213 protein-coding genes, 1 tRNA gene, 1 other RNA gene, 7 pseudogenes and 1 riboswitch (2 of these 223 only partly in view) are annotated in these 222,849 nt (G+C 71.8%); of the genes and pseudogenes, 119 read left to right on the top strand and 103 right to left on the bottom strand.

The window, feature by feature from the left end; genetic code table 11:
- Nucleotides 1–111, bottom strand: the beginning of a protein-coding gene (locus FHS39_RS09160) for a glycosyltransferase family 4 protein (protein ID WP_184348162.1). It extends 1,032 nt beyond the left edge of the window; the window shows 111 of its 1,143 coding nt (coding positions 1–111); its start codon is at nt 109–111; its stop codon lies off the left edge, out of view.
- Between the two features lie 161 nt (nt 112–272).
- On the opposite strand from FHS39_RS09160, the gene FHS39_RS09155 reads away from it, so the two are divergent.
- Nucleotides 273–1,520, top strand: coding sequence for a glycosyltransferase 87 family protein (locus FHS39_RS09155; RefSeq protein ID WP_184348159.1), 1,248 nt, complete (start codon nt 273–275; stop codon nt 1,518–1,520).
- Here the strand turns inward: FHS39_RS09155 and FHS39_RS09150 are convergent.
- From FHS39_RS09150 to FHS39_RS09135, 4 genes are all read right to left on the bottom strand, one after another.
- On the bottom strand, nt 1,510–2,766 hold the full coding sequence (locus FHS39_RS09150; protein WP_343069459.1) for a Cif family virulence factor: 1,257 nt from the start codon (nt 2,764–2,766) through the stop codon (nt 1,510–1,512). The two genes, FHS39_RS09155 and FHS39_RS09150, sit on opposite strands and share 11 nt — an antisense overlap.
- A gap of 48 nt (nt 2,767–2,814) precedes the next feature.
- Nucleotides 2,815–3,870, bottom strand: coding sequence for an NlpC/P60 family protein (locus FHS39_RS09145; RefSeq protein WP_184348157.1), 1,056 nt, complete (start codon nt 3,868–3,870; stop codon nt 2,815–2,817).
- Nucleotides 3,871–4,105: 235 nt separating this feature from the next.
- The gene (locus tag FHS39_RS09140; RefSeq protein ID WP_184348155.1) at nt 4,106–5,170 is read right to left on the bottom strand and encodes an NlpC/P60 family protein; all 1,065 of its coding nucleotides are present in this window, start codon (nt 5,168–5,170) and stop codon (nt 4,106–4,108) included.
- Between the two features lie 220 nt (nt 5,171–5,390).
- Entirely contained in the window at nt 5,391–6,764 is a 1,374-nt protein-coding gene (locus FHS39_RS09135) for an NYN domain-containing protein (protein ID WP_184348824.1), read from the bottom strand.
- A 192-nt stretch (nt 6,765–6,956) separates the two neighbouring features.
- On the opposite strand from FHS39_RS09135, the gene FHS39_RS09130 reads away from it, so the two are divergent.
- Together FHS39_RS09130 and FHS39_RS09125 are read left to right on the top strand one after the other, a co-directional pair.
- On the top strand, nt 6,957–7,679 hold the full coding sequence (locus FHS39_RS09130; RefSeq protein WP_184348154.1) for a rhomboid family intramembrane serine protease: 723 nt from the start codon (nt 6,957–6,959) through the stop codon (nt 7,677–7,679).
- Complete coding sequence (locus tag FHS39_RS09125) at nt 7,676–7,957, top strand: Lrp/AsnC ligand binding domain-containing protein (protein ID WP_184348151.1); 282 nt, start codon at nt 7,676–7,678, stop codon at nt 7,955–7,957. The genes FHS39_RS09130 and FHS39_RS09125 overlap by 4 nt, the downstream gene beginning before the upstream one ends.
- Nucleotides 7,958–7,975: 18 nt before the next feature.
- Here the strand turns inward: FHS39_RS09125 and FHS39_RS09120 are convergent, their stop codons facing one another.
- From FHS39_RS09120 to ctaE, 6 genes are all read right to left on the bottom strand, one after another.
- Nucleotides 7,976–9,334 carry an aminotransferase class V-fold PLP-dependent enzyme gene (locus tag FHS39_RS09120; RefSeq protein WP_184348149.1) on the bottom strand — a complete coding sequence of 453 codons (1,359 nt, stop codon included), beginning with the start codon at nt 9,332–9,334 and terminating at the stop codon, nt 7,976–7,978.
- A 163-nt stretch (nt 9,335–9,497) separates the two neighbouring features.
- A riboswitch (SAM riboswitch) is annotated at nt 9,498–9,614 on the bottom strand.
- A 76-nt stretch (nt 9,615–9,690) separates the two neighbouring features.
- The gene (gene trpD, locus FHS39_RS09115) at nt 9,691–10,755 is read right to left on the bottom strand and encodes an anthranilate phosphoribosyltransferase (protein ID WP_184348147.1); all 1,065 of its coding nucleotides are present in this window, start codon (nt 10,753–10,755) and stop codon (nt 9,691–9,693) included.
- Between the two features lie 152 nt (nt 10,756–10,907).
- Nucleotides 10,908–12,533, bottom strand: a complete 1,626-nt coding sequence (gene qcrB / locus FHS39_RS09110) for a cytochrome bc1 complex cytochrome b subunit (RefSeq protein ID WP_184348145.1) — start codon at nt 12,531–12,533, stop codon at nt 10,908–10,910.
- The gene (gene qcrA / locus FHS39_RS09105) at nt 12,530–13,582 is read right to left on the bottom strand and encodes a cytochrome bc1 complex Rieske iron-sulfur subunit (RefSeq protein ID WP_184348143.1); all 1,053 of its coding nucleotides are present in this window, start codon (nt 13,580–13,582) and stop codon (nt 12,530–12,532) included. Before qcrA ends, qcrB begins: the two co-directional genes overlap by 4 nt.
- Nucleotides 13,579–14,388: a cytochrome bc1 complex diheme cytochrome c subunit gene (gene qcrC, locus FHS39_RS09100; protein WP_184348141.1), complete on the bottom strand. Its 810-nt coding sequence runs from the start codon at nt 14,386–14,388 to the stop codon at nt 13,579–13,581. The genes qcrA and qcrC overlap by 4 nt, the downstream gene beginning before the upstream one ends.
- 65 nt (nt 14,389–14,453) lie before the next feature.
- Entirely contained in the window at nt 14,454–15,074 is a 621-nt protein-coding gene (gene ctaE, locus FHS39_RS09095) for an aa3-type cytochrome oxidase subunit III (protein WP_184348139.1), read from the bottom strand.
- 226 nt (nt 15,075–15,300) lie between these two features.
- Between ctaE and FHS39_RS09090 the strand changes: the two genes are divergently transcribed.
- A complete protein-coding gene (locus tag FHS39_RS09090; protein WP_184348137.1) occupies nt 15,301–15,702 on the top strand; it encodes a hypothetical protein in 402 nt (133 codons plus the stop codon).
- A gap of 1 nt (nt 15,703) precedes the next feature.
- Here the strand turns inward: FHS39_RS09090 and FHS39_RS09085 are convergent, their stop codons facing one another.
- The 4 genes from FHS39_RS09085 to ctaC all read right to left on the bottom strand — a co-directional run bounded on the left by FHS39_RS09085 (nt 15,704) and on the right by ctaC (nt 20,170).
- Nucleotides 15,704–16,957: a L,D-transpeptidase gene (locus FHS39_RS09085; protein WP_184348135.1), complete on the bottom strand. Its 1,254-nt coding sequence runs from the start codon at nt 16,955–16,957 to the stop codon at nt 15,704–15,706.
- A gap of 125 nt (nt 16,958–17,082) precedes the next feature.
- Entirely contained in the window at nt 17,083–17,481 is a 399-nt protein-coding gene (locus tag FHS39_RS09080) for an aa3-type cytochrome oxidase subunit IV (protein WP_184348132.1), read from the bottom strand.
- A complete protein-coding gene (gene ctaD / locus FHS39_RS09075) occupies nt 17,478–19,202 on the bottom strand; it encodes an aa3-type cytochrome oxidase subunit I (RefSeq protein ID WP_184348130.1) in 1,725 nt (574 codons plus the stop codon). The genes FHS39_RS09080 and ctaD overlap by 4 nt, the downstream gene beginning before the upstream one ends.
- On the bottom strand, nt 19,199–20,170 hold the full coding sequence (ctaC, locus tag FHS39_RS09070) for an aa3-type cytochrome oxidase subunit II (protein WP_184348128.1): 972 nt from the start codon (nt 20,168–20,170) through the stop codon (nt 19,199–19,201). Before ctaC ends, ctaD begins: the two co-directional genes overlap by 4 nt.
- A 314-nt stretch (nt 20,171–20,484) precedes the next feature.
- On the opposite strand from ctaC, the gene FHS39_RS09065 reads away from it, so the two are divergent.
- Nucleotides 20,485–21,867: an aminotransferase class V-fold PLP-dependent enzyme gene (locus FHS39_RS09065; RefSeq protein WP_184348126.1), complete on the top strand. Its 1,383-nt coding sequence runs from the start codon at nt 20,485–20,487 to the stop codon at nt 21,865–21,867.
- Nucleotides 21,868–21,927: 60 nt separating this feature from the next.
- On the opposite strand, the gene FHS39_RS09060 is transcribed toward FHS39_RS09065, so the two are convergent.
- Nucleotides 21,928–22,902: a PfkB family carbohydrate kinase gene (locus FHS39_RS09060; protein WP_184348124.1), complete on the bottom strand. Its 975-nt coding sequence runs from the start codon at nt 22,900–22,902 to the stop codon at nt 21,928–21,930.
- Nucleotides 22,903–23,070: 168 nt separating this feature from the next.
- On the opposite strand from FHS39_RS09060, the gene FHS39_RS09055 reads away from it, so the two are divergent.
- Together FHS39_RS09055 and FHS39_RS09050 are read left to right on the top strand one after the other, a co-directional pair.
- Nucleotides 23,071–23,283 (top strand): hypothetical protein, encoded by a 213-nt coding sequence (locus FHS39_RS09055; RefSeq protein ID WP_184348122.1) that lies wholly within the window; start codon nt 23,071–23,073, stop codon nt 23,281–23,283.
- Nucleotides 23,284–23,408: 125 nt separating this feature from the next.
- Nucleotides 23,409–24,950 (top strand): hypothetical protein, encoded by a 1,542-nt coding sequence (locus FHS39_RS09050; RefSeq protein WP_184348120.1) that lies wholly within the window; start codon nt 23,409–23,411, stop codon nt 24,948–24,950.
- Nucleotides 24,951–25,016: 66 nt separating this feature from the next.
- Here FHS39_RS09050 and FHS39_RS09045 read toward each other — a convergent pair whose 3' ends face one another.
- Nucleotides 25,017–25,373 carry a HesB/IscA family protein gene (locus FHS39_RS09045; protein ID WP_030364637.1) on the bottom strand — a complete coding sequence of 119 codons (357 nt, stop codon included), beginning with the start codon at nt 25,371–25,373 and terminating at the stop codon, nt 25,017–25,019.
- A gap of 250 nt (nt 25,374–25,623) precedes the next feature.
- Between FHS39_RS09045 and nadA the strand changes: the two genes are divergently transcribed.
- Nucleotides 25,624–26,802 carry a quinolinate synthase NadA gene (nadA, locus tag FHS39_RS09040; RefSeq protein WP_184348118.1) on the top strand — a complete coding sequence of 393 codons (1,179 nt, stop codon included), beginning with the start codon at nt 25,624–25,626 and terminating at the stop codon, nt 26,800–26,802.
- A 124-nt stretch (nt 26,803–26,926) separates the two neighbouring features.
- Here the strand turns inward: nadA and FHS39_RS09035 are convergent, their stop codons facing one another.
- The 4 genes from FHS39_RS09035 to FHS39_RS09020 form a co-directional block, all read right to left on the bottom strand.
- Nucleotides 26,927–27,622, bottom strand: a complete 696-nt coding sequence (locus tag FHS39_RS09035) for a response regulator (protein ID WP_184348116.1) — start codon at nt 27,620–27,622, stop codon at nt 26,927–26,929.
- 19 nt (nt 27,623–27,641) lie between these two features.
- Entirely contained in the window at nt 27,642–28,910 is a 1,269-nt protein-coding gene (locus FHS39_RS09030) for a sensor histidine kinase (RefSeq protein WP_184348114.1), read from the bottom strand.
- 97 nt (nt 28,911–29,007) lie between these two features.
- Complete coding sequence (pspAA, locus tag FHS39_RS09025) at nt 29,008–29,286, bottom strand: PspA-associated protein PspAA (protein WP_184348112.1); 279 nt, start codon at nt 29,284–29,286, stop codon at nt 29,008–29,010.
- 10 nt (nt 29,287–29,296) lie between these two features.
- Nucleotides 29,297–30,100: a PspA/IM30 family protein gene (locus FHS39_RS09020; RefSeq protein ID WP_184348110.1), complete on the bottom strand. Its 804-nt coding sequence runs from the start codon at nt 30,098–30,100 to the stop codon at nt 29,297–29,299.
- A 276-nt stretch (nt 30,101–30,376) separates the two neighbouring features.
- Here FHS39_RS09020 and FHS39_RS09015 point away from each other — a divergent pair, with 276 nt between their 5' ends.
- Both FHS39_RS09015 and FHS39_RS09010 read left to right on the top strand, forming a co-directional pair.
- A complete protein-coding gene (locus FHS39_RS09015) occupies nt 30,377–30,982 on the top strand; it encodes a DUF3043 domain-containing protein (RefSeq protein WP_343069457.1) in 606 nt (201 codons plus the stop codon).
- An 86-nt stretch (nt 30,983–31,068) separates the two neighbouring features.
- Complete coding sequence (locus FHS39_RS09010; RefSeq protein WP_184348822.1) at nt 31,069–31,776, top strand: methyltransferase domain-containing protein; 708 nt, start codon at nt 31,069–31,071, stop codon at nt 31,774–31,776.
- Nucleotides 31,777–31,852: 76 nt separating this feature from the next.
- On the opposite strand, the gene FHS39_RS09005 is transcribed toward FHS39_RS09010, so the two are convergent.
- The gene (locus FHS39_RS09005; protein WP_184348106.1) at nt 31,853–32,065 is read right to left on the bottom strand and encodes a hypothetical protein; all 213 of its coding nucleotides are present in this window, start codon (nt 32,063–32,065) and stop codon (nt 31,853–31,855) included.
- 136 nt (nt 32,066–32,201) lie between these two features.
- Between FHS39_RS09005 and FHS39_RS09000 the strand changes: the two genes are divergently transcribed.
- The 4 genes from FHS39_RS09000 to FHS39_RS08985 all read left to right on the top strand — a co-directional run bounded on the left by FHS39_RS09000 (nt 32,202) and on the right by FHS39_RS08985 (nt 37,039).
- Nucleotides 32,202–33,401, top strand: a complete 1,200-nt coding sequence (locus FHS39_RS09000) for a bifunctional adenosylcobinamide kinase/adenosylcobinamide-phosphate guanylyltransferase (RefSeq protein ID WP_184348104.1) — start codon at nt 32,202–32,204, stop codon at nt 33,399–33,401.
- Nucleotides 33,402–33,431: 30 nt separating this feature from the next.
- Nucleotides 33,432–34,478: a nicotinate-nucleotide--dimethylbenzimidazole phosphoribosyltransferase gene (cobT, locus tag FHS39_RS08995; protein WP_184348102.1), complete on the top strand. Its 1,047-nt coding sequence runs from the start codon at nt 33,432–33,434 to the stop codon at nt 34,476–34,478.
- 78 nt (nt 34,479–34,556) lie between these two features.
- The gene (locus tag FHS39_RS08990) at nt 34,557–36,323 is read left to right on the top strand and encodes a phosphatidylglycerol lysyltransferase domain-containing protein (protein WP_184348100.1); all 1,767 of its coding nucleotides are present in this window, start codon (nt 34,557–34,559) and stop codon (nt 36,321–36,323) included.
- A complete protein-coding gene (locus tag FHS39_RS08985; protein ID WP_184348098.1) occupies nt 36,320–37,039 on the top strand; it encodes a hypothetical protein in 720 nt (239 codons plus the stop codon). Before FHS39_RS08990 ends, FHS39_RS08985 begins: the two co-directional genes overlap by 4 nt.
- Here the strand turns inward: FHS39_RS08985 and FHS39_RS08980 are convergent.
- Nucleotides 37,006–37,743, bottom strand: a complete 738-nt coding sequence (locus FHS39_RS08980; protein WP_184348820.1) for a hypothetical protein — start codon at nt 37,741–37,743, stop codon at nt 37,006–37,008. The two genes, FHS39_RS08985 and FHS39_RS08980, sit on opposite strands and share 34 nt — an antisense overlap.
- A gap of 83 nt (nt 37,744–37,826) precedes the next feature.
- Here FHS39_RS08980 and FHS39_RS08975 point away from each other — a divergent pair, with 83 nt between their 5' ends.
- The 6 genes from FHS39_RS08975 to FHS39_RS08950 all read left to right on the top strand — a co-directional run bounded on the left by FHS39_RS08975 (nt 37,827) and on the right by FHS39_RS08950 (nt 45,840).
- Nucleotides 37,827–38,624 (top strand): adenosylcobinamide-GDP ribazoletransferase, encoded by a 798-nt coding sequence (locus FHS39_RS08975; RefSeq protein ID WP_184348096.1) that lies wholly within the window; start codon nt 37,827–37,829, stop codon nt 38,622–38,624.
- Nucleotides 38,625–38,792: 168 nt separating this feature from the next.
- A complete protein-coding gene (locus FHS39_RS08970; RefSeq protein ID WP_184348094.1) occupies nt 38,793–40,328 on the top strand; it encodes a leucyl aminopeptidase in 1,536 nt (511 codons plus the stop codon).
- Between the two features lie 309 nt (nt 40,329–40,637).
- Nucleotides 40,638–42,026: a dihydrolipoyl dehydrogenase gene (lpdA, locus tag FHS39_RS08965; RefSeq protein WP_184348092.1), complete on the top strand. Its 1,389-nt coding sequence runs from the start codon at nt 40,638–40,640 to the stop codon at nt 42,024–42,026.
- Nucleotides 42,027–42,075: 49 nt separating this feature from the next.
- A complete protein-coding gene (gene sucB, locus FHS39_RS08960; RefSeq protein ID WP_184348090.1) occupies nt 42,076–43,839 on the top strand; it encodes a 2-oxoglutarate dehydrogenase, E2 component, dihydrolipoamide succinyltransferase in 1,764 nt (587 codons plus the stop codon).
- 138 nt (nt 43,840–43,977) lie between these two features.
- Nucleotides 43,978–44,601, top strand: coding sequence for a GntR family transcriptional regulator (locus FHS39_RS08955; protein ID WP_045931983.1), 624 nt, complete (start codon nt 43,978–43,980; stop codon nt 44,599–44,601).
- A gap of 267 nt (nt 44,602–44,868) precedes the next feature.
- A complete protein-coding gene (locus tag FHS39_RS08950) occupies nt 44,869–45,840 on the top strand; it encodes a helix-turn-helix transcriptional regulator (protein ID WP_184348088.1) in 972 nt (323 codons plus the stop codon).
- Here FHS39_RS08950 and FHS39_RS08945 read toward each other — a convergent pair.
- Complete coding sequence (locus FHS39_RS08945) at nt 45,831–46,775, bottom strand: SDR family oxidoreductase (RefSeq protein WP_343069454.1); 945 nt, start codon at nt 46,773–46,775, stop codon at nt 45,831–45,833. The two genes, FHS39_RS08950 and FHS39_RS08945, sit on opposite strands and share 10 nt — an antisense overlap.
- A 177-nt stretch (nt 46,776–46,952) precedes the next feature.
- On the opposite strand from FHS39_RS08945, the gene FHS39_RS08940 reads away from it, so the two are divergent.
- Complete coding sequence (locus tag FHS39_RS08940) at nt 46,953–47,474, top strand: DUF4240 domain-containing protein (protein WP_184348818.1); 522 nt, start codon at nt 46,953–46,955, stop codon at nt 47,472–47,474.
- Here FHS39_RS08940 and FHS39_RS08935 read toward each other — a convergent pair.
- Nucleotides 47,464–47,958, bottom strand: coding sequence for a GNAT family N-acetyltransferase (locus tag FHS39_RS08935; RefSeq protein WP_184348086.1), 495 nt, complete (start codon nt 47,956–47,958; stop codon nt 47,464–47,466). The two genes, FHS39_RS08940 and FHS39_RS08935, sit on opposite strands and share 11 nt — an antisense overlap.
- A 63-nt stretch (nt 47,959–48,021) precedes the next feature.
- On the opposite strand from FHS39_RS08935, the gene FHS39_RS08930 reads away from it, so the two are divergent.
- Both FHS39_RS08930 and FHS39_RS08925 read left to right on the top strand, forming a co-directional pair.
- Nucleotides 48,022–48,927: a TIGR01777 family oxidoreductase gene (locus FHS39_RS08930; protein WP_184348084.1), complete on the top strand. Its 906-nt coding sequence runs from the start codon at nt 48,022–48,024 to the stop codon at nt 48,925–48,927.
- A gap of 176 nt (nt 48,928–49,103) precedes the next feature.
- Nucleotides 49,104–50,426, top strand: a complete 1,323-nt coding sequence (locus FHS39_RS08925) for an FAD-dependent oxidoreductase (protein WP_184348082.1) — start codon at nt 49,104–49,106, stop codon at nt 50,424–50,426.
- A gap of 62 nt (nt 50,427–50,488) precedes the next feature.
- On the opposite strand, the gene FHS39_RS08920 is transcribed toward FHS39_RS08925, so the two are convergent.
- Entirely contained in the window at nt 50,489–51,937 is a 1,449-nt protein-coding gene (locus FHS39_RS08920; protein WP_184348080.1) for an NsdA family TPR-like regulatory protein, read from the bottom strand.
- 280 nt (nt 51,938–52,217) lie between these two features.
- On the opposite strand from FHS39_RS08920, the gene lipB reads away from it, so the two are divergent.
- The 4 genes from lipB (at nt 52,218) to FHS39_RS08900 (ending at nt 55,312) form a co-directional block, all read left to right on the top strand.
- The gene (gene lipB, locus FHS39_RS08915) at nt 52,218–53,069 is read left to right on the top strand and encodes a lipoyl(octanoyl) transferase LipB (RefSeq protein ID WP_184348078.1); all 852 of its coding nucleotides are present in this window, start codon (nt 52,218–52,220) and stop codon (nt 53,067–53,069) included.
- A gap of 116 nt (nt 53,070–53,185) precedes the next feature.
- Complete coding sequence (lipA, locus tag FHS39_RS08910) at nt 53,186–54,154, top strand: lipoyl synthase (protein WP_184348076.1); 969 nt, start codon at nt 53,186–53,188, stop codon at nt 54,152–54,154.
- Between the two features lie 203 nt (nt 54,155–54,357).
- Complete coding sequence (locus FHS39_RS08905; RefSeq protein WP_045931966.1) at nt 54,358–54,618, top strand: SCO2195 family GlnR-regulated protein; 261 nt, start codon at nt 54,358–54,360, stop codon at nt 54,616–54,618.
- A gap of 10 nt (nt 54,619–54,628) precedes the next feature.
- On the top strand, nt 54,629–55,312 hold the full coding sequence (locus FHS39_RS08900) for a DUF4191 domain-containing protein (protein WP_045931965.1): 684 nt from the start codon (nt 54,629–54,631) through the stop codon (nt 55,310–55,312).
- Nucleotides 55,313–55,399: 87 nt separating this feature from the next.
- Here the strand turns inward: FHS39_RS08900 and FHS39_RS08895 are convergent, their stop codons facing one another.
- Nucleotides 55,400–55,867 carry an RDD family protein gene (locus FHS39_RS08895; protein WP_045931964.1) on the bottom strand — a complete coding sequence of 156 codons (468 nt, stop codon included), beginning with the start codon at nt 55,865–55,867 and terminating at the stop codon, nt 55,400–55,402.
- A 221-nt stretch (nt 55,868–56,088) separates the two neighbouring features.
- Here FHS39_RS08895 and glnA (FHS39_RS08890) point away from each other — a divergent pair, with 221 nt between their 5' ends.
- The gene (gene glnA, locus FHS39_RS08890; protein ID WP_045931963.1) at nt 56,089–57,498 is read left to right on the top strand and encodes a type I glutamate--ammonia ligase; all 1,410 of its coding nucleotides are present in this window, start codon (nt 56,089–56,091) and stop codon (nt 57,496–57,498) included.
- Nucleotides 57,499–57,567: 69 nt separating this feature from the next.
- On the opposite strand, the gene FHS39_RS08885 is transcribed toward glnA (FHS39_RS08890), so the two are convergent.
- Nucleotides 57,568–57,756, bottom strand: a complete 189-nt coding sequence (locus tag FHS39_RS08885; protein WP_184348069.1) for a hypothetical protein — start codon at nt 57,754–57,756, stop codon at nt 57,568–57,570.
- Nucleotides 57,757–57,866: 110 nt separating this feature from the next.
- Between FHS39_RS08885 and FHS39_RS08880 the strand changes: the two genes are divergently transcribed.
- The 3 genes from FHS39_RS08880 to FHS39_RS08870 all read left to right on the top strand — a co-directional run bounded on the left by FHS39_RS08880 (nt 57,867) and on the right by FHS39_RS08870 (nt 59,789).
- Nucleotides 57,867–58,133 (top strand): hypothetical protein, encoded by a 267-nt coding sequence (locus FHS39_RS08880; RefSeq protein ID WP_184348067.1) that lies wholly within the window; start codon nt 57,867–57,869, stop codon nt 58,131–58,133.
- A 48-nt stretch (nt 58,134–58,181) separates the two neighbouring features.
- On the top strand, nt 58,182–58,559 hold the full coding sequence (locus tag FHS39_RS08875) for an arsenate reductase family protein (RefSeq protein WP_184348065.1): 378 nt from the start codon (nt 58,182–58,184) through the stop codon (nt 58,557–58,559).
- Nucleotides 58,560–58,778: 219 nt separating this feature from the next.
- On the top strand, nt 58,779–59,789 hold the full coding sequence (locus FHS39_RS08870) for a DUF1259 domain-containing protein (protein ID WP_343069453.1): 1,011 nt from the start codon (nt 58,779–58,781) through the stop codon (nt 59,787–59,789).
- Nucleotides 59,790–59,818: 29 nt separating this feature from the next.
- Here the strand turns inward: FHS39_RS08870 and FHS39_RS08865 are convergent, their stop codons facing one another.
- Both FHS39_RS08865 and FHS39_RS08860 read right to left on the bottom strand, forming a co-directional pair.
- Nucleotides 59,819–60,349 (bottom strand): GerMN domain-containing protein, encoded by a 531-nt coding sequence (locus tag FHS39_RS08865; RefSeq protein ID WP_184348063.1) that lies wholly within the window; start codon nt 60,347–60,349, stop codon nt 59,819–59,821.
- A complete protein-coding gene (locus tag FHS39_RS08860) occupies nt 60,349–61,797 on the bottom strand; it encodes a sensor histidine kinase (protein WP_184348061.1) in 1,449 nt (482 codons plus the stop codon). The genes FHS39_RS08865 and FHS39_RS08860 overlap by 1 nt, the downstream gene beginning before the upstream one ends.
- A 285-nt stretch (nt 61,798–62,082) precedes the next feature.
- On the opposite strand from FHS39_RS08860, the gene FHS39_RS08855 reads away from it, so the two are divergent.
- The 7 genes from FHS39_RS08855 to FHS39_RS08825 all read left to right on the top strand — a co-directional run bounded on the left by FHS39_RS08855 (nt 62,083) and on the right by FHS39_RS08825 (nt 68,401).
- Nucleotides 62,083–62,703, top strand: coding sequence for a DUF6891 domain-containing protein (locus tag FHS39_RS08855; protein ID WP_184348059.1), 621 nt, complete (start codon nt 62,083–62,085; stop codon nt 62,701–62,703).
- A 303-nt stretch (nt 62,704–63,006) separates the two neighbouring features.
- Nucleotides 63,007–63,585: a winged helix-turn-helix domain-containing protein gene (locus FHS39_RS08850; protein WP_184348057.1), complete on the top strand. Its 579-nt coding sequence runs from the start codon at nt 63,007–63,009 to the stop codon at nt 63,583–63,585.
- Nucleotides 63,586–63,634: 49 nt separating this feature from the next.
- Entirely contained in the window at nt 63,635–64,087 is a 453-nt protein-coding gene (locus tag FHS39_RS08845) for a cupin domain-containing protein (protein ID WP_184348055.1), read from the top strand.
- Nucleotides 64,088–64,167: 80 nt separating this feature from the next.
- On the top strand, nt 64,168–64,782 hold the full coding sequence (locus FHS39_RS08840; protein WP_184348053.1) for a rhomboid-like protein: 615 nt from the start codon (nt 64,168–64,170) through the stop codon (nt 64,780–64,782).
- 57 nt (nt 64,783–64,839) lie between these two features.
- Entirely contained in the window at nt 64,840–65,637 is a 798-nt protein-coding gene (locus tag FHS39_RS08835) for a tyrosine-protein phosphatase (RefSeq protein ID WP_184348051.1), read from the top strand.
- Between the two features lie 70 nt (nt 65,638–65,707).
- Nucleotides 65,708–67,639, top strand: a complete 1,932-nt coding sequence (locus FHS39_RS08830) for a hypothetical protein (protein ID WP_184348049.1) — start codon at nt 65,708–65,710, stop codon at nt 67,637–67,639.
- Between the two features lie 45 nt (nt 67,640–67,684).
- A complete protein-coding gene (locus FHS39_RS08825; protein ID WP_184348047.1) occupies nt 67,685–68,401 on the top strand; it encodes a TetR/AcrR family transcriptional regulator in 717 nt (238 codons plus the stop codon).
- Here FHS39_RS08825 and pulA read toward each other — a convergent pair.
- Both pulA and FHS39_RS08815 read right to left on the bottom strand, forming a co-directional pair.
- Nucleotides 68,335–70,884: pseudogene (gene pulA / locus FHS39_RS08820) on the bottom strand (pullulanase-type alpha-1,6-glucosidase); the annotation flags it as partial. The gene FHS39_RS08825 and the pseudogene pulA sit on opposite strands and share 67 nt — an antisense overlap.
- Nucleotides 70,885–71,094: 210 nt before the next feature.
- Nucleotides 71,095–72,486 (bottom strand): annotated as a pseudogene (locus tag FHS39_RS08815) (alpha-amylase); the annotation flags it as partial.
- A gap of 298 nt (nt 72,487–72,784) precedes the next feature.
- Between FHS39_RS08815 and FHS39_RS08810 the strand changes: the two are divergent.
- From FHS39_RS08810 to FHS39_RS08785, 6 genes are all read left to right on the top strand, one after another.
- The gene (locus FHS39_RS08810) at nt 72,785–74,086 is read left to right on the top strand and encodes an extracellular solute-binding protein (protein ID WP_184348041.1); all 1,302 of its coding nucleotides are present in this window, start codon (nt 72,785–72,787) and stop codon (nt 74,084–74,086) included.
- A gap of 6 nt (nt 74,087–74,092) precedes the next feature.
- Nucleotides 74,093–75,034: a carbohydrate ABC transporter permease gene (locus FHS39_RS08805; protein WP_184348032.1), complete on the top strand. Its 942-nt coding sequence runs from the start codon at nt 74,093–74,095 to the stop codon at nt 75,032–75,034.
- Entirely contained in the window at nt 75,031–75,879 is an 849-nt protein-coding gene (locus FHS39_RS08800; RefSeq protein WP_184348030.1) for a sugar ABC transporter permease, read from the top strand. The genes FHS39_RS08805 and FHS39_RS08800 overlap by 4 nt, the downstream gene beginning before the upstream one ends.
- 88 nt (nt 75,880–75,967) lie before the next feature.
- Nucleotides 75,968–77,599 carry a glycoside hydrolase family 13 protein gene (locus tag FHS39_RS08795; RefSeq protein ID WP_184348028.1) on the top strand — a complete coding sequence of 544 codons (1,632 nt, stop codon included), beginning with the start codon at nt 75,968–75,970 and terminating at the stop codon, nt 77,597–77,599.
- Between the two features lie 25 nt (nt 77,600–77,624).
- The gene (locus FHS39_RS08790) at nt 77,625–78,650 is read left to right on the top strand and encodes a LacI family DNA-binding transcriptional regulator (RefSeq protein WP_343069451.1); all 1,026 of its coding nucleotides are present in this window, start codon (nt 77,625–77,627) and stop codon (nt 78,648–78,650) included.
- Nucleotides 78,651–78,768: 118 nt separating this feature from the next.
- The gene (locus FHS39_RS08785) at nt 78,769–79,629 is read left to right on the top strand and encodes a phosphatase PAP2 family protein (RefSeq protein ID WP_184348026.1); all 861 of its coding nucleotides are present in this window, start codon (nt 78,769–78,771) and stop codon (nt 79,627–79,629) included.
- Nucleotides 79,630–79,668: 39 nt separating this feature from the next.
- Here FHS39_RS08785 and FHS39_RS08780 read toward each other — a convergent pair whose 3' ends face one another.
- The 4 genes from FHS39_RS08780 to gadC all read right to left on the bottom strand — a co-directional run bounded on the left by FHS39_RS08780 (nt 79,669) and on the right by gadC (nt 86,825).
- Nucleotides 79,669–82,746: a bifunctional [glutamine synthetase] adenylyltransferase/[glutamine synthetase]-adenylyl-L-tyrosine phosphorylase gene (locus FHS39_RS08780; RefSeq protein ID WP_184348024.1), complete on the bottom strand. Its 3,078-nt coding sequence runs from the start codon at nt 82,744–82,746 to the stop codon at nt 79,669–79,671.
- A gap of 72 nt (nt 82,747–82,818) precedes the next feature.
- The gene (gene glnA / locus FHS39_RS08775; protein WP_184348022.1) at nt 82,819–84,180 is read right to left on the bottom strand and encodes a type I glutamate--ammonia ligase; all 1,362 of its coding nucleotides are present in this window, start codon (nt 84,178–84,180) and stop codon (nt 82,819–82,821) included.
- Between the two features lie 241 nt (nt 84,181–84,421).
- Nucleotides 84,422–85,294, bottom strand: coding sequence for an alpha/beta fold hydrolase (locus FHS39_RS08770; RefSeq protein ID WP_184348020.1), 873 nt, complete (start codon nt 85,292–85,294; stop codon nt 84,422–84,424).
- A 43-nt stretch (nt 85,295–85,337) separates the two neighbouring features.
- A complete protein-coding gene (gadC, locus tag FHS39_RS08765; RefSeq protein ID WP_184348018.1) occupies nt 85,338–86,825 on the bottom strand; it encodes a glutamate/gamma-aminobutyrate antiporter GadC in 1,488 nt (495 codons plus the stop codon).
- A 159-nt stretch (nt 86,826–86,984) separates the two neighbouring features.
- Between gadC and FHS39_RS08760 the strand changes: the two genes are divergently transcribed.
- Both FHS39_RS08760 and FHS39_RS08755 read left to right on the top strand, forming a co-directional pair.
- Nucleotides 86,985–87,392, top strand: coding sequence for a DUF6153 family protein (locus FHS39_RS08760; RefSeq protein WP_184348016.1), 408 nt, complete (start codon nt 86,985–86,987; stop codon nt 87,390–87,392).
- 84 nt (nt 87,393–87,476) lie between these two features.
- Nucleotides 87,477–89,030, top strand: a complete 1,554-nt coding sequence (locus FHS39_RS08755) for a multicopper oxidase family protein (protein WP_184348015.1) — start codon at nt 87,477–87,479, stop codon at nt 89,028–89,030.
- Between the two features lie 60 nt (nt 89,031–89,090).
- On the opposite strand, the gene FHS39_RS08750 is transcribed toward FHS39_RS08755, so the two are convergent.
- Nucleotides 89,091–89,630 (bottom strand): DUF4234 domain-containing protein, encoded by a 540-nt coding sequence (locus FHS39_RS08750; protein ID WP_246470001.1) that lies wholly within the window; start codon nt 89,628–89,630, stop codon nt 89,091–89,093.
- A 218-nt stretch (nt 89,631–89,848) separates the two neighbouring features.
- Between FHS39_RS08750 and FHS39_RS08745 the strand changes: the two genes are divergently transcribed.
- On the top strand, nt 89,849–91,603 hold the full coding sequence (locus FHS39_RS08745; RefSeq protein WP_184348012.1) for an NAD+ synthase: 1,755 nt from the start codon (nt 89,849–89,851) through the stop codon (nt 91,601–91,603).
- A gap of 77 nt (nt 91,604–91,680) precedes the next feature.
- On the opposite strand, the gene FHS39_RS08740 is transcribed toward FHS39_RS08745, so the two are convergent.
- From FHS39_RS08740 to FHS39_RS08730, 3 genes are all read right to left on the bottom strand, one after another.
- Entirely contained in the window at nt 91,681–92,694 is a 1,014-nt protein-coding gene (locus tag FHS39_RS08740; protein ID WP_184348010.1) for an endonuclease/exonuclease/phosphatase family protein, read from the bottom strand.
- A 211-nt stretch (nt 92,695–92,905) separates the two neighbouring features.
- Nucleotides 92,906–93,511, bottom strand: a complete 606-nt coding sequence (locus FHS39_RS08735) for a TetR/AcrR family transcriptional regulator (RefSeq protein ID WP_184348008.1) — start codon at nt 93,509–93,511, stop codon at nt 92,906–92,908.
- Nucleotides 93,508–95,130: an MFS transporter gene (locus FHS39_RS08730; RefSeq protein WP_184348006.1), complete on the bottom strand. Its 1,623-nt coding sequence runs from the start codon at nt 95,128–95,130 to the stop codon at nt 93,508–93,510. The genes FHS39_RS08735 and FHS39_RS08730 overlap by 4 nt, the downstream gene beginning before the upstream one ends.
- A 156-nt stretch (nt 95,131–95,286) precedes the next feature.
- Between FHS39_RS08730 and panB the strand changes: the two genes are divergently transcribed.
- The 3 genes from panB to FHS39_RS08715 all read left to right on the top strand — a co-directional run bounded on the left by panB (nt 95,287) and on the right by FHS39_RS08715 (nt 98,082).
- A complete protein-coding gene (gene panB, locus FHS39_RS08725; RefSeq protein WP_184348004.1) occupies nt 95,287–96,156 on the top strand; it encodes a 3-methyl-2-oxobutanoate hydroxymethyltransferase in 870 nt (289 codons plus the stop codon).
- Between the two features lie 85 nt (nt 96,157–96,241).
- Nucleotides 96,242–97,261: an ATP-binding cassette domain-containing protein gene (locus FHS39_RS08720; RefSeq protein ID WP_184348002.1), complete on the top strand. Its 1,020-nt coding sequence runs from the start codon at nt 96,242–96,244 to the stop codon at nt 97,259–97,261.
- A complete protein-coding gene (locus tag FHS39_RS08715) occupies nt 97,258–98,082 on the top strand; it encodes an ABC transporter permease (RefSeq protein ID WP_184347994.1) in 825 nt (274 codons plus the stop codon). The genes FHS39_RS08720 and FHS39_RS08715 overlap by 4 nt, the downstream gene beginning before the upstream one ends.
- 20 nt (nt 98,083–98,102) lie before the next feature.
- Here FHS39_RS08715 and FHS39_RS08710 read toward each other — a convergent pair whose 3' ends face one another.
- The gene (locus FHS39_RS08710; protein ID WP_184347991.1) at nt 98,103–101,531 is read right to left on the bottom strand and encodes a BTAD domain-containing putative transcriptional regulator; all 3,429 of its coding nucleotides are present in this window, start codon (nt 101,529–101,531) and stop codon (nt 98,103–98,105) included.
- Between the two features lie 116 nt (nt 101,532–101,647).
- On the opposite strand from FHS39_RS08710, the gene FHS39_RS08705 reads away from it, so the two are divergent.
- Nucleotides 101,648–102,445 carry a site-2 protease family protein gene (locus FHS39_RS08705; protein ID WP_045933323.1) on the top strand — a complete coding sequence of 266 codons (798 nt, stop codon included), beginning with the start codon at nt 101,648–101,650 and terminating at the stop codon, nt 102,443–102,445.
- Here the strand turns inward: FHS39_RS08705 and FHS39_RS08700 are convergent.
- Together FHS39_RS08700 and npdG are read right to left on the bottom strand one after the other, a co-directional pair.
- Nucleotides 102,438–102,632 carry a hypothetical protein gene (locus FHS39_RS08700; protein ID WP_045933322.1) on the bottom strand — a complete coding sequence of 65 codons (195 nt, stop codon included), beginning with the start codon at nt 102,630–102,632 and terminating at the stop codon, nt 102,438–102,440. The genes FHS39_RS08705 and FHS39_RS08700 overlap by 8 nt on opposite strands.
- 87 nt (nt 102,633–102,719) lie before the next feature.
- Complete coding sequence (gene npdG / locus FHS39_RS08695; protein ID WP_184347989.1) at nt 102,720–103,424, bottom strand: NADPH-dependent F420 reductase; 705 nt, start codon at nt 103,422–103,424, stop codon at nt 102,720–102,722.
- 135 nt (nt 103,425–103,559) lie between these two features.
- On the opposite strand from npdG, the gene FHS39_RS08690 reads away from it, so the two are divergent.
- Both FHS39_RS08690 and FHS39_RS08685 read left to right on the top strand, forming a co-directional pair.
- Nucleotides 103,560–104,174, top strand: a complete 615-nt coding sequence (locus tag FHS39_RS08690) for a hypothetical protein (protein WP_184347987.1) — start codon at nt 103,560–103,562, stop codon at nt 104,172–104,174.
- 99 nt (nt 104,175–104,273) lie between these two features.
- Entirely contained in the window at nt 104,274–105,605 is a 1,332-nt protein-coding gene (locus FHS39_RS08685) for an MFS transporter (RefSeq protein ID WP_184347985.1), read from the top strand.
- A gap of 99 nt (nt 105,606–105,704) precedes the next feature.
- Here the strand turns inward: FHS39_RS08685 and FHS39_RS08680 are convergent, their stop codons facing one another.
- Complete coding sequence (locus FHS39_RS08680; RefSeq protein ID WP_184347983.1) at nt 105,705–105,929, bottom strand: hypothetical protein; 225 nt, start codon at nt 105,927–105,929, stop codon at nt 105,705–105,707.
- A gap of 67 nt (nt 105,930–105,996) precedes the next feature.
- On the opposite strand from FHS39_RS08680, the gene map reads away from it, so the two are divergent.
- The 6 genes from map to FHS39_RS08650 all read left to right on the top strand — a co-directional run bounded on the left by map (nt 105,997) and on the right by FHS39_RS08650 (nt 112,235).
- The gene (gene map / locus FHS39_RS08675) at nt 105,997–106,854 is read left to right on the top strand and encodes a type I methionyl aminopeptidase (RefSeq protein ID WP_184347980.1); all 858 of its coding nucleotides are present in this window, start codon (nt 105,997–105,999) and stop codon (nt 106,852–106,854) included.
- A 134-nt stretch (nt 106,855–106,988) separates the two neighbouring features.
- Nucleotides 106,989–107,651: a biliverdin-producing heme oxygenase gene (locus tag FHS39_RS08670; protein ID WP_184347978.1), complete on the top strand. Its 663-nt coding sequence runs from the start codon at nt 106,989–106,991 to the stop codon at nt 107,649–107,651.
- Between the two features lie 216 nt (nt 107,652–107,867).
- Nucleotides 107,868–108,995, top strand: a complete 1,128-nt coding sequence (gene efeO, locus FHS39_RS08665; RefSeq protein WP_184347976.1) for an iron uptake system protein EfeO — start codon at nt 107,868–107,870, stop codon at nt 108,993–108,995.
- A 13-nt stretch (nt 108,996–109,008) separates the two neighbouring features.
- Entirely contained in the window at nt 109,009–110,310 is a 1,302-nt protein-coding gene (gene efeB / locus FHS39_RS08660) for an iron uptake transporter deferrochelatase/peroxidase subunit (RefSeq protein WP_184347974.1), read from the top strand.
- Between the two features lie 31 nt (nt 110,311–110,341).
- A complete protein-coding gene (gene efeU, locus FHS39_RS08655) occupies nt 110,342–111,325 on the top strand; it encodes an iron uptake transporter permease EfeU (protein WP_052705967.1) in 984 nt (327 codons plus the stop codon).
- Nucleotides 111,246–112,235, top strand: coding sequence for an SCO2278 family lipoprotein (locus FHS39_RS08650; protein WP_221462480.1), 990 nt, complete (start codon nt 111,246–111,248; stop codon nt 112,233–112,235). Before efeU ends, FHS39_RS08650 begins: the two co-directional genes overlap by 80 nt.
- 8 nt (nt 112,236–112,243) lie before the next feature.
- Here the strand turns inward: FHS39_RS08650 and FHS39_RS08645 are convergent, their stop codons facing one another.
- Together FHS39_RS08645 and FHS39_RS08640 are read right to left on the bottom strand one after the other, a co-directional pair.
- Nucleotides 112,244–112,972 carry a bifunctional DNA primase/polymerase gene (locus FHS39_RS08645; RefSeq protein WP_184347972.1) on the bottom strand — a complete coding sequence of 243 codons (729 nt, stop codon included), beginning with the start codon at nt 112,970–112,972 and terminating at the stop codon, nt 112,244–112,246.
- Nucleotides 112,973–113,128: 156 nt separating this feature from the next.
- Nucleotides 113,129–113,731: a TetR/AcrR family transcriptional regulator gene (locus tag FHS39_RS08640; RefSeq protein WP_045933311.1), complete on the bottom strand. Its 603-nt coding sequence runs from the start codon at nt 113,729–113,731 to the stop codon at nt 113,129–113,131.
- Nucleotides 113,732–113,935: 204 nt separating this feature from the next.
- Between FHS39_RS08640 and ddaH the strand changes: the two genes are divergently transcribed.
- The gene (gene ddaH / locus FHS39_RS08635) at nt 113,936–114,787 is read left to right on the top strand and encodes a dimethylargininase (RefSeq protein ID WP_343069445.1); all 852 of its coding nucleotides are present in this window, start codon (nt 113,936–113,938) and stop codon (nt 114,785–114,787) included.
- Nucleotides 114,788–114,859: 72 nt separating this feature from the next.
- Here the strand turns inward: ddaH and FHS39_RS08630 are convergent, their stop codons facing one another.
- The 3 genes from FHS39_RS08630 to FHS39_RS08620 form a co-directional block, all read right to left on the bottom strand.
- Nucleotides 114,860–115,885, bottom strand: coding sequence for a small ribosomal subunit Rsm22 family protein (locus tag FHS39_RS08630; protein WP_184347970.1), 1,026 nt, complete (start codon nt 115,883–115,885; stop codon nt 114,860–114,862).
- A gap of 10 nt (nt 115,886–115,895) precedes the next feature.
- Nucleotides 115,896–117,173, bottom strand: coding sequence for a multidrug effflux MFS transporter (locus FHS39_RS08625; RefSeq protein WP_246470000.1), 1,278 nt, complete (start codon nt 117,171–117,173; stop codon nt 115,896–115,898).
- A 132-nt stretch (nt 117,174–117,305) separates the two neighbouring features.
- Complete coding sequence (locus tag FHS39_RS08620) at nt 117,306–118,808, bottom strand: alkaline phosphatase D family protein (protein WP_246469999.1); 1,503 nt, start codon at nt 118,806–118,808, stop codon at nt 117,306–117,308.
- 82 nt (nt 118,809–118,890) lie between these two features.
- Here FHS39_RS08620 and FHS39_RS08615 point away from each other — a divergent pair, with 82 nt between their 5' ends.
- From FHS39_RS08615 to FHS39_RS08600, 4 genes and pseudogenes are all read left to right on the top strand, one after another.
- On the top strand, nt 118,891–119,772 hold the full coding sequence (locus FHS39_RS08615; RefSeq protein WP_184347964.1) for a PhzF family phenazine biosynthesis isomerase: 882 nt from the start codon (nt 118,891–118,893) through the stop codon (nt 119,770–119,772).
- A gap of 127 nt (nt 119,773–119,899) precedes the next feature.
- Nucleotides 119,900–120,490: a hypothetical protein gene (locus FHS39_RS08610; RefSeq protein ID WP_184347955.1), complete on the top strand. Its 591-nt coding sequence runs from the start codon at nt 119,900–119,902 to the stop codon at nt 120,488–120,490.
- 27 nt (nt 120,491–120,517) lie between these two features.
- Entirely contained in the window at nt 120,518–120,913 is a 396-nt protein-coding gene (locus FHS39_RS08605) for a hypothetical protein (protein ID WP_184347953.1), read from the top strand.
- A 39-nt stretch (nt 120,914–120,952) separates the two neighbouring features.
- Nucleotides 120,953–121,201, top strand: a pseudogene (locus tag FHS39_RS08600) (aldo/keto reductase); the annotation flags it as partial.
- A 158-nt stretch (nt 121,202–121,359) separates the two neighbouring features.
- On the opposite strand, the gene FHS39_RS08595 reads toward FHS39_RS08600, so the two are convergent.
- The 4 genes from FHS39_RS08595 to FHS39_RS08580 form a co-directional block, all read right to left on the bottom strand.
- Entirely contained in the window at nt 121,360–121,968 is a 609-nt protein-coding gene (locus FHS39_RS08595; RefSeq protein ID WP_184347951.1) for a response regulator transcription factor, read from the bottom strand.
- The gene (locus FHS39_RS08590; RefSeq protein WP_246469998.1) at nt 121,965–123,125 is read right to left on the bottom strand and encodes a sensor histidine kinase; all 1,161 of its coding nucleotides are present in this window, start codon (nt 123,123–123,125) and stop codon (nt 121,965–121,967) included. Before FHS39_RS08590 ends, FHS39_RS08595 begins: the two co-directional genes overlap by 4 nt.
- Before the next feature lie 53 nt (nt 123,126–123,178).
- Nucleotides 123,179–123,628, bottom strand: coding sequence for a hypothetical protein (locus tag FHS39_RS08585; protein ID WP_246469997.1), 450 nt, complete (start codon nt 123,626–123,628; stop codon nt 123,179–123,181).
- A 112-nt stretch (nt 123,629–123,740) separates the two neighbouring features.
- A complete protein-coding gene (locus FHS39_RS08580; RefSeq protein ID WP_184347949.1) occupies nt 123,741–124,586 on the bottom strand; it encodes an SDR family oxidoreductase in 846 nt (281 codons plus the stop codon).
- A gap of 130 nt (nt 124,587–124,716) precedes the next feature.
- Here FHS39_RS08580 and FHS39_RS08575 point away from each other — a divergent pair, with 130 nt between their 5' ends.
- The 3 genes from FHS39_RS08575 (at nt 124,717) to FHS39_RS08565 (ending at nt 126,166) form a co-directional block, all read left to right on the top strand.
- Nucleotides 124,717–125,292, top strand: a complete 576-nt coding sequence (locus tag FHS39_RS08575) for a TetR/AcrR family transcriptional regulator (protein WP_184347947.1) — start codon at nt 124,717–124,719, stop codon at nt 125,290–125,292.
- Nucleotides 125,293–125,550: 258 nt separating this feature from the next.
- Nucleotides 125,551–125,913, top strand: coding sequence for a hypothetical protein (locus FHS39_RS08570; RefSeq protein ID WP_184347946.1), 363 nt, complete (start codon nt 125,551–125,553; stop codon nt 125,911–125,913).
- Nucleotides 125,906–126,166 (top strand): hypothetical protein, encoded by a 261-nt coding sequence (locus FHS39_RS08565; RefSeq protein ID WP_184347944.1) that lies wholly within the window; start codon nt 125,906–125,908, stop codon nt 126,164–126,166. Before FHS39_RS08570 ends, FHS39_RS08565 begins: the two co-directional genes overlap by 8 nt.
- Nucleotides 126,167–126,208: 42 nt before the next feature.
- Here the strand turns inward: FHS39_RS08565 and rnpB are convergent.
- Nucleotides 126,209–126,608, bottom strand: an RNA gene (rnpB, locus tag FHS39_RS08560) — RNase P RNA component class A.
- Nucleotides 126,609–126,716: 108 nt separating this feature from the next.
- Between rnpB and yaaA the strand changes: the two genes are divergently transcribed.
- Entirely contained in the window at nt 126,717–127,514 is a 798-nt protein-coding gene (gene yaaA, locus FHS39_RS08555) for a peroxide stress protein YaaA (protein WP_184347942.1), read from the top strand.
- Here yaaA and FHS39_RS25365 read toward each other — a convergent pair.
- The gene (locus FHS39_RS25365) at nt 127,511–127,759 is read right to left on the bottom strand and encodes a DUF397 domain-containing protein (RefSeq protein ID WP_343069444.1); all 249 of its coding nucleotides are present in this window, start codon (nt 127,757–127,759) and stop codon (nt 127,511–127,513) included. The two genes, yaaA and FHS39_RS25365, sit on opposite strands and share 4 nt — an antisense overlap.
- Before the next feature lie 37 nt (nt 127,760–127,796).
- Nucleotides 127,797–128,591: pseudogene (locus FHS39_RS08550) on the bottom strand (helix-turn-helix domain-containing protein); the annotation flags it as partial.
- A 145-nt stretch (nt 128,592–128,736) separates the two neighbouring features.
- On the opposite strand from FHS39_RS08550, the gene FHS39_RS08545 reads away from it, so the two are divergent.
- Complete coding sequence (locus FHS39_RS08545; protein WP_184347937.1) at nt 128,737–129,069, top strand: hypothetical protein; 333 nt, start codon at nt 128,737–128,739, stop codon at nt 129,067–129,069.
- A gap of 39 nt (nt 129,070–129,108) precedes the next feature.
- Nucleotides 129,109–129,519: a hypothetical protein gene (locus FHS39_RS25360; protein ID WP_246469995.1), complete on the top strand. Its 411-nt coding sequence runs from the start codon at nt 129,109–129,111 to the stop codon at nt 129,517–129,519.
- A 36-nt stretch (nt 129,520–129,555) separates the two neighbouring features.
- Here the strand turns inward: FHS39_RS25360 and FHS39_RS08535 are convergent, their stop codons facing one another.
- Genes FHS39_RS08535 through FHS39_RS08525 form a run of 3 tightly spaced genes read right to left on the bottom strand, consistent with a single transcriptional unit; the run spans nt 129,556 to nt 132,313 of the window.
- Entirely contained in the window at nt 129,556–130,710 is a 1,155-nt protein-coding gene (locus tag FHS39_RS08535; RefSeq protein ID WP_184347935.1) for a bifunctional RNase H/acid phosphatase, read from the bottom strand.
- Nucleotides 130,711–130,716: 6 nt separating this feature from the next.
- The gene (locus FHS39_RS25815) at nt 130,717–131,460 is read right to left on the bottom strand and encodes a CT398-like coiled coil hairpin domain-containing protein (protein WP_184348800.1); all 744 of its coding nucleotides are present in this window, start codon (nt 131,458–131,460) and stop codon (nt 130,717–130,719) included.
- 10 nt (nt 131,461–131,470) lie between these two features.
- Nucleotides 131,471–132,313, bottom strand: a complete 843-nt coding sequence (locus FHS39_RS08525) for a Nif3-like dinuclear metal center hexameric protein (protein WP_184347933.1) — start codon at nt 132,311–132,313, stop codon at nt 131,471–131,473.
- Between the two features lie 336 nt (nt 132,314–132,649).
- On the opposite strand from FHS39_RS08525, the gene FHS39_RS08520 reads away from it, so the two are divergent.
- On the top strand, nt 132,650–133,762 hold the full coding sequence (locus tag FHS39_RS08520) for a hypothetical protein (RefSeq protein ID WP_246469992.1): 1,113 nt from the start codon (nt 132,650–132,652) through the stop codon (nt 133,760–133,762).
- A 343-nt stretch (nt 133,763–134,105) separates the two neighbouring features.
- On the opposite strand, the gene FHS39_RS08515 is transcribed toward FHS39_RS08520, so the two are convergent.
- The 3 genes from FHS39_RS08515 to FHS39_RS08505 are packed head-to-tail and all read right to left on the bottom strand — an operon-like array spanning nt 134,106 to nt 137,056.
- Nucleotides 134,106–135,041: a 3-oxoacyl-ACP reductase gene (locus FHS39_RS08515; RefSeq protein ID WP_184347922.1), complete on the bottom strand. Its 936-nt coding sequence runs from the start codon at nt 135,039–135,041 to the stop codon at nt 134,106–134,108.
- A gap of 14 nt (nt 135,042–135,055) precedes the next feature.
- On the bottom strand, nt 135,056–136,132 hold the full coding sequence (locus FHS39_RS08510; protein WP_184347919.1) for a Zn-dependent alcohol dehydrogenase: 1,077 nt from the start codon (nt 136,130–136,132) through the stop codon (nt 135,056–135,058).
- A gap of 36 nt (nt 136,133–136,168) precedes the next feature.
- Entirely contained in the window at nt 136,169–137,056 is an 888-nt protein-coding gene (locus tag FHS39_RS08505) for a MaoC/PaaZ C-terminal domain-containing protein (protein WP_184347917.1), read from the bottom strand.
- Nucleotides 137,057–137,246: 190 nt separating this feature from the next.
- Here FHS39_RS08505 and FHS39_RS08500 point away from each other — a divergent pair, with 190 nt between their 5' ends.
- From FHS39_RS08500 to FHS39_RS08475, 6 genes are all read left to right on the top strand, one after another.
- Nucleotides 137,247–138,428, top strand: coding sequence for a sensor histidine kinase (locus tag FHS39_RS08500; RefSeq protein ID WP_184347915.1), 1,182 nt, complete (start codon nt 137,247–137,249; stop codon nt 138,426–138,428).
- On the top strand, nt 138,425–139,039 hold the full coding sequence (locus tag FHS39_RS08495; RefSeq protein ID WP_184347912.1) for a response regulator transcription factor: 615 nt from the start codon (nt 138,425–138,427) through the stop codon (nt 139,037–139,039). The genes FHS39_RS08500 and FHS39_RS08495 overlap by 4 nt, the downstream gene beginning before the upstream one ends.
- An 84-nt stretch (nt 139,040–139,123) precedes the next feature.
- Nucleotides 139,124–139,768 carry a class I SAM-dependent methyltransferase gene (locus FHS39_RS08490; RefSeq protein ID WP_184347910.1) on the top strand — a complete coding sequence of 215 codons (645 nt, stop codon included), beginning with the start codon at nt 139,124–139,126 and terminating at the stop codon, nt 139,766–139,768.
- Between the two features lie 23 nt (nt 139,769–139,791).
- Nucleotides 139,792–140,727 (top strand): N-acetylmuramoyl-L-alanine amidase, encoded by a 936-nt coding sequence (locus FHS39_RS08485; protein ID WP_343069443.1) that lies wholly within the window; start codon nt 139,792–139,794, stop codon nt 140,725–140,727.
- A gap of 204 nt (nt 140,728–140,931) precedes the next feature.
- Nucleotides 140,932–141,783 carry a DUF5336 domain-containing protein gene (locus FHS39_RS08480; RefSeq protein ID WP_184347908.1) on the top strand — a complete coding sequence of 284 codons (852 nt, stop codon included), beginning with the start codon at nt 140,932–140,934 and terminating at the stop codon, nt 141,781–141,783.
- 90 nt (nt 141,784–141,873) lie between these two features.
- A complete protein-coding gene (locus FHS39_RS08475; RefSeq protein ID WP_184347906.1) occupies nt 141,874–142,884 on the top strand; it encodes an LLM class F420-dependent oxidoreductase in 1,011 nt (336 codons plus the stop codon).
- 34 nt (nt 142,885–142,918) lie between these two features.
- Here the strand turns inward: FHS39_RS08475 and FHS39_RS08470 are convergent, their stop codons facing one another.
- The 4 genes from FHS39_RS08470 to FHS39_RS08455 form a co-directional block, all read right to left on the bottom strand.
- A complete protein-coding gene (locus FHS39_RS08470) occupies nt 142,919–143,704 on the bottom strand; it encodes a maleylpyruvate isomerase family mycothiol-dependent enzyme (protein ID WP_184347904.1) in 786 nt (261 codons plus the stop codon).
- A 48-nt stretch (nt 143,705–143,752) separates the two neighbouring features.
- Nucleotides 143,753–144,838, bottom strand: coding sequence for a prenyltransferase/squalene oxidase repeat-containing protein (locus tag FHS39_RS08465; RefSeq protein WP_184347902.1), 1,086 nt, complete (start codon nt 144,836–144,838; stop codon nt 143,753–143,755).
- A complete protein-coding gene (locus tag FHS39_RS08460; protein WP_184347900.1) occupies nt 144,835–145,578 on the bottom strand; it encodes a methyltransferase domain-containing protein in 744 nt (247 codons plus the stop codon). Before FHS39_RS08460 ends, FHS39_RS08465 begins: the two co-directional genes overlap by 4 nt.
- Before the next feature lie 67 nt (nt 145,579–145,645).
- Nucleotides 145,646–146,986, bottom strand: a complete 1,341-nt coding sequence (locus tag FHS39_RS08455) for a glycosyltransferase family 4 protein (RefSeq protein WP_184347898.1) — start codon at nt 146,984–146,986, stop codon at nt 145,646–145,648.
- Nucleotides 146,987–147,202: 216 nt separating this feature from the next.
- Between FHS39_RS08455 and FHS39_RS08450 the strand changes: the two genes are divergently transcribed.
- A complete protein-coding gene (locus tag FHS39_RS08450) occupies nt 147,203–147,835 on the top strand; it encodes a TetR family transcriptional regulator (protein ID WP_184347896.1) in 633 nt (210 codons plus the stop codon).
- A 117-nt stretch (nt 147,836–147,952) separates the two neighbouring features.
- Nucleotides 147,953–148,537, top strand: a pseudogene (locus FHS39_RS08445) (LuxR C-terminal-related transcriptional regulator); the annotation flags it as partial.
- On the opposite strand, the gene FHS39_RS25810 reads toward FHS39_RS08445, so the two are convergent.
- From FHS39_RS25810 to FHS39_RS08415, 6 genes are all read right to left on the bottom strand, one after another.
- A complete protein-coding gene (locus FHS39_RS25810) occupies nt 148,463–150,382 on the bottom strand; it encodes an ATP-binding cassette domain-containing protein (RefSeq protein ID WP_343069442.1) in 1,920 nt (639 codons plus the stop codon). The pseudogene FHS39_RS08445 and the gene FHS39_RS25810 overlap by 75 nt on opposite strands.
- On the bottom strand, nt 150,379–152,067 hold the full coding sequence (locus FHS39_RS08435) for an ABC transporter ATP-binding protein (RefSeq protein WP_184347892.1): 1,689 nt from the start codon (nt 152,065–152,067) through the stop codon (nt 150,379–150,381). Before FHS39_RS08435 ends, FHS39_RS25810 begins: the two co-directional genes overlap by 4 nt.
- A gap of 127 nt (nt 152,068–152,194) precedes the next feature.
- Nucleotides 152,195–152,314 carry a SapB/AmfS family lanthipeptide gene (locus tag FHS39_RS08430; protein ID WP_184347890.1) on the bottom strand — a complete coding sequence of 40 codons (120 nt, stop codon included), beginning with the start codon at nt 152,312–152,314 and terminating at the stop codon, nt 152,195–152,197.
- Between the two features lie 88 nt (nt 152,315–152,402).
- Nucleotides 152,403–155,012, bottom strand: a complete 2,610-nt coding sequence (gene lanKC / locus FHS39_RS08425; protein ID WP_184347882.1) for a class III lanthionine synthetase LanKC — start codon at nt 155,010–155,012, stop codon at nt 152,403–152,405.
- A 133-nt stretch (nt 155,013–155,145) separates the two neighbouring features.
- On the bottom strand, nt 155,146–155,385 hold the full coding sequence (locus FHS39_RS08420; protein WP_184347880.1) for a ferredoxin: 240 nt from the start codon (nt 155,383–155,385) through the stop codon (nt 155,146–155,148).
- Nucleotides 155,382–156,899 (bottom strand): aldehyde dehydrogenase, encoded by a 1,518-nt coding sequence (locus FHS39_RS08415; protein ID WP_184347878.1) that lies wholly within the window; start codon nt 156,897–156,899, stop codon nt 155,382–155,384. Before FHS39_RS08415 ends, FHS39_RS08420 begins: the two co-directional genes overlap by 4 nt.
- A gap of 291 nt (nt 156,900–157,190) precedes the next feature.
- Between FHS39_RS08415 and FHS39_RS08410 the strand changes: the two genes are divergently transcribed.
- From FHS39_RS08410 to FHS39_RS08390, 5 genes are all read left to right on the top strand, one after another.
- Nucleotides 157,191–158,465 carry an SCO2321 family membrane protein gene (locus tag FHS39_RS08410; protein WP_184347876.1) on the top strand — a complete coding sequence of 425 codons (1,275 nt, stop codon included), beginning with the start codon at nt 157,191–157,193 and terminating at the stop codon, nt 158,463–158,465.
- 128 nt (nt 158,466–158,593) lie between these two features.
- Nucleotides 158,594–159,310 carry an SCO2322 family protein gene (locus tag FHS39_RS08405; protein ID WP_246469991.1) on the top strand — a complete coding sequence of 239 codons (717 nt, stop codon included), beginning with the start codon at nt 158,594–158,596 and terminating at the stop codon, nt 159,308–159,310.
- Nucleotides 159,311–159,315: 5 nt separating this feature from the next.
- Nucleotides 159,316–160,497, top strand: a complete 1,182-nt coding sequence (locus FHS39_RS08400; protein WP_246469990.1) for an energy-coupling factor transporter transmembrane component T — start codon at nt 159,316–159,318, stop codon at nt 160,495–160,497.
- Nucleotides 160,494–162,101, top strand: coding sequence for an ABC transporter ATP-binding protein (locus FHS39_RS08395; protein WP_184347871.1), 1,608 nt, complete (start codon nt 160,494–160,496; stop codon nt 162,099–162,101). The genes FHS39_RS08400 and FHS39_RS08395 overlap by 4 nt, the downstream gene beginning before the upstream one ends.
- Nucleotides 162,098–162,958, top strand: a complete 861-nt coding sequence (locus tag FHS39_RS08390; protein ID WP_425507754.1) for an ECF transporter S component — start codon at nt 162,098–162,100, stop codon at nt 162,956–162,958. Before FHS39_RS08395 ends, FHS39_RS08390 begins: the two co-directional genes overlap by 4 nt.
- 34 nt (nt 162,959–162,992) lie before the next feature.
- Here FHS39_RS08390 and FHS39_RS08385 read toward each other — a convergent pair whose 3' ends face one another.
- Nucleotides 162,993–164,162, bottom strand: a complete 1,170-nt coding sequence (locus FHS39_RS08385; RefSeq protein ID WP_184347869.1) for a steroid 3-ketoacyl-CoA thiolase — start codon at nt 164,160–164,162, stop codon at nt 162,993–162,995.
- Nucleotides 164,163–164,462: 300 nt separating this feature from the next.
- Here FHS39_RS08385 and FHS39_RS08380 point away from each other — a divergent pair, with 300 nt between their 5' ends.
- The 4 genes from FHS39_RS08380 (at nt 164,463) to FHS39_RS08365 (ending at nt 167,900) form a co-directional block, all read left to right on the top strand.
- Nucleotides 164,463–165,707: a cytochrome P450 gene (locus FHS39_RS08380; protein WP_184347859.1), complete on the top strand. Its 1,245-nt coding sequence runs from the start codon at nt 164,463–164,465 to the stop codon at nt 165,705–165,707.
- 312 nt (nt 165,708–166,019) lie between these two features.
- Nucleotides 166,020–166,640 carry a DUF6230 family protein gene (locus tag FHS39_RS08375; protein WP_184347856.1) on the top strand — a complete coding sequence of 207 codons (621 nt, stop codon included), beginning with the start codon at nt 166,020–166,022 and terminating at the stop codon, nt 166,638–166,640.
- 1 nt (nt 166,641) lies between these two features.
- Nucleotides 166,642–167,187, top strand: a complete 546-nt coding sequence (locus tag FHS39_RS08370) for a DUF6114 domain-containing protein (RefSeq protein ID WP_343069441.1) — start codon at nt 166,642–166,644, stop codon at nt 167,185–167,187.
- Nucleotides 167,184–167,900, top strand: a complete 717-nt coding sequence (locus tag FHS39_RS08365; protein WP_184347854.1) for a hypothetical protein — start codon at nt 167,184–167,186, stop codon at nt 167,898–167,900. Before FHS39_RS08370 ends, FHS39_RS08365 begins: the two co-directional genes overlap by 4 nt.
- Nucleotides 167,901–167,932: 32 nt before the next feature.
- Here FHS39_RS08365 and FHS39_RS08360 read toward each other — a convergent pair whose 3' ends face one another.
- Nucleotides 167,933–169,906, bottom strand: coding sequence for a bifunctional glycosyltransferase 87/phosphatase PAP2 family protein (locus FHS39_RS08360; protein ID WP_184348791.1), 1,974 nt, complete (start codon nt 169,904–169,906; stop codon nt 167,933–167,935).
- Nucleotides 169,907–170,129: 223 nt separating this feature from the next.
- On the opposite strand from FHS39_RS08360, the gene FHS39_RS08355 reads away from it, so the two are divergent.
- Together FHS39_RS08355 and FHS39_RS08350 are read left to right on the top strand one after the other, a co-directional pair.
- Nucleotides 170,130–170,813 carry a TetR/AcrR family transcriptional regulator gene (locus FHS39_RS08355; RefSeq protein WP_184347852.1) on the top strand — a complete coding sequence of 228 codons (684 nt, stop codon included), beginning with the start codon at nt 170,130–170,132 and terminating at the stop codon, nt 170,811–170,813.
- A gap of 64 nt (nt 170,814–170,877) precedes the next feature.
- On the top strand, nt 170,878–171,381 hold the full coding sequence (locus FHS39_RS08350; RefSeq protein ID WP_184348789.1) for a GNAT family N-acetyltransferase: 504 nt from the start codon (nt 170,878–170,880) through the stop codon (nt 171,379–171,381).
- A 9-nt stretch (nt 171,382–171,390) separates the two neighbouring features.
- Here FHS39_RS08350 and FHS39_RS08345 read toward each other — a convergent pair whose 3' ends face one another.
- On the bottom strand, nt 171,391–173,454 hold the full coding sequence (locus tag FHS39_RS08345) for an MFS transporter (protein ID WP_184347849.1): 2,064 nt from the start codon (nt 173,452–173,454) through the stop codon (nt 171,391–171,393).
- Between the two features lie 205 nt (nt 173,455–173,659).
- Between FHS39_RS08345 and FHS39_RS08340 the strand changes: the two genes are divergently transcribed.
- A complete protein-coding gene (locus FHS39_RS08340) occupies nt 173,660–174,316 on the top strand; it encodes an HAD-IA family hydrolase (protein ID WP_184347847.1) in 657 nt (218 codons plus the stop codon).
- Here the strand turns inward: FHS39_RS08340 and FHS39_RS08335 are convergent.
- The 3 genes from FHS39_RS08335 to FHS39_RS08325 are packed head-to-tail and all read right to left on the bottom strand — an operon-like array spanning nt 174,313 to nt 175,281.
- Nucleotides 174,313–174,678 (bottom strand): cupin domain-containing protein, encoded by a 366-nt coding sequence (locus FHS39_RS08335; RefSeq protein WP_184347845.1) that lies wholly within the window; start codon nt 174,676–174,678, stop codon nt 174,313–174,315. The genes FHS39_RS08340 and FHS39_RS08335 overlap by 4 nt on opposite strands.
- The gene (locus tag FHS39_RS08330) at nt 174,675–174,884 is read right to left on the bottom strand and encodes a hypothetical protein (RefSeq protein WP_184347843.1); all 210 of its coding nucleotides are present in this window, start codon (nt 174,882–174,884) and stop codon (nt 174,675–174,677) included. Before FHS39_RS08330 ends, FHS39_RS08335 begins: the two co-directional genes overlap by 4 nt.
- 4 nt (nt 174,885–174,888) lie before the next feature.
- On the bottom strand, nt 174,889–175,281 hold the full coding sequence (locus FHS39_RS08325; protein ID WP_184347841.1) for a carboxymuconolactone decarboxylase family protein: 393 nt from the start codon (nt 175,279–175,281) through the stop codon (nt 174,889–174,891).
- Nucleotides 175,282–175,366: 85 nt separating this feature from the next.
- Here FHS39_RS08325 and FHS39_RS08320 point away from each other — a divergent pair, with 85 nt between their 5' ends.
- The 3 genes from FHS39_RS08320 (at nt 175,367) to FHS39_RS08310 (ending at nt 177,471) form a co-directional block, all read left to right on the top strand.
- A complete protein-coding gene (locus FHS39_RS08320; RefSeq protein ID WP_184347838.1) occupies nt 175,367–175,702 on the top strand; it encodes a deoxyxylulose-5-phosphate synthase in 336 nt (111 codons plus the stop codon).
- 263 nt (nt 175,703–175,965) lie between these two features.
- Nucleotides 175,966–176,466, top strand: coding sequence for a transposase (locus FHS39_RS08315; RefSeq protein ID WP_184347836.1), 501 nt, complete (start codon nt 175,966–175,968; stop codon nt 176,464–176,466).
- Between the two features lie 180 nt (nt 176,467–176,646).
- A complete protein-coding gene (locus FHS39_RS08310; protein WP_184347831.1) occupies nt 176,647–177,471 on the top strand; it encodes a glutamate racemase in 825 nt (274 codons plus the stop codon).
- Nucleotides 177,472–178,292: 821 nt separating this feature from the next.
- Here FHS39_RS08310 and FHS39_RS08305 read toward each other — a convergent pair.
- The 3 genes and pseudogenes from FHS39_RS08305 to FHS39_RS08295 all read right to left on the bottom strand — a co-directional run bounded on the left by FHS39_RS08305 (nt 178,293) and on the right by FHS39_RS08295 (nt 179,717).
- Entirely contained in the window at nt 178,293–178,574 is a 282-nt protein-coding gene (locus tag FHS39_RS08305) for a putative quinol monooxygenase (RefSeq protein WP_343069438.1), read from the bottom strand.
- 88 nt (nt 178,575–178,662) lie between these two features.
- A pseudogene (locus tag FHS39_RS08300) lies at nt 178,663–179,226 on the bottom strand (GntR family transcriptional regulator); the annotation flags it as partial.
- Nucleotides 179,227–179,246: 20 nt separating this feature from the next.
- Nucleotides 179,247–179,717: an NUDIX hydrolase gene (locus tag FHS39_RS08295; RefSeq protein ID WP_184347818.1), complete on the bottom strand. Its 471-nt coding sequence runs from the start codon at nt 179,715–179,717 to the stop codon at nt 179,247–179,249.
- Nucleotides 179,718–179,735: 18 nt separating this feature from the next.
- Between FHS39_RS08295 and FHS39_RS08290 the strand changes: the two are divergent.
- The 4 genes and pseudogenes from FHS39_RS08290 to FHS39_RS26015 form a co-directional block, all read left to right on the top strand.
- Nucleotides 179,736–180,500 (top strand): annotated as a pseudogene (locus tag FHS39_RS08290) (GntR family transcriptional regulator); the annotation flags it as partial.
- A 124-nt stretch (nt 180,501–180,624) separates the two neighbouring features.
- Entirely contained in the window at nt 180,625–181,374 is a 750-nt protein-coding gene (locus tag FHS39_RS08285) for a transposase family protein (RefSeq protein WP_184347814.1), read from the top strand.
- Between the two features lie 172 nt (nt 181,375–181,546).
- Nucleotides 181,547–181,741, top strand: coding sequence for a hypothetical protein (locus FHS39_RS08280; RefSeq protein WP_184347812.1), 195 nt, complete (start codon nt 181,547–181,549; stop codon nt 181,739–181,741).
- Nucleotides 181,738–181,992 (top strand): DUF6255 family natural product biosynthesis protein, encoded by a 255-nt coding sequence (locus FHS39_RS26015; protein ID WP_425507753.1) that lies wholly within the window; start codon nt 181,738–181,740, stop codon nt 181,990–181,992. The genes FHS39_RS08280 and FHS39_RS26015 overlap by 4 nt, the downstream gene beginning before the upstream one ends.
- A gap of 3 nt (nt 181,993–181,995) precedes the next feature.
- Here the strand turns inward: FHS39_RS26015 and FHS39_RS08275 are convergent, their stop codons facing one another.
- The 3 genes from FHS39_RS08275 to FHS39_RS08265 form a co-directional block, all read right to left on the bottom strand.
- Nucleotides 181,996–182,724 carry a DUF4097 family beta strand repeat-containing protein gene (locus FHS39_RS08275; RefSeq protein WP_184347810.1) on the bottom strand — a complete coding sequence of 243 codons (729 nt, stop codon included), beginning with the start codon at nt 182,722–182,724 and terminating at the stop codon, nt 181,996–181,998.
- A 131-nt stretch (nt 182,725–182,855) separates the two neighbouring features.
- A complete protein-coding gene (locus FHS39_RS08270; RefSeq protein ID WP_184347808.1) occupies nt 182,856–183,437 on the bottom strand; it encodes a TMEM165/GDT1 family protein in 582 nt (193 codons plus the stop codon).
- Between the two features lie 210 nt (nt 183,438–183,647).
- Nucleotides 183,648–184,427 (bottom strand): ABC transporter permease, encoded by a 780-nt coding sequence (locus FHS39_RS08265; RefSeq protein WP_343069437.1) that lies wholly within the window; start codon nt 184,425–184,427, stop codon nt 183,648–183,650.
- A 252-nt stretch (nt 184,428–184,679) separates the two neighbouring features.
- Here FHS39_RS08265 and FHS39_RS08260 point away from each other — a divergent pair, with 252 nt between their 5' ends.
- From FHS39_RS08260 to FHS39_RS08250, 3 genes are all read left to right on the top strand, one after another.
- On the top strand, nt 184,680–185,351 hold the full coding sequence (locus FHS39_RS08260) for an HNH endonuclease family protein (RefSeq protein WP_184347806.1): 672 nt from the start codon (nt 184,680–184,682) through the stop codon (nt 185,349–185,351).
- A 199-nt stretch (nt 185,352–185,550) separates the two neighbouring features.
- On the top strand, nt 185,551–186,039 hold the full coding sequence (locus FHS39_RS08255; protein WP_184347804.1) for a DoxX family protein: 489 nt from the start codon (nt 185,551–185,553) through the stop codon (nt 186,037–186,039).
- 217 nt (nt 186,040–186,256) lie between these two features.
- Nucleotides 186,257–186,895: a VTT domain-containing protein gene (locus FHS39_RS08250; RefSeq protein ID WP_184347802.1), complete on the top strand. Its 639-nt coding sequence runs from the start codon at nt 186,257–186,259 to the stop codon at nt 186,893–186,895.
- A 79-nt stretch (nt 186,896–186,974) separates the two neighbouring features.
- On the opposite strand, the gene snpA is transcribed toward FHS39_RS08250, so the two are convergent.
- Nucleotides 186,975–187,649, bottom strand: coding sequence for a snapalysin (gene snpA, locus FHS39_RS08245; protein WP_184347800.1), 675 nt, complete (start codon nt 187,647–187,649; stop codon nt 186,975–186,977).
- A gap of 194 nt (nt 187,650–187,843) precedes the next feature.
- Between snpA and FHS39_RS08240 the strand changes: the two genes are divergently transcribed.
- Nucleotides 187,844–188,857 (top strand): LysR family transcriptional regulator, encoded by a 1,014-nt coding sequence (locus tag FHS39_RS08240; protein ID WP_184347798.1) that lies wholly within the window; start codon nt 187,844–187,846, stop codon nt 188,855–188,857.
- Here the strand turns inward: FHS39_RS08240 and FHS39_RS08235 are convergent.
- Entirely contained in the window at nt 188,851–188,991 is a 141-nt protein-coding gene (locus tag FHS39_RS08235; RefSeq protein ID WP_184347796.1) for a hypothetical protein, read from the bottom strand. The two genes, FHS39_RS08240 and FHS39_RS08235, sit on opposite strands and share 7 nt — an antisense overlap.
- Nucleotides 188,992–189,007: 16 nt before the next feature.
- The gene (locus FHS39_RS08230) at nt 189,008–189,265 is read right to left on the bottom strand and encodes a DUF6255 family natural product biosynthesis protein (protein ID WP_281396788.1); all 258 of its coding nucleotides are present in this window, start codon (nt 189,263–189,265) and stop codon (nt 189,008–189,010) included.
- Between the two features lie 434 nt (nt 189,266–189,699).
- Between FHS39_RS08230 and FHS39_RS08225 the strand changes: the two genes are divergently transcribed.
- Both FHS39_RS08225 and FHS39_RS08220 read left to right on the top strand, forming a co-directional pair.
- Nucleotides 189,700–190,461 (top strand): DUF5919 domain-containing protein, encoded by a 762-nt coding sequence (locus tag FHS39_RS08225; RefSeq protein WP_184347792.1) that lies wholly within the window; start codon nt 189,700–189,702, stop codon nt 190,459–190,461.
- Nucleotides 190,448–190,924 (top strand): NUDIX domain-containing protein, encoded by a 477-nt coding sequence (locus tag FHS39_RS08220; protein WP_184347790.1) that lies wholly within the window; start codon nt 190,448–190,450, stop codon nt 190,922–190,924. The genes FHS39_RS08225 and FHS39_RS08220 overlap by 14 nt, the downstream gene beginning before the upstream one ends.
- Before the next feature lie 1,005 nt (nt 190,925–191,929).
- Here FHS39_RS08220 and FHS39_RS08215 read toward each other — a convergent pair.
- Nucleotides 191,930–192,004 (bottom strand) — tRNA-Val (locus FHS39_RS08215).
- A 169-nt stretch (nt 192,005–192,173) separates the two neighbouring features.
- On the opposite strand from FHS39_RS08215, the gene FHS39_RS08210 reads away from it, so the two are divergent.
- From FHS39_RS08210 to FHS39_RS08200, 3 genes are all read left to right on the top strand, one after another.
- Nucleotides 192,174–192,944, top strand: coding sequence for a DUF4097 family beta strand repeat-containing protein (locus tag FHS39_RS08210; protein WP_246469989.1), 771 nt, complete (start codon nt 192,174–192,176; stop codon nt 192,942–192,944).
- An 87-nt stretch (nt 192,945–193,031) separates the two neighbouring features.
- Nucleotides 193,032–194,384, top strand: coding sequence for a hypothetical protein (locus FHS39_RS08205; protein ID WP_343069436.1), 1,353 nt, complete (start codon nt 193,032–193,034; stop codon nt 194,382–194,384).
- A 33-nt stretch (nt 194,385–194,417) separates the two neighbouring features.
- Nucleotides 194,418–194,633: an FmdB family zinc ribbon protein gene (locus FHS39_RS08200; protein WP_184347786.1), complete on the top strand. Its 216-nt coding sequence runs from the start codon at nt 194,418–194,420 to the stop codon at nt 194,631–194,633.
- 85 nt (nt 194,634–194,718) lie between these two features.
- Here the strand turns inward: FHS39_RS08200 and FHS39_RS08195 are convergent, their stop codons facing one another.
- The 4 genes from FHS39_RS08195 to FHS39_RS08180 all read right to left on the bottom strand — a co-directional run bounded on the left by FHS39_RS08195 (nt 194,719) and on the right by FHS39_RS08180 (nt 199,900).
- Nucleotides 194,719–195,384: a class I SAM-dependent methyltransferase gene (locus FHS39_RS08195; RefSeq protein ID WP_184347785.1), complete on the bottom strand. Its 666-nt coding sequence runs from the start codon at nt 195,382–195,384 to the stop codon at nt 194,719–194,721.
- Nucleotides 195,385–195,459: 75 nt separating this feature from the next.
- Nucleotides 195,460–196,269, bottom strand: a complete 810-nt coding sequence (locus FHS39_RS08190) for an HAD family hydrolase (RefSeq protein ID WP_184347782.1) — start codon at nt 196,267–196,269, stop codon at nt 195,460–195,462.
- Nucleotides 196,266–198,737 (bottom strand): phosphoribosyltransferase, encoded by a 2,472-nt coding sequence (locus tag FHS39_RS08185; RefSeq protein WP_184347780.1) that lies wholly within the window; start codon nt 198,735–198,737, stop codon nt 196,266–196,268. The genes FHS39_RS08190 and FHS39_RS08185 overlap by 4 nt, the downstream gene beginning before the upstream one ends.
- A complete protein-coding gene (locus FHS39_RS08180; RefSeq protein WP_184347778.1) occupies nt 198,734–199,900 on the bottom strand; it encodes an HpcH/HpaI aldolase/citrate lyase family protein in 1,167 nt (388 codons plus the stop codon). Before FHS39_RS08180 ends, FHS39_RS08185 begins: the two co-directional genes overlap by 4 nt.
- Nucleotides 199,901–200,117: 217 nt before the next feature.
- Here FHS39_RS08180 and FHS39_RS08175 point away from each other — a divergent pair, with 217 nt between their 5' ends.
- Nucleotides 200,118–200,891, top strand: a complete 774-nt coding sequence (locus tag FHS39_RS08175) for a TerD family protein (protein WP_184347776.1) — start codon at nt 200,118–200,120, stop codon at nt 200,889–200,891.
- Between the two features lie 25 nt (nt 200,892–200,916).
- On the opposite strand, the gene FHS39_RS08170 is transcribed toward FHS39_RS08175, so the two are convergent.
- The 6 genes from FHS39_RS08170 to FHS39_RS08145 form a co-directional block, all read right to left on the bottom strand.
- Nucleotides 200,917–201,663, bottom strand: a complete 747-nt coding sequence (locus FHS39_RS08170) for a TerD family protein (RefSeq protein ID WP_184347768.1) — start codon at nt 201,661–201,663, stop codon at nt 200,917–200,919.
- A gap of 101 nt (nt 201,664–201,764) precedes the next feature.
- A complete protein-coding gene (locus tag FHS39_RS08165; protein ID WP_184347766.1) occupies nt 201,765–202,901 on the bottom strand; it encodes a DUF475 domain-containing protein in 1,137 nt (378 codons plus the stop codon).
- A 48-nt stretch (nt 202,902–202,949) separates the two neighbouring features.
- A complete protein-coding gene (locus FHS39_RS08160; RefSeq protein ID WP_045932657.1) occupies nt 202,950–203,525 on the bottom strand; it encodes a TerD family protein in 576 nt (191 codons plus the stop codon).
- 98 nt (nt 203,526–203,623) lie between these two features.
- On the bottom strand, nt 203,624–204,199 hold the full coding sequence (locus FHS39_RS08155) for a TerD family protein (protein WP_045932658.1): 576 nt from the start codon (nt 204,197–204,199) through the stop codon (nt 203,624–203,626).
- Between the two features lie 135 nt (nt 204,200–204,334).
- Nucleotides 204,335–204,793 carry a peroxiredoxin gene (locus FHS39_RS08150; RefSeq protein ID WP_045932659.1) on the bottom strand — a complete coding sequence of 153 codons (459 nt, stop codon included), beginning with the start codon at nt 204,791–204,793 and terminating at the stop codon, nt 204,335–204,337.
- Between the two features lie 180 nt (nt 204,794–204,973).
- The gene (locus FHS39_RS08145; RefSeq protein ID WP_184347765.1) at nt 204,974–205,414 is read right to left on the bottom strand and encodes a DUF3052 family protein; all 441 of its coding nucleotides are present in this window, start codon (nt 205,412–205,414) and stop codon (nt 204,974–204,976) included.
- Nucleotides 205,415–205,873: 459 nt separating this feature from the next.
- Between FHS39_RS08145 and aceE the strand changes: the two genes are divergently transcribed.
- A complete protein-coding gene (gene aceE / locus FHS39_RS08140) occupies nt 205,874–208,606 on the top strand; it encodes a pyruvate dehydrogenase (acetyl-transferring), homodimeric type (protein ID WP_184347763.1) in 2,733 nt (910 codons plus the stop codon).
- A gap of 180 nt (nt 208,607–208,786) precedes the next feature.
- On the opposite strand, the gene FHS39_RS08135 is transcribed toward aceE, so the two are convergent.
- A complete protein-coding gene (locus FHS39_RS08135; protein WP_184347761.1) occupies nt 208,787–209,149 on the bottom strand; it encodes a peptidase inhibitor family I36 protein in 363 nt (120 codons plus the stop codon).
- 125 nt (nt 209,150–209,274) lie between these two features.
- On the bottom strand, nt 209,275–210,867 hold the full coding sequence (locus FHS39_RS08130; RefSeq protein WP_184347759.1) for an MFS transporter: 1,593 nt from the start codon (nt 210,865–210,867) through the stop codon (nt 209,275–209,277).
- Nucleotides 210,868–210,978: 111 nt separating this feature from the next.
- Here FHS39_RS08130 and FHS39_RS08125 point away from each other — a divergent pair, with 111 nt between their 5' ends.
- The 5 genes from FHS39_RS08125 (at nt 210,979) to FHS39_RS08105 (ending at nt 216,023) form a co-directional block, all read left to right on the top strand.
- On the top strand, nt 210,979–211,641 hold the full coding sequence (locus FHS39_RS08125) for a TetR/AcrR family transcriptional regulator (protein ID WP_184347757.1): 663 nt from the start codon (nt 210,979–210,981) through the stop codon (nt 211,639–211,641).
- 98 nt (nt 211,642–211,739) lie between these two features.
- Complete coding sequence (locus FHS39_RS08120) at nt 211,740–212,987, top strand: alpha/beta hydrolase (protein ID WP_343069435.1); 1,248 nt, start codon at nt 211,740–211,742, stop codon at nt 212,985–212,987.
- 56 nt (nt 212,988–213,043) lie between these two features.
- Nucleotides 213,044–213,904, top strand: a complete 861-nt coding sequence (locus FHS39_RS08115; RefSeq protein ID WP_184347755.1) for a DUF4429 domain-containing protein — start codon at nt 213,044–213,046, stop codon at nt 213,902–213,904.
- 137 nt (nt 213,905–214,041) lie between these two features.
- Nucleotides 214,042–215,352: a sensor histidine kinase gene (locus FHS39_RS08110; RefSeq protein ID WP_184347753.1), complete on the top strand. Its 1,311-nt coding sequence runs from the start codon at nt 214,042–214,044 to the stop codon at nt 215,350–215,352.
- Nucleotides 215,349–216,023: a response regulator gene (locus FHS39_RS08105; protein WP_045932667.1), complete on the top strand. Its 675-nt coding sequence runs from the start codon at nt 215,349–215,351 to the stop codon at nt 216,021–216,023. The genes FHS39_RS08110 and FHS39_RS08105 overlap by 4 nt, the downstream gene beginning before the upstream one ends.
- A 202-nt stretch (nt 216,024–216,225) precedes the next feature.
- Here FHS39_RS08105 and FHS39_RS08100 read toward each other — a convergent pair whose 3' ends face one another.
- Together FHS39_RS08100 and FHS39_RS08095 are read right to left on the bottom strand one after the other, a co-directional pair.
- On the bottom strand, nt 216,226–217,254 hold the full coding sequence (locus FHS39_RS08100; protein WP_184347751.1) for an aldo/keto reductase: 1,029 nt from the start codon (nt 217,252–217,254) through the stop codon (nt 216,226–216,228).
- A gap of 7 nt (nt 217,255–217,261) precedes the next feature.
- On the bottom strand, nt 217,262–217,735 hold the full coding sequence (locus FHS39_RS08095) for a MerR family transcriptional regulator (RefSeq protein ID WP_078847712.1): 474 nt from the start codon (nt 217,733–217,735) through the stop codon (nt 217,262–217,264).
- A 114-nt stretch (nt 217,736–217,849) separates the two neighbouring features.
- On the opposite strand from FHS39_RS08095, the gene FHS39_RS08090 reads away from it, so the two are divergent.
- On the top strand, nt 217,850–218,668 hold the full coding sequence (locus tag FHS39_RS08090; protein ID WP_184347749.1) for a serine hydrolase domain-containing protein: 819 nt from the start codon (nt 217,850–217,852) through the stop codon (nt 218,666–218,668).
- 35 nt (nt 218,669–218,703) lie between these two features.
- Here the strand turns inward: FHS39_RS08090 and FHS39_RS08085 are convergent, their stop codons facing one another.
- The gene (locus tag FHS39_RS08085) at nt 218,704–219,387 is read right to left on the bottom strand and encodes a pirin family protein (RefSeq protein ID WP_425507752.1); all 684 of its coding nucleotides are present in this window, start codon (nt 219,385–219,387) and stop codon (nt 218,704–218,706) included.
- Nucleotides 219,388–219,467: 80 nt separating this feature from the next.
- Between FHS39_RS08085 and FHS39_RS08080 the strand changes: the two genes are divergently transcribed.
- The 4 genes from FHS39_RS08080 to FHS39_RS08065 form a co-directional block, all read left to right on the top strand.
- Nucleotides 219,468–220,643 carry a helix-turn-helix domain-containing protein gene (locus tag FHS39_RS08080; RefSeq protein WP_107072636.1) on the top strand — a complete coding sequence of 392 codons (1,176 nt, stop codon included), beginning with the start codon at nt 219,468–219,470 and terminating at the stop codon, nt 220,641–220,643.
- A gap of 98 nt (nt 220,644–220,741) precedes the next feature.
- A complete protein-coding gene (locus FHS39_RS08075; RefSeq protein WP_184347747.1) occupies nt 220,742–221,692 on the top strand; it encodes an acyltransferase domain-containing protein in 951 nt (316 codons plus the stop codon).
- Between the two features lie 13 nt (nt 221,693–221,705).
- On the top strand, nt 221,706–222,710 hold the full coding sequence (locus FHS39_RS08070) for a ketoacyl-ACP synthase III (RefSeq protein ID WP_045932672.1): 1,005 nt from the start codon (nt 221,706–221,708) through the stop codon (nt 222,708–222,710).
- A 78-nt stretch (nt 222,711–222,788) separates the two neighbouring features.
- A protein-coding gene (locus FHS39_RS08065; RefSeq protein ID WP_045932673.1) for an acyl carrier protein crosses the window boundary here: on the top strand, nt 222,789–222,849 show its start. 188 nt of this gene lie beyond the right edge of the window; the window shows 61 of its 249 coding nt (coding positions 1–61); its start codon is at nt 222,789–222,791; its stop codon lies beyond the right edge, outside the window.

Genomic DNA, 222,849 nt, shown 5'->3' with positions numbered 1-222,849 from the left:
GTAGACCACGACGCTGGCCGGATCCAGGCGCAGCGCCATGTTGTGCAGGAAGGCCTGGATTCCGCCGGGCCGGGGCGGGAAGTCATTGGTGACGATCAGGGTCTTGTGCATCGCCGCCGAGGGTACCGGGTGTCCCTGGGCGGCTATCCGGAGCCGTGCCCCGCCACGTCATCGCACGCGCGGGGGGCCGGGACCGGCATCATTCCTTGCAGTGACGGCACGTGTACCGCGTGTGGCAAGGCGACGTGTGGCGGCCCGAAGGGACGAGGTGGATGAAGGTGGCGGGCAGTGGTCTGCGGCTCTCGATCGTGGCGTGGGCCGTCACCCGGGCCGTTCTGCTGATGTGCGTGTTCCGGGTGTGGATCATGCCCGGTTCGGACGTCTCCGTCGACATCGAGGTGATCTACCAGGGCTGGTACGGGGTGCTGCGCACCGGCATCTTCCCGTACGACGACGTGACCTGGCAGTATCCGCCCGCCGCCGCGCTGGCGGTGCTCGCCCCCGGGCTGCTGCCCTTCCTCGACTACGCCCCCGCGTTCTTCGTGATGTGCTTCCTGGCCGACGCCGCGGTCTTCGGGATGCTGCTGTACGCGGCGCGCGGCGGCAGGCGCGGCGCGCTGGGGGCGTGGGTGTGGGTGGCCGGGGTGCCGCTGCTGGGGCCGATCGTCTACGCCCGCTACGACGTGATGGTCACCGCCGTCGCCGTGGCCGCGCTGCTGACGGCCGGGCGCCGGACCCGGCTGGCGGGGGCGCTGACGGGGTTCGGCGCGCTGTTGAAGGTCTGGCCGATGCTGCTGCTCGTCGGCACCCGGCGCGGTCCGCAGACCCGGTCCACCTGGGGCGCGGCCTTGGCGACGGCGGCGGGGATGGCGATGATGTTCGCGGCGGCGATGCCCGGTGCGCTGGCCTTCCTCACCTTCCAGCGCGACCGGGGCACCGAGGTGGAGTCGCTGGGGTCGCTGGTCTTCCACCTGGCGCGGCACGTCGGCTGGCGGGGCAAGGCGCGGCTGAACTACGGCTCGGTGGAGTTCCTGGGCCGCCATGTGCACGCGGTCAGCGCGCTCGCGCTGGGCCTGAGCGTGCTGGCCTTCGCCTGGCTGGTGCTGTGGCGGGTGCGGGTGCGCAGATTCACCGCCACCACCCTCTACGACGCGGCGTTCGCGGCAGTCCTGCTGTTCACCACCACCAGCCGGGTGATCAGCCCGCAGTACATGGTGTGGCTGATCGGCCTGGGCGCGGTGTGCATGACGATGCGCACGCCCCGGCAGCGGCTGCCGGTGGCGCTCGTGCTGATCGCGGCGCCGCTGACCCAGCTGGAGTTCCCCATCTGGTTCTCGCACGTGGTGGCCAGCGACAAGCTGGGGGTGGCCACGCTGACGCTGCGCAACGGCCTGCTGGTGTTCGCGACGGTGGTCTCCTGCAGCCGGCTGTGGCGCGAGACGGTGAGCGAGCCGCCGGCCGCCGGGCAGGAGCCCGATCCGCCGACCGAGCCCCGCGAGTCGGCTCTGGTCAGTCGCTGAACGCTTCGGTCAGATAGGTGCGCCAGCGGGCCGTGAAATCGGCCTGGCCGATGCCGAGCACCTGTTGCAGGGCGGCCTCGACGGCGCCCGGGCGCTTCTTGTGCCCGCCCACCGCGCGGTAGAAGGCGACGAGCTTCGCCTCGCCCCACTTCTCGGCGATCATGCGGCAGGCCAGCCAGCCCTCTTCGTAGGCGCGGGCCAGCCGGCCGGGCTCGCCCGCGAAGCCGAAGTCGGGGTCCTCCGGCAGCGCCGCGGGCAGCCGGCCCGCCGAGACGGCCTGGGCCAGCTCGGGGGCGGCCTGGCGGGCGGTGCGGCCGGTGCCCCGGTAGGCGGCCCAGTCGGCGAAGCCCTCGGAGAGCCACAGCGGGGTGGCGGCGGAGGTCAGGGCGCGGGTGGCCACGTGGGCGGTCTCGTGGGTGAGCACGATGCGGCGGCCGAACTCGCCGAGGGTGCCGTACGCCTCGGGGTTGACGATGATCCGGTCGGCGGGGGCGGCGCCGGCCCCGCCGACCTCGCCGGTGGTGACGGCCGCGATGCCCCGGTAGTTCGCGGCGGGCGAGCCGAGCAGCGCCCCCATCCGCTCCAGCGAGGCGGGCATCTCGACGACCACCCGGCCCGCCCACGTGCCGTGCTGCCACGCCTCGCTCACCGCTGGCACCGCCCGGTCGGCCAGGTCCGCCATCGCCCGCAGCCGCCCCTGGTCCTGCCCGGTGCCGAGGACGAGGCTGTGCTCGCCCCGCACCACGGTGACGGCGCCCTGCTCCCACAGCTGGCTGCCGCTGCCGGAGGTGTCCTCGGCGGCCACGTACCAGCGGCCGCCCCGCCACACCAGCGTCAGCCGGACGGGGGCGGTGACCGGCGCGGTGTCGTAGCCGGCGAGCCGGTAGCGCAGCTCGGCCTGGGCGGTGGCCCGGTCGCCCTCGCCCGGGGTGGGGCGAAGGCCCGTGGTGCTCACGATGCGGTAGTCCCAGGAGGCGAGCGGCACGGCGGCGAGGTTGGCGAAGACCTGCCCCCGGGCGTTTTGGTAGTCCGTCGCGGCCGGGTCCACGGCCCCGAGATAGGCCCTCTCGTCCCTGCCGCGCAGCGCCGCCGCCCAGCCGTCCAGCAGCTTCTGCACGGACTGCGCGGCGGCGTCCGGCCGTCCGGAGGAGGCGGTGGGCCCGCATCCGGCGAGGGCCTGGAGGGTGAGCAGCAGCGCTGCAAGGCAGCACACCGCCCGTCGTCCGCTCCACCGCCTGCCCGTCACGCCCGCATCGTACGAGCCGCGGGACCGCCCGGCCGGTTCAGGGCACGCTCATGGCCGGGTGATGGAGGAGATCGGCATCATGTTGGCCGGGTCGTAGCGCACCCGTGCGCCGGGGTAGGGGGCGTGCACGACCTGCCCGTTGCCCACGTACATGCCCACGTGGCTGGCGTCGTCGCGGTAGATGACCAGGTCGCCGGGGCGGGCCTCGGCCAGGCTCACGTGCCGCCCGGCGTTGCGCTGGGCCTGCGAGGTGCGCGGCAGGCCCACTCCGGCGCGGCCGTAGGCCCACTGCATCAGCCCGGAGCAGTCGAAGGCGCCGGGGCCGGAGGCGCCCCAGGCGTAGGGCGAGCCGACCGCCTGCCGGACGGCCATGGCGGCGGCGAAGCCGCGCGAGGAGGCGGCGGAAAGCTCGGGCAGGCCCAGCAGCGGTCCGGCCGCACGGTCGGCGGAGCGCGAGGAGCGGGTGTAGGCCTCCCGGTCGGCCTGCGGCAGGGAGTTGAGCAGGGTGCGGGCGGCGGACAGCTTCTGCTCGACCTCCTGCTTGTGCTGCCGGACGGCCTTGCGGCTGACCTCCAGCTCGGCGAGGGTGCGGACGGCCTCCTCGCGCTCTTGGCGCAGGGTGCGCTGGGCGGCTTCCAGGGCGCGCAGCTGTTCGGCCTGGCGGCCGGTGACGCGGTCGAGGGTGGCGGCCTTGTCGAGGTAGGCGTCGGGGTCGGAGGAGAGCAGCAGCTCGATGGCGGGGTCGACGGCCCCGTTGCGGTACTGGGCGGTGGCGATCATGCCGAGGGCGGTGCGCATCCGGTTCACCTTCTCCTGGCCGCGCGCGACCCGGTCTGCGGTCTGTTCCACGCGCTCGCGCAGGGCGTCGGCGCGCTCCCCCGCGGCGTTGAACTTCTCGGTGGCCCGCTCCGCCTGCTCGTAGAGCCGGTCGAGCTGTGCCTTCATCGTCCCCGGTGCCCTGGTGTCGTCGGCCGGTTCCGCGGGCCGGGCGCTCGCCGGTGCCGCAGAGAAGGCGGCTGCCGCGGTGGCCACGGCGGCGGACAGCACGGTGACGCGGACGCTCTGGGTGAGACCGGACTGCGTGGGACGGCGATGGGACGCCACGGGTGGCCGCACTCCCTTCCTCAAGTGTGCGGTCCCTGCCGCCCGGTGACGGGCGGACGACGGCCGGGCACCGCGCGCCAGACAGTAGCGGCGCGCTCACCCTCTGTTCAAAGACCGCCTCGGGCGGGAATGCCGGCGCCCCGCCGCTGACGCAGGTCAAGGGCGGGGCGCACGGTCGGGTTCCACCGTCGGGATTCGCCCGAACGGGCGGCCCTCCAGGCGTTTGACAGGCTTTTCAGCCGATGCGGACACCGAACTGGAAGGGCATGTCGCTCATGGCCTCGTAGCGGACGAAGGCGCCCGTCCGGGGGGCGTGGAAGACCTGGCCGTTACCCGCGTAGAGGCCGACGTGGTGCTGGTCGCCGTAGAAGATGACCAGGTCGCCGGGTTGGAGCTGGCTCTGGTCGTAGATCCGGGTACCGGCGTTGGCCTGGTCCTGGGAGATGCGGGGCAGGGAGACGCCCGCCTGGCCGTAGGCCCACTGGGTGAGGCCGGAGCAGTCCCAGGTGGACATGCCGGTCGCCCCGTACTCGTACGGCTTGCCCTCCTGGCTCTGCGCGTAGGCGAGCGCGGCCGCGCCCCGGCCGGAGCCCGCGGGGATGTTCGGGCGGGCGTCCGAGCGGCTGGCGCGGCCGTTGTCGCCGCCGCCCTTGCCGCTGCTGCTGCCGCCCTTCTGGTCGGCACCGGTGATCTCGGCGCGCTCCTGCTCCGTGAAGCCGTTGAGCACCTGCTGGGCGTCGGCCAGCTTGCCCTGGACCTCGCCCTTGCGGTCCTCCAGCGCCTTGCGGGTGGACTCCAGGTCGGCGAGCTTGCCGGAGGCCTCCTCGCGCTCCTGCTTGAGCGTGCGCTGCTTGGCGGCGATCATCCGGAGCGTGTCGGCCTGCTTGGCGCTCAACTGGTTGAGCGTGGACGCCTTCTCCAGGTACGAGTCGGGGTCCGAGCTGAGCAGCAGCTGGAGCGTGGGGTCAATGGACCCGGTGCGGTACTGCGAGTTGGCCATCAGACCGAGGCCGGTGCGGAGCTTGTTGAGCTCCTCCTGGCCGCGCGCGACCTTGTCCTGGAGGGCGCTGACCTGCTTCTCCAGCTTGTCGTGCTGCTCCTTGGCGCCGTTGTACTTCTCGGTGGCCTGCTCCGCCTCTTCGTAGAGCTTGTCGACCTTGTCCTTGGCCTCGGACTTCGAGAGCTTGGGGTCGGCGGCGTGTGCGGCCTGCGCGGAGAAGGCGACGGCCGCGGCGGCGGTCGCGGTCAGCACGGTGACCCGAGCCCGGCTCGGCTGCTTGGGACGACGGTGGGACGCCACGGAGACGAGCTCCTTCTTCTCTGGGCCGCCCGCCGCGCGAAGACCTTTGAGGCGCGACGGGACCTTCCCCGGGCATCCCGAATGGATGATCCACCGGATGAAGGTTCGAGGTACGACCCTAGTGACCCCTGTTGCCACCGTTCAAATTATCTTGCGAAAAATCTTGGTCGGCGGTACATCCTTTACCAACGTGACACAGTCGGTAACGGTCAATTGACGCTCAGGTCCGGGCAAGTCGCTTGAGCAAGAGGGCCGATGCCACCGGCCGTGCCCCCGCCTTGGCGACCCCGTCCGCCACCTCACGGTCCGTCGAGACCACCACGACCGGACGGCCCGGCGGCTCGGCGCGCACCAGCTGACGGATCAGCTCGTCCGCCGTCACCCCCGGCTTGCTGAACAGCACCCGCACCCCGCGCGGCGGCGCCAGCAGCACCGGCGCGGCCAGCTCGGCCCCGTCGAAGACGCAGGTCACCTCGGCACCGGTCTGCGCGGCCAGCATCGCCAGCCCGCCCAGCAGGCGCAGCCGCTGCTTGTCCAGCGGCATCGTCGGATAGCCCGTTTTGGTCACGTTGTAGCCGTCGACGACCACATGCGCCTGAGGCAGCGCCAGCAGCTGGTCCAGCAGCGCCGGATCGGTCTCCGACAGGGCGCGGGTGGCGATGTCCTTGGGCGTCATCGTGCCCGGCCGCACCGCGTCCACCGTGTCCGCCGGATGCACCGAGGCGGGCGGCAGCGCCAGCTCCCGCCGCAGCCCCTGGGCCGCGTCCAGCACCGTGTCCAGCAGCAGCCGCAGCCGCATGTCCTCCACGCTGCGGCCCTCGCGCACCGCCCGGCGGCTCGCCTCCAGCGCCGCTTCCGCCTCCGCCAGCCGCGCCTTGACGCGCCGCGTCTCGCCCTGCGCCGCCGCCTTCTCGGCCGCGGCCTCGGACCGTACGGACTCCAGCTCGGCCTGCGCCTTGCGCAGCGCCGCCTCACCGCGCCGCACATCGCTGACCGCGCTGCGCAGTTTGCGCTGGAGCGACTCCGCCTCCTTGCGCGCGGCGGCCAGTTCGGAGCGGACCCGGTCGGCCTCGGTCCGCGCCTCGCTGCGGGCCGCGGCCAGCTCCTCGCGCAGCTCCTGCAGCTCGCGCCGGGCCTCCTCGTCGGCCCGCTCGGCGCTCGCCCGCTGCGCCTCCTCGCCGCCCGCCGTGACCAGCTTGACCCAGCCGGCCGGGCGCAGCACGAAGGCCATGGCGGCCACGTCCTCCGGGTCCGCGGCCGCGGGCGGCGCACCGGCGTCGAGCGCCTGGACGAGCTCGGAGCCCACCTCGCGCAGCCGGGCGGAGATGCGCTGCCGGAAGACGGCGTCGCTCTCCACGGCCGCGGCCATGGCGTTGCCCGCGAACTTGGCCCGCCGACTGGGGGTGAACCGGGCGTACTGCCGCAATTGGGGAGGGAGTTCGGTGACCGTCAGCCCGCCGAAGGCCTCCGCGACGAGCGCGACGACGCGCCGCCGGATCCCTTCGGGCAGCGGGCGGTCGAGCACCTCGGTGACGCCGTCGTCGGCCCCGCCGGCGTCACCGGCCGCCTCCACGCCGTCGTCCGTATGCTCCACCACCGCTATCGCTCCCGTTCGTTCAGGCGCTCGTGCTCGCGCCCGGCACCCCGCCGGGCGGGGCCGCAAGGCGCTGGGCCCTCCCCCGTAACCCTACGGCCTGGTGGTCATCGGGCGCGGCGCCCCGGGTCCGGGGCCCCGGTCCGGCGAGGCACTCTGCACCGTTTGTGCCCTGTAAGCCATGATCTGACCATGATCGGAAAGCCGGGGCCGGAGGGCCGGGCCCCCCGCACCCCCGTGGTGACCTACACCCTGCTGGGGGTCTGCTGCGGGGTCTTCATCGCCGGGCCCGCGTCGGGGCTGAACGCCTCCTACGGCACCGGCACCGCTCTCCTCGCCGCGCAGAACGCCTACTTCGAGCGCTGGGGGGTGGTGCCGGAACAGCTCTGGCACGGCTCCGCGGCCGCCCTGTGCACTCTGCTCACGGCGCTCTTCGTGCACGGCAACTGGCTGCACCTGCTGGGCAACATGCTCTTCCTCCACGTCTTCGGCACCATGACGGAAGAACGCATGGGCCGTGCCGCCTTCGCCCTGTGCTACCTCGCCACCGGCAGCCTGGCCCTGCTCGGCTACGCGGCCGTGCACGCCCACTCCGACCGGACTCTGGTGGGGGCCTCCGGCGCCGTCTCCGGGGTGCTCGGCGCGTTCCTCTATCTCTTCCCCAAGGCCAGGGTCACCAGCCTCCTGCCCTTCCTCTTCTTCGTGCCGCTGCGCTTTCCCGCCTGGGCGGTGCTGATCTCGTGGTTCGTGCTGCAGTGGCTGTCCGCGGGCACCGGCGGCGGGCGGCCCGGCGTCGCATATCTGGCGCACGTCCTGGGGTTCGTGCTCGGCTTCGGCTACGCGTGGGCCCGCTGGGGCGCTGCGGTTAGAGTGAAGGGCGCAGCCAGGTCCACCGAAGGAGACAAACCGACGTGATCACTTCGATCGTGCTCATCAAGACCGACGTGGACCGGATCCCCGAGATCGCCGAGACGATCGCCGCACTGGAAGGCGTCAGCGAGGTCTACTCCGTCACGGGCGCGTACGACCTGATCGCGCTGGTGCGGGTGGCCCGGCACGACGACCTCGCGGAGGTCATCCCGGGCCGGATCAGCAAGGTGCCGGGGGTGGCCTCCACCGAGACGCACATCGCCTTCCGCACCTACTCGCAGCACGACCTCGAAGCGGCCTTCGCCATCGGCCTGGAGGCCTGACCGCCCCGGCGGCCCGGATCAGGCCGAGGTGTCGGGCACACAGCGGCCGTCGACGGTCCGGTAGCGCCACTTCGCGCCGTCCGTCACCAGCTCCCCCACGGCGCGTACGAACCGCTCGACGTGCTCGTCGGGGGTGCCCGCGCCGAAGCTGACCCGGATGGCGTTGAGGGACTGCCCCTCCTCGGGCGCCCCGCACTCCCCCGCCTCCCCGCCGTCGGCGCCCAGCAGGGTGCGCACGAGCGGATGGGCGCAGAAGAGGCCGTCGCGGACCCCGATGCCGTACTCGGCGGAGAGCGCCGCGGCGAAGTGCGAGCTGTTCCAGCCGTCCACCACGAAGGAGATGACGCCCACGCGCGGGGCGTCCTCGCCGAACAGCGACAACACCCTGACCTGCGGGACGTCCGCCAGTCCGGCCCGCACCCGGGCGATCAGCTCCCGCTCCCGCTCGACCAGCCGGCCGAAGTCGGCCTCCCGGAGCGCCTTGCAGGCGGCGGCGATGGCGTAGGCACCGATGACGTTGGGCGAACCGGCCTCATGGCGGGCGGCAGTGGCGTGCCACTCGACCTCGACCCCGCCGTCGGCACGGCGCAGCACCTTGCGGCTCGCACCGCCGCCCGCCAGGTACGGCTCCGCCTCCTGCAGCCAGTCGGCGCGGCCCGCGAGCACGCCGGCGCCGAAGGGCGCGTACAGCTTGTGGCCGGAGAAGGCCACCCAGTCGACGTCCGATGCGGTGATGTCCACGGGGTGGTGCGGCGCGAGCTGCGCGGCGTCGAGCACGATGCGCGCGCCGTGCGCATGCGCCGCCGCGGCCAGCTCCTTGACCGGCCACAGCTCACCGGTCACGTTGGACGCGCCGGTCACACAGACCAGGGCGGGGCCGTAGGGCTCCCGGTCGGCCAGCGCCCGCTCCAGGGTCTGCACGGCCTCCCTCGGGGAGCGCGGCGCGTCCAGGCAGGTGACCTGCGCTTCGCGCCACGGCAGCAGGGCGGCGTGGTGCTCGGTCTCGAAGACGAACACCCGGCAGTCGGCGGGCAGTACGGATGCCAGCAGGTTGAGGGAGTCCGTGGTGGAGCGGGTGAAGACCACCTGGTCGCCCTCGCGGCAGCCGAGGAAGCGGGCGACCTCGGCCCGGCTGTTCTCGAAGAGGTCGGTGGACAGCTGCGACAGGTATCCCGCGCCCCGGTGCACGCTGCCGTAGTACGGCGCGTAGGCGGCCACGTCGTCCCAGACCCGCTGCAGCGCCGGTGCGCTGGCAGCGTAGTCGAGCGCCGCGTACGTCACCTCGCCTCCGGTGACGAGCGGCACGCGGACATCCCGCCCGAGTACCGGCAAAGGGGTGGAAACCGACTGGTCGGAGGCAAGGGTGGCGGCAGACATGGCGAACTCCCGTGTGAGGCAGGCGAATTCAACCGCGCAGAGGCGGCGACGGGCCTCGCGCGGGAAAGGAAAAGGGTGCGCGGAAAAGGGGCTCTCGGAGCCCTAACGCATTCGCTGAACCACGTGGAAAAGACTCCCTCGACAACCAGGATCCCTGGCGAGGGATCCGCGCTTGCCGCAGACCTCACTGCCTGCGGCCCGGTCATCACCCGGGGCACCCCGCCACGGAAGGAGGGTTGCCGGACAGCAAGCCGGGGCCGTATCGCTGTCACTCGTGACCTGGCCAGGAGTATGGCACAAACCTCGGATCAACGGCCCGGTGGGCGGGGAAAATCCCACCCACCGGACCGCCGGCTTCAGGCGTTGCTGGCGGCGACCCACCGCTCGAGCACCCGCAGCGCCGCCCCGGAGTCGATGGACTGCGCGGCACGCTCCATCTGGGCCCGGATCTGCTCCGCGAGCGGCGCGTCCGCGGGCGTCAACGCCACTAGCGCCGCGGCCGAATTGAGCAGCACCGCATCCCGCACGGGACCGGTCTCACCCGCCAGCACCCGCCGGGCGACGTCCGCGTTGTACGAGGCGTCGGCGCCCCGCAGCGCCTCCACCGGCACCAGGTCGATGCCCACGTCCCGCGGGTCGAAGGCCTCCCGGCGCACCTGTCCGTCCCGGACGACCCACACCTGCGAGGTGGCCGTCGTGGTCAGCTCGTCCAGGCCGTCGTCACCGCGGAAGACCAGCGCGGAGGAGCCCCGCTCGGCCAGCACCCCGGCGAGGATCGGCGCCATCCGGGCATCGGCCACACCGGTGGCCTGGGCCCGCACCCGGGCCGGGTTGGTCAGCGGACCGAGCACGTTGAAGGTGGTGCGGATGCCCAGCTCGCGGCGGGCCGGAGCCACGTGCCGCAGCGCGGGGTGGAACTTCACGGCGAAGCAGAAGGTGATCCCCGCCTCGCGGGCCACCTCCACCACCCGGGCCGGCGGCAGGTCCAGATTGACGCCCAGCTTCTCCAGCACGTCCGAGGCGCCGCTGGCGGAGGACGCGGCCCGGTTGCCGTGCTTGACCACCTTCGCGCCCGTGCCGGCCACGACGATCGAGGACATGGTCGAGATGTTGACGGTCTTGGCGCCGTCGCCGCCGGTGCCCACGATGTCCACCGTGGGACCGGGCACCTCGATCAGCTTGGCGTGCGCGTACATCGCCCGTACGAGCCCGGAGATCTCGGCGACCGTCTCGCCCTTGGCGCGCAGCGCGACGGCGAAGGCGGCGATCTGCGCGTCGGACGCCTCGCCGCGCATGATGCGGTCCATGGCCCAGGCGGTGTCGTCCGCGCTCAGGTCCACCCGGTCGAGCAGTGCGTCCAGTACGCGCGGCCAGGAAGGGGCCACCGCGCGCTCGCCGCCTGCCGGGGTCGCAACGTTCATGGTCCACACTCCTGGTGGTCGGTCTGTCCGTGACGGGCCGCCGAGGGCCCCGCTCCAGCCTATCCAGGACCGGGGACGGCAAAGAGCCCCGTCCATGCCGTGGACGGGGCTCCTGCCGTGGCGATCAGCGTTATTCGATCAAGAGGCGGGGATCAGTGGTGGCCGTGGCCGCTGGTGATCTCCTGGTACTCCTCCGCGGTGGCCTTCGGGATGTGCGTCCCCTCGCCGTAGAAGCCCTTCGAGAGCTTCACCCGCAGGCGCTGCCCGGCACCGGCCTTGCGGGCGACACCGTTCTCGTCCACCTCGGGCTCGAGCTCGAGCGGCTTGGGCTGCTCGTGCGCGGTGAGGGTGTGCAGCTGCTCCTGCGAGAGCGGCTCGTGGACCTCGACGAACTCGCCGTGCGGAAGGCGCTTGATGATGCCGGACTCGCGTCCGTGCAGCACCTTGTCCTTGTCGCGGCGCTGCAGACCCAGGCAGATCCGTCGCGTCGCGACGAAGGCGACGACCGGGCCGACGAAGAACGCGATCCGGACGAACCAGGTGATCGTGTTGATCGACAGGTGGAAGTGGGTGGCCCACAGGTCGTTGCCACCGCCCACCAGCAGCACCAGGTACCAGGTCAGCCAGGCCACGCCGAACGCGGTGCGCGTCGGGGCGTTGCGCGGGCGGTCCAGCAGGTGGTGCTCCCGCTTGTCGCCGGTCACCCAGGACTCGATGAACGGGTAGACCGCGATGGCGGCCAGCACCAGCGGGAAGATGATCAGCGGGATGAGGACACCCAGGACGAGCGTGTGTCCCGCGACGTTGATCTCCCAGCCCGGCATCACTCGGATGAGGCCTTCGGAGAAGCCCATGTACCAGTCGGGCTGGGCGCCGGTCGACACCTGGTCCGGGCGGTACGGGCCCATGGCCCAGATGGGGTTGATCGACGCGAGGCCCGCGAGGGCCGCGATGAGACCGAAGACCAGGAAGAAGAAGCCTCCGGCCTTGGCCATGTAGACCGGCAGCAGCGGCATGCCGACCACGTTCTTGTTCGTCCGGCCGGGGCCGGGGAACTGCGTGTGCTTGTGGTAGAAGACCAGGATCAGGTGCGCCACCAGCAGGCCGAGCATGATGCCCGGCAGCAGCAGGACGTGGATCGAGAAGAACCGCGGCACGAAGTCCGCACCGGGGAACTCGCCGCCGAAGAGGAACATCGACACGTACGTACCGATGATCGGAATGGAGAGGATCGCTCCCTCCATGAACCGGACACCGGTGCCGGAGAGCAGGTCGTCCGGCAGCGAGTAACCGGTGAAGCCGGTGAACATGCCGAGGACCAGCAGCAGGAAGCCGAACAGCCAGTTGACCTCGCGCGGCTTGCGGAAGGCGCCGGTGAAGAAGACGCGCATCATGTGCACGAGCATGGCTGCGACGAAGATCAGCGCCGCCCAGTGGTGGATCTGCCGGATGAGCAGACCGCCGCGGACGTCGAAGCTGATGTGCATCGTCGAGGCGAACGCCTCGGACATCTTCATGCCCTGCAGGGGCACGTACGAGCCGTGGTACGTGACCTCGGTCATGCTGGGGTGGAAGAAGAGGGTCAGGTACACGCCCGTCATGATGATGATGACGAAGCTGTAGAGGCAGACCTCACCCAGCATGAAGGACCAGTGGTCCGGGAAGATCTTCCGCATGTTGGCCTTGGCCAGGCTGTAGATGCCCAGCCGGCCGTCGGCCCAGTCGGCTACCCGCTCGCCCGCGGGTGCCTTGCGGCGGTTGTCAGCTGCAGTACTCATCCGCGCTCCCAGAAGGCAGGACCGACGGGCTCGGCGAAGTCGCCCATCGCCTCGAGGTAGCCCTTGTCATTGACCTTGATCCGCAGCTGCGGAAGGGCGTGGCCGGCCGGGCCGAAGATCACGCGACCGCCGTCGGAGAGGTCGAACGTGGACTGGTGGCACGGACACAGCACGTGGTGCGTCTGCTGCTCGTAGAGGCTGATCGGGCAGCCGACGTGGGTGCAGATCTTCGAGAACGCGACGATGCCGTCGGCGGACCAGTCGAGCTCGCGCTTGTCCTTGATGTTCTCCGGGCGGAGCCGGACGATCATCAGGGCGGCCTTGGCGATCTGCTTCTGGAAGTCCTCGTCCTCCTCCTTCAGGCCCTCGGGCATGGCGAAGGTGAGGGAGCCGACCTGGATGTCCTCGGGACGCAGCGGCAGCTGGGTGTTCTGGTTGATCAGCATCTTCCCCTCGGACCAGGCGGTCTTCCGGAGCTTGGTGCCCGGAAGCGGTCCGAGGTCGCGCAGCAGGACCACACCGGAGAGCGGCACCAGGGCCAGCGCGCCGAACATGGTGTTGCGGATCAGCTTGCGGCGGCCGAAGCCCGACTCCTCGGCACCCGCCGCGAAGTCGGCCATGACCTTGGCCTTGACCTCCGGCGCAGCCTCGATCGGGTGCCGGTCGTCGGCAACCTCGACGTCGGACATCAGGGTGCGGGCCCAGTGGACCGCGCCCGCACCGATGCAGAACAGCGCCACGCCGAGGGTGAGCCCCAGCGAGAAGTTCAGCGCGCTGATGTGGCCGATCGGGAAGACGAAGATGTTCTTGTCGACCGGAAGGGACACATAGGCGGCGATGAAGCCGACCGTGGCCAGCATCGACAGCACGAACAGGAACGCGACCACGCGCTCGGAGCGCCTGGCGGCCCGCTCGTCGATGTCCTGGATACGGGGCTCGTGCGGCGGGATGCCGGGGTCGGCGAAGGGGTCGCCCGCGGCCGCTACGGCACCCTCGTGCTCGCCCTGCTTGCTCGGCAGGGTCTCTTCTGGAATGTCTTGGCTACTCATGACTTCTTGGCCTTAGCGGTGTGGGCCGCGACCCAGATGGCGACTGCGATCAGTGCGCCCAGGCCGAAGATCCACGCGAACAGACCCTCGCTGACCGGGCCGAGCCCGCCCAGCTCGAGGCCGCCCGGGCTCTCCGACTTGGAGCTGTTGACCGTGTCGAGGTACGCGATGATGTCCTTCTTGTTCTTCTGCGACATCGTGGTGTCGGGGAAGGAAGGCATGTTCTGCGGGCCGGTCTGCATGGCCTCGTAGATGTGCTTCGGGTTGACGTCCTCGAGGGACGGGGCGTACTTGCCGTTCGAGAGCGCGCCACCCTTGCCGGTGAAGTTGTGGCACTGGGCGCAGTTCGTACGGAAGAGTTCCCCGCCCTTGGCGATGTCGGCGCCGTCCGGGCTGTACTGGCTCTTCTCCGGCACCGAGGGGCCGGCACCGAGGGAGGCGATGTACGCGGCGAGCTGGTCGATCTCGGCCTGCGAGTAGATCGCCTTCTTGCGGGGCGCCTGGGCACCCTGCTGCTGCAGCGGCATACGGCCGGTGGCGACCTGGAAGTCGACGGCGGCGGAACCCACGCCGACCAGGCTCGGCCCGTCGGAGGTGCCCTGACCGCCGGTGCCGTGGCAGCTTGCGCAGCCCACGGAGTAGAGCTTCTTGCCCTCCTCGATGGCAAGGGACTGGGCGGTGTCATCGGCCTTGGCCGTGTCCGCAGGCGCGAACGCGGCGTACAGCCCCCCAGTTACCGCCAGCGCGAAGAGTAGGACGACGACCGCCGCCAGCGGATGGCGTCGTCGTGCGGAGAGCTTTTTCACGGATTACCCCGGTGTCAGGATCTTCTGCGTCGTTGACTGTTGGTCCGGTTGCGGGACAGGACCGGTTACTTGATCAAGTAGATCGTGGCGAAGAGGCCGATCCAGACCACGTCGACGAAGTGCCAGTAGTAGGACACGACGATGGCCGCTGTCGCCTGGTGGTGGGTGAACCTCTTGGCCGCGTACGTCCTGCCCAGGACCAGCAGGAAGGCGATGAGACCGCCCGTCACATGCAGGCCGTGGAAGCCGGTCGTCAGGTAGAACACCGAGCCGTACGGGTCGGAGGAGAGCGAAAGCCCGTCCTTCTTGACCAGATCGGTGTATTCGAACACCTGGCCGCCGATGAAGATGGCACCCATCACGAACGTGACCGTGAACCACATGCGCAGCTTCTTCACGTCGCCACGCTCGGCGGCGAAGACGCCGAGCTGGCAGGTGAGGGAGGAGAGCACGAGGATCGTGGTGTTCGTCGCCGAGAACGGAAGGTTCAGCGAGGACGCCATTTCCTTCCAGTGCGCGGTTCCGGTCACCGATCGCAGGGTGAAGTACATCGCGAAGAGGGCCGCGAAGAACATCAGCTCGGAACTCAGCCAGATGATGGTTCCGACGCTGGTGAGGTTCGGTCGATTGACCGACGGGTGTGCGTGCCCGGTATCTGTTGCTGTTGCTGTCGCCACGACCGACATTATGTCGGTCGCTTATCTCGCGCTCACTCCGGGGGGTGCCGTTCGGTGTGTCAAGACCGTATGCGCTGCTCGGACGGCCCAAAGTACCCGTCCCCCAAAGGGAGGAAGCTCGCCTTCCGCGACCCTTGGCGAGCCTGGCCGGACCTCCTTGCGCGGGGGGCCGTGCGGAGTAGCATCCAGCCCACGTCCGATCCACAGCTGTGCCGAACACAAGCCTGGAGGAACGATGCAGCCCACCGCCACGGTGCTGGTCTACAGCGACGACGCGAGCACCCGCGAGCAGGTGCGGCTGGCCGCCGGGCGGCGTCCCGCACCCGATGTGCCGCCGGTGGAGTACGTGGAGTGCGCGACCCTGCCGGGCCTGCTGAGGGCCCTGGAGGAGCGCCGGATCGACGTGTGCGTCCTGGACGGCGAGACGGCCCCCGCGGGCGGCATGGGGGTGTGCAGGCAGCTCAAGGACGAGGTGTTCCGCTGCCCGCCCGTGCTGCTGCTCATCGGGCGCCCGCAGGACGCCTGGCTGGCCACCTGGAGCCGGGCGGACGCGGTGGTGGCCCACCCGCTGGACCCGGTGGCCTTCGCCGGGTCACTGGCGGGCCTGCTGCGCGAGACGCTCGCCGCCCGCGCCTGACTCACATCTCGGGGCGCAGCCGGGCGCCGTCGGCGGGCCCGGTGCCCTCCCGCTTGCCGGCCGTCAGCGCGCTGCCCTCGCGCCACTTGTTCCACGGCATGTTCCAGTCGCCGAAGCCGTTGTCGAAGGGCGACATGGTGTCGCCCGCGCTGCCCACGACCTTGACGAGGTCGCCGACGCGGACGTTGTCGAAGAACCACTTGGCGTTCTCGGTGCTCATGCCCGTGCAGCCGTGGCTGACGTTCTCCCAGCCCTGCGACCCCTCGGACCAGGGCGCGGCGTGGACGTATTCACCGCTCCACGTGACCCGGGTGGCCCAGTAGACCGGCAGGTCGTAGGAGTCCGAACTGCCCTCGGCGATGCCGATGCTGGTGCCGCGCATCCGTACGAAGGATTCCTGGCCGAGGACCACCTTGACCCCGTTACGAGTGGCGAAACCGGGCTTTCCGGTGGTGACGGGGATGGACCGGACCTCTTTGCCGTTCTTGAGGACGGTCATGGAGTGCCCGGCCGCGTCGGTGACGGCCTCGACCCGGTCGCCGGTGGTCAGCTTCAGGGGCTTGGAGGGGCCGCCGTAGAGGCCGCCGCCGACCTTGATGCCGTCGAGGGTGGCGTGCACGTCGATGGCGGCGTGCACAGGCCAGTAGTCCTTGGGCCGGTAGTGCAGGGTGCGGTTGTCCACCCAGTACCAGGAACCCTGGACCGCGGGCTGGGATTCGACCCTCAGGGTGCGCTCGACGACGGCGCGGGCGGCCGGGTCCTGGACCGGGACGCTGAGCTCCGCGGTGATGGGCTGTCCGACGCCGTAGGTGCCGTTCTGCGGACCGAAGGCGACGCGCAGCAGGCGGTCGGCCGGATTGGTGTCGAAACCGATCGTCCGGCGCCCCTGGGCCCCGTCCTCGTCCTCGGTGCTGACGCGCACGGTGTAGTGCGCGCCGGCCGAGAGCGCGCTGGTGCTGTGCCAGCGGGTGCCGTCGGGCGAGAGTTCACCCTTGACGTACCTCCCCGAGGCGTCCGTCGCGGTGACGTCCGTGATGCGGTCGTGGCCACTGGCCGTCACCTCCAGCGGCTTGCTGGGATCGGCCTTCTGGCCCTCTTTGGCGCTGGTGAGCGCGACCTGGCCGGTGGCGTCGTAGGGCTTGTCGGCCAGCGGATTGGACGTTCCGCCGCACGCGGCGACCCCCAGCGCCAGAGTGACCAGCAGCATGGTGCAGAACGGCACCGTGCGGACTCGGGGTGGTGGTGAGTGACCCATGGTCACACCGTAGGGACGCGGCGGGGATACGGCCTCCCGGGTGACTGCAAACGGGTGGATACAACGCGACGGGCCCCGCACACCGAAAGGGTGTGCGGGGCCCGTCGCGCAAGGTGCGGTGAGAGCTACTGGTTCTGGTTCTCGCCGCGGTAGAACTCGAACACCCAGCCGAAGAGGCCGACCAGGATGATCGGGGCCGAGAAGAAGATCAGCCACCAGCCGAAGCAGATGCTCAGGAAGGCGAGCGCACCGCCCACGGCCAGGAACAGCGGCTGCCAGCTGTGCGGGGCGAAGAAGCCCAGCTCACCGGCGTCGTCGGCGACGTCCGCGTTCTTGTCGTCCTGCGCTCCGGCGTCCACCCGGCGCGCAGTGAACGCCAGGTAGTAGCCGATCATCACGCTCAGGCCGAAGGCCATGAAGAGCGCGGTGGTACCGGCGGCCTCCTTCGACCACACGCCATAGACGATCGCCATGGCGAGGATGAAGACGGAGAGCCAGATGAACATCCGGCCTTGGATCCTCACTTGCCGGCCTCCTTGCCACCCGCGAGGGCCTTCTCAGAACCAAGGTTCTCTTCGAGCTCGAGAGCCGCGATCTCGGGGTGGTGCAGGTCGAACGCCGGGGATTCGGAACGGATCCGCGGCAGGGTGAGGAAGTTGTGCCGCGGCGGCGGGCAGGAGGTCGCCCACTCCAGCGAACGGCCGTAGCCCCACGGGTCGTCGACCTCGACCTTCTTGCCGTACTTGGCGGTCTTCCACACGTTGTACATGAACGGCAGCATCGACAGACCGAGCAGGAAGGAGCTGATCGTCGAGATGGTGTTCAGCGTGGTGAAACCGTCGGCGGCGAGGTAGTCCGCGTACCGACGCGGCATGCCCTCGGCACCCAGCCAGTGCTGCACCAGGAACGTGCCGTGGAAGCCCACGAACAGCGTCCAGAAGGTGATCTTGCCCAGGCGCTCGTCCAGCATCTTGCCGGTGAACTTCGGCCACCAGAAGTGGAATCCGGAGAACATCGCGAACACCACGGTGCCGAAGATGACGTAGTGGAAGTGCGCGACCACGAAGTACGAGTCGGAGACGTGGAAGTCCATCGGCGGCGAGGCCAGGATGACGCCGGTCAGACCACCGAAGGTGAAGGTGATCAGGAAGCCGACGGCCCACAGCATCGGGGTCTCGAAGGACAGCGAGCCCTTCCACATGGTGCCGATCCAGTTGAAGAACTTCACACCGGTCGGGACCGCGATCAGGAAGGTCATGAAGGAGAAGAACGGCAGCAGCACACCACCGGTGACGTACATGTGGTGCGCCCACACGGTCACCGACAGACCCGCGATGGAAATCGTCGCCGCAATCAGACCGATGTAACCGAACATCGGCTTCCGGGAGAAGACCGGAATGACCTCGGAAATGATGCCGAAGAACGGCAGGGCGATGATGTACACCTCTGGATGGCCGAAGAACCAGAAAAGGTGCTGCCATAGCAGTGCGCCGCCATTCGAGGCGTCGAATACATGGGCACCGAACTTGCGGTCCGCCTCCAGGGCGAACAGCGCGGCGGCCAGCACCGGGAAGGCCAGCAGGACCAGCACACCGGTCAGCAGGACGTTCCAGGTGAAGATCGGCATGCGGAACATCGTCATGCCGGGCGCGCGCATGCAGATGATCGTGGTGATGAAGTTGACCGAACCGAGGATCGTGCCGAAGCCGGAGAAGGCCAGACCCATGATCCACATGTCGGCGCCGACGCCCGGCGAGCGGACCGCGTCCGACAGCGGGGAGTAGGCGAACCAGCCGAAGTCGGCCGCACCCTGCGGGGTGAGGAAGCCGGCCACCGCGATCAGCGAGCCGAAGAGGTACAGCCAGTAGGCGAACATGTTCAGCCGCGGGAACGCCACGTCGGGCGCGCCGATCTGCAGCGGCATGATCCAGTTCGCGAATCCGGCGAACAGCGGCGTCGCGAACATCAGCAGCATGATCGTGCCGTGCATCGTGAACGCCTGGTTGAACTGCTCGTTCGACATGATCTGCGTGCCGGGACGGGCCAGCTCGGCGCGCATGAGGAGCGCCATGAGGCCGCCGATGCAGAAGAACGCGAACGACGTGACCAGGTAGAGCGTGCCGATCGTCTTGTGGTCAGTGGTGGTGAGCCACTTGATGACCTGACTGCCGGGCTGCTTCTGGCGTACGGGTGGTGCTGCCGTGGCTGTGGCGGCGGCACCCTGGGGTTCGTTGAGGATGCTCACTTGTTCTTGGTCTCCGCGTTCTTCGCGTGATCCGTCTGCGCGATACCCGCCGGCTGGTAGCCGGTCTGGCCCTTGGCCGCGAGCTCCTTGAGGTGCGCCTTGTACCGCTCAGGAGAGACGACCTTGACGTTGAAGAGCATCCGGGAGTGGTCCTGGCCGCAGAGCTCGGCACACTTGCCCAGGAAGGTGCCCTCCTTGTTCGGGGTCACCGTGAAGCTGTTGGTGTGGCCCGGGATGACGTCCTGCTTCATCAGGAACGGCACCACCCAGAAGGAGTGGATGACGTCCCGTGAGGTGAGGACGAACTCGACCGTCTCACCCTTGGGCAGCCACAGCGTGGGGCCCGGGTTGTTGGTCTGCGGGTTCCGCTCGCCCGGGGTACCGACCTCGTACACGCCCTCGGCACCCTGGGGCGCCTTCTTGAGGAAGCGGTCGGGGATCGCGTCGAGCTCCTTGTTCTCGCGGAGCGGCTTCGCCGGGGTGGCGGCGTTGCCGTCGACGTCCTCCAGGTAGTTGAACGCCCAGCTCCACTGGAAGCCCACCACGTTGACGACGTGCTGGGGCTTGTCAGGGTTGGTCAGGAGCTTGTTCTCATCACGCGCGGTGAAGTAGAAGAGCACCGACACGATGATGATCGGGACCACGGTGTACAGCGCCTCGATGGGCATGTTGTACCGGGTCTGCGGGGGGACCTCGACCTTGGACCGGCTGCGCCGGTGGAAGATGACGCTCCAGATGATCAGGCCCCACACCAGGATGCCGACCGCAAGGGCGGCGGCCCAGGAGCCCTGCCACAGGGAGAGGATCCGCGGCGCCTCTTCCGTGACGGGAGTGGGCATTCCGAGGCGGGGGAAGTCCTTGGATGTGCAACCGGTGGCGGTCGCAAGGACAGCGCCCGCGGCCAGCGCCTGCAGCAGCTTCCGCCGCACCGGGCGCCGCGACGAGCGGTCGGAGCCGTTGGGACTCACGTAGCGCCTTCCCGAGAGTCTCGCCCGTGCGGCCGGCTGCGGCCGTCTCGCTGGTCGGTCGCCGGCCCGCTGCGGGCAGGGGTTTGGATGTTTATGCGGACCAAACCCTACTGGACGCTATTTGGGGCTGCGCGGGGAGGGTGCCCAACGCGCCGCGTCACTCACCAATGGGGTGGAATCTGGGGCTCCGGCGGCCATCTGGAGGACCGTCAGACGGCCGCTGCCGGGCCATCCTCGCAGGCCGCAGGGGTGGGGACGCGGCCGCCGCCGGGTGCGCCGCCGCGCGGGCGGACCCGCGCGTTAGCGTTCCTCACGTGCCCTACTTCGACGCCGCCTCCGCCGCCCCCCTCCACCCGGTCGCCCGCCAGGCGCTGCTGGCCGCCCTCGACGAGGGGTGGGCCGATCCCGCCCGCCTCTACCGGGAGGGGCGGCGCGCCCGGCTGCTGCTGGACGCCGCGCGCGAGGCCGCGGCGGAGGCCGTGGGCTGCCGGCCCGACGAGCTGGTTTTCACCTCTTCGGGTACCCGCGCGCTGCACGACGGCATCGCGGGCGCCCTCGCCGGGCGCCGCCGGACCGGCCGCCATCTGGTGGTCTCGGCCGTGGAGCACTCCGCCGTGCTGCACGCGGCCGCGGCCCTGGAAGCGGACGGCGGCAGCGTCACCGAGGTCGAGGTCGGCCGCACCGGCCGGGTGGATCCGGCCGCCTACGCCGCCGCCCTGCGCCCGGACACCGCGCTCGCGGCGCTCCAGTCCGCCAATCACGAGGTGGGCACCGAGCAGCCGGTGACCGAGGTGGCCGAGGCCTGCCGGGCGGCCGGGGTGCCGCTGCTGGTGGACGCCGCGCAGTCGCTGGGCTGGGGCCCGGTGGCACCCAGCTGGTCGCTGCTCACGGCGAGCGCGCACAAGTGGGGCGGCCCGTCGGGGGTGGGCCTGCTGGCCGTGCGCAAGGGGGTGCGGTTCGCCGCCCGCGGCCCGGCGGACGAGCGGGAGTGGGGCCGGGCCCCGGGCTTCCCCGACCTGCCCGCGATCGTGGCCGCCGCGGCCTCGCTGCGGGCGGTGCGCGCGGAGGCGGCGGCGGAGGACGCGCGGCTGCGGGCGCTGGTGGAGCGCGTACGGACCCGGGTGCCCGAGCTCGTACCGGACGTGGAGGTGGTCGGCGACCCGGTGCGGCGGCTGCCCCACCTGGTGACGTTCTCCTGTCTGTACGTGGACGGGGAGACGCTGCTGCACGCCCTGGACCGGGAGGGGTTCTCGGTGTCGTCCGGGTCCTCGTGCACGTCCAGCACGCTGGAGCCGAGCCATGTGCTGCGGGCGATGGGGGTGCTGTCGGAGGGGAACGTGCGGGTTTCGCTGCCGCGGGGCGCGTCCGCGGAGGAGGTCGAGGACTTCCTCGGGGTGCTGCCGGGGGTTGTGGCGGCGGTGCGGGAGCAGCTGGGGGCGCCCACGGGGGCGTCTGACGCCGCCGCCACGTCCGAGGAGCTCGTCGTCGATTCGCTCGGGAAGCGGTGTCCGATCCCGGTGATCGAGCTGGCGAAGGTGATCGGGGATGTGCCTGTGGGTGGGCTGGTGACCGTGCTGTCGGACGACGAGGCTGCGCGGCTCGACATTCCCGCTTGGTGCGGGATGCGGGGGCACTCGTATGAGGGTGAGCGCCCTGCCGAGCGCGGGGTCGCTTATACGGTGCGGCGCCGCGCCTGACGGTTTCGCCCACCCACCCGCCCGATTGACGGGCGGCTGGGTGGGCGGAGCCCCACAGGGTCAGGCCAGGCGGGCCTGGATTTCGGCCGCGGCCTCGTGGCCGTAGGCCTTCGTGAAGCGCTCCATGAAGTGCCCCCGTCGCAGCTCGTACTCCTGCGTGCCCAGCGTCTCGATGACCAGCGTCGCCAGCATGCAGCCCAGCTGCGCCGCCCGCTCCAGGGACAGCTCCCAGGTCAGGCCCGCCAGGAAGCCCGCGCGGAACGCGTCGCCGACGCCGGTCGGGTCGACCTTCGCCTCTTCCTGCGCGCAGCCGACCTCGACCACCGGCTCGCCGACGCGCTCGATGCGCACGCCCGCCGCGCCCAGCGTGGTGATGCGGGTGCCCACCTTGGCCAGGATCTCCTCGCCCGTCCAGCCCGTCTTGGACTCGATGAGCGCCTTCTCGTACTCGTTGGTGAAGAGGTAGGCGGCGCCCTCGATCAGCAGCCGGATGTCCTCGCCGTCCAAGCGGGCCAGCTGCTGGGAGGGGTCGGCGGCGAAGGGGATGCCACGGGTGCGGCACTCCTCGGTGTGCCGCATCATCGCCTCGGGGTCGTCCGCGCCGATCAGCACCAGGTCCAGGCCGCCGACCCGGTCGGCCACCGGCTGCAGCTCGATCTGGCGGGCCTCGCTCATCGCACCGGTGTAGAAGGACGCGATCTGGTTGTGGTCGGTGTCCGTGGTGCACACGAAGCGCGCGGTGTGCAGGACCTCGGAGATGTGCACGGACGAGGTGTCCACGTTGTGCCGCTCCAGCCAGGAGCGGTACTCGGCGAAGTCCTCGCCCGCCGCGCCCACCAGGATCGGCCGCAGGCCCAGCACGCCCATGCCGAAGCAGATGTTCGGACCGACACCGCCCCGGCGCACGTCGAGCTCGTCCACGAGGAAGGAGAGGGAGACCGTGTGCAGCTGGTCGGCCACGAGCTGATCGGTGAAGCGGCCGGGAAAGGTCATCAGGTGGTCGGTGGCGATAGAGCCGGTGACAGCGATACGCACGACGGGTCTGCTCCTTGCGGGGCGAGGTGACATGAGGCGGACAAGAAGAGCCACACCACGTTACCCGTTCCCATCCCGGTGACCAGGCCCAGATCTCGCCACCAAGCAGGCAAATCTACCTCGGCGTAGGTCTTTCACCGGACGTCCCGCGGTGCGTACGGTGCCGGTATGCCGAAGACTGTGAAGGACGTCACGTACGCCGACCCGGAGTCGCTGGCCCAGCTGCGCAGGGACTGCGCCCGGATGGCGCCGGACTGGCAAGGCATCCCCTCCCCCGCCCCCGAGCCCGCCCCCGCCACCCCGCTGTCCTCGATCCACGGGGTGTCCGTGCCCGCGCGGTCCGCCCGGCTGCTGGACGGAATGTCGGAGTACGGCGACTGAGAGTCACCCGCCGAGAGTCACCCGCGGCACAGTGGAACCGTCCGCTCCTGCGCTCCGTCCAAGCGGCGTCCTCTTCACGGGGGATGTGGCTGTACACATTTTGAGCGGAGCGAAGGAGCGATGCGGTGAGCACCGAGGGCGGCACTCCGGGAAGCACCACCGGCAAACGGCAGCGGAAGCACTCGCCGCTGGCGGTGGCATCGGTGGCGGCGGCGGTGCTGCTGGCCGGAGGAGGCGGCGCGTACTGGGCGTCCACGGCGGCAGGCGGCGACGGCGGCAGTTCCCCCGGCTCGTCGGGCCAGGGCTCCCCCGCCCCGCTGGCCCTCGACGGCTACGGGCAGGGCTCGAACGGCCCCTCCCAGGGCATCGCCGTCGGCGAGCCCGACCCCAACGGCGTCCGCTACCGGGCCGACGGCAAGCTGCCGGACGGGCCGCGGACGGCGCCCGTCTACCTCCCCGGGCGCGAGGTCGCGCAGAGCGAGGTGGCCGCCCTGGCCAAGACCCTGCAGGTGCAGGGCATCCCGCGGCTCGTCCAGGGCACCTGGACGGTCGGCGGAGGCACGGGCGCGAGTGAGCCCGTACTGCAGGTGAGCCAGAAGGCACCGGGCAACTGGTCGTACGCCCGCTACGGCACGCCGGGCGGTACACACTGCGAGCACCCCCCGGGCGCGGGCCCGAAAACGGCCATGGGCGACGACCTGGGCGGCAAGAGCGCCGACGACGGCGGCGGCTGCCCGCAGTTCCGGGACGGGGCGCAGGGCACCGATCCGGTGCCGGAGGACAAGGCCAAGAGCGTGGCCGCCCCGGTGCTCAAGGCGCTGGGCCAGGACAACGCCAAGATCGACGCAGGGCGGCGGTACGGGGCCGTGCGGACCGTCACCGCCGATCCCGTGCTCAATTCCCTGCCCACCTACGGCTGGCAGACCAGCCTGCAGGTCGGCGCGGACGCCCAGCTGGTCGCCGGCAGCGGTCAGCTGCAGCTGCCCAAGAAGGGTGCCGACTATCCGCTGGTGACCGCCCGGCAGGCGCTGGACCAGCTGAACAAGGGCGGCGGCACCAGCCACCCGGCCATCGGCGGCTGCGCCTCGGCGGTGCCGTACCGGGACGGCGGCAAAGCGCCCTGCGAGGGGAAGCCGACGGCGGTGCCGGACCCGGCGGCTGTGCGCAGCGCCACATTCGGGCTGTCCGCCCAGTCGGTGGGCGGGCATCCGGCACTGGTGCCGTCGTGGCTGTTCGCCGTGCAGATGCCGGGGACCCCCGATAAATCGGACAAGAGCGCTACGGTCACGGTCGCCCAGCCGGCCGTGGACCCCGCGTACATCGCGAAGCCCGGCCGGGCGCCGTCCGGCAGCCCGACGGGCACGCCCTCGGCCCCCGCGGCGAAGACCGGGACGGTGCGGGTGGACTCCTACGCGGTGGAGGGCGACGGCAAGAAGCTCGTCCTGCACTTCTGGGGCGGGGTGTGCAGCACCTACTCCGCATCCGCCGAGGAGTCCTCGTCGGCCGTGACGGTGAAGGTCACCGGGACGGAGAAGGAGCCGGGCAAGGTCTGCGTGATGATGATCAAGCACTTCGACACGACGGTGTCGCTGGACAAGCCGCTCGACGGGCGCAAGGTCGTCGACCTGTCGACGGGCGCCACCGTCTCGCCGGACGAGCAGAGGTAGCCGGATACGCCGAAGGGCGGCGCCCCGCAGGGGGTGCCGCCCTTCGCGCGTCGGATCCGACAGCCGTCAGCTGAAGGAGTCGCCGCAGGCGCAGGAGCCGGTGGCGTTGGGGTTGTCGATCGTGAAGCCCTGCTTCTCGATGGTGTCGACGAAGTCGATGGAGGCGCCGCCCAGGTAGGGGGCGCTCATGCGGTCGGTGACGACCTTGACACCGTCGAAGTCCTTGACGACGTCGCCGTCGAGCGAGCGCTCGTCGAAGAACAGCTGGTAGCGCAGGCCGGAGCAGCCACCAGGCTGGACGGCGACGCGCAGGGCGAGGTCGTCACGGCCTTCCTGCTCCAGCAGGCCCTTGACCTTGGCGGCCGCGGCGTCGGACAGAAGGATGCCGTCGCTCACAGTGGTCTTCTCGTCCTGAACGGACATCTGCTTCACTCCCGGGTTCGGAACGGGTGCGGACTGCTTGCCTTCGCCAGCAACCGCCGGTGCCCCGGATTCATTCCGGGCATGGACCGTGACTTCGTCTTTCATGCTCGCACACCGTCCGCGAGAACGGGAATGTGTCACATCGACGCGATCATCATCGTCAAACTGACGTGAAGGGGCTATGATAAATAGCGTCAAATTGACGACAAGGCCCGAAGCGGCCGTCCGCAGAACAGAAAGGGTGCGTGTCGTGACCACCGCCCAGCCCTTGGATGTCCAGCCCACCCCCCTCGCCCTCCTGCTGCTCGGCCGCGAGGCCGACCCGCGCAGCGAGCGCGGCGTCGAGTGCCCCGGCGACCTGCCGGCCGCCTCCGACCCGGACCTGGTGGAGCGTGCGCGGGCGGCCAAGGCGAAGCTCGGGGACAAGGTCTTCGTCCTCGGCCACCACTACCAGCGCGACGAGGTCATCGAGTTCGCGGACGTCACCGGCGACTCCTTCAAGCTGGCGCGGGACGCGGCCGCCCGGCCGGACGCGCAGTACATCGTCTTCTGTGGTGTGCACTTCATGGCGGAGTCCGCGGACATCCTGACCGGTGACGACCAGCAGGTCGTCCTGCCCGACCTGGCCGCGGGCTGCTCGATGGCCGACATGGCCACCGCCGAGCAGGTCGCCGAGTGCTGGGACGTGCTGACCGAGGCGGGCATCGCCGAGGTGACCGTCCCGGTCTCGTACATGAACTCCTCCGCGGACATCAAGGCCTTCACCGGCAAGCACGGCGGCACCATCTGCACCTCCTCCAACGCCGAGCGGGCGCTGAACTGGGCCTTCGAGCAGGGCGAGAAGGTGCTCTTCCTGCCCGACCAGCACCTGGGCCGCAACACCGCCGTCCGTGACATGGGGATGTCCCTGGACGACTGCGTGCTCTACAACCCGCACAAGCCGAACGGCGGGCTGACCGCCGAGGAGCTGCGCGGCGCGAAGATGATCCTGTGGCGCGGGCACTGCTCGGTGCACGGGCGCTTCTCGCTCGACTCCGTCAACGACGTGCGCGAGCGGATCCCCGGCGTGAACGTGCTGGTGCACCCCGAGTGCCGGCACGAGGTCGTGGCCGCGGCCGACTACGTCGGCTCGACGGAGTACATCATCAAGACCCTCGAGGCCGCCCCGGCCGGCTCCAAGTGGGCCATCGGCACCGAGCTCAACCTCGTGCGGCGCCTGGCGAACCGATTCGCCGACGAGGGCAAGGAGATCGTCTTCCTCGACAAGACGGTCTGCTTCTGCTCGACGATGAACCGGATCGACCTGCCGCACCTGGTGTGGGCCCTGGAGTCCCTCGCCGAGGGCAAGGTCGTCAACCGCATCGAGGTCGACCCCGAGGTCGCGAGCTTCTCCAAGCTGGCGCTGGAGCGGATGCTCGCACTGCCGTAGGCGCGGCGTGCGGGTACCCCGCAAGGCCGCAGGCCTTCGGGGCTCCGCCCCGGACCCCGGTCCTCAAACGCCGGACGGGCTGGATTCACAAACGCCGGGCGGGCTGATTTCGGCCCGTCCGGCGTTATGCCGTCCGCGGGCGGACCAGGCCCGACTCGTAGGCGATGACGACCAGTTGGGCCCGGTCCCGGGCGCCGAGCTTCGCCATCGCCCGGTTCACGTGCGTCTTGACGGTCAGCGGGCTCACCGAGAAGCGCTCGCCGATCTCGTCGTTGGACAGCCCGCCCGCCACCTGTACCAGGACCTCGCGCTCGCGCGCCGTCAGCGCGGCGAGCCGGGCATGGTGCCGCCCCTCGCCGTCGCCCGTGCCGCCGGTGCCCTCGCCCTGCGCCAGGAACGTGGCGATCAGGCCCTTGGTCGCCGCCGGGGACAGCAGCGCCTCCCCCGCCGCCGCGATACGGATCGCCGCCAGCAGCTCGTCCGGCTCGGCGCCCTTGCCCAGGAAGCCGGAGGCGCCCGCGCGCAGCGACTGCACCACGTACTCGTCGACCTCGAACGTCGTCAGCATCACCACCCGCACCGCGGCCAGCGCCGGATCCGAGCAGATCGCGCGGGTCGCGGCGAAGCCGTCCGTGCCCGGCATCCGGATGTCCATCAGGACCACGTCGGGGACGTGCAGCCGGGCCAGCTCCACCGCCTGCGCACCGTCCGCGGCCTCCGCCACCACCCGCATGCCGGGCTCCGAATCCACCAGCACCTTGAACGCGCTGCGCAGCAACGCCTGGTCGTCGGCGAGCAGTACGGTGATCGGCTCGGTCATGGGGCAAGCCTAGGGGGCGCTAGGCACGGCCTTGCAGGGGCAGGGTGGCGCGGACCCGGAAGCCGGGGGCGCCGTGTTCGCGCGGGGCCGCCTCGCAAGTGCCGCCGAGTGCGGCCGCGCGCTCGCGCATGCCGATCAGCCCGTGGCCGCCGCCGGGCGTCCCGGGCGGGTCCGGGGTCAGGCCGCCGCCGTTGTCCAGGATGGTCAGGCTGAGGCTGTGTTCCTCGCGCAGCAGGGCGACTTCGGCCCGGGCGCCGGGCCCCGCGTGCTTGTGCACATTGGTCAGCGCCTCCTGCAGGACACGGTAGGCGGTCAGGTCGACGGCGCCGGGCAGCGGGCCGATGACGGCGGCCGCACCCGCGACGCTCGCGGTGCTGCCCGCGCCGCCGGGCACGGTGGAGGCTGCCGCGACCTCCACCTGCAGCCCGACGCGGGCGAAGCCGTCGACGAGCTGGTCGAGGACGCCGAGGCCGGGCGCGGGCTCGGTGGGGGCCGCGGGGTCGCCGTACTGGCGCAGCAGGCCCACGGTGGCGCGCAGCTCCTCCAGGGCCGAGCGGCTGGCCTGGCGGACATGGGCGAGGGCCTGTTTGGCCTGGTCGGGGCGGCTGTCCATGACGTGTGAGGCGACGCCCGCCTGGACGTTGACCAGGGCGATGTGGTGGGCGACGACGTCGTGCAGCTCGCGGGCGATGCGCAGCCGTTCCTCGGCGACGCGGCGGCGGGCCTCCTCCTCGCGGGTCAGTTCGGCCCGTACGGCCCGCTCCTCGATCGCGGCGATGAAGGCGCGGCGGCTACGCACAGCGTCTCCCGCGGCTCCGGCCATGCCCGTCCAGGCCAGCAGGCCGAGGTTCTCCTGGGAGCTCCAGGGCGGCGGGCCGATGAGCATGACGGTGCCGGTCAGGCCGACGACGGTCACCACGACGATGCGCCAGGCGGTGGTGCGCTCGGTGCGGGCGGCGACGGTGTAGAGGGCGACGGCGACGGCCGTGGCGATCTGGGTGCGCGGCGGGCCGTCCCGGCCGGCGACGGTGGCGATCAGCGTGAGGGCGGAGGTGGCGGCGAGGACCGCGCGCGGATTCTTGCGGCGCACCGCGAGGCAGCCGCAGGCGGCCACCGACAGCAGTACGAAGCAGGGCCCCGGCGGGTGCCGGGCGGTGTGCGGGCCGAGGAGGGTGCCGAGGAGGACGCTCGCGAAGACGACGGCGGCCAGCAGGGTGTCGGCGGCCGTCGGGTGGGCGCGCAGCCAGTGGCGCAGGCGGGCGGCGCCCGCGGTCGCGAGGGAGGGCATCGGGTTTCCTGTCGGAGGATCCGGCCGCGATCCGGCGGCGCCCCCGCCCCCGGTGCGGGGAACGGGGGCGCGGGCGGGTCGCCTGCGACCGGGCCGGTCAGCCCGGGATGAGACCGTCGTCGCCGAGCATCTCGCGGACCTCGTCCAGCGAGGCGTCCGGCGAGGGCAGGATCAGTTCGGAGGGCTCCAGGGCGTCGTCGGGCAGCGGAGCGCCCAGGCCGCGGACGGCGTCGAGCAGCGTGCCCAGGGTGCGCCGGAAGCCCTCCTCGTCGCCGCTCTCCATCTCTGCGAGCAGTTCGTCGTCCAGCTTGTTGAGCTCGGCGAAGTGGCTGTCGCTCAGCTTCACCTGGCCCTCCCCCATGATCCGCACGATCATGACGGTCTCCTCAGCTCTTGTCGTAGCGGGGCCGGTCCTGCGGCTGGGACGAGGGCGTCTGCTGCTGCCCCGGACGGCCGCCTTCGATGGCCTGGCGGTCGGCGCTGCTGCCGCCCGAGAGCTCGGCCTTCATCCGCTGGAGCTCCAGCTCCACGTCCGTACCACCGGAGATGCGGTCCAGCTCGGCGGTGAGGTCGTCCTTGGCCATGCCCGTGGGGTCGTCCAGCGCACCCGAGGCCAGCAGTTCGTCGATGGCGCCGGCGCGGGCCTGCAGCTGCGCCGTCTTGTCCTCGGCCCGCTGGATCGCCATGCCGACGTCGCCCATTTCCTCCGAGATGCCGGAGAAGGCCTCGCCGATGCGGGTCTGGGCCTGGGCGGCGGTGTAGGTGGCCTTGATGGTCTCCTTCTTAGTGCGGAAGGCGTCCACCTTGGCCTGCAGCCGCTGGGAGGCGAGCGTGAGCTTCTCCTCCTCGCCCTGGAGGGTCTGGTGCTGCGTCTCCAGGTCGGTGACCTGCTGCTGGAGCGCGGCACGGCGGGTGAGCGCCTCGCGCGCCAGGTCCTCCCGGCCGAGCGCGAGCGCCTTGCGTCCCTGCTCCTCCAGCTTGGCCGACTGCCCCTGGAGCTGGTTCAGCTGCAGCTCCAGGCGCTTGCGGGACGTCGCCACGTCCGCCACGCCCCGGCGCACCTTCTGCAGCAGCTCAAGCTGCTTCTGGTACGAGTAGTCGAGGGTCTCGCGCGGATCCTCGGCCCGGTCCAGGGCCTTGTTGGCCTTCGCGCGGAAGATCATCCCCATACGCTTCATGACACCGCTCATGGGCCTCGCGCGCCCCCTTCTGACCGACTGGATCGGGCTTAGGCTCCAACACACATCCAACAGAACCCACAGTACGGGGCCCGCTTCCATTACCGCACTGTCCGGGCACCGATGCGCTCCTCCTCCAGGACGATCAGAGAGGCACCGGCATCCGGCCCAAGGAGTAGAAGAACATCTAGGGAGAGACCTTACGGCCCCCGGCCCGAGGGGTGCCGTTGCCGGATCGTGCCCGGCAGGGCCGGTGCCGGAGGCCCAAAGGCCGTACCCTTGGGTCCCGTGTTCCGAAGCCGTTCGAAGGAAGAGCAGTCCGCCAAGGTGACCGACTCCAAGGTGACCGCGGACCAGCCCAAGCAGCCCCGTGACCCGCAGGCCCCCAAGGGCCGCCCCACCCCCAAGCGGAGCCATGCCACCGCGCAGCGCCGCTCGATGGCCGCCGCCCCGGCGGACCGCAAGGAAGCGGCCAAGCGTGCGCGCGAGTCGCGCCGCGCCGACCTGGCCAGGCAGCGCGAGGCCCTGGCCAACGGGGACGAGCGCTTCCTGCCCGCCCGTGACAAGGGCCCGATCCGCTCCTACGTGCGCGACTTCGTCGACGCCCGGTACTCGGTGGCGGAGTTCTTCCTGCCCCTGGCCGTGCTGATCCTCGTGCTGAGCATGATCAACCGTGGCACGTTCCAGTCGTACGTGCTGCTGGCCTGGCTGGTCGTGATCGTGCTGATCGTCCTGAACTCGGCGGTCACCGGCATCTCCCTCAAGCGCGCCCTCAAGCAGCGCTTCCCCGACGAGAACCTGCGCGGTGCCGTGCCCTACGGCCTGATGCGCACGCTCCAGATCCGCCGGCTGCGGCTGCCCAAGCCGAAGGTCAAGCGCGGGGAGAAGCGCTGAGCGGCTTCGTGTCCGGCTTCGTCGGCGGCGCCGACGGATGGCTGAGCGGGCTCGGGGGGCTGCGGAACACCGTCCGCCAGGAACTGGTGGCGCGCCAGATCGACGAGCAGATAGCCGCCCGCTTCCCCGTGGGGCGGCGGCTGCGCGTGCTCGACGTGGGCCTCGGCCAGGGCACCCAGGCCCTGCGGCTGGCCCGCGGCGGGCACGAGGTGACGGGCCTGGAGTCCGATCCGCGGATGGTGGCCGTGGTGCGCGAGGCGCTGGCTGCCGAGCCCGAGGGCATCCGCGAGCGGATGCGGATCGTGGAGGGCGACGGCCGGGACACCGGTGCGCACTTCCTGCCGGGCGCCTTCGACATCGTGCTCTGCCACGGTGTGCTGATGTACGTGCCGGAGCCGGACCCGATGCTCGCCGGGCTGGCCCGGGTGCTCGCCCCGGGCGGGCTGCTGTCGCTGGTCGTGCGGAACGCGGACGCGCTGGCGATGCGGCCGGGGCTGAGCGGTGACTGGGAGACGGCGCTCGCCGCCTTGGACTCCCCCGCCTACACCAACCGGCTCGGCCTGGAAGTGCGCGCCGACCGGCTGGAGACGCTGACCACGACCCTCGCCGGGATCGGGGCGCCGCTGCACGCCTGGTACGGCGTGCGGGTCTTCACCGACCTGGCCGCCGACGGGCAGGCCCCGCCGCCGCCCGAGGAGTTGGAGCGGCTGCTCGCGGCCGAGGACCGGGCGGGCCGCCGCGACCCGTACCGGGCGGTGGCCGCGCTGCTGCACCTGTGCGGAGTGCGGGGATAGAAAGACTTCGGCCCCGGCACCGGCGCCCCTCGGGAGGGGCGCCGGTGCCGGGGCCGGTGCTTTCAGGGCTTCGCCGTCAGGACTCGGCGGCCGCGTGCAGGCTCATCGGGCCGTAGACCTCGACGTCGTCCTCGAAGAGCCGGACCTGGTCCACGCCGCCCTCCAGCAGCGCCTTCCACTCCTCGCCGATCCAGGATTCGGCGTCCCCCTGGGTGGTGAACTCCTCGGGCTCCACCGCCGGTACGGTCTCCGTGCCGTCTTCCTTCTCGAACCGCCACGTCCACACCATGTCCGCCTCCTGAGGCTGGTTGAGTCCTGGATACGTCCCGCGATACGAACTGCCGAGCGCAGCCTAACGGTCCGTAACGGACGAGAAAGGGTGAGCCCCGCGCGCCCGCGGACCGCGGACGCGAGACGATCAGTGCGTGGAACTGACTCTCCTCGGCACCGGGGCCCCCGAAGGACTGCCGCGCCCCGGCTGCCCCTGCGCGTCCTGCGCCACCGCCGTCGGCGGCGAGGCGCGGGCCGCGACCGCGCTGCTCGTCGACTCCGCGCTGCTGCTCGACCTCACCCCGGGGCCGGCCTTCGCAGCGGCGCGCGCGGGCCGCTCGATCACGGGCGTGCGGCAGGTGCTGCTCTCGCACCCGCAGAACGGGCCCGCCCTGGAGTTCCCGGCCGGGCTGCCCGCGCCGGGGCGGGTGCCGGACGGGCGCGAGCTGTCGGTGATCAGTGGGCACAAGGTGCGGGCGATGGCCCTGGACGCACCGGGCACGGGATACGAGGTGACGTCCTCGGACGGGGAACGGCTGCTGTACCTGCCGCCGGAGGCCGCACCGGCGGGGTTCGCCGCGGTGCCGGGGCCCTACGACATGGTGCTGCTCGACGTCCTGGGGCGGCCGGACGCGCTGGCCCGGCTGCGGGAGGCGGGGGCGGTCGGCGCGACCACGGACGTGATCGCGGTGCACATCGGCCACGACACCCCGCCCGGCCGCGAGCTGCACCGGCAGCTGGCCGCGGCGGGCGCCCGTACCGTCCCCGACGGCACGACGCTGACGGTCGGCGACTACCACGCGGTGCCGGACCTGCCGCGCCGCACGCTGGTGCTGGGCGGTGCCCGGTCGGGCAAGTCGGTGGAGGCCGAGCGGCGCCTGGAGTCCTTCCCCGACGTGCTGTACGTGGCCACGGGCGGCACCCGTGAGGGCGACCGCGACTGGGCGGCGCGGGTGGCGCTGCACCGCGAGCGCCGGCCCGGTTCCTGGCGCACGGCCGAGACCGTCGACCTGCTCCCGCTGCTGGCCGAGGAGGGGCCGCCGCTGCTGATCGACTGCCTGGCGCTGTGGCTGACCCACGCCATGGACTCCGTCGACGCGTGGGACGACGCGGCGTGGGCCGACGGCGGCGCGGAGGAGCTGCGCGCCCTCATGGCCGGGCTGGCGCGGGCGGTGCGGGAGACCTCCCGCACGGTGGTGGTGGTGAGCAACGAGGTGGGCTCGGGGGTGGTCCCGGCAACGGCGTCGGGGCGGCGCTTCCGCGACGAGCTCGGGCGGCTCAACGCCGCCGTCGGCAACGAGTGCGAGCACGTGGTGCTGGTGGTGGCGGGACAGGCGATTCCCCTGCGGGGGTAGGGCAGGCGCCCCGCGGGTAGTGTGTCGCGGATGAGCGGTCTGAATCTGGATGACTTCGCCACGCTGATCGAGCGGCCCGACCCGGGCGTGCGGCGCGACGCCGAGGAGCGGCGGGAGCGGTTCGGCCCGCGGCCCGGCGCGCTGGGCCGGCTGGACGAGCTGGGCGAGTGGCTGGCCGCCGCGCAGGGGGCGGTACCGGTCAAGCCCGTCGAGCGGCCCAAGGTGCTGCTCTTCGCGGGCGACCACGGGGTGGCGTCGCTGGGCGTGTCCGGCGGGCCCAAGGGCGGTGCGGTCGAGCTCGTGAGGGCCGCGCTGGAGGGCGGGAGCGCGGCGGCGATCCTGGCGCGCCGTTTCGGCGCCGGGCTGCGGGTCGTCGACATGGCGCTGGACTGCGACCCGGGCGAGCTGCCCGAGGACGTCACCCGGCACCGGGTGCGGCGCGGCTCGGGCCGGATCGACAGGGAGGACGCGCTGACCGCCGAGGAGGCGGAGGCCGCATTCCGCGCCGGGATGGCCATCGCCGACGAGGAGGCCGACTCGGGCACCGACCTCGTCGTCCTCGGCGATCTGAGCGTCGGCGGCACCACCGCGGCGGGCACCCTGATCGCGGCGCTGTGCGGCACGGACGCCTCCGTCGTCACCGGCCGGGGCGGCGCGGGCATCGACGACCTGGCCTGGATGCGCAAGTGCGCGGCGATCCGCGACGCGCTGCGCCGGGCCCGGCCGGTCCTCGGCGACCAGCTGGAGCTGCTGGCGGCGAGCGGCGGCGCGGACCTGGCCGCGATCACGGGCTTCCTGCTGCAGAGCGCGGTGCGCCGCACCCCGGTCATCCTCGACGGGGTGGTCTCCGCGGCCTGCGGCCTGGTCGCCCAGCGGGTGGCGTTCCGGGCGCCGGACTGGTGGCTGGCGGGCCAGTCCAGCGGTGACCCGGCCCAGGCGAAGGCACTCGACCGGATGGCGCTCAACCCTCTCCTCGATCACGGCGTCACAGTGGGCGAAGGGACAGGGGCGCTGCTGGCTCTGCCGTTGGTGCAGGCGGCCGCGGCCCTGGCGGCGGAGCTCCCGGAGCGCTCCTGACGGCGCCCGGCCCATGGCCGGCGCCGGTGGGCGGCGCCCGGAATTCCGCCGGACATGGGCCCCATATGATCACTTTTCATGGGAGAAGTCCGCTTGACTCCGGATGAGGGCACCCGCAGTGGCATCTGGCGGCGGCGAAGTGCCGCTTTCGCCGTCTGGTATCTGCGCGTCGTGACGTTCGTCAACCTGCTCGGCGCGGTCTGGGTGTCCTTCGGCTCGGACATCCGCCGGCACAACGTCGACGAGTTCTTCACCCCCTACCTGCTGACGGCGGGCTTCGCACCGGCGCTGATCTCGGCCTATCTGGCGGTCACCATGCGGCGGCGCAAGCGCGCCGCATGGATCCTCAACCTGGTGCTGGCCGGGCTGCTCCTGCTGCTGCTCGTCTTCGTGATGTTCTTCCCGGAGTTCCGCCGCCACGGCCTGAACTGGTTCTCGCTGACGGTCACCGCGCTCTTCGTGGCCGCCCTGCTGGTGGGCCGCCCCGAGTTCTACGCCAAGGGCGACCGCTCCAACCCCAAGCTGGCCGCGGCCGTCGCCGCGGGCGGCCTGCTGGTCACCTCGCTGATCGCGGCCGGGCTGGTGACGGTCACCAACGAGGCGCACGACCAGTACCGTTCGACCTTCTGGGACCGCTGGCACTACGGCGTGATGCGGCTGGTCTCGATCGCCGCCGACGACTCCCGCTACGCGGGCATCGCCCCGCCCGGCTGGGTCAACGTCGTCATCAACGTGATGAGCGCGGTGCTGCTGGTCGTCGTCGTCCTCGCGGCCTTCCGCTCCCGCCGCGCCACCGATCCGATCACCGCCGAGGACGAGGAGCAGCTGCGCGCCCTGCTCGCCCGGCACGGCGACCGCGACTCGCTCGGCTACTTCGCGCTGCGCCGCGAGAAGAGCGTCCTGTGGTCCCCTTCCGGCAAGGCCGCCGTCACCTACCGCGTCATCGGCGGCGTCTCACTCGCCTCCGGCGACCCCATCGGCGACCCCGAGGCCTGGCCCGGCGCCATCGAGCCCTGGCTGGCCGAGGCCCGCGAACACGGCTGGATCCCCGCCGTGATGGGCGCGAGCGAGGAGGGCGGGACGATCTACGCACGGCACGGCCTGGACGCCCTGGAGCTGGGTGACGAGGCCATCGTGGACACCGCCGAGTTCACCCTGGAAGGCCGCGCGATGCGCACCGTGCGGCAGGCCTACAACCGCGTCAAGCGCGCCGGCTACACCGTGCGCGTCCGCCGCCACGAGGACATCCCGGACGAGGAGATGGCCGAGCTGCTGCGCCGCGCCGACGACTGGCGCGACGGGGCGACCGAGCGCGGCTTCTCCATGGCGCTGGGCCGCCTCGGCGATCCGGACGACGGCCGCTGCGTGATGCTGGAGTGCCACGACGGCAAGGGCGAGCTGCGGGCCCTGCTCAGCTTTGTGCCGTGGGGCCCCAAGGGGCTGTCGCTGGACCTGATGCGCCGTGACCGGGACTCCGACAACGGCCTGATGGAGTTCATGGTGATCGAACTCCTGCAGCAGGCCAAGGCGCTCGGCATCACCCAGGTGTCGCTGAACTTCGCGATGTTCCGCTCGGTCTTCGAGCGCGGCTCCCGGCTCGGCGCGGGGCCCGTGCTGCGCATGTGGCGCTCGCTGCTCAGCTTCTTCTCCCGCTGGTGGCAGATCGAATCGCTGTACCGGGCAAATGCGAAATACCGTCCTATCTGGGAGCCTCGTTTCATGCTGTTCGAGAAGAGCAGTGACCTGCTGAGGATCGGCATCGCCAGCGCCCGCGCCGAGGGGTTCCTGGAGGCGCCCGGCCTCCCCAAGTGGCTCAACCGCAAACGCTTGGAGAGCCGGCGATGAACCGCGCGGCGCTGCGTCGCGCCGCGCGTACCGAATGGGGTCCCCTTTACGGGGCCGTGTGGGGGACGCTGACCGCCAAACGGCTGCGGGCCCTTCCGATGACGCTCACCGCGGTCGTCCTCACGGCCGTCTTCCAGATCGTCCAGAACCAGTCCTGGGGCTTCGAGCCCGTCCAGCGCCTCGGCTCCGTCCAGGCGCAGCTGCCCTGGTGGCTGGCGCTGCTGCGGACCCCGCTCTCGCTGTTCGTCCCCGCGCTGGACCTGCCGGTGTGGGGCGCCCTCGCCCAGATCCTCTTCGTCTTCGGCATCGCGGAGGCGTGCCTGGGCATGCGGCGCACCCTGGCCGTCGCCTATGCGGCCACCCTCGCCGGGACCATGTACGCCCGGCTGGCCATCGCCATCGGCCCGCACTCGGTGCTGGGGCTGCCGCCGGACGCCGCGAAGGTCATCGACACCGGGCCCTCGGCGGCGGTCGTCGGGCTCGCGCTCTACGTCTCCTGGCGCTACCGCGCCTGGTTCACCTGCTCGGTGGTGGTGCTGGCGATGGTGTGCGAGGTGCTCGTCAAGCCGAACCTGGCGGGCAAGGAGCACATCGCGGCCGTGCTGGCGATGCTGCTGCTGTGCCTCGGGGACGAGGCCTGGCGGCGCCGCAAGGCACCGCAGCAGCCGCACCCGCAGCGGGGTCAGCGGTCGGGGGCACCCGCCACCAGGTCGTGAAGCCGGTGCCGCACGGCGGCCCAGCGCGCGTCGTGCCGGTAGGCACGCACCCTCGCCTTGCGGCGGGCCCGGGGGCGGTTGCGGTAGAAGCGGCGCGCCCAGGGCGAGCCCGGCCGGGCCAGCCGCACCGCGCCGACCAGCGCCACGAACGGCACCACCGAGCCGATGAGCGCGATCCGCGGCTTGCCCTTGGCCAGAGCGAACAGGGCGATCAGGAAGTTGACGAGGGTGTTGGTGACCACGATGCTGCGGCTCTGCAGCTCGTCGGGGGTCAGCTCGTTCACCCCGAACGGCGCGAAGCCGGAGAGCACCAGCCCCACCAGTGCGGCCGTCAGCACCACGATCTCCACGCTCTTGCGGCCCTGCTCCGTCCAGTAGACGTCGTCCAGGTGCAGGACCAGCGCGAACTCGTCGAGGACCAGGCCGGCGCCCGTGCCGAACAGCACGGCCGACACCGCCGCCCCGAAGCCGTGCCTGCCCTCGGCGACCGCGCCGAAGCCCCCGACGACCATCAGCACGATGCCCGGCACCACGTGGTGGACGTGCAGCCCGCCCGGCCGGATGTTGCGGAAGGGCCCCCTCCCGGCACGGATGAGCCTGGTGATCACCCGGGTGACCAGAAAGGTGAGCACGAACGCGGTCAACGCCAGGAGCAGGGGCAGCTTGCCCGGCGCGATGATGTTCCGGTCCAGCCAGTGCCCCATGAACTCCCGCTCCCGCATTGCGGCTCTTACCAGGCAAAATACCGGCAACCCCCGGCCTTGGACAGCGGGATACCCTTCCGGCGATGACCGAGACCGCCCCTTCCCGCGCCACGCCCGGCGACGCCCTGCGCTTCGCCTTCGGCACCCTCACCGTGCTGCCCGTACCGCTGACCCGCTGGGACCGCGCGGCGGCCCGCGGCGGCATGCTGGCCGCGCCGCTGGCCGGGCTGGCGGTGGGCGGCTGCGCGGCCGCCGCGGGCCTGCTGTTCCACCTGCTGGGGTCGGGTCCCCTGCTGGCCGCGGTGGCCACGGCCGCGGTACCCGCGGTCCTCACGCGCGGGCTGCACCTGGACGGGCTGGCCGACGTCGCGGACGGCCTGGGCAGCGGCAAGCCGGCCGAGGATGCGCTGCGCATCATGAAGCAGTCGGACATCGGCCCGTTCGGCGTGGTCACCCTCCTGCTCACCCTCCTCGCCCAGGTCGCGGCCCTGACCCGGCTGTACGAGGCGGGTCCCGCCCACGGCGCCCTCGCCGCCGTCCTGGCCGCCCTCGCGGCCCGCTGCTCGCTGACGCTGGCCTCCCGCGCCGGGGTGCCGGCCGCCCGCCCGGACGGGCTGGGGGCCGCGGTGGCCGGAGTGGTGCCCAGGGCGGCCGCGTATGCGGTGGCCGTGGCCGCCGTCGCGGCCGCCGCCGCGGCGGGCGCGGCCACCGGCCCGTACCACGCGCTGCACACCGCGGCGGCCCTGCTGCTCGGCCTCGGCGGCGGCGAGCTGATGCTGCGCCGCTGCCGCCGCCGGTTCGGCGGGGTCACCGGCGACGTCTTCGGCGCCCTCGCCGAGTCCTCGGAGACCGTCGCGTTGCTCGTTCTGGCCCTGGGCTGACCACGCTCGCGGGGATACGCTCGCCCTGCCCAATGGCCCGAGCCCGGGCGGCGGGAGCGCGGCGCATACGATGCGCAAGATGCGGCCGGGCCTATTTTTCCTGTTTCCCTGCCTCCTGCGGGAGGCACCCATGGCCGAGGAACTCAACGGAAGAGAGACTTCACCACCGTGACTGCTCTGACTCTCAGCACCTCCAGCGCAGCGACGCTGCGCGCGGACGCCCTTGTCGTCGGTGTGGCGAAGGGCCCCAAGGGCCCCGTCGTCGCGCCCGGCGCCGAAGCCGTGGACCAGGCGTTCGACGGGAAGCTGGCCGCCGTCCTGGAGACCCTCGGCGCCTCCGGCGGCGAGGGCGAGGTGACCAAGCTCCCCGCCCCCGCCGGCCTCAAGGCCCCGGTCGTGCTGGCCGTCGGCCTCGGTGACCTGCCCGAGAAGGGCGAGACCTTCGACGAGGAGGCGCTGCGCCGCGCCGCGGGCACCGCGGCCCGCGCGCTGACCGGCGCCAAGAAGGCCGCCTTCGCGCTGCCCGTCGAGGACGCCGAGTCCGCGGGCGCGATCGGCGAGGGCGCCCTCCTGGGCGCGTACACCTTCACCGCCTACCGCAGCAACGGCAAGGCGGGCGGCAAGAAGGCCGCCGACGCCAAGGGCGCGCCGCTCGCCGAGGCCGCGATCCTGGGCGGCAAGCCCCGCGACAAGGCCTTCAAGGCCGCCGTGGAGCGCGCCGCCGCGGTGGCCACAGAGGTCAACCGGGCCCGCGACCTGATCAACATGCCCTCCAACGACCTCAACCCCAAGACCTTCGCCGCCGAGGCGCAGGCCGCGGCCAAGGAGTTCGGCCTCAAGGTCGAGGTGCTGGACGAGAAGGCGCTGCTCAAGGGCGGCTACGGCGGCCTGATGGGCGTCGGCCAGGGCTCGGCCAACCCGCCCCGCCTGGTCCGCATCGCCTACACGCACGCCAAGGCGGCCAAGACGCTGGCCCTGGTCGGCAAGGGCATCACCTACGACTCGGGCGGCATCTCGCTCAAGCCGGCCGGTCACAACGAGACGATGAAGTGCGACATGAGCGGTGCCGCCGCCGTGTTCGCCGCGGTCGTCGCCGCCGCGAAGCTGGGCCTGGAGGTCAACGTCACCGGCTGGCTGGCCCTGGCGGAGAACATGCCGTCCGGCACCGCCACCCGTCCGGGCGACGTGCTGACCATGTACAGCGGCAAGACCGTCGAGGTGCTCAACACCGACGCGGAAGGCCGTCTGGTGCTGGCCGACGCCCTCACCCGCGCCTCGGAGGAGAACCCGGACGCGATCGTGGACGTCGCCACCCTGACGGGTGCCATGGTCCTCGCGCTCGGCAACCGCACCTTCGGCGTCATGTCCAACGACGACGCCTTCCGCACCGCGCTCTACGAGATCGCCGGGGAGGTCGGCGAGCAGGCGTGGCCGATGCCGCTCCCGGCCGAGCTGCGCAAGTCCATGGACTCCCCGGTGGCCGACATGGCCAACATGGGTGAGCGCCCGGGCGGCGGCCTGGTCGCCGGCCTGTTCCTGAAGGAGTTCGTGGGCGAGGGCATCACCTGGGCGCACCTGGACATCGCGGGCCCGGCCTTCCACGAGAGCGCTCCCTACGGCTACACCCCGAAGGGCGGCACCGGCTCGGCGGTCCGCACCCTGGTCGGCCTGGCGGAGCGCACCGCCGCGGGCGATCTGGGCTGAAACAGCCGCAACCGTACGGCCCCGGGCATAAGCCCGGGGCCGCAGGTGTTTTTCCCTCCGCTGTTCGCTACGGACGAAACCCGCACGAATACGCACGTTCGTACGCGCCAGTAACCCCGTGAAGGTGACGCATCAGTCGCCTCTCACCCCGGCCCCGCGTCCCGTCGTCCGTCAACAAGTGCGAAGATGTTGTCTCGGCAGGACAGGGCCCCCGTTAATCACAGGGCCGACGAAACAAGCGGCCGAACAACAGCCGCCGCCCGGTCACCGACGACCGGCTCCGGCGTACCCATGCATGGAGGACGTGACGTGGCGAACGACGCCAGCACCGTTTTCGACCTAGTGATCCTCGGAGGCGGTAGCGGCGGTTACGCCGCCGCCCTGCGTGGAGCGCAGCTGGGTCTTGAGGTCGCCCTGATCGAGAAGGACAAGCTGGGCGGCACCTGCCTGCACCGCGGCTGCATCCCCACCAAGGCTCTGCTGCACGCGGGCGAGATCGCCGACCAGGCTCGCGAGGCCGAGCAGTTCGGTGTCAAGGCCTCCCTGGAGGGCATCGACATCGCGGGCGTCCACAAGTACAAGGACGACGTGATCTCGGGCCTGTACAAGGGTCTGCAGGGCCTGGTCGCCTCCCGCAAGGTCACCTACGTGACCGGCGAGGGCCGCCTGTCCTCCCCGACCTCCGTCGACGTCAACGGCCAGCGCTACACCGGCCGCCACGTCCTGCTGGCCACCGGCTCCGTGCCGAAGTCGCTGCCGGGCCTGACCATCGACGGCGACCGCGTCATCTCCTCGGACCACGCGCTGGTCCTGGACCGCGTGCCGAAGTCCGCGATCGTGCTGGGCGGCGGCGTCATCGGCGTCGAGTTCGCCTCCGCGTGGAAGTCCTTCGGCGTCGACGTCACCATCGTCGAGGCGCTCCCCCACCTCGTCCCGGTCGAGGACGAGAACAGCTCCAAGCTGCTGGAGCGCGCCTTCCGCAAGCGCGGCATCAACTTCTCCCTGGGCTCCCGCTTCTCCGGCGTGGAGTACACCGCCGACGGTGTGAAGGTCTCGCTGGAGAACGGCAAGACCTTCGAGGCCGAGCTGCTGCTCGTCGCCGTCGGCCGCGGCCCGGTCTCCCAGGGCCTGGGCTACGAGGAGGCCGGGGTCGCCATGGACCGCGGCTACGTCCTCGTCGACGAGTACATGCAGACCAACGTGCCGACCGTCTCGGCCGTCGGTGACCTCGTCCCGACCCTCCAGCTCGCGCACGTCGGCTTCGCCGAGGGCATCCTGGTAGCGGAGCGGCTGGCCGGTCTCAAGCCCGTGCCGGTCGACTACGACGGCGTGCCGCGCGTCACGTACTGCCACCCCGAGGTCGCTTCGGTCGGTATCACCGAGGCGAAGGCCAAGGAGCTGTACGGCGCCGACAAGGTCGTCGCTCTGAAGTACAACCTCGCGGGCAACGGCAAGAGCAAGATCCTCAAGACCGCGGGCGAGATCAAGCTCGTCCAGGTGCGGGACGGTGCCGTGGTCGGCGTCCACATGGTCGGCGACCGCATGGGTGAGCAGGTCGGCGAAGCCCAGCTGATCTACAACTGGGAGGCGCTGCCCGCCGAGGTCGCTCAGCTCATCCACGCGCACCCGACGCAGAACGAGGCTCTGGGCGAGGCTCACCTGGCCCTGGCCGGCAAGCCGCTGCACTCGCACGACTGAGTCCCGAGCGCACCACCATCCGCACTAATCGTAAGGAGCAACCGCAATCATGGCGGTTTCCGTAACCCTGCCGGCGCTCGGCGAGAGCGTGACCGAGGGCACCGTCACCCGATGGCTCAAGGCCGAGGGTGAGCGCGTGGAGGCCGACGAGCCGCTGCTCGAGGTCTCCACCGACAAGGTCGACACCGAGATCCCGGCCCCCGCGTCCGGCATCCTCGCCTCCATCAAGGTGGCCGAGGACGAGACGGTCGAGGTCGGCTCCGAGCTGGCCATCATCGACGACGGCACCGGCGCCCCGGCTGCTGCCCCGGCTCCGGCCGCGGCCGCCGCCGAGGCTCCGGCCGCCCCGGCCCCGGTGGCCGAGGCCCCCGCCGCCGCCCCCGTAGCCGAGGCCCCCGCGGCCCCGGCCCCGGCCGCCGCTCCGGCGGGCGCTGCCACCGGCACCGACGTCGTGCTGCCCGCACTGGGCGAGTCGGTCACCGAGGGCACCGTCACCCGCTGGCTCAAGGAGGTCGGCGAGGAGGTCGTGGAGGACGAGCCGCTGCTCGAGGTCTCCACCGACAAGGTCGACACCGAGATCCCCGCCCCGGCCTCCGGCGTGCTGCTGGAGATCACCGTCGGTGAGGACGAGGTCGCCGAGGTCGGCGCCAAGCTCGCCGTCATCGGTGTCGCGGGTGCCGCTCCGGCCGCCGCCGCTCCGGCTCCGGCCGCTGCCCCCGCCCCGGCCGCTCCGGCTCCGGCGCCCGCTGCCCCGGCCGCCCCGGCTCCGGCTGCTGCTCCGGCTCCGGCCCCCGTCGCTGCCGCCCCGGCTGCCCCGGCTCCGGCCCCGGCTGCCCCGGCCCCCGCGCCGGTGGCTCCGGCCGCTCCGGCCCCGGCCGCCCCCGCGGCCGACGGCGCGTACGTCACCCCGCTGGTGCGCAAGCTCGCCGCCGAGTCCGGCGTCGACCTGGGCACCGTCGCGGGCACCGGCGTCGGTGGCCGCATCCGCAAGCAGGACGTCATCGCCGCCGCCGAGGCCGCGAAGGCCGCCCCGGCCCCCGCTGCTGCCGCTCCGGCCGCTGCGAAGGCCCCGGCCGTCGAGGCGTCCCCGCTGCGCGGTCAGACGGTCAAGATGCCGCGCATGCGCAAGGTCATCGCCGACAACATGATGAAGGCGCTGCACGGCCAGGCGCAGCTGACCTCCGTGGTCGAGGTGGACATCACCAAGATCATGCGGATGCGCAACAAGGCCAAGGACGCCTTCGCCGCCCGTGAGGGCGTCAAGCTGTCCCCGATGCCGTTCTTCGTCAAGGCCGCCGTCCAGGCGCTGAAGGCCCACCCGGTCATCAACGCCCGGATCAACGAGGACGAGGGCACCATCACCTACTTCGACTCCGAGAACGTCGGCATCGCCGTCGACTCGGAGAAGGGCCTGATGACCCCGGTCATCAAGGGTGCGGGTGACCTCAACATCGCGGGCGTCGCCAAGAAGACGGCGGAGCTGGCGGGCAAGGTCCGTTCCAGCAAGATCAGCCCGGACGACCTGGCCGGCGCCACCTTCACGATCAGCAACACCGGCTCGCGCGGTGCGCTGTTCGACACGGTCATCGTGCCCCCGAACCAGGTGGCGATCCTGGGCATCGGCGCGACCGTCAAGCGCCCGGTGGTCATCAACCACCCGGAGCTGGGCGAGACCATCGCGGTGCGCGACATGACGTACCTGGCGCTCTCCTACGACCACCGCCTGGTGGACGGTGCCGACGCGGCCCGTTACCTGACGACGGTCAAGCAGATCCTGGAGGCCGCCGAGTTCGAGACCGAGATCGGTCTGTAAGGGCACGGCTCGCACAGCGCAGGGCGCGGTCCCGGCTTCGTATCCCTACGAGCCGGGACCGCGCCCTTCGGCGTAAGAACAACCAGTACAACGACCCCGCAGCCCATGACCCCGACCGAGCCCGCCGAGGAGCGCCCCATGTCACCACCCGTCGTCCACTCGCTGCGCGAGCAGATCCGCGAGCACATCCTCGAAGGGATCGTCAGCGGGCGCTGGCAGCCGGGCGAGCGGATCGTGGAGCGGCGGATTGCCGCCGAGCTGCTGGTGAGCCAGACCCCGGTGCGCGAGGCGCTGCGGGAGCTGGAGTCGCTGCGGCTGATCGAATCGGCGCCCAACAAGGGCGTACGGGTGCGCGAGCTGACCGCCGCCGACCTCAAGGAGAGCTACCCGGTGCGCGCGGGCCTGGAGCAGGTGGCCGCGGAGCTGGCCGCGGGCAGCCTGGCCGAGGACACCTCCGCGCTGGAGCGGGAGGTGGCCGCGCTGCGGGCGGCCGACCGGACGGGCGACGGCGAGGCGCAGGTGCGGCACACGGTGGCCTTCCACCGCGAGATCGTGCTGGCCTCCGGGAATTCGGTGCTGCTGCACACCTGGGAGTCGCTGGGCATCGAGGTCTGGACGACCTTGTCGATCCGCTGGCTGAGCCCCGAGCCGCGGGCCCACGCCGAGGATCACGCCGAGCTCGTGGCGGCCTTCGCGCGGCGCGATCCGCGCATCGGCGAGCTGCTGAAGACCCACGTCCTGAGCTGCGCCCCTCGCGTCTGAGGGGCCGCCGTCGGCCCGGACGACACACCATCCGCACATTCCGCCCACGGAATCCGCCAGCAAGGGCATTGATCGATCATCGATCAAAGGCGTATCGTCTCCGCCGGAGCCACGCCGCGCGCCCTGTCCTGTGTCGCGGCGAGGCTCAGGGGTGACGACAGGACCCCGCGCGCTCAATCCACTGCCCTGGCTGGCACGCGGGCTCCTGTCGTCACGCCCCACGCCGCGGCGCCCCGCGCTGTCGGCGGTCCCGCGCATCATGGGGGGATGCGCGCGGCCCGTCTGATCAAGTTGGTGCTCCTGCTCCAGTCCCGCCCGTCCATGACGGGCGGCGAGCTGGCCCGGCACCTGGAGGTCTCGGAGCGCACCGTCGCCCGGGACGTCCTCGCCCTGTCCGAAGCGGGCGTCCCCGTCTACGCCGACCGCGGCCGCACCGGCGGCTACCGTCTCGTCGGCGGCTACCGCACCAGGCTGACCGGCCTGGGCCGGACCGAAGCCGAAGTCCTCTTCCTCTCCGGGGTGCCGTCCGCGCTGCGCGAGATGGGCCTGGCCGACGCCGCCTCCGCCGCCCGCCTCAAGGTCTCGGCGGCCCTGCTGCCGGAGCTGAGGGACGCCCCGTCGAGCGCGGCCCAGCGCTTCCACCTGGACGCGCCCGGCTGGTGGCAGCCCGCCGAACCGCCCGCGCTGCTGCCCATGATCGCGGACGCCGTCTGGGACGACCGCCGCCTCACCGCCCGCTACCGCCGCAAGGACACCGGCGCGGACGCCGAGCGCGAGCTGGAGCCGTACGGGCTCGTCCTGAAAGCGGGCGTCTGGTATCTGGCGGCCCGTGCGGGCGACGACTTCCGCGTCTACCGCGTGGACCGCTTCACGGCGGCCGCCGTGGGCGAGGAGCCCTTCCGGCGCATGGACGACTTCGACCTCCCGGCCTTCTGGGAGGAGCGGGCGGCCGGCTTCGCCCGCTCGATCCTGCGCGACCGCGTGGAGCTGCGCCTGACCCCCGAGGGCGTACGGCGGCTGCCGCACGTGACGGACCCGGCGACAACCCGGGAAGCGGTCGGGGCGGCGCCGCCGCCCGACGGGCAAGGGCGCGTCACCGTCACCCTGCCCGTCGAGAGCCTGGACGTGGCCTACGAGCAGCTGCTGGCGCTCGGCCCCGAGGCGGAGCTGCTGGGGCCGCCGCCACTGCGCGAACGCTTCGCACGGGCGGCGGCCCGCAGTGCTGCGCTCTACCGGTAGTCCTCGGCCGTTGCCTCCTTGCCCCCGAAGACCACCTCCTCGAAGTAGGCGAAGGCGTGCGGCCGGGAGCCGTCCGTGTCGGTGAACCCGTAGTCCTCGGCCAGTTCGCCGCTGGAGACGGAACGGCCGCTCCAGCGCGCCCGGCCGGGGTCGGTGGCCAGCGCCACGACGGCTCGTCCGATGAAGGCCGGGGACTCGGCGACGGCGAAGTGCGGGTCCTTCTCCACCGCCCGCCGCCAAGTGGCCTCCGTGACACCGAAGTGGTCGAGCATCTCCTCCGAGCGCAGGAAGCCGGGGCTGAGGCAGACGGCCGTCCCGCCGTACTCCCGCAGTTCCTCGGCGAGGCCGAACGCCATCCGCACCGGGCCGTACTTGGCGAGTTCGAAGAAGAGGTTGCCCCGGTAGTGCGCGGTGTTGAACTCCGCCGTCCCGTCCGTGATCTCCACGACCAGCCCGCCCGGCCGCCGGATGAGCAGCGGCAGCGCGTAGTGGCTGGTGACGAGGTGCGTCTCGACGGAGAGCCGCATCATGCGCAGGCCCGCCGCGAGGTCCACCTCCCAGGCCTTCTTGTCGAACTCCAGCAGGTGGTCGCCGCCCCACACGTCGTTGACCAGCACGTCGAGCCGCCCCTGCTCCCGCTCGATGCGCCCGACGAGCTCCTCGACCTGCTCGGGCACCAGGTGGTCGGTGGGCACCGCGATGCCGGTGCCGCCCGCCGCCGTGACCAGCTCCGCCGTCTCCTCGATGGTCTCCGCCCGGCCGACCTCGCTGCGCCGCTCGCGCGTCGTGCGCCCGGTCGCGTACACCACGGCCCCGGCCTCGCCGAGCGCCACCGCCATGGCCCGGCCCGCTCCCCGCGTGGCGCCCGCGACCAGCGCGACCTTGCCCGCCAGTGGTCCCTCGTCCTTCTTGCCCTGCACGTCCTGGGTACGCACGTCCGAAGAGTCCTCTCGTTCCGCTCCTGGGTGACGAAGACGACCCTGACACCGATACCGGACAACTCCTGTCTGGTATTTCCGGCCATCGCGCACCACTGTCCCCGGTAACGACACGGCCGCATCCGGACCGCTCCGCGTGCGCAGCCCACCGGCAGGCCCGATGCTGGTGCCGTGATGGACGAGACGGAGTTCTGGGAGCTGATCGACAGCACGCGCGAGGGTGCCGAGGGAGACGCCGAGGACCAGGCCGATCTGCTGGTCGAGCGGCTGGTCCAGCTCGCCCCGGACGACGTCGTGGACTTCGCCCGCCACTTCGAGGCGCGCTACAACCGCGCCTACCTGTGGGACCTGTGGGGCGCCGCCTCGGTGCTGCTCGACGGCGCCAGCGACGACGCCTTCGACTGCTTCCGCTGCTGGCTGATCGGACAGGGCCGGGAGGTCTTCGAGGGCGCCGTGCACGACCCGGACCACCTCGCCGAGCTCCTCGACGACTTCGACCCGGAGGTGGACGGCGACGCCGAGGACCTCGGCTACGCGGCCGACGAGGCGTACGAGCAGCTGACGGGCGTGGCGGAGGTCCCCGACCTGGGCCTGCCGCCCCAGCCCGCGGAACCGATGGGCTCGCCCTTCGACCCGGAGGACGACGCGGTGCTGGAGGAGCGCTTCCCGCGGCTGTGGGAGCGGTTCAGGGAGTGAGGGGGCGTCCCATCAGTACGTCGTCGACGTACCGGCCCTCCAGCAGGAACTCCCCCGGCAGCGTGCCCTCCACCGTGAACCCCTCCGACGCGTAGAGCCGCCGGGCGGGCGTGTTGTGCCCGAGCACCCGCAGCGTGAGCCGCACCGCGCCCTGCGCACGCGCCTCGTCGGCCGCCGCGCGCAGCAGCGCGCGGCCGATGCCCAGCCCCCGGAACCGGTCGTCCACGACGAGCCCCTGTATCTGCCGCACATGGGCGTGGCACGCCAGCCGGGTTGGCGGCACGAGCCGGATGTACCCGGCGAGCTCCTCCCCCACCTCCGCCACCAGCAACTGCTCGGGCCGGTGCCGTTCGTCGAAGAACGGCCCGTACGGCGGCAGCGGGCGGGGCATGACGGCGTGCAAGGGCGACCAGTTGCGGCGGTCGAGCTCACCGAGCGGCTCGTCGTCGGCGAGCGCGGCGGGGCGGATGAAGGGCTGCGTCATCGGCCCACTGTGGCACGCGTTTCACACCCTGCTCCCCTGAAATTCCCGGGATCCGAGGGCAGGATGGGACGCATGCGGATCGCGATCACCGGTTCGACCGGACTCATCGGCACGGCGCTCGTACGCTCCCTGCGGGCGGACGGGCACGAGGTGGTGCGGCTCGTGCGGCGCGAGCCCCGCGCGCGGGACGAGGTCGCGTGGGACCCGCGGCGGCAGTGGGTGGACGGCGCCGGGCTCGTGGGGTGCGAGGCGGTGGTGCACCTCGCGGGAGCGGGCATCGGCGACCACCGCTGGAGCGCGGCGTACAAGAAGGAGCTGCGCGACAGCCGGGTGCTGGGCACCGCCGCGATCGCCGAGGCCGTGACCGCCCTGGACACCCCGCCGCGCGTCCTGGTGAGCGGGAGCGCGATCGGCTTCTACGGGGACACCGGCGACCGGACCGTCGACGAGAGCGCCCCGCCCGGCCACGACTTCCTCGCCGGCCTGTCCCAGGAGTGGGAGGAGGCCGCCGGGGCCGCCGTCGAGGCGGGCGTACGGACCGTCTTCGTCCGCACCGGAGTGGTCCTCGCCCGCGAGGGCGGGGCCTGCGGGAAGCTCCTCCCGCTCTTCCGCGCGGGCCTGGGCGGGCGGCTCGGCGACGGCCGGCAGTACTGGAGCTTCATCTCCCTGCACGACCACATCGCCGCGCTGCGCCACCTGCTGGCGGATGCGGCCCTGTCCGGCCCGGTCAACCTCACCGCGCCCCGCCCGGCCACCAACCGGGAGGTGACGGCGGCCCTGGGGCGCGTGCTGCACCGCCCGACGCCGCTGCCCGCGCCCGCGCCGGCGCTCCGGCTGGTGCTGGGCGAGATGGCGGGGACCGTGCTGAGCAGTCAGCGGGTCGCACCCCGGCGGCTCCTGGACTCCGGCTTCACCTTCGCCCACCCGGACATCGAGAGCGCCGTCCGCGCGGCGCTGGGGCACAGCTGACAGCTCCTGCCCCAGCACCGACTCATGGTTTATGCGACCACCGTGCGACCGTGCTCTTCCCGTGCGCGACTGTTATTGACCGGATTTCTCTCTACGGTCGAGGCGAACTCGCGCATCGCCGCCGCCGGTTGAGGGCATCAGGCCTCCGAGCGAGCGGACCGACCCCGGGAGGGCACGTGCTCAGCAGCGCACGCCACACCGCACACCACGCTGACGTCGTCATCGTGGGGGCCGGCCTGGCCGGCCTCTCGGCAGCTCATCACCTGACGAGCGCCGGGCTGACGGTCACCGTCCTGGAGACCGCCCCGAGCCCGGGCGGCCGGATGACGACCGACGTGATCGACGGCTTCCGGCTGGACCGTACGGGCCAGCTGCTCAACACCTCCTTCCCCGAGCTGCTGCGCACACCGGGCCTGGACGAGCTGCGGCTGCGTCCGTTCACCCCGGGGGTGCTGGTCCACGCGGACGGCCGCAACCACCGCACGGGCGAACTGCGCGGCGCCAGGCGGGCCTTCACCACCGCTCGGGCCTTCGCCGCGGCCCGCGCCTCGCGCAGCGCGGGCCTGGACCAGGCCCGGCTCGGCGCGGCGCTGGCCCGCCTCGCCGCACTGCCCATCGACCGGATGCTGGCCCGCCCCGACCGTCCCACGGCCGCCACGCTCTCCTCCCGGGGCCTGCCGACGCGCACGGTCGAGGGCTTCCTGCGCCCCCTGCTGGCCTCGCTCCTCTCGGACCCCGACCTCACCACCTCCAGCCGCTGCGCCGACCTGGTCCTGCGCGGCTACGCCCGCGGCCGGCTCTGCCTGCCGGCGGGCGGCGCGGGCACGATCCCCCGGCTGCTGGCGGACCGGCTGCCGCCCGGCACGGTCCGTACGGGCGTCCACGCCACGTCCGTGGGCACCACGTACGTCAGCACCACCGGCCACGGCGACCTCGGCTGCCGCTCGGTGGTCGTCGCCACCGGGGCCAGGGCGGCCGCGGAGCTCATCCCCGGCCTGCGGCTGCCGGGCTTCCACCCGGTCACGGTCCTGCACCACACGAGCGACGCCCCGCCGATGCGGGACGCCTCCCTGATCCTCACCGCGGGCCGCCGGGGCCCGGTGGCGCACACGACGGTGGCGAGCGCCGTGGACCCGGACCGGGCGCCCGCGGGCCGCCCCCTGATCACCTCCACGGTCCTGGGCGCGGCCGCGTCCCTGCCCGTCACCGAACTGGAGCGCGCGGCGAGGGCCCAACTGGCCCGCGTCTACGACACGTCCACGGCCGGCTGGGAGCTGGTCTCCGCCCATCACGACCCGGACGCCGTCCCGGCGATGCCGGCCCCGCACGACGTACGCCGCCCGGTCCGCCTCCTGTCGGGCCTCTACGTCTGCGGCGACCACCGCGACACCAGCACGGTCCAGGGCGCCCTCTTCTCGGGCCGCCGCGCGGCCCACGCGGTCCTGCGCGACCTGGGCATCCGCCCGGGATACGGAGCGCAGGCGCTGCGGGCCGCCTGAACCCTGCGCCAGGCGCACCTTCGTGGGCGGGTGGGTCTCCCACCCGCCCACCCGGACACGGCCTAGAGCCCCGCCACCTTTTCGCGGTAGGAGCGGACCGGCGCCGCGTCCCGGTACGGCTCCAGGCGGCGCTCGAAGTCGCGTACGTACTCCAGCGCCCTGACCGACCGCATCTCCGCCGCCTGTTGCGCCGCCTCCACGCCCAGCGCGCACGCCTGCTCCAGCTCGCCGAGGCCGAGCCGGGCCGACGCCAGCACCACCCGGCAGAACAGCCGGCTCCGCGCGTACGCCGGGCTGCGCAGCTGCAGCGACCGCTCCGCGTGCTGCGCGGCGGCCCGGTACTGCTGGAGGTCCCGGTTGCAGTGTGCGAACTCGTCCGCCAGATGCGCCTCGTCGAAGAACCGCGCCCAGTACGGCACGTCGTCCCCCGGCCGGGAGGTCTCCAGCGCCCGCTCGGCCCGCGCCATGGACGCCGAGCACGCCCGCACCTCGCCCAGCACGCCGTGCCCGCGCGCCTCGACGGCTTGCAGCAGCGACTGGACGACGGGCGGGGCGCCGGATCCGGCCCCCTGCTGGGCCACCCGCGCCAGCTGCACCGCTTCCCGGCCGTGCCCGAGGTAGACGGCCTGCCGGCTCATGGTGACCAGCACATAGCTGCCGTACGCCCGGTCCCCGGCGGCCTGTGCGAGCCGCAGCGCCTGGACGTAGTAGCGCTGGGCGAGGCCGTGCGCGGCGATGTCGTACGAGGTCCACCCGGCGAGCCGGGTGAGGTCGGCGGCCGCGGCGAACAGCCGCCGCCCGGTCGTCTCCCCGTACGTGCCGCGCAGCATCGGCTCGGTCTCGTGCTCCAGGTAGCGCACGAGCGCCTGCCGGGCGTGCCCGCCCCCGTAGGCGTGGTCGATGGTGCGGAACAGCTCGCCGACGGAGCGCAGCGCGGCGATGTCGCCCATGGTGACGCGGCTGCCGGGGGCGCGCTCGGCAAGCCGCTGGCGCGGTGCCGAACCGCGCGCCTGCAGTGGCAGGCGCGCACCCTCGCCCGAGGGCGCGGGCGCCGCTCCGCGCGCCACCCGTTCGTCCGCGCGCCCGATCAGCCAGTCGCGGCTGGGCACCACCAGCCCGGCCGGTGTGAACGCGATCTTGCGTAGCTCTGTATGGCTCCCGGAGTCCTTTCTCCACAGGCCGCTGACGATGTCGATGGCCTCTTCGGGCGAAGCCGCGAATTCCAGCCCCGCATAGACGGGCGCGCACGCGTCCAGCCCGAGGTCCTGGGCGGACAGCCGGCGGCCGAGCCGCCGGGTGAACACCTCGGCGATCAGCGCGGGCGTGGTGCCGCGGGGTTGCTGCCCGCGCAGCCAGCGCGTGACGGAGGTCTTGTCGTACCGCAGGTCGAGGCCGTGTTCCAGCCCCAGCTGGTCGACGCGGCGGGCCAGGCCCGCGTTGGAGAACCCGGCCTCCGCGATGAGCGCCGCGAGCTGACGGTTGGGGATGCGCTGTGGGGGTCGTTCCGTCATCAGCCTGCCGGTCTCCCTGATCTTTGTTCTGGAACGGCGTGAACTTAGCGGTCCCCAACGCCCTGATCGCGACCTTCGCCCCGCATTCATCCGATCGTGTGAGGACAGATCAAATAGGTATCGAAGGCGCCGGGCGGCGCTCGGCCCGACGGCCGCCTGCAGGAACGCCCGTCCGCCGCCGTACAGTGGCAAGGGTGTACGGGGCACCGACAGGCGCCCGGGCGCGACCACCGAGTACGAGCAAGGGCGGGCCGCAGAGCGGGCCCGAAGAGGAGCTGCCGTGAGTGAGCTGCGCTTTGTCCACCTGGGCTTCGGGGCGGACGCCGTCGAGTACCAGGAGGCGTGGCAGGAGCAGCGCAGGGTCCACGCGGCGCGGTTCGCGGACGAGATTCCGGACACGTGCCTGCTGCTGGAACACCCGGCCGTCTACACGGCCGGACGGCGCACGGAGGACAGCGAGCGCCCCCTGGACGGCACCCCGGTCGTCGACGTGGACCGCGGCGGCAAGATCACCTGGCACGGCCCCGGCCAGCTCGTCGGCTACCCGATCCTCAAACTCCCGCGCCCGGTGGACGTCATCGCGCACGTCCGCCGCCTGGAGGAGGCGCTGATCCGGGCCTGCGCGGAGCTGGGCCTGGAGACCACGCGGATCGAGGGTCGAAGCGGCGTCTGGGTACTGGGCGACCCGGTGGACCAGCGCCCGGCGATCGGCGGGCTCAGCCTGGACTTCGACCCGCGGTTGACGGACGAGGAGTTCGACCCGCGGCTGAACGGCCCGGAGTACGCCCCCTCCAACGCCGGCCAGCGCCGCGAGGACCGGAAGCTGGCGGCGATCGGCATCCGGATCGCCAAGGGCGTGACCATGCACGGGTTCGCGCTGAACTGTGATCCCGACAACACCTGGTTCGACCGGATCGTGCCCTGCGGCATCCGCGACGCCGGCGTGACCTCGCTCTCGAACGAGCTGGGGCGCCGGGTGCCCGTGGCCGAGTTCCTGCCGCTGGTGGAGAAGCACCTGCGGGAGGTCCTGACGGCCGACGAGCCGCGGCCGAGGGTGGTGGAGGCGACGGTGGGGACGGCGGAGACCACAGAGGCCGCAGTGGCCCCTGTGATACCGGCAGCCACCCCGTAGGAAATCCCGCAAGGGAATGCGCCCCCGGCCCTCCGGGTTGCCAGGGCAGTAAGAGCGTACGAATAACGGGCGTACCCTGGTGTCCGCCGAAGAATCGAAGCCATAGGGAGCCGGTCGTGTCCGCAGTCGCACCCGACGGACGCAAGATGCTGCGCTTGGAGGTCAGGAACGCCCAGACCCCCATCGAGCGCAAGCCCGAGTGGATCAAGACGCGGGCGAAGATGGGCCCCGAGTACACCGAGCTCCAGGGTTTGGTGAAGCGCGAGGGCCTGCACACGGTGTGCCAGGAGGCGGGCTGTCCCAACATCTACGAGTGCTGGGAGGACCGCGAGGCGACGTTCCTCATCGGCGGCGACCAGTGCACCCGGCGCTGTGACTTCTGCCAGATCGACACCGGCAAGCCGCAGGCGCTGGACCGTGACGAGCCGCGCCGCGTGGGCGAGTCCGTCATCACGATGGACCTGAACTACGCGACCATCACCGGCGTCGCCCGCGACGACCTGGAGGACGGCGGCGCCTGGCTGTACGCCGAGACCGTGCGCCAGATCCACCAGCAGACCGCCGGCCGCGACGGCGGCCACACCAAGGTCGAGCTGCTGGCCCCCGACTTCAACGCGGTCCCCGAGCTGCTCGAAGAGGTCTTCGCCTCCCGCCCGGAGGTCTTCGCCCACAACGTGGAGACCGTGCCGCGGATCTTCAAGCGGATCCGCCCCGGCTTCCGCTACGAGCGCTCCCTCGACGTCATCACGCAGGCCCGTGCGTACGGCCTGGTGACCAAGTCCAACCTGATCCTCGGCATGGGCGAGACCCGCGAGGAGATCAGCGAGGCGCTGCAGCACCTGCACGACGCGGGCTGCGAGCTGATCACCATCACCCAGTACCTGCGCCCGTCGGTGCGCCACCACCCGGTGGAGCGCTGGGTGAAGCCGCAGGAGTTCGTGGAGCTCAAGGAGGAGGCCGAGGAGATCGGCTTCGCCGGCGTCATGTCCGGCCCCCTGGTCCGCTCCTCGTACCGCGCGGGCCGGCTCTACCAGCAGGCGATCGAGCGGCGCGAGAGCGTCGCGGCCTCGACCCAGGCGGTCTGAGCCCGACCGGCATCGCATCACCTTCGACGCGGCCCGTACCCCCGGCGACAAGCCCGGGAAGGTACGGGCCGCGTCAACGTTTCATAGGTGTTTGACCAACAGGTCATCCGTTGGTAACACCGTTCGGTGACGATGGAAGTACGCACAGCAGTACGACCAACACCCTCCACGCCTCACATTTCCGCTCCCGAGGGGACATCGACATGCAGGCCGCGCCCGGTAACGCAGTCTTGGCGACCGCCACCCGCGCCTCTTCCGCTCTGCCTTCCACGCTCTCCGTACGGCCCCCATCCGTCACCGGCGCCCTGCGCGCCCTGGAGGAACTGCTGATGCGCGGCGGGCAGCGCACCGCCCGCCGGAACGCGTGGACGGCAGTGCTGGAGGACCGCCGCCGGGCCAAGGACCGGCGGGAGACACAGCACCTGCTGGAGGCCGTGGCGGCCCCGGGTCCGCAAGCGACGTAAACTTCGCCGTATGGCGAGGAAGGAAACATCCGAGAACCCCGGGCGACTGAAGCAGATCGCCCTGACCTACCAGATGACCAAGAAGGTCGACTCGAAGGTCGGTCTTGTCGTCGCGGCTGTGGGAATCGTCACCTTCGGTGTGCTCCTCGCCATCGGCTTCGTGATCGATCACCCGGTCTACCTGGGCATCCTGGGCTTCCTGCTGGCCTTCCTCGCGATGGCGATCGTCTTCGGACGGCGTGCCGAGCGCGCTGCCTTCGGGCAGATGGAGGGCCAGCCGGGTGCCGCGGCGGCAGTGCTGGACAACATCCGGCGCGGCGGCTGGACGACGACTCCCGCGGTGGCGATGAACCGCAACCAGGACGTCGTGCACCGCGCGGTGGGCAAGGCGGGCATCGTGCTGGTCGGCGAGGGCAACCCCAACCGGGTGAAGGCCCTGCTGGCGGCCGAGAAGAAGCGCATGGCGCGCATCGTCGCGGACGTGCCCGTGCACGACATCGTGGTGGGCGAGGGCGAGGGCGAGGTGCCGCTCAAGAAGCTGCACACCACGCTGCTCAAGCTGCCCCGGGTCCTGCAGGGCGCGCAGGTGACGGCCGTCAACGACCGGCTGCGGGCGCTGGGCGACCTCATGAGCAACATGCCGATCCCCAAGGGCCCGATGCCGAAGGGCACGAGAATGCCGAAGGGCCGCTGAGACGGCCGACCTACTCCGACACGAGGAGGCGGGGCGGAACCACTGGTTCCGCCCCGCCTCCTTTGTCTGTGCGCCTTTTGGATCCGCTTAGATGCGCACCTGGACGGCGCGCGAGAGCCGGTCGTGCAGCCCGCGGGTGTCACGGTCCCAGACGACGGCCGGGACGACGAGCAGGAGCAGCACGCTGCGCAGCAGCACCCGCGGCAGGCTCAGCCGCCCGCCGCCCTCGGCGATCACCCGCAGTCCGAACAGCCGCTTGCCGGGCGTACAGCCGACCGTACCGACGGTGAGCATGCTGAGTACGAAAAAGACGGCCAGGGCCCAGTTGCCCGCCCGCTGCGGGGAGCCCGCGGCAAGGAAGCCGTAGGCGATGAGCATGCACAGCGCCCAGTCGACGAAGAGGGCGCCGAAGCGCCGCCCGAGCGGGGCTACGGAGCCCGGCCCGTTCTCCGGCAGGCCGAGGCGCTCGCCCCGGTGGCCGAATTCGATGCCCATGTCCTCCGCGGCCGCGCGGGGGCCGGAGAGCCATGAGCCGATTGCTTGCCTGTTGTCCACCGCTCCACGGTACTGCGACCGCATTCGTTCCCCGGGCTCCGGGGCCCGTGCCCCGCCACACCGGCCCCGCGTGCCGGTTAACCTCGGCGAAACAAATGGGTCATGCTTGGGAAATCCCGTCTCTCTAGGGTCGGCCACAGCGCGCCATTGCGATAAGGACGGCGACGGACCGCGCACCGAAGCAATCCCCGACCGTGCTCGGCCGGGCTAGGAGGAGTTGGATGTTCCAGAACGCCGACGAGGCCAAGAAGTTCATCGCGGACGAGGACGTCAAGTTCGTCGACGTCCGGTTCTGCGACCTGCCTGGCGTGATGCAGCACTTCACGATCCCGGCCTCGGTCTTCGACCCGAACGAGGAGCTGGCGTTCGACGGCTCGTCGATCCGCGGCTTCCAGGCCATCCACGAGTCCGACATGGCGCTGCGCGCGGACCTCTCCACGGCCCGTATGGACCCGTTCCGGCGCGACAAGACGCTGAACATCAACTTCTTTATCCACGACCCGATCACGGGTGAGCAGTACAGCCGCGACCCGCGCAACATCGCCAAGAAGGCCGAGGCCTACCTCGCCTCCACCGGCATCGCGGACACCGCGTTCTTCGGCCCCGAGGCCGAGTTCTACGTCTTCGACAGCGTCCGCTTCGAGACCAGCGCGAACCAGTCCTTCTACCACATCGACTCCGAGGCGGGCGCCTGGAACACCGGTGCGCTGGAGGACAACCGCGGCTACAAGGTCCGCTACAAGGGCGGCTACTTCCCGGCCCCGCCGGTCGACCACTTCGCCGACCTGCGCGCCGAGATCTCCCTGGAGCTGGACAAGGCGGGCCTGCAGGTCGAGCGCCAGCACCACGAGGTCGGCACGGCCGGCCAGGCGGAGATCAACTACAAGTTCAACACGCTGCTCGCCGCGGCCGACGACCTGATGCTCTTCAAGTACATCGTGAAGAACGTCGCCTGGCGCAACGGCAAGACCGCGACCTTCATGCCGAAGCCGATCTTCGGTGACAACGGCTCGGGCATGCACGTCCACCAGTCGCTGTGGAGCGGTGGCGAGCCCCTCTTCTACGACGAGCAGGGCTACGCGGGCCTCTCGGACACCGCCCGCTACTACATCGGCGGCATCCTCAAGCACGCCCCGTCGCTGCTGGCCTTCACCAACCCGACGGTGAACTCCTACCACCGCCTGGTCCCCGGCTTCGAGGCCCCGGTCAACCTGGTCTACTCCCAGCGCAACCGCTCCGCCGCGATGCGCATCCCGATCACGGGCTCCAACCCCAAGGCCAAGCGCGTCGAGTTCCGCGCGCCGGACCCGTCGTCCAACCCCTACCTCGCCTTCTCGGCCCTCCTCCTGGCCGGCCTCGACGGCGTCAAGAACAAGATCGAGCCGGCCGAGCCGATCGACAAGGACCTCTACGAGCTCGCCCCCGACGAGCACGCGAACGTCCCCCAGGTCCCGACCTCCCTCCCGGCGGTCCTCGAAGCCCTCGAGGCGGACAACGAGTACCTCCAGGCCGGCGGCGTCTTCACCTCGGACCTGATCGAGACCTGGATCGACTACAAGCGCACCAACGAGATCGCCCCGATCCAGCTGCGCCCGCACCCGCACGAGTTCGAGATGTACTTCGACATCTAAGCCGCGGATTCCGCTTGAAGGCCGCCACCCCGCTCCGGGGTGGCGGCCTTCGCTTGTGTCCCGCGTCGGTCAGAGCTGGGTGATGGTCACCGTGGTGGGTCCGAAGGCAGAGGTGAGGCCCTGAGGGGTCAGGCAGGCGGTTTGGCGGGAGGCTAGGAGCGTTACCTCGGTGACGGCCTTTGCTCCCTTGAACGCGCCTTCGGTGATGGTTCCCGTGCTGATCGTGACGATGTTTCCGTTCGGGCGTACGGCTGCCACGCTGCTGATGGAGGCGGTCGAGGTCCCAGCGGCAGCCCGCGCCTCTCTGGCTGCTCAGCGGCGCATGCGCCCTCGTGGGGTGCGGCCTGGGCCTGGCCAATGGCTCGGCCATGACCGTCGTCAGCAGCAGCCGCACTGCGCACCGCACCGCGCAGGCGACGGCAACCGCGACGACCTTCGCCATGCTCGGCGGGGCGACGGGACCGGCGGCGGCAGGGGCCGCACTCGCACTGGTCGGGTACCCTCCCCGCACCTGTGAGGCCTCGACCTGCGATGCTTTCGGCTCGCCGGTGGGCACTCATCTCGCGCTGTCGCTGCTCGCGCTGGTCACTTCGGTCATGGCCTTCGCCCTTACCGGACGGCGGAGCCGGTCGTAGCGACGGGGAATCAGGGTCGAGCAGACACCCCTTAGTACTGTGCGTGCCATGGAAATCTGGATCAACCCGGCCTGCTCCAAGTGCCGCAGCGCCATCAGCCTGCTCGACGCCGAGGGCGCCGGCTACACCGTACGCCGCTATCTCGAGGACGTGCCGAGCGAGGACGAGATCCGTGCGGTGCTCGCGCGGCTCGGCCTGGAGCCGTGGGACATCACACGGACGCAGGAAGCGGAGGCGAAGGAGCTCGGCCTCGCCGACTGGCCGCGCGAGGAGAGCACCCGGTCGCGCTGGATCGCCGCGCTCGCCGGGCACCCGAGGCTGATCCAGCGTCCGCTCATCACCGCGGACGACGGCTCGGCGATCGTGGGGCGCACGGAGGAAGCCGTGCGCGAGGCGATCTCGCGGTCCGCCCGGGGCACGTCCTAACCCGTCCGGCGGCAGGCGCGCGGCGCTCCCCGGTCGCGAACGATCCGATCGTGTTTACATGGCACTGCCCACGATGGAGGTGCACTTGTGACGACCGGGGACCGGGACCGAGCAGGGGGAACGAAAGAGAGGGCGGCAGCTGCGCGCGGCGCGGCGACGGCGGCCCCACCACGCCGGAGGATCCTGGCGGCCGCCGCCCTCGCTCCGGTACTGGCCGGGGTGGGGGCGGCCACCGCACACGCCACGGACGGCCGGGACTGCCCGCCCGACCGGGACGGGAGCGACGGCCCGGACGGCCGCGACCCCGACCGGGACCGGGACCGCGACCATGGGCGGGGCCAGGGCCGCGGCCAAGGAGGGCGGGAGCTGCTGAGACCCGTCCCCACCGCCGCGTCGGACTGGTCGAAGGTCGCGACCGTGCTGGGCCGCCAGGGCAGTCTGCTGGGCGAGACCATCTACCGGACCGGCTACCCCCGCCACGACCTGAAGGTGGTCTCGCACGGGGTCAAGGTCAGCGCGGGGCTCGCGCTCGGCTCGCACGTGGCCTTCGCCCGCTACTCCGACGGCAGCAGCCTGGTGATGGGCGACCTCACGGTCACCGAGACCGAGATGCAGCACGCGATCGACGCCCTGCACGCGCACGACATCATGGTGACCGCCGTGCACAAGCACCTGCTCTCCCACACCCCCGACATCTGGTGGATGCACGTCCACGGACACGGGCACGACGCGGTGGCGCTGGCCCGCGGGATGCGGGCGGCGTTCGACCGTACGGGCACGCCGCCCGGAAAGAAGCCCGGCACCCCGCCGCGCATCGACCTGGACACCAAGGCCATGGACACCGCGCTGGGTGCCAAGGGCTCCAATGCCCAGGGCATCTACAAGTCCGTCTTCCGGCGCCGCGAGACCATCACCGACGGCGGTCTCCTGCTGCCCTCGGGAACGGGCGCCACCACGGCCTTCAACTTCCAGGCGCTGGGCGGCGGCCGGGCCGCGGTCAACGGCGACTTCGCCCTGATCGCCGACGAGGTGCACCAGGCCATGCGGCTGCTGCGGCGCGGCGGGATCGACCTCGTCGAGCTGCACAACCACGGCCTGGCGGACGAACCCCGGCTGTTCTTCCTGCACTTGTGGGCCGTGGGCGACGGCGTGCGCCTGGCCAAGGCCCTGCGGCGCGCCGTGGACGTCACCAACGTCACCCCGGTGCGGGAGCTCGATCCGGAGGATTGAAACCGCCGCGTGCCGCGCCGTCGGACGCCCTACGAGGGGGTGGCCTCCGGCACCGGGAACGCATAGCCGGTGCTGCTGCAGCGCAGCGTCCACGGCGCGGCGGCGCCCGGCTCGTGGATGCGGATGCCGGTCCCGGTGACCGGGCTGCCGCCGGGTGCGCCCGCCGCCGCGGCCGTGCAGGCGAGCTGGCTGACCGCGGCGGGCTGGAGCGTGGACACCGGGACGGGCAGGACGAGGTCCACGGCGCCCGGGGCGGCCGTCGCGGTCACCCGCCCCAGGTTCCACGGCACCTCCGTGATCAGCCCGCGGGCCCGCTCGGCCGGGGTGGGGCCCGCGAGCAGCAGGTCGACGGCCCGCTGCGGGGTGGCGTCGCTCGGCTCGGCGCGGGCGACGGGGTAGATGCCGAACGGCGAGAGGAAGTACAGCCGGACGGTGTGCCGGCTGGTTCCCGGCTCCTGGATTCCGGTGGCGGGTTCGCCGACGCGGACGGGCGCCGTCGGCGTCACCCCGCAGGCCGCCAGCACCAGGGCCGTCGGCAGCAGCCACACAGCGCGGCGCATCACGACTCCTCTCCCGCTTCCCCGGCGGTCAGCGGCAGCGACACCGTGAAGACCGCCCCGCCCCCGGGACGGTTGGCGGCGGTCAGCGTCCCGTGGTGCAGCAGTACGTTCTCCCTGGCGATGGCCAGCCCCAGCCCACTGCCCTCCGAGCGGGTGCGGGCCGCATCGGCCTTGTAGAAGCGGTCGAAGACGTGCGGGAGGGCGTCGGGGTCGATGCCCGGCCCGTTGTCCTCGACGTCGATCAGCAGCCGGTCGTCCGCCACGCGCGCCAGCACGTGTACGGGGGCACCGCCGTGCCGCAGGGCGTTGCCGACGAGGTTGGCGATCACCACGTCCATGCGGCGCGGATCGAGGCGGACCCGTACGCCCGGGGGGAGGTCGGCGGTCACCCGGTCCTCCCAGCCGCGCGCCTGGAGGGACTTGCGCACGGTGACGGCGAGGTCGACCTCGTCGGTGTGGAGGGCCGCGGCGCCCGCGTCGAAGCGGGAGACCTCCATCAGGTCCGCGACGAGGCGGGTCAGCTTCGTCGTCTCACTGCTGATCAGACGGACGGCATCGGCGGTGTCCGACGGCAGCCGGTCCGCGTCCTCGTCGAGCACCCCGGTCACGGCGGACATCGCGGCCAGCGGGGTGCGCAGTTCGTGGGAGACGTCGGCGGCGAAGCGGCGGGCGTTGGCCTCCATGCGGCGCAGCTCGCGGTCGTCCTTCTCCAGCGAGGCCGCCATGACGTTGAAGGTGCGGGTGAGGTCGGCGAGCTCGTCGTGGCCGGTGACCGGCAGCCGGGTGTCGAGGGCGCCGGAGGTGATCTTCTCGGCGGCCTGCCGCAGCCGGCGTACGGGCCTGAGCACCCGGCGGGCGGCGAACAGGGCGGGCACGACCGCGAGGGCCAGGGCGGGCGCGACGCCGGACTGTGCGGCGGTGACGAGGGAGTCGATGTCGCCGCGCTCGTCGTTCAGCGAGAACTCGGCGTAGACGTCGAGGCCGGACGGCTTGTGCCCGCTCCCGGCGAAGGTGACGGGCATGCCGATGGCCAGCCAGGGCCGGCCGCCGCTGTCGACGCGCTGGAACTGCGGTGCGTTCTGCCGGCGGACCGCCGTGCGCAAGGCGTCGGTGACGACGCTCCGGCCGTCGGGCGGGTGCTCGGGGACGGCGGGGCCGTCCTGATACGAGACCGAGGTGCGCCAGTTGCGGGAGCCTCCGGCGCGATCGAGCTGGAGGGCGAAGTTCTGCAGGTCCTGGGTCCGGGGCGGGAAAGGCAGGTCCGGGGCGAGGGAGTCGATCTGGGCGCGCAGGTCGTGCACGGCGGTGGCCTGGGTGCGCTGGAGGATCGCCTCGCGGCCCTCCCGGAAGGTGAGTGCGGCCGTGATCAGGGCGCTGAGCGCGGAAACGGCCAGGAAGGCGGTCACCAGCCGGGCGCGCAGGCTCTGCGAGGGGAACACTCGTGCCATGCGGGGGTTCCGGCTTCCGTGGGTCGGTGGCGTGGTGGCCGTGCGCGCCCCAAATGCTGCATGAGGCGGGTGACGACTGGATTCTCGTTCAGTGCGGGGATGATGACGGCGCGTTTTGCTGCGCCTGTCGTGTGAGAACTCGATCCCCTCCTACTGCTACTCGGTCGTCGCCGGTACCGACTGACCGGCCGGGGGCGGCGCCGCGTTGTCAGTGGCGGATGCCAGGATGGCTCTCGTCTGATCGGGCCGCCGGTCGCGGGCGGCCCTTCGAGCGAGGGGGATTCCATGCTGTCCAAAACCGTCGGCGCCGAGTCGGGCGAGGTGCTCGCTCCCGAGCTCCTGGCGGAGGCCGAGGAGCAGGCCGCGCTCCTGATCAGGTGCGGCTTCGACACCCCGGAGGAGATCGCCGAGCAGGTTTCGGACTACTTCGAGGACGGGGACGGCAGCCCGGTGTCCGTCGAGGCGGCCCGGGAGATCGTCGGCCGGCTGTGGCGTGAGCGCCTGGCCGAGCAGGCCGGGTGGCCCGCGGAGACGGACGCCGACCGGGTGGCGGCGGCCTTCCGGGCGCTGGAGGCAGGCGGTGTCACGGCCCGGATGCACTTCACCTGCTGCTCCACCTGCGGCACCGCGGAGATAGGCGGCGAGGCCGCGGAGGGCGACCGCGGCTTCGTGTTCTTCCACTGCCAGCACACCGAGCAGGCCGCCGACGGCGGCGGGCTGTGGCTGCTCTACGGCGCCTACGACGGGGCGGCGGGCAGCGAGGGCACCGCCGCCGTCGGGCGCGAGATAGTGACGGCGCTCACACGGGCCGGGCTGGGCGTCGAGTGGGACGGCGATCCGGCCCGCTCCCTACGCATCACGCCGCTGGACTGGCGCAAGCGGCTGCCGGAGCCGCAGGCGGCATGATCGAAAACGCGCCAAGGTTGCGTATCAACTGCTCGGAGGGGTCTGCTGCACCGTCGTGGGCCGTGCTTCAATAGGGGCATGGCCAGCCTCCAGAACACCGCGACAGGTCGCAGCGACCTTGAGCCGTTCTGGCCTTCCCGCCAGCACCACGACTTCGACCGAGTGTGTTGTCGCGCATCCTCTGCGCAGGCCCACTCCTCTCGCTGACCCCTCCGTCGAAGTCAGCCGCCGGACCGGTTCCGGCCAATGGCCCGCGCATCGCACGTCTTCCCGACGGTCTCCCGCGCGAAAGAGCTGAGCTTCATGACGAACCTCCGTACGCTGACCGCCCCCGCCCCCACCCCCACCGAGCGCGCCCCGCACCGCCACCGGCTGCGAGCCGTCGTCCCCGGCGAGGTCCCGCCGGTCGCCGAGCTGCTGCACTCCGGTGCGGCCACCTGGCTGCCCGCCCCTCAGCACACGCTGCCCACCCTGCCGGGCCAGCCGCCCATGATCGGCTATCTGGTGCTGGTCCCGGCCGAGCAGCAGCCGTCCAGTGACGACCCCGCCCCGGCGGACGAGGCCTCCGCCTCCCCCGCCACCCAGGGCGACTCCCTGATCAGCATCGACCCCCAGCAGCGCAGCGCCCGCGTCGCCGGCCGGCTGCTGGATCTGACGTACCTCGAATTCGAGCTGCTGGCCCACCTCGTCGCCCACCCGCACCGCGTGCACACCCGCGACCAGCTGGTGACCACGGTGTGGGGCTACGGGCACGTGGGCGACGGCCGTACCGTCGACGTCCATGTGGCCCGGCTCCGCCGCAAGATGGGCGCCGAGTACCGGTCGTCGATCGTCACCGTCCGCCGGGTGGGCTACAAGTACGCGCCTCCGGCCGCTTTTTGACCGACCCGGGGTCCTCGTGGCGCGGGCGCCGGAGTGAGAAGGTACGGCCATGACCGATCACTTCGCGCAGGGCACCTCCGAGCTCGTCACTCTCCTCGGCCTCCAACCCCACGTGGAGGGCGGCTGGTTCCGCGAGACCTGGCAGACCTCGGCCACCGCGGACCCCGAGGGGTACGGCGGCCCCCGGGCGTATGCGACCGGCATCTACTTCCTGCTGCACCCCGGCGAGAGCTCCCGCTGGCACCGGGTGCGCTCCGACGAGATGTGGCTGTGGCACCGGGGCGGCCCGCTGCGGCTGCGGCTGGGCGGCGACGGCCCGGTGCCCGATGAGACCGGGGCCGAGGAGATGGTCCTCGGCCCCCGTGTCGAGCACCGCGAGCGGCCGCAGGTGCTGATCCCCGGCGGCGTCTGGCAGGCCGCCGAACCGGCGGGCGACGAACCGACCTTGGTGACGTGCGTCGTCGCACCCGGCTTCCACTTCGACGACTTCACGATGGCCTGAAACACGGCCCGAAACACGTGGCCTGAAACCGGAGCGCCGCACTGGCTGACAGCCGCCGGGCGCCCGCAGATGATGGCCGTGTGACGTCAACCAGCACTCACCTCACCCGTCTCCCCCGCCTCGCACCCGCGTACATAGGGGGTGTGCAGCTCGGCGCGTACGCTGCCAAAAAGCTGCTCACGCCCTCCGCCCATGAGCGGCTGCTGTTGCACTGCTCCACCAACGTCGACAATCTGCGCGCCGGCCGCTGGGACACCCTGCTCACCAGCGCGCTGGTGGTCGAATCGCCGATGGAGCTTCCCTATGCGCTGCTGCTCCTGGCCGTGCTCGGGTACGCGGAGTACGCCTATGGCGCGTGGTGGGCCGCGGGCGCCTTCCTGTACGGGCACGTGGGCGCGTCCCTGCTGGTGTACGGCGGGCTGCGCGCCCTGCGCACGAACGCCGCCACCCGGTCCGCGGTCGACGTGGGCATCAGCTACGGCCGGAACGCCCTGGCCGGGGCCCTGGCAGCCACACTGCGGGGCGCGCGAGTCCGTACGAGCTCCTGCACAGTACTGATCGCGCTGAGCGCGCGCCCCTTTCTGCGCGGGCGTACCGACTTCACCGACGCGGGACACCTGGTGTCCCTGGGACTGGGCCTGTCCCTGGGCGCATGGGGGCGGCGTCGCGGACTCGGCTACCGTTCCCCACAATAAAGACGCAAAGCGGAATCGCCCATAAGCAGCACATAAGGCACATCAGGGAGACGGCCCATGCCGCAGCAGCTCGATGCCACGACCATCACCAACCTCCGTGACCTCGGCGGCATCCCGCTCGCCGGCAACTCCGCGGTCCGCCCGGGTCTGCTGCTGCGCTCCGGCCAGCTGGACCGCCTGGACCCGACGGCCGACCCGGCCGTGGCCGCGCTCGGCATCCGCACGGTCGTCGACCTGCGCACCCAGGGCGAGCGGGAGGAGCGGCCGGACCTGCTGCCCGAGGGCGCACGGCTGGTCGTCGCGGACGTCATGGCGGGCCGGGAGGTGCCGTCCGGCGAGAAGGTGCCCGCCCGGCTGGAGACGGTGCTCGGCAACCCGGCGGCGGCCGAGGAGCACCTGGGCGGCGGCAAGGCCGAGAAACTGCTCTGCGAGACCTACCGCTCCTTCGTGGCCTCCGAGTCCGCCTGCCAGGCCTACGGCCTGCTGCTGACCTCCCTCGCCGAGCCGGACTGCGGCCCCCTGCTCTTCCACTGCACGGCGGGCAAGGACCGCACCGGCTGGGCGGCGAGCGTGATCCTCCTGCTGCTGGGCGCGGACGAGGCCACCGTGGAGCGCGAGTACCTCGACGTGGCCCCGGCCGTGCGCGCCGCCTTCGCGCCCCTCATCGAGCGGTTCACGGCGGCGGGCGGCGACCCGGAGATCACCGACGCGATCCTCGGCGTGCGCCCGGCCTACCTCGCGGCGGCGCTGGAGGAGATGCACCGGGCCCACGGCGACGTGGAGACCTACGTGCGCGACGGCCTCGGCGTCCCCGACCAGGCGGTCGACCGCATCCGCGCCCGCTTCCGCGCCTGACGCTCCCCCGGCGCGCGCCCTAGCCCGGGCGGGTGAAGTGACCATCGCACCATTCACTCGTTCTAAGGACGTGGAGCAGCAAGCTACAGTCCCCCGGCCACCGGCACCCGTCGACGTCGAACAGGCGGAGGCCGTGCTCATCGAGCACTACCCCCGTCTGGTGCGGCTCGCCTACCTCGTCCTGCCGCCCGCCCTGGGCCGCAACCGCCGGGTGCTGACGGCGCACGCGCTCGTGCAGCGCGCCCTGCCGCGCAACCGGGTGGGCGCCTCGGAGCTGAGCCTGCCGGCGCCCCGCGGGGCCGGCGGCTCGCCGGAGGACCCGGGGTACGGGTATGTGCGCCGGCGCGTCCTGCGGGCCGCGCTGGATGCCGGGCGGCCGCGCGGCCGGTGGAGCCTGCCCCGACCGGGGCAGCTGCCGCCGCTGCTGCCGCAGGTGTGGGGCTTGCGGCTGTTCCCCCGCTCGGGCGGCGCCGACGAGCTCGCCCTGGACCAGGCCCTCGCCGCCCTCTCCGGCCCCGGCCGGGCCGCGTACGCCCTGCGGATGCTGGAGCTGCCGACCGAGCAGGACGTGTGCCGCCTGCTGGCCGACGCCGGGGTGGACGACCCGGAGGCGGCGCTCACCGAGGCGGCCGGGGTGCGCACCCCGGCCGGCAGCCGGGACGCCTCGCTGCTGGAGTCGGTGGAGTTCGACCCCTGCTCCCTGCAGGCCCGCCCCACGGATCTGATGCGCCGCCGCCAGCACACCCGCGCGGCCCTCGCGGCGGCCGCCGCGGTCGTGGTGTGCGGCACGCTGCTGGCCCTGCCCGACGGCGGCTGGGGCCCCGACGGCGCGGCAGCGCCCTCGTACGCGCTCAACGAGTCCGCCCAACGGGCCCTGGACCCCGCCGAGTTGTCCAAGGCCTCCGCCACCGCCTGGAAGCGTGCCGACCGCCCGTCCTTCGCCGTCTGGCCCGCGCGCGGCAGCCGCACCGGCGACCGGGAGCTGCTGCGCCGTGCCCTTGCCGTCTGGGCCCGGCCGGGCCGTACGGTGCAGGTCACGGCGACGCCCGGCACCACCACCGGCCCGGCGGCCGGGCCGCCGCAGCTGCTGTACGCGGGCGAGGTCGACTCGGCGGTGGTCGTGCTGCTCTACGACGGCCTGCGCGTGGTGCGCTACGCCGAGGCCAAGAGCGGTGACACCGCCGGTGCCGCGCTGGACTTCGCCCGTACGGACGGGGCGGACGTGGCGTCCTCGAGCGCCCTGGTCCTCGGCCGCACCGACGGCAACGTCCGCTATCTGACGGCCCCCTGGGTGACGACCGCCGCCGTGCGCGATCTGCTCAAGCCCGACGACACCCCGCAGCCCCTGCACCGCGACGCGGACGGGGTCACCGACGCGGTGCCCAGCCCGGCCACGACCAACGACTGCCACGGCTGGACCTCGCTGCAGCTCGGCAACCACCTGGTCACCGACCTCGGCGAGCTCGTCCCCACCCGGCTGACCGCGGGCGCGCCGGCCGCACCGCGCGACGCCACCTCCGCCGCCGACCTGGCCGGCTGGTCCCACGGCGCCTGCCAGCTGCAGGCCGCGCGGTGGCAGGGCGTGCGCTCGGTCAACTCCTGGCAGTTCGCCACCCAGCCGCTGCCCGGGGCGGCGGGGAGCGCGCAGTGGTTCTGCACCCGCACCGAGACCTGGCGGGGCACGGGCAGCCTGGCGCTGGCCCGCTTCCAGGCGCCCGACGCACGCGCGGGCACGCCCGGCACGGTCGTCGGCCGCGGCGCGGACACCACCGCCTGCGGCCCCCGTGAGCCGCGCGTCCTGGCGGGCGTGCTGTGGAAGTCCCGCGGCGGCACGTGGTACGCGCTGGCGGCGGGCGGCGGCGACGTCGCCTCGATCACCGCGACGGGCGGGGTGCAGGGCAGCGCCCAGGGCCCGCTGCTGGCCGTACCGGCGAAGCAGGGCGTCCAGGCCGAGCTCACCGGCCGCCTGGAAGACGGCGGAAAGCTCGCCGCGATGCGCTGAACCCCTCGCCGACCAGGGCGATTTCCTCCCACTATGATGACCGCCATGACGACCGTGGCGCGCCGCAGGATGGCCGTCGAGCAGCGACGCGAGCACCTCATCTCGGTCGCCCTCGACCTGTTCAGCCACCGTCCGCCCGACGCGGTCTCGATCGAGGACATCGCGGGGGCGGCCGGGATTTCCCGGCCGCTCGTCTATCACTACTTCCCCGGCAAGCAGAGCCTGTACGAGGCGGCGCTGCGCCGGTCGGCCGACGAGCTGACGGCCCTGCTCCGCGAACCCCGCGAAGGCCCCCTGGGGCCCCGGCTGTTACGGGTCCTGCGCCGCTTCTTCGACTTCGTCGAGGCGCACGGCCCCGGCTTCGCCGCCCTGATGCGGGGCGGGCCCGCGGCGGCGGGGCCGGGGGTGGCGTGCGCAATGATCGACGAGGTGCGCGAGGCGGCGTACGAGCAGATGCTTCTGCACCTGGGGGTCGCCGAGCCCGGGGCGCGCCTGGAGCTGACCGTCCGCTCGTGGATCTCCCTGGCGGAGACGACGGCCCTGCTCTGGCTGAACGGCCTGCGCATCCCGCGGGAAGAGCTGGAGTTGCAGCTGGTCCACGATGTGGGGGCGCTGCTGGCGGTGAGCGCGGCCTTCGACGGCCAGGTGGCGGGGGTGCTGGCCCGGTGGGAGCTCTCCCCCGACCCCGGCCGGGGCTACCTCCGCTTGAACACCGCCACCGTGCGGCCCGGTACCGAGAAGGTTCCCGAGTCCGCCGCGTAGGACGCGGACTTCACCACCGGATCCGAGCCGGCCGCCTGCACCGGATGCAGGGCGTAGCCGGTACCGGCGGCCCCGGGGACGCGCTGTTCCTGGCGGTTCGGTGTCGCGTTGAAGACGACGGTCAGCTCGCCGGCCCGCATCGTGATGACGCCCGGCGTCTCGTCCTTCCCCGACAGCGGGAAGGAGACGGCGGCCTGGACGGCATCGGCCGTCGCCAGGCCGAACGCCTTCTCGCCCGTGCGGATCCGCAGCAGGTCACGGTAGGCGGCGGACGCGGCCGTCGTCGGGCCGCATCCGGGCCGCAGCGCCGCATCCGCCAGCAGCGGCCTGGCGTACGGCCACTTCGCGGCGTTGTCGGACGCGGGCGGCAGGCCGCGGCCGAAGCCGTTGCCGTCGGCGCAGTTCCAGTGGATCGCGTTGAACCAGTCGCCGCTGTCGTAGGAGTTCCGGTCGAGCGACTTCGACCGCAGCAGGTCCGTGCCCGCCTGGGAGAGGGCGGGCCCCTGGGAGAGCGCGGCGGTCGCCATGGCGACGACCTGCATCCGGGCCCGGTCGGCGGGCGGCGTGCCCTGCGGGAGCTTGTAGGCCAGTGCGTCGAACAGCGTCTCGTTGTCGTGCGCGTCGGCGTAGGAGAGCGCGTCGCCGGGCGCGGCCGCGTAGCCCGCGGGCGAGCCGTTGTAGTCGACGTCCGCGCCCCGGACGCTGCGGCCGGCCGAGTCGGTGAAGCGGTAGGGGGCGAGGTTGCCGGTCAGGCCGACCTTGATGAGGTCCTGGTCGTGCAGGAGCCGGGCGCGCTGCTCGCCGGGCGTGCCCTGGGGGGCGCCGTTGGGGTCGGTGAAGAGGCCGGAGGCGAAGCCCTGGCCGCGCGGGTCCTCGTCGAAGGGGCCGCCGCCGCGGATCGCGTCGCGTGAGCGGTCGGAGAAGGTGGCGATGCCGGTGCCCGCCATGTTCCGCTGGGTGGCCTGGACAAAGCGGACGTCGTTCGCGACCTCGCCGAAGTTCCAGCCCTCGCCGTAGAGGACGATCGAGCGCCCGTCGACGCCGTCCTCGGCGACGGTCAGGGCGTCGAGGGCGTGGCGCACGGCGAGGATGTTGGCCTTGGGGTGGTGGCCCATGAGGTCGAAGCGGAAGCCGTCGACCTTGTACTGCCTGGCCCAGGTGACGACGGAGTCGACGACGAGCTTGCCCATCATGGCGTGCTCGGGCGCGGTGTTGGCGCAGCAGGTGGAGGTGGCCACGGTGCCGTCGTCGAGGAGGCGCTGGTAGTAGCCGGGCACGATCCGGTCGAGGACGGACCGGGGGTCCTGTCCGGAGGCCGCGGTGTGGTTGTAGACGACGTCCATGACGGTCCGCAGTCCGGCGTGCGCCAGCCCCTGCACCATCTGCCGGAACTCACGGGTCCGCAGGGGGCCTGCGGGGTCGGAGGTGTACGAGCCCTCGGGAACGGTGTAGTGCAGCGGGTCGTAGCCCCAGTTGTAGGCGTCGCGGGCGGCGGTCCTGGCCACGCAGGCCTGCTGCTGCTCGGAGTCGGCGGGCAGCGCGGCGAGGTCGCAGCCGGGTACGGCCTGGTCGGCGCTGCGTTCGGGGACGGTGGCGAAGTCGAAGACGGGCAGGAGGTGGACGTAGGAGGTTCCGGCGTCGGCGAGTTGCTTCAGGTGCCGCATGCCGTCGGAGTCCTGGTCGGTGAAGGCGAGGTACCCGCCCGGGTGCCGGGAGGTGCGGTCGGCGACGGAGAAGTCGCGGACGTGCAGCTCCTGGATCTGCGCCTGGCGCAGGGGTACGGGCTTCGGCTTGCGCAGCCCCTGCCAGCCGGGCGGGGCGAGGGCGGGGTCGGCGAGGTCGGTGACGAGACTGCTTTCCGAGTCGGCGGTGAGGGCGGTGGAGTAGGGGTCGGTGACGTGGTTGGTGACGACCTCGCCGGCGGCCGGGGCCCAGACGGTGACGGCGTAGCGGTAGGGCTTGCCGGTCCATTGGCGGGGGCCGGTGACGCTCCAGACGCCGCTGGCGTCGTCGCGGTGCATGGGCACGGTCCGGTCGGCCAGTTCGAGGCTGACGTTCCGCGCGGTCGGCGCCCAGACGGAGAGGGTGGGGCGGCCGTTGCGGAAGATGGGGCCGAGATGGGCTTTGGTGGCCGAGGCGGCGTAGAGGTCGTCCAGGACGCCGGGTATCTGAACGCCGGTTTCGATGCCGTCGTCCGTCTCGGCGGTGAGCCGGCCGGTGAGCGCGGTGCGCTCCTCTTCTTCGCGGGCGTCGATGCGGAAGGCGTCGTAGCCGGTGGCGAGGTGGGGGTACTTGGCCCGCTGGGCCGGGTTCAGCCCGCCGGGTTGCTGGGTGAGGGTGAATCTTCCGCTGTCGTGGCGGAGGTGGTGGGGGTGGGTGGGGTTGCCGAGGGTTTTGGGCCAGGCGAGGGTTCGGTGGTCGATCCACTGGACCGTGGCCTTCGGCTGGGCGGGGGCGGCGTGGGCGGGTGCCGCGGGGAGTAAGAGGCATGTCGCTGCCGCGAGGGCGAGCAGTCGTTTCACGAGGGGGCTCCTTTGGCTGAGGTGAGAACAGTGGTCCTGCCCCGGTCCTCAAACGCCGGACGGGCTGAAATTCAGCCCGTCCGGCGTTTGAGGACACGCGGCGAAGCCGCGTCCGGGGGTCGAGGGGGCGCAGCCCCGGAAACGGTGAAAGGGCGGGACCGGGGCCAACTACCCGCACGTACGGGCACCCACATGCAGTGCCAGCGCCGTGTTCGGGCCCAGCGTCGCCGTGAAGCGCCCGTCGGCCCCCACCGTCACCCGCCGACCGCTCTGCACGTCGCAGTAGTCACCGCCCGCCAGCGACGTCTGGAAGCTGCGCGTCAGCGCGAAGGCCTCATGGTTGAGCGCCACGTACCCCCGGTCACCCCGACCGAAGGCAATCGCCTGGTACCCGTTGTCCCACCAATCCGTCACCCCCGCCCCCCGCACCGCATTGCGGAAGCCCACCATGGCCTTGATCTCCGGCCACTTGTGCTGGCACTTCCACCCGTCCTGCCAGCACTCGCGCACCGCACCGCCGCCAGGCGGCCCCGCGTCGCGGTCGGTGAACTCGTAGCCGGAGTGCACGTCCGGCGAGCCGTACGGCCAGGCGAGCATGAAGACGTTGGCCAGCGTGTAGGCGGCACCGTCCTTGTACGAGAGCGTGTCGCCGCTGCGCTCGGTGTCGTGGTTGTCGACGAAGACGGACGCCTGGGCGCCGGGCAGATAGCCCCAGCCCTCGCCGTAGTTGCGCAGGTAGGCCAGCCGCTCGCTCTGGAAGACCCGCTTGAGATCGCGCGCGTAGCGGAACTCCTGGACGTCGCCGTTGCGCAGGTACTCCTCCGGCTGGACGGCCTCGCCCGCGCCGTAGATGGTCTCCTGCTTCCAGTAGACGTCGGGCTTGGTCAGCTTGGTCTTGACGGCCGCGAGGTCGTCGGTGGCGATGTGCTTGGCGGCGTCGATGCGGAAGCCGTCGGCGCCGAGCGAGAGCAAGTCATCCAGATAGCCGGCGATGGCGGAGCGGACGTGGTCGCTGCCGGTGTCGAGGTCGGCGAGTTTGACCAGTTCGCAGTTCTGGACGTCGTTCCGGTCGGTGTAGTCGGCGACGGGCCTGCGGCAGGTGTGGAAGTCGGCGTCCTGGTAGAGGCCGGGGTAGCCGTACTTCGTATACGGCGTGCCTCCGGTGCCGGTGCCGGACGCGGAGGTCATGTGGTTGACGACCGCGTCGACGACGACCTTCACGCCTGCCGAGTGGCAGGCGGCGACCATGCCGGCGAACGCCGCGCGGTCGCCGAGCCGCCCGGCGATGCGGTAGCTGACGGGCTGGTACGAGGTCCACCACTGCGGGCCCTGCACGTGTTCCTGGGGCGGGGAGACCTGGACGTAGCCGTAACCGGCGGGGCCCAGCGTGTCCTTGCACTCCCGGCCGACGGAGTCGTACCTCCACTCGAAGAGGACCGCCGTGACGTCCTTGTCGCCGACGGGGGCGGCCTGCGCCGGCGGGGCGGTGTCGAGCGCCGCTCCGGCCGTGAGTGCCGTCAGGACGAGTGCCGCGGTCAGGGCTCTTCGCCCGGTTCCAGGCATGGGACTTCCTAGGGGTGGGGGGAGGTTCGACGGCCGAAAGGGCAACGTGCAGCGCCCGTAAGGCCGATGAAGGTTCTTGCGCAAGCCGTTCGCAAGCCGGTGCCAACATGCCGCGCACGAGACCGTACGAGCCCCGTCCGCACCGGTCAACCCTTCGGACACGAGTCGGTTACAACCGAGAAATCTCACCGTTTCCTTCTTGCAAGGTCTTTCGCAAGAGATTTCAGCCTGTTAGCTTCCTCCTCAGCTCGGGCCGCCCCCCTCCCCCCAGGCGGCCTCCTGGAAGAGGAGCATCCCTATGCGAAGAGGCATATCGGTCGCAGCCGCCATCGGCGTGCTGGCCCTGACCGCGACCGCGTGCGGCGGTGACGGCGGCAGCGGGAGCGACGGTTCGAAGGCGGCCAACGACCCGGGCAGCGTGAGCGGCACCGTCACCTGGTGGGACACCTCGGACGCGACCAACGAGGCACCGGCCTTCAAGAAGCTGGTCTCGGCCTTCGAGGCGAAGTACCCCAACATCCACGTCGATTACGTCAACGTGCCCTTCGACCAGGCGCAGCAGAAGTTCAAGACCGCCGCCGCCACCGGCAAGGGCGCGCCCGACGTGCTGCGTTCGGACGTCGGCTGGACCCCGGGCTTCGCGCAGCTCGGCTACCTCAAGGACCTCACCGGCACTCCGGCGCTCGACAAGAGCGACGACTTCCTGGACGGGCCGCTGAAGAACGCGGCGTACCAGGGCAAGACCTATGGCGTCCCGCAGGTCACCGACACCCTCGGCCTCCTCTACAACAAGGAGCTCTTCCAGAAGGCGGGCATCGACAAGCCCCCGGCCAGCTGGGCCGAGGTGAAGGAGGATGCCGCGAAGATCAAGGACAAGACCGGCGCGGACGGCATCGGCCTGAGCCCGGACGGCTACTACTCGCTGCCGTTCCTCTACGGCGAGAACAGCGACATGGTCGACGCGGGCAAGAAGAAGATCACCATCTCGGACGCCGCCTCCCTCAAGGGCATCGAGACCGCAGTCGACCTGGTGAAGTCCGGTGCCGCGCCCAAGCCCGCGGGCACGGACGGCTACAACGTCCTCAAGACGGACTTCAAGAACGGCAAGCTGGCGATGATGATCGACGGTCCCTGGGCGACCAAGGAGATCTTCGGCGGCGACGCCTACAAGAACAAGGCGAACCTGGGCATCGCGCCCGTCCCGGCGGGCTCCACGGGCACGGCGGGCGCCCCGGTCGGCGGCCACAACCTCGTGGTCTACGCGGGGACGAAGAACTTCGACGCCTCGTACCTCTTCACCCGGTTCATGACCGACGCCGCGCAGCAGGACCGCGTCTCCGACGCCATCGGCGTGCTGCCGACCCGCAAGTCGGCCTACACCAAGGAGGTGCTGGCCGACCCGGTACGCAGCTCCTTCTACCAGGCGCTCGGCAAGGCGCACCCGCGCCCGCCGATCCCGCAGGGCGGCGACCTGTTCCCGGACTGGCTGCAGCACTACACCCGGATCCTGACCCTGAAGGAGGACCCGAAGACGGGTCTGGACGCCACGGCCAAGACCTGGCAGTCCGCCCTCCTGAAGGACTACGGCATCGGGGAGTAGAGCCGGATGAGCTCAATCGTCACCCGGGCCAGGCGCTCCTTCGACACCCACTGGTACGCCTGGGCGATGGTGCTGCCGGTGGTCGTGGTCCTGGCCGTCCTCGTCGGCTACCCCCTGGGCCGGGGCATCTACCTGTCCTTCACCGACGCCAACGAGGCGAACGTCGGCCGCACGATCGGCGTCAACCACATCGCCTCGACCTACAAGTTCGTCGGTCTGGACAACTACTGGAAGGTGCTCTCCGGCCAGGAGGGCCACTTCTACTCGCGGCTGACGTGGACCGTCGTATGGACGGCGGCCTGTGTCTTCCTGCACTACGCGATCGGGCTGGGGCTGGCCCTGCTGCTCAACCGGCAGGTGCGGTTCCGGGCGCTGTACCGGGTGCTGCTGATCCTGCCGTGGGCGGTGCCCGCCTTCGTCGCCACCTTCTCGTGGCGGCTGATGTTCAACGAGAAATACGGGATCTTCAACGCCTTCCTCGGCAAGCTGGGCATGGGCAGCATGGACTGGCTCGGCGACAGCACCCTGCAGAAGGTGTCGGCGGTCGCGGTCAACGTGTGGCTGGGCGTGCCGTTCATGATGGTCGCCATCCTCGGCGGCCTGCAGGCCATCCCGAGTGAGCTGCACGAGGCGGCCGAGATGGACGGCGCCTCCCCCTGGCAGCGGTTCAGGCACGTGACGCTGCCGGGGCTGCGGCCGGTGAGCGGGACGGTGATCCTGCTGGGCGTCATCTGGACGTTCAACATGTTCCAGGTCATCTACCTGCTGATCGGGCAGGGCGCGAGCTCGGAGAGCGAGATCCTGGTGACGTACTCCTACCGGCTGGCCTTCCAGGGCGTCCGCGACTATGCGGGGTCGGCGACGTACGGCATCCTCATCCTCTCGCTCCTGCTGGTCTTCGCCGTCTTCTACCGCCGGTTGCTCGCCCGTCAGGAGGCAGCACGATGAGCACCCCCAAGCCCCGTCCGCGGGGGACGCGTTCGCGCGGCGCGTCCGCCGCCCTGCACACGGTGCTGATCGCCGCCTCGGCCGTCTCGGTCTTCCCGGTGCTCTTCATCGTCTTCCTGTCCCTGCGGGGGCGCGACGGCTGGCAGGAGCCGACCCGCTTCGTCGGCTTCGACCTCTCCAACTACCGGCACATCCTGGGCCAGACGAAGTTCCTGACCTGGTTCGGCAATTCGCTGGTCGTGGCGCTGGGCGCGACCGTGATCGGCGTGCTCATCTCGGCGAGCGCGGGCTACGCCGTCTCGCGGATGCGCTTCCCCGGCCACCGGCCGCTGATGTGGACGTTCCTGGTGGTGCAGATGTTCCCGATGGCGGTGCTCATCGTGCCGCTGTACAACATCCTCGGGCAGCTGGAGCTCCTGGACTCCTACGGGGGTCTGATCCTCACCTACTGCTCGGTCTCGGTGCCGTTCTGCGCGTGGATGCTCAAGGGCTACTTCGACTCCATACCCACCGAGATCGACGAGGCCGGCCGGGTGGACGGGCTGACGCCGTTCGGCACCTTCTGGCGGCTGATCATGCCGCTGGCCCGGCCGGGCCTCGCGGTGACCGGCTTCTACTCCTTCATCACCGCCTGGGGCGAGGTCGCCTTCGCCAGCCAGTTCATGAGCAGCGAGGAGCACTACACGCTCGCCGTGGGCCTGCAGACCTTCGTCGGCCAGCAGAAGGCCGAGTGGGGGCTGATGACGGCGGCGGCCGTGCTCATCACCGTCCCGGCCGGCGCGATCTTCTTCCTCGCCCAGCGGCACCTGGTGGCGGGGCTGACCGCGGGCGGCACCAAGGGCTGACCGCGCTCACCTCGGCCCGCCGCCGTCGTTGTCACCTGCATACGCCCCGTACGAAGAACCGCCCGTACGACGAACCGATGGGAAGTACATGACTCAGGACCTCGCGCACTCCGTCCGCCCGTCCGCCGAGGCCCGCGCGCAGGCCGAGGGCTGGTGGCGCAGCGCCGTCATCTACCAGGTGTACGTGCGCTCGTTCGCCGACAGCGACGGCGACGGCATCGGTGATCTGCGCGGGATCCGCGAGCGGCTGCCCTACCTGGCCGAGCTGGGGGTGGACGCGCTGTGGCTGACCCCGTTCTACGCCTCGCCGCAGGCGGACGGGGGCTACGACGTGGCCGACTACCGGGCCGTCGACCCGCTGTTCGGGCAGCTGTCGGACGCCGACGACCTGGTGCGCGAGGCGCACCGGCTGGGCCTGCGGGTGATCGTCGACATCGTGCCCAACCACACCTCGGACCAGCACGTGTGGTTCCGGGCGGCGCTCGCGGGCGAGCCGGAGGGGGCGGCCCGCGCGCGCTACCACTTCCGGCCGGGCCGGGGGGCGGGCGGCGAGCTGCCGCCCAACGACTGGGAGTCCGTCTTCGGCGGCCCGGCGTGGACGCGCACCACCGGCCCGGACGGCACCCCGGGCGAGTGGTACCTGCACCTGTTCGCCCCCGAGCAGCCGGACCTCAACTGGGACAACCCCGAGGTGCGGGCCGAGTTCGAGTCGGTGCTGCGGTTCTGGCTGGACCTGGGGGTGGACGGCTTCCGCATCGACGTGGCGCACGGCATGGTCAAGGCGCCCGGGCTGCCGGACATCGGCCGTACTGAACAGGCCAAACTGATCGGCGCCCAGGTGCTGCCGTTCTTCGACCAGGACGGGGTGCACGAGATCCACCGCGGCTGGCGGCAGCTGCTGGACTCCTACGCCGGCGAGCGCATCGGCGTGGCCGAGGCGTGGGCGCCGACCCCGGAGCGGCTGGCGCTGTACGTGCGCCCGGACGAGTTGCACCAGGCCTTCAACTTCCAGTTCCTGACCTGCGCCTGGGGGGCGGGACCGATGCGGGAGGTCATCGACCAGTCGCTGGCCGCGACGCTGTCGGTGGGGGCGCCGACGACCTGGGTGCTGTCCAACCACGACGTGGTGCGGCACACCACCCGCTACGGCGGCGGGGAGCAGGGCCTGCGCCGGGCGCGGGCGGCCGCGCTGCTGATGCTGGCGCTGCCGGGCTCGGCCTACGTCTACCAGGGCGAGGAGCTGGGGCTGCCGGAGGTGGTGGACCTGCCGGACGAGGTGCGCCAGGACCCGGCGTTCTTCCGGGGCGACGGGCAGGAGGGCACCCGCGACGGCTGCCGGGTGCCGCTGCCGTGGTCGGGCGGGGCGGCTCCGTACGGCTTCGGGCCGGGCGGCAGCTGGCTGCCCCAGCCGGCTGCGTGGGCGCAGCTGTCGGTGGAGGCGCAGTCCGGTGACCCGCGCTCGACGCTGGAGCTCTACCGCTCGGCGCTGGTGCTGCGCCGGGAGCTGCCGGGGCTGGGTGACGGGGAGATGCGCTGGCTGGAGGCGCCTGAGGGGGTGCTGGCCCTCTCCCGGCCGGGCTTCGTCTGCACGCTCAACACGCTCGGTGACGAGGTGACGATGCCGGTGCCGGGACGTCCGGTGCTGGCGACGGCCGCCCTGGAATTCGCTGGCGGTACCGTGCGCATTCCCTCGGATTCCTGTGTGTGGTGGGCAGTCTGACGTGCGACCGGTACAGTCCCATCCTGTGACCGCCCGGCTAGCCGATATCGCAGCCCAGGCGGGTGTCAGCGAAGCAACCGTCAGCCGCGTCCTCAACGGAAAGCCGGGGGTCGCCGCCTCCACCCGCCAGTCGGTGCTGGCCGCGCTCGACGTGCTGGGCTACGAGCGTCCCGTACGGCTGCGGCAGCGCAGCGCCGGCCTCGTCGGGCTGATCACCCCCGAGCTGGAGAACCCTATTTTTCCCGCCTTCGCCCAGGTGATAGGGCAGGCGCTGACCCGGCAGGGGTACACCCCGGTGCTGGCCACCCAGACCCCGGGCGGCTCGACCGAGGACGAGCTGACGGAAATGCTGGTCGACCGGGGGGTCGCCGGGATCATCTTCGTCTCCGGGCTGCACGCCGACACCTCGGCGGACATGCAGCGCTACGAGCACCTGCGCGCCCAGGGCGTGCCGTTTGTGCTGATCAACGGCTTTTCCCCGAAGGTCAGGGCGCCTTTCGTCTCGCCGGACGACCGGGCGGCGATGCGGCTGGCCGTCACCCATTTGGCGGCATTGGGGCACCGGCGCATCGGGCTGGCGCTGGGGCCCGAGCGGTACGTGCCGGTGCAGCGGAAGATCGAGGGCTTTCTGGCCGCCGTGCAGGAGGAGCTCGGGGTGGCCGCGGAGGAGGCGCGTCACCTGATACGGCATTCGCTGTTCACCCTTGAGGGTGGTCAGGCGGCGGCCTCCGCGCTCATCGAGCGGGGGTGCACGGCGGTGGTGTGTGCGAGCGACATGATGGCGCTCGGGGTGATCCGGGCGGCGCGGCAGCGCGGGCTCGAAGTGCCGCGCGACGTCTCGGTGGTGGGCTTCGACGACTCCCCGCTGATCGCCTTCACCGATCCGCCGCTGACCACGATCCGGCAGCCCGTGCAGTCGATGGGACAGGCCGCGGTCAGGGCGTTGCTGGAGGAGATCGGCGGCACCCCGGCACCGCACAGCGAGTTCGTCTTCCTGCCGGAACTGGTGGTCAGGGGATCGACGGCGTCGGCTCCCGGACTGCGCGCCTGACGTCCGTACAGGCGCTCGCGCCATCCCTCAAGAGGGCGTGGCGAATCCGGCCGAAAGCCGCGAAGCCCGGTCTTGAGGACGATCTGCGGCCGAGTGCTTTCTGGCACACTCTTTCCCCATGGGTGAAGCGACAGTGAGGACCCTGGAAGACCGGACGGCCGCCCCACCACCCACCGAGGAGCGTGTGGACCGGCCGTCGCAGGACCGCGTGGGCTTGCGGAAGCTGCGCTCCCCGCGGCATCCGCGCCTCTGGTTCGAGGTGTTGCTGATTGCGGTGAGTTACTGGACGTATTCGCTCGTCCGCAACGCCGTGCCCGAGCAGAGAGCGGCCGCCCTGCGCAACGCGGACTGGATCTGGCAGGCCGAGCAGAGCCTGCACATCGCCGTCGAGCACACCGTCAACCAAGCCGTGAATTCGGTGACGTGGTTGATCGTGGGCATGAACTACTACTACGCCACGCTGCATTTCGTGCTGACGATCGGCGTGCTGGTCTGGCTCTACCGCTGGCATCCCGGGCGGTATGCGGCGGCGCGGCTGAGCCTGTTCGCCACCACCGCCGTGGCCCTGCTCGGTTACTACCTGTATCCGCTTGCTCCACCCCGGCTGATGGACGGCCTGGGCTTCGTCGACACGGTCGTCGTGCACCACACCTGGGGCTCGATGGCCTCGGGCAACCTCGCCAACATGTCCAACCAGTACGCGGCCATGCCCTCGATGCACATCGGCTGGTCGACATGGTGCGGCGTCACCATCGCGTTGCTGGCCCGCCCGCTGTGGGCCAGGGTGCTCGGGGTGCTGTACCCGGTGACCACGCTCGTGGTGATCGTCTCGACCGCCAACCACTTCTGGCTGGACGCGGTGGGCGGACTGCTCTGCCTGTCCTTCGGCTTCGCGCTGTCCTACGCCTGGTACGGGGCCCTGCCCTGCCGCCTCGCCCGCCAGGTGGCGGCGCGCGGCGCCCGGCGCGATGCTGGGTGAAGCGAACGCACCGGGCCGGGCCCCGTCAGACGGCGGGGTTCAGGCCCCGTAGAACAGCTCCTCGACCACGGCGCGGGCCCGCCGGGTGGTGCGCCGGTAGTCGTCCAGCATGTCCCCCACGTGGCCCGGCTCGTAGCCCAGGTAGCGGCCGACGGCGGCCAGCTCGCGGGGGTCGCCGGGGAAGGTGTCCTGGGCCCGGCCGCGCACCAGCATCACGGCATTGCGCACGCTGGTGGCCAGCACCCACGCCTCGTCCAGTATCCGGGCGTCGTCGGTGGAGACCAGCTCCGCCGCGTGGGCCGCGGCGAGCGCTTCCCGGGTCCGGGTCGTGCGCAGGCCGGGCTCGGCCCAGCCGTGCCGCATCTGCAGCAGCTGCACGGTCCACTCCACGTCCGACAGGCCGCCGCGGCCCAGCTTGGTGTGGGTGGTGGGGTCGGCGCCGCGCGGCAGCCGCTCGGACTCCATCCGGGCCTTCAGCCGCCGGATTTCGCGCACCGCGTCCTCGCCGAGGCCCTCGACGGGGTACCGCAGCGGGTCGATCAGCTCGATGAAGCGCGCGCCCAGCTCCGCATCGCCCGCCACCGGCTCGGCACGCAGCAGCGCCTGGCTCTCCCACACCAGCGACCAGCGCCGGTAGTAGGCGGCGTAGGAGGCGAGGCTGCGCACGATAGGGCCGGACTTGCCCTCGGGGCGCAGGTCGGCGTCGACGAGCAGCGGCGGGTCGGTGGTGGGCAGTTGGAGCAGCCGGCGCATCTCGCCCGCGACGGCGAAGGCGGCCTTGGCCGCCTCCTCGTCGCCGACGCCCTCGCGGGGCTCGTGGACGAACAGGACGTCGGCGTCGGAGCCGTAGCCCTGCTCGTGGCCGCCGAAGCGGCCCATGCCGATGACGGCGAAGCGGGTGGGCAGGGTGTCGCCCCACTCGGCGCGCACGGCCGCGCGCAGGGCTCCGGCGATGGCGGCGGCGTTGAGGTCGGAGACGGCGTCGCCCACGGTGTCCACGCGGGCGCCGGGCTCGGTGCCCGCGGTCTCGGCGGCGCCGCGCGAGCCGGTGCCGTGTTCGCCGGTGACGTGCACGCCGTTGCCCGAACGGGAGGGCCCGTAGGCCCCGATGATGTCGGCGGCGGCGGTGCGGAACAGCTCGCGGCGGCGCACCCCCCGGACGGCGACGATGCCGGCCTCCGCGTTCTCGGCACGGCCCACCGCCGCCATCACCTCCTGCTCCAGCGCCTGGCGGGTGCGCGGGCGCAGGCCGCCGGGGTCGCCGAGCAGGGCGACGGCCTCGGGGGCGCGCAGCAGCAGGTCGGGGGCGAGGCGGCCGGCGGACAGCACCCGGGCAAGGTTCTCGGCGGCGGCGCCCTCGTCGCGCAGCAGCCGCAGGTACCAGGGGGTCTTGCCGAGCGCGTCGGAGACCTTGTGGAAGTTGAGCAGCCCGGCGTCGGGGTCGGCGGAGTCGGCGAACCAGCCGAGCAGGACGGGCAGCAGGGTGCGCTGGATGGCGGCCTTGCGGGTGACGCCGGAGGCGAGGGCCTCCAGGTGCCGCAGGGCGGCGGCCGGGTCGTGGTAGCCGAGGGCTTCCAGGCGCTGGCCGGCCGCCTTGGCGCTGAGGCGGATCTCGCCGGGTTCGAGCTGGGCGACGGCGTCGAGCAGCGGCCGGTAGAACAGCTTCTCGTGCAGCCGCCGCACCTCGCGGGCGTGCAGCTTCCACTCCTTGGCGAGCCCGGCGACCGGTTCCGTGCGCAGGCCGATGGAACGGCCGAGGCGGCGCAGGTCGGCCTCGTCCTCGGGCATGAGGTGGGTGCGGCGCAGCCGGTAGAGCTGGATGCGGTGTTCCATCACGCGCAGGAAGCGGTAGGCGGCGTCGAGCGCCTTGGCGTCGGCGCGGCCGACGTAGCCGCCGGCGGCGAGCGCGGCCAGCGCGTCGAGGGTGGATCCGGCGCGCAGGGTGGCGTCGCTGCGGCCGTGCACCAACTGCAGGAGCTGTACGGCGAATTCGACGTCGCGCAGGCCGCCGGGGCCCAGCTTGAGCTCGCGGTCGACCTGGGTGGCGGGGATGGAGGCGATGACGCGGCGGCGCATCTGCTGGACGTCGGCGACGAAGTTCTCCCGCTCGGCGGCCTGCCACACCAGCGGGGAGAGGGCGTCGACGTAGGCCTGCCCGAGTTCGGGGTCGCCGGCGACCGGGCGGGCCTTGAGCAGTGCCTGGAACTCCCAGGTCTTGGCCCACCGCTGGTAGTAGGCGAGGTGGCTGCTCAGGGTGCGGACCAGGGGTCCGTTGCGGCCTTCGGGGCGGAGGTTGGCGTCGACGGGCCAGATGGTGCCTTCGGGGGTGACGTCGGAGCACACGCGCATCATGCGGGAGGCGAGGCGGGTGGCAGCGGCGAGGGCGGGGCCTTCCGGCATGCCTTCCTTGGCCTCGGCCACGAAGATCACGTCGACGTCGGAGACGTAATTGAGCTCCTGGCCGCCGCACTTGCCCATGCCGATCACCGCGAGGCGGCAGACGGCGGCGTCCTCGGGGTGCTCGTCGGCGGCGATCTGCAGGGCCGCGCGGAGGGTGGCGGTGGCGAGGTCGGCCAGTTCGGCGGCGGTCTGGGCGACGTCGGCGGTGCCGCTCGTGTCGCGGGCGGCTATGGCCAGCAGGCAGCGGCGGTAGGCGGCACGCAGTGCGTCGGCGGGCACGAGGGCGGCGGCGCAGCCCTCGCGCACGCCCTCGGCGAGGGCGCGGGCGAATTCGGCGACGCCCGGGTGCAGGTCGTCGGAGTCGAAGGTCTCCAGGACGTGCCAGTCGTGCGGGTGGCGGGAGAGGTGGTCGCCGAGCGCCTCGGAGGCGCCGAGCACGCCGAGCAGCCGGTCGCGCAGCGGCTTGGCGGTGATCAGGGTGTCCAGCAGCGTCCGCCGCTCGGCCTCGTCCTGGGCCTCGACGAGCCGTACGAGGCCGTGCAGGGCGAGGTCGGGGTCGGCGGCCCCGCCGAGCGCGTCGAGGAGCACCGGGTCGGTGCGGACGGACGCCAGCCCGGGGGTGCCGAGCAGCCGCTCGGCGGCGGCCGTGTCGGTGAAGCCGTGTCTCAGCAGCCGGGTGTAGGTGCTGCTGGTGCGGCGCCCCTCGGGCACGGTCATGGGCAGGCCCTTCCGATCGCCTGGAGCTCCTCGCTCCGCGTTCCTTACAACGCCGGCCTTACGACACCGGCTTTACAGCACCGGCAGCATCTTGCGCAGCTCGAAAGCGGTCACTTCCGACCGGTACTCCTCCCACTCCTGCTTCTTGTTGCGCAGGAAGAAGTCGAAGACGTGCTCGCCGAGGGTCTCGGCGACCAGCTCGCTGCGCTCCATGAGCTCGATGGCCTCGCCCAGGTTCTGCGGCAGCGGCTCGATGCCCATGGCCCGCCGCTCCGCGTCGGACAGCGCCCAGACGTCGTCGTCGGCGCCGGCGGGGAGCTCGTACCCCTCTTCGATGCCCTTAAGCCCCGCGGCCAGCAGGACCGCGTAGGTCAGGTAGGGATTGGCGCCGGAGTCGATGGAGCGGACCTCGACGCGGGTGGAGCCGGTCTTGCCGGGCTTGTACATGGGCACCCGGATCAGCGCGGAGCGGTTGTTGTGGCCCCAGCAGATGTACGAGGGGGCCTCGCCGCCGGCGCCGGCGGTGCGCTGGGAGCCGCCCCAGATGCGCTTGTAGGAGTTGACCCACTGGTTGGTGACGGCGGAGATCTCGCCCGCGTGCTTGAGCAGCCCGGCGATGAAGGACTTGCCGACCTTGGACAGCTGGTACTCGGCCCCCGACTCGTGGAAGGCGTTGCGGTCGCCCTCGAAGAGGGAGAGGTGGGTGTGCATGCCGGAGCCGGGGTACTCGGAGAACGGCTTGGGCATGAAGGTGGCCTGGACGCCCTGCTCCAGCGCGACCTGCTTCATCACCAGCCGGAAGGTCATGATGTTGTCGGCGGTGGAGAGCGCGTCGGCGTAGCGCAGGTCGATCTCCTGCTGGCCGGGGGCGCCCTCGTGGTGGCTGAACTCCACCGAGATGCCCATCGACTCCAGCATGGTGATGGCCTGGCGGCGGAAGTCCATGCCCACGTTCTGCGGGGTGTGGTCGAAGTACCCGGAGGAGTCGGCGGGCACCGGCCGGGTGCCGTCGACGGGCTTGTTCTTGAGCAGGAAGAACTCGATCTCGGGGTGGGTGTAGAAGGTGAAGCCGAGGTCGGAGGTCTTGGCCAGGATGCGCTTGAGCACGTAGCGCGGGTCGGCGTAGGAGGGCGAGCCGTCCGGCATCAGGATGTCGCAGAACATCCGGGCGGTGCCCGGCGCCTCGGCCCGCCAGGGCAGGATCTGGAAGGTCCCCGGATCCGGCTTGGCGATCATGTCCGACTCGTAGACCCGGGCAAATCCCTCGATGGCGGACCCGTCGAAGCCGATCCCCTCGTCGAAGGCCTGCTCGAGCTCCGCGGGGGCGACGGCCACGGACTTCAGGTACCCGAGCACGTCGGTGAACCACAGCCGCACGAAGCGGATGTCGCGCTCTTCGAGGGTGCGGAGCACGAACTCCTGCTGCTTATCCATAGCTACCTATCCTCGCTGGTCAGGCCGTCCGCTCCCAAGCAGCGGGGCACATCGGGGGGCACATGAGCATCCCACCACACGGTTTCGAGCACGTTGCGCACACACGTCTGAACGCCTCGTCTCTCGGAGAGGACCTCTCCGCACGTGTCCATCGTGCCCGCAGGCACGTGCTGCGGCTTGCCTCCATTGTGGGCCACGGGCCCGATCATGGTCGACCTGCCTGCAGGGCCGGTCCGGCCTCTTACGTCCGCAGGAACGGTGTGGCCAGGACCGCTGCCGCGATGGACTGGGGTCGGTCGTACATCAGGAGGTGGCCGGCCGGGGCCACGGCTTCGAAGCGGGCGTCCAGGCGGGCGGCCAGCGCGCGCTGGCGCTGGAGCCAGCGGCGCTCCAGCCAGGAGCCGGTGCCGGGCGAGGCGGCCAGGACCGTGACCGGGGCCGGGGGGAGCAGGTGGTGGGCGCGGAACTCTTCCAGTTCGGCGGCCACGTCGCGGTAGCGGGCGTTCTCCATGAGGACGGCGCGCACCACGCGGCCGGTGCCGTAGGTGCGGCGGATCAGGTCGGCGGGGGCCGGGTCGTGGCGTTTGACGGAGGCCGAGCGGACCGAGAGCCTGCGCAGTGCGGGACCCAGGGCCCGGGGCAGCCCCGCGGAGGCGAAGGCCAGGCCCCGGATCTCGGCGGCCATCGTGCGCAGCTCGCGGGCGGGCACGGGCCGGGCATTCTCCTCCACGCTGGCGTCGACGAGGACGAGCCCGGCTGTGCGCTCCGGGTAGAGCCGGGCGAACGCCTCGGTGTGGAATCCGGCGAGGGAGTGCCCGACGAGCGTGACGGGCCCGGTCAGGCCCAGCGCGTCGAGGACGCCCGCGATCCGGGCGGCCTCCCCGGCGGCGGTGGGCGGCTCGAGCGCCGGGGCGCTGAAGCCGAGCCCCGGGCGGTCGAAGCGGACGACCGTGCGGTGCGGGGTGAGCAGCGGTACGACCGGCTCCCAGTCGAACCAGCCCATGCCGAGCCCGGCGCTGAGCACGGCCACCGGACCGGACCCCTCGCACAGGACGTGCAGTGGTACTCCCCCGACGCGCAGCATCCGGCCCGGTGGCCGCTGCGTACCGCTCATGTCCGTCCCCCTGGTTGCTCCGGCTCCATCGCCCGAGAGCAAGCTACTCGACGGCGGCGGCTTCCCGGTGCCCGGTGGTGGCCCAGTGCGGCTTGCGGCACTTGAGGAAGGCCAGCGGTGCGAGGAAGCCGATGACCAGCAGGCCGCCGCCGACGGTGAGCAGGTAGCGCCACAGCGGTCCGCCGCCGAACTGCTGTGGCGGTACGAAGCCGATGAGCATCGCGGCGAGCGAGGCCGCGAAGCCCGTGCCCGCGACCAGGTGCACGGCCGGGACGCGGAAGCCCCGCGGGTGGTCGGGCCGGGTGGCGCGCAGCCGGATGACGGCGGCGAACATCAGCAGGTAGACGACGAGGTAGATCTGCGCGGTGACGACCGAGAAGATCCAGTAGGCGCTGGAGACGTCGGGGACGAAGGCGTAGAGCAGGGCGATGAGCGTGGTCAGCACGCCCTGGGCGAGCAGGATGTTCCGCGGGACGCCGTGCCGGTTGAGCTTCTGCAGGACGGGCGGCAGATAGCCCTCCTGCCGGGCGACGATCAGCAGGCCCTTGGACGGCCCGGACAGCCAGGTGAGCATGCCGCCGAGCGCCGCAGCGACGAGCAGCACGCCGACGACCTTGGTCAGCCAGCCCACGTGGAAGTGGTCGAAGAAGCCCTGGAACGCCTGCATCACCCCGGCCGTGAGGCTGAGGTCCTTGCCCGGCATCACCCAGCTGACGGCCAGCGCCGGGAGGATGAAGATCAGCAGGACGAGGCCGGTGGAGGCGGCCATCGCGCGCGGGAACTGCTTGCCGGGCTCGCGCAGCGAGGCGACGTGGACGCCGTTCATCTCCATGCCCGCGTAGGACAGGAAGTTGTTGACGATCAGGACCAGGCTGGCGAGCCCGGTCCACGGCGGCAGCACATGCCCGGTGTCCATGGGCGCGGCGGACGGGTTGCCCTGGCCGAGGAAGACCAGGCCGAGCACGACGAGGACGACGCCCGGGATCAGGGTGCCGACGACCAGGCCCACGCCCGCGAGCCCGGCCACGGCCTTGGTGCCGCGCAGGGAGATCAGCACGCCCGACCAGTACACGACGACGATGACGATGGCGATGTAGAGCCCGTTGCCGGCCAGGGAGGGGTCGACGACGTAGGCGAAGGTGCTCGCCACGTAGGCGAGCAGGCTCGGGTAGTAGGCGATCGTCATCGCGAACTGGCACCAGACGGCCAGGAATCCGAGCGGCTTGGAGAGGCCTTCGCTCACCCATCGGTAGACGCCTCCGGTCCAGCCGGAGGCGAGCTCGGCCGAGACCAGGGCGGTGGGCAGCAGGAAGACCACGGCCGGGACGAGGTAGAGGAAGACGGCGGCCAGCCCGTAGATCGCCATGGAGGGGGCGGGGCGCAGATTGGCCACGGAGGCGGTGGTCATCATCGCGAGGGTCGCCCAGGAGATGAACTGCCGGGTCTGTGCGGTGTCCGGAGCGGGGGCGAGGTCCGGGCGGGCGGGACGGGCGGAGGGACGTTCCTCCCGCACCTGTTCCGTGGTGGTCATGGGGGGAGAGCGTCCTTCGGGCCGTGCGTCGATCGTTTTCGCCCCATCATCGGCCCTCACCACCGTTACGTGCACATCCGTTCCCTTGCCGCCCTTCGGCGCGTATACCCGGAGGGGGTAAGGTGCGCAGGAGGTTCGGAGGGCTCGGGGAGGCGAACGGTGTACGGACAGCGCAAGGCCGCCGCCTGGTGCGGGCGCCTGCTGCTGTTCGCCGCGCTGCTGCTGGGCATCGTGACGATGCACACACTCGGACACCCGGACGGGCACGCCCCGGCGCACGCCTCGATGGCGATGACGCAGACCGCCGCCCCCGGCCCGATGGCCTCCGCCGGTACGGCCGCGGCCCCTGCGGCCCACTCCGAACACGGCGGCATGGACCCGATGTCCGTCTGCCTCGCCGTGCTCGGCGCCGGCTGGACGGCCGCCCTCCTGCTCTCCCTCGCCGCCCTCGGGCACCCGGCCGGCGCGCTGTTCGCCTCGGTCCGCGCCTGGTGCGCGCGGGCGCTGTGGCCCCGTCCCCCGCCACGGCACAAGGCTCTCGCCCGGTTGTCGGTGCTGCGCGTGTAGGAGCGCGTCCCGCTCGCCCTTCGCGGCAGCGGACGCGCTCATCCACCACGCCCGCAACACCGACACCACGAGGTGCACTTCCCCATGCGCATACGCACGACCACCCGCCGCGCCGCTCTCGGCGCGGGGCTCGCCATGGCAGGCGGCGGCCTGCTCGCCGCCTGCTCCAAGGGCGGCGGTCCGGCCGCCGCGCCGACGGACGGCGGCTATGTCTCGCCCGACGGCAAGGAGGTCGCGGCGGCCGAGGCCCGCCGCGGCACCGGGCCCGTACGGCAGGTGCGGCTGACCGCGACCGCCGCCCGCATCGGCCTGGGCGGCGGCCGCACGGTCGCCACCTGGGCGTACGGCGACACGCTGCCCGGCCCGGAGATCCGGGTCACGGCGGGCGACACCCTCGCGCTGACCCTCGCCAACCACCTGCCCGAGCCCACGTCCGTGCACTGGCACGGGCTGGCGCTGCGCAACGACATGGACGGCGCTCCCGGGCTCACCCAGCAGCCGGTCAAGGCCGGCGCCTCGCACGACTACCGCTTCACGGTCGCCCACCCGGGCACGTACTGGCTGCACCCGCACGCGGGCGTGCAGCAGGACCGCGGGCTGTACGCGCCGCTGATCGTGGAGGACCCCAAGGAGCCGCTGTCGTACGACAAGGAGTGGGTCGTCGTCCTGGACGACTGGGTGGACGGCGTCGACGGCAGCACTCCGGACGCGGTCCTCGCCGAGCTGAGCAAGGGCATGGGCATGGAGATGGGCACGGGCATGGAGGGCATGGAGGGCATGCACCACGGCGGGCCCGCCGCCTCCGGTGGCCCCTCCCGGATGCTGATGGGCGCCTCCAGCCCCGTCCTGGGCGGTGACGCGGGCGACGTCGCCTACCCGCACTACCTGGTCAACGGCCGCGTCCCCGAGGACCCGCAGACCTTCACCGCCCGGCCCGGCGACCGGATCCGCATCCGCCTGGTCAACGCGGGCGGCGACACCGCCTTCCGCGTGGCCCTCGGTGAGCACCGGATGACGATCACCCATACGGATGGTTTCCCCGTCGAACACGTCCAGACGGACACACTCTTGCTGGGTATGGGAGAGCGCTACGACGTGCTCGTCGAGGCCAAGGACGGCGTCTTCCCGCTCACCGCGCTGGCCGAGGGCAAGAACCGCTCGGCCATGGCCGTCCTGCGGACGGGCGGCGGCGCGGCGCCCGGCGCGGACGCCCGCCCCAAGGAGCTCGACGCCACGCCGCCGGCCGCGGGCAGCCTCAAGGCCGACCGGAGCGTACGGCTGCCGGAGCGCCGGCCCGACCGTACGGTCACGCTCAAGCTGACCGGCTCGATGGAGAAGTACGACTGGGCGGTCAACGGCAGGAAGTACGCGCCGTCACAGCGCTACGACGTCCGCGCGGGCGAGCGGGTGCGGCTGGTGTTCGTCAACGACACCGGGATGTGGCACCCCATGCACCTGCACGGCCACACCTTCGCGCTGCCCGGCGGGGGCCCGCGCAAGGACACCGCGATCGTGCTTCCGGGCAAGCGGCTCGCCGTCGACTTCGACGCGGACAACCCGGGCCTGTGGATGCTCCACTGCCACAACGTCTACCACTCGGAGGCCGGGATGATGACGGTCCTCGGCTACCGCCGCTAGCGCATGCGCGAGGGGCCCGCGCCGGACGTGCGGCGCGGGCCCCTCGGGGTGCGGAGCGGCTCAGACGGCCAGCGGCAGCTGGGTGCCGGGCTGGGGGTTGCCGTAGTGGTCGATGACCTTGTTGAGCTCGCTCTGGTAGTACAGCGGCCACAGGCCGAGCACGAAGACGAACAGCAGGCCGAGGCCGCCACTGCAGGTGGCCTGCAGACCGGCCGCGCGCTGGGAGTCGCCGATGCGCTTGGCCGTGTTGTAGATGGAGACGAACGGCGGGACGATCAGGTAGCCGCCGAACATGATGGTGAGCAGGCTGCCGGTCGGGCTGATGTCCCGGCGGCTGTCGAACTGCGCCATCTCCTTGTGGATCTTGTAATACCAGACCAGCGCGTAGATGCCGGCGGTGATGATCATCAGGACCCACACGCCGAAGGCGCTGCGCCGCTTCATGGCCAGGCCGAAGTGCGCCGGGCCCTGCTGCGGGTAACCACCCGGGGCCGGGTAGCCCATGGGCGCCTGCTGCGGGTAGCCGCCCTGGTACGGGCTGGGCATGCCCTGGGGCGGGTAGGGGTTCGGGGAGGGCGGGCCCCACTGCGGCGTGGTCAACGGGTCTCCTACGGGACGGGCTCTGACAAAACATCAAGGCGCCCGTGGCCGGAACCGCACCACGGGCAGACCGCGCAGCTTGTCACAAGATCGCGTTTTGCCGCCAGGCAATCCCAAGGGGCGTCTGCCCGGCGGGACCCTGGCGGTCCGGCCGCACAGGCCCCCGCGTGGCCGCGCTCACACCACATTGCGTCACTCTGACGGTTACCCTGGTGGACGTGGCTCAACTTCGTCTCGCCCTGAACCAGATCGACCCCTGCGTCGGCGACATCGCCGGAAACGCCGAGGCCATCGTCCGCTGGACCCGGCACTCCGCCGAGCAGGGCGCCCATCTGGTGGCGTTCCCTGAGATGGCACTGACGGGCTACCCCGTCGAGGACCTCGCGCTGCGGCCCTCCTTCGTCGAGGCCGGCCGCGCCGCGCTGGACGCGCTCGCCGCCCGGCTGCAGGACGAGGGCTTCGGGGAGCTGCCGGTGGTCGTCGGCTACCTCGACCGCAGCGAGGAGGCCCGGCCGCGGCTCGGCCGTCCCGCAGGTGCGCCGCGCAACGCCGCCGCCGTGCTGCACCGCGGCAAGCCCGTCCTCACCTTCGCCAAGCACCACCTGCCCAACTACGGCGTCTTCGACGAGTTCCGCTACTTCGTGCCCGGCGAGACGATGCCGGTGATCCGTGTGCACGGCGTCGACGTCGCCCTCGCCATCTGCGAGGACCTGTGGCAGGAGGGCGGCCGGGTGCCCGCCGCGCGCTCCGCCGGGGCCGGGCTGCTTCTCTCCATCAACGCCTCCCCCTACGAGCGGGAGAAGGACGACACCCGCCTGGAGCTGGTGCGCAAGCGCGCCCAGGAGGCCGGGTGCACCACCGCCTACCTGGCGACGACCGGCGGCCAGGACGAGCTGGTCTTCGACGGCGACTCGATCGTCGTCGGCCTCGACGGCGAGGTCATCGCCCGCGCCTCCCGCTTCGAGGAGACCTGCATCGTCCTCGACCTCGACCTGCCGGCCGCCCCGGCGGCCACGCCCTCGGGCGTCGTCGACGACGGTCTGCGCATCGACCACGTCACGCTGTCCGCCGACCCGCTGCCCGCCTACGAGCCCGCGTTCCCGGGCAGCCAGGCGGCCCCGCTCGGCGCGGCCGAGGAGGTCTACTCGGCGCTGGTGACGGGCCTGCGCGCGTACGTCGAGAAGAACGGCTTCCGCAGCGTCCTGATCGGCCTCTCCGGCGGCATCGACTCCGCGCTCGTCGCCGCCATCGCCTGCGACGCGGTGGGCGCGGCGAACGTCTACGGCGTGGCCATGCCGTCCCGCTACTCCTCCGACCACTCCATCGGCGACGCCGAGGAGCTCGCCCGGCGCACCGGCCTGCACTTCCGGACCGTGCCGATCGCGCCGATGTTCGACGCGTACATGGGCTCGCTGGGGCTGACCGGGCTCGCCGAGGAGAACCTCCAGTCGCGGCTGCGCGGCACGATGCTGATGGCCATCTCCAACCAGGAGGGCCACATCGTGCTCGCGCCGGGCAACAAGTCCGAGCTGGCGTGCGGCTACTCCACGCTCTACGGCGACTCCGTCGGCGCGTACGGCCCGATCAAGGACGTCTACAAGACCTGGATCTTCCGCCTCGCCAACTGGCGCAACCAGGCGGCGGCCGAGCGCGGCGAGACCCCGCCGATCCCGGAGAACTCCATCACCAAGCCGCCGAGCGCCGAGCTGCGCCCCGGCCAGGTGGACACGGACTCGCTGCCGGATTACGAGGTCCTCGACCGGATCCTGGAGCTGTACGTGGACCGGGACCTGGGCCTGGAGCGGATCGTGGCCGCCGGTTTCGACGCGGAGCTGGTGACGCGCATCCTGCGCATGGTGGACACGGCGGAGTACAAGCGACGCCAGTACCCGCCGGGCACGAAGATCTCGGCAAAGGGCTTCGGCAAGGACCGCCGCCTCCCGATAACCAACCGCTGGCGCGAGCGGGGCTGACCCCTCCCCCGGATAAAAGCGATGCGGCGCAAGGCAGTGCCTTGCGCCGCATCGCTTTTATCCGGGGGGTTCCCGCGTCAGACCTTCACCCGGGCCGCCACCGGCAGGTGGTCGCTCGGGGTGGCGGGGAGGGTCCATGCCGAGACCGGGTCCATCCCGCGGACCATGATCTGGTCGATCCGCGCCATCGGGAAGCTCGCGGGCCAGCTGAAGCCGAAGCCGTCGCCCGCCGCGCCCTGCGCCGAGCGCAGCTGCGAGGTGACGGGTGCGAGCGAGCGGTCGTTCATGGTGCCGTTGAGGTCGCCGAGGAGGACGACCTTGCGCACCGGCTCCCGGGCGATCGCCCGGCCCAGCGCCGCCGCGCTGTTGTCCCGCTGTCCCGCCGTGAAGCCCGCGTTGAACTTCACCCGCACCGAGGGCAGGTGGGCCACGTAGACGGCCACCGGACCCTGCGGCGTCTGCACGGTGGCGCGCAGCGCGCGGGTCCAGCCCATCTGGATGTCGACCGGCTTGGCGTCGGTGAGCGGGTACTTGCTCCACACGCCGACCGTGCCCTGCACGGAGTGGTACTTGTACGTGTCCGCCAGCGCCCGCTCGTACCTCTCGGGGCTGGTGAGCTCCTCCAGCGCGACGACGTCCGCGCCCGAGGCCGCGACGGCCCTGGCGGTGGCCGCGGGGTCGGGGTTCTCGGCGTTGACGTTGTGCGTGGCCACCGTGAAGTTGCCGCCCTTGCCGGACTTGTCGCTCAGCAGGCCGCCGAAGAGGTTGGCCCAGGCGATCACGGGCAGCAGCAGCGCGATGAGCGCGGTCGCGGAGCGGCGCAGCACGGCGAGGACGAGCAGCACCGGGACGAGCAGGCCGAGCCACGGAAGGAAGGTTTCCGTGAGGCTGCCGAGGTTGCCGACCCGGTTGGGCAGGTCGGCGTGCAGCAACATCAGCAGTCCCAGCAGCACCGCGAGCGCCGCGACGACCACGCCCCGGCGCCAGATGCCGGGGCTCTTCCACTGGCTCAGGAAGTGCCGGGCTCCGGAGCCGACCGGCTCCGGACCGACTCCCTCACGGCCCGTTTCCTCCATGTATGCCTGCGGCATCCCGCTGCCCTCACTGCCTCATCGCTCGTCCCCGCGCACCGACCATAAGTGATCTTCGCCGTGGGGCTGACCCGGACGCCCCTGGCCGGGGCGTCGGGGAGGAGGACGTGCGTCCGCCCGGCCCGGGTTCCTGCAGGCCGGGCGGTGGGGCGTGCTGTGACACAACGGGCACAATCGGGCCCGCCGGGCGGCGGATTGCCCTCGGCGGGGGTCAGGCCGGGGGCCGTACGCCTTCCAGCACCATGTCGACAATCTGCTCGGCCAGCTCCTCGGGCAGCTCCCGCCACTCGTGCAGCATGGCCCGGGAGAGCATGGGGCTGACGAAGAGGTCGGTGACGAGGTCGACGTCGAGGCCGGGGCGGATCTCGCCGGTGGCCATGCCGCGCCGCAGCACGGTGAAGAACGCCTCGCGGCGGGCGGTCACCACGGTGTCGTGGTACTCCCGCCACAGCTTGGGGTGGGCCTGTACCTGGGTGACGACCGTGCGCAGAACGGCGGAGGACCGCTTGGCCAGGCCCCGCATGCGCAGGAACTCCAGCATCATCACGAGGTCCTCGCGGACCGAGCGGCCGGCCGGCTCGGGCTGTACGGCGTCGAGCGAGCGCAGCACGTCGAGCATCAGCGCCTCCTTGCCCGCCCAGCGCCGGTAGACGGTGGCCTTGCCGACGCCCGCCTCGCGCGCGATGCGCTCCATCGACAGGTCGCCGATGGGCACGCCCTCTTCGAGCAGGCGCAGCACGGTCTCGATGACGGCGCTGTCGACGGCGGCGCTGCGCGGCCGCCCGCGCCGCGCGTCCGGCTCCGCGTTCGCGCTCATGCGCCGGCTCCCGCCTGTTCCTTCTCGGGGCCCAGGCGCGGTGCGCCGGCTCCGGCGGCCTGGGCGGCCTTCTTGCCGGGCAGGAAGAGGGCGACGACGACGGCGCCGAGCAGCGCGACGGCCGTGGATCCTATGACGGTGACGTGCATGGCGTGGATGAAGGCGCTGTTGGCAGGTCCGATGAGCTGCTTGCCCGCGGGCCCGAGCTTCTCGGCGATGCCGAGGGTGGCCTCGATGGACTCGCCGGCGGCGTGCCGGGCGTCGGCGGAGAGGCCGGGGACGGCGTCGAGCTTGTCGGCGATGCCGTCGCGGTAGGTGGTGGAGAGCACCGAGCCGAGCACGGCCACGCCGAGCGCGCCGCCGACCTGCCGGAAGGTGTTGTTCACGGCGGAGCCGGAACCGGCCTTCTCGCGCGGCAGCGACTGCATGATCGAGACGGTGGCGGGCGGCATGATGTGTGCCATCGCGGTGCCCTGGACGAAGAAGAGCACTTCCAGCACCCAGATCGGGGTGTGGCGGTCGAGCAGCAGGAAGCCCGCCATGCTGGCGGCGACCAGCAGCATGCCGGCCGTGCACACCACGCGGGCGCCGAATCTGTCGACAACGAGGCGGGCGCGCGGCGCGAAGGCCATCTGGGCGGCGGCCAGCGGCAGGAGCAGCAGGCCGCTCTGCAGCGGGGTGAAGCCGCGCACGCTCTGGGTATAGAAGACGACGAAGAAGGTCACGCCCATCAGCGCGAAGAAGACCAGCGCGATGGAGGAGACGGCGGCGGAGAAGGCCGGGTTGCGGAAGTAGCGCACGTCGATGGCGGGGTGCTCGCTGCGCCGCTCGTGCAGCACGAAGAGCAGCAGGACGAGGAGGCCGCCGCCGACCGTGCCGTAGACCTCGGGCTGGGTGAAGTCGGCGAGCTGGCCGCCCTTGATGATGCCGTAGACGAGCAGGACGAGCCCTATGACGGACAGCACCACGCCGAGCGGGTCGAGGCGGCCGGGCTTCGGGTCCTTGGACTCGGGGATCAGCACGGCCATCGCCGTCAGTCCGGCGATGACGATCGGGACGTTGACCAGGAAGACCGAGCCCCACCAGAAGTGGTCGAGCAGGATGCCGCCGGTGATCGGGCCGATGGCGATGGCGAGACCCACGGCGCCCGCCCATATGCCGATGGCCCTGGGCTGCTCGTCGCGTTCGAAGACGTTCATGATGATCGCGAGGGTCGAGGGCATCACGAAGGCGCCGCCGAAGCCCATCACCGCGCGGAAGCCGATCAGCTCGCCGGGCGATCCGGCGACCGCCGAGAGCACGGAGCCGATCCCGAAGACGACCATGCCGAAGAGCAGGACCTTCTTGCGGCCCAGCCGGTCGCCGAGCAGTCCGGCGGTGAACAGTATTCCGGCGAAGACGAGCGTGTAGGAGTTGATCGCCCACTCCAGCTCGCTCTGGGTCGCCCCGAGTCCGGTGGGGGCGGGCGCGGCGATGGTCTTCATCGCCACGTTGAGGATCGAGTTGTCGAGGACGACGACGAGCAGGCTGAACAGCAGAACGGCGAGGATCGCCCAGCGCCTGCGGTGCACGGCCTCGGGGACCCGCCGGGGCGGGGCTATGTCGGACTGGGGTGCCATGCGGCCACCCTACGCCCATTTCGATACGAGCCCGTCTCGTATTGGAAAGTCTTTGCGGCACAGGGTCCCTTCCGGTCCCCGGGACGGCATGTCAGCATGGAGACGATCCGGGGACGCCGTCAGGGCGCCTCGAGACGACAAACAGGAGCCACGGCAATGACGCATGCCTTGAAATCCCCCGACAGCAGCCGTGCCAACAGCAAGGCGCTGTACGGAGGCACGAGTTCCCGTCGCATCACCGTCCGTGACATCGCCGCCGCCAAGGAGCGCGGCGAGAAGTGGCCCATGCTCACCGCCTACGACGCGATGACCGCCTCCGTCTTCGACGAGGCCGGCATCCCCGTCCTGCTCGTGGGCGACTCCATGGGCAACTGTCACCTCGGCTACGAGTCCACGGTGCCCGTCACCATGGACGAGATCACCCTCCTCTCGGCCGCCGTCGTACGGGGCACCAAGCGCGCCCTGATCGTCGGCGACCTGCCCTTCGGCTCGTACCAGGAAGGCGCAGTGCAGGCGCTGCGCAACGCCACCCGGCTGGTGAAGGAGGCGGGCGTCGGCGCGGTCAAGCTGGAGGGCGGCGAGCGCTCGGCCCACCAGATCGAGCTGCTGGTCCAGGCCGGCATACCGGTCATGGCGCACGTCGGCCTCACTCCGCAGTCCGTCAACGCCTACGGCGGCTACCCGGTGCAGGGCCGCGGCGAGGAGGCCGCGCAGCAGCTGCTGCGCGACGCCAAGGCCGTCCAGGACGCGGGCGCCTTCGCCGTCGTGCTGGAGCTGGTGCCGGCGGAGCTGGCCGCCGAGGTCACCCGCATCCTGCACATCCCCACCGTCGGCATCGGCGCGGGCGTCGAGTGCGACGCGCAGGTGCTGGTGTGGACGGACATGGCAGGCATGACGGCCGGCCGGGTGCCGCGCTTCGTCAAGCAGTACGCGCAGCTGCGCGAGGCCCTCGGCGGGGCGGCGAAGGCCTTCGCCGAGGACGTCGTCGGGGCGGCGTACCCGGCGGAGGAGCACTCCTTCCACTAGGAGCTCTTCCCCCCGTCGGCGCTCTGTCGGAGATCTGTCGGAGGCTTGTCGGTCCGCTGTCAGTGGGCACTGGCACGGTTGTCCCATGACGCGAAACGACATCCCCCGAAGCGACGGAAACGCCGTCGAAGTCCGGGGCCTGGTCAAGCACTTCGGCGAGACCAAGGCCCTGGACGGGGTCGACCTCGACGTACGCGAGGGCACCGTCCTCGGCGTGCTCGGCCCCAATGGCGCGGGCAAGACCACTCTGGTCAGAGTCCTGTCCACGCTGATCCGGCCCGACGCGGGCTCCGCCCGCGTCGCCGGCTGCGACGTCCTGACCCAGCCCCGAGAGCTGCGCCGCAGGATCGGCCTGACCGGGCAGTACGCCTCGGTCGACGAGAAGCTCGCAGGTTTCGAGAACCTGTACATGATCGGGCGACTGCTCGATCTCTCCCGCAAGGACGCCCGGCGGCGGGCGGCCGAGATGCTGGAGCGCTTCTCGCTCACCGAGGCCGCCAAGCGGCCCGCCGCCCAGTACTCCGGCGGCATGCGCCGCCGGCTCGACCTGGCCGCCTCCATGATCGGCCGGCCCTCCGTGCTCTACCTGGACGAGCCCACCACGGGCCTCGACCCCCGCACGCGCAACGAGGTGTGGGCCGAGGTGCGGCGGATGGTCGGCGAGGGCACGACCGTCCTGCTCACCACGCAGTACATGGAGGAGGCCGAACAGCTCGCCGACGAGCTGACGGTCATCGACCGCGGCCGGGTGATCGCCGGTGGCCGGGTCGAGGAGCTCAAGGCCAAGATCGGCGGCCGCACCCTGCAGATCCGCCCGGCGGACCCGGCCGAGCTGCTGCGCCTGGCCGACGCGGTGACCCGCGCCGGGCTGGACGGGATCGCGGGCGCCACCGCCGACGAGGCGGGGGGCGTGGTCAACGTCCCCATCGTCAGCGATGCCCAACTGACCGCCGTCGTCGCCCTGCTGGGCGAGCACGGCTTCGCCCTGGCCGGCATCAGCACCCATCTGCCCAGCCTCGACGAGGTCTTCCTGGCCGTCACCGGTCAGAAGGCCTCCGCCACCGCGGCGCAGGACACCCCCGAACTCCAGGAGGTCGCGGCATGAGCGCCGCCACCGTAAGCGCGCCCGCAACGACGCCCGTCCGCGAGGGCCGGATCGGCCTGCGGGCCAATCTCCGGCACATCGGCGCGCTCGCGCGCCGCAATCTGCTCCAGATCAAGGCGGATCCGGAGTCGATGTTCGACGCCCTGCTGATGCCGGTCATCTTCATCCTGCTGTTCACCTACGTCTTCGGCGGCTCGATCGCGGGCAAGGGCCACGAGAAGGAGTACGTCAACTACCTGGTCCCCGGCCTGATGGCGATGATGGGCCTCAACATCGCCATGGCCGTCGGCACCGGCATCAACGACGATTTCAAGAAGGGGGTGATGGACCGCTTCCGCACCATGCCGATAGCCCGGTCCTCCGTCCTCATAGCGAAGATCGTCGTCGAGATCGGCCGGATGCTCGTGGCGACCTCGATCCTGCTGGGCATGGGCTTCGCGCTGGGGCTGAGCGTCAGCACCTCGGTGTTCCACCTGCTTGCGGCGGTGGCCCTCGGCCTGACCTTCGGCGCCTCGCTGATGTGGATATTCATCCTGCTCGGGCTCACCATGAAGACCGCACAGGCCGTTCAGGGGGTGGCCATGCTCGTCATGATGCCGCTGCAATTTGGCAGCTCGATCTTCGCCCCGACCACCAAGATGCCCGGCTGGCTGGAGTCCTTCACCTCCTACAACCCGCTCTCCAACCTCGCCGACGCCTCCCGCAACCTGATCAACGGCGGGCCGGTGGCGCACTCGGTGTGGGTGACCCTCGCCTGGTCGGCCGGGATCACGATCGTGACGGCGCCGCTGGCGGTCGCGAAGTTCCGCAAGAAGACCTGAGGTCCGCGGTCCGCTTCGCGTCAGACGAGGGCGGCGGCCTCCTCCAGAGAGAGCCGGCCGCCTTCGGCGTGCGCCCGCTCGTACGCCTGCGCGCCGAGCACCGCCCTCGCGCGCTCCTCGGTCTCCTCGCGGCTCTTGCGCTCCATCGAGGGCACGTGAAGGCCGGGGGGCCGCAGGGCCTTGCTCGCACCCAGCAGCCGGGCCGCGATCAGCGCGTCCTCCTCGCCGCCCAGCAGGGCGTGCGCATGGGCGCCGGTCAGCAGATAGATCGTCCGCATCTGCGGGGCGACCAGCCCCACGAGCGGACCGTCGCTCTTGCCGATGGCGCTGCGCACCAGGGGCAGGGCCGCGGCCGGGCGCCCGTCCTGGTTCTCGACCCAGGCCAGCACCCCGATGATCATGGCTTCGAAGAGCGGGAGGGTGCGGCCGTCGTACTCCTCCGCCATCCGTTCCAGCAGCCGCCGCGCCTCCGCCCTGCGGCCCCGGCGGGCGATCTGGATGGCCAGCTGGAGGCGGGTGAAGGTGGTGGCTTCGGGGTTGAAGCGCTCGGTGTCCGCGAGCGCCTCGCGCAGGATGCGTTCGCCCTCCTCGTCGTCGAGGTCGCCCTGCTCCCGCATCGCTTCGACGAGGCGGGCGCGCAACAACGGCACCTGCCCGGTCGAGCCGAGCTCGCGGACGCACTCGATGGCCTCGCGGTAGTCCTCGGCCGCGGCGGCGTACCGGCCGATGCGCTCGCGCGCCTCGCCGCGGCTCGCCAGCGCCTCCGCGATGCCCCAGGAGTCGCCGAGCCTGCGAAAAATCTCCAGGCTCTCGTCGGCGTCCTCGAAGCCCTGGCCCGCCCGGTGCGCGCTGTCGTTGATCAGCTTGGCGCGCAGTTGCAGGGAGTTGGCCAGCTCCCAGGCGTAGCCGAGGCGGCGGCAGCGCTCCACGGCGCTGTCCACGAGCCGGTAGACGTCGTCGATGGCGCCGGTCATCAGCTGCGCGAAGAACCACATCATGCCCGGCACCCGGCAGTTCTGCGGCTGGCCCTCGCCGTAGGCGGCGACGATGCCGTGCAGCCTGCGCTGTACGGCGGGGTCGGAGGCCATCCGCATGTCGGGATCCATGTAGGCGAGCGCGAGCAGCTGCACGCCGCGCCGCGCCTCCTCGAACAGGTCCGGCGGCATGGGCGGCGGCGCCTCGGTGCACGACACGTACAGCGGCGGCGCGGGTTTCACGGGCTCGGCGAAGGGGTCCGGGCCGAGCGCGGCGGCAGCCTGGGTCCAGGTGTAGCCGTCGCTGCGGTGGTCCCGCAACTGCCAGAACCAGCCCAGCGACAGCACCAGGCACAGGGCCTCCTGCTCGTCCCGGGCGGTGACGGCGTGCCGCAGGGCGGAGCGGAGGTTGTCGTGTTCGAGCTCCAACCGGTCGAGCCAGCGGCGCTGTTCGGGCCCGCGCAGCAGAGGGTCGGCGGTACGGGCCAGCTCGCGGTAGAAGACCAGGTGCCTGCGTTCGGTGACGACCCGCTCGCCGGCCTCGTCCAGCCGCTCGCCCGCATATTCGCCGACGGTCTCCAGCAGCCGGTAGCGCATCTGGCCGCCGTCGGCCGGCGCGGCGACCACGAGGGACTTGTCGACCAGCGAGCCGAGGAGCACGGCGACGTCCCGCGACTCCACGTCCGCGCCGTCCGCGCACACCTCCTCGGCGGCCGCGAGGTCGCAGCCGCCCGAGAAGACGGACAGGCGACGCAGCAGGGCCCGTTCGGGCGCATCGAGCAGGTCCCACGACCAGTCGACGACCGCGCGCAGGGTCTGCTGGCGGGGCAGGACGGTGCGGCTGCCGGAGGTCAGCAGCCGGAAGCGGTCGTCCAGGCGGTCGGCGATGCCGCGCGGTGTGAGCAGCCGCAGCCGGGCCGCGGCCAGCTCGATGGCGAGGGGCAGCCCGTCCAGGCGGTGGCAGATCTCGGCGCAGGCGTCGAGGTCGTCGTCCACGCGGAACCCCGGCCGGGCGGCCGCGCCGCGGTCGGCGAGCAGCCGCAGCGCGACGGGGTCGGGCAGCGGCTCGACGGGCCGCACCAACTCGCCGGGCACGGCGAGGGGTTCGCGGCTGGTGGCGAGCACGGTGACGCCGGGGCAGTGGGCGAGGAGCGTCTCGGCGAGGCGGGCGGCGGCGTCCACGACGTGCTCGCAGTTGTCGAGTACGAGCAGCATGCGGCGCGCCGTGCAGTGCTCGGCGAGGCGGGCCAGGGGGTCGAGCGCGGCGGCGTCGGTGGCGGCCCGCAGCCCCTCCGCGGCGCTGCCGCGCACCACGGTCTCCCGCGCCCCGAGCGCGGTCAGCACGGCCTCCGGCACGGTCGCGGGATCGTCCACGGGCGCGAGCTCGGCCAGCCACACGCCGTCCGGCCACGCCGCCGAGACGGCCACGGCCGCCTCCGCGGCCTCCTGCGACAGCCGCGTCTTCCCGGCCCCACCGGGCCCGAGCAGCGTCACCAGCCGGTGCGCCGCGAGATCCTCGCGTATCAGCGCGAGATCGTCCTGCCGCCCGACGAACGAGGTAAGCCGGGCCCGCAGATTGCCGCGGGGCATGGGAGCTTTGCCGACCGCCGCGGGCGGCTCGGTGCGCGCTGCGGCGTCGGGTGCGGTGCCGGCCGCGGACGGCACCGCACCACCGGGCGCGGACGGCTCGGGTGTGGCTCCGCCGGCCCCCGCCGGCGCGACGGCTCCGTACGCGCCCAGACCCGCCTCCGCGTCCTGAGAGGACAGCAGTTCCGCATGCAGGGCGCGCAGTTCCGGGCCCGGGTCCGTGCCCAGATGGTCCGCCAGCGTCGCGCGGACGGATTCGTAGGCCGCCAGCGCCTCCGCCGGGCGGCCCGCGGCGCGCAGGGCGCGCAGGTGGAGGGCCTGCAGCGGCTCGTCCAAGGGGTGGTCCGCGCAGAGCTCGGCCAGATCGGGGAGGGTCTGGGCCGCGTGGCCCAGGGCGACGGCGGTGGCCAGGCGGGCGCGGCGCGCGGCCAGGCGGCGGCCCTCGTAGCGGGCCGCCGAGGCGGGGATGCCGGGGAGGTCGGCGAGGGCAGGGCCCCGCCACAGTGCGAGGGCGTCGTCCAGCAGGACCACGGCCTTGGCGGGGTCGCCGTCCCCAAGCGCCCGCTCCCCCTCGTCCGCGAGCCGCTCGAAGCGGTGCAGGTCGACGTCGTCGGGCTCGGCGCACAGCCGGTAGCCGCCCACGACGGACTCCACCGCCTCGTGCCCGATCGCCCGCCGCAGCCGTCCGACCAGCGCCTGCAGGGCGCCCGTCGCATCGGCGGGCGGCTCGCCGTCCCAGACCGCGTCGATCAGCGCCTCCGCGGACCGGGTCCGCCCCGGGCGCAGGGCGAGCGCGGCCAGCAGCGCGCGCAGCCGGGCACCGCCGAGGGCCAGGGGCCGGCCGTCGTCGGAAAGGGCCTGGGTGGAGCCGAGGATGCCGTAGCGCACGCCCCATTCTCCCCCGCGCCCGCCCGGCGCGGGCCACCGGCTTCAGCACCCCGGCCATGACCAAGTACCGTCACCCGGTATATCCGCTGTCCCACCGTCCACAGGAGCACATCAGAATGTCACCCCACGCGACCCGCGGCGAACGGCGCGTCAGCCCCGTCTTCCTCGCCCTCGTCGCCGTCATGGCGGTCTCCATCTGGGCGGTGTGGACAGGCTTTTCGGCGAGCCCCGGCTTTGCCGTGTTCCTGTTCGTCGTGTCGGGCTGGGTCGTCTCGCTGTGCCTCCACGAGTACGCGCACGCCCGCACCGCCCTGCACGGCGGCGACATCTCGGTCGGCGCCAAGGGCTACCTCACCCTGGACCCGCTGAAGTACACGCACGCGCTGCTGAGCATCGTGCTCCCGCTGGTCTTCGTGATCATGGGCGGCATCGGCCTGCCCGGTGGCGCGGTCTTCATCGAACGCGACCGCATCCGCAGCCGCTGGAAGCAGAGCCTGGTGTCCGCGGCGGGCCCGCTGACGAACGCCCTGTTCGCCGTCGTGGTCACCGCGCCGTTCTGGCTGGGCGCGATGGACGGCGTGCCGGAGAACTTCCGCTTCGCGCTGGCCTTCCTGGCGCTGCTGCAGGTGACCGCAGCGGTGCTGAACTTCCTGCCGGTGCCGGGCCTGGACGGCTACGGCGTGATCGAGCCCTGGCTGCCCTTCCACATCCGCCGCCAGGTGGAGCCGTTCGCACTGATCGGAATACTGGCCGTCTTCGGCATCCTGCGGATCGACGCGGTGAACCACGCCTTCTTCGACGCCATCGACTCGGTGCTGGACGCCCTGGGCGTGCACCCGCTGGACACCTTCCAGGGCCAGCAGCTGTTCCGCTTCTGGGAGGGGACGCCGCCCCCCATAGGCCCGGTCAGCTAGCGGAAGCGCCCTGCTCGGCAGCCCGGTCGTTCTTCTGCTTGCGCACGTAGTACCACGCGATGTTGGACGAGACGCCGACGAGCAGGATCCAGATCACGCCGAGAAAGCTGCCGCGTGCGAAGGAGACGACGGCCGCGGCGAGCGCGAGGGCGCAGACGGCGATGGCGTAGAGGGCGAGGCGGGGCATGGGGGCGGCTCCTGTCGGGTCCGGGCCCCGCGTCCGGGGCGCATGTGCGTACGATCCCGGTCATTGTCCCCCACGCCCCCGCCGCACCTACACGTCGGTGACGCGCAGGCCCGCGTGCGCCTTGTACCGGCGGTTGACGGAGATCAGGTTGGCGACCAGCGACTCCACCTGGTGGGCATTGCGCAGCCGGCCCGCGAAGACGCCGCGCATCCCGGGGATCCGCGCGGCCAGCGCCTGCACGATGTCGGTGTCGGCGCGCTTGTCGCCCAGCACCATCACATCGGTGTCGATCTCCGCGATCTCCGGGTCGGAGAGCAGCACGGCGGACAGGTGGTGGAAGGCCGCGGTCACCCGCGACTCGGGCAGCAGGGCCGCGGCCTGCTGCGCGGCGCTGCCCTCTTCCGGCTTCAGTGCGTACGCGCCCTGCTTGTCGAAGCCGAGCGGGTTGACGCAGTCGACGACGAGCTTGCCCGCGAGCTCCTCGCGCAGCCCCTCCAGCGTCTTGCCGTGACCCTCCCACGGCACCGCGACGATCACGATGTCGCTGCGCCGGGCGCACTCGGCGTTGTCGGCGCCCTCAATGCCCAGGCCCAGCTCATCGGCGGCGGTGCGGGCCCGCCCGGCGGCGCGGGATCCGATGATCACGCGCTGCCCCGCCTTGGCCAGCCGGTAGGCGAGACCCCGGCCCTGATCGCCGGTGCCACCGAGCACACCGACCACAAGTCCGGATACATCCGGAAGGTCCCAAGGGTCCTTTGCGGGTGCCTTCTTCACATCCTCAGAAGTAGTCATGACAGCGATACTGTCACGCCCTTCTCCCGTGCCCCAGGGGCCTTGGACCAGGGGTTCCGGCCAGGGGCGTCCGATCGGGTGAGGGGGAGGGCAACTCGGTTTTCGGGCGCGGACTTTGCGGCAGGATTTTGAGCCATGGACGCCGTACGGGTTGCGCTGCTGCGTGAAGTGCTCGCCGGAACGGACTGGTTGCAGTCCACGCGTCGTTTCGCGGGGTCGCTGCGCAGCTCGGTCGGGGCACACGGCGGAGGCCTGCTGCTCGTCGGCACGGCGGCGTACGAGCCCTGGCACCTGGCCGCGCACCTGGACGAGGAGGCGGCCTGGTCCGGACTGCCGGAGCTCTCCCCCACGCTCATCCGGCACCAGGTGCCGGCCGGCGCCCCGGCGCACCTGTCGGTGGGGCTCGGCCGGCTGGAGGCGGCCCGGCGCGGGGAGACCTTGCTGGTGGTGGCGGACGACCTGCCCGGCGAGGGCCTGCTGGAGCGGGTGCACGACGCCCGCCGCGGCGGCGCGACGATATTCGCGCTGGACGGCGGCGCCGACGGCGGCGCGGGCTCCGAAATGCGCTCGCTCGCCCACGACGCGCTGTCCGTGCCCTCCTCCGCGGAGCTCGACCTCGACACCGTCCAGCACCTGGTCAGCGCCGCCGCCGGGGAGAACGGCCTGCCCGCCCAGCGCGGCCGCCGCTTCCGCGACCGGCTCTCCCGGCTCGCGGACCAGCTGACCGCACCACCCCCGAACCGCTGGTGAGGGAACGTGAACAGCTATGGAATCCGCCTCCGACTACGGAGGGCGCAGCTCAGAAAAAACGTTTGCTCTGACCCGCAGAGCCACCCACCATGGTCACCCGTGACCGAACACGATCACCCTCCCCGTCCCCCCTCCCCCGCCTCCCCCCGGCGCCTGCGCGCGCTGCTGCCCGACCTCACGCCCTGGCGCTCCTCCCGCGACTTCCGCCGGATATGGCTGGCCGGCCTGGTGACCGTCTTCGGCAGCTTCCTGACCTTCGTCGCCCTCCCGCTCCAGCTCAAGGAGCTGACCGGCTCCACCCTCGCGGTCGGCGCGATCGGCGCGGTCGAGCTCGTCCCCCTGATCGTCTGCGGCCTGTACGGCGGCGCCCTCGCCGACGCCCTCGACCGCCGCAAGCTCATCCTGTGGACCGAGGCGGGGCTCGGCGTCCTGACCGGCATCCTGCTGCTCAACACGGTGCTTCCGCACCCGATGGTCTGGCCGCTGTACGTGGTGGCCGCGCTGGTCAGCGCGTGTACGGGGCTCCAGCGGCCGGCGATGCAGTCGATCGTGCCGAGGATCGTCCCGCACGAGCAGCTGCCCGCCGCCATCACCCTGAACTCCATGCGCTGGCAGCTGGGCGCCATCGCGGGCCCCTCGCTGGCGGGCGTGATCATAGCCTTCACCGGCCTGCAGTGGGCCTACATCCTGGACGTCGTCACCTTCGTCGTCTCGGTGGGCCTGATCACGGGCATCTCCCCCTCCCCCGCCTCCCACGACGCCGGAAAGCCGTCGCTGCGCGGCATCCTGGAAGGCGCCCGCTACGCGTGGGGCCGCAAGGAGCTGCTGGGGACGTACGCCATCGACCTGGCGGCGATGTTCTTCGCCTTCCCCAATGCGATCTTTCCCTTCCTCGCCGACGATCTGCACGCGCCCTGGGCGCTGGGCCTGATGTACGCGGCGGGCGCGGTCGGCTCCCTGGTGGTGAGCCTGACCAGCGGCTGGGTGCCACGCATACACAGGCACGGCCGGATGGTGGTCTTCGCGGCGGCGGGCTGGGGCCTGGCGATGACGATGGCGGGCCGGATGCACAACGTCTGGCTGGTGCTGTTCTTCCTGGCGGTCGCGGGCGGCTGCGACATGGTGAGCGGCCTGTTCCGCTCGGCCATGTGGGACCAGACGATCCCGGACGAGCTGCGCGGCCGCCTCGCGGGGATCGAGCTCCTCTCCTACTCCGTGGGCCCGCAGCTGGGCCAGGTCCGCGCGGGCGGCATGGCCGCCTTCACGAACGTGCGCGCCTCGGTGTGGACGGGCGGCCTGGCCTGCCTGGCCTCGGTGGGCCTGCTGGCGACGGCCTTGCCGAAGCTGATGTCTTACGACCAGCGGACGGACGAGCACGCGGTACGGATGCGCAGGGCGCGGGGGGCGGCGGCGGTGGCTGAGGCGGCGTGATTCCTGCCGCGCCGTCCGTGTGATCGGGGCTCCGCCCCGGACCCCGGTCGTCAAACGCCGGACGGGCTGATTTCTCAGCCCGTCCGGCGTTTGACGACCTCAGCCCGACGTCTCGTTGCCCTCGTCGCGCCAGCGCGGATCGTTGCGCCATTCCTCGTTGCGCTCGCGGGACGTCTCCATCGCGTGGGCGGCCTCCTCGCGCGTGCCGTACGGGCCCATGCGGTCGGCGGCGCGGCACTGGGGGCCCTCCTCGACCGCGTGGTGGACCAGGCAGTAGTACCACTCGCCGGGTTTGCCGGCCGGCCGCCGCTTGAACAGTGCCATCGGGGTCTCCCTCACATCGCGCTCTCGCCCACATGGTCCCCGATGAGCGCTGGCTACACTCGCAGACATGTCTGGCCAGTCGCTTCTTGTCCCCGGGAGACTCTCTCCCGCCCGCCCCGTCCCCGCCCCGATCATGCGGCCCGAGTACGTCGGCAAGGACGCCCCCACCCCGTACACCGGTCCCGAGGTCCAGGACGCCGAGACGATCGAGCGGATGCGGATCGCGGGCGGCATCGCCGCACGGGCGATGCAGGAGGCAGCCAAGCACATCGCCCCGGGCGTGACGACGGACGAGCTGGACCGCGTCGCCCACGAGTACATGTGCGACCACGGCGCCTACCCCTCGACCCTCGGCTACCGCGGCTTCCCCAAGTCGCTGTGCTCGTCCGTGAACGAGGTCATCTGCCACGGCATCCCCGACTCGACCGTGCTGCGCGACGGCGACATCGTGAACCTCGACGTCACCGCCTACATCGGCGGCGTGCACGGCGACAACAACGCCACCTACCTCTGCGGCGAGGTGGACGAGGAGTCGCGGCTGCTGGTCGAGCGCACGCGCGAGGCGCTGAACCGGGCGATCAAGGCGGTCAAGCCGGGGCGCCGGATCAACGTCATCGGCCGGGTCATCGAGTCGTATGCCAAGCGCTTCGGCTACGGCGTCGTCCGCGACTTCACCGGCCACGGCATCAACTCCTCCTTCCACTCCGGCCTGATCGTCCCGCACTACGACAGCCCGCACCACGACACCCTCATCCAGCCGGGCATGACGTTCACGATCGAGCCGATGCTGACGCTGGGCACCCACGAGTACGACATGTGGGAGGACGGCTGGACGGTCGTCACGAAGGACCGCAGGCGGACGGCGCAGTTCGAGCACACGCTGGTGGTGACCGAGAGCGGTGCGGAGATCCTGACGCTGCCGTAGAAGCTTCCACAAGGCCTGCGGAACCGTGGGGCGGGCGCTAAGGTTTTTGCCGACAGCCCGTCGGGAAAGGGTTGGCTCAGGCAAACCTGAGCAGAGAGATCGGCTCCCGCCCCCACGGCCACCGGAGGCCCGCTTTGGACGCGTCCGCCACGACCCCGTTCTCCACGCTGATCCGCACCGCCTCGCACGAGCAGCACACGGAAGCCGAGAACTCGTCGTTCATGAGCGACATGCTCGGCGGCCGCCTCGGAGTCGCCGCCTACCGCCGGTACACGGAGCAGCTCTGGTTCGTCTACCGCGCCCTGGAGTCCGCCTCGCAGGCACTCTCGGCCGATCCCGTCGCGGGCCCGTTCATACGGCCCGAGCTGGCCCGCACGGCCCATCTGGAGCGCGATCTGGCCCACTTGGGCGGCTCCGGCTGGCGTGCCGAGCTGCGCCCCCTGCCCTCGACGGCGGCCTACGCCGCCCGCATCGAGGAGTGCACCCGCGCCTGGCCCGCCGGTTACGTCGCCCATCACTACACGCGCTATCTGGGCGACCTCTCCGGCGGCCAGATCATCCGCGGCACGGCCGAGAAGACCTGGGGCTTCGAGCGCAAGGGCGACGGCGTCCGCTTCTACGTCTTCGACGGCATCGGCAATCCCGCCGCCTTCAAGCGGGAGTACCGGGAGCTGCTGGACGCCCTGCCCGTCGACGAGCTGGAGAAGCAGCGGGTGGTGGAGGAGTGCCGGCGCGCCTTCGCACTGAACACGGCGGTTTTCGGGGAGTTGGGGCAGGAATTTCCGCTGAGCGCGTAGCCACGACGGCGGCACGGCGAAGTAATTGATCTTCCGCGCACGGAAGAGCCCTTGGTGACGGCGGTACGGGAGAGGCGAGATTTTGCCCCGTGAGAGCAGAATCACGCGCCGATCGGGGAACAGGATAGGCAAGCCTCAGATAAGTTAGGGCGGCCTAATTCGGCCATGCCTTTCGGCCATGCCCGTACCGTTCTCTCCGAGCAAGCTGGAGCCCGTATGCGAGCCCTCCGCTCCTCCGCCGTCGCCGCGATCGCGGCCGTCGCGGCCCTGACCGCCGTGTCCGGCTGTGCCCAGAAGTCGGACACGAAGGGCTCGGACGCGGTTCAGGTCAAGGCCTCCGACGACAAGTGCGAGGTCTCGAAGACCTCGTTCCCGGCCGGTCACGTCAAGATCGCTGTCGAGAACAAGGGCTCGAAGGTCACCGAGGTCTACGTCTACGCCGCCGACGACCGCATCATCACCGAGCGGGAGAACATAGGCCCCGGCACCAAGGCGGAGATCACCGCGACGATCAAGTCCGGCTCCTACGAAATAGCCTGCAAGCCCGGGATGAAGGGCGACGGCATCCGCCAGAAGATCACCGTCACCGGCGGCGGCGAGAAGAAGAGCGACCCGCAGCTGGACAAGGCGGTCGCCGAGTACCGCAAGTACGTCCAGCAGCAGGCCGACGAGACGATCCCCGCGGCACAGAAGTTCGTGGACGCCGTCAAGAAGGGCGACCTGGACGAGGCGAAGAAGACCTACGCCCCCTCCCGCACCGGCTGGGAGCGCACCGAGCCGGTGGCCGAGTCCTTCGGTGACATCGACCCGAAGACCGACACCCGCGAGGACGGCCTGGAGAAGGGCCAGAAGTGGACCGGCTGGCACCGGCTCGAGAAGTCGCTCTGGGACGACAAGAAGATCACGGACGACGACAAGGCCCTCGCCGACCAGCTGATGACGGACCTCACGGCGTGGCAGAAGCGCGTCGGCTCCGCCGAGATCACGCCCACCAGCATGGCCAACGGCGCCAAGGAACTCCTCGACGAGGTCTACCGGAACAAGATCACCGGTGAGGAGGAGCGTTACAGCCACACCGACCTGGTCGACTTCGAGGCGAACGTGGACGGCGCCGAGAAGGCGTACGACCTGCTGAAGCCGGTCGCCTCCAAGAACGACCCGGCGCTCGTCCAGGAGCTGGACAAGCAGTTCGAGTCCGTGAAGAAGGCGCTCGGCGACTACCGCGACGGCGACGGCTTCAAGTCCTACGACAGCGTGGGCAACGACGACCGCAAGAAGCTCTCGGACGCCGTCAACGCGCTCTCCGAGCCGCTGTCCAAGCTCGCCGCCGCGGTCGCGAAGTAATCAGGGGGCTGCGATGACGGACAACACCACCAAGACGAACACGGCCGACGACGCCGAGGCCGCGGGCAAGGGCGCCAAGGCCGTGCCCTCCCGCCGCTCCATCCTCGGCTGGGGCGGCGCCGGGCTCGCGCTCGGCGCGGCCGCCGCCGGGGGCACCGCCGTGGCGCTGCGCACCGGCAGCGACGCCCAGCCGGCCGCCTCGGGCGGGGACGCGGTGCCGTTCCACGGCGCCCACCAGGCGGGCATCTCCACGCCCGTCCAGGACCGGCTGCACTTCGCGTCCTTCGACGTGACGACGACCGACCGGGCCGCGCTGGTCAAGCTGCTCCAGGAGTGGACGGAAGCCGCCCGCCGGATGACCGCCGGGCACGAGGTCGGCGACGGCGCGATCAGCGACAACGGCGAGCTGCCGCCGGACGACACGGGCGAGGCGCTGGGCCTCAAGCCCTCCCGGCTGACGCTGACCTTCGGCGTGGGCCCGACCCTCTTCGAGAAGGACGGCAAGGACCGCTTCGGCCTCAAGTCCCGCCGCCCGCAGGCCCTGATCGACCTGCCCGCCTTCAAGGGCGACAACCTCGACGCCGCGCGCAGCGGCGGCGACCTGTGCGTCCAGGCCTGCGCCGACGACCCGCAGGTCGCGGTGCACGCGATCCGCAACCTGGCCCGCATCGGCATGGGCCGGGTCGCCATCCGCTGGTCCCAGCTGGGCTTCGGCAAGACGTCCTCGACGACGCCGGACGCGCAGACCCCGCGCAACATGATGGGCTTCAAGGACGGCACCCGGAACATCGCGGGCACCGAGACGGACCGCCTGGACAAGCACGTGTGGGTGAGCGAGAAGGACGGCCCCGCGTGGATGACGGGCGGCTCCTACCTGGTCGCCCGGCGCATCCGGATGCACATCGAGACCTGGGACCGCACCTCGCTCGCCGAGCAGGAGGACGTCTTCGGCCGCGACAAGGCCGAGGGTGCGCCGACCGGCAAGCAGCGCGAGCACGACGAGCCGCTGCTGAAGGCCATGAAGCCCGATGCCCATGTGCGCCTCGCCCACCCCGACAGCAACAACGGCGTGACGATTCTGCGCCGCGGCTACTCCTTCACGGACGGCACCGACGGGCTGGGCCGGCTGGACGCCGGACTGTTCTTCATCGCCTACCAGCGCGACGTCCGCGACGGCTTCGTGCCGCTGCAGAAGAACCTGGCGCACCACGACGCGCTGAACGAGTACATCCAGCACGTGGGTTCGGCGGTCTTCGCCGTACCGCCGGGCGTCCGGGACAAGGGCGACTGGTGGGGCAAGGCCCTCTTCGCGTGACCACTGGTTCTTTCCTGAGAGGAGATGCCGCGTGTTCGGCAACTACCTGATCGGCCTGCGTGAGGGCCTGGAGGCCAGCCTGGTCGTCTGCATCCTCGTCGCGTATCTGGTCAAGACCGGGCGGAAGGACGCCCTGCCCCCGGTCTGGACCGGCATCGCCGTCGCCGTGCTGCTGAGCATGGGCTTCGGCGCGCTGCTGCAGTGGGGTTCGCAGACCATGACCTTCGAGGCCCAGGAGGCCCTCGGCGGTTCGCTGTCGGTCGTCGCCGTCGCCCTGGTGACCTGGATGGTCTTCTGGATGCGGCGCACCGCGCGGCACCTGAAGAAGGAGCTGCACGGCAAGCTGGACGCCGCGCTCGCCATGGGCACCACGGCGCTGGTGGTCACCGCCTTCCTGGCGGTGGGCCGCGAGGGCCTGGAGACCGCGCTGTTCATCTGGACGGCCGTGAAGGCCACCAACGACGGCGTGCAGCCGCTCGTCGGCGCCCTGCTGGGGCTGCTGAGCGCGGTGGTGCTGGGCTGGCTCTTCTACCGCGGCGCGCTGAAGATCAACCTGGCGAAGTTCTTCACCTGGACCGGCGGCATGCTCATCGTGGTCGCCGCGGGCGTGCTCGCCTACGGCTTCCACGACCTGCAGGAGGCCGGTGTCCTGCCGGGCCTGAACAACAAGGCCTTCGACATCAGCGAGCAGATCCCGGTGGACAGCTGGTACGGCACGCTGCTCAAGGGCGTCTTCAACTTCCAGCCCGATCCGACCTGGCTGCAGGTCGCGGTGTGGGCGCTGTACCTCGTACCGACCCTGGCGGTGTTCTTCGCCCCGAGCCGTGCGGGTAGGGTGGCGCCGTCCCAGGCAGCACCCGAGGAGTCGAAGAACGATGAGACGCCGGCCGTCGCCCCGTCGGGTGTTCCGGGCTCCCGCAGCAGCGGCTCTGCTGATGCCGGTGCTGCTGACGGCGACCGGGTGCGTGACGGTGCACGGCGAGCGGGAGATCATCCCGTCGGTGGACAAGGCTGAGGCCCCCCGGGTCCTCAAGCGCTTCACCGACGGCTACACCGCCGCCTACCGCAAGCTCGACCCGGCCCTGGTGGACCGGGTCGAGGGCGGCGCCCTCGCCGAGATAGGCCGGGCGGACGTGACCGCCCAGCGCGCGGCGACGCCCCAGGGCAACCCCGGATATCCGGCGCTCGTCCTGGACGACGCGCGCTTCACCATTCCCAAGATGGCGGGCTGGCCGAAGTTCTTCGTCGCCGACACCCGCAGCAACCGCGACAAGAACCGCTGGCTGGTGGTCTTCACCCGCGAGGGCGCGCAGGCGCCGTGGAAGGCCTCGTACCTGTCGCTGATGGCCGAGGACAAGGTGCCGCGGTTCGCCCTCGACAAGGACGGCTACGCACAGGTGCCCGGCGCCGCGCGGAAGTCCGGCGGCGATGCCGCGGAGCCCGCCGGGCCGGCCGTCGCGCCGGAGGCGGTGAGCGGCGCCTACACCGACTATCTGCGCACGGGCCAGGGTTCGGCCTTCGCCCCGGGGGCGCCTTCGCTGATCCGTGACGAGCGCGCGAAGCTGGTGCGTACGCCCACGTTCTGGACCGAGTACATCGACACCCCCGAAAAGGCTCCGTCCTTCCCGGCGCCCGCGCTGAGCACGCCGGACGGCGGGGCGCTGGTCTTCTTCACCGCGCACCACCGGGAGAAGCGCACCATGGCCAAGGGCCTGCGGCCCTCGGTGAGCGACCCGCGCACCAAGGCGCTGCTGAGCGGGGACCTCCAGCACGCAGTGACCTTCACCCGCGTATCGGAGTCGGCGGTGCTGGTGCCGCCGAAGAAGAGCGGGCCGGAGAAGAGCGGATCGGGGAAGGGCGCTTCGGACGGCGGGATCGTCTTCCTCAACCGGATCGAGTCGCTGACCGTCGCGAAGGGCGAATAGCCGAGGGCTCAGCGGCCGATGGGCCAGGGGTGGGCCGGCTCGTGGTCCTGGCCCTCGCCCGCGTACTGGGCGCAGGCGTCGGTGAGGGCTTCCAGCAGGGTCAGCGGGTCCGGCAGCGGGCGCTCGGGGCCGAGCAGCCAGGCCACGCGCTCGTCACCCGGGAGGACGGAGGGCGGCAGCAGCACATAGCTGCCGCGGCAGTGCCAGCGCAGGCCCGGATGCTCGTCCATCGTCTCGGGATGGCAGTCCAGCTCGCAGGGCCACCACTCGTCCTCGTCGTCCGGGGTGCCGCGGGTGGCGGTGAAGAAGAGCATGCGGCCGGGGGCGACCGTGGCGACCGGACCGACGTCGATCCCCGCGCCGGTCAGCCGGTCGAGCGCCTGCCGGCCCGCCTCGGCCGGGACGTCGAGCACATCGTGGGCGATGCCGGTGGCGGTGACGAAATTGGCCTCGGGCTGGCCGCGCAGCCATTTGGTGACCTTGTCGGCGTCCGTGCTGGCGAGCGTCTGCCAGGCGAAGGAGACCGGGTGACGGCCGGGCGTGGGGCAGCCGATGCGCTCACAGGAACAGCCGTAGCCGGAGGGGTGTGCGGCGGGGGCCAGGGGGAATCCGGCGGCGGCCGAGGCCAGGAGCAGCTCCTCGCGGGCGGCTTCGCTCGCCGCCCCCGTGCCCGTATCGCCACCCGCTCCGCTCCTGGGACGGCGCAGCCATTGGGAGAACCTGCTCTTGCGTTCCATCTATCCCCTCACTTCGACCGCGGTCTCCGGTCAATGCTGCCACCATCCTGCTCCTGGTGTGACCGCCGAACGTATCCGGGGGGTGTGAGACCGGCCGCGTCGGCATGACATCGGGGTGAAGTCCGCCGGTGCGGCCGGGGCGGGCGCGGGCCCGGTTCAGCGGGCGGAGATGCCGCGCAGTGCGAGTTCGACGACCCGGTCGGCGTAGTCGTGGGTGAGCGGGAGGGTGCGCAGCAGCCAGCGGCTGGTCAGCGGGCCGGTGATGAGTTCGAGGGCGATCCGGGGGTCGACGTCCGGGTCGAGGTGCCCGGCTTCCTGCGCCGAGCGCAGCCGCTTGACGTAGAGCTGGAGCTGCGGCTCCAGCACCTGGGCGACGAACTGGGCGCCGAGCTCCGCGTTGACCACGCCTTCGGCCGTCAGGGCGCGGGCGGGGGCGTCGTAGACCGGGGAGTTCAACTCGTCCACGGTCGCGCGCAGTACGGACTTGAGGTCGGCCTCCAGGTCGCCGGTGTCCGGGAGCTCGCGCTCGCCCTGGGCCGCGTCCTCGCCGAGGGCGAGGAAGGCGTCGAGGAGCACGGCGGCCTTGGAGGGCCACCAGCGGTAGATGGTCTGCTTGCCGACCCCCGCGCGGGCGGCGATGGCTTCGATGGTGAGCTTCTGGTAGCCCGTCTCGCCGACGAGGTCGAGCGCGGCGTCGAGGATCGCCCGGCGGGAGCGCTCGCTGCGGCGGGTGGAGTCGGGGGTCTTGGAGATCGCCATGGCGGGCAGTGTAGCGGCGGGTTGAGGCGAAACGTATCGTCTCAACGAGGCCGGACAAGACGGACCGTATCGTCCGATACCCGCCCCGTACCGCAACCTCGGAAGCAAGTGTCACGCCGCCGTTCCGGGCGGCGCGTAAACCACCCGTACGGTTCATGCGCGAGCGGCGCGCAGCGAGGACCATTTGGGCACGCACGACACCATGTGCGTGCCCAACACCACCGTGAGGAGCGCGACTTGCCTACCGCCCCGCGTGCATCCACCCCTCGCCGCTACCTGATGTGCCCGCCCACGTACTACCGGGTCACATACTCGATCAACCCCTGGATGGATCCGGGCAAGCCGGTCGACCTCGCGCTCGCCCTCGCGCAGTGGGAGGAGCTCCGCGACCGCTACCGCGCGCTCGGGCACACCGTGGAGGAGCTCACCCCCCGCCCCGACCTGCCGGACATGGTCTTCGCCGCGAACGGCGCGACCGTCGTCGACGGGCGGGTGCTGGGCGCCCGCTTCGCGCACCCCGAGCGGTGGGCCGAGGCCGGGGTGCACCTGCAGTGGTTCCGCTCGCACGGCTACGCACAGGTGCACGAGCCCGAGCACATCAACGAGGGCGAGGGGGACTTCGCGGTCACCGCCACCTGGCTGCTGGCCGGGCGGGGCTTCCGCAGCAGCCCGCTCTCGCACCCCGAGGCACAGGAGTTCTTCGGGCGCCCGGTCATCGGGCTGGACCTGGTGGACCCGCGCTACTACCACCTCGACACCGCGCTGTGCGTGCTCGACGGGGACGAGGTCATGTACTACCCCGGCGCCTTCTCGCCCGGCAGCCGGGCGGTGCTGGAGCGGCTCTTCCCCGACGCGCTGGTCGCGAGCGAGGAGGACGCGGCGGCGCTGGGGCTCAACGCGGTGAGCGACGGCCGGCACGTGTTGCTGCCGCAGGCCGCGGTGGGGTTGTTCGAGCCGCTGCGGGCCAGAGGGTACGAGCCGATCGGGATGGACCTCGGCGAGTTGCTCAAGGGGGGCGGCAGCGTGAAGTGCTGTACGCAGGAGCTGCGGGGCTGAGGCCGTCTTTCGGCTGCGGGTCGTGGTCGGCTGGTCGCGCAGTTCCCCGCGCCCCTTACGGGGCGCGGCCCCTCAGTCGGCGCTGGCCGGAGGCCACTCGTCCCCCCAGTCCGCGTCCCGCGCGGCCCGGTAGAGGGGGCCGTGCCGCTTGGTCACCGTCTCGCGGGTCAGGCCGTCCTCCGGCGTGCACAGCTCCAGGAGGACCTGGCCCTTGCGGATCTGCGGCTTGCGCACGACCCGCGCGGTCCCGGCCGGCTCCACCGGCCCCCGCACCGCCGCCACGTACGAGAACTTCTCGTCCTCGTACGGGAGCGAGCCTCCCTTCACCTGGCGGTGGAGGGAGGAGCGGCTGACCCGGGCCGAGAAGTGGCACCAGTCGGTGCCCTCTATCGGGCAACCGGCGCTGTGCGGGCAGGGCGCGGCGACGGTGAAGCCCTCCTCGATCAGCAGGGAGCGGGCCTCGATGATCCGGCGGTAGCCGTCCGGGGTGCCCGGCTCGACGATCACCACCGCCCGCGCCGCCCGCGCGGCCTTCTCCGTCACCGCGCGGCGGTCCGCCTCGGTGAGCTCGTTCAGCACGTAGGAGACCGTGATCAGGTCGGCCTCGGGGAGCGTCAGGCCGGCGCCGATCGTCGCCCGCTGCCAGCTCGCCGTGCGCAGCGCCTCGGAGGCGGCCGTGCGAGCCAGCTCCTCGCCGAGCTCCAGCGCCGGGCCCGCCCAGTCCAGGACCGTGGTGCGGTGCCCGCCCTCGGGCCAGGCCGCCGCCACCGCCCAGGTCGCGGCGCCGGTGCCGCCGCCGATGTCCACGTGCGAGGCGGGCGCCCAGTCCGGGAGCCGGTCGCGGAAGGCCTCCAGGGCCGACCGCACGGCCTCGAAGGTCGCGGGCATGCGATACGCCGCGTACGCGGCCACGTCGGAGCGGTCGCGCAGCACGGGGGTGTGGGTAGGGGTGCGCCCCCGGTAGTTGGCGATCAGCCGCTCGACGGCCTGGGTGGCCTGCCGCGGCGGCAGGCCGTCGAGGAGGCCGGCGAGGGCGGTGCGCAGGGTTTCACCGGTGAGCGGGGCCTCGCCGGTCGGCGCGGATTCGGGGGCGTGCATTTGGCGAATTCTATGCGGCTGCGGGGGCGTCCTCGGCGCGCCGCCATGGGCGGCACAGCGTCACGAAGCAGACGACGGCCGCCAAGGCGCAGCCCAGCTGGACCAGGGCCATGGGTACAGCCGTGTGCTCGCCCGCGATGCCGACGAGCGGGGAGGCGACGGCGCCGAGGAGGAAGGTGGAGGTGCCCAGCAGCGCGGAGGCGGAGCCCGCGGCGTTGCGGGAGCGCATCAGGGCCTGGGCGTTGGTGTTGGGCATGGCCAGGCCCATCGCGGACATCAGGACGAACAGCTCGGCCGCGACCGGCGCCAGCCCCGGCTTGCCGAACACCCCGGAGGTCGTCAGCACCAGGGCGACGGCGGCCAGGGTGATGACCACCAGCCCGACGGTGAGCGCCTTGTCGAGGCTGACCCGGCCGACGAGCAGCTTGCCGTTGATCTGGCCGACCAGGACGAGGCCGACGGAGTTGACGCCGAAGAGCAGGCTGAAGGTCTGCGGGGAGGCACCGTAAATGTCCTGCACCACGAAGGGCGAGGCCGAGATGTAGGCGAAGAGTGCGGAGAAGGCGAAGCTTCCGGCGAGCAGGTAGCCCGTGAAGACGCGGTCGGCGAGGAGGCCGCGCATGGTGCGCAGGGCTGCTCCCAGCCCGCCGGAGTGACGGTTCTCCGGCGGCAGCGTCTCGGGCAGGAAGCGCCAGACGAGGAGGCTGAGGGCGAGGCCGACGGCGGTGAGGACGACGAAGACGCCCCGCCAGTCGGTCAGGCGCAGGATCTGGCCGCCGATGAGGGGCGCGACGACCGGCGCCACGCCGGAGATCAGCATGAGGGTGGAGAAGAAGCGGGCCATGGCCACGCCCTCGTGGAGGTCGCGCACGACGGCCCGCGCGATGACGATCCCCGCGGCCCCCGCGAGGCCCTGCACCAGCCGGAAGCCGACGAGCAGCCCGGCGCTGGTCGCGAAGGCGCAGACGGCGGTGGCGAGCACGTAGACGACCATGCCGACGAGCAGGGGCCGGCGGCGGCCCCACTTGTCGCTCATGGGTCCGACCACGAGCTGGCCGAGCGCCATGCCCATCAGGCAGGCGGTGAGCGTCAGCTGCACGGTCGACGCCGGGCTCGCCAGGGAGTCGGTGACCTCCGGGAGGGCCGGGAGGTACATGTCCATGGAGAGCGGCGGGAGGGCGGTGAGGCCGCCGAGCACGAGGGTGACGAGGAGGCTGCTGTGGCGGGTGGCGGCGGGTATTCGGGAGCGCGCGGGGGCGGGGGTGGTGGTGGGGGCGGGGTCCGTCATGGGCTCCATGGTGTCATGGGCGACAAGGAGGAACGGGGCTTACGTCCACGGATGTAAGGGGCTTGCACCCACGGGCCTACGCCTCTGCCGTCCGGCGTTTCCCCCCGTCCCCGGCACTCCCATTTACACCGCTTACGCCGCGCTGAATCCCGGTGCCCCGGCCTCCGAGACGAATCGCGCGGCGGTGGAGACGGGCGCCCCGGGTGTGAGGACGCCGGTGAGCGTGCGGTAGTCGGCCTGCAGGTGCGTGTCGTCGAGGGAGACGACGGCATAGCCCCGGCGCCCGTCGTAGTACTTCATGTGCGGGTTCGCGGCCAGCATCAGGTTCCAGTCGTCCGGGCGCTCGTCGCCGTCGAAGCCGCTGGAGACCGACGTCCCCACCACCTCCACGCCCAGCGTCCGCGAGCCGGGGTCGTCCCAGTCCTCCTTGATGTCCATCGCGTAGTGGACGTGCACGTCACCGGAGAGCACGGCGAGGTTGGCTATGCCGGCCTGCCGCACCCCCGCCAGCACGCGCTCCCGCGAGGCCGGGTAGCCGTCCCAGGCGTCCATGGAGAGCGTGGACCGGTCGGCGGTCGTGTTCTTCCGCCGCGAGAAGGCGACTTGCTGGGGGATCACGTTCCACCGGGCCGTGGACGCCCGGAAGCCGTCGAGGAGCCAGCGCTCCTGCTCGTCACCGGTGAGGGTGCGGGCGGGGTCGTCCGTTTCGGGGCCCGGGTACTGCCAGCCGTCGCCGTAGGCCTGGTCGGAGCGGTACTGGCGGGTGTCGAGGATGTCGAACTGCGCCAGCCGCCCGTACTGGAAGCGGCGGTAGAGCAGGGCGTCCGGGCCGTTGGGGCGGCAGGCCTCGCGCAGCGGCATGTTCTCCCAGTACGCGCGGTAGGCGGCGGCGCGGCGGGCGCGGAAGACGTCGACCGGGTCGTTGTTCTGGGAGATGTCGCCCGCGTAGTTGTTCTCCACCTCGTGGTCGTCCCAGGTGACATACCAGGGGTGGGCGGCGTGCGCGGCCTGGAGGTCGGGGTCGGACTTGCCGAGGGCGTAGCGCAGCCGGTAGTCGTCCAGGTTCCAGGTCCAGTGGGCGAAGAAGTCGGGCAGCGGGCGGTCCGTGTAGTTGCGGGCGCCCGCCTGGGCGTTGATGGCGTTCTCGTAGATGTAGTCGCCGACGAAGAAGACCGCGTCGAGGTCCTCGGCGGCCAGGTGGGCGAGGGCGGTGTAGTACCCCTCGTCGTACTGCTGGCAGGAGAGCAGTCCGAAGCGGGCACCGCCGGTGACGGACGCGTCGGGGGCGGGGGCGGTGCGGGTGCGGCCGACGGGGCTGAACCACTGGCCGGCGCGGAAGCGGTACCAGTAGGTGGCGGCGGGGGCGAGGCCGCGCACATCGAGGTGGACGGTGTGGTTGTCAGCGGCGGGGGCGGGGACGGTGCCGCGCTGCACGACCTGGCGGAACGATTCGTCGGAGGCCAGTTCCCATTGGACGTCGACGGCGCCGTCGGCGGGTAAGCCGTTGCCCACCTCGTAGGGCAGGGGCGCGAGTCTGGTCCACAGGACCACGGAGTCAGGGAGGGGGTCGCCGGAGGCGACGCCGAGGGTGAAGGGGTTGTCGGTGAGTGCCCGTGGGGTCGTTTGGGGGGTCATGCCCACAGGGTGCGCGCGGGTTCGGGCGAGGGGAATAGGTCTGTACCGACGACCCGTTGGGATGTCCATGACCGCGAAGTCCATGTCTACGAACGACGTTCTGCGCTACACCGCCTTCTCCGCCGATCCCGCGGGCGGCAACCCCGCCGGGATCGTGCTGGACGCCACCGGCCTCGACGATGCGGCGATGGCCGCGATCGCGGCGGGGCTCGGCTACAGCGAGACGGCCTTTCTGACCGCGCCGCCGGAGGGGCTGGGGGAAGCGGAGAGGCTGGGCGAGCCGGGCCGGGCGTTCACCCTGCGCTTCTTCAGCCCGCTGGCCGAGGTGTCCTTCTGCGGCCACGCCACGGTGGCGACCGCGGTCGCGCTGGCGGAGCGCGACGGTCCGGGCGAGCTGGTCTTCGCGACGCCCGCGGGGACGGTGCCCGTGACGGTGGACGAGGCGGCGGACGGCACGCTGCGGGCGACGCTGACGAGCGTGGAGCCGCATACGGAGGAGGTGGCTCCCCAGGTGCTGGCCGAGGCCCTGGAGGCGCTGGACTGGCCGGCCGCGGACCTGGACCCGGCGTTCCCGCCGCGCATCGCCTACGCCGGGGCCCGGCACCTGGTGCTGGCCGCCGCGACCCGCGAGCGCCTGGCGGAACTGGACTACGACTTCGAGCGCCTGGCCTCGCTGATGCGCGAGCTGGACCTGACGACGGTCCAACTCCTCTGGCGCGAAAGCGACTCCGTCTACCACGTGCGCGACCCGTTCCCGGTCGGCGGCGTGGCCGAGGACCCGGCGACGGGGGCCGCGGCGGCGGCGCTGGGTGCGTACCTGAGGGAGTACGGGCTGGTGGGCGCGGCAGCCGAACTGACTTTGCATCAGGGCGTTGACATGGGACGACCAGGTTTGCTGGGGGTGGAGTTGCGCGAGGGCGACCCGCGGGTGCGGGTGAGCGGCACGGCCACGCGCATCGCCTGAGGGGGTCTGACGGGGGTGGGGGCGCACGCCCGCCCGTACGCCCCCGAAGCCTGCCATCCGCCGCCCGAATGGCTGATTCCGGGTGTAGCGTCCTCTCAAGCGCGAGGCGACCGACGGGGGTGGCGCATTGAGCCAGGACGGAGACCCTCCACCACCACCGGAGCCGCCGCCGACCCCGCCGGCCCCGCCCGACAACCGCTTCTGGTCGCGGGTGTGGACGTACTGGGTGACGGGCGGCCTGGCCGTGGTCCTGGCGGCCACGATTCCGGTCCTGGTCAAGGCGGGCCCCTTCGCCTCGCACACCACAGACGGCCCGACCCCGACCCCCTCGCCGCCCACCACGCTCGCCGCCTCACCCACGCCCTCCCCGCCCACCCCGGCCTCCACCGTCCGCGTCTCGGCGAGAATCGACAGCGTGGCGTTCGCGGGTGCGGTGACCCCGACGGTCACCAAGGTCCAGGTGAACATGACCTTCACGGGCCTCAAAGGCAGGACCGGCTACATCAAGTGGCACACCTACAACGAAGCCACCAAGATCAGCATGAGCGACGACAGCACGATCGGCTCCCCCATCCTCGGCTGGGACAGCACGGACTGGAAGCCGACCTTCATCGTGCCGACCCCGAACGTCCACTGGCAGCTCCAGGTAACGGCGTACGGCCCGGACGGCACCCAACTGGCGACGAACCACTCGAACTTCACGTTCGCGACGCCGTAATTCTGCAGCAAGGGCTCAAGGACCCCCATGCCTTCACGACGAATACCCCTCGCCTGGCTCGCCGTAGCTGCCGCGACGGTGGCACCACTGGCACTGCCCTCCCCGGCCACGGCGGCCCCGGCGGCCGTCGGCTGCGCCGGCCAGGTGTACGCACCGCCCGGCGGAATCTACGGCCCGGAATCCAGCTGCGCCGTCATCGGAGCGCCCGGCGCCACGGCGGACATCAGCTGGGAATCCGCCGACTCGGACACGGACCCGGCCGTGTGCGTCCAGGCATTCAGCCCTCAGGACAACAAATGGCACCTCCTCGGCTGCGGCACCTCCGGCCGGGCCGCCATCCCGTGGGGCGACAACGTGGCCAGCCTAAGGATCCGAGCGGGCAGCGCGGGCACGGGGACATTCGTCAACTGGACATCGCCGTAAGACACAAGATCACAATCTGGCCGGAGCGCTAGTGTGGTGATCACGACGAGACAACAGTGGGCACTTGGCGGCGACTTGAACGTCGCGAGGGTCGGGTACGGTGCGATGAAGCTGACCGGCTGGCCGAAGGGTGACCGGCCCCGCCGGGAAACGGCACTGGCCATCCTTCGCCGGGCCGTGGAGCTCGGGGTGAACCACATCGACACCTCGCACTACTACTCGCGTGACGGGGTGGCGGCCAACGAACTGATCCGGGAGGCGCTGCATCCCTACCCGGACGACCTGGTGCCTGGCTGCCGGCCCGATCGCCGAACATGCTGCTCATCCCCGGCACCGGCTCACTGGCCCACCTGGAAGAGAACATCGCTGCCGGCGCGCTGAGCCTGAGCCCGGAGGACCTCGCCGAGCTCGGCTGATGGCCTGCCCGGCCCGCGGCAGGGCGGTGCCTACAACCAGCCGCGTTCGTCCGCGGTGCGTACCGCCTCCATGCGGTTGCGAGTACCGGTCTTCGCTATCGCGACCGACAGGTAATTCCGCACCGTCCCCTCGGACAGGTAGAGCTTCGCGGCGATCTCGGCGACCGTGGCGCCGGAGCGGGCCACGTTCAGTACGTCGCGCTCTCGCCCCGTCAGCGGGGACTCGCCCGCCGCGAGGGTCGCCGCCGCGAGGGCCGGGTCGATGACGCGTTCGCCTCGCATGACGCGGCGGATGGCGTCCACCAGGGCCTCGGGACGAGCGTCCTTGACGACGAAGCCGACGGCGCCGGCCGTCATCGCCCGGCGCAGATAGCCGGCGCGGCCGAAGGTCGTGAGGATCACCACGCGGCACTCGGGCATCTGCGCGGTGAGGACCGATGCCGCGGCGAGGCCGTCGAGGCCCGGCATCTCGATGTCGAGCAGGGCCACGTCCGGCCGGTGGGCGCGGGCGGCTTCGACGACCTTGTCGCCGCGGGCCACGGAGGCGACGACCTCGAAGTCCTCTTCCAGTTCGAGCAGCGCGGACAGGGCGCCGCGAATGAGGTCCTGGTCGTCGGCGAGCAGCAACCTGATCGTCATGCGGAGATGCCCTTCGTCGCGCTGCCGGGTCCTTGCGGTCCGGGCCCGTCGAGCGTGACGCGGAGCCGCCAGCCGCCCGGGGCCGCCGGTCCCGCCTCCACCGTGCCCCCGGCGGCGGCCATCCGCTCCCGCAGTCCGGTCAGACCGTTGCCGCCGGGGGCCGGGGTGCCGGTCCCGTCGTCGCGGATCTCCACGCAGGCCGCCGACAGGCTCACGGTGCACCGGGTGGCTCGTGCGTGGCGTACGACATTGGTGATGCCCTCCCGTACCGCCCAGCCGAACAGCTCCTGGTGAGCGGCGTCGACCGCGTCGGTGGCCGTGGGCAGGTCGGCCACGACGCCCGCCGCGCGCAACAGTTCTCTGGCGCGGGCGAGTTCACCGGCGAGCGTCACCTCGCGGTAGCCGGACACGGCGGCCCGTACGTCGTTGAGTATGTGCCGGGACAGGACCTCGACCTCGGCGATCTCCTCCACCGCGCGCGGCGATCCGCTCTCGGCGAGGCGGCGGGCCAGACCGCTTTTGACGGCGATGACGGTGATGGAGTGCCCCAGCAGATCGTGCAAGTCGCGGGCGATCCTGGTCCGTTCGGCCTCCGAGGCCAGGCGCGCGACCTCGGCACGGGCCTCCAGCAGGGCGCGGTTGGCGGCCGCGATCTCCGAAAACCCGCACACCATCAGACTGGTGAAGACGATCATGACGGCCTCCATCCAGCCGGGCCCGCTCCGCCACGGCCGCACCGCCCAGGGCACGACGAGCGCCGCGAACGCTCCGCTTGCGATGATCAGCAGCATGTACCGGCGCAGCATCATCGCCGCGCTGGAGACGACGACGGCGGCGAGGTAGAAGGCGAAGTTCCGGGCCACGGGCAGTTCGGCCGCGAACAACACGGCCATGACGCCGAGCAGCACCCACGCCCGGGCCTGGCGGCCCGAAGCGAAGGAGACACCCGTGAGGGCGTAACACACGCAGAAGGCCGCCACGATGGCGTACCCGACGACCGCGGTGGTGCCGGTCGCGTACTGGGCGACGCCCAAGGCCGTGACACACGGATAGATGAGCATTCCGGTCGCGAGAAGGACGCGCCGCCAGCCCTGCGCCCATCGCGGCGAGTCACCGGCCGGCATGCCCGCCACGTGTGCCCCTCCGACGTCGCCCATGTCAGGCACGCTAACACCGTGCACAGACAGCGTCTTGGCATCTGGCGGGGCGGTCATCGGGCGGCGAACAGGGAGCGCAGGTGCCTGCCGTTGACGACCATGACGACGCCGAGCAGCAGCAGTCCGCAGACCGCCTGCTCGGTCTTCATCCACAGCGGGAACATGCCGGGCAGTGCGATGATCGCGGCGATCGCGATCACCATGACGCCGGAGACGATGCGCAGCCTGCGGTACGCGCCGCGGGAGCCGCGGGCCGTGCGGGCGGCGAAGGCACAGGTGAGCAGGGCGCTGCCGACGACGATGGTGCCGCGGACCCAGACCGCGGGGTTCACCACGGCCGCGTCGTTGCGGAGAAGGGCTATGACCGCAAGGGTCAGCACGCTGAGGGCCAGATAGGAACCGACGAGCGCCTTGACCCGGCGGAACGCTTTCAGACTGACGGGGTGACGAAGGTCTGCCTCGGACACGAGGGTGGGCTGCTTCTGCATGCCCACTATCGTCATCGCGGACACGGTCGCCCCAGCAGTGAGATCGCCCCTTGTTCACCCATGACATTTGTCATGGGCGCGGCCCCCGCTACTTGACGGCGCCGACGCCCGCCGCACCTGGGGCGGTTCAGCGGACCCAGGCGCCGGTGAGGGTCTGGACGGCGGAGCCGTCGAGGTCGGCGAGGGTGGTGGAGACGAAGTCGCGGGCCCACTGCGAGGTCTGGACGCGGAAAGGCGGGCGCTCGGCGGTCAGGGCGTCGATGATCGGCGCGGCGGCCTCGGCCGGAGTCTGGGCGTTGCCGAAGGAGTCCCGGGTGCGGGCGATGTACGCTTCAAGGGCCGGGGCGTAAGGCCCGACCCCGGCAAGCAGGGCTGGTACGTCCAAGCCGAGATTGGCGACGAACTCGCTTGCCACCGCGCCCGGTTCGACCACGGTGACGTCGACGCCGACGGTAGCGGCGACCGGGGCGAGGGACTGCATGAAGCCCTCGACGGCGAACTTGGCCGCGCAGTACGCCTCGTTGAAGGGCTGGCCGACGACGCCGCCGACGCTGCTCACGGTGATCACCCGGCCCCGGGAGGCGCGCAGGTGCGGCAGGGCGGCACGGGTGACAGCCACCACGCCGAAGAAGTTGACCTCCATGGCGGCGCGGACGTCGCCGACGCTGCTCTGCTCGATGGTGCCGACCTGGGCGGCTCCGGCGTTGTTGACCAGCGCGTCCAAGCCGCCGTGCTCGGCGATCACCTCGTCCAGGCAGGCGGCGATGCTCTCGGGATCGGTCACGTCCAGGCGCTTGACCCGGACACGGTCGGCCACGCCCGCCTCGGCGGCGGCCTTCAGCAGCGCCTCGGCCTTGCCCGTGTCGCGCATGGTCGCGACGGCCGTCCAGCCCGCCCGGGCGGCGTCGACGGCGGCGGCCAGGCCGATGCCGGAGGACGTGCCGGTGATCAGAACCGTCTTCGGTGAAGTCATCAAGGCTCTCCTTGCCTGTCGAGAGAAGTGGCGCCAGCCATAACCGGAGAACTCCCCGTTTAACCGCAACGCTAACCGGGGACCTCCCCGGTTGTCCAGCTAGACTGACCCCCAGACGAAGGGAGCAGCCTTGACCCCCCAACCGAGCCCACTGCGGGCCGACGCCCGCCGCAACCGGGAGCGCATCCTCGAAGCGGCCGTGCGCGCCTTCTCCGAGAAGGGCGCGGACGTTCCGATCGACACGATCGCCAAGGCCGCGGGCGTCGGCTCGGCGACGCTCTACCGCCACTTCCCCACACGCGAGGCACTGGTCGAGGCGGCCTACCGCAACGAACTGGCCCGGGTCTGCGACAGCGCCGCGGAGCTGCTGGCCGACTTCCCGCCGGACCGGGCCATGCGCCTGTGGATGGACAAATTCATCGATTACCTGGCAGCCAAGCACGGCATGGCGGACGCCCTGCGGGCCGTGGTCGCCTCCGGTGCGGACCCCTTCGCCGAGACCCTCGACAAGCTCGGCACCGCGATCGGCACCCTGCTGCGCGCCGGCGCCGATGCCGGTCTCCTGCGCTCGGACATCGACCCCTTCGACGTCGGCTTCAGCCTCGCCGGTATCGCATTGATCACCAGCGCTCCCGACCAACGCGAACGCGCCGACCGCCTCCTCGACCTGCTCCTCGACGGGCTCCGCTTCGGAACGGGGCAATAGCCCCATCCTCTGATCCCGCCACGCGGGCCGGGGCAAAAAGAAGCCCCTCAGCCATGAGGCTCCTGCCCGGCTGCGGCCGTCTCGGTAGGCTGGTGACGAAGTCCGGGACGCGCAGCAGCGAACGCGTAGCGGACCAACCACACGCCCCAGGAGCTCTCACATGAGCGCGCATCTCTTGATCCCTATGGCGGAGACGCAGCCCCTCATCTCCGCCCCCCTCGCAGGCAACTGCCCCAGCGCCCGCCAGGAGACCGTCGTATGACCACCGCACCCGCCCCGGAGCCCGCCGAGGAGATCATCCCCCGGCCCGAAATGAACTTCGCCGCTCTACGTGTGGCACTCGCCCGTGTCGCTCCGGTGCGTATGCCCGAATTCCTCGCCGACCGAGATGTGCTGTTCAACCAGGCGACTGCCGAGCAGTCGTTCAGCCCGATCCGGGGATTCCTGGTCAAGTGGGCCACCGAGATCGAAATCCTCCGCCGCCCGGCGCTCTCCCACCGTATGGATGAGGCACAGCGCGCGATCCACACCTTGGACCGGGAGAATCCCGCATGGCGGGCCGCGATGGACGAGGCCCTTGCAGTACACAACCAGGCCCAGGCGGCGGTAGCCGGTGGCTGAGAGCTGGCGCTGGGAGTACGACCCGGATGCCGAGCACGTCATCGGTGGCCTCGACGACCTGGCGTTCGTCGCCCGCGTCGAAACACGCACTGAGGAACTCGTCCGCGCCGCTGCCGCCCTGTACCTCGACGGGACAACGTATCAGGGGGCATCCCCACACTTGCGGCGCGAGGTGATCACCGGCGGGATGTTCGTGTACCAGATCGTGCCCCGCCACCAGTGCGTGTACATCTTGCAGATCACCGTCCTGTGACCGTCACGCAGAGGCAACCGGACTCCCTGTTCGGGAGGGCGGCGGACGAGTCGGCCTGTACGCCGGGTTCTGTCTCCCGGGGGCCTTGCGGCCCTCGGGGAGGCGGCCATCCATCTAGGCCTGGCGTTGCCGTCAGGCTCGTGCGGTCTACCCGCGGACTCGGGCGGGCAGCCCTCGATCATCCGCGCAGGGACACCGAAGTGTCCCATCTTGACCTTGCTCCAGGTGGGGTTTACCTAGCCGTCCGAGTCACCTCGGACGCTGGTGGTCTCTTACACCACCGTTTCACCCTTACCGGGAATCCGAAGATCCCCGGCGGTCTGTTTTCTGTGGCACTGTCCCGCGGGTCACCCCGGGTGGGCGTTACCCACCACCCTGCCGTATGGAGCCCGGACGTTCCTCGGGGGATCCGAAGATCCCACGCGGCCGCCCGGCCGGCTCGTCCGCCGTGACGACCATGTTACCGGCCGCTCACGCGGGGGCGCACCACGGCGAGCGGCGCCCACGGCGTTAGGCTCCGTCCGTCAGCAAAAAGGACAGGAGAACGACCGTGCTCGTGCTGTTGCCGCCGTCCGAGGGGAAGGCCACGGGTGGCACCGGGCCGGTGCTCGAAATCGGCTCCCTCTCGCTGCCCGCCCTCGCCGACGCCCGCGAGGCGGTCCTGGACGAGCTGGTCGAGCTCTGCTCCGCCGACGAGGAAAAAGCCGCCGACGTCCTCGGCCTCAGCCCCGGCCTGCGCGGCGAGATCGCCAAGAACGCCGCCCTGCGCACCGCCGCCACCCGCCCCGCCGGTGAGATCTACACCGGCGTCCTCTACGACGCCCTCGGCCTCGCCACCCTCGAAGGCAAGGCCCGCGCCGCCGCCGAGCGCTCCCTGCTCGTCTTCTCCGGCCTCTGGGGCGCCGTCCGCATCACGGACCCGATCCCCTCCTACCGCTGCTCCATGGGCGTGAAGCTGCCCGGCCTCGGCTCGCTGGCCGCGTACTGGCGCAAGCCCATGGCCCACGCCCTCCCCGAGGCCGCCGCCGACGGGCTCGTCCTCGACCTGCGCTCCTCCGCCTACGCCTCCGCCTGGAAGCCCAAGGGTGACCTCGCCGAGCGGACCGCTACCGTCCGGGTGCTCCAGTCCAAGGTCGTCGACGGCGTCGAGAAGCGGTCCGTCGTCAGCCACTTCAACAAGGCCACCAAGGGGCGGCTCGTCCGCGACCTCTTCACGTCCGGGTACGCACCCGACAACCCGGCCGAGCTCGCCGACGCGCTGCGGGAGCTGGGGTACGTCGTCGAGGGCGGCGCCCCCGCGAAGGGGGCCACTCCGTGGGGGCTTGACGTTGTGGTGACCGAGCTCTAATCGGCTTTGAGCGCTTCCACGAACGCGGTCCAGGCTTGCGCCTGGAAGGTCAGGATTGGACCTTGGGGGTGCTTACTGTCCCTTACGGGGACGAAATCGGGGATATCGGGGGCTATTTCTATGCAGTCCCCGGCGTCGTGCCCGCTGTGGCTGCTTTTCCTCCACTGGGCTGCGCCCAGTACGGTCGCTTCGACGCAATTCCCGCCATTGGCACCGCTGTAGCTGCTCTTGCGCCATGCTGTCATCCCGCCCATATCCTTCCATCGCGTCTGCGATCAGAGCAGCTGATTCACGGGCAGACAGGGCGCCCGCCCTCAGCACATCATAGGTCTGGGAGTGCCGCGCGATAACTGCCGGATCGTTGTTGAAATGACCGCAGTCCAACGATTCGGAGTAAACCCACTCCGTCCCGTCCGGCAGCCTGATCAGCGACATCGAAGTGTCCGGGCGGACGACACTACCGTCGCCCGCAGGCACCACTTGAATGCACACATTCGGTCGTTGTGCCACAGCCAGCAGGTGAGCACACTGATCGCGCATCACAGCCGCGTCCTGCATGACCGTACGGATCGAGCTCTCGTCGAGAACGACCACAAGGAGGGGGCCACCCGGCTCAAGGAAGCGTTGCTGACGACTCATTCGGGCCCGCAACCGTTCCTCGACTTCTTTGTCGCCGCCTCGCACCACCCTGGAGAACAGCGCCCGCGCGTAGTCCTCCGTCTGCAGCAATCCCGGGACCACCTGCGCTTGATACTCGCGGAGCACCACCGCCTCCGCATCCATCGCCGCCCGCCGCTTGAACCAGTCCGGATGGCTGACCTCCGGGTACCAGTCGATGTTCGCTCTCAACCGCGCGAACATCACCCCCGTACCCAGCAGTTGGTCGCACGCCTCCACGAACTGTTCCTGCGGCACCCGCGTCCCCGACTCCACCCTCGCCACCAGCGACCTGTCGCACGGAATCTTCCCCGCCAGTTCCTCCTGCGTCAGCCCCGCGCCCTCCCGGTGGTGTCTCAGCACCTCCCCGAACACCGCCGCCGTCGTCGCCGCCCCACCGCCGCCGTTGCGTCGCTTCATGTCCGCCCCCTGTGACAGGTTGCCCATGGCACGTGCAAAACGTTGTGAGAGTAGGCCGCAACACGGAACTCTGTACGCACAACAAGTAGTTGGTCACCCACACGAGGGTGATCCACAAACGCCCAGCACGCACCGAGGAACCCGGATGGCATCAGCCCCCACCACCACCGACGCAGACCTGCGTACCCTCGCCGCCCAGACCGCCGCCGCGCTGCAATCCGTGTGCCGCGATCACGGGTGGGCCCTGCGGTTCACCCCCGGCCAGCCCATGAGCGGGAGTGCATACGTGCAATTCCCGCCCCTTCGGGTGGACGTCGTGGAACAGATCATCACCGGACTGCGGCGGCTGATGACGTACCGCTGCCTCGAGTGCGCGGACATCAAGCGCAGGCGCGCCAAGGCCATCGAGGCGGGATGTCCGCAGACCGCGGCGGCCATGGCCGTCGCCATGGGGCTGCATCAGCGGGCCGCACACTGACGCGATCCGCACGCTGTCGGCGCTAATCTGCTGCCCGTCATGAACGATTTTGTCGACGAAGCACGCTCACGCGTCGCACATCTCCTGCGGATGGCCAACACCACGGATGACCGGATCAGGGCACAGATCATCGAGTACGCCGACACGACCCCGGAGCCCCCGGTGATAAGCCGGGGCGCCGGGATCGTCACGACGGGGTGTCCCCGCTGTCTGCGGACCGCGTGGCGGCAGCACGACTGCGAGGGGCCGTTGTGGGTCTGCGGCACGTGCGGTCACGTGGAGCCGATCACCGTGCGGTGCCCGCACTGCGAGGTCGACATGACGCCGCCGGCCATCGGCACCCCGGATCTCTGGACGTGCCCCGGCTGCCCCCGGACCGCCGCCACCGGCGACCGCCCGCAGGACATCGAGGACCGGGAGAGCAAGAGGCTGGGCACGGTCTCCCGCTGACCTCGTACCAGAGAGGCCGGCAGGGAGACCCGCCGTTCACCGCAGGTGCGACGTGTCGTTCAGCAGCCGCAGCGACGCGTTGCCGTCGGCGTAGTACGCCACCGCCGACAGCGAGGCCGCCGACAGCTCCATCCGGAACAGCGACTCCGGCGGGGCGCCCAGCGCCAGCCGGACCAGCGTCTTGACCGGCGTCACGTGCGTCACCAGCAGCACCGTACGGCCCGCGTAACGGGCCAGGAGCTTGTCCCGCGAGACGGCGATGCGCCGGGCGACCGCGGCGAAGCTCTCGCCGCCGCCCGTGGGCGCCGCCTTGGAGGAGGCGAGCCAGGCGTCCAGGTCGTCGGGGTAGCGCTCGCGCACCTCGGAGAAGGTCATGCCCTCCCAGGCGCCGAAGTCGGCCTCGCGCAGGCCCTCGTCGATACGGACGTCGAGGCCGAGGCGGCCGGCGACCGCCTCCGCCGTCTCACGGCAGCGCCGCATCGGCGAGCTGACGACGGCCTGGATGGTGCCGCGCGCGGCGAGGGCCGCGGCCGTCGCCTCGGCCTGGCGGCGCCCGGCCGGGGAGAGCTCCGGGTCCGTGCCGCCGCTGCCCGAGAAGCGCTTCTGCGGGGTCAGCGGGGTCTCGCCGTGGCGGAGCAGGACGAAGGTGGTGGGGGTGCCCAGGTCGGCGGCCGCGCCCCAGCCGACGGGGGCGGCCTTCGGCTCGGCGAGCGGCGGCTCGACGGGGGCGGCCTGCGGGCGCTCGGGCACGGCGGCCCGTCCCGGCTCCCACTGCCTGCCCGCCTTGCCCGCGTCCATGGCCTCGTTGGCCAGCCGGTCCGCGTGCTTGTTCTTCTCGCGCGGGATCCACTGGTACGTGACCCGGCCCGCGGGGAATATGGACAGCGCCTGCGCGGCCAGCGGCTTCATGTCCGGGTGCTTGATCTTCCAGCGGCCGGACAGCTGCTCGACGACGAGCTTGGAGTCCATGCGGACCTGGATGCTCGCGTCCGGGTCGACGGCCTTGGCGGCCTCCAGCCCGGCGATCAGGCCCCGGTACTCGGCGACGTTGTTGGTGGCCGTGCCGATGTACTCGGCGGCCTCCGCGACGACCTCGCCGCTGTCGGCGTCCAGGACGACAGCGCCGTAGCCGGCGGGACCCGGGTTGCCCCGGGAGCCGCCGTCCGCCTCGACGATGAAGCGATTCGCCATGGGTGCTTACAGGCCGGACTCGGGCGTACGGACCAGGATGCGGCGGCAGTTCTCGCAGCGCACGACCTCGTCGGCCGCGGCGGCCCGGACCTCGTTGATCTCGGTGATGTTCAGCTCCAGGCGGCAGCCCTCGCAGCGGCGCTGGTAGAGGCGGGCCGCGCCGACACCGCCGGACTGGGTGCGGATCTTGTCGTAGAGCTTGATCAGGCCCTCGGGGACGGAGCCGGCCACGAGCTCGCGCTCCTTGGTGGCCGTGGCGATCTCGGCGTCGATCTCCCTGGTGGCGGTCTCGCGGCGGGCCACCGCGTCGTTGACCTTGGCCTGGACGGACTCGACGCGGCCGGTCAGCTCGGTGACGCGCTCCTGGGCGGCCTCGCGGCGCTCCATGACCTCGAGGACGACGTCCTCCAGGTCGCCCTGGCGCTTGGCGAGGGAGGCCACCTCGTGCTGGAGGTTCTCCAGGTCCTTGGGGGACATCCCGGCGCCGGAGTCCAGGCGCTGCTGGTCGCGGGCGGCACGCTGGCGGACCTGGTCGACGTCCTGCTCGGCCTTGGTCTGCTCGCGGGCGGTGTCGCTCTCCTCGGTCTGCGCGGCGACGAGGAGGTCGCGGTGCTGGGCGAGGTCGCCTTCGAGGGACTGGATCTCGGCGTGCTCGGGCAGGCTCTTGCGCTTGTGCGCGAGCTGGGAGAGGCGGACGTCCAGGGCCTGGAGGTCGAGGAGGCGGATCTGGTCGGCGGGCGCGGCGTTCAGTTGGGGGCTCCTATGAATGGTAATGAGTGGTGGACGCCGCGTGGGCGGTCCAGGGGTCGGTGACCGTACGGGAGACGTGGGTGCGCAGGCCCCAGCCGTGCCGGTCGGAAATCTCGTCGAGCTGGGCCGCGGCCTGCTCGGTCCAGGGCCACTCGGTGGCCCAGTGGGCGGCGTCGACCAGCGCGAGCGGGCCGTGCTCCCGTGCCTCGGAGGCGGGGTGGTGGCGCAGGTCGGCGGTGACGTAGGCGTCGACGCCGGCGGCCCGCACCTCGTCGAAGAGGGAGTCGCCGGAGCCGCCGCAGACGGCGACCGTGCGGATCGTGCGCTCCGGGTCGCCGGCGACGCGGATGCCCTGCGCGGTGGCGGGCAGCCGCTTGGCGGCGCGCTCGGCGAATTCGCCGAGGGTCAGCGGCGGGTCGAGCGCGCAGATCCGGCCGAGGCCGCGGCGGCCCTCGGGGTCGGTGGGGTCGGGCACGAGAGGGCCGGTGACGCGCAGGTCCAGGGCGCCGGCGAGGGCGTCGGAGACTCCGGGGTCGGCGCGGTCGGCGTTGGTGTGCGCGACGTGCAGGGCGATGTCGTGCTTGATGAGGGTGTGCACGGCGCGGCCCTTGAAGGTGGAGGCCGCGACGGTCGTCGTACCGCGCAGGTAGAGCGGGTGGTGGGTGACGAGCAGGTCGGCGCCGAGCCGCACGGCTTCGTCCACGACCTCCTGCACGGGGTCGACGGCGAAGAGGACCCGGCCGACCGTTGCGTCCGGGTCGCCGCAGACCGTGCCGACGGCGTCCCACTGCTCGGCCCGCTCCGGGGGCCAGAGAGCTTCGAGGGCGGCGATGACTTCAGACAGTGCGGGCACGGGGGAAAGGCTACCTGCCTGGCGTGCCGGTGCTTCACTAGCGCCCGCCCCGGTGCAGGTGAGCGGGGCCGGGTCAAGAGGGCCGGGCCGGCCACCGGCGGGCGCCGGGGCCCGCCTCGCCTCCCTCGCTGCGGAAGACGAAGCACATTTGCCGCCCGATCCTCAGGCGAATCGGACAATCTCCACCCTTAAGCGTGAACCGGCAGAGGTCGGAGGGTTAAACGCGAAGCGCGATAACTACGTTCAGTGCCGGAGGTGACGTTTCTCATGACGGTCTGTGCTCCCCACGACACCCAGAGCACGCCTGCCGGCGCTCCCCCGAGTGCCTCGGCGGACATGAGACGGGCGGCTTTCACGGTCACGGTGAACGGCTCGTACGCGGCCCGGCTGGCGCTCGGTCGCGGTGCGGATGGCTGGTTTCCGGAGCGCTGGACGCTCGACGGCCCCGAACCGTACGCGGTCTCGCTGCGCGGCAAGCAGCCCGAGGAGGCCGACAGCGAGGTGCTGCCGCTGGCCGACGGCCGGGTGCTGATCCGGCGCCGGGTCGCCGAGCGGTTCGCGCTCTCGCTGCTCTACCCGGCCGGCCCCGGCACGGGCGAGCTGCCCCTCGGCGCGATCGAGTGCCTGTACCTGTCGCTGCTGCCGCCCGCGCCGGACGGCTCGTCCGCGTACGCGCTGGTGCACCGCGAGAGGTCCACGGCGCTGTGGCTGGTGCACGGCGGCAGCGGCGGCCCCGAGCTGCTGGCCACCGTGCCCGGCCGGTGCACCGGCGGCACCTGGCTGGACCGGTCGGGGCGGCTGCTCGCCCTGGACCGGGAGCTGGACGGGCTGACCAAGGCCGTCGTCGTCGATCTGCGCCGGGGCGGCGAGGTCAGCCCGCTGCTGCAGATCACCGAGAAGAGCAACGACCGGCTGCTGATGGCCGAGCTGGACAGCGGCCTGCTGCTCGTACGGTCGGATGCGCCCGGCACCGACCGGCTCGGGTGGGGCGTGCTCGGCTCGTCCCGCCCGGTGCGCTTCCCCGGCTGCCTGCGGCTGCCCGACGCCCACCTCACCCCCTTCGCCGCCCAGCCGGGCCAGGGGCTGGCGCCCGAGGAGTGCTTCGTGGCGTTCCGGATCGACCGGGGGGCGGCGGGCAGCTGGGTGGGGGTCTGGCGGCCCGTCACCAAGCGGCTGCAGCAGTTCACCGGGCCGGCCGGGTGGCTCGCGGGCGCCGGGATGTGGACCGCCGACGCGGAGCTCAAGCTGCCGTACGTCACGCCCGGGGTGCCGTGCGCGCTGGCGAGACTGCGGCTGCCGGAGGAGACGACGGCCGTGTCCGGCCCCATCTCCGCCAAGGCCGCCGCACTGGAGGAAGAAGAAGAGGAGGACGACGAGGAGGTCGATCCGGCGAGCGCGCTGCGGCCGGTGCCGCTGCAACAGGCACCGTGCGCGCGCAAGCCGGTTTGACCATGGACACGCCGATAGTCCGAGTGGCTGGGTGATCAAGGCCCCGTTAGAGTGGGACGGGGGTCGCGCATGGTCGTGCGTGGAAAGTGTGTTGGCGTCGACGTCTGACACCGTGCGCCGCTGCCAGCGGCCCCGACGCGTACCGCTTGCACCCACACCTCGACGGAGTGACTTCCCCATGTCCGATGCCCGAACCGACACGACCGAGGCGTCCGCCCAGGCCGCAGCCGCCGGGACCGGCAGGCACCGTGGCCCTGCGTCTTCGGAGAACGACCAAGCCCACGCCCATGGCAAGCACCGCCGCCAGGGCGAGACGAACTGACCTCCGCGCCGGGCGGGCCCCTCAGCCCGCCCGGCGTTTCAGTCCCATCACCTCCACCGCCGCGAATGTCTCCCGGCCCGGGCGCGCCGCGTAATAAGGGGTCAGGGCCGCGTCCAGTTCGCCCACCGTGAAGACGTCCCCTTCCGCGTCGAACTGCGCCGCCACCTTCGGCCGCTCCAGCGCCGCCACCATGCCCCCGTGGACGACGAAGACCTGCCCGGTCACCTGCGCCGCCCTCGGCGAGGCCAGATAAGCCACCAGCGGAGCGACATGCTCCGGCGCCAGCGGGTCGAGCCCCTCCTCGGGCGGCGCACCGAAGACGTCCTCCGTCATCCTGGTGCGGGCCCGCGGGCAGATCGCGTTCACCGTCACCCCGTACTTGCGCAGCGCCTCGGCCGTCGACATCGTGAGGCCCACGATGCCGCCCTTCGCCGCCGCGTAATTGGGCTGGCCGGCCGAGCCCGCCAGGAACGCCTCCGAGGAGGTGTTGACGATCCGTCCGTACACCGGCGCCCCGGCCGCCTTGGAGCGCTCGCGCCACAGGGCGGCGGCGAAGCGGACCGTGTTGAAGTGGCCTTTCAGGTGCACGCGCAGGACCGAGTCCCACTCCTCCTCGGTCATGGAGAAGACCATCCGGTCGCGGAGGATGCCCGCGTTGTTGACCAGCACGTCCAGGGAGCCGTAGGTGTCCACGGCCAGCCGGACGAGGTCGCGGGCCTGCTCGAAGTCGGCGACGTCGCCCACGTGCGCCGTGGCGGTGCCGCCCGCCGCCCGGATCTCGGCGGCCACGGACTCGGCGGGCGCCGCGGACGCCTCGCCGGAGCCGTCGCGGCCGGGGCGGCCGTAGTCGTTGACGACGACGCGGGCGCCGTGCCGGGCCAGCTCCAGGGCCTCGGCGCGGCCGAGGCCCCGCCCGGCGCCGGTGACGACCGCGGTCCTGCCGTCCAGCACTCCCATGTCCCTTCCCTCCGTTACATCGTGATCCAGGTGCGCAGCGCCTCGCCCGTGCGCATCTGATCGATCGCGTCGTTGATCCGGCTCAGCGGCACACGGTGGGTGATCAGGCCCTCCAGGTCGATGCGGCCCGCCCGCCACAGCGCGATGGCGCGTTCGTAGGAGCGCAGGGCGTCGCCTCCGCCGTACAGCGACGGCAGGATCCTCTTCTCGTCGAAGAAGAGCTCGAACATGTTGAAGGACAGCCGGTCGTCCGCGGCGCCGGCCCCGACGACGCAGAGCGTGCCGCCGCGCCGGGTCGCCTCGTAGGCGGCGCGGGCGGTGCCGGACTTGCCGACGACCTCGAAGACGTAGTCGAAGCCCTCGCCGCCGGTGATGCGGGCCTTGGCGTCGGCCAGGCCCTCGGGGGCGACGGCCTCGGTGGCGCCCAGGCGCAGGGCCGCCTCGCGCCGGGACTCGACGGGGTCGACGGCGACGATCTGGGCGGCGCCGCAGACCCGGGCGCCCTGGATCGCGGAGACGCCGACGCCGCCGCAGCCGACGACGGCGACCGACGAGCCCGGCGCCACGCGCGCGGTGTTGAGGGCCGCGCCCAGCCCGGTGGTGACCCCGCAGCCGAGGAGGGCCGCGATCTCGTAGGGCACGTCGTCGGGGACCGGCACGGCGCAGGCGGCGTCGACGACGAGCTCCTCGGCGAAGGTGCCGGTGCCCACGAAGCCGAAGATGCCCTTGTCGTGCCGGGTGAAGTTGGGGGTGCCGGACTTCGCGAATCCGGCGAGGCACAGATGGCTCTGGCCGCGCCCGCAGGGGGCGCAGGCGCCGCAGGCGGGCAGCCAGCAGATCAGGACGCGGTCGCCGCGCTTGACGGAGGTCACGCCCTCGCCGACGTCGAGGACGTCGCCCGCGCCTTCGTGGCCGGGCACGAGCGGGGCGGGCTGCGGGAGGACACCGGACATCGCGGAGAGGTCGGAATGGCACAGTCCGGCGGCCCGGACGCGGAGCCTGACCTTGCCGGGGCCGAATCCGGCGGCTTCGACGTCGTCGAGGACTTCGAGCTTGTCCTGGCCGGTCTCGTGCAGGACGGCGGCGCGCATGGCGGAGCTCCCTTCGTCGGGTGGGCTTGCCTGCTCTCAGCTGTGCTCCACGACCGTGTCCGTGAGGACGGGCGCGTCGTCGCGCTCGACGGCGGTCGCGGTCACCTGGATGCGGCCCGGGGCCGGGGTGTCGCGCCACATCCGCACCCGCAGGGTCTCGCCGGGGAAGACGACTCCGGCGAAGCGGGTGGTGTACGAGCGCACGCGGGTGACGTCGCCGCCGAGCGCGGTGTCGACGACGGCCTTGAGGACGATGCCGTACGAGCACAGACCGTGCAGGATCGGCCGGTCGAATCCGGCGAGGGCGGCGAACTCGGGGTCGGCGTGCAGGGGGTTCCAGTCGCCCGAGAGGCGGTAGAGGAGGGCCTGGTCCTCGCGGATGGGACGGTCGGCCGTCAGGTCGGGTGCGGCGGCGGGGACTTCGAGGCGGGTGGTGGTGCCGCGCTCGCCGCCGAAGCCGCCCTCGCCCTTGACGAAGATCTCGCTGACGCTCGTCCACAGTGGCCCGTCGGCGTCGGCCACGTCGGCCCGGGTCACGATGACGGCGGCCTTGCCCTTGTCGTACACGGCGGCGACGCGCGAGGTCTGGACGGCCGCTTCGGCGCGGACGGGCAGCGGGCGGTGGAGGGTGACGGTCTGTCCGCCGTGCAGCACCGCGGAGAGGTCGACGTCGATGCCGGGGGCCGAGAGCCCGCCGCCCTCGGCGGCCATGCCGCCGCCCGCGACGGTGGCGAAGCTGGGCAGGACGTGCAGCCGGCTCTCCAGGGTGTAGCGGAGCTCGTCGGGGTCGGTGGCGGGGTGGGCCCGGCCCTGGCCCGATCCGGCCCCGACACCGAGGTGGTAGAGCAGGATGTCCTTGGGGTTCCAGGTGAGCGGGGTGCGCCGCGGTTCGGCGGAGGTGGCCTTGGCGGGGTCGATGGGCATGGAGGTCGGTGCTCCTTCGCCGGTCCGTAACAGTGACTGGAACGTCGACTCGGTACTGACTAGAACGTGTTCTACGGCTCAACCGCCCATGTATAGCCGGTCGTGGTGGGCATGGGAAGACAAATGTCACAGCAGGCCGAGGACGTTTGTGACTGCCCAGGTCAGGGGCGTGTTCCCTAGGCTGTGGCGCATGAAGTGCGGGACAGAGAAAACGGAGCGGGACGAGGGGCCGTTGCCGTCGAAGGCACCCAATATGCGGACCTTCGCGCTTTTCCTCCTCGTCAACATCCACGACACCATCTCCGTCCTCACCGGCGAGATGCCCCTGGCCTGGCTCGGCGGCCTGGGCGAGCTGGTCTTCACCGCGCTCTACCTCGCCACGATCGCCACCGCCCTCGACGAGCGCCGGCGCGACACGCGCGTGCCGCTGATCCTGCTCGCGGCCCTGGCCGTCGTCACCTTCGGCCTCGCCCTCGGCTACTGGACCCGCTGGCAGATGTGCTTCCCGCTGCTGTCCCTGGCCACCGGCGTCACGCTGCGCCGCAATCCACGGCTGATAGGGGCGGCGCTGGGCGCCCTGGGCATCATCTACGGGCTCATGGCGATGCTGCGTGCCGACAGCGACAGCACGGGGGACATCGTCGCCGCCGGGTGGGGCACGGGCCTGGCCGGGGTGGTCGCCGCCTCCGTGCTGAACCTCGTCGAGAGCAATGCCACCCTGCGTGCCACCCGTGAACAGCTCGCCCACGCGGCCGTGGAGCGCGAGCGCCTGCGCTTCTCCCGCGATCTGCACGACCTGTTGGGGCACACGCTGTCCGTGATCGTCGTCAAGGCCGAGGCGGTGCGCCGCCTGGGGCCGCGCAATCCGGAGGCGGCGTTCGGCCAGGCCGCCGACATCGAGGCGGTGGGCCGCCAGGCGCTGACCGAGATCCGCGAGGCCGTCACCGGCTACCGCGAGGGCAGCCTCACCACGGAGCTGGACAACGCCCGCTCCCTTCTCGACGCCTCGGGCATCACCGCCGAGATACGGCATTCGGGCCCGCCGCTGCCACCGCAGACCGGCGCCCTGCTGGGCTGGGTGGTGCGCGAGGGCATCACCAACGTCGTACGCCACAGCGGCGCTTCCCACTGCGAGATCGAGGTACGCGGCGAGCCCGGCCGGGTGCATCTGGAGATCACCGACGACGGGCGCGGCGTGGGACCGGCGGAGCCGGAAGCCGGGAAGGTCACGGGTGGCAACGGCCTCAAGGGCCTGACCGAGCGGCTGGCCGCCGCGGGCGGCTCGCTGGGCTCCGGCCCCGACGGCAAGCATGGATTCCGGCTCGTGGCAGAGCTTCCGGTGGACGAGGACGAGGAGGTGCGCGCCGCATGAGCAGCGTCATCAAGGTACTGCTGGCCGAGGACCAGGGCATGATGCGCGGAGCGCTGGCGCTGCTGCTGGGCCTGGAGGAGGACATCGAGATCGTCGCCCAGGTGGGCGACGGCGACGAGATCGTGCCCCAAGCACTGGCGGTCCGGCCGGACATCGCCCTCCTGGACATCGAACTCCCCGGCCGCAGCGGTCTGGACGCCGCCGCGGACCTGCGCACCCGGCTCCCCGAGTGCCGGGTGCTGATCCTGACGACCTTCGGCCGCCCCGGCTATCTGCGCCGGGCGATGGAGGCGGGCGCCTCCGGCTTCCTGGTCAAGGACGGCCCGGTGGAGGATCTCGCGGCGGCCGTCCGGCGGGTGCTCGCGGGCGAGCGCGTCATCGACCCGGCCCTCGCGGCGGCCGCGCTGAGCGCCGGCCCCAACCCGCTCACCCAGCGCGAACGCGACGTCCTGGCCGCCGCGGTGGACGGCGCCACGGTCGCCGACATCGCCGCCAAGGTCCACCTCTCCCCCGCCACGGTGCGCAACTACCTCTCGGCGGCCATCGGCAAGACCGGCACCCGCAACCGGATGGAAGCCGTCCGCGCCGCCCGGCAGAACGGCTGGCTGTAGCGGGAGCCGGTGGCGGCGGCCCGCGGGGCGTACGGCAGCATGGCCTGCGCCCAGCCCGTATGTATCGCAGGAGGTCAGGACCGCATGGAGCCCACGCCCGAGGTTGTTGCCGCGTTCGAGGCGGCGAAGGGCTTTATGCCGGTGGACGAGGGGCTCGCCCTGTACGCGGCGGCCGGGGAGGCGGCCGGGCTCGGGCTGCCGCTGCTGGAGGTGGGCACCTACTGCGGACGGTCGACCATCCTGCTGGCCGCCGCCGCGCGGGAGGCGGGGACGGTGGCCGTCACCGTCGACCACCACCGCGGGAGCGAGGAGCAGCAGCCCGGCTGGGAGTACCACGACCCGTCCGTGGTGGACGACGAGCCCGGCGTCGGACGGATGGACACCCTGCCCACTTTCCGGCGCACGCTCTACAAGGCGGGCCTGGAGGAGCACGTCATCGCCGTGGTCGGGCGCTCCCCGCAGGCGGCCAAGGTGTGGGCGGCGCCACTGGGGCTGGTGTTCATCGACGGCGGGCACACCGACGAGCACGCGCGGGCGGACTACGAGGGCTGGGTGCCGCACCTGGCCCCGGGCGGGCTGCTCGTCATCCACGACGTCTTCCCCGACCCGGCCGACGGTGGCCAGGCCCCGTACCGCGTGTACCGCAGAGCACTGGAATCCGGGGCGTTCACCGAGATCTCGGTGACGCACTCGCTTCGCGTACTGCGGCGTACCGGTGCCGGGCTCTGAGCGGCGGCGCTAGGCTCGCCCGCGTGTCCAACGGCAGCGTTTCCCAGATAACCCGGCGTCTCGGCGCCGGGCTGGCCGTGCTGTTCCTGGCCGCCGGGGCGGCGGGCTGCTCGGAGGGCCCGGTGGAGCGGGCCAAGAGAGAGCGTGCCGACGACAAGCGGGCCGCAGCGCCCGCGCCGTCGACCGCGGCCGCCACCACCATGCCCCGGCCGGGGCCCGCGGAGGCTTCCGGCACCCCGGCGCCCTCGCAGACGCCGCCCGGCAGCACGCCTCCCGCCGCCGACGGGCCCCTCAAGGGCAAGGTCGTCGTGGTCGATCCCGGGCACAACGTGCACAACAACGAGCACTCCGCCGAAATCAACCGCCAGGTCGACGTCGGCAACGGTCGCAAGGAGTGCGACACCACGGGCACCGAGACCAACTCCGGTTACACCGAGGCCGAATTCAGCCTCGACGTCTCGCACCGCCTGCGCGCAATCCTGCAAGCGCGCGGCGCCACCGTCACCTTGACCCACGACGGCGACCGCCCGTGGGGGCCCTGTGTGACCGAGCGGGCCGACATCGGCAACAAGGCCCACGGCGACGCCGCCGTCTCCGTGCACGCGGACGGGGCGGCCGTCGGCGACCGGGGCTTCCATGTGATCCTGCCCGCATCCGTGCACGCCGGGCAGGCGGACACCTCGGCCATCGTGGGTCCGTCCAAGGAGTTGGGTGCGCGCATCGCGGGGAACTTCGTCCGGACCACCGGCAGCGCACCCTCCAACTACATCGGCGACGGCACCGGACTGAACACCCGGGACGACCTGGGCGGCCTCAACCTGTCCACGATTCCCAAGGTCTTCATCGAGTGCGGCAACATGCGCGACCCCCAGGACGCGGCGCAGCTCACCGACGGGGACTGGCGCGAGAAGGCGGCGCAGGGCATCGCCGACGGCATCACGGACTTCCTGCGCCGGTAAAAGCCTGCGCCGTTAAAGCCTGCGCCATTAAAGGACGGGCAGGCCACAGCCGTGTCACGACGGTGATACGAAGAAGACGCCCCCCGCATCCGGACGATAGGTTCCCCGTACCATGAGGGGCCGCCACCCCCGCACCTTTCGCTTCTCGCGTCCCGACAGCGACGAACCGACTGCAACACTGACAGCACTGACAAAGGACTTTAGGTGAACATCCGCTCCCTCACTCGAGGCGACGGCGGGGTGATCGGAGCAGCGGTGTTGCTGTTCATCGCCTCGTTCCTCAGCTTCCGCTCGTACGACTGCGGGAATTCGCTCGGCTGTCCCAAGGAGCCGTCGGGCTGGAAGGCCGAGCTGTTCCCGGCCCTTCCCTCGATCTTCCTCGCCGGAATCATCGCCGCGGGCCTGATCGTCGCCGCCCGCTTCCAGCCGGAGGGCCGCAAGGTCCTCGGCATCGGCCTGGACCAGTGGGGCAGCGTGCTCGCCGTGTCCGCCGCGTGGTCCTCGCTGTGGACGATCTTCGGTGGCCCGGACGTGGACCAGATCTCGCCCGGCGTCGGCCAGATCCTCGCGCTGATCGCCAACCTGCTGCTCGCCACGATCGCCCTGCTCACCCCGCGCACCCCGGCGCTGAAGGCCCCGCTCATGGGTGCCCCGCAGGCCCCGTCCCCCTACGGCATGGGCCCGAACCAGGGCTACGGCTACCCCGCCCAGGGCGCCGGCCAGCCCGGCCCGTACGGCGCGCAGCAGCAGCCCTACGGCGCCCAGGCCCCGCAGGCCGGTCCGGCGCAGGCCCACCAGCCGGCCGCCGCGGCTCCGGCCCCGCAGCACGATGCCGGCCAGCCGGCCGCGCCCGCCGGGGACTTCGCTCCGTTCTGGTTCGCGGTGCCGGTGAACCGGCCGCTGTACGGCGAGGACGGTTCGCCGTCGCCGATCGCCGAGCTGGTGCCCGGCACCTGGTACCTCGCGGTGGACCAGCGCGGTCAGGCGCTCGTCGCGCAGACGCAGGACGGCCGTCGCGGCGTGCTGCAGGACACCACGGGCATTCAGCGCGGCTGAGCCCGCGCGCTTTTCCCGTACGGCCCGCCGGGTGCATCCCGGCGGGCCGTCGTCTTGTCCGGGGCCCGCGCATCTCACACACTGTCAGCCATGCGACTGGGTCTCATGCTCGGCTACTGGGGCCGCGGGCCCGACCCCCGGCACCTCGAACTCGCCCGGCAGGCCGAGCGACTCGGCTACCACTCGGTGTGGACCTCCGAATCCTGGGGGTCGGACGCCTTCACCCCGCTGGCCTGGATCGCCGCCCACACCGAGCGGATCCTGCTCGGCACGGCCGTGGCCCAGATGGCAGCCCGCAGCCCGGCCGCGACGGCGATGCAGGCGCTCACCCTCGACCATCTCTCCGGCGGCCGGATGCTGCTGGGGCTGGGGCTGTCGGGGCCGCAGGTCGTCGAGGGGTGGTACGGGCGGCCGTTCCCCGAGAGTCCGCTGACGGCGACGCGCGAATACGTGGACGTGGTGCGGCAGGTGCTGCGCCGGCAGGCGCCGGTCACGCTCGACGGCCGCTACCATCCGCTGCCCTACACCGGGCCGGGCGCCACGGGCCTGGGCAAGCCACTGCGGTCCGTCACCCACCCGCTGCGGCCGGACCTGCCGGTGCTGCTCGGCGCGGAGGGGCCGCGCAACGTCGCGCAGACCGCCCGGATCGCCGACGGCTGGCTGCCGCTGTACTGGTCCCCGCTGAACACGGGCCTGCACGCGGCCGCCCTCGCGGGCGTGGCCGAGGGCTTCATGGTGGCGCCGCTGGCACAGGCCCGCCTCTGCGCCGACATCGCGCAGGGGCTGCGGCCGGTGAAGACGATGCTCGCCTTCTACATCGGCGGCATGGGCCATGCGGCCCGCAATTTCCACGCCGACCTGATGGCCCGGATGGGCTTCGAGGTGGCGGCCCGCCGCATCCAGCGGCTCTTCGCCGCCGGGCGGCGGGAGGAGGCGGTGGCCGCGGTGCCGGACGCCTTCGCCGACGAGATCTCCCTGGTGGGCCCGCGCGGGCGCATCGCCGAGCGACTGGAGCTGTGGCGGAAGGGTCCGGTCACCGATCTGCTCGTCACCGTGCCGGACGAGGGGACGCTGCGGGTGCTGGCGGAGCTGAATTCTTGAGCAGGGCCGGTACCCGCGCGACTTGGGGCGTCCCCTAGAACTTGGCGTTCTCCAGCCACAGTTCGAGCATCTCGCGCTCGCCGTGGACCTCGACCTTCGCGCTGTCCAGCGGCAGGCGGCGGTAGGTGAGCAGGAGCAGATCGCGCATCGGGCCGCGGACGGCGACGGCCGCCTTCTCATGGGAGCGGCGCCAGGTGACCAGCTCACCGGTGGCGTCTATGAACCACTCGCCCGACTCGGGTGCGGTGTCCGTGGCATGCAGGTGCAGGGTACGGCCGGGACCACAGAGCTTCTTGAGCTCGGGCCTGAACTCGACGACCATCGGGGCGCCGACGATGTCCAGCCACTCGTCGAGAGTGTCCGCGGCGATCTCGGGGTCGATGGTGAAGTCGGCGCCGAGGGCGAGGAGGGCATCGGCGCGGTGGATGACGGTCTCGTGCACCATGCGGCGCGCCCAGAAGGCCGAGACGTTCCGGCCGTCGAAGGTCCAGACGGTGGCGTCGGGGCCGCTCGCGCGCAGGACGGCGACCAGGGCCTCGGCACCTTCGGCCAGCCACCGGGCGGCGCCGGCCGCATCGTCGAAGGGGTGGCCGGTGGTCGCATCGCCGACGGGCCGCCCCGGGAACCCGGTGAGCCGCTGCTCGACGATGCGGGCGACGCCGCGGTGGGCCTGGCCGAGGTGGTGGAGGAGATCGGCCAGGGTCCACTCGGGGCAGGTGGGGACGGGGGCCTTGAGATCGGCCCCCTCCAGCGCGGTACACAGCAGGCCCGTCTGGGCGAGGACCTCGGAACAATAACGCTCATGGCTGTGAAGGGTCATGGCGCCAACTCTAGGCCCGGCCACTGACAATGGCCGGGCGTCCGCCGGTTACGGCTGCGTGCAGCAGTCCGGCTCCAGCCCGACGGGCAGCCGCTCGCCGCCGAAGACCGCCGTCGTCGCCTCGTCGCCGCCGAGCGCGGCCGCGGCCAGCAGCAGCGAGCCGGCGGTCCAGGTGGTGAGCTCCTCCGGCCAGACGGCGCGGTCCTCGAAGACGTAGCCGGTCCAGTACAGGCCGTTCTCGGCGCGCAGGTGCTGGATCCACTGCAGGATCTCCACCGCCCGGTCCGACTCGCCCATGACCCACAGCGCCAGGGCCAGTTCGCAGCTCTCGCCGCCGGTCACCCAGGGGTTGGGCAGTACGCAGCGCACGCCGAGACCGGGCACCACGAAGTCGTCCCAGCGCTCCTCTATGCGCTCCTTGGCCGCCGCGCCGGTGACCGCGCCGCCGAGGACCGGGTAGTACCAGTCCATGGAGTAGCGGCTCTTGTCGGCGAACCGCTCGGGGTGGCTGCGGATGGCGTGCCCCAGCAGCCCCACCGCCAACTCCCAGTCGGGCTGGGGCTCCTCGCGGTGCTCGGCGATGGCCAGGGCGCAGCGCAGCGCCTGGTGGATGGAGGAGCAGCCGGTGAGCAGCGCCTCGGTGCGGTCGATGCCGCCGTCCTCGGGGTCCTCGCGCTTCCAGCCGATCTGCCCGCCGGGCTGCTGGAGTTGGAGGACGAACTCGACGGCGGCGTAGACGGTGGGCCACATGCGGTCGAGGAAGGCGTCGTCGCCGGTGGCGAGGTAGTGGTGCCAAACACCGACGGCGGCGTAGGCGACGAAGTTGGTCTCGCGTCCGCGGTCGGTGGGTTCGTCGGCGGCGCCGTCGGCGTAGGCGGCGTACCAGGAGCCGTCGGAGTTCTGGTGGGCGGCGAGCCAGCGGTAGGCGGCCTCGGCGCGGGTGTGCTCGCCCGCGGCGTCCAGTGCCATGGCGGCCTCGACGTGGTCCCAGGGGTCGAGGTGGTGGCCGCGGAACCAGGGTATGGCTCCGTCGGGCCGCTGCTCCGCGGCGATGGCCGCCACGGTGTGGGCGGCCTGTTCTGCGGTGAGCACTCCGGGCAGCACGAGGCGCTCGGTACGGCCGGGACTGGTCATCGAGCGGCCTGCGCGGGCAGGTGCGGCTTGGTCGCGTAGGCCACGAAGCTCTTGCCGATCAGGGGGTTGAGGGCCTGCTCGGCGAGGCGGGTGGCCTTGGGCTTCTTCATGATGTCCCAGACCAGCAGCTTGTGGTAGGCGCGGACGGGCAGCGCAGCGTCTTGACCGTCCTTGCCCACCCCGAAGGCGCACTTGAGCCACCAGTAGGGGCTGTGCAGACCGTGGGCGTGGTGGGTGCCGTAGGGCTTGAGGCCGGCCTCGCGCATCTTGCCCAGCAGCTCCTCGGCCTTGTAGATGCGGATGTGGCCGCCCTCGACCTCGTGGTAGGCGTCGCTGAGCGCCCAGCAGACCTTCTCGGGGCCGTAGCGGGGCACGGTGATGGCAATCCGGCCGCCCGGCTTGAGGACGCGCACCATTTCGGCGAGGACGCCCTTGTCGTCGGGGATGTGCTCCATGACCTCGGAGATGATGACGACGTCGAAGGTGTCGTCGGGGAAGGGCAGCGCGAGGGCGTCGCCCTCCATGGCGGTGGCGGTGGCGCCCTCGGGGGCCTCGCCGGCCTCCTTCATGGCGCCGAACCACTTGGCGACCTCGCGGATCTCCTCACCGTTGCGGTCGAGGGCGACGACGCGGGCGCCTCGCCGGTAGCACTCGAAGGCGTGCCGGCCCGCGCCGCACCCCAGATCGAGTACGCGGTCGCCTGCGGCGAGCGGGAAGCGGGAGAAATCGACGGTCAGCACGGCTGTTTGCTTTCGTCCGGCGGGGCAGGTCGGTGGGCGGCGGCGGCCGCAGCCGCCGCGGGGAGGGTCATGGGCGCAGTGCAGCGCCGTGGCCCGCGCGGGCCATCGCCGCGCGGTAGTGCTCGGCCGTGCCGATCGCCGCCTGGCGCCAGGTGAAGCGGGCCAGTACGCGCTCGCGGCCGGCGGCGCCCAGCCGGCGGCGCAGCTCCTCGTCGCCCAGCAGCCGGTCCAGGGCCGCGGCCAGTGCTGCCGCGTCGCCCGGGGGGACCGCGAGGCAGGTCTCGCCGTCGGGGCCGGCGACCTCCGGGATCGCCCCGCCGGTGGTGGCGACGAGCGGAGTGCCGGTGGCCATGGCCTCCGCGGCGGGCAGGGAGAAGCCCTCGTAGAGCGAGGGCACGCAGGCGACCTCGGCGGAGCGGACGAGGTCCACGAGCTCGGCGTCGGTGATGCCCTTGACGAACTCGACGGCGCCTTCCAGCCCGTAGCGCCTGATGGCGGCCGCCACCGGCCCGTTCTCGGCGCGCTTGCCGACCACGACGAGGTGGGCGTCGGGGTTGCCGGCGCGCAGGGTGGCGAGCGCCTCGACGAGGTACACCAGGCCCTTGAGCGGGACGTCGGCGCTGGAGGTGGTGACGATGCGGCCGGGGATGCGCGGGACGGAGGGGTCGGGCGAGAAGAGGGTGGTGTCGGCGCCGATGTGGACGACGTGCACGCGCTCGGGCCGTACGCCGAGGTGGTCGACGATCTCCTGCCGGGAGGAGCCGGAGACGGTGAGCACGGACGGCAGCCGCCGGGCGACCCGGCCCTGCATCCGGGTGAAGCCGTACCAACGGCGCACCGAGTAGCGCCGCTTCCAGCCGTCGGCGGCGTCCAGCTCCAGCTGCCGGTCGACGGTGATGGGGTGGTGGATCGTGGTGACCAGGGCGGCGCCGAGCGCGGCGGAGCCGCCGAGGAGCCCGTAGCCGAGGGTCTGGTTGTCGTGGACGACGTCGAACTCGCCACGGCGGGCGGCCAGGTGGCGGCGGGCGCGCAGGGAGAAGGTCAGCGGCTCGGGGAAGCCGCCGGTCCACATGGTGCCGACCTCCAGCGCGTCGACCCAGTCGCGGTACTCGTCGCGCTTGGGGGTGCGGAAGGGGTCGGGCTGGCGGTAGAGGTCGAGGCTGGGGAGGCGGGTGAGGGTGACGCCGTCGGCGGTGTCCAGGACCGGGTAGGGCTGGGCGCCGATGACCTCGACGGTGTGTCCGAGGCGAGCCAGCTCGCGGGAGAGGTGGCGTACGTAGACGCCCTGGCCGCCGCAGAACGGGTTGCCCTTGTAGGTGAGGAGCGCGATGCGCAGCGGGCGGTCACCGCTCCCGTCCAGGAGGCGGCCGTCTTGCACAAGTGCCGGCTCCGTGGCCTCAGCGGTCAACTCCGGCCTCCTTCTCGCTGCTGTTCCGGCGGAGCGTAACCGGTCGCGCTAATCTAGAACAAGTTTCAGATGGGTCGTCCAGAAGCTTGAATCTACCGGCACGTCAGGGAACCGAAAGGGCCGCGGCAGGTGATTCGCGCCACGGCCCGGCCCCTGCCATGCTGTGCCATCCGCCCGCACAGACACCGCTGGACAGCTCGCCACGGAATGGGACATATGGCTACGGAACCCAGGTCGCCTCTTGCCTCTCTCGCGCCGGCCACGCCCCTGACGGAGCGTCAGGAGGCCCGGCGGCGCCGGATCCTGCAGGCCACCACCCAGCTGGCGAGCCGCGGCGGCTTCGACGCCGTGCAGATGCGGGAGGTCGCCGAGCTGTCCAGCGTGGCCCTCGGCACGCTCTACCGCTACTTCCCCTCCAAGGTCCACCTGCTCGTGGCCACCATGCAGGACCAGCTGGAGCACCTGCACGAGACGCTGCGCAAGCGCCCGCCCACCGACCAGGACCCGGCCGCGCGCGTCGCCCAGACCCTGATGCGCGCCTTCCGCGCGATGCAGCGCGAACCCCACCTGGCCGACGCCATGGTGCGCGCCCTCACCTTCGCCGACCGCTCGGTGAGCGCCGAGGTCGACACCGTCTCCCGGCTCACCACCGCCATCGTCCTGGACGCGATGGGCCTCACGGGCCGCCCCTCCCCCGAGCAGCTGTCGGCCGTGCGCGTCATCGAGCACACCTGGCACTCCGCCCTGATCACCTGGCTGTCGGGGCGGGCCTCCATCGCCCAAGTGAAGATCGACATCGAGACGGTCTGCGGGCTCATCGGCACGCCCGCCGAGCCCGCCCGCGCCTGACCGCCGCCCCGGCAGGGCGCACGGTCCTCGCCGGCGGGGCGGACACGGCCGGATTCCTACGCCCTTACGCCCCCCGCGGACCGGGTATCCGCACCCGGGACAGTTACTCGCGACGGTATGAATTTACCGACGTGCCCGAGGTGGTTGGCCCGACCGAACGGGGAGAGGCGGAACGTGACCCGAGTTCTTCTGATACACGACACCTACCTGCTGCGCACGGCACTGGCGGCACTCATCGGCAGGGAGCCGGACCTCGAGGTGTCCTCGGCGTCCTGGCACGGCGCGCTCGCCACCTCCCGGGCCGTGCGGCCCGACGTGTGCGTGGTGGACATGGACAGCCCCGAGGCGGGCGGCGCAGGCGGCATCGGGGAGTTGGGCAACCGTGGGGACGAGGGGGACGAAGCGAGCGCACTGTTGGCACTGGCGACCGCCGGACGACCGGGGCCCCTGCGCCGGGCCTACGAGGTGGGAGCCTTGGGGTACTTGAGCAAAAACGCTTCACCTGATCGTCTTGTGGAGGGCATAAGGCATGTGGCGAAAGGAGAGCGCTACATCGACGAGTCCCTCGGCTTCGGCTTCCTTCAGGCCGCCGAGATGCCGCTGACCCGAAGAGAACTGAGCGTGCTCTCACTCGCCGCCGAAGGCGCCTCCATCGGCGAGATCGCCCGCAGTCTGCACCTGTCGAACGGGACGGTGCGCAATTACATGGCCGCGATCACCCGCAAGACCGGGGCCCGCAACCGGGTCGACGCCATCCGGATCTCGCGCGGAGCGGGATGGCTGTGAGCCCACCAGGTCCCGGTAGAGCGCCGACCGGCCCAGCAGCTCCCGGTGCGTCCCCGCGTCCGTCCGGGGCCCGTCCATGACCAGCACGCGATCCGCGCGGCGCGCCGAGCCCGCGCGGTGAGCGATGACCACGAGGGTGCCGCCGGGCCGCGCCGCGAAGGCCCGCTCGGCGCGCGCCTCGGCGGCCGGGTCGAGATGACAGGCCGCCTCGTCCAGCAACACCACGGGTGCGGGTGAGAGGTACGCCCGGACCAGTGCGATCCGCTGCCGCTCCCCCGCCGACAGCTCACCGGGCGCCACCGGCGCCTCCAGCCCGCCCAGCCGCCGTACCAGGGGACCTGCGTCCAGCGCGTGGACGGCGGCCGCGATCTCGCCCTCGCCGACCGGGCCCTCGCGCAGGTAGCACACGTTCTCCCGGAGGGTGCCGGAGAAGACGTACGCCTCCTGGGGGATCAGCACGCGCCGCGCGGCCGCCCCTCGTGTGCGCGCCGCCGTCCCGGCCACCCGCACCTCGCCCGCCCACGGCTCCAGCAGCCCCGCCATCAACGAGGCCAGCGTCGACTTCCCCACCCCGCTCGGCCCCACCACGGCGAGGAACGCCCCGGCGGGCAGGGCCAGATCGAGCCCGCGCACCACGGGCTCGGCGTGCTCGCCGTACCCGAAGGTGACGCCGCGCAGCTCCACGGCGAAGCGCGCGGGCGCGGCAGGCGGGACGCACGGCAGCTCGGGCCGGTCCGGGGGCTGCGCGGTCAGGCGGCGGATCACCACCATCAGCCGGGAGCCGCTCGTGCCCAGCCCGTGCACAAGATTCTGCAGCGCGGGCAGCAGCGACTGCGTGAGATACGCCAGGGCCCCCACGAAGGCGCCCGGCGTGACCCCGTGGTCCAGCAGCCACGGCGCGGCCGCCAGCAGCGGCACCACGGGGAAGCGGCCCGCCACGGCCAGGGCCGCGGCCCGCGCCACGGACCAGCGGGCCAGGGCGTCGGCCGTCCGGCGCTCGGCGTCGACGAGCGCGCCCGCCTCGGCGCCCGCCCGCTGCTCGGCGCCGCTCGCGGCGATGTCGCGCAGGCCCGCGCAGAGGTCGCCGAGGGACTGTGCCACGGCCTCGTCGGCCGCGAGGAACGCCTCTTGGCGGCGGGCCAGCGGCCGCAGCGTCACCACGAACAGCCCCAGCCCCAGCAGGAGCGGCGGCACCACGACCACCAGCAGGACCGGCGCGAGGAGGAAGAGCCCCACCAGCGCGCCCGCGGCCGTGAAGACGAAGGACCGCGAGACCATCACCAGGCCCGCGAAGGTGTCCCGGGCGATCTCCACCTGATGCGTCAGCCGGGACACCGCCGCGCCGTCGCCGTCCCGCAGCGCCCGCAGGACCACGCGCCGCACGAGTGCGTCCCGCAGCGGCTCCACGAGCGCGGCCACGCCCCGGTAGGTGCGCCCCGTGCCGTAGGCGCCCGCGGCCACGGCGGCGGCCGCGAGGCCCAGCCAGGCCAGCCCGGTGGCCACCCGGCCCGCGAGGAAGCCGGAGTCCAGCGCCTTGGCCAGCGCGTATCCGGTGGCGAAGGTGTGCGCGGCCTCCACCGCCGACCACAGGGCCAGGCGCAGCAGCACGCCCCGGCGCCGGGAGAGGAAGCGCAGGGCTTCGCGGTAGGGCGTGCCGGGCGTCGGTGCCGGGACGCCGTGCCGCCGCCGTACGACCGGGCGGGGCCGGTGCCCGCGGCCCGTACGCGCGGGGTGGGGGCCGGCGTGCCTGCCGCGCGTCATCCCTCGAACACCGCCCGGTAGTCGGCGCGTTGCCACAGCTCCTCGTGAGTGCCGGTGGCACGGATCCGCCCGCCGTCCAGCCAGGCCACGCGGTCGGCGCGGGCCGCCGTCGTCACACGGTGGGCGACGATCAGGCGGGTGCCCGCGGTGACGTCGTGCACCAGGGCGCGGCTCACCTTGAGTTCGGTGACGGAGTCGAGGCTGGAGGTGGCGTCGTCGAGGACGAGCAGCCGGCCCGCGTGGGCGAAGGCGCGGGCCAGGCCGAGGCGTTGGAGCTCGCCGCCGGACAGGGGCGCGTCGGCGCAGGGGGTGACGTAGCCGTCGGGCAGGCGGCGTATGAAGTCGTCCGCGCAGGCGGCGCGCGCGGCGGCGGTGACGGCCTCGGGAGCCGGCAGGGAAGCGCCGAAGCCGATGGTGCCGCCGATCGTGCCGCCCAGCAGTGCGGGCCGTTCGAAGGCGTAGCCGACCTCGCGGCGCAGCTCCTCGTGGGCGAGCCCGTCCAGGGGCACCCCATCGAGCGTGACGGTGCCGCCGTCGGGGTCGGCCAGGCGGCCGGCGATCGCGGCGAGCACCGACTTGCCGGTGCCGGAGCGGCCGACGACGGCGAGGGTGGTGCCGCCGGGCACGTCGAGGTCCACTCCGCGCAGCACGTGTCTGCCGCCGCGCTCGGCGCGCACGCCGCGCAGCCGCAGGGTGCCGTCGCCGCCTTCGGGCAGGCGCCGGGTGCCGTGGGCGGTGGGGGCGTGGGCGAGCGGTTCGGCGAGGCGGGCGGCCGCGGTGCGGCTGTGGACGAGGGCGTTGAGCTGGCCCACGAGCATGCCGATGCCGGCCGCCAGCACGGCGTAGCGCGAGGCGGCCAGCAGGTCGCCGACGCTCAGCCGGCCGTGCGCGAGGCCCAGTCCGGCCACGGCGAGGACGGCGATCTGCAGCAGCGGGACGACGGTGGCGGCTTGTGCGGTGGAGCGGCCCTGGACCTGCCACATGCGGTGGCCGTACTGGGAGAGGCCGGGCAGCGGCCGCAGGATGCGCTCGCGCTCGCGGTCGGCGGTGCCTGCCGCGGCGATGGTCCGCAGGCCGCCCAGGGCCTCGACGAGGCGGCCCGCGAGGTCGCCCTGGAGCCGCTGGTAGGCGGTGAGGCTGTCGGCGGAGGCGCGGGCGAAGGCCCGCAGCAGCAGGGCGAGTACGGGGGCTCCGGCGAGGAAGGTGACGGCGAGCCAGGGGTCGATGAGGCCGAGGCCGACGATGCCGCCCACCGGCCCGGCCACGGAGGCGACGGTGCGGGCGAGCGATGCGGGGGCGGTGCCCACCGCGGCGGCGTTGCCGACGAGCCGGGTGACGAGGTCGCCGGGGGCGAAGTGCCCGGTCAGGCGCGGCCCGACGGCCAGGACGTGGCGCAGACAGCGGTGCCGCAGCCCGGCGGTGGCGCGGGCGGTGGTGGTGCCGGTGAGCAGGTCGTCCGTGGCGTCCAGCACCGCGGGCAGGAGGATGAGGGCGGCGCACAGCCAGACCCACCGGGGTGCCTCGCCGCGGCGGGCGAGCAGCAGGTCCAGGGTGTGCCCGAGGACCGCGGGCAGCAGCAGGGCGGCGGCGGTGCTCGCCGTGGCGGTCAGGGCGAGGGCGGCGGTACGGGCTGCGGTGCGGCGGACCGCGTCGGCCACGAGCCGGTCGCCTGCCGTGCGGGCCATGGGCGGCGGATCCCCTCCCTTGCGTTCCGTACCGTCGGGCGAGCGGGCCCTCCCGCGAGGGAGGGCCCGCCCGGAGCGGTTTCCCGCTGGTGTCACGGGCGCCGAGGGCGGCCCGGACACGGCTGGGTCACAGACAGATCAGCACGCTGGCATCGCTGACGCAGGACAGCAGGCTGACCGTGCTCGCGCCGCCTCCGCCGTGGGCCAGTTCCTCGGACTCCATGTTCTGCAGGTCGAGAAGCGCCATGATCTTTTCCTTTCGTGGGGACGGATGGGGACGTGGTGGTGCGGTTTTGCCACGGCTCCACAGCGTGGTGGAGCCGGCCTTGGGGCCCCTACAGGGGCGGCAGGAACGGCAGCCGGGCCGGGCGGTCGCCGCCCTGGGCGGCGCCGAGCGCCAGCAGGCAGCCGGCCGTTCCGGTGGTGAGGTCCATCGACAGCCGCATCATCTGGTGGCCGGGGAAGGCCAGCCCGCCCTCGTAGGGCATCCCGTACCAGCCCAGGGCCGCGACTTGGGCGGCGAGGCGTTCGGGGGTGGCGCCGGGGGCGGTGGTGCGGCTGAGGTGCCAGATCATTCCGGCGCGGCCCTGCATCAGGCCGGGCTGGGCGTAGAAGCGGGAGCGGGCGGCGGTGAGAATGGCGTCGCGGGCCGGGGCGAGCTCGTCCTCCTCGTCCGGGCGGTGGGCGAGGTAGTCGTCGAGGACGGCGCCGATGCCCACGCTGCCGTCGCCGAGGTAGGGCATGGTGCGCCAGCCCTCGTCCACTTCGAGGGAGCCCCTCGCCGTGGTCGTGCAGCGGTCGAGGTCGGCGCGCAGGGCCGTGCCGGCGAGGTCGAGCAGGGCGGGGGCGCCCGTGCGCTCGTAGAGCCGCAGGAAGAACAGGGCGGGTCCGGTCGCGCCGCGCATCAGTCCGGCGCGGCGGCGCCCGGGGCCTTCCGGGTCGGCGAGCTCGGCGGTGAGCCGGTCGGCGAGCAACTGGGCGGCTTCGACGGCCCGTTCGTGGAAGTGCGGCTCGCCGGTGGTGCGGGCGAGGTGGTCGAGGACGAGGCCGAGGCCCGCCAGTCCGCTGCGCAGGTCGGAGGTGAGCTGCTGCCACTTCTCGGCGAGGACGGTGCCGGTGAGGTCGAGGGCGCGCTGGGTGTGCCCGAGGCGGTCGAGGGCGAAGGCGACTCCGGCGAGGCCGTCGTAGAGGCCGAGCGGGGTGCCGGGCGGCGCCGGGTCGGCGTGGTCGAGCAGCCACTTCTCGCCTTCTTCGTAGCGCTCGGCGCCCACTTCGGCGAGGGCGTAGAGCACTCCGGCGGCGCCGTGCGCGAGGCCGAGGCCGCCGCCTTCGGAGAACTGCGCGATGTCGCCGGGGAAGAGCCGGTCGTCGCGGCCGGGCGTGGCGGAGGCGAGAATGGCGCGGACCATGGAGTCGTGGGCGGCGGGCCAGTCGGCGGTCGACGGCAGCCGCTCGGGGCGGGCGGGCCGGGCGGGCGCCTGTCGCGGGCGGATGTCGCGGGTGATCTCGGCGACGGCCTCGTCGAGGAACCCCCTCGGCACGGGGAAGTGTTCGGCGACGATGTCGGCGAGGTCGGCGGCCTTGCCGCGGTCGATGACGAACAGCGTGGTCACCGGCAGGAACAGGGCGATGCGCAGGCAGGCCAGCGCATAGCGGTCGACGTCGGTGCCGGTGCGGTCCGGCGGGGCGAAGAAGCCCGGGTGGGCGACGATCTGGCGGCCGCCCTCGGTGACGGGGGCCGCGGCCTCGAAGTCGATGAGGGCGACGGACTCCTCGTCCGGCGCGACCATGATGTTGAACATGTGCAGGTCGTTGAAGACCACTCCCCTGGCGTGCACGGCCGCGACCGCCTCCTCGACGGCGCGGTGGATGCGCAGCGCCCAGGCGGTGTAGTCGGCGACCGCCGCAGGGTCGGGGTCGGTGGTGAGCAGCGGATGGCGTTCGCCGAAGAAGGAGTTGAGGGGGCGGCCCTCGATGAAGTCCATGACGAGGAAGCGGTGGTCGCCGAGGGTGAACCAGTCGCGGACGCCCGGGGCGACGCCGAGCCCCGACAGCTGCTCCAGCGCGGTCTTCTCGCGCTCCAGCCGGGCGATGGCGTCGGCACCGTCGGCAGCGAGACCGGCGTGCGGCCGGGCTTCCTTGAGGACGACGGTGCTGCCGTCGCGGGTGTCGGTGCCGCGGTAGACACCGCCGCCGTTGGAGAAGTGCAGGGCCTTCTCGATGCGGTAGGGCAGGTCGCCGACGGTGGTGGCGTTGCGGGCGGCGAGGTGGGATTCGAGGAAGGCCGGGAGCTTGACCCACGCGGGCGTCTGGAAGGTGGGGTTGCGCAGGTCGGGCACGAGCGTGCCGGACTCGTCCTCGATGGCGGGGACGAGCGTGCCGCGGGCGTCCACGCAGTAGCGGCGGGCGAAGGCGCCGTAGCGGACGTAGAGCGGGCCCTCGTGCCAGCGCAGGTCGGTGAGGATGTAGGGGCCGGGGCTGCCGCCGACGATCTCGTGGAGTCCGGTGAGGACCTCGTGCAGCTGCTCCTCGTCCGCCGGGTAGACGGTGACGAACTTTCCGCTGGTGTCGCGGGTGGCGTACTTGTTGTTCCGCAGGTGGAGCAGGTGCGGTGCGGGGACGAACTTGAACGGGATGCGCCGGGCGACGCAGTAGTCCCAGACCGCGGCGGCGGTGCGCTCCGCGCCGTCCGCGGTGGCGGAGGCGTGGATCTTCCAGCCCTGGAGCGGCGCTCCGGCGCCGGGCCGGCCGTCCTCGCCGACGGGCGCGAGGTGGAGCCAGTCGCCGTTGCGGGCGGATTCCCAGCCCTCGGGGACCGGGCGCCGGGCCGTCTCGAACAGGGCTGCTTCCCCGCCGGCCGTGCCGCCGGCGCGGGCGGTCAGCCGGTCCGGGATCTCGTAGAAGTGCCTGTCTGCCAGGCAATAGACCTCGTACCGCTTGTCCATCGGACCCCCCTCGGCTGCGACGAGATGAGATTTCCACGGGGCCGAGGGGCGGACCAGTCGCATGTGTCATGAAGTAACCGTGCGGAACGCATGAGTAACAAACGGCGTTTCCGGCGAGGGTCGTTCGCAGCCGTCAGTCCTCGGGCGGGAAGACCGCCTCTCCGGTGTCGGCGCGCCGGATGGCGACGGCTTCGACCGGGCAGCACTCGGCGGCGGCCAGCACCTCTTCGCTCGCGTCGGTCTCCGACGCCACGGGGTGCGACTTGTGGGCGGGGCCGAGGCGGAAGGCCTTGGGCGCCGCGCCCGCACACTGCCCGGAGCCGACGCACACGCGCCGGTCCACGGTCACCCGCCAGCGCCCGCCGCCGGTCATGAGCGCTCCTCGGGCACGGCGGGCGCTTCAGGCACGTCAGGCGCGGATTGCGTGGGGGCGGTCCCGTAGCCGGCGGGCAGGTGGATCATCTTCTGCTCCAGGTATTCGGCGAACCCCTCGGGCCCGAACTCCCGCCCCACGCCGGAGTTCTTGTAGCCGCCGAACGGCCCGAGCATGTCGAGTCCGAAGGTGTTCACCGAGTACGTGCCCGTGCGCACCCGGCGCGCGACGTCGATGCCGCGCTCGACATCGCTCGTCCAGACGCTGCCGGAGAGCCCGTAGTCGGAGTCGTCGGCGATCCGTACGGCCTCCTCCTCGTCCTCGTAGGGCAGCAGGCAGACGACGGGGCCGAAGATCTCCTCGCGGGCGATGCGCATGTCGTTGGTGACGCCGCCGAAGAGGGTGGGCTCGACGTACCAGCCCTTGGCGAGCTTCTCGGGGCGGCCGCCGCCCGTCAGGATCTCGGCGCCTTCGCGCAGTCCGAGGTCGATATAGGCGAGCGAGCGGTCGCGCTGCCGCCGGGCCACGAGCGGGCCGACCTGGGTGGCCGGGTCGAGCGGGTCGCCGACGGCCAGTTCGGCCGCGGCCGCGGCGAGGCGCTCGGCGGCCTCGGCGTAGCGGGAGCGGGGCACGAGGACGCGGGACTGGGCCACGCAGGCCTGTCCGTTGTTCATCCAGGCGCTGGGGACGATCCCGGCGACGGCTGCGTCCAGGTCGGCGTCGGGCAGCACGATGGCGGCGGACTTGCCGCCGAGCTCCAGGGTGACGCGGGCGAGGTGGCGGGCGGCGACCTCCATCACGCGCTTGCCCGCCGTGACGGAGCCGGTGAAGGAGACCTTGTCGACGCCGGGGTGTCCGACCAGGTACTCGCCGGTCTCCCGGCCCGCGGGCAGGATCGACAGCACCCCTTCCGGAAGTCCTGCTTCCGCTGCGATCCCGGCCAGCACGTAGGAGTCGAGCGGCGTCTCGGGCGCGGGCTTGAGCACCACCGAGCAGCCCGCGAGCAGGGCGGGCGCGAGCTTGGCGGCCGCCACGAACTGCGGCACGTTCCACGGCACGACGGCCGCCACGACGCCGACCGGCTCCCGCCGTACGAGCAGCGGCCCGAGCACCCCGGCGCGCCGCTCCTCGTACGGGAAGTCGCGGGCGACGGTGATCGCGCAGTCCCACACCAGCACGGCGCCGAGGGCCTGCGCGAGGACGCTCCAGGAGTAGGGGGAGCCGTTCTGTGCGGAGATGGTCCGGGCGAGCTCCTCGTGCCGGGCGGCGAGGGCGTCCTTGATGCGGGTGACGACCTCGATCCGCTCCCCGAGGGGGCGCCCGGCCCAGACGCCGCGGTCGAAGGCCTCGCGGGCGGCCGCCACCGCCCGGTCCACGTCGGCGCGCGCGGCGTGCGGGACGCGGCCGATGACCTCTTCGGTGTGCGGCGAGACCACCTCGATGGTGTCGGCGGTGGCGGGTTCCAGCCATGCACCGCCGATGAAGAGCTGTCCGTACTCGGCCGTCGTGCCCATCTCCGGTCGCCTCCCGCCGTCGGCAGCAGAACTGACGTTCCATCAGAACTGATAGCAGCTGTGGTGGGGGCGGGCAATGGCCGCAGGACGTGTCCGGCCGCCCGGACCTGGCAGTACCGGAGGCCGCCGGGGCGCCGGATAAAGTGGTCAGCCGCCACCAAACCGGCATCCGGCGAGACCACCGGTCACGCCCGACCGGCCGGGAACACGGCGCCGCCGAGAACACCGAGCACGCCCGACCCAGCCAGAGCCCGCCCGAGAACGCCCGAGAACACCGAGAGGCACCACCCCATGGCCCCCTCCTTCGCCGTCCACACGCGCCGCGGCGCCGCGGCCCTGGCCACCGCCGCCGTCCTGAGCGCGGCCGCGGCACCGGCCGCCTTCGCCGACGGCACCCCCTCCCCGGCGGCCCCGGGCCTCTACGGCACGGCCGACCCGAAGTTCGACGGTGTCTTCCGGCAGTCGCTGGCCTTCATGGCCCAGCGCGCGGCGGGCGTCTCCCCGGCGAAGCAGTCCGTCGACTGGCTGGCCGGACAGCAGTGCGCCGACGGCGGATTCGCCGCCTTCCGGGCGGACACGGGCAAGCCGTGCGACGAGAAGGCGGGCGAGTACACCGACGCGACGGCCGCCGCCGTGCAGGGCCTGGCCGCGGCCGGCGGGCGCGGCCAGGCAGCGGGCAAGGGCCTGGAGTGGCTCAAGGCGCACCAGAACGAGGACGGCGGCTGGGGCATGACCCCGGGCGCCCCCAGCGACGCCAACTCCACCTCCATCGCGGTCGGCGCGTTCGCCGCCGCGGGCCAGGACCCGGCGAAGGCGGCCGCGAAGGGCGGCAAGAGCCCGTACGACGCGCTGCTCGCCCTCCAGCTCGGCTGCGACAAGAAGGACGCCGAGCGCGGCGCCTTCGCCTACACGCCGGAGAAGGGCGAGCTCGCCCCCAACGACCTGGCCTCGGCGGCCGCCGCGCTGGCCGTGCTCGGCAAGGGCTTCCAGGCCGCGCCCGCGATGAAGGGGCAGGAGAAGCCGGTCAAGCCGCTGGAGTGCGGCGACGACGAGAAGGCGAAGCCGCAGGACGCACCGGCCGCCGCCGAGGCCGTGGCCGCGTATCTCTCGCAGAAGCTCGCCTCCGACGGCCACTTCACCTCGGCCATGCCCGGCGCCCCCGAGGGCCCCGACTTCGGCACCACCGCCGACGCCGTCCTCGCCCTCGCCGCGGGCGGCCACGGCGACGCCGCCGACAAGCCGCTGAAGTGGCTGGAGGCCAAGGACAACAAGGCCGTCGACTGGGCCAAGGGCAACCCCGGCCGCCTGGCCAAGCTGGTCCTCGCCGCGCACGCCATGGGCGCGAACCCGCGCGACTTCGGCGGCGCCGACGTCGTCGGCCTGCTGGCCGCGACCGGCCCGAAGGCGGAGGCCGCGCCGTCCGCGCAGAACAGCGCTGAGGGCACCAGGGACAAGAAGGACAGCGGCGGCGGCTTCAGCGCCTGGTGGATCATCGGCATCGGCCTCGCCTTCGGCGCGGGCATCGGCTTCCTGATCAGCGGCCGCAACAAGAAGAACAAGCCGTGACGCTCGCCGGTCGCCTGCGCACGGCCTGCGACCCAGGGCGTGTCCGGTGGGTCGGTGCGGGTCCCGCGGCGTCTGGCGCGGTGCATCGCAAGGCGGAGCATGACCCGCGTACTGGGCGTACTCGGGTCATGCGACAACGCGGCGAGGTGCCGTGCCAGGCGTCGCGGGGCCTGTGCCGGCCCATCGGACACGCCCTGGTGCCGGCCGTGCTGCTCGCCGTGCTCGCCGCCGGGCCGGCCGAGGCCCAGGGCTACCGCTACTGGTCGTTCTGGCAGCGGCCCGCCTCGGCGAAGTCGGCGCAGGAGTGGGCGTACGCCACGCAGGGACCGGCCACGGCCCGGCCCGGCGACGGCGATTCGGTCGGCTTCCGCTTCGCGGTGAGCGAGGACTCCGCGCACGCCGCCAAGCCGCGGCCGGCGGAGGACTTCGCCGCCGTGTGCGACCGTACGCCCGCCGAGGAGGGCACCAAGCGCGTGGCCGTCGTCATCGACTTCGGCACCGCCGGGGACGCCTCCGGCGGCGAGCACCCGCCGGCGGCCCGGACCGCGTGCGCTCAAGTGCCCGGGGACGCCAGCGCCGCCGAGGCGCTCGCGGCGGTCGCCAAGCCGCTGCGCTACGACTCCAACGCCCTGCTGTGCGCCATCGAGGGCTACCCGAGGACGGGCTGCGGGGAGAAGACCGACGCCCCTTCCGACACGTCCGCCACACCCGGAACCGCGCCCTCATCCGCATCCGCATCCGAGGGCGACGGCGCAGGTGACGTCGGGCCGCTCTTCGGCGTCGCGGCCGTGCTCGCTCTCGGCGGGGCCGCCTGGTGGCAGGCGCGCCGCCGCCGTCGCGGATGAGGCCGATGAGCCGGGCAGGCAGGCGCGAGGACGCGCTGCACGCGGGTGCGTGGTGGCTGTGGGCGCTGGGACTTGCGACCGCGGCCTCGCGCACCACGAATCCGCTGCTGCTGGGCCTGCTCGTCGGCGTCGCCGGATACGTCGTCGCGGTGTGCCGCACGGACGCGCCGTGGGCACGCTCGTACGGGGCGTTCCTCAAGCTCGGCCTCGCCGTGATCGGCATCCGGCTGGTCTTCGCGGTGGTGCTGGGCTCGCCGATCCCGGGGACGCACACGGTCCTCACCCTCCCGGAGATACCCCTGCCCCACTGGGCCCAGGGGGTACGGATCGGGGGGCGGGTGACCGCGGAAGGGCTGGTCTTCGCGCTGTACGACGGCCTGAAACTGGCCTCGCTGCTGGTGTGCGTGGGCGCCGCGAACGCCCTCGCCAACCCGGCGCGGCTGCTCAAGTCGCTGCCGGGCGCGCTGTACGAGGCAGGGGTGGCGGTCGTCGTGGCGATGACGTTCGCGCCGAACCTGGTCGAGGACGTCCAGCGGCTGCGCGCCGCCCGCCGCCTGCGCGGCCGCCCGGACCGCGGTCTGCGAGCGCTGCTGCAGGTGGGGTTGCCGGTGCTGGAGGGGGCGTTGGAGCGCTCGGTGGCGCTGGCGGCGGCGATGGACGCCCGCGGCTACGGCCGCACCGCCGACGTCCCCCGCGCGGTCCGGCACACGACGAGCGCCCTGACCCTGGGTGGGCTGCTGGGCGTCTGCGCGGGTACGTACGGACTGCTGGCCGACGTGGGGGCGGGGTACGGACTGCCCCTGCTGCTGGCCGGCCTGGCCGCCGCACTCGCGGGCCTTTGGCTGGGCGGCCGCCGCTCGGTCCGCACCCGCTACCGCCCCGACCGCTGGGGCCCGAGGGAGTGGCTGGTCTCCGCCTCGGGCGCGGCGGTGGCGGCCCTGACGATCTGGGCGAACGACTACGCGCCCGCGGCGCTGCACCCCCCGGCGGTCCCGCTGACGACACCGATGCTGCCCGTGTGGCCCGCGGCGTCGATCCTGCTGGGGCTGCTGCCCGCGGCCGTTGCGGGCCATCGCGCCGCGAGGCCGGAGGCTCCCCCGGCAGGAAGGGCACTACCCGGCAGCCGGCCCGCACCCCACGACGAAATCCCGCACGATGAATTCCCGCACAAGGAGGCCCCGAAATGATCCGCTTCGAGCATGTATCGGTCTCCTACGACGGCGGCGCCCCCACCCTGACCGACGTCGACCTCACCGTGCCGGAAGGCGAACTCTGCCTCCTCGTAGGCCCCTCGGGCGTCGGCAAGTCGACCCTCCTCGGCACCGTCAGCGGCCTCGTGCCCCACTTCACCGGCGGCACCCTGCACGGCCGCGTCACCGTCGCGGGCCGCGACACCCGCACCCACAAGCCCCGCGAACTCGCCGATGTCGTCGGGACGGTGGGCCAGGACCCCCGGGCCCATTTCGTCACGGACACCGTCGAGGACGAGCTCGCCTACGGCATGGAGTCCCTCGGCCTCCCGCCGGAGACGATGCGGCGCCGCGTGGAGGAGACCCTGGACCTGCTCGGCCTCGCCGGCCTGCGCGACCGGCCGATTGCCACCCTCTCCGGCGGGCAGCAGCAACGCGTCGCGATCGGCTCGGTGCTGACCACCCATCCCAAGGTGCTCGTCCTGGACGAGCCGACGTCCGCCCTGGACCCGGCCGCCGCCGAGGAAGTGCTGGCGGTGCTCCAGCGCCTGGTCCACGACCTGGGGACCACGGTGCTGATGGCCGAACACCGCCTGGAGCGGGTCGTGCAGTACGCGGACCAGGTCATCCTGCTGCCCGGCCCCGGCGCCGCCCCCGTCGTCGGCGAACCCGCCGAGATCATGGCGGTCTCCCCCGTCCATCCGCCCGTCGTCGCGCTGGGCCGGCTCGCGGGCTGGTCGCCGCTCCCGCTGTCCGTACGGGACGCCCGGCGCAAGGCGGCACCGCTGCGGGAGCGGCTGGGGCCGCTGGCCCCGGACCCGCTGCCGGCGGCGGCCGGCGATCAGGCCGCGGTGGTCCGCGGCCTCACCGTCCGGCACGGCCGGGTGCCGGCGCTGGACGACGTGACGCTGTCGGTGCGGGCCGGGGAGACGGTCGCCCTCATGGGCCGCAACGGAGCGGGCAAATCGACGCTGCTGCGCACCCTGGTGGGCATGCACGCGCCCTCGGCCGGCTCGGTGCGCCTCGGCGGCGTGGATCCCAAGTCCACGCCGCCGTCGAAGCTGCTGCGGCACGTCGGGCTGGTGCCGCAGGACCCGCGCGACCTGCTGTACGCGGACACGGTCGCGGCCGAGTGCGAGGCGGCCGACGGCGACGCGGGCGCGCCGCCCGGCACATGCCGGGCGCTGGTCGCCGGACTGCTGCCGGACGTCGGCGACGCGACGCACCCGCGCGACCTGTCCGAGGGCCAGCGCCTGGCGCTCGCGCTGGCCGTCGTCCTGACGGCACGACCGCCGCTGATCCTGCTGGACGAGCCGACGCGCGGCCTCGACTACGCGGCCAAGTCCCGCCTCACCGAGATCCTGCGCGGCCTTGCGGCCGACGGGCATGCGATCGTCCTGGCCACGCACGACGTCGAACTGGCGGCGGAGCTGGCGCACCGGGTGATCGTCATCGCCGACGGCGAGGTCGTCGCGGACGGCCCGACGGCGGAAGTGGTCGTCTCCTCCCCGGCCTTCGCACCGCAGGTGGCAAAGGTGCTGGCACCGCTCCCGTGGCTGACGGTGCCGCAGGTGCGCGAGGCGCTGGGGGGTACTCGGTGAAGGCTCGCTTGCGGTCGGACGACGTGCCGTCCCGGCGGGTGAACCCCGACCGTCAGGCCCGGGCCATCCGGCTGGGCCCGCGGTCGATTGCCGCGCTCGTGCTCGTCTCGCTGGCCGGCATCGCCGCCTTCGGCTGGCCCCTCCTCGCCGGCTCCACTTCCGGGCTCGCCCACTCCAAGGACGCCCCCTGGCTGTTCGCGGCCCTCCTGCCGCTGCTCCTCGCGGTCGTCATGGCGACGATCGCCGACACCGGTCTGGACGCCAAGGCCGTCGCCATGCTCGGCGTCCTCGCCGCGGCCGGCGCCGCCCTGCGGCCGCTCGGGGCCGGGACGGCGGGCATCGAGCCGATGTTCTTCCTGATGGTGCTCTCCGGCCGCGTCCTCGGACCCGGATTCGGCTTCGTGCTGGGCTCGGTGTCGATGTTCGCCTCGGCCCTGCTGACCGGCGGGGTCGGCCCCTGGATGCCGTTCCAGATGCTGGCGATGGGCTGGGTGGCCATGGGAGCCGGCCTGCTGCCGGGCCCCGACCGCCTACGCGGCCGCCGCGAGATCCTGATGCTCGCGGGGTACGGGGCGGTGGCCTCCCTCCTCTACGGCACCGTCATGAACCTCCAGGGCTGGCCCTACATCTCCTCGCTCGCCTCGGGCATCTCCTTCGTCCCCGGCGACCCGCTGCCCGCGAACCTGGCCCGCTTCACCGCGTACTGCCTGGCCACGTCCCTGGGCTGGGACCTCCCCCGCGCCGTCGTCACCGTCACGGCCACCCTCGCGCTGGGCCCCACCCTGCTCAAGGCCCTCCGCCGCGCCACCCGCCGGGCGGCCTTCAACGCGCCGGTCGGGTTCGAGGAGGCGGGCTGAGCCGCCTTTTCGGTGTCTTCTTTTCGGCGTCCCGCTAAAGCCGCTGGATGATCGTCCCCGTCGCCTGTGCGCCGCCCGCGCACATCGTGATCAGGGCGAACTCGCCGTCCCGGCGCTCCAGCTCGTGCAGCGCGGTGGAGATCAGCCGGGCGCCCGTCGCCCCCACCGGATGCCCGAGCGCTATGGCGCCGCCGTTGACGTTGACCTTCTCCAGGTCCTGTTCGAAGACCTGGGCCCAGGACAGCACCACCGAGGCGAACGCCTCGTTGATCTCCACGACGTCGATGTCCCGCAGCGACATCCCGGCCCGGCCGAGCACGGCGCGGGTCGCGTCGATGGGTCCGTCGAGGTGGAAGTGGGGGTCGGCGCCCACAAGGGTCTGGGCGACGATCCGGGCCCGCGGGCGCAGCTTGAGGGCGCGGGCCATGCGCTTGGAGGCCCACATCAGGGCCGCGGCACCGTCGGATATCTGGGAGGAGTTCCCGGCGGTGTGGACGGCGTGCGGCATGACGGGCTTGAGCCCGGCCAGCGCCTCCATGCTCGTATCGCGTAACCCCTCGTCGCGGTCGACGAGGCGCCACATGCCCTGCCCGGCATGCTGCTCCTCCTCCGTGGTGGGCACCTGCACGGCGAACGTCTCCCGCTTGAAGCGCTCCTCGGACCAGGCGCGGGCCGCCCGCTCCTGGGAGAGCAGGCCGAGCGCGTCGACGCGCTCGCGGGTCAGGCCGCGCTTGCGGGCGATGCGCTCGGCGGCCTCGAACTGGTTCGGCAAGTCGACGTTCCACTCGTCGGGGAAGGGCTTGCCCGGCCCGTGTTTGGAGGCGCTGCCCAGCGGCACCCGGGACATGGCCTCGACGCCGCAGGCGATGCCGATGTCGATGACGCCGCCCGCGATCATGTTGGCGACGAGGTGGTTGGCCTGCTGGGAGGAGCCGCACTGGCAGTCCACGGTGGTGGCCGCCGTCTCGCAGGGCAGCCCCATCGCGAGCCAGGCGGTGCGCGCGGGGTTCATCGACTGCTCGCCGGCGTGGGTGACGGTGCCGCCGACGATCTGCTCGACGCAGTCCGGCTGGATGGCGGTGCGGGCGAGGACCTCACGGTAGGTCTCGCCCAGCAGATAGGCGGGGTGGAGATTGGCGAGCGCGCCGCCGCGCCTGCCGATGGGGGTGCGCACCGCTTCGACGATGACGGGTTCCGAGGCCATGACCAACTCGTCCTCTCCTCGCGGCCGCAGGGCGTCCCGGCACCCACGGCCACTGTCGTCCCGGGGACGACCCCCGACACCCCCGGCCGAACTAGTACAAGTTCTAGTTCTGTTCGCAGTCTTACGAGCGCTACCGCCGGTACGCAAGGGTCGCGCACCGTCCGGCTGCGCAACAGATGGCGTCGTCGGCCTTGCCGCCTGCAGGCGCCGTCACTACGGTCGTCCGGCCACTTCTGACGTGTCGTCAGAAGTATCCGCTCCCCTCCCGACCCGGCACGACCGACCAACGGAGTGATGGCCATGCCCCCCTGTCCCGCGCTGCCGGAAGGCTTCGACCCCACCGACCCCGGCCTCTACCAACACCGGGTGCCGCTGCCGGAGTTCGCGCGGCTGCGGCAGACCGCTCCGGTGTGGTGGGTCGGCCAGCCGCGCGGCATCGCGGGCTTCGACGACGAGGGGTACTGGGCGGTGACCCGGCACGCGGACGTCCGGGAGGTCTCCACCCGGCCGGAGACCTTCTCCTCCTCGGTCAACACCGCCATCATCCGCTTCCACGAGCACATCCAGCGCGAGCAGATCGACGTCCAGCGCCTGATCATGCTCAACATGGACCCGCCCGAGCACACCCGGGTCCGCCAGATCGTCCAGCGCGGCTTCACCCCGCGCGCCATCCGGGCCCTGGAGTCGGCCCTGCGCGAGCGGGCGGGCGCCATCGTGGCGGCGGCCCGGCGGCGCGGCGGCGGGAACTTCGTCACCGACATCGCCTGCGAACTCCCGCTCCAGGCCATCGCCGAGCTGATCGGCATCCCCCAGCACGACCGCGCGAAGATCTTCGACTGGTCGAACAAGATGGTCGCCTACGACGACCCGGAGCTGGCCATCACGGAGGAGATCGGGACCCGGTCGGCGATGGAGCTCATCTCCTACGCGATGGACCTCGCCTCGGCGCGCACCCAGTGCCCGGCGCAGGACATCGTCAGCCGGCTCGTGGCCGCCGAGGACGAAGGCAACCTGGGCTCCGACGAGTTCGGCTTCTTCGTGCTGCTGCTGGCCGTGGCCGGCAACGAGACCACACGCAATGCCATCAGCCACGGCATGCACGCCTTCCTCACCCACCCCGACCAGTGGGAGCTCTACCGGCGCGAGCGGCCCGCCACCGCGGCGGAGGAGATCGTCCGCTGGGCCACACCCGTCGTCTCCTTCCAGCGCACCGCCACCCAGGACACCGAGCTGGCGGGCGAGACGATCCGGCAGGGCCAGCGCGTCGGCCTCTTCTACGCCTCCGCCAACCACGACCCCGAGGTCTTCGACGCGCCCGGGACCTTCGACATCACCCGCGACCCCAACCCCCACCTGGGCTTCGGCGGCGGAGGGCCGCACTACTGCCTGGGGAAGTCGCTCGCCGTGCTGGAGATCGACCTCATCTTCCAGGCGATCGCCGACGTCCTGCCCGGCATCCGCCTGGATGAGGGCAGCGAGCCGCGGCGGCTGCGCTCGGCGTGGCTCAACGGGATCAAGGAACTGCGGGTGCAGTACGGGGACTGACTCCCCGATTCTCCCTCCAGTCCCAGCCACCCCAACTGCCCCTGGGGAGGCCGGAATCGGTCCATACCAGAAGCTTGTCAGTGGCCGCCGGCGGACTTACCCTCGGGTACATCTTCCGGATCGGCATGTTTTGTGCGTTGCACGGTGGCTTCGGCAACACCCTGCGTCAACAACATGCGTACGGCGCCACATCACGCGCATCACGGAACCCGGTCCTTCCGTACCTCACGGCACCACGGCACCCCAGGCACGCACAGGCAGCGCAGCGCATGGCGCCGCGCTGTTCACCGCTCTTCCGAGGGGACAGACAGGATGAAGGACGCTCAAGGCAGACAGGTCACGGGACGCGTCAGGTGGCGCAAGTTCGCGGTGCTGTCGATCCCCGGCTTCGCCGCCACCGCGGCGCTGGCCGTGGCGCTGGCCCAGGGGGCGCTCGCCGCCTCGTTCGCCGTCTCCGGCCAGGAGTTCAAGGTCGGGGCCTCCAGTCTGGAGGGCGAGGGCTTCGCCCAGTACGGCGGGGTGGACAAGAATGCGCGCGGCAAGCTGCTGCCCGTCGCCGTCACCGCCATCAAGAGCGCCAAGATCCACGACCTGTGCCAGTCGGTGGTGACCACCCTGCCGCTGATCGGCGACATCACCCTGGAACTCACCGCGGGCAAGGGCGACAAGCCCGTCGAGGCGACCGACCTCTTCCTGGACGCCACCCAGATGTCCGGTGACGCGACCTTCGAGAACATCGAGATCGGCCGCGACGCATCGACCCTCAACAAGGGGCCCGCCTCGGCGCAGGGCCTGCAGGACGCCTTCGGGCAGCAGGCCAAGAGCATCAAGGTGGCAGGCCTGCACCAGACCGCCTGGGCGACCAACGCCGGCAAGTTCAAGCTCGCCGGCCTGGACATGAAGGTCGGCCTCGGCAAGCGGGAGTGCTTCTGACGTGGCGACGGCCGGCACCGAATCCGTCCGTCCCCGGCGCCGGCCGTGGGCCGCGTGGCGGCAGTGGCGCAAGGGCCGCCCCTTCTGGGGCGGGCTCGCCGCCGTCGTCGCGGGCGCCGAGATCTGCGCCCTCCCGCTCGCGCCCCTGAAGATCATGCTGGAACAGGGGATCGCGGGCATCCCCTCGGTCCTCATGGGCCTGGTCATGATCCTCATGGGCCTGACCGCCTGGTTCGCGCCCCAGTACCGCGCACTCGCCGGGATCCTCACCGTCATGATCGCCACGGCGGCGCTGGTGATGTCCAACCTCGGCGGTTTCCTGTTCGGCACGATCGTCGGCATCATCGGCGGCGGCCTGATCTTCGCCTGGCAGCCACTTGAGGCGGCCGAGTCGCCGGAGGTAACCGGGGCGGCCAGTGCGGCCGAGGTGGCCAACACCCCTGAGGCCACCGGTGCACCCGAGGCAACTGCTGCACCCGAAGCCGCCGATGCAGCCGAGACCAGCAGTCGGCCCCACCACCATCTCCCACCCCAGGAGTCCCCATGACACCCCGCTCCTCAGGCAGCCGCGCCCTCCTCGCCGGCGGTGCCGGGCTCGCCCTCACCGCGAGCCTCGGTCTCGGCCTCGCCGGAACCGCCGACGCCAGAACCACCGGCACCGGAACCGCCAGAACCGCCGTGGACGCCGGCTCGACCACCGTCTCCCCCGCGGGCCACGCCTTCTCGGCCACGCTCAACGGCACCGCCACCTTCAAGGCCGGTTCCGTCACCGTCACTTGCAACGTCTCCAGCTCCGTCCCCGCGGACGGCAGCGACAACAACCGGGTGCCCGCAGCGCCCGGCAACGTCAATCCCGCGGGGCCGGTGGCCAGCGCCCTCAACGCGCCGACCTACTCCGACTGCGCGGCCAACCTGCCCGGCGTCGACGTCACCGTCACCACGTCCGGCACCTGGGGCGTCTCCATGCAGTACGGGTCGCCGATCACGGCCTCCCTGACCGTGCCCAAGGGCGGCCTCGTGCTGAAGACGACCGGCCTGGCCAACTGCACCGTCACCGCCGCGCCGGACACCGCTGCCACCTTCCCCGCCGCCTTCACCAACGGCGCGCCGTCGCAGCTCGTCGTCACGGATGCCGCCGTGCCCGTCGTGGCCGAGGGCGGCTTCGGCTGTCCGACGAGCGCCACCAGCTCGCTGTTCAACGCCACATACGACGTCACGGACGTCACGGACCCCGCGTCCCAGATCACCGTCGGCGGCTGACCGGCGCCGGGGGGCGCTCCCGACGGGCCGGGTCAGCTCCCGGCCCGTACCGGCTCCGGCTGCAGCGCGTCGCTGTCGCCGCGCGCTCCGGGGATCGTCGCCGGCTCCTGCCGGCCCGGGCCCGTCAGTACGTACTGGATGGCGAAGCCGCAGGCCACGACGGCCGCGCCGCCGGCCGCGTCCAGCACGTAGTGGTTGGCCGTGCCGACGATCACCGAGAGCGTCAGCAACGGGTAGAGCATGCCGAGCCACTTCGTCCACGGCTTGGGCGCGACGACGGCGAAGACGATGCCGCACCACAGCGACCAGCCGATGTGCAGCGAGGGCATCGCCGCGTACTGGTTGGACAGTTCGGTCAGCGCCCCGAAGTCGGGGTTGGACAGGTCCTGCGGACCGTTGGCCGTGTCGATGAAGCCGTGGTCCGGCATCAGCCGCGGCGGGGCCAGCGGATAGAGCCAGAAGCCGACGAGCGCCATCAGGGTCGCGAAGCCCAGCGCGGTGCGCGCCCAGCGGTAGGTGGCGGGGCGGCGCAGGTAGAGGTAGCCCAGCATGGACAGCGGCACCAGGAAGTGGAAGGTGCCGTAGTAGTAGTTCATGCTGTTTTTCAGCCAGCCCACGCCCGCCACGAAGTGGTTGAATCCGTACTCGACGTCTATGTGCAGGAAGTTCTCGACGCCGAGGATCTGCCGGCCGTGGGACTCGGCGAGGCTGCGCGAGTCGGGGGCCTGGGCACGGACGTAGGAGTAGACCCAGTAGCCGACCCGTATCAGCATCAGCTCCAGCAACAGGTTCGGACGGTTCAGCGGCCGCTTGAAGAAGCCGAGCAGCGGCACCCAGGGGAACCGGCCGCGCTCCGGCTCGGCGACCGGGGTCGGCACGGGGCGGTCCCACAGCGGCGAGGTGCGCGTCAGGAACGGCACCGCGCAGGCCGCGGCGAGGGCCGCGAGCAGCGGGGCGTTCTCGCCGACGGGCCCGAAAACCGGGTTCGGCGGCACCAGCACCGTGCTGGTCAGCGTCATGACGAGCACCACCAGCACGGGCCACACCAGCCGGTCCGCACGCCGCCTGCCGGCCCGGCCGACGACGGCGAGCAGGATCCACAGCTGCTGGTGCTGCCAGGCGGTGGGCGAGACGGCGACCGCGACACAGCCCGTGACGGCCGTGGCGAGCAGGATCTGGCCGTCCCGGGCGTAGCGGGTGGCGCGGCGCAGGCCGAGCACGACGACGACGGCCGTCAGCAGCCCGTAGAGCGCCAGTTCGGCGGGGCCGCGCAGGCCGATGCGGAGCAGGAGGCCGTGCAGGGACTGGTTGGCGAGCCCGCCGGGGTCGTGGCCGAGCCCGGCTCCGGCGATGTGGTGCACCCAGTACGTCCACGAGTCGTCCGCCATGGTCACCCATGCCAGTGCCGTGCACAGCCCGAAGGTGACGCCGCCGGTGACGGCCGCCCGGCGGCGGCCGGTGAGCCACAGCAGCGGGGCGAAGAGCAGGACGGCGGGCTGGAGGGCGGCCGCGAGGCCGACGAGGGCGCCGCCCATGCGGCCGGAGCCTCCGGCGAGCCGGGGCAGGCAGCACCCCAGGAGCACCAGCAGCACCGGGATGATGCTGGTCTGGCCGAGGGTGAAGGTGTTGCGCACGGGGAGCGAGAGCGCGGCCAGGATGAGCGCCACGGGTGCCGCGAACAGGGTGGTGCGCCGCCCGGCCGGCCCTGGCAGGGCGCGGGCGGCGACGAGCGCCACGGCGACGACGAGCAGCAGGGTGCCGAAGGTCCAGACGATGCCGAGGCTGTCTTCCGCGGCCTTGGTCAGCGGTTTGAGGACCAGTCCGGCGAACGGGGTGCCGGTGAAGGTGTCGGTGTCGTAGAGCGAGCCGCGCACGTGCAGGACGCCGTTCTCGCCGATCCACCGTTCGAGGTCGGTGAAGCGGCGCTCCGGGGGAAGCCGCAGCACTGCCGCAGCCTGGCGCACGGCCAGCAGTCCGGCGACGATCCACAGGCCCCACAGGGCCATGCCGGTCCGCGAGCCCGCCCTCGGCAGGCTCCCCAGCCCGCCCCGCTCTGCTTCCGCCACGCTCTGACGCACCTCCAGTCGCCCGGACGGTCACCTCACCCTCTTGGGGCTGTTTGAGACCTTACTGAGTCCTGGGGAACGGATGCAGGTCACTCCCAGGTCACTTGACAACCTCCCACAGGTGGCCTGAATCCAACGTTCTTCGGCCCATTAGGGTGCGGTCATGAGCAAGAGCGGCTTCAGCGGACAGCGGACCCCGGCCCTGCGGGCCGACGCCCGGCGCAATCGGGAGGCCCTCATCGCGGCGGCCCGGGAGCTCTTCGCCGAGCAGGGCCTGGAGACCCCCCTGGACGACATCGCACGCCGGGCGGGGGTGGGCAACGCCACGCTGTACCGGCGCTTCGCCACCCGCGAGGAGCTGATCGAGGCGGTCTTCCACGACCTGCTCGACGAGGGCCTGCGCACCGGCGAGGAGGCGCGCCGGGGCGAGGACGCCTGGTCGGCGCTGGTGGGCTATATGGAGGGCATCTTCGAGGGGCTCGCCGCCAACCGGGGGGCCATCGAGCTGATGACGACAGCCGTCCCGGCGGGCCCGACCCTGGCCGAGCTGCGGCGGCACAACCACGAGACGGTGAGCGAGCTGGTGCGCCGCGCGCAGGAGCAGGGCGCGATGCGGGCGGACGTCACGGCCGAGGACCTGCTGTTCGGCCTGGCCGCGCTGGGCCGTTGCGTGCCCTCCGCCGCCGCGGTCGTCCCCGGCTCCTGGCGCCGCCACCTCGCCCTGCTCTTCGACGGCCTGCGCGCGGAGGCGGCCCGGCCGCTGCCCGCTCCCCCGCTGACGTTCCGCCAGCTGGAGGACGCGCTGGCCGACATGGCCGCGCCCCGGGGGCGCGCTCCGCAGGGCTGAGTCCGGCCTGGCCGAAATCCTGGTGCGGCCGCACCCGTCCGGACGTCATCATGCGGCCATGACCATGCCCTGGACCATCGCGCCCCAGCCGGTCGGCTCCCCCGAGTCGGCCGCGCTGCTGCGCGAGTACCTGATCGACGTCGCCGACCGCTGGTACGTGCTCTACGAAGGCCGCACCTCGACGCCGGAGGAGATCGAACGGCACCTGGCCGAGGACCCCAGCGACGACCTGGCCCCGCCGGACGGCGTCCTGCTGGTCGCCCGGTACGGGGACGAGCAGGCGGGGTGCGTGGGGCTGCGGCGGCTGGACGAGCGTACGGCCGAGCTGAAGCGGATGTACGTACGGGCGTCCCGGCGCGGGCTGGGCGGCGCCGCCCTGCTGCTGGGCGCCGCCGAGGAGGCGGCGCGGGCCTGGGGCGTGGAGAGGATCGTGCTGGACACCCGGCAGGACCTGGTGGAGGCACGGGCGCTGTACGCCCGGCACGGCTTCGCGGAGATCCCGCGCTACGGCAACAGCCCCTACGCGGAGGTCTGGATGGGCAAGGAGCTGACGGTGCTCGCACGGTGAGGGACGGCATCACGGAGGGCGGTGGTCCCGTCCGTCGCCGTTGTGGGGCTGCTCGGCGTCGGAGCCGCACAGCTCGGCATTGAGCGCGCGGACCAGCTCCTTGAGGTCGTGCGGCCGGTCCGCGGCCGTCCACCAGTCGCCCAGCAGATCCGCCAGCATCTGCTCGCGCGCCCGGAAGAGCAGCTCCGCCTGGCGCCGGCCCTCGTCGGTGAGCACCAGCGGCAGCCCGTCGCGCACGGCCAGGCCGCGCGCCTCCAGCTCCCGGGCCGCCTCGGTGACCAGCCGCAGCGGCACGTCGACCCGCTCGGCGAGCAGGAACGGCTCGGCGGAGCCGAAGCGGTGGATGCGCAGCAGCATCCACGTCGCTGCGGGGTGCAGGTCGAGCCCCGCGCTCCGGGTGATCTTCTCGTAGACCTTGCGGCGGCCCTCGCGGCTGCCGAGCACGGACAGGGCGCGGGCGCACTCCTCCAGCGAGGAGCGTTCGACGGGGTTGCTGGAGAGCACCTCGGTGGTGTCCGGGGCGGTGACGCTGGCGCGCAGCGGCTCCTCCTTGAGCAGCCAGGCCAGGGCGAAGGCGACGAGCGCGGGCGGGACGGCGTAGAGGAAGACGTCGGTGATCGACTGGGAGTAGGCGGCGAGCACGCCGGAGCGCTGCGCCGCCGGGAGCCGGTCGACCGCGCGCGGGTCGGCCTGGAGGGCGGTCGGGGTGACACCGGGCGGCAGCGTGGCCCCGGCGAGGGCGTCGGTGATGCGCGGGCCCAGCTTGTTGGTGAAGATCGTGCCGAAGACGGAGACGCCGAAGGAGGCGCCGATGGAGCGGAAGAAGGTGGCTCCGGAGGTGGCGACGCCGAGGTTCTCGTAGCCGACGGCGTTCTGCACGATGAGCACGAGCACCTGCATGACCAGGCCGAGCCCGAAGCCGAAGACGAAGAAGTACGCGCTCATCACGGCCGTGCTGGTGGCCGGGCCCAGCTGGTGCAGCAGGAGCAGGCCGAGGGTCATGATCGCGGTGCCGGCGATGGGGAAGACCTTGTAGCGGCCGGTGCGGCTGACGATCTGCCCGGAGCCGGTCGAGGAGATCAGCATGCCGGCCACCATCGGCAGCATGTGCACGCCGGACATGGTGGGCGTGACCCCGTGCACGACCTGCAGGAAGGTCGGCAGATAGGTCATCGAGCCGAACATCGCGAAGCCGACGACGAAGCCGATCACCGAGCAGAGCGCGAAGGTGTGCACGCGGAAGAGCTGCAGCGGCAGCACGGGCTCGGCGGCGCGCCGCTCGACGAGCACGAACGGCACCAGCAGCACCAGGCCCAGGACGGCCATGAAGACGATCTGCCAGGAGGACCAGGGGTAGGTGGTGCCGCCGAGCGAGGTCATCAGGACCAGACAGGTGGCGACGGCGGCGATGAGGAAGGTGCCGAGGTAGTCGATGCGGTGCGGGACCCGGCGGGCCGGGATGTGCAGGACGGCCGCGATGACCAGGAGGGCGACGATGCCGATCGGCAGGTTGATGTAGAACACCCAGCGCCAGCTGAGGTGGTCCACGAACAGCCCGCCGAGCAGCGGCCCCAGCACGCTCGTACCGCCGAAGACCGCGCCGAACAGCCCCTGGTAGCGGCCGCGCTCGCGGGGCGGGACGATGTCGCCGACGATCGCCATCGACAGCACGATCAGCCCGCCGCCGCCCAGGCCCTGCAGCGCCCGGAAGCCGATCAGCTGGGGCATGTCCCGGGCGATGCCGCACAGCGCGGAGCCGATGAGGAAGATGACGATGGCGGTCTGGAAGAGCTTCTTGCGCCCGTACTGATCGCCGAGCTTGCCCCACAGGGGCGTGGCGGCGGTGGAGGCGAGCAGATAGGCCGTGACGACCCAGGAGAGGTGCTCCAGCCCGCCGAGGTCGCTGACGATGGTGGGCAGCGCGGTGGAGACGATCGTCTGGTCCAGGGCGGCCAGCAGCATGCCCAGCAGCAGGGCGCCGATGGCGACGCGCACGGTGCTCTTGGGGTGCCCCTCGCCGGGCACGGGGGCGGGCGCCGCGGCCACTGCGGGGCCCGGGGTGTCCTGGGCCATGGGGGCTCCTCGGGCGGCTCGGGTCCGTTCGCTGCCTCCATCGTCGTCCGGGCGGGCGAATCCGGCCCGCTGGGCTACGCCGACCAGGGCCATTGGCGTTTACGCCCATCCGTTTGTATCTTTGAGAAACAAAGTGGCTCCGCCCGCACTCCCTGACCGGCGGGTGGAGCCACTTGTCTTCTTCCGCGCGCTCTGGAGTCCACCGATGACCACGCTCACGGCACGTGCCCTCCTGCTGGACATGGACGGCACCATCGTCAATTCCGACGCCGTCGTGGAGCGCTGCTGGCGCCGCTGGGCCGAGGAGCACGGCCTGGACCCGGAGGAGGCGCTCAAGGTCGTCCACGGCCGCCAGGGCTACGCGACCATGGCCGTCCTGCTGCCGGACCGCCCGATGGAGCTCAACCACGAGGACAACCGGCGCATGCTGGCGGCCGAGACGGCCGACATGGACGGCGTGGTGCCGGTGCCCGGCGCCCCCGCCTTCATGGCCGCCCTCGCCGCGCTCCCCCACGCCCTGGTCACCTCGGCGGACCGCGGCCTGGCCGAGGCCCGCATGGGTGCGGCGGGCCTGCCCATGCCCGCGGTGCGCGTCACGGCGGAGTCCGTCAGCGCCAGCAAGCCGGACCCGGAGGGCTTCCTCAAGGGCGCTGCGGAGCTGGGCTTCGCGCCCGGGGAGTGCATCGTCTTCGAGGATTCCGAGGCCGGCATCACGGCGGCCAAGGCGGCCGGCATGCGCGTCGTGGGCGTCGGCCCGCGCGCAGCCGCCCACGGCCCGGACGTGGCCGTCGCGGACCTGACGCGGGTGCGGGTGGAAACGGGCGCGGACGGGGACATCGTCCTGCACCTTTCGGGTGCCTAGGCCGTCTGCTCCTTCATGTGCGAGAGGACCACGTCGAGCTTCTCAGTCGGCGAGAAGTTGACGAACTCGCTGTCCTCCAGCATCTCCGGGGCGTGCCCGGGCCCCCAGTAGAAGGCCTGTCCGGCCTCGCAGATCTCCTCGCCCTGCTTGGTGCGCAGCCTGACCCGGCCCTTGGACAGCAGCCCCCAGTGCGGGCACTGGCACAGGTCGTCGGGCAGCCCCTTGAGCGACGGACCGAGGTCCGTCCCCTTGACGGCGCTCATGAACATCACGGTCATGCCGCCGCCGATGTCCTGCGTCCGCACCTCGACACCCTCGCCCTGGAAGGTGACCGGCATTTCCTCGCGGGTCGTCGACGTCATGGTTCCTCCTTACGCGTCCTCTCGCGCAGGCCCGACAGTTGCGCGTCGTAGTCGGCCAGCACTGTCCGTATCTGCTCCAGCGCCTCGTCGGGGATCTCCTCCGGCTCGCACTCGGCGACGTACCGCGCGGCGGCGACCAACGCCGCGAACTCATAGGCATGCGAGGTGATCCGCAGCACGCCGGGCCTCTCCCACTGAAGCCGCACGGCTTCAGCCCTTCGCGCTCAGATAAGCCTTGATCTCTCCCAACTCCCGGGCGAACGCGTCATAGTCCTCGCGCATGCCGTTGAGGTAGGCGCTCCACCCCAGGCTGTGCTTCGCGTAGTGCACGGCCTCCTGGATCTCCTCGTCGGTGGCTCCGAACAACTTGGCCGCCTCGGTGTGGAACAACGTGCAGTAACGGCACTTGGTCTCGGAGTGCAGGGCGATGCCCATGAGCTCCTTGTACTTGTTGGGGATCAGGGTCTCGCCGAGTTCCAGCTTCCTGAATATCTCCCACTCGTATTCGAGCAGGTCATCGGGGATCTCCGAGAAGAAATGGGGGACGATCCCCAGCGTTTCCTTGATCTCCGCTTCGATGTCACCACGGTTACGGCCGGCCATGACGGCCACTCCCTTTCAGGTGCGCAGGGCGGCTGCCTCACTTATTACGATAGGCGCCCGCGGGGCAGGCCTCTAGGGTGGCCGGATGCCCCCAGCGAAGACCGCGTTCGTCTGCCTGCCCTGCCGCGCCTCGTACAAGCAGCCGCACCCGGGCCGCTTCGACCATGACCGCGTCTGCCCGCGCTGCGCGAAGCCCCTGATCCACGCCGGCTCCGCCTTCGCCCCTCCGCGGCGCCGGGACACGGCCGCGTGGCGCACGCTCTCGGTCCTGCTGCACGCGGGCATCCGCTTCCACAAGAGCTGCTGCGGCGGCCCCGGTTACCGCCCGCGCACACTCGCCGAAGTCCGCGAACGCATGACGTACGCACGCCGCACAGGCGAACCATTCGCCCAGGCACTGCTGCGGCGAGAGGTGCCGTAGGCGCCCTCACACGCCACGACGAGCTCCACGTCCTCCAGCTCGCCCCCGATGACTGCCCGCGCTGGACAGTTGTCGGGGCTTTTGAGTTTGATCACTTGCTTATACGCAGGGTGACAGCCGACTAGGCCTGCTCCACCTCAGCCATGAGCATCCGAAGAGTAAGAGGCCGCGCAGATAGGCACGGTGGTGGTAGCCCGGCAGCAAAGCAGGCACAGGTCTTGGTGATCACGGAGTTGCGACGTTCTGTGATCACTGGGGGACCTGTGCCTGTACTTCCATCATGGCTGACCGAACCACTCTGGGGTCAATTCGCCGCCCTGTTGCCTGAGCGATCGACCTACGCACCGACGCATCCGCTGGGCTGCCACCGCCCACGCATCAGCGACCGGACCGTCGGCCTCGTCCTCGTCCTCGATCAGATCGCCGTCGACGGCTCCGTCACCAAAGCCCCCGGCGGCGGAGAGGTCGCGGGGCGCTCACCGGTCGATCGCGGCAAACAGAGCCTGAAACGCTCGGGCATGACGGACGGCTACGGAATCCCGCTGGGGCGCGTACTGGCCGGAGCGAACCACCACGGCTCCCCGCCGCTCGCCCCGACGCTGGACCGCCTGGACGACCTCGGGCCGCTGCCCGACGACATCACCGTGCACCTGGACGCCGGCTACGACTCGGACAAGACCCGCGCCGAACTCGCCGCGCGCAGCCTGATCCGCCGAGCGTGGACCACTCACCGCTGGGAGAACCGTCCCCGCCGCCGCCCGTGACGGACCACCATCCGCGCCAGCTCCAAGCCGCGTGCGCGAGAAGCGCTCGACGGGAGCGGGCTCAAAACGGGGCCTTCACCGGCCATCGTGCCCGCACCTACTCATTCGGGGAGCTTCGCAGTGGTCCATGAGCCGTACCAGTCCAGCCAGGCGGCAAGACCTGGCTGGTAACTTGACCCCATGACGGTGGCGTTGATCGACTCAGGACTTGGCCTCCTTTCCACTACAGGCTGGCTTCGGCACCTCGCCCCGGAACTCGAACTGCTTCTGCTTCTGGACCCCGACGGCGCCCCCTGGGGATCGAGAACGGCCTCCTTCGTCACGGACCGTCTGTTCACCGCCGCTCAATTGGCCGTCCAGCGGGGCGCGGAGGCCATCGTGGTCCCCTGCAACACCGCCACCGTCACCGCGATCGACGCTCTGCGCGAGAGGTTCGAACCGCGCGTGCCCGTGATCGGAACCGTACCCGCCGTGAAATCGGCCGCGGCAACCGGCCAAGGCATCGCCGTGTGGGCAACCGTCCGGACCACGTCGAGTGACTACCAGGATCGCCTGATCGCGGACTACGCGAACGGCATGCCTGTCGCGCGTGTCGCATGCCCCGGTCTGGCCGAGGCGATCGACCACGGCGACATGGCCGCAGCAGCGGAAGCGATCGCCGACGCAGCCGAGCGAACCCCCAAAAATTGCGACTCCGTGGTGCTGGGATGCACGCACTATCCCCTGGTGGCGCCAGAGATTCTGCAGAGCCTGCCCGCCGGAACCACCCTGTACGACAGCGCGGAGGCGGTCGCTCGCCAAACACTGCGGCGATTGGACCGAACCAGGGAATCGCACAGCACCATGGGCTCCATCGACGTGGTACTCAGCGGTCGCCGCGGAAACCTCCCGGCAGGCGCCCAAGCCCACCCAGTGGGCCGCGCCCTTGCCGCAGCAGGGCGGGTACCCCGCGAAATTCTCATCTCCGCCGCAACTCGCTCCCCGATGGCTGCACCGGCGATCTGAGCAAGCCCCAGATCCTCTGCACCTTCTCGGCCAGGCGTACAGCCACTCCGCTCGAGGCAGACCCCGGGTGATCACAGAGCGTGGCAACTACGTGATCGCCCAGGGCCTGTGCCTATCTCGCGACAGGGCTCCCCACCGCACCTATCTGCGCGGCCTCTTGAACGCTCCTGGTTCCACCTTGAAACGTTCCCAGCGGCTGACGTACTCCCGAATGGGCCCCGTCCCGAAGGCGTCGTTGATCTCGTCCGCTAGTCGCCCCTGGGACCATCCTCGTGCCTTGCGGAGGTCCCTGATCAATGCGCCGATGGCCATAGACCTAACCTGCCCCTAGTGCTGCCCGCAGGTACGCCAAGCACCCACGTTCGAACAGGACTTGCCCCTACCCTGCCCGCTCTGCGCCCGGTGGCGAAGTGCTCTCAACGGCGCCATCGGCGGACTCCCGTGGTCCCGAGTTCAGGGGCCGCTGGCCGAGATTCAGAGGCTGGAAGAGCTGGAGCGGGAGTGCCGCGCGGGGTGGGCGCGTCACCGCTCGCAAGTCCTGCACAAGGGCGACTCGGCACCTCCGGCCGCTACCAGATCGCCAAACGCCCGTCCGGCCGTCGCTGGTCACGACACCGGCCGAACGGGTGTTCTCACACCACGAAGCCCCCGCCCATGCCCCTCACTGCGAGGCATGGGCGGGGCGTCATGGCTCAGGGCGCCGAACAGGCGGACCGCGCACATCTCGACCATCGTCGCGGCCACTTCCTCGGGCGCCGGCCAGGACGCGGCGGGGACTCAGCCAAGCGGGAACGGCGGGTGGCTGACCGAATGGCAAACCTCTACTGACCTTCGATGCGCTCCAGGAAGGTCACGTCGGCCGCTGTCACAAATTTCTCGCGCTCGACAAGGAAGTGCCGGATGTGCGGCTGCCGCTCGTGAACTTCGAACGCGGCGCGGTCCCGGTACATCTCGTAGAAGACCCGCTGCTCCGGCTCGCCCGGGACTCCGTGGCTGACGTACAGCAGGGTTCCGGGTTCATGCTTCCGGATCCCGTCCAAGGTCTGCGACACCAATTCGTCGAAGGCTGCCGTTGCAGCGGCGTCCCTCAGGATGAAGCGCACGACCAGCCCAAAGCCAGAAGTCATGGGTCAGACTTGCAGATCGAGGCCGTTGAGGGTGGGGCTTCCCCCCAGAACCCAGCCCGGCTTCTCAGGCGTCGAACTCGTACTCCAGCACATACGACGTCGAGTCCAGCGTCATCTCACTGACCTCGACAGCCCTGCCGCCCTCGGCGAAGGCAGTCCGCCGGATCAGAACGACCGGGGTTCCGGCGGAGAGGTCCAACTGCCTGGATTCCTCGGCAGAAGGCATGCGGCAGCGGATCTCTTCCCGGAAGCGGACCGGCTTGCAGCCGAGCTCGGCAAGACGTGCGTAGATGCCGCCCGGACCGGTGTCCTCCCGAGTGATGGCGGACCCGGCCACGAGGTCGGCGGGCAGGTATGAGGTGGAGAGCAGGACCGGCCGCCCATCCAGAACGTAGCGCCGCTTTCGTGCCCAGACCTTCGCAATCGGCTCCACGCCCAGGAGACCGGCCACGTGCTCCGGCACCACACGTTCGGCGACCTCGATCCGGTCGACGGCCAAGGTGCGCTCCTGGGCCTCGTCCGACCAGATGGACCGACCGGAGTTCCAGGCCGTCTCGGACAAGCGTGGGATGCCGCGCCGACGGAGCGGTGGGAAGGGCTGCAACTGCGGTCCGGTGCTGCGATGGGACATCGGCCGGTCACTCTCCTTCAAGCGGCCTCCGGCACCAGCCGCTGCCCGTCGTGGATGCGCACACGCGGACCGTCATGGCTCAGCGCGTCGGTCAGACGTACCGCGTAGGCCTCGGCCATCATCGCGGTCACTTCTTCGGGCGTCAGCCACGCCACGGCGGCGGACTCGACCGACGTCCGTTCGGACCCGCCGACGGGGCGGCAACGGAAGACCAAGGCGACGATGCCGCGCGCCATGTTCTTGTAGACGCCGGTCAGCCGGTCCACGACGACCTCGACGCCGGTCTCTTCCAGCACTTCCCGGCGGGTGCCTTCTTCCGGCGCCTCTTCGAGCTCCAGGACCCCGCCCGGGAGCTCCCAGTGCCCGTTGTCCGCCCGCCGGATCGCGAGGACGCGACCGTCGTCACGCACGACGGCCCCTGCCACCGAGACCGAGTGGAGCGGCATGGACCTGGAAGACTGGCCCGCTGTATTCATGCGGACGAGCATAGGAGGGCGGGCAGGCCGATGGGGAACGAGGTCTCACGAGACTCAGGCAAGCCGCGATACTTGCAGATCGCTGACGATCTGGCCGCGCAGATCCGGGCAGGGGTTCTGGCCCCCGGTGCGCAGGTGCCCAGCGAATCCGAGGTCATGGAGCGTTACGGTGTCTCGCAAGGGACTGTGCGTAAGGCGATCGCCGAACTGCGAACAGTGGGGCTGGTGGACACCCATCATGGGCGCGGCTCGTATGTGAAGAGCCCGCCCCCTGTCCGGAGGAAGTCCTCGGACCGTTTCCGTCGCACTCACCGCAGCAGCGGCAAAGCCGCCTACCTGGCAGAAGCGGAACAAGCAGGCCACAAACCGAGCGTTCACGTGCTCTACATCGGACCGGCGGACGCACCGGCCGAGGTTGCCGCCCGCATGGGTATGACCGCAGGAGAGAAAGTGCTGGCCCGGCGCCGACGGTACTTCAGCGACGGCGCACCCACCGAGGAAGCAACCTCCTACCTACCTTGGTCGATGGCGGCGGAAATCCCCGAGTTGCTGGATGAGAACCCGGGCAAAGGCGGGATCTACGCCCGCCTCGAAGAGCATGGACATGCCCTTGTCGAGTACGTGGAGACCGTGCAAGCGCGCCTCGCCAGCAAGCAGGAGGCCTCAGCGCTGAGGCTCAGCCCGGGTTCTCCGGTCATTCATCTCGTGCGAGACGCCGTGACCAGCGGCGGACGAGTGGTCGAGGTCTGCGACACCGTCATGGCCGCGGATCGCTTCATCCTCGAGTACCGGATTGCCTCAGTGAGCTTCTTCGAGTTGGCCACTGATCGGGTGACGGGCGAGGGGTGCGTAACGGGCAAGGCTCCCGGACAGTTGAGCGAGAGATCTCACGTCTCAACTCGTCTGCCAGGGAGCCTTGTTGGTCACCTATCCTGCCGCACTGGACCTGCCGCACGCACTTGTGGAGTGGCTGACCATGCTGATCGTCACGCGTGAGGGTGACCGCCGGTGCAAGCTGCCGGCGTCTCAGCGAGCTCTGATCACGCTGGTGTACCTGCGCAAGCACGACACCCTGGCCCAGATCGCTTCCGGGTTCCGGATCAGCGAGAGCACCGCCCATGCCTACGTGCACAGCGTGACCACACTCCTCGCTTCCAGGGCGCCGTCCCTCGCCCAGGCCCTGCGCCGCGCCAAACCCGAGCATGTCCTGGTGGACGGCACGATCGCCGAGTGCGACCGGGTCGGCGACGGACAGAAGGACTATTCCGGCAAGGCCAGGCGACACGGAGTGAACATCCAGGCCGTCACCGGACCGGCCGGCGAACTCGTGTGGTACTCACCCGCACTGCCCGGGCGCACAGTCGACATCACCGCCGCCAAGACCCACCACATCATCACCATCTGTGAACGACTCAAGATCCCCGTCCTGGCCGACAAAGCCTACGAGGGCGCCGGCGGGACCTTCTGCACACCGTTCAAACGGCACGGCGGGCGAGAACTCACCACCAAGCAGAAGAACGTCAACCGCGCGCACGCCCGGCTCCGCGCTCCGGTCGAGCGGGCCTTCGCCCGGCTCAAGGCCTGGCGCATCTTCCGCCGGGCCCGGATCAGTCCCAACCGTTTGACGTCAATCGTATGCGCCATCCTCACCCTGGAGAGGCAACGCTGAAGAAGCTCAGTCGACTGACAATCAGTCATCTGAGTATCACCCTCACGGGTTTGCCGGACAGGTTGACTCCTCCAGTGGAGTTCGGCCACTCTCAACTCATACACTCGTATACATGAGTGCATGAGTGTCTGCCTCATCGGCAAGCAGTCAGAAGCAACAACCGGGAGGTTCGATGCAAGACCTCACCAGTGAGCCCGTCTTCCGTGCGCAGGACCAGAGAAAGCAAACGGGCCAACCTTTGCCGTCCTGCGCTCAATGCAAAGAGATCAAGGCCAAGCGCTACACCGCCGTCCAGCAAGGCGACCAGCGCATGGCCGAGGCCATGGCCACTGCCATGGGGCGGCATCAGCGGGCCGTGCACTCGTGATTGCCGGCCACGTTCGCGCCGTGACGAACGCGCACTGCGCCCACCCCGCCGCAGCGTGGGCGACAGCCGGCGGCATCCACACGTGCACCGCCTGCGGCACCCAACGCTTCGCGGACTACCGGGGCTTGGCCCTCGCCTTGCCCCTCCCCGAACGCCCCGGCCCGGGGCCGACCCGGCAGGGTCCTTCCCGCGCCGCACTACTCGCCAAGGTCCGCGAAGCGAATCTGCGCAGCACCACATCCAAGCCGTAAGCCCTACGAGCGCTTGACCGTGATCGCGCCGCTGCTCGTGGTCAGGTCCAGGTGGTGCGGGGCGGACCGGTCGTCGGGGATGGCTATGTCCTTGCCGCCGCTGCTGCTCTGGGCTGTCACCTGGTAGCGGCCGGCGGGCACCGTGACCGTGACCGCGCCGCTGGCGGCTTCCGCCCGTACATCCTGGGGTGCGGACACGGTCAGGTCGATGGCCCCGCTGGAGGTCTTCGCCTTCACCGGGCCGCCCTTGAGCCCGCGGCCGGTGATGGCGCCGCTTTCGGCCCGTACCTCGACCGCGCCGCTGACGCCGTCCAGGTCAATGGCCCCGGAGCTGGTCGTCACCTTTACCGCGCCCGTTCCCGACAGGCTGACCGCGCCGCTCGAGGTCCCGCCGGTCACCGGGATCCCCGCCGGCAGGTCGACCGTGTAGGCCACCGAGCAGTCGTCGCCACAGCCGCGGAGGACCAGGACACCGTTCTCGACGCGGTGCGTCGGCCCTGCCGGGCGGTCCCCGCCGTATTCGACGTAACGGTGCAGGTCCACCTTGTTGGCGCCCTCCTTGCCGCGCAGGGTGACCCCACCGGAGCCGCTGTCCAGCCGCACGGAAGTGATCTTCTGCGACAGCGTGGTGTCGTCCTCGAAGTTCTTCCGGAACATGCCGCACGCGCTGAGCCCGCCGACGGCGATTCCGGCCGTGACGACGGCAGTGAGCAGACGGAGGCGCGCACGCATGGATCTTCCACCATTCATGAGGGGGCTACAGGAGGGCGGCCCCCGAGGGAGCGCCCGACGAGGCTACGCGCCGAGCCGGAGGGCGACCATGGGGTAAACCCCCGGGGTCAAGGCCCCACTGCCGCCACCCCCTACCCCACCACCGCCTCGTAAAGGCTGAACCCCGCCAGCGCCAGCATCACCAGCGCCGCCGCCTTCGTGATCAGCTTGAGCGGGACGTACCGCATCAGCGTCTTCCCGCCGACGATGCCCAGGCCCGCCACCGCCCACAGGGCCAGTACGGCGCCCACACCCACCGATACCGGGGCGTTGTAGCGCGCCGCCAGGTTCGCCGTCATGATCTGGGTGAGGTCGCCGAACTCCGCGACGAGGATCAGCATGAAGCCCGCGCCCGAGACCTTCCAGAAGGACTGGTCGGCCGGCTTGGCGGGCTCTTCCTCCTCGTCGTCCTTCTTCAGCAGCAGCATCGCCGCACCGGCCAGGAAGAGCAGGCCCACCAGGGCCTGGAGGAGGCGGTGCGGGAGGAGGGTGAGCAGGCTGCCCGCCGCGATGGCCAGGGCCACGTGGACGGCGAAGGCGGCCGCCACGCCCGCGAAGACGTACGAGGCGCGGTAGCGGGTGCCGAGCATCAGGGAGGCCAGGGCCGTCTTGTCGGGCAGCTCGGCCAGGAAGATCACGCCGAAGACCAGCGCGGCTACGGTGAAGCTGAACACAGGGGGTTTCCTCTGTCGGTGGATGGGTGGGCGGTGAGGCTGCCGCACCGAAAGCACCGGGAAAGAGGGGTCGCTTCGGCACGGCAGCGTCATGGACACTGCGGCCGAAGGTCTCGCTGGCCGACTCGGACGAACCGGCCTCCGGGCGCCGGCCGGGCGCGAGGCCCAGCAGTATGTCGACGGTCCGGCGAAGAGCTACTCCCCTTCTGCTCACCCCAGGGTACGTGACCGGTACAGCAGTCCGCGCGCCACCAGCTCCAGCACCACCGCCACGGCCACCGCCTGCACGGCCAGCAGCGCAACCAGTACGAACAGCTGCACCACGCCTGCGAGCAGCGGCGACGCACCGCCGAGCAGCATCCCCACGAACGCCCCCGGGAGCGTGACCAGGCCCACAGTGCGGGTCTGGTCCAGGCCGGGCAGCAGGGCGTCGGAGGCGGCCGGGCGGGCGATCTCCAGCCGGGCGTCGCGCTCCAGCAGCCCCAGCGCCAGCCCCGCCTCGACCTCGCCGTGCCGCGTGTGCAGCTCGTCGAGGGCGCGTCGGCCGGCGAGGACGGTCGCGGTCAGGCCGCCGCCGATGAGGATGCCGGTCACCGGGATCAGGGCGACGCCCTTCAGCGGTACGAGCCCGGTGAGCAGCAGCGCGAGGACGACCGGCAGCACGCCCGCGCCGATCGGCACCGCCGCCCACCACCAGGTGCGGTTGTCCGTGATGCGCCGCCCGGCGGTGCGCACCGCGACGGAGAACATCAAGGCGAGGAAGCCCAGCAGCAGGGGAACCGCCCGTACCACCCATCCGATGAGGGCGGCGACGGCGGACAGTTGAACAGCGGCCCGCAGCCCGGCGAGGGCGATGGCGCGGGCGTAACCGCGCCCGCGGACGTCGGCCAGGCGGGCGACCGCGGCGACCGTGACGGCGGCGGCGAGCAGGACGGCGAGGACCACGCCGAGCGTGGCGTTGACGGGCAGCAGCGCTGCGGCGGCAAGCACGCGGCCACCCTACGGTCACGACTGCCGCACCACGACCCACGAACATCCGTGCGTCCGGGCGCATCTGGCGGCGCGTCAGGCCAAACGGGTGCCGTGGCGCAACAGGCGCATGTCACTCCCGTAAACCCTTGCCTTGACATGCCCGCGTCGCCATCCTGTCACCTGGCGACCACCCCCCGGATACCCGTCGCCGTGATCCTGGCCGCTACCCGGTTGCGGCCCGTTCCCCCCTCCACTCTCAAGGGAGTTCCCATGTCCGGTGTGCGCGTTCCCTCCCTCCGGCGCAGTGTCTACGCGCGTCGTACGGCCGTCGTCACAGGGCTCGGCACCCTCGTCGGCACGCTCGTCCTCAACGGACCCGCCGCACAGGCCGCGCCGCCCAGCCCGCCGGACGCCGCCACGGCCCGCGCCTATCTGGCCGAGCTGACGGTCAAGCCCGAGGGCACCATGGACGGCTACAGCCGCGCCAAGTTCCCGCACTGGATCACCCAGTACGGGGAGTGCAACACCCGCGAGGTCGTGCTCAAGCGCGACGGCGACAACGTGCAGCAGGACGCCAAGTGCGCGGCTGTCTCCGGCACCTGGCGCTCGCCGTACGACGGCGCCACCTGGAAGGACGCCCAGGACGTCGACATCGACCACCTCGTGCCGCTGGCCCAGGCCTGGCGGTCGGGCGCCAGCTCCTGGACGACGGCGCAGCGCCAGGCGTTCGCCAACGACCTCACCCGCCCGCAGCTGATCGCCGTCACCGACCGCGTCAACCAGGCGAAGGGCGACAAGGACCCGGCGCAGTGGATGCCGCCGCTGGCCTCGTACCGCTGCACGTACGCGCAGATGTGGGTCGACGTGAAGCACTACTACAAGCTGACCGTCGACTCCGCGGAGAAGAACGCGCTGACCGGCATCCTCAACGGCTGCCACTGACCTTCCGTACCACCGCCCCCTCGATCCCCGCCGGGCCGCGCCCGGCGGGGATCGTCGCGTTCCTGGCACCCCGGAAGCATTCATGAACGGAATGTGACATCCGAAGAAATCAAGAAACTTGAACTTGCAAGCACTCATTAGGCGTGCCTAACCTGGAGTCACTCGTTGTGCCCTGTCCCCAACACGAGGAGCCGACCCCATGCCCCCCACGCCGACCACGGCCGTGTCCTCCCCGAACGCCGCGAGCAGCGCGTCGGACGCGTCCGTTCCGGCGCTCACCGAGCGTCTGGACGCGGCCCGCCCGTACGCCCTCTCCCTGTTCCGCATCGTGGTCGGCCTGCTCTTCGCCTGCCACGGCGCGGCCTCGCTCTTCGGCGTCCTCGGCGGTGCGGCGGGCACGCACGGCGGCACGATCGCGGCGGGCACCTGGCCGGGCTGGTACGCCGCCGTGATCCAGCTCGTGGGCGGCGTCCTGGTGCTGCTCGGCGTCGGCACCCGCAGCGCCGCGCTGATCAGCTCGGGCTCCATGGCGTACGCGTACTTCAACGTGCACCAGGGCACCGCGCTGTGGCCGATCCAGAACGGCGGCGAGGCGTCCGCGATGTTCTCCTGGGCGTTCCTGCTGCTGGTCTTCACCGGTCCGGGCGCACTCTCGGTGGACCGGATCTTCAGCCGCAAGCGCGGCTGACCACCACGCAACCCCGCGCACGGCGCAACCCCTGATCCGGTAGGGGGCGGACCGCTCCACCCCTGCCGGATCACGTGATCCGGGCAACATCGGAACAACACCGCGCACCCCGCGCACATCCCGCGGTTGCTCCACGCGTACGCTGTACGGTTGTGAAGGCCGCCCCTGCCGCTCCCCTGCGACGTCGCGGCGGGGGACCGTACCGGGAGATCAGGACGTGCTGGAGCAGTTGGGGGCGTTGGCCGACACCCCATGGATATACGTGATCGTCGGCCTCTCCGTACTCCTGGATGTTTTCGTGCCGGTGCTGCCGAGCGGGGTCCTCGTGATCACCGCCGCCACCGCGGCCGCAGGCTCCGCCGCCGACGCGGTGGGTGATGCCGCACACGGTCACGCAGACCTCCCCAATATGTTCGCACTCGTGATGTGCGCCGCGACCGCGTCCGTGCTCGGCGACATGGTCGCCTACCGGCTCGCCTGGCGCGGCGGCGACCGCTTCGACCGCGCCATCGCCCGTTCCCGCCGCCTCACCGCGGCCCAGGAACGGCTGGGCACGGCGCTGCTGCGCGGCGGCGGCCCGCTGGTCGTCCTGGCGCGCTTCGCGCCCGCCGGACGGTCGGTGGTCAGCCTCGGCGCGGGCGTGATGCACCGCCGGGTGGCCGAATTCCTCCCGTGGTCCGCGCTCGCGGGTCTGACCTGGGCCGCGTACAGCGTGAGCCTGGGCTACTTCGGCGGCCAGTGGCTGGGCGCGTCGTGGCTGAGCACGGCGGTGTCGGTCTTCGCACTCTTCGCGGCCGGGGCGGGGGCGGTGTTCCTGATGAAGCGCCCCGAGGAGCGGGAGGCCCGGGCGCAGTAGCGTTCCGGCACACCACCACACACGAAACGGTGGCCTGGTCCCCCCGAACCGGGGGGACCAGGCCACCGTCGTATGCAGGTCAGTGCACCTTGGTGAAGACGCCCTTGTCGTCCAGCGCCTTGAGCCCGTTCGCCCAGAGCTGGTTGACCCGGCTCTTCTCGGCGGAGTTCGGGTATGGGTTGGTGCAGGACGGGCCGGGGCCGCCGCCGGACATCAGCTCGCTGCACGGGCCTGAGTAGTGGTCCGGCAGGCCGAGGACGTGGCCGGTCTCGTGCGCGGTGACGCGCGTCGAGTCGTACTGCTCGTTCTGCTGGTAGTCGAGGAAGACGTAGCCGCGGCCGTGGCCGTCGGTGCTGGCGTACGAGCCGCGCTCGTCGTTGCCCTCGTAGTAGTTGAAGTCGGCGTTGCTGCCGGCCCGCAGTTGAACGTTGCGCACCGAGCTGTTCCAGATCCGGGCGCTGTTGGCTATCTCCGTCGCGAAGCTCGGCGCCTGGCTGGGGTCGTAGGTGACGGTGACCGAGCGCAGACCGGGCGTTGCGGCCTGCTTCGCTCTGGCGGACTTCATCACGGCCTCGAAGAAGGCCTTGTTGTTCTTCTCCTCGGCCGCCGAGCCGACGTACGAGGACGTCTTGTACGAGGCCTTGGCGTGCGCCGCGCCCTGGCCGGCCGTGACGGCCGAGGCGGGCACTGCCGCCATGGTGGCCGCGAGGCCGAGGCCGAGGGCGGCCGACAGCACCATCGTGGAGCGTTTCATGTGGGGGACTCCCATTCGTGCCGAGAACCTCTTCGGCCGCGCGCGAGGTGGGCCGCGGCGGCCGGGGTTCACCGGGTGAACTCTTGTTCCCCTTGAGTCTCTGACGAGTTATCAGTGATATGGATGATGCCAATTGGCCATAGCACCATCCAATCACCTACCCTGCGCCCTCCAACTGCTCGCGTGCGGCCGGGATGTGTCTGGTGTGGCGCAGGAGGCGCAGTTATGCTCCCCACGTGGAGCTAGAGGTCAGGCACCTCCGTGCACTTTGCGCCATCGCAGACACCGGCAGCGTGCGGAAGGCCGCGGTGCAGCTGGGCATGACCCAGCCCTCGCTCACCACTCAGCTCCGGCGCATCGAAACCGCCATCGGGGGCCTGCTGTTCACCCGTGGCCAGACCGGCAGCCGGCCGACGCCGCTGGGCCACTCCGTGCTCTCGCGCGCGAGGCCGATCGTCGCGGAGATGGCCGCCCTGGTCACGGCGGCGCGGGAGGCGGCCGTCGGGGTGGGCGGGGTGCGCCTGCGCCTGGGCAGCATCGGCAGCCGTGCGGTGACGGGCTGGCTGAGCCGCATCCACGAGCGGCTGCCGGAGACGGAGACCACGATCCATATAGAGGTCTCCTCCAACACGCTGCTGCAACTCCTCGCGACCAACCAGCTGGACGTGGCCTTCGTCCACGAGGCCGAGGGCTTCCCGCTGCACGTGCCGCCGGGCGTCGAGCGCCGCGTGCTCATCGCCCGCGAGCCGCGCTTCGTCGCCCTGTCCTCGGCGCACGCCGCGGCCTCGCGCGAGGTGATACACCTCGCGCAACTGGCCCAGGAGGCCTGGATCGTCGACCCCACGGCGGACGACGAGGCGACGGCCCTGCGCCGGGCGTTCACGGCGGCGGGCCTGGACCCCCGCCTCGTCCACGTCCGCGACACCACGACGGCGGCGGAACTGGTCGCCTCCGGCGAAGCGGTCCGCTGCTGCCAGCCCACCGCCGACCCCACCCCCGGCACCGTCATCCGCCCCCTGTACGGCGACCCGCTGACCACCCAGCTCTCCCTGGCCTGCCGCCCGGGGTCGCTGCCGCTGGTGGAGCTCGACGCCCTGTTCGCCGACCTCATGGACGCGTATGTGGCGGTGTCCGGCCGCAACACCGCGTACCGGGCGTGGTTAGACCGCCACGGCAGCCCGCTGCTGCCGTCGGTGGGGAGTCACTGAGGGCGCGGCTGCACCCGGCGGTACTTCTGCCGTGAACCGCCTTCGGGGCCGGGGGCGGTGGCCCAGTGCTCGCCCTGGCCGGCCAGGGCGAGGAAGCCGGGGACGTCCTGCTCTTGCGCGAGTCTGACGATCATTGGGGGAGTGTGACAGCTACGGTCTGCCTTTGAGGTTGCGGCGGTTGGCTTCGCGGACTTTTGCGAGCAGCGCGCTCGGGAGCTGGCCGGCATTGCGCTGCCGGGGCATCAGGCCTGCGTGAGTGACGGTCGGACCGTGGGGGTGGGGGCCTTCCGGCAGCGGCAGGGCCAGGGCCAGGGGGCGGTAGTCGATGAAGCGGTGCGTGCCGCATCCACGGCAGGTCTTCATGCAGTCCGTAGACACCCAATCTGCCGCGGGGTGAGGGCAGGACATGTTGCGGATGCCTTGCTTTCGCAAGCCGCTCCCGGGTGGCCCGAAGCCCAGTCCGAGTGCGGCGCGGCCGCCCGTCACCGTGTGCCGTCACTGCGGATACACCAGTTTGCGGCGCAGGCCGCGCATGCCTTGAGATGCCATGTCGTCGTTCTGCCGGACCAATCGGTGACCGCGATACGGCCAGCCGGAACGTGGCCTCCACCGGACAAACGGCACCAGCAGCATCTGTTCCCGCTCAGCTGGCCTTCGGAGTAGGCAGTCGGCGGCGGCAGGGAGGCGCCTTCGCGGGCTGAGGGATCCAGTGGGCTGTGCTGAATGGCGGTCATGGCTTCCACCTTCGTGCCTCGAAGGGGTCGTTCCTACTGCGTTCGAGGGACGTTGGGAACGGAGTGGGCTTAGCGTTCCATGCGCTCCCAACGTCCTAGGGGGTACGTATGAACGAAACTCTGCGTCGTGCCATGGCCAGTGCCCGACTGACGGACCGGCAGCTGGCCGAGCGGTGTGGCGTCGACATCAAGACGGTGAGCAGGTGGATCACCCAGCCGGGCAGGGTCCCCCGGGCCAGGCACCGCTGGGCGGTCTGCGAGGCGCTGGGAGAGGACGAGGCAGTGCTTTGGCCGACGGCAGCCAAGAAAGCCATCAAGCTCGGGCCCGACCGGGAAATCGTCTCCGTGTACCCCTACCGATCCGGATGCCCGGCCTCGCTGTGGCGCTCGCTGATCACCAAAGCGGCGGAACAGCTGACTTTCGCCGGTTATACCAACTATTTCCTTTGGCTGGAGCAGGCCCACTTTGGTGCGGCGCTGCGCCGCAAGGCGGCCCAAGGGTGCCGCGTTCGCTTCCTCGTCGGTGAGCCGGACAGCGATCTGACGCGTTCGCGGGAGCAGGACGAGGGAGTTCCTCTGACCCTGTCCACCCGCATCCGCGTGACCCTTGCGGAACTGGAGAAGATCAAGACTCAGCCAGCGATCGAAGCGAGGTACAGCGGCGGGCATGCGCATCTTTCCGTCTTCCGGTTCGATGACGACATGATCGTGACGCCATTGCTGACTCACCGAGTTGGGCATGATGCCCCTACGCTCCACCTCCGGCGCTGTCAGGGGGACGGCTTGTTCGACCGATTCGCGTCACACGTCGAAGAGTTGTGGAAGAACGGAACTCCGGTCTGGGAAGGACTCGCACATGGGCAGACGTGATTTCGAGGACGACCCCGATGCCCCCGCCGCCAACAGCCTGGTCCCGGCCGCATCGGCCATCGTCGTCGATGCTGCGGGTCGAGTCCTGCTCCAGCGACGCAGCGACAACGGCATGTGGGCCCTTCCCGGTGGCGCCATGAATCTGGGCGAGTCCCTCGCCGAGTGCGCGGTACGGGAAACGAAGGAGGAGACCGGTCTCGACATCGAAGTGACCGGCATCGTAGGCACGTACACCGACCCCCGGCACGTCTTCGCCTACGACGACGGCGAAGTGCGGCAGGAGTTCTCCATTTGCTTGCTCGCATGCCCGGTTGGGACGGATGTGGATCGGCTGGTCGCTTCGGACGAGTCGACGGACGTGGGCTGGTTCGCGCCTGACGAGGTGGACGGACTGCCTATGGTGCACGGCATTCGCAAGCGCTTGGACGACTGGCGGCGCGGGCGTATGCCTGCGATTCGATAGTGGAAAGATGACCACAAACCCATATCTACTAGCTCAAGCCGATGTGCGCCCATGCATCTCGCATCGCACTATCGCCGTTGGGGCCTTTACGTTCGCCCAACAGCCTCAGGATGACGAGATTGCCAAGGTCGTAGACGGCGGCTTGCATCTCACCAGCAGCGACAGCTACTTCTACCCGCTCGTGCGATTGGAATCTCACTCCAGGGAACCCAATGGCCAGCCAGCAGACCAGTGGGACTACGTCCGCGTATTCCGTAACGCTGCGGTCGAAGGCCACCTCTCGGTGGCGGCCCTGTTCGACGCTCCCTGCCCTGGACTAGAGCTACCACCAGGCCCTTACGACCTGCGTGTCCAATGCCGAGGCCGAGACCATACTCCTGCTATGGAGCTCTTCGGCGAGGTTCCCACAGAAGAGCCTCACGAGGACCCTCTTGAGCACTGGCTCATCCAGCTCTGGCCCGCCAGTCAACCGACAGCTTGAGGCCAATCTGCCTGTAAGCACATACGAGGTGCGTTGAGCACCCGCCCTGGCTACGGGGCGGGGGGCTCTGACGCCGGCGGTGCGTGCACTCAGCTCGCGAAGTCGATATCCCCTCGTTCCTGGTGCGGCTTTGGGATCGGCACATCGAATCGTGGCCGTACGACTGCCCGTTCTCGGCCGCTGGGGGTCAGACGTGGAGGCGCGGCAACTTCGGGCGGATCCTGCGGCCGGCCGCAGGATGGCCGCAAGGCCATCGAGCGGAAGAGGGGCTACGCCGGACAGGAAACTTGGGCACCGATCCTGCCGGGCTTCACGATGCGCGGTGCCCGGCACACCGCTGACATGTGGATGAAGGAGGACTGCGTGGACCGCGCTCGCCGTGTATGCCGATCGCCGGGCCCGGCGTGCCCCCACCCTCGTGAGGCGCTCGTCCACATGGACCGGATGCCCGGTCGCCACCGACGTTGATGTCATCTGCGGATGTCAAAGAGCCCCCAGTCTTGATCGACTGGGGGCTTTCGCACTGGTGGGCACAGACGGATTTGAACCGCCGACATCCGCTTTGTAAGAGCGGCGCTCTACCGCTGAGCTATGCGCCCTGGCATGGAAGGACAGCGTACATGCCCCGCCCCCCGTCCCCGCAAACCGGGGGTTAGCACCACCTTCAAAGCGGTAGGCAGTCGTATCGCCGCCCCGGGGGACCGTCCATAAAGTCGTCGGTCGTGGGGCATCGGCGAAGGGCGCCGGTCCGGGGGAATGGAGATCGTCATGGTTCGCCGCGGGCGTCGTGCCGTACGGGTGTCGGGTCTGGTGGGGGGAGTGCTGGCCGCCGGAGTCGTGCTCAGTGGGTGCGGGTCGGCGAACGCGGATGACGCCACGCCGGAGCACAAGACCTTCTCGCTCAAGGGGAAGGAGCTCACCGTCGACAGCGACAACTCGGAGATCGAGCTCGTGCCCGGCGGCAGCGGCAAGGACGTGAAGGTCACCCGGTGGTTCGACGGATGGGCCATGGGCGGCTCCGCGGGGGTGACCTGGCGGATGGAGGGCGACACCCTCAAGCTGCGGATGAACTGCAAGGGCCTCACCGTCGGGTGTGACGCCAAGCACCGGATCGAGGTGCCGCGCGGCGTCGCCGTCACCGTGAAGGACGACAACGGCGCCGTCACCGCGCACGGCTTCGACACCACCCTGAAGATCACGTCGACGAACGGGTCCGTCGACGTGAACGACGCCAAGGGCCCCGTCGATCTGAAGACCACCAACGGCAGCCTCTCCGCCAAGGGCCTCGACTCGCAGCAGGTCTCGGCCGTCACCAAGAACGGGCAGATACGCCTCGGACTGAACCGGGTGCCCGACAGCGTCCGCACCGACAGTGACAACGGCGCCACCACCATCACCCTCCCCCGCGCCCCGTACAAGGTCGACGCGACCAGCCACAACGGGCAGGTCAAGGTCGAGGTCCCGCGGGACGACGCCAGTCGGCACACCGTGAGCGCGCGCAGCGAGAACGGCGGCATCCAAGTGCGCACCGCGGACTGATACCCCGAGCGGAGGGCCCTTCGTGCTCGTCCCCGGCGGGTGGGAGAATGACACCCGGGCCTGGGGCGATCCATCGGGAGAGGGCAAGTGACGGCGACCTGCGCGCGTACGGTGACGGCTGCGGTCCGGGAGACCCTCGCCCTCGTCCTCCTTCCCCTCCCCCTGCTGCTCGCTGCCGCACCCGCCGCCTTCGCGGGCGGCAGCGCCCGCCGCTGGGGCTGGGGGCGCAGCGAGAGCCAGCGGGCCGACGCACAGGCCGCGAAGGACGAGGCCGCCGCGGCCTTCTACGAACTGGACACCGCCCAGCGCGAGCTGCGGATCGCCATCGAGACGATCACGGCGGCGGACTCCTCGCCCGCCGGGCGCAAGGCCGCCGCCGACTTCGAGGCATTCGGGCAGCGCATCGACGAGGTCTCCGGCGCCTACATCACCGCCGTGGACGCACACGACCTGGACCGCGAGGACCTGGACGCCGCGGCCGCCGCCCGCGCCCGCGGCGAGCTGACCCGGGCCAAGGACGACCTGGTGCGCGCCAAGGCGGACCTGGAGCGGTTCGGGCAGAGCCTGGCGCCCCTGCTGACCAGGGCCGAGAACCAGCTGGCGCAGCTCGCCCCCGCCGTCGAGCGGGCCCGGCAGGGGCTGCTCGCCGCGAGCAACGCCCTGGACGCCGCCCGCGCCGCGGGCCTGGGGGCCGACGACCTCGCTGCCCGCCTCGCCGCCCTCTCCCCCGAGCTGACCAAGCTCAACCAGGGCGCCGCCCGGCACGGCGTGCAGGAGACCGTACAGCGCGCCGAGCACGTCCGGTGCGAGGCCGAGGCGATCCGCGCCGAGGCCGAGCAGCTGCCGCAGAAGGCCGCCGAGCTCGACAAACGGCTCGTCTCGCTGCGCACCCGCGCCCAGGCGCTGACCACCCGCGCGGCGGGCGTCGCCCCGGTCCTCAGCGAGCTGCGCCGCCGCTACAGCGCCGCCTGCTGGCAGGACCTCCAGCGGGTGCCCGAGGAGGCGGAGCGGGCGGTCGCGCAGGCGGAGGAGAAACTGCGCGAGGCCCGTGCGGCGCGGGACGAGCAGCGCTGGGCGGACGCCACCGCGCTGCTGGCCACCGTCCGGGCGCTGCTCGGCACCACCGACGAGGCCGTCTCGGCCGCCGGCGACCGGCTGCGCCGCCTGGACGAGGTCTCCTTCGACCACCAGGGCGAGGTCGAGCGCACCCGCTTCGCCGTGCGCGACGCCCAGCGGCTCGCGATGACCGGGCGCAGCACGCCCGACCCGCGCCACGCCCGCCCCCTCGACGAGGCGGTGGCCCGCCTGGAGCGGGCCGTCGGTGGCCTGGAGGGTCGGCATCCGGACTGGTGGCACTTCCTGACCGAGACCGAGGCGGTGCGGCAGACAGCCGCCCGCGTCGTGCAGGAGATCCGCGAGGAGCGCGGTGCGGGACGGTGACGGCCGTCCCCGCGCCCTCACTATGCTGCCCGCATGCCTCGTTACGAATACCGCTGCAAGGCCTGCGGCGGCACCTTTGAGCTGAACCGGCCCATGTCCGAGTCGTCCGCACCCGCGACCTGCCCCGACGGGCACACCGACACGGTGAAGCTGCTGTCGACCGTGGCCGTCACGGGTTCGGCCGCCGCTCCGGCGCGGCCTTCCGGCGGCGGTGGCGGTGGCTGCTGCGGTGGGGGCTGCTGCGGCTAGCAGAGCCGGGACCGCGAGCGGGCCGGTCGTCCTCCGCCGCGCGGCGGAGGACGCATGCGGCCTGCGGAGAGCCACGCGGTGAAAGCTACGCGGTGCGGCGCGCCAGCGTCAGCCCGTCGGCGACCGTGAGCATGACCGACTCCATCCGCCCGTCCGCCGCCACGTGTTCGTTGAACACCCTGACGTCCATGCCGGGCCCGGCGGTCACCGACGGGTCGGCGACCTGGCCGGAGAAGAGCACGTTGTCGACGGCGAGCAGCCCGCCGGGGCGCAGCCGCGGCACGATCTCCTCCCAGTAGCCGATGTAGCCGTCCTTGTTGGCGTCGAGGAAGGCGAGGTCGAGGTGCGGCTCGGCGGGCAGGGCGCGCAGCGAGTCCAGGGCGGGCCCGATGCGCAGCTCGACGCGGTCGGTCACGCCGGCCTTCGCCCAGGCCTCGCGGGCGTGGGCCGTCCACTCCTCGGAGATGTCGAGGGTGAGCAGCTTCCCGCCGTCGGGCAGCGCCTGGGCCATGGCCAGGGCGGACAGGCCGGTGAACGTGCCGACTTCGAGGATCCGCCGGGCGCCGGTGAGGCGGACCAGGAAGGCCAGCAGCGCGCTCTGCTCCTCGGGGACCTGCTTGATCGCGTCGGCGGGGAAGAGCGCGTGGGTGGTCTCGACGAGGGCGCGCTGCACCGGGTCGAGCGGCGGGTTGTGGGCGAGCACGTAGGCGTACAGCTCGGGGGTGAGCGGCGGGTTCTTGACGTCGGCCACGCGGACTCCTGGGCGGCTCAGTTGAGTTGACGCCTTGAGGTTACGGTCCGGCAGGGCCGCATACGAGCCTTCCGCTTACGAGCCTTCCGCGAAAGCCCTGACGATCTCCTCCCCCGCCAGCACGCCGCAGGAGTCCAGTGCGGTGACGTGCGGGGCGCTCCAGCCGGCGGCCGCCAGTTCGCCGTGGCCCGGGCGCCAGGCGCGGTCGGCGGCCAGCAGCAGATCGGCGTCGAGCAGCGAGTCGCCGGCGGAGAGCACCGTGCCGGCGCCGGTACGGCGGGCGACCTCGGCGACCGCGGCGCTCTTGGTGAGCGGCTTCGGCACGGCGTAGACCTTGCGGCCCTGGAGCGAGACGGTCCAGCCGCGGCCGTCGGCCCACTCGGCGAGCTCCTTCACCCACGGTTCGGGCAGGTTCGGGCGGTCGACGACGAGGTAGGCGAACAGGTCCGCGGCGGTGCGCTCCTTGAGCAGCCAGGCCGGGTCGGCGGTGCTCACCAGGTGCCGGTGCACCTCCGCCAGCGGGGCGCATTCGGCGGTGAGCCTGCGGCGCACCTGTGCCCGCCAGGCGGGGTCGCTCTCGCCGTGCACGAGCAGTTCGCCGCCGTTGGCGCAGACCGCGTACTCGGGCGGGGGGCCGGGCAGCCGGATACGGCCGTACTGCTCGGGGGTGCGGGTGGTGGCGGGGACGAACGCGACCGCGGGGGCCGTACGGGCCATCCCGGCCAGCAGGGCGGCGGCGGTCTCCGTCATGTAGGAGAGCGGCCTGTGCTCGTACACCTCGACGCACAGCAGACGGGGTGCCTGTGCGTCGGGCATGGCCAGACCCAGGGCGGCGGTGGAGTAGATCAGGGTGCGGTCGAGGTCGCTGGCGATGAGGGTGGTCACCGGGACTGCACCGCCTTGCCGTCGGCGCCGGTGGCGCCGCGGGTGTAGCGGGGGTGGATCAGGCCGACGCAGCTGTAGGGCAGGCCCTCCACCTCCTCGACCGGGACGCCGCGCTGCCCGGCCAGCAGCCGGACGTGATCCAGGTCCGCCCCGGCGGTGCGGTCGGCGAGGATCTTCCAGGGGACGCGGCGCAGCAGGACGCGGGTGGTCTCGCCGACGCCGGGCTTGACGAGGTTGACGTCGTGGATGCCATGCTCCTCGCTGATCCGCTCGACGGCGGCCCAGCCCTTCCAGGTGGGGGTGCGGTCGGCCGCGGCGAGCTCCTTGGCGTCGAGGGCGACGTCCTGCCCGACGTCGCCGAAGCGGGCGGCGACGGCGTCGACGAAGGCGCGGGAGACGTCGGCGCCCGCGAGCTCGCGGTAGAACTTGGCGCCGTGGAAGTCGTGCGGGCCGACGAGGTCGGCGCGCAGCACGGTGCGCGAAATCAGGCCGGAGACGGTGGAGTTGAGACAGGCGGAGGGGATGAGGAAGTCGTCCCGGGTGCCGTAGGTCGTCACGCAGTGGCCGGGGTCGGCGAGCACGGCGAGGCGCGGGTCGAAGGGGGTGCCGTCCAGGGCCTCGTCGAGTTCGCGGGTGATGGCGCCCTTGCCGGTCCAGCCGTCGACGAAGATGACGTCGGCGGGGTCATGGTGGTCGGCCAGCCAGCGCAGTGCGGTGGTGTCGATGCCGCGGCCGCGCACGATGGAGACGGCGTAGTGCGGCAGGTCCAGCCCGTGCACGTGCCGCGCCCAGCGGCGCATCAGCACACCTACGGGCGTACCGGCGCGGGCCAGCGAGACGAGGACGGGGCGGGGCGAGCGCTCGGCGAGCACGGTCTCTGTGACAGTGCCGACGGCACGGGCGATGCGGGTGGCTGAGGCGTCGAGTGCCGAGCGGTAGAGCGCCTGGTAGCGCTCGCTGGGCTGGTACTCGACCGGCAGCGACTCGGCGTAGTGCGCGCCGCCGCTCTGGATCGCCTCCTCGCGCTCCTCGGTGGGGGCCTCCAGCTCCACGGACGACAGGTCCTGCAGCAGCCAGCCGACGTCCTCCGGCGCGTAGGAGGAGAAGGCGGGGCCGCGGAGCGGTTGGCCTGCGGCGCGGTGGGAGGGGATCACGGCGAGCAGCACCTTTCGGGTGTGCGCGGCGAGCTGGTGCAACAGGCCGCCGGGGGCGTGGAGTTCGGGGGTGTCGGCGGCGGAGTCGACGACGACGATGACGGCGTCGAAGCGGGCGTCCGCGACGTTGTAGGCGTAGCGCTCGCCGGGACCGTCGGCGGGGTCGTCGTGGGCGGGGAACGTTATCCGCGATCGGATCGCGTAGCCGGGGTCGTCAACGGGGAGGACGGGTGAGCGGGTGGTGGTGGAGAACCGGACGTCTTCGAACGCGGGCTCAAGCGCTTGCGCGAGGCGCAGGGGGGCGTACATCAGCTCTTCGGTGCCGAGGACGAGGACGCGGCGGGGTGGCTGGGCGGCGTTGTCGTCTGCGGGTCGGGTTGTGCCCACCCGTCCCGCCCCAGCGGGACGATTGCCCACAACCCGGGTGAGTTGCTCGGCCATGCGCGGAAGCGCCGCCTCCAGCCGCGCCCGGTGCTCCGGCGTGAAGCCGTGCCGGCCACCGTCGGGCAGCCCGACCGGCCAGCCGAGCTCAACCCGCTGCGTTTGTGGGCAATCGTCCCGCAGGAAGGTGGGCACAAACGCACCCGCAGACGGCGACGACGCCTCAGCCACCAACTGCTGCCCCCGCTCCAGCACCCCGTCCGGCAAGGACACCGTGCCGGACGCCAGCGCGACCACCTCCACCCGCGCCCCCAGCTCGCGCGCGAACTCCGTCAACCGCGCCCGGTCACCGGCACCCCGCATGTCGACCAGCGCAACGATCACATACCGCGACCGCGGAAACCGCCCATGCAACGCCCCGATCGTATTGAGCACCGTCCGCCCCGTAGAGAACTCGTCGTCGACGAGCACCAGCGGGCCGTCGCCCGAGAAGAAGTCCGGATCCTCCGGCAGCAGCAGGTGCGACGTGGCGTGGCTGTGTTCCTCCTCGAACCCGCCGACGGACGGCACGCCGGGCACGGCCCGCCGGGTCGAGTGCAGGTACGGGGCGAGCCCGATGCCGTCCGCCACCGCGTGGCCCAGGCCCGTGGCCGTCTCGGCGTACCCGAGCACCGCCGCCCGCCCGGCGTCCGCGTCGCCGAGCAGGGCCCGCACCCGGCGGCCGAGGCCGGCCCCGGCCTCGTACACCCGCGAGGGGGACGCCGGCACGTGCTTGCCCAGCACGTTGGAGACGAGCAGGTGCGCCCGTTTCGGATTGCGCCGCAGGGCCAGGCCCAGCAGCTCCGGCAGGCGGGCGTCACCTTCCAGCCCGACGCCCAGCCGGTCCGCGACCCACTGTCCCGACCACACCACGTGCGAACTCTCCTCGCTCATACGTCCTGCAACCCCGCCGCCAGCAGCTCCACGAAGCTCACGTCCTCGCGGGCGACGCCGAAGACCTCGGCGCGCAGCATGGTCCGCTCCGCCCAGGCGCGGTGGGGTTTCACTTCGTTCATCTTGTTCGTGTAGGCGGAGCGCAGCACGCCGCCGCCTCCCCGCTCGGGGCGCAGGATGTCCTGGGCGTCGCTGAACTCCTCGTGGCTGACGACCGACAGCGCGTGCACGGGCGCGACGTGGGAGGGGTGGATGCAGGTCTTGCCCTGCAGGCCATTGGCGCGGTCGAGCTGGATCTCGCGGAGCAGGCCGTCCAGGTCGTGCTCGATCAGGGCCGTGCGCAGCGCCTCGGCGGGGCCGGCGAACGGGCTGCGGCGCAGCTGTGGCTTGAACATTCGCTCGGGCTGCGGGAAGTACTCCCACACCGGGCCGGTGACCGTGAAGCCGCTGCCGTCGGCGCGGCCGAGGACGTTGACGACGTCGGCGATGACGGAGGCGACGAGCTGGACGTCGTAGGCGGTCATGTCCGGCGCACGGCGCAGCCCGTACGCGGAGCAGAAGTCGGTGACGCCGAGCCGCAGCGCCAGGATGCGCTCGCGGTACTTCTCGACCGTGCGGACTATGCCGCCGAGGGTCTCCCTGCGGGTCTCCAGGTGGAGCAGTTCGGGCGATTCCAGGACGGGCATGGCGAACAGCCGTCGCCCGCAGGCGGTTTCGGCGTCGGCCAGCGCTTCGAGGAAGGGCAGTCCGCGCTCTTCGGTGAATTTGGGCAGGACAAATCCGGACAGCGACCGGACGGCGGGGCCGAGCCGCCGCACGAGGTCGGTGATCTGGCCGGGCTCGCGCACGCGGACGAAGAGCAGCGGCAGTTCGCCGCTGTCATGGCCGTCGAGCTCGGTGAGCTGGCGGACGAGGTTCTCCTCGCCGGCCGCCACCTCGGCGTCGCCGATGGAATCCTCCAGGCACAGCACCATGGAGACCACGCCGCGCCGGGCCTGCTTGAGGACGTCCCGGGCGAGGGTGGGCCGGGTGGCGGGGCTGTAGAGCGTGGCGCCGAGGGCGACGGAGAGCGTACGCGCCGGCGAACCGGCGTCGAACTCACCCGGCTCCTGATGGAACAAACCATTCCGCACCGCAGGCGCAAGGTACCCGAAATGCCTCATTGCTCTCCCCGTCTGCAGTGCCCGCACGTCTCCCTCCGGGCCACCCGGCTAAGAGGCGCGGCCGATTATCGTACGTCCGGGGATGGGTCAAGAGTTCCCCAAGCACGTGAAAAACTCGTGACGGGGATGGCTCGGTTCGGTAAGCGATACGCGCACGACAGCCCGGCGGCAACCCCTGCGTTGTCCGCGACCCGGGGAGGAAGGCAGGATTGCGGACATGACGCACGCCATGATGAAGGGGTCGAACATCCCGCTGGAGGCCCACAGCGTACGGGCCGTCCTGCGCTGGACCCCCGGCCCGGGCGTTCCGGACGTGGACGTCTCCGCCCTGCTGCTGGGCGAGAGCGGCCGCGTGCGCACGGACGAGGACTTCGTCTTCTACAACCAGCCCCGGCACCCCTCCGGCCTGGTCCGGCACCTGCCCAAGAAGCGGCAGATCGAGGGCATGACGGACTCGATCGAGGCCGACCTGTCCACGCTGGACGCCTCCGTGACGCGCGTGGTGCTGGCCGCCTCGGCGGACGGCGGGGCGTTCGGTCAGGTCAGGGACTTGTGCGTGCTGCTCTACGACGCCGGGCGGGACTCCGCGGCCGTCGCGCGCTTCGACGTACGGGCGGAGACGGGCGACGAGACCGCGATGCTCTGCGGCGAGCTGTACCGGCGCGGCGAGGGGTGGAAGTTCCGCGCGCTCGGCCAGGGCTACGCCTCGGGGCTGGTGGGGCTGGCCACCGAGTTCGGGATCACGGTGGAGGAGCCGGAGGGCGAGGCGCCCGCGGAGCCCGCCCAGGAGCCCGCGCAACCGCCCGCCGGCGCGGTGGGATATCCGCCGCCGCCCGCCGCGCCGCCCGTGATCCCGGCGCAGCCGTCGCAGCCGGCGTACGGATACCCGCAGCGCCCGCAGCCGTCCTACGGCTATCCGCAGCCGCGTCCGGTGCCGGACCCGGGCTTCCGGCTGCCGCCGCAGGGGCCGCAGTTCCAGCCGAACCGCTAGGGCCCGCGACGGGGCGGGCCGTCGGCTACACCTTCGACTTGTATCCCCTGCCCCACTGCAGCCCCCACCCGTACAACCGGTCGAGCTCCGCCTGGAAGCCGTACACGTAGCGCATCTCGCGCCGCACGACGATCTCGCCCTTGACGTTCTCGATCATCACCACCGCGCACGACCGCGCTTCCGGCGCCCGCTCGTGGAGGGGGATCTCCAGCGCCGGGCCGTTGCCCGGGTAGAGCGTCACCATCGCGTGTGTACGGTCGAAGGCGGGGGTCCCGTCGTAGATGTAGACGAAGACCAGCACGCGCTTGAAGTCGTCGCGGTGGTCCATGTTGATGTAGATCGTCTCGCCCGACCCCGAGCCGAAGCGGTCGTCACCGCTCAGCTGGATATACGGCGGCGAGTTGATGCTGCCCAGGATGTTCCCGAGGGGCTGCACTACGCCCTTGGTGCCATCCTGCAGCTCATACATACAGGCGAGGTCGAGGTCCACGTTGACCATCGCGGGACCCTGGGCCTGGACGAGCTCTGGGGTGAACTTGCGCAGCGGATGCCGCATCCCGGTGCCGAAGCTTCCCCGCCGCTCGTCGAAGTCCGAGGTGCGCATCCGCCAGGACAGATTGACCCGCAGATTGCCGCTGACGGCACCCTGCTTGGTCAGCGAGAACGTCGGGCGGCGCTTGGTCAGCTCGACCGCGCCGCTGGTGCCGACGGCATCGAATTGCCGTGCGGCAGCAGTCCCCCAGTTGCCGAAGAACCTGTCCCTGATTCCCATTGCCCCCTACTCCCAGCATGAGCCCTGCTACGGCCGCGGGGCGGCCGTGAGGTTGATCCTCGCGACCGCCCCGCTCAGAGCGTTCCTCAAATGTGCCGGAGTCACACCCCGGACGAGACCTCGGCCTTCGCCTCGGAGCCGTCCCCCGGCTCCGTCTCCCGGCGGTTGCGCACCACCGAGGAGAGGAAGGACAGACCGATCAGGACGACGCCGACCAGACCGGTGACGACCTCGTTGATCTCGTGCTTGATGGTGATCAGCAGGATGACGGCGAGGGCACCGATGGCGTAGTGCGCACCGTGCTCCAGATAGACGTAGTCGTCGAGGGTGCCCTTGCGGACCAGGAAGACCGTCAGCGAACGGATGTACATGGCGCCGATGCCCAGACCCAGCGCCATCATGAAGATGTCGTTGGTGATGGCGAAGGCGCCGATGACACCGTCGAAGGAGAAGGACGCGTCGATGACCTCCAGGTAGAGGAACATGAAGAACGCGGCCTTGCCCGCCAGCCCGACGAGCGAGGCGCCGCCCTTGGCGGCCGGCGCCGCTTCCTCGGACTCCTCGTCCTCCTCGTCCTCCAGGCGGTCCTCGAAGAAGCCGGAGATGCCGCCGACGATCAGATACGTCACCAGGCCGCCGATGCCGGCCAGCAGCACGGTCGCGGACTTGTCGACCGTGCCGGAGCCACCGTGCACCGGGACGGACGTGGCGACCGTGGTCGCCGCGATGAGCAGCACGACCAGCGAGACGACGGTGGAGAGGGTGTCCAGCTTGCCCAGCCGGGCCAGCGGCTTCTCCAGCCACGCGAGCCACTTGATGTCCCGGTCCTCGAAGATGAAGTCCAGGAAGATCATCAGCAGGAACATTCCGCCGAAGGCGGCGATGGCCGGATGCGCGCTGGTGACCAGCTGCTCGTAGCGATCGTGGTCCTGGATGGCGACCTTGACGGCCTCGATCGGGCCCAGCTTCGCCGTGATGGCGACGATGACGACCGGGAAGACCAGCCGCATGCCGAACACGGCGATGAGGATGCCCACGGTGAGGAACATCTTCTGCCAGAACGGATTCAGCTTCCGGAGGATCCCGGCGTTGATCACCGCATTGTCGAACGAGAGCGAAATCTCCAGGACCGAGAGGATCGCGACGATCGCCAGGCCCTGCCACCCCCAGAGAATGCCGGCCAAGGCCAGTCCGGCCGCCGTGATGGCGAACGACCAGCCAAAGGTTTTCAGGAGCACTGGCTACCCAATCCTTCGCTGTACAGGTCTCTCCGCGCGGACGCGGCTTTACGAAACGTTGACCCCGAAGTCTAGGGCGATCCCGCGCAGACCCGACGCGTACCCCTGTCCGACCGCCCGGAACTTCCATTCGCCGTTGTAGCGATAGACCTCACCGAAGATCATCGCGGTCTCCCCGGCGGCGTCCTCGCTCAGGTCGTAGCGGGCCAGCTCGCTGCCGTCGGCCTGGTTGACCACCCGGATGTAGGCGTTGCTGACCTGGCCGAAGCTCTGGCCGCGCAGGTCGGCCTCGTGGATGGAGACGGGGAAGACGATCTTGTCGCAGGCCGCGGGCACCTTGGTGAGGTCCACGAGGATCGACTCGTCGTCGCCCTCGCCCTCACCGGTGAGGTTGTCGCCGGTGTGTTCGACGGAGCCCTCGGGACTCTTGAGGTTGTTGTAGAAGACGAAGTACTCGTCGCCCAGCACCCGGCCCGAGGCGCACAGCAGCGCGCTGGCGTCGAGGTCGAAGGGCGCTCCCGTGGTGGAGCGTGCATCCCAGCCGAGGCCGACGGTGACGTTGGTGAGGTTGGGTGCGGCCTTGGAGAGGGAGACATTGCCTCCCTTGGCGAGCGTTACGCCCATGATCTTGCTTCCTCCCCGATTCGAGAAACGGCCGACGTGCACGAGCGGCGCCGCACTCCCGTTCGGGGGTGCGGCGCCGGACACGTCGGTGCGGGACGTCAGACGTTGACGCCGAAGTCCTGCGCGATGCCGCGCAGGCCCGAGGCGTAGCCCTGGCCGATGGCCCGGAACTTCCACTCGGCGCCGTTGCGGTAGAGCTCGCCGAAGACCATGGCGGTCTCGGTCGAGGCGTCCTCGCTCAGGTCGTAGCGGGCCAGCTCGGAGTTGTCGGCCTGGTTCACGACGCGGATGTAGGCGTTGCGCACCTGGCCGAAGCTCTGCTGGCGGGTCTCGGCCTCGTAGATGGAGACCGGGAACACGATCTTCTGCACGTCGGCCGGGACGCCTGCCAGGTTGACCTTGATGACCTCGTCGTCGCCCTCGCCCTCACCGGTGAGGTTGTCACCCTGGTGCTCGACGGAGCCGTCGGGGCTCTTGAGGTTGTTGAAGAAGACGAAGTTCTGGTCGTTGGCGACCTTCCCCTGGTCGTTCGTCAGCAGGGCGCTGGCGTCCAGGTCGAAGTCCGTACCGGTGGTGGTACGGGCGTCCCAGCCCAGACCGACGACGACCGCGGTCAGGTTCGGGGCCGCCTTGGTCAGCGAGACGTTGCCGCCCTTGCTGAGACTGACTCCCACGAGTCCTCCATTGGTTTCGAGGGGCCCGGACGGATCATGGCCGTCCCGCGCCCCCGGTTGTGCGATGGCATCCGATCAACGTACGGATCCTAGTGACCGGTTCCCACCGATTACAGGCTCTTGCGCCACAAGCCCTCAGAGGGCGGCGAGCGCCTTGATGTACTCGTTCAGGTCACGCGCGTCGGGCAGCCCGTTGACGACCGTCCAGCGGACGACGCCCTCCTTGTCGATGATGAAGGTGCCGCGCACGGCGCAGCCCTTCTCCTCGTCGAAGACGCCGTAGGCGCGGCTGGTCTCGCCGTGCGGCCAGAAGTCGGACAGCAGCGGGTACTCCAGGCCCTCCTGCTCGGCGAAGACGCGCAGGCTGAACGGGGAGTCGTTGGACACGGCGAGCAGCTGGACGTCGTCGTTGGCGAACTTCGGCAGCTCGTCGCGCAGGGCGCACAGCTCGCCGGTGCACACGCCGGTGAAGGCGAAGGGGTAGAAGAGCAGCACGACGTTCTTCTCGCCGCGGAAGTCGGAGAGCCGGACGGTCTCGCCGTGCTGGGTCCGCAGCTCGAAGTCGGGGGCCTTGGTGCCGGCCTCAATCGCCATGGGGTCGCATCCCTCACTCTCGACGGTCGCCGGGTGGCGGGGCGGCTGGCCGCGGCCGCGCGCCGGCGGTTGAGCGGCCAGTGTGTCACTGCGCCCCCGGCGTGACGCACCGCGCCCCCCGGCAGTCGGGACTGCCGGGGGGCGCGGAGGTGGTTTTCGGCGGCGGCGCCGCGGCGCCGGCTAGCGGCGACCGGTCTTGGCGGCCTTCGGCGTGGCCAGGCGGCTGCCGTTCCAGTCCTTGCCCACGCTGATGCTCTTGGTCTGGGACAGGCCGGCGGTGCGCGCGGCCTCGCTGATGTCGCTCGGCTCGATGTAGCCGTCACGGCCCGTCTTCGGGGTGAGCAGGCAGATCATGCCGGCCTCTTCGAGCAGGCCGATGGCATCCACCAGCGCGTCTGTGAGGTCGCCGTCCTCGTCGCGGAACCACAGCAGGACGGCATCGGCGACGTCGTCGTACTCCTCGTCGACGAGCTCCGTGCCGGTGTGTTCCTCGATGGCCTCACGGAGATCCTGCTCGGTGTCCTCGTCGTAACCGAGCTCCTGGACCACCTGTCCGGGCTGGAAACCCAGCCTCGCGGCAAGGGTGGTCCGCTCCTCCGCGTGGTCCGCGGTCGCGCTCACGGATTGCCTCCTGTCATCTTTCGAGAAATTGTCTTGTGCTCCTCGCGTACGCGAAGCATTGGGCGTAGTCCACACGTGCCGGACGGATCGCGCAAGTACCCGGCCGTCGAGACCGTCGAAACGGTGACGGATGCGGCGGTCTCATGGCAACTCCAACCATGAGGCAGCAGTGGCGAGTGATTACCGCCACAGCATTCCTCCGGGTTTGTGAAGTTACTCCGTGCGATTACGGCAATCGAGTCCGAACGGCCGTACGCAAGCGTCCCGCATAGGGGGCGTAAGGTTGCGATTTGGCCGCCCCGGGCGACCAAAGAACGACGCTTCGTCTCACTAGCGGTGGTTACCGCCCAGTAGAGATGACGTTTCCGCCGCCGCGGTCCACGATGGGAGCCGGCGCGACTTACAGCAGAACAGTATTTGACCGCGTGCAGTGCACGACCCGAACAGCGAAGGAACAGCGTGGCTTCCGGATCCGATCGCAACCCGATCATCATTGGCGGCCTTCCCAGCCAGGTCCCGGACTTCGATCCCGAAGAGACCCAGGAGTGGCTCGACTCGCTCGACGCAGCCGTCGATGAGCGAGGCCGGGAACGTGCCCGCTACCTCATGCTTCGCCTGATCGAGCGGGCTCGCGAGAAGCGCGTCGCCGTGCCCGAGATGCGCAGCACGGACTACGTCAACACCATCGCGACCAAGGACGAGCCGTTCTTCCCCGGCAACGAGGAGATCGAGCGCAAGATCCTCAACGCGACCCGGTGGAACGCGGCCGTGATGGTCTCCCGGGCGCAGCGCCCGGGCATCGGCGTCGGCGGCCACATCGCCACCTTCGCCTCCTCCGCCTCGCTGTACGACGTGGGCTTCAACCACTTCTTCCGCGGCAAGGACGAGGGCGACGGCGGCGACCAGATCTTCTTCCAGGGCCACGCCTCGCCGGGCGTCTACGCCCGCGCGTTCCTGCTGGACCGACTCTCCGAGCAGCAGCTGGACGCCTTCCGCCAGGAGAAGTCGAAGGCCCCCTACGGCCTGTCCAGCTACCCGCACCCGCGGCTGATGCCGGACTTCTGGGAGTTCCCGACCGTCTCGATGGGCCTCGGCCCGCTCGGCGCGATCTACCAGGCCCGGATGAACCGCTACATGGAGGCGCGCGGCATCGCCGACACCTCCAAGTCCCACGTCTGGGCGTTCCTGGGCGACGGCGAGATGGACGAGCCGGAGTCGCTCGGCCAGCTGTCCCTGGCCGCCCGCGAGGGTCTGGACAACCTGACCTTCGTCGTCAACTGCAACCTGCAGCGCCTCGACGGCCCGGTGCGCGGCAACGGCAAGATCATGCAGGAGCTGGAGTCGCAGTTCCGCGGCGCCGGCTGGAACGTGATCAAGCTGGTGTGGGACCGCTCCTGGGACCCGCTGCTGGCCCAGGACCGGGACGGCATCCTGGTCAACAAGCTGAACAGCACCCCGGACGGCCAGTTCCAGACGTACGCCACCGAGACCGGTGCGTACATCCGCGAGCACTTCTTCGGCGACGACCAGCGTCTGCGGAAGATGGTCGAGGGCATGACCGACGACCAGATCCTGCACCTGGGCCGCGGCGGTCACGACCACAAGAAGATCTTCGCGGCGTACGCGGCGGCCAAGGCCCACAAGGGCCAGCCGACCGTGATCCTCGCGCAGACGGTCAAGGGCTGGACGCTCGGCCCGAACTTCGAGGGCCGCAACGCGACCCACCAGATGAAGAAGCTGACGGTCGACGACCTCAAGCGCTTCCGCGACCGGCTGCACATCCCGATCGCCGACAAGGAGCTGGAGTCCGGCCTGCCGCCGTACTACCACCCGGGTCCCGACTCGGAGGAGATCCAGTACATGCACGACCGGCGCAAGTCGCTGGGCGGCTACGTGCCGACCCGCGTCGTGCGCGCCAAGGCGCTGAACCTTCCGGACGAGAAGGTCTACGCCCCGGTCAAGAAGGGCTCCGGCCAGCAGTCGATCGCCACCACCATGGCCTTCGTCCGCCTGCTCAAGGACCTCATGCGGGACAAGGAGATCGGCAAGCGCTTCGTGCCGATCGCCCCCGACGAGTACCGCACCTTCGGCATGGACTCGCTCTTCCCGTCGGCGAAGATCTACAACCCGCTGGGCCAGCAGTACGAGGCCGTGGACCGCGAGCTGCTGCTCGCGTACAAGGAGTCCCCGACCGGTCAGATGCTGCACGACGGCATCTCCGAGGCGGGCTGCACCGCCTCGCTGATCGCCGCCGGCTCCGCCTACGCCACGCACGGCGAGCCGCTGATCCCGATCTACGTCTTCTACTCGATGTTCGGGTTCCAGCGCACGGGTGACCAGTTCTGGCAGATGGCCGACCAGCTGGCCCGGGGCTTCGTCCTCGGCGCCACCGCCGGTCGCACCACCCTGACCGGTGAGGGTCTGCAGCACGCCGACGGCCACTCGCACCTGCTGGCCTCGACCAACCCGGCCGTCGTCGCGTACGACCCGGCGTTCGGCTTCGAGATCGCGCACATCGTCCAGGACGGTCTGCGCCGGATGTACGGCGAGAACGCAGAGGACATCTTCTACTACCTCACCGTCTACAACGAGCCGATCCAGCACCCGGCCGAGCCGGAGAACGTGGACGCCGAGGGCATCCTCAAGGGTCTGTACCGCTTCAAGGCGGGCGAGGCGGGCGCCATCCCGGCGCAGATCCTCGCCTCCGGTGTGGCCGTGCCGTGGGCGATCGAGGCCCAGCGCATCCTCGCCGAGGAGTGGAACGTCAAGGCGGACGTCTGGTCGGCGACCTCCTGGAACGAGCTGCGCCGCGACGCCATCGCGGTGGAGGAGCACAACCTGCTCCACCCGGAGGAGGAGCAGCGCGTCCCGTACGTGACGAAGAAGCTCACCGGCGCCGAGGGCCCGAAGGTCGCCGTGTCCGACTGGATGCGCGCGGTTCCGGACCAGATCTCGCGCTGGGTGCCCGGCACGTACCAGTCCCTGGGTGCGGACGGCTTCGGCTTCGCGGACACGCGTGGCGCGGCCCGTCGCTTCTTCCACATCGACGCGCAGTCGATCGTCCTGGGTGTGCTCACCGAGCTCGCCAAGGAGGGCAAGGTGGACCGGTCGGCCCTCAAGCAGGCCATCGACCGCTACCAGCTCCTGGACGTGGCGGCGGCCGACCCGGGCGCCGCGGGCGGCGACGCGTAGTCGTTCGCACTGACGGTCAGCCGTCAATACGCCTGTGCCCCCGACCGGTTCCCACCGGCCGGGGGCACAGGCCGTTCTACGCCCGAGGACTGTGGGCAATCGCTCCACAGGGCTGGGGGATCCCCCGGCGGCAGCCGGGGGAGGATCGGCTCGACGCGGCCCGCGGACGGCGTCCCGCCCTCACTGCTCCCAGACCTTGTACGCCCGTACCGTGTACGGGGATTCGGGCGCCCAGGATCCCGACGGGTAGGTCGCGAACTCGCCCGTCTCCGCGCACGTCGCGCTCTGGTACGTGGTGACGGGCCGGCCCGTCCGGTTCGCCAGGGACGCCGCGCTCGTACCGGCGGGCAGCGTCATACAGCTCTCGATGTCGATGCCCGCGAGCTCGCTCGTCTGCCGCGCCCCGCGGAACTCCGTTTTGGGCCAGAGGCACAGCTGCCCGGCGGCACAGTCACCGAGCCGCTTGGTGGGCTGGGCCTGCGCGGCAGGTGCCACGCCGCAGACGAGCACCGCAGCCAGCGCCCCCGCAAAAACCACACGCATGAGAATCACTCCCCGTGTCCGACCGGATCGACGCGAGGAAGTCTTCCGACGGTGATCACCGCTGCCAAGGGGGCCGGGAGCCAACTGCCCTGATAGGGGAAGGCTCCCGGCCCTCTTCGGCCACGTCAGATGTGCGCCGCCCCGGCACCCGCTTCCGCGTTGGCGCCGCGCTTGGTGAACAGCGCCACCACGGCCGCGAGCAGGGCGACGACTCCCGCGACGGTGAATCCGAGGTTCATCCCTGACACGAAAGTGTCATGCGCGACGGCGGAGATGCGCCCGGCGATCTCCGGCTTCGCCCCGGGCGGCACCGGCGCGACACCGACCTGTACGGCCTCGGACGCCTTGGCCATCTGCTCGGGCGTGCCCTTCTGCAGCCCCGCATCGGCCCAGTTGCCCGGCAGCAGGTGGTCGACCCGGGCGGCCACGACCGCGCCGAGCACCGCGGTGCCCAGCGAGCCGCCGACCTGCATGGCGGCTTGTTGCAGCCCCCCGGCCACCCCCGCGTGCTGCAATGGCGCATTGCCGACGATGACCTCGGTGGCACCGACCATGACGGGCGACAGGCCGATGCCGAGCAGTGCGAACCACAGCGACATCAGGCCGGTGCCGGTGTCGGCCTTGAGGTAGGCCATGCCGAAGCAGGCGACGGCGGTGCTGAGCATGCCGGCGACCAGCGGGATGCGGGGCCCGACGCGGGTGATGACGGCCCCGGCGACCGGGGCGGCGACGATCATCATGCCGGTGAGCGGCAGCAGGTGCAGGCCGCTGTCGACGGGCGACATCCCGTGCACGTTCTGCAGGTAGAAGGTGACGAAGAACAGGCCGCCGATGAAGGCGAAGGCCATCAGCAGCATCAGCACCGTGCCGGCGGACAGCGCCAGCGACCGGAAGAGGCCCAGCGGCAGCAGCGGCTCGCGGCTCCTGGTCTCCCACACGGCGAAGAGGACGAACGCCAGCACCGCGGCGCCCAGGAAGAGCAGCGTCCGGGAATCGCCCCAGGACCAGTCGCGCGCCTTGATCAGCGCCCAGATGAGGCAGAACATCGCGGCGGACAGCAGGGCGATGCCGGGGACGTCGAAGGAGCGGGGCGCGTCCGGGGTCCGGTGGTCCTTGAGGATGACCGCGCCGAGGACGAGGGCGAGGACGCCCACCGGGACGTTGATGAAGAAGACCGACTGCCAGTTGACGTGCTCGACGAGGACGCCGCCGAGGATCGGGCCGCCGGCCGTGGAGGCGCCGATGACCATGCCCCACAGGCCGATGGCCATGTTGAGCTTCTCGGCCGGGAAGGTGGCGCGCAGCAGTCCGAGCGCGGCGGGCATCAGCAGCGCGCCGCACAGGCCCTGCAGCACCCGGAAGGCGACGACCATCGACACGCTGCCCGACAGGGCGATGAGTCCGGAGGAAGCGGCGAAACCGGTGGTACCGATAAGGAAGATGAGGCGATGCCCGAAGCGGTCACCGAGCTTGCCCGCGGTGATCAGGGCGACGGCCAGGGCGAGGAGATAGGCGTTGGTGATCCACTGGACGTCGGCGAGCGAGGCGTCGAGATCCTTCTGGATGGCGGGGTTGGCGATGGCGACGATCGTGCCGTCGAGCGCGACCATCATCACGCCGATCGCGACGGAGATCAGGGTCAGCCAGGGATGGCCGCGTAACCCGTTCCGGGGATCGAGGAGCGGTGTGGCGTCGACGACGGTGGTCTGTGGCGTCATACCCCGAGATTATGGCGGTGGCTGACACTTGACTATCAATCGCATGAGCTGGTCTCTGTCAGATTCGCCACAGCTATCCTGACCAGCACAAACACAGGGAGAAGAGGAAGAATGCGGGCGACGGGGAGTGCAGCGGGGCAAGCGGCGGCACCCCCGGCCGGGCTGCGCGAGCGCAAGAAGCGGCGAACCCGGGACACCCTCGCCAGGTCGGCCCTGGAGCTCTTCGACCGGCAGGGGTACGAGGGCACGACGATCGACGAGATCGCCGCGCTGGCGGACGTCTCGCAGCGCACCTTCTTCCGCTACTTCGCCAGCAAGGAGGAGGCGGCCCTGTCCGTCCAGTCCATGGCGGAGTCGCACTTCCTCGCCGCGGTCCGGGCCCGCCCGGCCGCGGAGTCGCCGCTGACCGCGCTGCGCGCCGCGGTGCTCGCCTCCTGGGACACCATCGAGGAGGCCATCCAGTCGGTCGTCCCGCTCGAACTCCACATCCGCACCTACCGGATGATCGAGGCGAACCCGCAGCTGCTCGCCGAGCACCTGCGGCGCCAGGTGCAGCTGGAGGAGGAGCTCACCCGGGAGATCGCCCGCCGGGAGGGGCTGGACGCCACCGACCCCCGGCCGCGCATCCTGGTCTCGGCGTTCGGCGGGGTGATGCGCGTCACGGGCAGGCTGCTGAGCGGCACCACGAAGGGCGATGTGAACGAGCTCAAGAGGACGATCGCGGAGTATTTGGACCAGATCGGACCGGCCTTGGCGGAAAACTGGCGGACATGACCGTAGCCGTCCGAGTACGCCCAATTACCGATGATTCAAACGTGAGATAGGCCACTGACTTCGCGGGCGCAACCGAGTTTCTCCTACTGTGGTCCGCGGTGACTTCCTTTCCGGAGCTCGGTGCTCCCTCCCCCATTCCCTGGACGAACGCCACCACGGCCTGGCGCGCGCTGCTCGCGCTGGCCGTGGTCTTCGTCATGCTCGCGACGACCGGCTGGACCGCGGTCAGAGGCCACAAGGGGAACACCGACCCAAGGGCAGCCTCGGTCTCGGCCTGGCTGCACGGCTCCATAGGCGGCCGGGCGCTCCCCGCGCCGACCTCGGAACCCGGCGTCATAGCGCGCTTCTTCGGCTCGCTCTCCCCCGCCGAGCGCGACCGGCTGGCCGAGCGCTATCCGCTCGTCGTCGGCAACCTCGGCGGCGTCCCCGTCGAGCTGCGCTACCGCGCCAACCACGACGCCCTGGAGGCGGCCCGGCGCACCGAGCGGCGCCGCACCCACGACTCCGGGCTGACCCCGGCCGGGCGCTCCGAGGCGAGCCGCCGGATGCACCGCTTCGAGTCGCTGCTCTCCGACGGGCGGCAGATCCTCGCCTTCGACCCCAGTGGGTCGGGCCGGGTCGCGGAGGCCATCGGTGACCTCGACCGGGCCCAGCGGGTCTCTGTCGTCGTACCCGGCGTGGACACCAACGTCCTGACCTTCGAGAAGACGCAGCGCGCCTACAGCGCCCCCGTCGGCATGGCCCGCTCCCTCTACGCCGCCGAGCGCAGCGCGAGCCCCGCCACGAAGACGGCCGTCATCGCCTGGGCCGACTACACCTCGCCGGCGGGCGTCGGCATGGACGCGGCCACCGGCAAGCTGGCCGCCGAGGGCGCGCTGCGGCTGCGCGCGCTGGTGCGGGCGCTGCCCGGCACCTCACAGGTCTCGCTGTTCTGCCACAGCTACGGCTCGGTGGTGTGCGGCGTCGCCGCGCGCGACCTGCCGGGGCGGGTCACCGACGTCGCGGTGGCGGGCAGCCCCGGCATGCGCGCCGAACACGCGTCCGACCTGCACACCAGCGCCCGGATATGGGCCATGCGCGATCCGGGCGACTGGATCCAGGGCGTGCCGCACCTGGAGGTCGGCGGGCTCGGGCACGGCGCCGACCCGGTCTCCTCGGGCTTCGGGGCGCGGGTGCTGTCCGCCGCCGGGGCCGACGGGCACGCGGGCTACTTCCAGCCCGGCACCACCAGCCTCGCCAACTTCGCCGGTATCGGAGTGGGAACCCCCGCCTCCGTTCGATGCGCCGGTGACGGCAGTGGCTGCAGGGACGACCTGGACCGGGCCCCGGACGCCCCGCTCGTTTGACGCGCGTAGCGGCCGGAGGGGGGACGGGCGGGCGGCCGCCGCATACGATGAGCGGCATGGGTGATGTGCTGGCCGGTTTCCACACCGTCTGGGAGTTCGACACCGACTCCGTGCTCATCCGCTTCGAACGGGGGATCCGCACACCGAAACTGCTCCAGGTGCTCGGCGAGCGGCGCGTCCCCTACGAGGCGCTCGCGGCCGTCGAACAGGCCCCGGGGAAGCACGGGACGGTAGTGCTGCGCGCCGTGCCCAGACCGGGCGCGGATCCACTGGCCGACGTCGCCGACGGCCAGCTCAAGGAGGGCTGCGACCCCTACCGGCTGGTGCTGCCCGCCGAGCGCGAGCTGCTCGCCGAGTACTACGCCGAGGAGATACGCGGCCGCCTCGGCCCGTACGCGGCCGAACCCGCCGAGCGGCATCTGGTGGCGGCGCCCGAGCCGCCGCTGTCCTTCAAGGCCTACGACGGCAAGGCGTCTTTCGACGGCACCGCCGTCTCCTTCCGCTGGTTCTGGACCGGCGCCTCCTCCGCCAAGTGGAAGGCCGGCGACCGGCGCTTCGAGGTCTCCGAGATCACCGGCGTGGAGTGGCGCTCCCCCGACACCCCCGGCGGGCACCTGCGGCTCGTCCTGCGCGCCCCGGACGGCCCGCAGCCGGACCAGGCCGACCAGGACCCGGCGGCCGTGGTCTTCGGCAGGGGCTACGGGCTCGTCCACGAATCGCTGCCCTTCGCGGCGGCGGTCCTCGCCGCGGTACGGGCCAAGGCTCCCGCCGTCCCACAGGGCGCCGTGCCCGCCGCCCGCCCCGACCCGGGCGGGATCGCCGAGCGCATCCGGCACCTGGGCGAGCTGCACGAGGCGGGGCTGCTGACCGACGCCGAGTTCAGCACGAAGAAGGCCCAGCTGCTGGCCGAGCTCTAGGCGTATTGACCACAGCGTGGCGGCACCCGGTACCCCGGTACCCCCGGGTGCCGATACCGGGGTATGACCCCGCCCGCCGGCGATCGCCCGCTGGTGGGAGGCCCCGCGGCGGTCCGGCGTTCTAGGCTGGCCGGGCCATGTCCCACCCCTTGCTCGTCCGCGTCCGCGGCGTCCTCACCCCGGCCGGACCGCCCGCCCCCCTGCTCGGGCACTCCCGCCGCCCCCTGGTGCGCCGGCTGCCGTATGCCGTCGCCGCGCTGTTCGTCGCCATCCTGCTGCCCGTCACCGCGATGGGGCTGGGCAACGACTACGGGCTCAACCCGGCCCTCGCGGCGCTGCTCGCCGTCGCCCAGACCGTGCCGCTGCTGATCGCCGTGAAACGGCCGCTGCTCGCCTGGGAGATCGCCTTCACCGCCCATGTCGTCGGCGCGCTGGCCCTGTTGACCGTGGAGGCGCGGGAGGGGCGGGTGTGGCCGTGGACGCCGATGGGGGTCATCGGCATGCTGCTGCTGTTGCTCGCGGTCGGCCTGCGCGAGCGCCGCGGCACGCTGGTGACGGTCTGGATGCTGACCGGCGTCGTGGGTGTCGTCTTCCAGGGCGCCGCGCCGGCCCGCACCAACGGCTCCTGGCTCGCGCTGTTCCTGCTCGGCGGTGTGCTGTTGCTCGTGGGCGGCGCCCTGCGCGAGCGCGGCGACGCCCGGCGGGCCCTGGCGAAGCAGGAGACCATCAGCGAGGCCGAGCGGGCCCGGCGCACCCTGCTGGAGGAGCGCACCCGCATCGCCCGGGAGCTGCACGACGTCGTCGCCCACCACATGTCCGTCATCACCGTGCAGGCCGACAGCGCCCCCTACCGCATCACGGACCTGCCGGACGCGGCCCGCGAGGAGTTCGCCGCGATCGCCGCCGCGGCCCGCGAGTCACTGACCGAAATGCGGCGGCTGCTGGGCGTGCTGCGCAGCGAGGACGGCTCGGGACCGGGCGGCTCGGAGCGGACGCCGCAGCCCGGCGTGGCCCGCATCGGCCAGCTCGTCGAGGCGACCGTGCGCGCCGGGCTGCCGGTGGAGCTGACGATGCCCGAGGTGCCGTCCGTCCCGCAGGCCGTGGACCTCTCGGCGTACCGCATCGTGCAGGAGGCCCTGGCCAATGTCGTACGGCATGCGCCGGGCGCACCGACCCGGGTGTCGGTGTCGGCCGACGAGGCGGGCGCGCACCTGACGGTGCTGGTGGTCAACGCGGCCGGGGCGGGCGCCCCCGCCCGCCCGGTGGAGACCGGCGGCACGGGCCACGGCCTGGTGGGCATGCGCGAGCGCGTCCGGCTGGTGGGCGGCACCCTCGACACCGGCCCGCTGCCGGACGGCGGCTTCCTGGTCGCGGCCCGGCTCCCCCTGTCGGACGAGGCCGGGGCGGAACCCACGGCAGAAGCAGAAGAGGAATCCTTCCCCGCATGACCATCAAGGTGATCATCGTCGACGACCAGGCCATGGTGCGGGCGGGCTTCGCCGCGCTGCTGGCCGCCCAGCCCGACATCGACGTCGTCGGCGACGCGCCGGACGGGCGGCAGGGCGTGGAGCTGAGCCGGACCGTCCATCCGGACGTGGTGCTGATGGACGTGCGGATGCCGGAGATGGACGGCCTGGAGGCCGCCCGCCGGCTCCTCGAACCTCCGCCCGGGGTGGTGCACCGCCCGAAGGTGCTGATGCTGACCACGTTCGACGTCGACGACTACGTCTACGAGGCGCTGCGTGCGGGCGCGTCCGGCTTCCTCCTCAAGGACGCGCCGCCCGCCGACCTCATCTCCGCGGTGCGGGTGGTGGCGGCGGGCGAGGCGCTGCTGGCCCCCTCCGTCACCCGCCGCCTCATCGCCGACTTCGCGGGACGGCCCGCGCCGCGCCGGCAGCGCAGCGTCCGCCTGAACGGGCTCACCCCGCGGGAGACGGAGGTCCTGGAGCTGATCGCCCGGGGGCTGTCCAACCAGGAGATCGCCGCGAAGCTGGTCCTGGCCGAGCAGACGGTGAAGACCCATGTCGGCCGGGTCCTGGCGAAGTTGAGCCTGCGCGACAGGGCGCAGGCCGTCGTCTTCGCCTACGAGTCGGGGCTGGTGACCCCCGGGGAGGCCTAGGGCGTGTCCGATGGGTCAGCACAGGCCCCGCGACCCCTGGCACGGCACCTCGCTGCGTTGTCGCACGACCCGAGTACGCCCAGTACGCGGGTCATGCTCCGCCTTGCGATGCTCCCCCAGCTACCGCTGGGAGGTGCCCCCAGCGCCAGACGCCGCGGGACCCGCACTGACCCACCGGACACGCCCTAGCCCCCGGGGCGCGCTACTCGCGGTCGGCCGAGGTGAAGGACATGTCCGCGTAGCGGCCGCCGGACACCTTGCCCGCGATCGGCTCCAGGGCGGCGAGCTCCTCCGCCCCGAGCTCGACGCGCGTGGCGCCCAGGTTCTCCTCCAGGCGGGACCGCCGCCGCGTGCCCGGGATCGGAACGACCGTCAGGCCGTGCACCTGCGCCCGCTGCTGAACCCACGCCAGGGCGACCTGGGCCGGCGTCAGGCCCCGCGCCTCGGCGATGGTGCGCAGCGGCTCCAGCAGCGCCGCGTTCGCCTCGGCGTTGTCGCCGGTGAAGCGGGGCTGGGTGCGCCGCCAGTCGTCGCTCGACAGCTCCTTGTCCGCGTTGACGAACGCGCCCGTCAGGAAGCCGCGGCCGAGCGGCGAGTACGGCACCAGGGCGACGCCCAGCTCCTTGGCCGTGGGCACCACGCTCTTCTCTATGTCGCGGCTGAACAGCGACCACTCCGACTGCACGGCGGCGATCGGGTGGATCGCGTGCGCCTCGCGCAGCTCGCTGCCGGTCACCTCGCTGAGGCCCAGGTGCTTGACCTTGCCCTCCGCCACCAGCTCGGCCATCGTGCCGACCGACTCCTCCAGCGGCACCTCGGGGTTGCGCCGGTGCATGTAGTACAGGTCGATCTCGTCGACGCCCAGCCGCTTCAGGCTGCCTTCGACGGCCTGCCGGATGTACGCGCGGTCGTTGCGGATGGTGCGCTTGCTCGTGTTCGTCGGGTCCTCGGGGTCGGGGGCGATGGCGAACTTGGTCGCCAGGACGACGTTTTCCCGGTTGGCCCGGATGAACGGCGAGATGAACTTCTCGTTCTCCCCGAGGCCGTACATGTCGGCGGTGTCGTAGAGGGTGACGCCCAGTTCGAGGGCGCGCTCCAGCGTCGCGCGGGCCTCGCCCTCGTCCGTGGTCGGGCCGTAGGCGAAGCTCATGCCCATGCAGCCGAGCCCCTGCACGCCCACCAGGGGGCCGCCGTTGCCGAGGGCGACGTTCGCGATCTTGTCGTTGCTCATGTGTGGCTCATGCCCCTTCGGACGCCCGACGCCGGGCGTCGGCATAGATTTCGATCTTGTAGTCGAGCACGTCGAGGGTGCCGCGCAGCTCCTCGATCCGCCTGCGCACGTCCTCGCGGTGGGCGAGGAAGAGCTGTTCGCGTTCGGCGACGGTGCTCGCGCCCTGGCGCACCAGCTCGGCGTAGCGCACCATGTCGGCCACCGGCATCCCGGTCAGCCGCAGCTTGCCCACCAGGTCCAGCCAGTCCAGGTCGCGCTCGGTGTAGCGGCGCTGCCCGGTGTGGGAGCGGTCGACGTGCGGCATCAGCCCGATCCGCTCGTACCAGCGCAGCGTGTGCGCCGACAGCCCGGCGTACTCGGCCACTTCGCTGATCGTGTAGCGGTCCCGGCCCCCCGGCCGCGGCCTGCGGTGGCGCTGCCGTTCGAGCTCGAAACACGGGCGCACCGGCACTGGCGCCGGCGCGGTCTCCGTCACGGTCATTTCCGTCCCCCTCACGACCTCTCGCATCGCGCGATGACCCCACGCTAGAGAGTTGGAGTGCACTCCAGGCAAGCGACATCCGGAGGAAATTCCGGCCGGGTTAGGCTCCTGGTCATGGAGAGCCTGCGCTTGATCGAGAACTGGCCGGTGGAGACCGCCGCCGCGGCCGTCGTACGTGCCGACGGCCGGTGCGCGGGATCGTACGGGCCCACGGGGCATCGCTTCCCCCTGGCGTCCGTCACCAAGCCGCTGGCCGCGTACGCCGCGTTGATCGCCGTCGAGGAGGGCGCGATCGAGCTGGACGAGCCCGCCGGGCCCGCCGGTTCGACCGTCCGGCACCTGCTCGCGCACACCTCCGGGCTGGCCTTCGACGAGCACCGTGCGATGGCGGAGCCGGGGACGCGGCGGCTGTACTCCAACGCGGGCTTCGAGGCGCTCGGCGACCACATCGCCAAGGCGACGGACATCCCCTTCGCCGAGTACCTGCGGCAGGCGGTCCTCGAACCGCTGGGCATGGCCTCGACGGACCTTCCCGGCTCGCCCGCGAAGGACGGCGTCTCCACCGTGGACGACCTGGCCCGCTTCGCGGCCGAGCTGCAGGCGCCGCGGCTGCTGTCGCGGCAGACGCTGGACGAGGCGGCGTCGGTGGCGTTCCCCGGCGTGACGGGCGTCCTGCCCGGCTACGGACACCAGCGCCCCAACGACTGGGGCCTGGGCTTCGAGATCCGCGACGGCAAGTCCCCGCACTGGACGGGGTCGACGTCCTCGCCGCGCACCTACGGGCACTTCGGGCAGTCGGGCACGTTCCTCTGGGTCGACCCCGAGGCGGGTGCGGCGTGCGTCGCCCTCGCGGACCGGGCCTTCGGCCCGTGGGCGGTCGCGGCCTGGCCGCCCCTGACGGACGCGGTCCTCGCCGAGCTGCGCCCGGCCTGATCGTCCACCCGCCCGCCCGAGCGTGATCGGGCGGGCTACCCGAAGTGCGGCTCCGCGTGCATCTCCCACGCCAGGAGCTCCGCGGCCCCGATCGCCTCGGCGGTGACGCCCTCCGCATCGAGGACCCGCGCCGCATCGCCCTCCCGCAGCACCTCCCCGCCCAGCCGCACCGCACCCCGCACCACGTGCACGTACATCCACGGCGCGTCCGGCAGCGCCGTGCAGTCGCCGCTGCGCAGCCGCCGCACGTGCAGCACCGCCTCCGCCCGCGCCAGCGCGTACGGCGTGCCGTCGGCGATGCCCCGCACCACCTCGTACGAGGGCTCGCCCCCGAATTCCGACGGCGTCAGCCACATCTGCACGAACCGCAACGGAGTGGCCCCGGCGTTGCGCTCCGTGTGCTGCACGCCCTCGCCCGCGCTCAGCCGCTGCACGTCACCGGGCCGGACGACCTCCCGGTGCCCGGCCGAGTCCTCGTGGGTGAGCTCGCCCTCCACCACCCATGTGACGATCTCCACGTCCCGGTGCGGATGCTCGGCGAAGCCCGCGCCGCCCGCGAGGCGCTCCTCGTTGCAGGCAGCGAGCGGTCCGAAGCGCACGTTGTCGGGGTCGTAGAAGCCGGAGAAGGAGAAGGCGTGCCAGGTCACGATGCCTGCCGCCGGCTCCCCGCCGCGGAAGCGCTCGCCGGCCCGCTGGATGGTCTGCCGCACGTACGTCACCCGGCCACGGTAGCTCCGCCGGGCCGCTCGCAGGGGCCCGGCGGCTCCGTAGCGCCGCGGGATAAGGCAGGCTTGTGTCCGTGCCTGAACCAGCCGCTAACACCCCGCATCCCCACAGCGCCACTCTCCGCAACCTGGAGAAGTCGTCCGGCACGCTGGCCGCCGCCGCCATCGCCAGGATGGACGCCCAGCTGCCGTGGTACCGGGCGATGCCCCCGGAGAACCGGTCCTGGATCGGCCTGGTGGCCCAGGCCGGCATCGCGGCCTTCACCGAGTGGTTCCGGCATCCGGAGACCCCGCAGGCCATCAGCACGGACGTCTTCGGCACCGCTCCCCGGGAGCTGACCCGGGCGATCACGCTGCGCCAGACCGTGGAGCTGGTGCGCACCACGATCGAGGTCATGGAGTCGGCCATCGACGAGGTGGCCGCGCCCGGTGACGAGTCCTCGCTGCGCGAGGCGCTGCTGGTGTACGCCCGCGAGATCGCCTTCGCCACGGCCCAGGTGTACGCGCAGGCCGCCGAGGCGCGGGGCGCGTGGGACGCGCGGCTGGAGTCGCTGGTGGTCAACGCCGTGCTGTCGGGCGAGGCCGACGAGGGCGCGCTGTCGCGGGCGGCAGCGCTCGGCTGGAGCTCGCCCTCGAACGTGTCGGTGGTGCTGGGCACGGCCCCGAACGGGGACAGCGAGCTGACGGTGGAGGCCATCCGCCGGGCCGCGCGGCATGCGAAGGTCCAGGTGCTGACGGGGGTGCTCGGGGACCGGCTGGTGGTGATCGCGGGCGGCTCCGACAATCCGCTCCAGACGGCCAAGGCGCTGATCGGCCCGTTCGCGGCCGGGCCCGTGGTGGCCGGACCGGTGGTGGCCGATCTGCTGGCCGCGACCCGCTCCGCGCAGGCCGCGGCGGCGGGCCTCAAGGCGTGCGCCGCCTGGCCGGACGCCCCCCGGCCGGTGCTGGCGGACGACCTGCTGCCCGAGCGTGCGATGGCCGGGGATCCGGCTGCCCGCGAGCAGCTGGTGGAGGAGATCTACAGACCGCTGGAGGAAGCGGGCTCGGCTCTGCTGGAGACGCTGAGTGTCTACCTGGAGCAGGCGAGCAGTCTGGAGGGGGCGGCCAGGATGTTGTTCGTCCACCCCAACACCGTGCGATACCGGCTCCGACGTGTGACGGACGTCACCGGCTGGTCACCCTCCGATGTCCGTTCCGCCTTTACGCTGCGGATCGCACTGATCCTCGGGCGGCTGGCCGACACGGAGTGACATCCGTAGTCTTTTGTTGAACGTCCACAATTCCCCTGACGGTTCTTCGTCCCTGTCCCCACGGGTGGGCGATGCCGTCCACGAGAGAGAGTGTGAGGGTGCTCGTACTCGTCGCTCCCGGCCAGGGCGCTCAGACGCCCGGCTTCCTGACCCCCTGGCTCGACCTCCCTGGCGTCACCGACCGCCTGCGTGAGTGGTCGGACGCCATCGACTTGGACCTCGTCCACTACGGCACGAACGCCGACGCCGACGAAATCCGCGACACCGCCGTGGCCCAGCCGCTGCTCGTCGCGTCCGCCCTGGTGTCGGCCGGACAGCTCTTCCCCACGGCCGATGACTTCTCCCGGCTCGTCGGTGCCGCCGCCGGGCACAGCGTGGGCGAGCTCGCCGCCGCCGCGCTGACCGGTGTGCTCTCCGAGCGCACCGCCATGGAGCTCGTCCGCAAGCGCGGCCTGGCCATGGCCGAGGCCGCGGCCGTCACCGAGACCGGCATGTCCGCGCTGCTCGGCGGCGACCCGGAGAACGTCCTCCCGCACCTCGAGAAGCTGGGCCTGACCCCGGCGAACGTCAACGGCGCGGGCCAGATCGTGGCGGCCGGCACCGCCGAGCAGCTCGCCGCCCTGGCCGAGGACAAGCCGGAGGGCACCCGGAAGGTCGTCGCGCTGAAGGTGGCCGGCGCCTTCCACACGCACCACATGGCCCCGGCCGTCTCGGTGCTGGAGGCCGCGGTCGCCGAGGTGGAAGCCGCACAGCCGCGTACGCGTTATGTCTCCAACAAGGACGGTCAGGTCGTCGGGGACGGCGACGAGGTCGTCCGGCGGCTGGTCGGCCAGGTGGCCAACCCGGTCCGGTGGGACCTGTGCATGGAGACCTTCAAGGAGCTCGGTGTCACCGCCCTGATCGAGGTGGCCCCCGGCGGGACCCTCGTGGGCCTGGCCAAGCGCGCCCTGCCGGGCGTGAAGACCCTCGCGCTCAAGAGCCCGGACGACCTCGGCGCGGCCCGCGAGCTGATCGCCGAGCACGCCGCCGACGCCGCCCCGGCCGAATAAGGAGCCCGAGAGCATGACTGGCAAGATCAAGCCCGGCAAGGGTTCCCCGTACGCGCGCATCATGGGCGTGGGCGGCTACCGCCCCGTCCGCGTGGTGCCGAACGAGGAGATCCTCAAGCACATCGACTCCTCGGACGAGTGGATCCGCTCGCGCTCGGGCATCGCCACCCGGCACTGGGCCGGCCCGGAGGAGACCGTGGCCGCGATGTCCATCGAGGCCGCGGGCAAGGCGATCGCCGACGCCGGGATCGCGCCCGAGCAGATCGGCGCCGTCCTCGTCTCGACGGTGTCGCACTTCAAGCAGACCCCGGCCATCGCCACCGAGATCGCCCACAAGATCGGTGCGGGCCGCCCCGCCGCCTTCGACATCTCCGCCGGGTGCGCGGGCTTCGGCTACGGCCTGGCCCTCGCCAAGGGCATGGTGACCGAGGGCTCCGCGGAGTACGTCCTGGTGATCGGCGTGGAGCGGCTGTCCGACCTCACCGACCTGAAGGACCGCGCCACGGCCTTCCTGTTCGGCGACGGCGCGGGCGCCGTGGTCATCGGCCCCTCCAAGGAGCCGGCCATGGGCCCCACGGTCTGGGGTTCGGAGGGCGACAAGGCCGAGACCATCAAGCAGACCGTGGCCTGGGACGTCTACCGCGAGGAGACCGACGTCCGGTTCCCCGCCATCACGCAGGAGGGTCAGGCGGTCTTCCGCTGGGCCGTCTTCGAGATGGCGAAGATCGCCCAGCAGGCGCTGGACGAGGCGGGCGTCAGCCCGGAGGACTTGGACGTCTTCATCCCGCACCAGGCCAACATGCGCATCATCGATTCGATGGTGAAGACTCTCAAGCTTCCCGACAGCGTCACGGTCGCCCGTGACGTGGAGACCACGGGCAACACCTCCGCGGCCTCCATTCCGCTGGCCATGGAGCGGCTCCTGGCCACCGGGGCGGCGAAGAGCGGGGACACCGCGCTCCTCATCGGGTTCGGGGCGGGTCTCGTGTACGCCGCGACGGTCGTTACCCTCCCCTAGGCGAGATCCACCGGATTCTCACCGCATCTGCAGTTCCCTTAACGCAGTTCCACCGCAATACATAAAAGGAGCGCCGCAATGGCCGCCACCCAGGAAGAGATCCTCAAGGGCCTCGCCGAGATCGTCAACGAGATCGCCG

This window comes from Streptomyces olivoverticillatus, from assembly GCF_014203555.1.
Taxonomy (GTDB): Bacteria; Actinomycetota; Actinomycetes; order Streptomycetales; family Streptomycetaceae; genus Streptomyces; species Streptomyces olivoverticillatus.
The sequence above is the reverse complement of the archived record's forward strand: the minus strand, read 5'-3'. Positions and strand labels throughout refer to the sequence as shown.

Excerpts from the sequence above, each read along its gene's own strand:
- FHS39_RS09155 (WP_184348159.1), top strand. The coding sequence starts at position 273 with ATGAAGGTGGCGGGCAGTGGTCTGCGGCTCTCGATCGTGGCGTGGGCC.
- FHS39_RS09130 (WP_184348154.1), top strand. The coding sequence starts at position 6,957 with ATGATCGGAAAGCCGGGGCCGGAGGGCCGGGCCCCCCGCACCCCCGTG.
- FHS39_RS09120 (WP_184348149.1), bottom strand. The coding sequence starts at position 9,334 with ATGTCTGCCGCCACCCTTGCCTCCGACCAGTCGGTTTCCACCCCTTTG.
- trpD (WP_184348147.1), bottom strand. The coding sequence starts at position 10,755 with ATGAACGTTGCGACCCCGGCAGGCGGCGAGCGCGCGGTGGCCCCTTCC.
- qcrB (WP_184348145.1), bottom strand. The coding sequence starts at position 12,533 with ATGAGTACTGCAGCTGACAACCGCCGCAAGGCACCCGCGGGCGAGCGG.
- qcrA (WP_184348143.1), bottom strand. The coding sequence starts at position 13,582 with ATGAGTAGCCAAGACATTCCAGAAGAGACCCTGCCGAGCAAGCAGGGC.
- ctaE (WP_184348139.1), bottom strand. The coding sequence starts at position 15,074 with ATGTCGGTCGTGGCGACAGCAACAGCAACAGATACCGGGCACGCACAC.
- FHS39_RS09090 (WP_184348137.1), top strand. The coding sequence starts at position 15,301 with ATGCAGCCCACCGCCACGGTGCTGGTCTACAGCGACGACGCGAGCACC.
- FHS39_RS09085 (WP_184348135.1), bottom strand. The coding sequence starts at position 16,957 with ATGGGTCACTCACCACCACCCCGAGTCCGCACGGTGCCGTTCTGCACC.
- FHS39_RS09055 (WP_184348122.1), top strand. The coding sequence starts at position 23,071 with ATGCCGAAGACTGTGAAGGACGTCACGTACGCCGACCCGGAGTCGCTG.
- FHS39_RS09045 (WP_030364637.1), bottom strand. The coding sequence starts at position 25,373 with ATGTCCGTTCAGGACGAGAAGACCACTGTGAGCGACGGCATCCTTCTG.
- FHS39_RS09035 (WP_184348116.1), bottom strand. The coding sequence starts at position 27,622 with ATGACCGAGCCGATCACCGTACTGCTCGCCGACGACCAGGCGTTGCTG.
- FHS39_RS09030 (WP_184348114.1), bottom strand. The coding sequence starts at position 28,910 with ATGCCCTCCCTCGCGACCGCGGGCGCCGCCCGCCTGCGCCACTGGCTG.
- pspAA (WP_184348112.1), bottom strand. The coding sequence starts at position 29,286 with ATGATCGTGCGGATCATGGGGGAGGGCCAGGTGAAGCTGAGCGACAGC.
- FHS39_RS09020 (WP_184348110.1), bottom strand. The coding sequence starts at position 30,100 with ATGAGCGGTGTCATGAAGCGTATGGGGATGATCTTCCGCGCGAAGGCC.
- FHS39_RS09005 (WP_184348106.1), bottom strand. The coding sequence starts at position 32,065 with ATGGTGTGGACGTGGCGGTTCGAGAAGGAAGACGGCACGGAGACCGTA.
- cobT (WP_184348102.1), top strand. The coding sequence starts at position 33,432 with ATGAGCGGTCTGAATCTGGATGACTTCGCCACGCTGATCGAGCGGCCC.
- FHS39_RS08990 (WP_184348100.1), top strand. The coding sequence starts at position 34,557 with ATGGGAGAAGTCCGCTTGACTCCGGATGAGGGCACCCGCAGTGGCATC.
- FHS39_RS08985 (WP_184348098.1), top strand. The coding sequence starts at position 36,320 with ATGAACCGCGCGGCGCTGCGTCGCGCCGCGCGTACCGAATGGGGTCCC.
- FHS39_RS08980 (WP_184348820.1), bottom strand. The coding sequence starts at position 37,743 with ATGGGGCACTGGCTGGACCGGAACATCATCGCGCCGGGCAAGCTGCCC.
- FHS39_RS08975 (WP_184348096.1), top strand. The coding sequence starts at position 37,827 with ATGACCGAGACCGCCCCTTCCCGCGCCACGCCCGGCGACGCCCTGCGC.
- sucB (WP_184348090.1), top strand. The coding sequence starts at position 42,076 with ATGGCGGTTTCCGTAACCCTGCCGGCGCTCGGCGAGAGCGTGACCGAG.
- FHS39_RS08955 (WP_045931983.1), top strand. The coding sequence starts at position 43,978 with ATGTCACCACCCGTCGTCCACTCGCTGCGCGAGCAGATCCGCGAGCAC.
- FHS39_RS08950 (WP_184348088.1), top strand. The coding sequence starts at position 44,869 with ATGCGCGCGGCCCGTCTGATCAAGTTGGTGCTCCTGCTCCAGTCCCGC.
- FHS39_RS08940 (WP_184348818.1), top strand. The coding sequence starts at position 46,953 with ATGGACGAGACGGAGTTCTGGGAGCTGATCGACAGCACGCGCGAGGGT.
- FHS39_RS08935 (WP_184348086.1), bottom strand. The coding sequence starts at position 47,958 with ATGACGCAGCCCTTCATCCGCCCCGCCGCGCTCGCCGACGACGAGCCG.
- FHS39_RS08930 (WP_184348084.1), top strand. The coding sequence starts at position 48,022 with ATGGGACGCATGCGGATCGCGATCACCGGTTCGACCGGACTCATCGGC.
- FHS39_RS08920 (WP_184348080.1), bottom strand. The coding sequence starts at position 51,937 with ATGACGGAACGACCCCCACAGCGCATCCCCAACCGTCAGCTCGCGGCG.
- FHS39_RS08905 (WP_045931966.1), top strand. The coding sequence starts at position 54,358 with ATGCAGGCCGCGCCCGGTAACGCAGTCTTGGCGACCGCCACCCGCGCC.
- FHS39_RS08900 (WP_045931965.1), top strand. The coding sequence starts at position 54,629 with ATGGCGAGGAAGGAAACATCCGAGAACCCCGGGCGACTGAAGCAGATC.
- glnA (WP_045931963.1), top strand. The coding sequence starts at position 56,089 with ATGTTCCAGAACGCCGACGAGGCCAAGAAGTTCATCGCGGACGAGGAC.
- FHS39_RS08880 (WP_184348067.1), top strand. The coding sequence starts at position 57,867 with ATGACCGTCGTCAGCAGCAGCCGCACTGCGCACCGCACCGCGCAGGCG.
- FHS39_RS08875 (WP_184348065.1), top strand. The coding sequence starts at position 58,182 with ATGGAAATCTGGATCAACCCGGCCTGCTCCAAGTGCCGCAGCGCCATC.
- FHS39_RS08865 (WP_184348063.1), bottom strand. The coding sequence starts at position 60,349 with ATGCGCCGCGCTGTGTGGCTGCTGCCGACGGCCCTGGTGCTGGCGGCC.
- FHS39_RS08860 (WP_184348061.1), bottom strand. The coding sequence starts at position 61,797 with ATGGCACGAGTGTTCCCCTCGCAGAGCCTGCGCGCCCGGCTGGTGACC.
- FHS39_RS08855 (WP_184348059.1), top strand. The coding sequence starts at position 62,083 with ATGCTGTCCAAAACCGTCGGCGCCGAGTCGGGCGAGGTGCTCGCTCCC.
- FHS39_RS08850 (WP_184348057.1), top strand. The coding sequence starts at position 63,007 with ATGACGAACCTCCGTACGCTGACCGCCCCCGCCCCCACCCCCACCGAG.
- FHS39_RS08845 (WP_184348055.1), top strand. The coding sequence starts at position 63,635 with ATGACCGATCACTTCGCGCAGGGCACCTCCGAGCTCGTCACTCTCCTC.
- FHS39_RS08835 (WP_184348051.1), top strand. The coding sequence starts at position 64,840 with ATGCCGCAGCAGCTCGATGCCACGACCATCACCAACCTCCGTGACCTC.
- FHS39_RS08825 (WP_184348047.1), top strand. The coding sequence starts at position 67,685 with ATGACGACCGTGGCGCGCCGCAGGATGGCCGTCGAGCAGCGACGCGAG.
- FHS39_RS08810 (WP_184348041.1), top strand. The coding sequence starts at position 72,785 with ATGCGAAGAGGCATATCGGTCGCAGCCGCCATCGGCGTGCTGGCCCTG.
- FHS39_RS08805 (WP_184348032.1), top strand. The coding sequence starts at position 74,093 with ATGAGCTCAATCGTCACCCGGGCCAGGCGCTCCTTCGACACCCACTGG.
- FHS39_RS08800 (WP_184348030.1), top strand. The coding sequence starts at position 75,031 with ATGAGCACCCCCAAGCCCCGTCCGCGGGGGACGCGTTCGCGCGGCGCG.
- FHS39_RS08795 (WP_184348028.1), top strand. The coding sequence starts at position 75,968 with ATGACTCAGGACCTCGCGCACTCCGTCCGCCCGTCCGCCGAGGCCCGC.
- FHS39_RS08785 (WP_184348026.1), top strand. The coding sequence starts at position 78,769 with ATGGGTGAAGCGACAGTGAGGACCCTGGAAGACCGGACGGCCGCCCCA.
- FHS39_RS08780 (WP_184348024.1), bottom strand. The coding sequence starts at position 82,746 with ATGACCGTGCCCGAGGGGCGCCGCACCAGCAGCACCTACACCCGGCTG.
- glnA (WP_184348022.1), bottom strand. The coding sequence starts at position 84,180 with ATGGATAAGCAGCAGGAGTTCGTGCTCCGCACCCTCGAAGAGCGCGAC.
- FHS39_RS08770 (WP_184348020.1), bottom strand. The coding sequence starts at position 85,294 with ATGAGCGGTACGCAGCGGCCACCGGGCCGGATGCTGCGCGTCGGGGGA.
- gadC (WP_184348018.1), bottom strand. The coding sequence starts at position 86,825 with ATGACCACCACGGAACAGGTGCGGGAGGAACGTCCCTCCGCCCGTCCC.
- FHS39_RS08755 (WP_184348015.1), top strand. The coding sequence starts at position 87,477 with ATGCGCATACGCACGACCACCCGCCGCGCCGCTCTCGGCGCGGGGCTC.
- FHS39_RS08740 (WP_184348010.1), bottom strand. The coding sequence starts at position 92,694 with ATGCCGCAGGCATACATGGAGGAAACGGGCCGTGAGGGAGTCGGTCCG.
- FHS39_RS08735 (WP_184348008.1), bottom strand. The coding sequence starts at position 93,511 with ATGAGCGCGAACGCGGAGCCGGACGCGCGGCGCGGGCGGCCGCGCAGC.
- FHS39_RS08730 (WP_184348006.1), bottom strand. The coding sequence starts at position 95,130 with ATGGCACCCCAGTCCGACATAGCCCCGCCCCGGCGGGTCCCCGAGGCC.
- panB (WP_184348004.1), top strand. The coding sequence starts at position 95,287 with ATGACGCATGCCTTGAAATCCCCCGACAGCAGCCGTGCCAACAGCAAG.
- FHS39_RS08720 (WP_184348002.1), top strand. The coding sequence starts at position 96,242 with ATGACGCGAAACGACATCCCCCGAAGCGACGGAAACGCCGTCGAAGTC.
- FHS39_RS08715 (WP_184347994.1), top strand. The coding sequence starts at position 97,258 with ATGAGCGCCGCCACCGTAAGCGCGCCCGCAACGACGCCCGTCCGCGAG.
- FHS39_RS08705 (WP_045933323.1), top strand. The coding sequence starts at position 101,648 with ATGTCACCCCACGCGACCCGCGGCGAACGGCGCGTCAGCCCCGTCTTC.
- FHS39_RS08700 (WP_045933322.1), bottom strand. The coding sequence starts at position 102,632 with ATGCCCCGCCTCGCCCTCTACGCCATCGCCGTCTGCGCCCTCGCGCTC.
- npdG (WP_184347989.1), bottom strand. The coding sequence starts at position 103,424 with ATGACTACTTCTGAGGATGTGAAGAAGGCACCCGCAAAGGACCCTTGG.
- FHS39_RS08690 (WP_184347987.1), top strand. The coding sequence starts at position 103,560 with ATGGACGCCGTACGGGTTGCGCTGCTGCGTGAAGTGCTCGCCGGAACG.
- FHS39_RS08680 (WP_184347983.1), bottom strand. The coding sequence starts at position 105,929 with ATGGCACTGTTCAAGCGGCGGCCGGCCGGCAAACCCGGCGAGTGGTAC.
- map (WP_184347980.1), top strand. The coding sequence starts at position 105,997 with ATGTCTGGCCAGTCGCTTCTTGTCCCCGGGAGACTCTCTCCCGCCCGC.
- efeO (WP_184347976.1), top strand. The coding sequence starts at position 107,868 with ATGCGAGCCCTCCGCTCCTCCGCCGTCGCCGCGATCGCGGCCGTCGCG.
- efeB (WP_184347974.1), top strand. The coding sequence starts at position 109,009 with ATGACGGACAACACCACCAAGACGAACACGGCCGACGACGCCGAGGCC.
- FHS39_RS08650 (WP_221462480.1), top strand. The coding sequence starts at position 111,246 with ATGCCGGTGCTGCTGACGGCGACCGGGTGCGTGACGGTGCACGGCGAG.
- FHS39_RS08645 (WP_184347972.1), bottom strand. The coding sequence starts at position 112,972 with ATGGAACGCAAGAGCAGGTTCTCCCAATGGCTGCGCCGTCCCAGGAGC.
- FHS39_RS08640 (WP_045933311.1), bottom strand. The coding sequence starts at position 113,731 with ATGGCGATCTCCAAGACCCCCGACTCCACCCGCCGCAGCGAGCGCTCC.
- FHS39_RS08630 (WP_184347970.1), bottom strand. The coding sequence starts at position 115,885 with ATGCACGCCCCCGAATCCGCGCCGACCGGCGAGGCCCCGCTCACCGGT.
- FHS39_RS08625 (WP_246470000.1), bottom strand. The coding sequence starts at position 117,173 with ATGACGGACCCCGCCCCCACCACCACCCCCGCCCCCGCGCGCTCCCGA.
- FHS39_RS08620 (WP_246469999.1), bottom strand. The coding sequence starts at position 118,808 with ATGACCCCCCAAACGACCCCACGGGCACTCACCGACAACCCCTTCACC.
- FHS39_RS08615 (WP_184347964.1), top strand. The coding sequence starts at position 118,891 with ATGTCTACGAACGACGTTCTGCGCTACACCGCCTTCTCCGCCGATCCC.
- FHS39_RS08605 (WP_184347953.1), top strand. The coding sequence starts at position 120,518 with ATGCCTTCACGACGAATACCCCTCGCCTGGCTCGCCGTAGCTGCCGCG.
- FHS39_RS08595 (WP_184347951.1), bottom strand. The coding sequence starts at position 121,968 with ATGACGATCAGGTTGCTGCTCGCCGACGACCAGGACCTCATTCGCGGC.
- FHS39_RS08590 (WP_246469998.1), bottom strand. The coding sequence starts at position 123,125 with ATGGGCGACGTCGGAGGGGCACACGTGGCGGGCATGCCGGCCGGTGAC.
- FHS39_RS08585 (WP_246469997.1), bottom strand. The coding sequence starts at position 123,628 with ATGACGATAGTGGGCATGCAGAAGCAGCCCACCCTCGTGTCCGAGGCA.
- FHS39_RS08580 (WP_184347949.1), bottom strand. The coding sequence starts at position 124,586 with ATGACTTCACCGAAGACGGTTCTGATCACCGGCACGTCCTCCGGCATC.
- FHS39_RS08570 (WP_184347946.1), top strand. The coding sequence starts at position 125,551 with ATGACCACCGCACCCGCCCCGGAGCCCGCCGAGGAGATCATCCCCCGG.
- FHS39_RS25365 (WP_343069444.1), bottom strand. The coding sequence starts at position 127,759 with ATGACAGCATGGCGCAAGAGCAGCTACAGCGGTGCCAATGGCGGGAAT.
- FHS39_RS08545 (WP_184347937.1), top strand. The coding sequence starts at position 128,737 with ATGGCATCAGCCCCCACCACCACCGACGCAGACCTGCGTACCCTCGCC.
- FHS39_RS25360 (WP_246469995.1), top strand. The coding sequence starts at position 129,109 with ATGAACGATTTTGTCGACGAAGCACGCTCACGCGTCGCACATCTCCTG.
- FHS39_RS08535 (WP_184347935.1), bottom strand. The coding sequence starts at position 130,710 with ATGGCGAATCGCTTCATCGTCGAGGCGGACGGCGGCTCCCGGGGCAAC.
- FHS39_RS08520 (WP_246469992.1), top strand. The coding sequence starts at position 132,650 with ATGAGACGGGCGGCTTTCACGGTCACGGTGAACGGCTCGTACGCGGCC.
- FHS39_RS08515 (WP_184347922.1), bottom strand. The coding sequence starts at position 135,041 with ATGGGAGTGCTGGACGGCAGGACCGCGGTCGTCACCGGCGCCGGGCGG.
- FHS39_RS08510 (WP_184347919.1), bottom strand. The coding sequence starts at position 136,132 with ATGCGCGCCGCCGTCCTGCACGAGACCGGCCAGGACAAGCTCGAAGTC.
- FHS39_RS08505 (WP_184347917.1), bottom strand. The coding sequence starts at position 137,056 with ATGCCCATCGACCCCGCCAAGGCCACCTCCGCCGAACCGCGGCGCACC.
- FHS39_RS08500 (WP_184347915.1), top strand. The coding sequence starts at position 137,247 with ATGAAGTGCGGGACAGAGAAAACGGAGCGGGACGAGGGGCCGTTGCCG.
- FHS39_RS08495 (WP_184347912.1), top strand. The coding sequence starts at position 138,425 with ATGAGCAGCGTCATCAAGGTACTGCTGGCCGAGGACCAGGGCATGATG.
- FHS39_RS08490 (WP_184347910.1), top strand. The coding sequence starts at position 139,124 with ATGGAGCCCACGCCCGAGGTTGTTGCCGCGTTCGAGGCGGCGAAGGGC.
- FHS39_RS08475 (WP_184347906.1), top strand. The coding sequence starts at position 141,874 with ATGCGACTGGGTCTCATGCTCGGCTACTGGGGCCGCGGGCCCGACCCC.
- FHS39_RS08470 (WP_184347904.1), bottom strand. The coding sequence starts at position 143,704 with ATGACCCTTCACAGCCATGAGCGTTATTGTTCCGAGGTCCTCGCCCAG.
- FHS39_RS08465 (WP_184347902.1), bottom strand. The coding sequence starts at position 144,838 with ATGACCAGTCCCGGCCGTACCGAGCGCCTCGTGCTGCCCGGAGTGCTC.
- FHS39_RS08450 (WP_184347896.1), top strand. The coding sequence starts at position 147,203 with ATGGCTACGGAACCCAGGTCGCCTCTTGCCTCTCTCGCGCCGGCCACG.
- FHS39_RS25810 (WP_343069442.1), bottom strand. The coding sequence starts at position 150,382 with ATGACGCGCGGCAGGCACGCCGGCCCCCACCCCGCGCGTACGGGCCGC.
- FHS39_RS08435 (WP_184347892.1), bottom strand. The coding sequence starts at position 152,067 with ATGGCCCGCACGGCAGGCGACCGGCTCGTGGCCGACGCGGTCCGCCGC.
- FHS39_RS08430 (WP_184347890.1), bottom strand. The coding sequence starts at position 152,314 with ATGGCGCTTCTCGACCTGCAGAACATGGAGTCCGAGGAACTGGCCCAC.
- lanKC (WP_184347882.1), bottom strand. The coding sequence starts at position 155,012 with ATGGACAAGCGGTACGAGGTCTATTGCCTGGCAGACAGGCACTTCTAC.
- FHS39_RS08420 (WP_184347880.1), bottom strand. The coding sequence starts at position 155,385 with ATGACCGGCGGCGGGCGCTGGCGGGTGACCGTGGACCGGCGCGTGTGC.
- FHS39_RS08415 (WP_184347878.1), bottom strand. The coding sequence starts at position 156,899 with ATGGGCACGACGGCCGAGTACGGACAGCTCTTCATCGGCGGTGCATGG.
- FHS39_RS08410 (WP_184347876.1), top strand. The coding sequence starts at position 157,191 with ATGGCCCCCTCCTTCGCCGTCCACACGCGCCGCGGCGCCGCGGCCCTG.
- FHS39_RS08405 (WP_246469991.1), top strand. The coding sequence starts at position 158,594 with ATGCGACAACGCGGCGAGGTGCCGTGCCAGGCGTCGCGGGGCCTGTGC.
- FHS39_RS08400 (WP_246469990.1), top strand. The coding sequence starts at position 159,316 with ATGAGCCGGGCAGGCAGGCGCGAGGACGCGCTGCACGCGGGTGCGTGG.
- FHS39_RS08395 (WP_184347871.1), top strand. The coding sequence starts at position 160,494 with ATGATCCGCTTCGAGCATGTATCGGTCTCCTACGACGGCGGCGCCCCC.
- FHS39_RS08385 (WP_184347869.1), bottom strand. The coding sequence starts at position 164,162 with ATGGCCTCGGAACCCGTCATCGTCGAAGCGGTGCGCACCCCCATCGGC.
- FHS39_RS08380 (WP_184347859.1), top strand. The coding sequence starts at position 164,463 with ATGCCCCCCTGTCCCGCGCTGCCGGAAGGCTTCGACCCCACCGACCCC.
- FHS39_RS08375 (WP_184347856.1), top strand. The coding sequence starts at position 166,020 with ATGAAGGACGCTCAAGGCAGACAGGTCACGGGACGCGTCAGGTGGCGC.
- FHS39_RS08365 (WP_184347854.1), top strand. The coding sequence starts at position 167,184 with ATGACACCCCGCTCCTCAGGCAGCCGCGCCCTCCTCGCCGGCGGTGCC.
- FHS39_RS08360 (WP_184348791.1), bottom strand. The coding sequence starts at position 169,906 with ATGGCCCTGTGGGGCCTGTGGATCGTCGCCGGACTGCTGGCCGTGCGC.
- FHS39_RS08355 (WP_184347852.1), top strand. The coding sequence starts at position 170,130 with ATGAGCAAGAGCGGCTTCAGCGGACAGCGGACCCCGGCCCTGCGGGCC.
- FHS39_RS08350 (WP_184348789.1), top strand. The coding sequence starts at position 170,878 with ATGCCCTGGACCATCGCGCCCCAGCCGGTCGGCTCCCCCGAGTCGGCC.
- FHS39_RS08345 (WP_184347849.1), bottom strand. The coding sequence starts at position 173,454 with ATGGCCCAGGACACCCCGGGCCCCGCAGTGGCCGCGGCGCCCGCCCCC.
- FHS39_RS08340 (WP_184347847.1), top strand. The coding sequence starts at position 173,660 with ATGACCACGCTCACGGCACGTGCCCTCCTGCTGGACATGGACGGCACC.
- FHS39_RS08335 (WP_184347845.1), bottom strand. The coding sequence starts at position 174,678 with ATGACGTCGACGACCCGCGAGGAAATGCCGGTCACCTTCCAGGGCGAG.
- FHS39_RS08325 (WP_184347841.1), bottom strand. The coding sequence starts at position 175,281 with ATGGCCGGCCGTAACCGTGGTGACATCGAAGCGGAGATCAAGGAAACG.
- FHS39_RS08320 (WP_184347838.1), top strand. The coding sequence starts at position 175,367 with ATGCCCCCAGCGAAGACCGCGTTCGTCTGCCTGCCCTGCCGCGCCTCG.
- FHS39_RS08310 (WP_184347831.1), top strand. The coding sequence starts at position 176,647 with ATGACGGTGGCGTTGATCGACTCAGGACTTGGCCTCCTTTCCACTACA.
- FHS39_RS08295 (WP_184347818.1), bottom strand. The coding sequence starts at position 179,717 with ATGCTCGTCCGCATGAATACAGCGGGCCAGTCTTCCAGGTCCATGCCG.
- FHS39_RS08280 (WP_184347812.1), top strand. The coding sequence starts at position 181,547 with ATGCAAGACCTCACCAGTGAGCCCGTCTTCCGTGCGCAGGACCAGAGA.
- FHS39_RS08275 (WP_184347810.1), bottom strand. The coding sequence starts at position 182,724 with ATGCGTGCGCGCCTCCGTCTGCTCACTGCCGTCGTCACGGCCGGAATC.
- FHS39_RS08260 (WP_184347806.1), top strand. The coding sequence starts at position 184,680 with ATGTCCGGTGTGCGCGTTCCCTCCCTCCGGCGCAGTGTCTACGCGCGT.
- FHS39_RS08255 (WP_184347804.1), top strand. The coding sequence starts at position 185,551 with ATGCCCCCCACGCCGACCACGGCCGTGTCCTCCCCGAACGCCGCGAGC.
- snpA (WP_184347800.1), bottom strand. The coding sequence starts at position 187,649 with ATGAAACGCTCCACGATGGTGCTGTCGGCCGCCCTCGGCCTCGGCCTC.
- FHS39_RS08240 (WP_184347798.1), top strand. The coding sequence starts at position 187,844 with ATGTGTCTGGTGTGGCGCAGGAGGCGCAGTTATGCTCCCCACGTGGAG.
- FHS39_RS08235 (WP_184347796.1), bottom strand. The coding sequence starts at position 188,991 with ATGATCGTCAGACTCGCGCAAGAGCAGGACGTCCCCGGCTTCCTCGCC.
- FHS39_RS08230 (WP_281396788.1), bottom strand. The coding sequence starts at position 189,265 with ATGTCCTGCCCTCACCCCGCGGCAGATTGGGTGTCTACGGACTGCATG.
- FHS39_RS08225 (WP_184347792.1), top strand. The coding sequence starts at position 189,700 with ATGAACGAAACTCTGCGTCGTGCCATGGCCAGTGCCCGACTGACGGAC.
- FHS39_RS08220 (WP_184347790.1), top strand. The coding sequence starts at position 190,448 with ATGGGCAGACGTGATTTCGAGGACGACCCCGATGCCCCCGCCGCCAAC.
- FHS39_RS08210 (WP_246469989.1), top strand. The coding sequence starts at position 192,174 with ATGGTTCGCCGCGGGCGTCGTGCCGTACGGGTGTCGGGTCTGGTGGGG.
- FHS39_RS08200 (WP_184347786.1), top strand. The coding sequence starts at position 194,418 with ATGCCTCGTTACGAATACCGCTGCAAGGCCTGCGGCGGCACCTTTGAG.
- FHS39_RS08185 (WP_184347780.1), bottom strand. The coding sequence starts at position 198,737 with ATGAGCGAGGAGAGTTCGCACGTGGTGTGGTCGGGACAGTGGGTCGCG.
- FHS39_RS08180 (WP_184347778.1), bottom strand. The coding sequence starts at position 199,900 with ATGAGGCATTTCGGGTACCTTGCGCCTGCGGTGCGGAATGGTTTGTTC.
- FHS39_RS08175 (WP_184347776.1), top strand. The coding sequence starts at position 200,118 with ATGACGCACGCCATGATGAAGGGGTCGAACATCCCGCTGGAGGCCCAC.
- FHS39_RS08170 (WP_184347768.1), bottom strand. The coding sequence starts at position 201,663 with ATGGGAATCAGGGACAGGTTCTTCGGCAACTGGGGGACTGCTGCCGCA.
- FHS39_RS08160 (WP_045932657.1), bottom strand. The coding sequence starts at position 203,525 with ATGGGCGTAACGCTCGCCAAGGGAGGCAATGTCTCCCTCTCCAAGGCC.
- FHS39_RS08150 (WP_045932659.1), bottom strand. The coding sequence starts at position 204,793 with ATGGCGATTGAGGCCGGCACCAAGGCCCCCGACTTCGAGCTGCGGACC.
- FHS39_RS08135 (WP_184347761.1), bottom strand. The coding sequence starts at position 209,149 with ATGCGTGTGGTTTTTGCGGGGGCGCTGGCTGCGGTGCTCGTCTGCGGC.
- FHS39_RS08130 (WP_184347759.1), bottom strand. The coding sequence starts at position 210,867 with ATGACGCCACAGACCACCGTCGTCGACGCCACACCGCTCCTCGATCCC.
- FHS39_RS08125 (WP_184347757.1), top strand. The coding sequence starts at position 210,979 with ATGCGGGCGACGGGGAGTGCAGCGGGGCAAGCGGCGGCACCCCCGGCC.
- FHS39_RS08115 (WP_184347755.1), top strand. The coding sequence starts at position 213,044 with ATGGGTGATGTGCTGGCCGGTTTCCACACCGTCTGGGAGTTCGACACC.
- FHS39_RS08110 (WP_184347753.1), top strand. The coding sequence starts at position 214,042 with ATGTCCCACCCCTTGCTCGTCCGCGTCCGCGGCGTCCTCACCCCGGCC.
- FHS39_RS08105 (WP_045932667.1), top strand. The coding sequence starts at position 215,349 with ATGACCATCAAGGTGATCATCGTCGACGACCAGGCCATGGTGCGGGCG.
- FHS39_RS08100 (WP_184347751.1), bottom strand. The coding sequence starts at position 217,254 with ATGAGCAACGACAAGATCGCGAACGTCGCCCTCGGCAACGGCGGCCCC.
- FHS39_RS08095 (WP_078847712.1), bottom strand. The coding sequence starts at position 217,735 with ATGACCGTGACGGAGACCGCGCCGGCGCCAGTGCCGGTGCGCCCGTGT.
- FHS39_RS08090 (WP_184347749.1), top strand. The coding sequence starts at position 217,850 with ATGGAGAGCCTGCGCTTGATCGAGAACTGGCCGGTGGAGACCGCCGCC.
- FHS39_RS08070 (WP_045932672.1), top strand. The coding sequence starts at position 221,706 with ATGACTGGCAAGATCAAGCCCGGCAAGGGTTCCCCGTACGCGCGCATC.